The following is a 230,686-nucleotide window of genomic DNA, read 5'->3' as shown; positions in this document are numbered from 1 at the left end:
AACATTCGCTAAATGTTGCGGCAATAGCTGTTGCCAGCCTGATTGGCTTAAGCGGTATTTATTAAGTAGTTTTAATGCCAAAGCCAAAGCGATAATAGCGAATAGCCACCAAGGGCGAATAAAGTGAAAGTCAGCCATGTTATTTACTCGCTCCTTTTAACTTATATACGGGCAGGTTTACCCAGATTAAATAGAAAAATGATAGCAGTAACGCTATTGTTAGTGGCCAATAAAATAATGCAGTCAAAGGTCGCATTTGTTGTTGGTCTTGTTCTATGGGTTCTAGAGCATCAAGTAATTCGTATATTTCACTCATGTCTTTACTGTCGCGAGCTCGAAAGTAATAACCACCCGTTTCGCTGGCTAATTGTTGCAATGATTCCTCGTCTAATTCACTGGAAGGATTAATTTGGCGTTTGCCAAAAATTGAATTTTGGATCATAACATCTGCGCCAATACCAACTGAGTAAATGGTAATATCTTTTGCTACAGCAAGCTCTAATGCTTGTTCGGGTGTTATTTTACCGGCAGTATTTTGGCCGTCAGTTAACAGTAATAATACGCGGTTTGAATCTTTTTTTGTATCGAAGCGCTTTACTGCCAAGGCAATAGCGTCACCAATGGCTGTTTGTTTACCAACTAAGCCTAATACGGCTTCATCAAGCATCTGTTGTACTGTCTTTCTATCAAAGGTCATCGGCGTTTGCATATAGGCGTCGTCACCAAAGAGAATAAGTCCTAGACGATCACCTGTTCGACGTTCGATAAAGTCACCTAATAATACTTTTAACATATCTAAGCGATTAACCGTGCGACCATTTATTTGCATATCTTCTACTTGCATACTGCCCGACAGATCAACGGCGATCATCATCTCACGCCCTTCGGTGGGCACATTAACTGACTCACCTAGCCACTGTGGTTGACTGGCAGAAATAACGACTAATACCCAAATAAGTAAGAACAAAACTCGAGGAGACTTTTTGTTTTTAGCCGTATAAGTTTGACTTGAGGCATTTTGAATTAACAGAGGCATTTTTAATGCCGCTGTTTGGTTTTGATTTTTTACGGGTAATAGATACATGAACAAAGGTATTGGCAGCGCTAATAATACCCAAGGTAGTAGTAGATTAATCATGACTGTCTCTCATGTGCTGTTACCGAATTTTTCTTTAGCAACTTCGGTGGTAGTGCTTGACTGAGCCAAAGATGAGCGGCTTCCTTCAACGTTTCATTTTCTGGGTTGTCAGTGAGCTGATATTTGTTGTTAAATTGCTGGTCAGACAACAGTTGAAACTTTTCTTGTTGTTTAACGGGTAATTTTTTGAGGAAATAGTTTTTTAATGACTCACCATGTAATGAGGCAACTTCATTACGTGGAAAGTATTGAAAAGCAGCCCACTTAAGCAATGCGATGACGTCGTCATTGTTGTCGGTGTTTTTAAGTTTTGTTAGTGCAACCTTTTTGGCAATATTGAGTTTTCGTCGTTTCTGCCATTTAACAATCATGAAAATTAAGGTAACCAATAAACCAGCAAGTAATATCCACCAGCCATATGCGATAGGATAATTATGGATCTGCTCCGGTAAATGAATATCTTTTAGTTGAGCTAATTGTTCAGACGGCTGTTTTAACGCTTCCATGAGGCGACTCCATCGGTTAACTGCTGCTCTAAAGTTTGGCCTGATGAAAAGTGTAAAACTCTCGCGCCGGCCTTAAGTAATAAATCTTGTTTTTGTTGAGCGAGTTGACTGGCTTGTTGGTGATAATCTTTAGCCGATGCAGCGTCACCAATTAATAATTGCTGTTTCGATATTCCATCGGTTACGGCAACATTCATTTTATATTTACTGGTGGGTAAATCGTGTTCTAGAGGATCACTTATTAAACATACTACCAATTCGCAATGACGACTGATATGAGATAAGTGACGGATAGTTTCTTGGCTAATATGGTTACCGTCAGTGATCAAATGAACTAAACTTCCCGGTCGTGCAAGTTGCCTTAATCGTGCGCAATTTTCTTCAAAAGCGGCATTGGCAGAATCATTTAATTGCTCGCTAGACAGAGGGGAACTAGCGTGTGATTCGCTTTGACCTTGTTGTTGAAGTAACAGGGTGTGCTGATGCGTTTCAACTAAACTATGTAAGTAATGGAGCACGCCTTGCTTACGGCTGCGCGGTTTTAATTCGCTATGCTTATGTTCATTAAAAATAATACCGCCCACTCGATCGCCTCGACCTTTAGCATGCCAAGTCACTAATGCTGCTAAATGTGCCGCTTGCACTGACTTAAAAAGGAGTTGGCTACCAAATAGCATCGAACTGCTTAGGTCGGTAACCACCAGTACAGGACGTTCAACTTCTTCGCGAAAAATCTTGGTATGGGTTTTACCTGTTCTTGCGGTTACTCGCCAGTCAATGGCACGAATGTCGTCGCCATTTTGGTAATGACGCACTTCGTCAAACTCCATCCCTCGCCCTTTACTGCGAGAGAGATAATTGCCCGACATTTGACCATGCTGACTTTTACGTGCAGCAAGATCAATGAGTCTAATTTTGTTTTGATATTGAATTAATTCATCAATAGATAATTCAATCCCATTACTGGCAATACCATTGAGCAGACTTACAATGTCTTGCTGATTTTGTTCTTTTTTTTGATTAAGCCACATAAATTTACTTACAAAATTGATCGTTCATTTTATTGATGTTGTTAAGCGACTTAAGCAACAGCGACTAAGCTTAATAAGTGATCAAGAAGTTGATTACTGCTAATACCTTCAGCTTCAGCTTGATAAGTTAATAAAATACGATGACGTAAAACATTATGGAATACGGCTTGAACATCTTCAGGGCTAACAAAATCACGATTATGTAACCAAGCTCTAGCACGTGAACACCGGTCAAGTGCTATTGTTGCTCGTGGGCTAGCGCCATATGCTAGCCATTTTTTTAATTGGTCGTCATATTTTTCTGGCGTACGTGTTGCCATGATTAAATCAACAATATAATTTTCAATCGCTGGTGCCATATGAATTTCCATCACTTGATCACGAGCGGCAAAAATATCACTTTGTGATATCTCTTTTACCGGTTTTTTACTTTCTTTGTTATGTTGAAGTGCTTCACCACGGTTGAGTTTTAAAATAGCTAATTCACTTACAGCATCAGGATAATCGATTTCAATGTGCATTAAAAATCGATCCAATTGCGCTTCAGGTAGTGGATACGTACCTTCTTGCTCAATCGGATTTTGTGTTGCCATCACTAAAAACAAATCGGGGAGTGGGTAGGTATTACGACCAACCGTAATTTGTCCTTCTGCCATCGCTTCTAATAAAGCCGATTGTACTTTTGCTGGTGCACGGTTTATTTCATCGGCGAGAACTAGATTTCTAAAAAGAGGTCCTGGTTGGAAAACAAAGGTACCGTCTTCAGGGCGGTAAATATCTGTGCCCGTTAAATCAGCAGGTAACAAGTCAGGTGTAAATTGTACACGATGAAAGTCTGCTTCAATTCCTTCAGCTAGTGCATTTACTGCACGAGTCTTTGCTAAGCCGGGAGGACCTTCTACAATTAAGTGGCCATTGGCAAGGAGTGCGATTAGTAAGTTTTCAACAAGGGCGTGTTGACCGATAATTTGTTGAGATAAGTATTCTTTTAAAGATGAAAAATGTTCAATTGCCATGCTAACTACCACTTACTTGTTTTTATTGTTAAACCTATGGGTATATATATAAGGTTCAGGTACCATAAAACAAGCGATTTTTACGATTTGACATGATTTTTAACAATTTATATTGGAATGAATACTTCACGTTTTAGCAGGGAGTTGTATTTATTTCATTTGAGGTTAGAATAAAGCAACAAATAAGTGGTCAGACCTCTTGGTCTAAAGACGATAAAACTAGATATTACGATAGAAGGGTAACACATGACAAAAATGAATTTAACGACTCGAAACGGAGAACGCATTGCTGTAGTGGCTGGTTTGCGTACACCATTTGCAAAACAAGCGACTGCTTTTCATGGTGTTCCAGCAGTAGATTTAGGAAAAATTGTCGTTAATGAATTGCTAAAAAAGCATGATATTGACCCTACTATTATCGATCAGTTGGTTTTTGGTCAAGTGGTTCAAATGCCAGAAGCGCCAAACATTGCACGAGAAATTGTTTTAGGCACCGGTATGAATGTTAATACTGATGCTTATAGTGTTTCAAGAGCTTGTGCAACAAGCTTTCAATCAACGGTTAATGTAACTGAAGCTATAATGGCTGGTTATGTTGATGTGGGTATTGCCGGTGGTGCTGACTCTTCATCTGTTGCACCTATTGGTGTTTCTAAAAAGTTTGCGCGTATCTTACTTGATTTAAGTAAAGCGAGAAATTTAGGGCAAAAAATTTCACTTATTCGCCAGTTAGGTTTAAAAGATATTATGCCTGTTCCACCAGCTGTTGCTGAGTACTCAACGGGTATATCAATGGGGCAAACCGCTGAACAAATGGCGAAAACTCATAATATCTCTCGTGAAGCACAAGATGAGTTAGCACACCGTTCACATACTTTAGCGACCCAAAGTTGGCAAGAAGGTAAGTTAACGGGTGAAGTGATGACCGCCTACAGTGAACCTTATAAAAGTTTTATTGAAAAAGATAATTGTATTCGTGAAAACTCAGAACTAGCGGGTTATAAAAAGTTACGCCCTTGCTTTGACAGAAAACACGGCACAGTGACTGCAGCAACCAGTACACCATTAACAGATGGTGCCTCTGCTATTATTTTAATGCGCGAAGGCCGAGCCAAAGAATTAGGTTATAAACCGCTTGGCTATATTAAGAGTTATGCTTTTGCTGCCATTGATGTTTGGCAAGATATGTTAATGGGTCCAAGTTATGCGACGCCATTAGCTCTTAAACGTGCGGGTATGGAATTAAAAGATTTAGATTTAATTGAAATGCATGAAGCTTTTGCAGCGCAAGCACTGGCTAATATGAAAATGTTTGCCAGTACTAAGTTTGCCCGTGAGCAATTAGGTCAAGATAAAGCGATTGGCGAAATAGACATGTCTAAGTTCAATGTTATGGGCGGTTCTCTAGCTTATGGTCACCCGTTTGCGGCAACTGGCACACGTTTAATTGTGCAAACCCTCAATGAATTGAATCGTCGTGGTGGTGGCACCGGTTTAACAACAGCATGTGCAGCTGGTGGCTTAGGCGCGGCAATGATTGTGGAGACAGACTAATGACTGCACAAAACGATAGCAACCAAGCAAACGATAAAGAGATTAACCAAGAGAGTAATAATATGAGTACGTTTACCTTAATTCGCCAAGATAATGGCATTGCTCATTTAGTCATGGATGTGATTGGCGAATCCATGAATACTTTGAAAGCTGAGTTTTCAGAGGAAATTGATACGGTATTAAAAGAAATACGTAATGATAGTACGATTAAAGGTATTGTTTTACTTAGTGGCAAAAAAGATTCTTTTGTGGCGGGTGCTGATATTAATATGCTGGCAAGCTGTCAAAGTGCGAGCGAAGCAACAGCACTTTCTCGCCAAGGACAATTGATTTTTGATCAAATTGAAAGCCTTTCAATTCCTGTTGTTGCGGCTATTAATGGTGCTTGCCTAGGTGGCGGACTTGAACTTGCCATGGCGTGTCATGCACGTATTTGTAGTGATAATGTTAAAACAGCATTAGGTTTACCCGAAGTACAGTTAGGGTTATTACCTGGTAGCGGTGGCACACAACGTTTACCAAAATTGGTGGGTATTCAAAAAGCATTAGACATGATGTTAACGGGAAAACAGCTTCGAGCAAAACAAGCGTTAAAGGCGGGTTTAATTGTCGATGTTGTACCTAATAGTATTTTAGTTTCTGCTGCAGAAAACTTAGTCTTAGCTGCACAAGGCAAAGCCAGTAAAATTAAGAAGAGCCAACGAAAAATCAGCATGCTAGACAAAGCACTTGAAGGTAATGCGGTTGGCCGTAAGATAATATTTAATCAAGCGACTAAATCTGTATTAGCGAAAACAAAAGGAAACTATCCTTCGCCACTTAAAATTATTGATTGTGTGCGTAGCGGTATTGAAAAGTCATCAGTGCGTGGTTACCAAACAGAAGCCGATCATTTTGGTGAATTAGTGATGTCACCAGAGTCAGCACAATTAAGACAGATTTTCTTCGCCACTACCGACATGAAAAAAGAGCAGGGCATAGAAGGTGTCGATGCTAAACCGATTCACCGTGTAGGTGTTTTAGGTGGTGGTTTAATGGGCGGCGGCATTGCTTTTGTTAGTGCCACTAAAGCGAATGTTGATGTACGTATTAAAGATATAGCACCGCAGGGGATCAGCCATGCAATGAAGTATGGTTACGACATACTTAACAAGAAAGTTAAACGCCGCTTTATGTTAAAAAGCGAAATGCAAAAGCAATTAGCCAAGATCACAGGTTGTGTTGATTACAGTGGTTTTAAAAATGTTGACATGGTCATAGAAGCTGTTTTTGAAGATCTATCGTTAAAGCAAAAAATGGTTGATGACATGGAAAGTATTTGCTCTGAGCACACTATTTTTGCGAGTAATACATCAAGCTTACCGATTGGGAAAATTGCAGAAAAAGCGCTACGCCCTGAAAACGTAATTGGTTTACATTACTTTTCCCCAGTAGATAAAATGCCGTTAGCAGAAATCATTGCTCATTCAAAAACATCTGATCAAACGATATCAACGACAGTCGCTTTTGCTAAAAAGCAGGGGAAAACTCCAATTGTTGTGCAAGATAAAGCGGGCTTCTATGTGAACCGTATATTAGCGCCTTATATGAATGAAGCTGCTTTGTTATTGCTAGAAGGTGAGTCGATTGGAAAGTTAGATAAAGCATTAGTTAACTTTGGTTTCCCTGTTGGCCCAATTCAATTACTCGATGAAGTGGGTATCGATATAGGCGCTAAAATTGGGCCTATTTTACAAGCTGAATTAGGTGAACGCTTTGCGGCGCCTGAAGCGTTTAATAAACTTATTTCTGATAAGCGCTTGGGTAAAAAAGTTCAAAAGGGCTTTTATCTTTATAAAGATAAGCAAGGTAAGAAAGTAACCAAGAAACTTGTTGATGAATCTGTTTACTCATTATTAAATATTATTATTAAAGATCAAAAAACGAATGATGAGCTTGTGCAACGTTGTGTTTTTATGATGTTAAACGAAGCTGCAAGATGTTTAGATGAAGGTATTATTCGCAATGCAAGGGACGGTGATATCGGCGCTATTTTTGGTATTGGTTTTCCTCCATTCTTAGGTGGACCATTCCATTACATGGATACCTTAGGCGCAGAAACTATTGTGAATAAGCTAAACCTATGGAGTAATGAACTTGGAGAGCGTTTTAAACCTTGCCAAGCATTAATTAACATGGCTGAAACGGGTAACAAATATTACTCGTAACTGGCAAAGAATCGCCATACTACAGGTAAGTAAATGATAAAAGAGGCAATACATTGCCTCTTTTTTTATGCTTGTTTACCATATGAAAAAGTTGAATAAATACTCTAAATTAGTTATATTTCGCCAGTAAATTTCTTAGTCAGTTTAGTGGTAAGTATTATGTTGTTACTTTTAGGATTTATCAGTATTTTTTGTTCAGGATTTTTCTACTGTCAGGCTTTGCTTAGTGGTTTAGGCTTGAAGCGCTGGGCATGTGCAGGATTAGTGTTTGGGCCTTTTATCTGGCCAATGTTCTGTATGAAAAAACGTATGAAGGTGAATAAGATGTTTGGCTTTAATACACTAATTTTAAAAGCTTAGATGCTTTTAAAGTTAATTTTTCTTTACCACTCTAGGTAAAATAAGACAGCTACATTCCTTGTAGCAAACAGTGTCTTTCTTCAAACCAACTATTGAAACATAGTTGTCAAATATTTATTACTTCCACCACTTGCTTGCAGGCATCTCTTTAATTTCAATGCTAGCAGCAATAGGGTTTGCTTTCGTTGTCACAAATAAAGTTTTAAATAAGTTAATCATTTTGGACTCCTAGATGCGTACACCTTTACGACCTGTATTTTCTATTTTTAATTTATGGTCAATTCTAACCCCTTTACGGCCAGTTTTTTCTATTTTCAATTGATTATTAATTCTAACGCCTTTACGGCCAGTTATTTCGATTTTCAATTGATTATTAATTCTAACGCCCTTACGGCCAGTTTGAATTATATCTAGAGTATTACTCTCTATTACTGGAGCTGGTGACGCTGACATGGCTAGAGATAAAATAAGTGAGCTAAGCATTCATGTTTCCTTAATTTATTATTATTAATTTCATAAATAATAAAGCACGTACTGTGCCAAAAAGTAAAAGCCTTATTAAATAAGGCTTTTACAATGTTTTTTTTAGGGAAATATGCGTGTCAAAATTTTGTAAGCGGCAAGTGATGTTTATGAGCTTTTTTGGGCATATAGTGTCATTAACGTGACGTTTTGCCAAAATTAGTCGATTTGTTAGTTATTTGGTGTGAGAGTAGATATTTCTGAAAGTCATTTTCTGGCAATGGTTTACTGTATAAATAACCCTGTAATTGCTCACAGCGTAAACCAGAGAGGAAGTTGAGCTGTTGATTGGTTTCAACACCCTCTGCGACTACTTGCATGCCTAAGTTGTGCGCAATTGTCACTATAGTAGCAACCATGTTACGCCCTTGTTCTGACTCTTCAATATCATCAACAAAAGCTTTATCAATTTTCAGCGTGTTCAATGGAAACTTTTTTAGATAAGCGAGTGACGAATAACCGGTGCCAAAATCATCAAGTGATAAGTGAATACCCATCGCACGAATTTGCAGCATAATATCAATAGCTTTTTGTGGCGAGTCCATTACCGTACCTTCGGTTATTTCTAATTCAAGGTACTTTGCGGGTAATTGGCTTTCTTTGAGAATGTCAGCGATCATGCCAACCAAATTAGGCTGGGTAAATTGCACCGCTGATAAATTAACAGCAACTCGACCTGTAAATAATCCGGCATCAACCCATTTTTTAGTCGCAAAACATGACTTTCTTAAAACCACTTCGCCAATGTCAATTATTTGGCCTGTTTCTTCAGAGATAGGGATAAAAGTTATCGGACTGATAATGCCTTTTTTAGGTGTTTCAAAACGCACTAACGCTTCCATACCCGCAACTTTACCGGTAGAAATTTCAATTTTAGGTTGATAAAAAACTGAAAAAGAGTCTTCTTTTAAGCCGTGTCGTATTAAACTTTCTACTTGTAAACGTTTTACGGCGGCTTTGTTCATTGAGTCACTGAAAAATTGGTATTTATTACCGCCATTATTTTTAGCGTGGTACATAGCCGTATCGGCATTTTTGAGTAGCTCTTGTGGCGATATGCCATCTTCAGGGTAAAGTACAATACCTAAGCTACTAAAAAGCACAACTTCATGGTTCTTTAGTTTAAGTGGTTGAGCAATGGTACTCAGCACTTCTTTAGCTATACTGGTAATTGTATGAATATCGTTAGTATTCTCAATAATAATACTAAACTCGTCACCACCTAGGCGATAAACAGTATCTTGTTTTCTACCAACGGCTTGCATTCTTTTGGCTACTTGGCATAAAAGTACGTCACCAACTTCGTGCCCCATAGAGTCATTGATTTTTTTAAAATTATCTAAGTCAAAAACCAATAAAGCATGAGGTGCTTTTTTATTGACTAATGAAGTTTGATTGGCTTGAAAATATGAACGATTAGGCAGGCCTGTTAATGTATCGCTATTAGCTAATTTACGCAGTTCAGCTTCAGTTTCTTTGCGTTTAGTTATATCAGAAAACACACCAACAAAATGAGAAATACTTTTATTCTCATCAAGTATCACATCGATATTAAGGTCGGTTAAATACTCTTCGCCATTATCACGTTTACTTTCGATTTCGTCGTGCCAACTGCCTTTGGTTATTAAGTGCTTCTTTACATCTTTGGTGAAACTTTTTGGGTATTGGGCAAAATCTAATGTTATACCGAGCATCTCTTTTCTCGTTTTTTTTGTGATGCGTTGATAAGATTTATTGACATCTACAATGTTAAAAGAACGATCATAAATAACAACAGCATCTGAGATGTTTTCAATACACTTGGCAAATAACTTTAATCTTTCATCTGCTTTTTTTATGCGGCTTATGTCCTTAAGGGTCCCGGTCATGCGGGTTGGTGTACCTTTTTCATCACGTTCTACTATTTTTCCACGGTCAAGTACCCAGATCCATTTATCATCTTTATTCTTTACACGGTATGTTGCTTCAAAATGGTCTGTGTCGTTATCAAAATGGTCGTTAATCGCATTCCGAACACGTTCGATGTCGTGTTCGTTAATATTGGTTTTATCGGAGCCGACATTACGTTTTCCATCTTGAGGGAATTCTAAAATCCCCCATATGTTTGAGCGATATATCTTTCCGGTTACTATATTCCAATCCCACATCTCATCGCCACTTCCCCATAAGGAAAGCTTCAAACGTTCTTCACTTTTTTGAATTTGTAAGTGAAATAAACGCTTATGGCGCATTTGCTGAACAAAATAAGCAATGACTAATAAGACAAGTAGGGCATAAACACTTATAGCGCTTTTTGATAACCACCAAGGAGCGAGTATATGAATGTTTAAGGTACTTTTTTGACTTGGAACAGTACCTAGTAAATCATAGACTTCAACTTCAAAAATATAGTCACCGTGACTCAGGTTGGTATAGGTCGCTCGGTAGTTATCTTTTCCGGCTTCTATCCAGTCTTTATCTAAACTTTTCAATTGATAACGATAAGCTACTTGATCTGGAAACTTTGTGTTTGGAGAAATAAACTCAATACTAAAGGGGGACTGTTCATGCTTCAACGTTAATTTTTGTAACTGACTTAAATTTTTAGGTAACGAAAATTCATTTGTTTTATGAGTTGGAGTGGAAGATAATTTACTGTTAATATTGATACGATTGTTGGCAATGCGTAATTGAGTAAATGTTGGAGGATTAATAGTTTGTGTCATCTTTGTGATTTTTGATGGGGATAGTTTTAAATAACCATTATTTACACCAAAATAGATACTATTATCTGATGTTTTAATTGATGAATTTGAATAGAATTCATTGTCTGATAGGTGAAAATCTTTACCAAATTCCTTTATTTTCTTAGATTTAGGGGTGATTTGGTTAATCACGCCATTAGATGATAACCATGCGTTTTCTTTACTATCTAGAGTTATTGAATATGTTGAGTTATTTGATAAGCCATTATCTTCATTAAAATATGTCGTAGTTTTTTTGTCTTTATCATAAAGTAAAAGTCCTTGTTCGGAACTTAACCATACCCATGAATTTGAAGATATAATATTACTAATATCAAAATCTGGTACAGTTTTAAATTTTGAAAGTTTATGGTAAACAAAACTATCTTTTATACTATTGGTTTGAGATAAATCAATACTGATTAATTGGTTATCTGTTGAAAAGCTCCAAAGAGTTTGGTTGTCATCTATATATATACCTTTAAGTTTCTCACTGTTGTTGGCTTGTACTCTAAAGAATTTTTTGGAAGTAATATTATAATTTACTAACTTCCCATCATTATCAATGAACCAAATTAACTCACCCATAATTTGTAACTGATAACTCCTATTATACATAGATTTTTTATGCCAATCCTTTAGTTCCTCAGCTACATTTGTGGATGTATCATAAATATAGAGTTTATCAGTTAAGGTATATAACCAAATGTTGTTCTTATTATCTGGAATAGCTTGAAAGATATCTTCATCTTCTAGTACAGCTTTACTATTCGAATCAAGTTCACTTTTTATTGGAGCGAGTCCTGATTCCCCTGAGTATACCCATAATTTTTTGTCAGCCGAAATTACAAATAATTCTATTGATACATTTGAATCGGATAAAAAATGCTGGAAGTGCTGACTACCGCTAATGAAGAAATTAAGTCCTTTTCCATACGTACCTATCCAGATATTATCTGAATTATCTTTAAATATTGTTAATAACTCGTTTGTTGAAATACTTTTATTTTGTGAGCTATTTTGTACAGTTTTTATATCGTTAGTCTTCAAATTTACAATATTCAAGCCATTTTCTGTAGCAATCCATACCGTTGATAAATCTGTGAAAACTATACTTCTAACCTTGTTCGAAATTATTTTATTGGTTGGGTGGGTTGTATAGTAACGATCAATTAAATTATAATTTTCATCTAATACGTAAACACCGTTATCAGTGGCTAGCCAATAATTACCATTTATTTCTTTTATATCAAACATTGAGTTAGCAAAAATAGTTATATGCCATTTGTTGTTTTTCTTTTGTAGTGACTCTGCGTAATTTAGGTTTTCATTAACTAAGAAAATACCTTTGTCGTAACTGCCAAACCAAAAGTTTCCTTTTAAATCTTGATAAATAGTTTTTATTTCTCTTAATCGACCTTCAAGTCCGTGAATTTTTATTTGTTTAAAATAATTATTCGCTTCGTTAAATTTATGAATGCCACTTGTGGTAGATACCCAAATATTATTGTTTTTATCTTGATAGATATCCCAAATCATATCGTCTTTTAATGATTCATTATTACCTTCTTGATGATAAAAGTTTTCAAAGTTATCAAGCAGTACGTTATATTTACTTAGCCCTTTTTCAGTTCCTACCCAAAGCACACCAGCATTATCAACAAAAACTTTACGAATAAAGTTATTTGCGATTGAGTTAGGATCAGCTAAATTTTTTCGATATTTTACGAAATTTTTTCCGTCATATCTATTGAGCCCATCTTCGGTTGCTATCCAAATGAATCCATCATGGTCTTGTGTTATGTCAAAAACATTATTTTGGCTTAAACCGTCAGCGGAGAGTAAGTGCTTAAACTTTAAAGCGGCTTGATTTGATAACGAGGTATTTGCAGTGATAAGACTTTCAGTGGTTGTTTCTTCCGCGTAAGTGATATGAATGCTAAATATTAATGTCGAAGTTAATAAACAGAAGATTCGGAAAAACTGTTGAAACTTTACGAGGTAACTCTTGGGAAAAAAATTAAGCACAAATACAACCTTTGATAGAAGCTTTAATTAGGCTTATTTACACGATTAATATTAAAAACAACCAGAAAAAATATCTTTAAATAAAGAGTAGACTGGTTTTTAACTGAGTAAATTAAGCAAGCAATTTTATTATTTTTGTTATTCGTATTGCATACATCACATTAAAAATGATGCCTAGGGCTAAGTCAACTCATTTACTCTAATATGTAAAAGAGACTTTGCTGAGTTAATTTGAGTAGCCTTGATATTTTATCGGCAGGTTTAATATTTTCTTTGACAATTTTTTAATTTTTTTCTAATCTTTTCATTATGCTGGAGTGATATTTGGATTTTCTCTTCCGTACTATCTTGATAACTTGTTAAGGTTATTCTATCAGTATTGTTATTCACTAAAAGTTGTTCAGTAAAAAAATGACTAATATCATTTACAGTTAATGACAAGATGACTTGAATCAATTGCTGCTTTTCATCAAAGTTCGTTTCTTTATTACAAATAGCGGCCCAGAATCTTTGGCTTTTTATTCGTAAACTAGAGTCTTTTTCTTGTAATTGACTCGCCAATCCTTGTTGGATATGCAGCCAACCTTCGTCAGACAAAAGCGTTAACTTCTCTAAAGACTGATTAATAAACCCGTTTATTTCTGTGACTAAAACATCAGCATTTACGTGTGGCGACTGAATATAAAAGGCGATACCAGGATAACGATTAATAGGAATAAATCCAACACCGACTAAATAGCCAAATTGCTTATCAGTTCGCATTTCTTGAAAAAAAAGGGGAGATAACACTTGGCTAGTGATCATGGTTATCGCTATTGTTTTTAAGTCTTTCTTTGAAAACGGATAATAAACGACAGCAGCATGGTCATGTTCAGGCAATTGCAAAGGCAGGTGAATATCTCCTTGACCCTCAATATCAAGAATGGGGACATTAACGGCATACTTATTTGAGTATTGATGATTAAATGCCGACTTTAAGAGATGACTGAACTTCACTGCATGTTTACTTAACCAGTTTCCATGCATTAATGCATCGATGGTTATCTCATCAAATAAATGTTTTCTAAAGGCTGTAAACTCTTTAAATGATGTATTTTCCAGAGCATTGGCTAACTCATTACTCGTGGGGTTTTTAGGTTGCATCGTTGAACTAAGAATCGAAAATAATTGTGAAATAGATTTACTTGTTTGCGCGTTATGCCAATGGTTAATTAATTGTTTTTTAAACAATTCAAACTTTTCTTCTATAAAATTTGCGGTTACTAAGCTTAATAATAACTGTTCAAGGAGCTTGTCTTGTTTAGTGCTAACGCCAGAGAGTTGAAGTGTCATTCCACCTTGATGCGAAAATAAATGATAATGAATACCCGCTAGTTCAGCGTCATAATGTTGTTCAATAACGGCATCACTATACAAGTCGACAAATAGCCGCGTCATCGCAATATGCTTACTGTCTTTTATAGTGAGTGGTGCATCAATACCGATATAAATATAACCTTTGGGTACTTTAAAGTTATTGTCTTGTTTAAACCAAATAGATAAACCATCAATTTTTTCAATTAAATCAGGGGTGCTTTTATGTTGTTTACTAACCGGAGTAGATGCGTATATTTTAGGCGATTTTACGATATAAGGATTACTTAGCGGTAAAGAAAGATCGTGAGTTATTGCTTCATTTTCCCAGTTTGTAATTTGCATAGGACTGATTTTTTCAATACTAAAGGGGACTTGATACCAAAAGCTTTTTTTATCAAACGTATTCTGTGCACTAATATGAATAACACGCATGTTATTTGCTGATAGACAGCCTAACAGCAAGCTAATTGTTTGTTGTTGCATACCATTCATTATGTAGTCACCGTAAATATAATCATCGGGTGAGTAATGCTGCATATTAATAACCAACTGGCAAACAGAGTCTAATGGTTTTAGTTTTTCTTGGTAATTGAATGACAAATTCGCAATCGCTTGTTTTTCTTGATAATAAAAGTCGTCAATAGGAGTACTTTTCATCACGTTTATATAAGAGAAAATACAACTAATAATCTCGTTAATATGTTGTTCGCCTAATTCAGTTAGCGAAATACTTAAATTGAAGTCTTTGAAGTTTGCGCCGTTTACGCCTGAGCCTGCGGTTAAGCTAAGTGCCCAACGCTGCTTTTTAAGGTAAGACAAAATACTGCCACCACCTTCGTGGCCTAATAAATAAGCTAAAATAGATTCAGGTTTGTGACGGTAGTAGCGATCAATGCTTGGCATTGCAAAGCTAACAATGAGTTGTCGATCGTTTTTTACAGGTTTTACATTAATTTTTATTTGTTGATGCTCAGCGAGATAAAGCGGGGTGTTAATCACTGGTGGTATTGAAGTTGCCGCTTTTATATCGGTAAACTTACTCGTTGCTAATTGGGCTAATTCATCAAGTGACTGTGGACCTTCTAAAACAAGTGTCATTATATTCGCGCGATAATATTGATGAAAAAAATTACGTATTTCAGTGGTTAAATCACTGTCTTTTCGATCAGCAAGCGTATCAATTGAGCCTACCGAAAATTTTGAGAAAGGATGTGCTTGATTGATGGTTTCTTTATGCACGTCGTACAAGCGTCGAATATCATCTTTGAGTTTTAGTTTAAATTCAGCATCTACATTCTGACGCTCTTTCTCAACAAACTCTCTTGAAAGTAATGGGCTAATAAAAAACTGACTAAAGCGATCGAGTGCAAAGGTAAAATGTTGGTGATGAATGTCAAAGAAAAAGCAAGTGTGCTCTGTTGCAGTCCAAGCATTATTACTACCACCGTGTTGACTAATATATTTTTGATATTCACTACCGTCAGGGTAAGACTCAGTACCTAAAAACAACATGTGTTCTAGAAAGTGGGCTAAACCTTCTCGGTCTTTGGGATCACTAAAATGTCCAATATTTACCGCTAATGCAGCAGCTGATTTATTCGTTTGCTCATTATGAATTAATAGAACACGCAAGCCGTTTGATAGTGTTAACGTTTTATATTGCTTGCTGTCATTTGGGCTTTGTTTCAATATCTGCTCCGGCAAACACTGCAACAACCTTATTGGTGACGGACACTGGCAAGGTAAGCGTTTGTTTCTAAAATTATTTTAATTATCCAGTTAAATTACCTGATGGATTAACTAGAGTCTAATATATTCTTAATTTTTCTATTAATTATCTATACTATAGACCGAAATAAACGCTAAAATGCGGGCGATTTGAAAAAACGAAGTTATTTGGAAAATTTATGCGAATATTTGTTATGCGACACGGTCAAGCTCAATCAATGGCTCCTTCTGATCAAAGTCGTGAATTAACCTTCCTAGGTAAGTGTGAAGCTGAAAATATGGCAAGTAGGTTAATCGATAAAAAAGTGCACTTTGACGCAATTTTTGTCAGCCCTTATATTCGTGCTCAACAAACCGCAAAAATTGTAAAAAACACTTTAGCGACTGCAACGAGTTTAACCACACTTGAATTTATCACACCAGAAGATTCCGCAGATAAAATGCGTAACTACCTTGAGTTAACTTTTGTTGATAATACACAGGCAAATATACTGATTGTATCGCATATGCCTCTGGTCAGTTACTTGGTGGCGGAGTTTACTTGTGGTCAACATGCGCCACTATTTGAAACCGCTTCTATCGCTGAGATTAGTTATGATATCAGTACAATGCGAGGGCAGTTAATAGCACATACGTCACCTGCTAGCCTTTAGATTTATCGCTAGACAATATCTGCGAAGCGATCATTGAGTTCAACGAGTACTAATAAAGCACCATTACCACCCCATTCAAGTGGTGCTTGATGAAAAGCCATTACATCAGGGTGTTGCACTAGCCAATGGGGAACTTTATTTTTCAGTACCTTTGAACCTAAGCCATGCACAATACAAACACACTTTGCATGTTCTTTTTTACATGCGTACATCAATGCAGCAACTTCTAACTTTGCTGTTTTCTGATCTAAACCATGTAGGTCTAAAATTAAATCGGGTGCATACTGACCACGTCTTAGATTTTTAGCCTCAAAGCTGTCAACATCCTCACGAACATATTTCATCGGACCTTGTTGATTCAAGTTTGGTTCAAATTCATCAGAAAAATAAAACTCAGCATGCTGTTTCTTCTTTGCATTAACTTTTGTTTTAGCCATTTGTAATGATTGACTTTGTACGTGCTTTTTAATCGGGGCAATTTTATCTTGCACGATTGGTTTTACTTTACCGATCGCTTGCTTGAATAAGTCTATCTCATGGGAAGTTAAGGCTTCTTTAAATTTCATGTTTGAAACTACATTCTTAATGATAATAGGGAAAACAATTTAAATTCTAAAAACATCTGTGGGCAATAACAAGCAAAAGGTTATAATATGCCTCATAAATTGCTAGATAATAGAGAATAGATGTGAACGAAGTTGATTTTTCACCAATTAAAGATGAACTACATACCATTGGTGATTATTTACGTTTTGCCACCAGTGAATTTAATCAAGCTGAACTTTTTTTTGGTCACGGTACTAATAATGCGTGGCACGAAGCAATAACCTTAGTGATGTTTGCTTTAAATTTACCGGAAGAATTAAGTGAACAAGTCTTTAATTGTCGATTAACTTCACACGAAAAATCAACCGTGTTGGCTTTAGTTGAACGACGCATTATTGAACAACTGCCAGCCGCCTATTTAACGAATCAGGCTCAGTTTGTTGGTTTACCTTTTTATGTTGATGAGCGCGTTTTAGTGCCTCGTTCGCCCATTGGTGAATTAATTGAACAACACTTTTCACCCACTTTTTCTCAAAAGAACCCTCCAAAACGTATTCTTGATTTATGCACCGGCAGTGGCTGTATTGCTATTGCTTGCGCCGTCGCTTTTCCTGAAGCAGAGGTTGATGCACTCGATTTATCGATTGATGCACTTAACGTTGCACAAATTAATATTGAAAATCATGGATTAACAGAACAAGTTATTCCAATTCAATCTGACGTTTTCTCTGGGGTTGATGGACTAACTTATGATTTAATCGTTACTAATCCACCTTATGTTGATCAAGAAGACGTTGACGCATTACCGCAAGAATACTTGCATGAACCCGAAATGGGTTTAGGGTCGGGTGTTGATGGCTTAGATATCGTTCGTGAAATCCTTGCACAAGCGGCTAACCACCTAAATGAAAAAGGCGTTTTAATTTGCGAAGTGGGGAACTCTCAAATTCATGTTGAGCATGTCTACCCGCAAGTACCTTTTACTTGGTTAACGTTTAAAAACGGTGGTCATGGTGTGTTTATGTTGACTAAGGAACAGTTAATAAATCATGCGAATAGTTTCACACAAGCATTTGAAAAAAAATAATTCAGTTCAATTTCCGTAATTGTATATTCAAATAATAGAGAGAAGATATATTCATGTCAGGCAATACTTTTGGAAAATTATTTACCGTAACATCATTTGGTGAAAGCCATGGATTAGGTTTAGGTGCAATTATTGATGGTTGTCCGCCAGGTTTAGCGTTATCAGAAGCTGATTTACAAGATGACCTTGACCGTCGTCGTCCTGGGACTTCTCGTTATACCACTGCTCGTCGTGAACCTGATCAAGTTAAAATAATGTCTGGTGTTTTTGAAGGAAAAACAACGGGAACACCTATTGGTTTACTCATTGAAAATACCGACCAACGTTCAAAAGATTACGGCAATATCGCGCAAAGTTTCCGTCCGGGTCATGCCGATTATACTTATTGGCAAAAATACGGCATTCGTGATTATCGCGGTGGCGGAAGATCATCAGCACGTGAAACCGCAATGCGAGTTGCGGCAGGTGCTGTAGCTAAAAAATACTTAAAAGAAAAGTTTAATGTCGACATTCAAGGGTGTGTTACTCAGATAGGCGACGTTTGCGCAACTAACATTGACTGGAACATTGTAGAAAATAACCCTTTCTTCTTTCCCGATGTAACTAAGCTTGATGCGTTAGATGAGCTACTGCGCGGCATTATCCGTGAGAAAGACTCCATTGGCGCTAAAATAATGGTGCGAGCCACTAACGTGCCCGTTGGTTTAGGTGAACCTATTTTTGATCGTATGGACGCGGATATTGCTCATGCGCTTATGGGAATAAACGCTGTTAAAGGTGTTGAGATTGGCGATGGTTTTGCGGTGGTAAACCAAAGAGGTTCAGAGCACCGTGACGAATTAACTCCAGAGGGTTTTGCCAGTAATCACAGTGGGGGTATTTTAGGTGGAATTTCATCAGGACAAAGTATTGTTGCTAACATTGCAATGAAACCCACTTCAAGTATTGGAGTCAGTGGAAAAACGATTGATTTAGCTGGAAAAGCAACAGACTTAGTCACCAAAGGTCGTCATGATCCTTGTGTCGGCATTCGTGCGGTTCCTATTGCGGAAGCTATGTTAGCACTAACGCTGATGGACCATTTTTTACGTCATCGTGGACAAAACGCTGATGTTGTTTGTGTTACGCCTGATATTGAATCCTAGTCAGTGATTTTTATTGAAAACCAAAAGTAATGACATCGGATAAATTTGTAAGACTTTCTTCGAGTTACTTTTGGTATTTTGCTATTTTAGGTTTGATTATTCCCTTCTTACCTATTTTTCTTGATGCAAAAAGCTTTAATTCAATTGAAATAGGTGAAATTCTTGCGATTATTACTGCTACTAAAATCATTGGTCCTACCTTCTGGGCTTTCGCAGCTGATAAATCAGGTAAACAATTATCAATTATTCGTAGTGGTTCGCTGTTAGCACTACTGAGTTTTTCACTGCTTTTCTGGTTAAACAGTTATTGGCCAATGGTTTTTTGTTTAGCGGTTTTTAGTTTGTTTTGGACCGCTGTTTTACCCCAACTTGAAGTGCTTACCCTTAACTCAATTCGACGTAGTGCAAAAATTTATGCGCGTATTCGCTTGTGGGGGAGTATTGGTTTTATTTTTTTAGCTGTTCTCGCCGGAGACTTAATAGAGCGATATTCTGCAGATGCATTTACTTATTTAGGTGTATTTGTGCTGGCAGGATTATTTCTTTCAAGCATGAAACTAACCCCTGCGAAAATTACAAGAAATAGTGTTAAGCCGTTAGAAAAAATCATTGATAAAATTTTTTGTCGCTCGTTTATATGCTTTTTTCTTGCGGGCTTGATGTTACAAATGAGTTTTGGTCCTTATTATGGTTTCTTTGCGCTTTATCTTCGAGAGCTGGCTTACCCAGGTTTTGCGGTTGGTATATTCATCACCATATCAGTAATGGCCGAGATCCTTATTTTTATCTATGCGAGCGTATTCTTCCGATATTTTCCTTTGAAAACGCTGTTAGCCATGAGTATATTGTTAACATCTGTTCGTTGGCTTATGACCGGTAATTTTGCGGATGTTATCTGGGTTCTAGCACTCGTTCAGTGCATACATGCACTTAGTTTTGGTTTGTACCACAGTGTTTCTATTCAATTTATTCATCGACATTTCAATGATGACCAACAGAACCGTGGTCAAGCAATCTATATTGGCGGTGTCTATGGGTTAGGTGGTGCAATTGGTGCTTATATAGCAGGTAATGTTTGGCAAGGAGGGCAAGGCAGCGAACTTGCCTATAATCTTGCCGCGTTTGCTGCATTAGTTGGATTTCTGTTTGTTTTACTTATGCCTGATAATCGAATAAATGACAACAAATAACAATAATGACACTGAAAAGTGCATTGTGTTATTGCTAAAGAGTATCTATTATTGAATTAATTACCCCCGCTTCACCTTTATTATTAAGTGTATTGGAGAATCATGAAGTTTATTTTCTGGTTCGGGATCTTAATAAATGGATTTAGTTTTTCCTGTTTAGCCGAAAGAATTAACGTTGCCATGGAACCTTTCCCCCCGTTTGTTAATGCGCAGGGAACAGGGTTAACTATTGATATGCTTCACGCTATTGAAAAAATTTCTGACTTCGAATTTAATATTGAGATCATGACTTATGCTCGCGCTAAACATCAGTTAAAGCATCAACATATTGAAATAGTGGGTCACACGCCTAAAAATTTAGAAACCGCTGAATTTTATCTTTATGCACAAGAGCTAAACTGGAAAATAGAAACCTCTTCTGATATTTTTACTTTTGAACGTAAATTTCTGGATTTATCAATACTTCAAAAAGGACGAATTGGTACAACTATTGGTAATGCTGACTTTTTAGCAAGTCAAATGAAAATCCCGCGAGATATGTTCATTCAAACCGCAACCCTTCGACAACTTGTTGATATGTTGGTTAAGCGACGTATTGATGTTTTAGTATTTGAAAGAGTCTCGGTGATGACATTGTTACAAGAGAAGAAAGTGCAGGGGGTTTATTATCAAACCATTGGCAAAATCCCAGCCAGTATTGCTGTTTATAGAGATTCACAAGGGGTAAAGTTAAAAGAAAAGCTCGATGAGCTTATCAAGCAACTTCCTTTAAAAACTATTTTTTCCGGTTACTTTCAATACAGCAATTTGCCAGAAAGCGGTAAAGTACCTATTGTTAATTAACTCTGATGGCACGAGTAATTATAATGAACTTCAGCCTTACCATTAATAACAAGACTGAAGTTTATTCAACTCAACTAGTTTGCATTTATAAGAATTGGCTCTCCTAAACCTAATGCTTTCAAACGCTCCATCTGCGTTTTAGCATCTCCAACCACGAGATAAATCATTTTTTCATGGTGTAAATGTTCACTCGCTAACGATTTAATATTCTCTAATGTTAAGCTTTCAACTAATGTTGCTCGTTCGAGTATGTAGTTTGCAGGCAAATTGTATTGGCTCATACTTTGTAATATCGCCAGTTTTGCGTTGTATGTTTCAAACTTTCTCGCATTACTTTTTAAATAATAGCTTTTAGTTGTGGCTAAATCTTTGTCATTAAAGTCATTTTGATATTTTTCAACAAGATCTTTAATTAATGCAATTGCTTCGAGTGTTACATTCGTGCGAACACCACTACTAATAAGAAACTCTCCACTTGTTTTGCTTCCGCTATAGCTCGAACGTACACCGTAGGTGTAGCCTTTGCCTTCTCGCAACTCTTGTGTAAGTTTTGAAGCAAAGCTGCCGCCACCTAAAATATAATTCATTACTTGAGCACTATAAAAATCTTTATGCATAGCATTCATGGCAGGAAAGCCAATTCTAAGTTGAGATTGTTTAGCATTGGGTACGTCATAAAAATAGATTTTTGATTCTTTAGGTAGTTCTGGCGCTAAAACCTCAGGTAAGACGGCATTTGTTTTTAACCAATTATTTTCTAATACTTTAAAAGCAGCTAATACTGCTGTTTCGTTTATATCTCCAACAATATGAATGTTAGTTAAATTTGGTGACAGTTTTGTTTTATAAAAGGCTTTTAAATCAGTTAACGTTATTTTTTCAAGTGAAGCTAATGTGCCCAATAGATTGTTCGATAAAATACTCGACTTACCATAGAGCAATCTATTCATTTGATTGTCTGCTAATTGATTAGGATTCGTTTGTTGCTGTTTTATTTGGCTGATTATGTCTTGCTTGGTCAGCGTAAACTCTTTCTCATCCCACCGAGGTGCTAAGATCATTTCTGTTATTAAATCGACTGTTGCCTGATGATTTCTTGCTAAAGTACTTGCTGATATTTTTATTGACTCTGGCGTTGCATAAACACTAATTGTAGCGCCAAGCTTATTAATTGCTTCTTCAAGTTGTTGTGGTGTTTTATTTTTAGTGCCTTTGTTCATCAGTTCAGCGACTAAATTCGCGACACCGACTCGGTCAATATCATCAAATAGCATCCCTCCAGCGATATCTATATTGAACTGCACCAGTGGAACTTCATTGTTCTTGATACCATAAATATGTAACCCGTTGGTTAACGTGTCTTGCCAAACTTTAGGTACCGATAGTGTCGGCGATTTACCATAGGCTGGTTCACTTGAACGGTCGAAACTTGAAGGTGTTTTGATATACGTTGATTGCTGTGAAGCATCAAAACTTTGTTCTGCGTTAGCGACAATTTTTTCTTCAGTTATTTGTGCCTTTACTGAATTTTCTAACGCTAGATTTTGCTGACCCTTTGGTACAAAACTTGTGGCAACAACATATTTATTTTTAATATATTTATTATAAACACGTAAAACATCTTCTTTACTCACCGCCAAAATATTTTTAGCTTCTTGGTTAATAAAACCAGGATCTTTGGTAAAAATATTATATTGTGCTAATTGGAAGCCTTTACCTAAAACGCTCGAAAGCCCACGATAAAAAGCGCTTTCTTGTCCTGCTTTTATGGTGGCGAGGTCTTCATCACTAAAGCCTTTTTTTTCAAATTTGAGAAATGCTTCGCTGATCGCTTTGTTAATATTATTTAAATTAGTATTTTCAAAGCCTCTTACTTTCAACATGAGTTGACCGGCTAACTCTGATTGATAGTGGTACATAGTAACGCGAGACGTTAGCGTTAATTCATCAATTAATTTTTGATTTAATAGCGCTTTTTTACCATCACTGAGTAATTCAACTAATACTTGTAAGGCATAACTGTCTGGATGATATTGAGGGATAGTTGGCCAAGTTAAGCTGAGCTCTGGTAATTTAGCGAAGTTATCTTCATGATATATTTTCTTGGTTTTTGTTAAGTTTGCTGACTGCTTGGCGAGAGGTTCGATTTTTTCACCCGCATCAATTTCATCAAAATATTTATGGACCCAAGCTTTCGCTTCGGCTTCATCAAAATCACCTGCAATCACCAAGGTCACATTATTGGGCACATACCAACTCTTAAAGAAGTCCTTAACATCTTGAAGTGTTGAATTTTGTAAATCGATTAAAGACCCAATAACTTGCCAGTTGTATGGATGATTTTCAGGATAAAGGTTTTTATCGATAACATACTGAGTATGACCATAAGGTCGGTTGTCATTACTTTGTCGTTTTTCATTTTTTACAACTTGTTTTTCTTTTGCAAGTACTTGCTCGGTGACGGTATTTATAAAAAAACCAAGTTTGTCAGCTTCTGCCCAAATCATTTTTTCTAAAGCATCATTAGGTACGGTTTGAAAGTAATTTGTTCTATCACGACTTGTTGACCCATTTGCGCCTGAGCCACCAATTTGAGCACTCATTTTGTCTAAACCACCTTTTCCAAGGTTTTCAGACTCGAGAAATAACAAGTGTTCGAATAAATGAGCAAAGCCAGTTCTTCCTTGAATTTCACGAGCAGACCCAACATGTGCAGTTAACGCAACAGCAACAACAGGGTCTGAACGGTCAATATGAAAAACGACTTCTAAGCCATTATCTAAAACAAACTTATTGTATTCAATATCTATAGCGCTATTTGCTGAAGAAGATTTATTAATGCTTTGTTTGTTTAATGCGTTTTTTGATGGTGCTTCTATCGTATTACAGCCAGCTACTGATAGGGCGGTAATTATCGAAAAGCTTAGTGCAGTCCATTTCATGAGTGTAGCCTTATTATTAGTATTTTTATTATTGCCAATATTGTGCTTATTATTCGATAAAATACTAATAAAAGCACTGTAAAAACGTAAATTTAATGTTAATTAATATTACAAAGATATAAAAAAAGCGCTACAAGCGCTTTTTAAAACTAGAGTAAATAATTTTTAATTATTTATTTAACGCTTCACCTAAATGTGGGCGTATATCTTTTAAAATAGTTTTTAATAAACGAGGGCACGCTGCAACGGTATTACCTGAAACAGTATGATTATGATCGCCTACAAAATCAGTGACTAAACCACCGGCTTCTATAATTAATAACTCACCTGCAGCAGATTCCCAAGGTTTTAACCCTATTTGAAAATATCCGTCTACACGCCCAGCAGCGACATAAGCTAAATCTAGTGCAGGAGAGCCTGAACTGCGTAAATCTGAAGATTTAGTAAATAATGTTTTAAACATTTCTAAATAAGCGTTGCTGTGCTGTTTATGCTTATATGGAAAGCCTGTGGCAACAATGGCACCAGAAAGTTCTTTATGTTGTTTTACACGGATTCGAAAGCCATTAAGTTGTGCGCCTTTACCACGGCTAGCTGTGAATAGCTCACCACGAGAAGGATCAAAAATAATCGCTTGATCTAGTTTGCCTTTTACTTTTAAAGCAATAGATACGGAAAAATGTGGAATGCCTTTAATAAAGTTTGTTGTACCGTTTATTGGATCAATAATCCATTGGAAGTCATCATCTTTGCCTTTAATCACGCCACATTCTTCACCAACAATAGTGTGATCTGGGTATGATTTTTTTAATGTTTCAATAATGGCTTCTTCAGCGCTTAGGTCAGCACTAGTCACAAAATCATTTGTTCCTTTTGCTTGAACTTCAACTTTATCTAATTGTTCAATGGCACGAACAATAACTTTACCTGCGTTACGCGCAGCACGAATACCAATATTAAGCATAGGATGCATATAGAGACTACCTTTTACATATTTGTAAATAGAATTAAACAGTATAACAACTTTTATAAAGAACGAGGCTTGCCGCCGAGCGGATTTTCAAGCGCGAAAATTATAGCAAAGTTATCTGTAATTAGCGACACTGTTTTTTATATAAAATAATCAAGAAAAAATTTCATAGATGTTTAATAACTAACACATAATTTTTCGCACTAACTAATTTCAATAAACTTGATGATTTTTTCTGAGCACAAGGTTAATGTTCTGTGATAATATTATCGTCAATTTTAGCCATCTAGATAGTTAATACCAGTAGGTATAATTTATTTTATATATTAACTATAAATTGAGTAATTGAAGATAATGTCAGAACAATCATCACTTTTAAGCAATGTTCGGATTGTATTAGTAAATACTTCCGATTGTCGTAATATTGGTTCGGCCGCACGTGCTATGAAAACGATGGGGTTAAGTGAGCTTATATTAGTTGACCCTATAGAAATGCCAAATGGCCAAGCACAAGCTTTAGCAGCAGGAGCTACTGATGTATTAAAAAATGCAAAAGTAGTGAGCACTTTAGCTGAAGCGATCAGTGAATGCGGTTTGGTTGTAGGTACAAGTGCACGTTCTCGCACCTTACCTTGGCCTATGTTAGAGCCAAGAGGCTGTGGAGAAAAGCTGGTAGAAGAGGCGCATAATTTTCCAGTGGCCTTAGTTTTTGGTCGTGAAAGTAGTGGTTTGACTAATGATGAGTTACAACTTTGTCATTTTCATGTACAAATTCCTGCGAACCCTGACTACAGTTCATTAAACTTAGCGATGGCCGTTCAGACCTTAAGTTATGAAGTGCGGACCAGTTATTTAATTGATCAGCAAAAAGCATTTAAAGCGAAAGGTGAAAACCTCAGTAAAAATTTGCCGAAAAAAGAGCTTGATGAAGATGAATATCCGATTATTGCTGAAACGGAGCGATTTTATCAACACTTCGAAGATGCCTTAAAAGCAACCGGTTTTATTGTGCCTACACATCCAGGTTTAGTGATGACTAAGCTGCGTCGTTTATTTAACCGAGCGCGACCTGATGTAAAAGAAGTTAAGATGCTACGTGGAATATTAGCTTCCGTACAAAGAGCGGCTAAAGTAAACGAGAAAGAAAAAAATAAAGAATAATAAAAGTAAGTACTCATTATATTGGTGCTTATTTTCACCGATATATAGAAGGATATAATTATGTTCAGCCGTATCAGAGAAGACATTAAAAGTGTCTTCGACCGAGATCCCGCCGCCCGCAATACGTTAGAAGTGTTGACTAACTACCCAGGTATGCATGCTATTTGGATCCATCGTTTGAGTCATAAACTGTGGAAAAATAATTGGTATCTTCTTGCGCGCAGTTTATCAACATTCTCTCGTTGGATGACGGGGGTTGAAATTCATCCTGGGGCAACATTAGGGCGTCGGTTCTTTATCGATCACGGTATGGGAATTGTCATCGGTGAAACGGCTGAAATTGGTAACGATGTTACTTTATATCATGGTGTTACTTTAGGTGGTACAAGTTGGACTGCGGGTAAACGTCACCCAACATTAGAAGATAATGTCGTTATAGGGGCTGGAGCACAAGTGCTTGGGCCTATTACTATCGGTAAAGGTGGCAAGGTAGGCTCTAACTCTGTTGTGGTAAAAGATGTACCTGCAAATGCAACCGCTGTTGGTATTCCTGCACGTATTGTCAATGAAAAAAGTCAATCAGAAAAAGAGCAGCGTGACCAAGTTGCAAGAAAGTTTGGATTCGATGCTTATGCCGTTTCCGCTGATAACCCTGATCCGGTCGCTAAAGCTATTGGCCGTGTGCTAGATCACATGCACTTGATGGACAAGAAGGTTGCTGACTTGTGTAAAGAAGTAAATCACCTCGGTGGTGAAGTTTGCCAAGAAGCATTACCCGAATTGAGTGTGGGTGAATTCGTTGATGATGAAAAGGCCGCCGCTCAACGTCGTGAAAAACGCGTAGCGTCATTTGATCCTGAAATATAATATAAAAAACTTATCCGTTACTGATGCTTCCTTCTTATTAAACTGAGGGAATTCGCTACTAATGGGCTCTTTTTTGAACAAACCCATAATACTTGAGTAAAACACTCAGGTATTTAGTTGACTATTTTGTAGGGTTATGTAGAATTGTTGGTAATTCGATAGGGGTACACAATGAAACTGACTTCAAAAGGGCGTTACGCGGTAACTGCTATGTTAGATGTAGCAATTCACGCAGTAACTGGACCCGTACCTTTGGCTGATATTTCAGAGCGACAGGGCATATCGTTGTCTTATTTAGAACAACTTTTCTCGCGCTTAAGAAAATATGGCTTGGTAAATAGTATTAGAGGCCCAGGTGGTGGTTATCGCCTTGGAATGTGCTCTGCAAAAATTTCTGTTGCTGATGTCATCAATGCTGTTGATGAATCGATTAAGGCGACAAGATGTGACGGTAAAGGTAATTGCCAAAATGGTGACGAATGCCTAACACACATGTTGTGGGAAGGTTTAAGTGACCGTATCGAAGATTTCTTAAAGAACATAACGTTGGCAGAGCTTGTTGAGCAAAGCAACGTAAAATTAGTGTCAAGACGACAAGATAAAGCGCATGCACAAGCCAATAAAACTATGCCGTCATTAGAAACATTAATTGAAACCAAAAACATTATGCACGACATGCACTAAATGCGTGTTGTTTAACTGGAGAACGTTAGCGAATGAAGCTTCCTATTTATTTTGATTACTCAGCTACAACACCTGTAGACAAACGTGTTGCAGAAAAAATGATGCAGTATATGACTACTGACGGTTTTTACGGTAACCCTGCATCTCGTTCACACAAATTTGGCTGGCAAGCTGAAGAAGCGGTAGATATTGCACGTAACCAAGTCGCTGACCTTCTTAATGCTGATCCGCGTGAAATTGTTTTCACCTCAGGAGCAACAGAGTCAAATAACTTAGCCATTAAAGGTGCAGCTAACTTTTATCGTAAAAAAGGTAAGCATGTTATTACCTGTAAAACAGAGCATAAAGCTGTTTTAGATACGTGCCGTGAATTAGAGCGTCAAGGCTTTGAAGTTACGTATTTAGATCCTGAAAGCAATGGCTTGATTGATCTTAATAAATTAGCTGATGCAATGCGTGATGACACAGTATTAGTAAGCATTATGCATGTAAACAATGAAATTGGCGTAATTCAAGATGTTGCTGCAATCGGTGAAATGTGTCGCGCACGTAAAATTGTTTTTCATGTTGATGGCGCACAAAGTGTTGGTAAAATTGAAGTGGACATGGAAAAGTTGAAAATTGATTTAATGTCAATTTCTGCACATAAATTCTACGGTCCAAAAGGAATGGGCGCAATGTATGTTCGTCGTAAGCCTCGTATTCGTCTTGAAGCGCAAATGCATGGTGGTGGACACGAACGTGGCATGCGTAGTGGCACATTGCCTACGCATCAAATCGTCGGTTTAGGTGAAGCTTGTCGTATTGCTAAAGAAGAAATTACCCAAGACATCGCTCATGTAACTAAAATGCGTGACCGCTTATGGGCAGGCTTGAACACTATGGAACAAGTTTTTGTTAACGGAGATTTTGATAATCGCTACCCGGGTAACTTAAATGTAAGTTTTAATTTTGTTGAAGGTGAATCTTTGATTATGGCGCTTAAAGATTTAGCCGTATCTTCTGGTTCAGCATGTACTTCTGCCAGTTTAGAACCTTCGTACGTATTACGTGCATTAGGTTTGAACGACGAAATGGCGCATAGCTCAATTCGTTTTAGCTTCGGTCGTTTTACGACAACTGAAGAAGTAGATTACGCGATTACACTTATTCAAAAATCAATTGGGCATTTACGTGATATGTCACCACTTTGGGAAATGTTCCAAGACGGTATTGATTTAGACTCAATTGAATGGGCTGCTCACTAAGCATCCCCAATAAAAATTTTATTGATGAACATACATTTTTGTATCGTTCATCGCTAATTAGGAGAGAAATAATGGCTTATTCAGAAAAAGTAATTGATCACTATGAAAACCCACGTAATGTTGGCTCAATGGATAAAAATGATCCACAAGTAGCAACAGGCATGGTTGGCGCACCCGCATGTGGTGACGTAATGAAGCTACAATTGAAAATTAACGCTGACGGTATTATTGAAGACGCTAAGTTTAAAACTTATGGTTGTGGTTCTGCAATTGCGTCAAGTTCATTAGTAACGGAATGGGTGAAAGGTAAATCTATTGACGAAGCTGCGACGATTAAAAATACGGCAATTGCTGAAGAACTTGCTTTACCGCCAGTAAAAATTCATTGCTCTATTTTAGCGGAAGATGCTATCAAAGCAGCGATTGAAGATTATCGCAGTAAAACTGCTTAGACGTCGGAGTTATTTATGAGTGTTACAATGACGAAAGACGCAGCAGACCGTGTTCAGTCATTTATTACCAATCGAGGCAAGGGTCTCGGTTTACGTCTTGGTATTAAAACTACGGGATGTTCTGGTCTAGCTTATGTGATGGAATTTGTTGATGAGTTAAATGAAGACGATACATTGTTTTCTATCTCTGATGTGAATATTATTATCGACGGAAAAAGTTTAGTTTACCTTGATGGCATTGAAGTAGATTTTGTTAAGGAAGGTCTAAACGAAGGTTTTAAATTCACAAACCCAAATGCCAAAGGCGAATGTGGTTGTGGTGAAAGCTTTAACGTTTAAGTGATTTGTGAACGGCTTATGATTAAGCCGTTTACTGGAGTTTTTGTGAATTATTTTCAGATATTTGGTTTTACATCGCAGTTTGAACTTGATGTTCATAAATTAGCTGATATTTACCAAACACTACAAAAAAAAGTACATCCAGACAAGTTCGCTCATGCATCAAGCCAAGAGCAATTAGTTGCCGTTAAAAGATCAACCTTAATTAACGATGCTTATCAAACGCTGAAAAATCCCTTAATGCGTGCCCAATATTTATTAGAATTACGAGAAAGCGATCAGCCCAACGAACAAGCTTCGTTTAGTGATAACAGCTTTTTAATGCGCCAAATGGAATTACATGAAATGCTTGATGATGTTAAGCATGCTGATGACCATGAAGCGGCAATTTTAGCGTATGCTGAAGTATTAAATATTGGCTTTGAAGACCTTGCTGTAGAAATGCATGCACACCTTGACGAAAACACAATACAGTCAAATCTATTAGCGGGTAATAATTTACGCAAATTAAAGTTTTATCAAAAATTACGCGTTGATCTCGACAAATTAGAAGATCAGCTTTTTAATGATGAATGATCGCTAATTCAAATGAATTTTTAGTGTAATAAACTAACAGCAAAGACGTGTTTTTTTATTTACAATGGAATATCATACCGCCCGTTAATCGTAATCGAATATAAAAGAGTCTAAAAATGGCGTTATTGCAAATAGCCGAACCCGGCCAAAGTACGGTTCCTCACGAACATCGTCTCGCCGCAGGCATTGATCTCGGTACAACTAATTCTCTTATCGCTAGTGTTAAAAGTGGTTTGTCTGAAACCCTAGTAGACAGCGAAGGACGAGACATATTACCTTCAATAGTGAGTTATCAAGCGAATGAAATATTAGTGGGAAATGCCGCTAAAGCACATTCGGTTAGTGACCCAGAAAATACTGTCGTTTCAGCCAAACGCCTGATTGGTCGCTCATTAGCTGATATTCGTAACAAATATCCTTCATTGCCTTATTCTTTCTCAGGTGACGAAAGCCACCCAAGCATCACTACACGTACCGGTGAAGTAAACCCAGTACAAGTGTCAGCTGAAATATTAAAAAGTTTAAAGAAACGGGCTGAACACGCGTTAGGTGGTGAGCTAAGCGGTGTTGTTATAACTGTTCCTGCCTACTTTGATGATGCTCAGCGACACAGTACAAAAGATGCAGCAAAACTTGCTGACCTAAATGTTTTACGTTTACTCAATGAGCCTACAGCAGCGGCTGTTGCTTACGGTTTAGATAGCGGGAAAGAAGGTATTATTGCTGTTTATGATTTAGGTGGTGGTACTTTTGATATTTCAGTATTACGTTTAAATAAAGGCGTTTTCGAAGTGTTAGCCACCGGTGGTGACTCTGCATTAGGTGGTGATGACTTTGACAATATTCTTGTTGATCACATCATCGAACAGACTGAACTACAACGACCATTATCAACGACATTAGAACGTCAATTGCTACAGCAAGCTTGTCATGTTAAAGAGCAACTCACTGAAAGTTCGGTGATTAGTTTTTCATTAACGTTAGATAATGGAGATGAAAAACATGGCGAAATTAATCGTGATACGTTTGAATCTTTGATCAATGTGTTAGTGACCAAAACATTACGTGCCTGTCGACGCGCATTAAAAGATGCAGAAATTACTATTGATGATGTGATTGAAGTCGTTATGGTCGGTGGTTCAACGCGTGTTCCACTGGTACGCCAGGAAGTTGAAAAATATTTTAATCGTCTGCCATTAACCTCTATCGATCCCGATAAAGTTGTAGCCATTGGCGCCGCGATTCAAGCTGATATTTTGGCGGGTAATAAGCCCGATAGCGATATTTTGTTGCTTGATGTCATTCCATTATCGCTTGGTTTAGAAACAATGGGCGGATTGGTTGAAAAAGTCATCCCTAGAAATACAACAATTCCTGTTGCTAAAGCTCAAGAATTTACTACTTTTAAAGACGGTCAAACTGCAATGGCCGTACATGTGCTCCAAGGTGAACGTGAGCTTGTTGAAGATTGCCGATCGTTAGCACGTTTTGAATTACGCGGTATTCCAGCAATGACTGCTGGCGCTGCTCATATTCGTGTTACTTTCAAAGTTGATGCTGATGGATTATTAGAAGTTTCAGCCATGGAAAAGTCAACAGGGATAGAAACAGGCATAACAGTTAAGCCTTCATTTGGCCTCGAAGAGCAAGAAATTACTCAAATGCTACGGGATTCAATGAGCAATGCTGAACAAGACATTCAAGCGCGCATGTTGAAAGAGCAACAAGTTGAAGCCTCGCGAGTTATTGAGTCAGTGCAATCTGCATTGATTAATGACAGCGCGTTATTAAATCAAGATGAAATTACCACGATAAATAATGCAATAAACGCGTTAGCGAAGATTGCCCAAAGCACGGTTGCGGATGATATTGAAGCAGCTATTGAAATATTAAATGAAAGCACTGCTATTTTTGCTGAACGTCGTATGGATTCATCGATAAAAACAGCATTAGCAGGACATTCAGTAGACGAAGTTTAAAAACTTTTAGGAGCTAAGAAAATGGCGAAAATTATATTCCTTCCTAACGAAGACTTATGCCCAGATGGTGCAGTTGTTGAAGCAGAAAAGGGAGAAAGTGTACTTAACGTTGCGCTACGTAGTGATATTGGTGTAGAACACGCCTGTGAAAAAGTATGTGCTTGTACCACTTGTCATATGATCATTCGTGAAGGTTTTGATTCAATTGCTGAATCAGATGAACTTGAAGATGACATGCTTGACAGAGCTTGGGGATTAGAGCCAGAATCTCGTTTAGGTTGTCAAGCGTTGGTTGGAGATGAAGACTTAGTTGTTGAAATTCCAAAGTACACGGTGAATATGGTGTCTGAAAACCACTAGTTTATTGCTATAGATATTTATTTTAAAGGGCAATAACATGTTAATGTTATTGCCTTTTTTGATCACGGCTAAGATATGATTGGATATTTATATCTTGAGAGTTTATTTAACTTTCAACAAGAATGATTAAGCGTTATTTTGTCTAGGTCAATAGACAGCAGATTAAAAATTTGTTCTACTTGGAACCGATATTTGCGCAATAAAATGCTTAATAATCGTAGATATATATTTTATAAATAACTTTAGGCTTCATAAATTTGTCCGAACTATCTAAATCACAAACGATAAAAAGTTTAACCATTACTAACCAGTTTGCTACGGATATCTTGTTATTAAATACCCCAAGTGAAATTTGGCAATATTTAGCACAAAATATTGTTGAAAAGCTCGGTTTTGACGATGCCGTTATTTATACTTTAGATGCTGGTGGGCAGACCTTAAGTCGAATGTCAGGCTTTGAAAAGAAAACGTCTATCAATAATGATAAAAGTAGTGATATCCAAATAAGAGATACAACATCTAACTCGATAGTCATCCCATTCAATCAAGGTGTTATTGGCAAGGTTGCCGCTACTAAAAAACCAATATTAGTTAAAGATACGCGAGAATTTGAAAGTTATATTGTTGATGATGAAACTACCCTATCAGAGTTAGCCGTACCTATTTTATTTAAACAGCAATTATTAGGTGTCATTGATTCTGAACATAAAAGTATTAATTTTTATACTGAATATCACCTAAGAACGCTGACAGCGTTAGCGACAATAACCGCGATGAAAATATCTCAAATCATTAGGGTTGATGGTTTGGAAGAAGTTATTGAAAATTTAGAATATGCCAATAAAATTCAAGATGCACTCTTTGAAATAGCTGAACTTATTTTTAAAACTAAAAGTATTGATGAATTTTATCAATACTTACATCAATGTATTGGTCGCCTTACCCTAGCAAAAAACTTTTTTGTTGCATTGTTAAAAGACGATGGCAAAAGGATCGACTTTCCTTATGCTATTGATGAGTTTGACAGTGCCTCTAATTTCACAAGCATAAACATCGATCCTAATTTCTTAAGTATTACTGGTTATGCGCTAGCTAAAGACCAACCTTTTCTTTTTTACGAAAAAGACATTCAAAAGATGCTTAATGAAAAAGCAATCTATATACGCGGTAGTATCCCCAAAGCTTGGTTGGGGGTACCATTTGGGAGCGGTATAAATAAAGGGATTGTGGTTGTACAAAGTTATAGTACCGAGTTTTTATTTCAAGAAAAAGACAAACAATTACTCATGTTTGTTGCAAAACATATTAATAATGCTATTGAAAGAATGGAGGCTAAGCAAAAGTTACAGTTTTTAGCCTTACATGATCCATTAACTAACTTACCGAACCGTTCGTTATTCAAAGATAGGATCCAACATGCGTTCTTGCATTGCCAAAATAATCGTCACGACAATATAGCAATACTCTTTATTGACGTGGACAGGTTTAAAAAAATTAACGACACTTATGGTCACCATGTTGGCGATAAGTTACTGGTTGCTATTGTAAAGTCAATAACAACAACGTTAAGAAACACTGATACACTGGCTCGTTTAGGTGGTGATGAATTCGCCATATTACTTGATGGTAATATTGATTATGAGACCATTTGTCGGATAACTGAAAGTATTCTTGCGGTTATGGCCGCGGCTTTTAATATTGATGGCTTGAATATTTCCAGTAGTGTAAGTATTGGTATAGCAACCTATAGCAATACGAGTGAAAGCGCAGAACAGTTATTGATTGATGCGGACCATGCTATGTACCAAGCAAAGTTGAAAGGTCGCAACCAATATGTGTTTTTTGAAGCACTTGAAGAACAAAATAAATTAATTAATGTGAAAGTCGAGTATGATTTTGATAATGCAGTAAAAAATCAAGAGTTTATTGGTAATTATCAACCGTTGATTGATTTTGATACGGGAGATATTATTGGTGCTGAAATTTTAGTACGTTGGCAACACCCTAAATTAGGGCTTTTGTATCCAGATTTTTTTATTCCTATTTTAGAAAAATCTGGTCAAATAGTTCAACTTGATCTCTATATGCTAAAGCTCGCTATGAGTAAACTCAACCTTTGGGCTCCTTGGCTACCTAAAGTATTTAAGCTGAGTGTTAATGTATCAACATCAGGCTTTGCGTCACAAGATTTTATTCATTATTTGCAATCGCAACATCATCTCTCTGCAGTTACCACCGAACGGTTGTGTGTAGAAATTACTGAAGAAAGTTTAATTTTAAATATTGATGCAGTGAAAAGACATTTAGATATTTTAAAAAATCTTCGCATACCAGTCGCCTTGGATGACTTTGGTACAGGTTTTTCATCGCTAAGTTACTTACATCAATTTTCCTTAGATTATTTAAAAATAGACAAAAGCTTTGTTGATGACTTGAATGAAGTGAGCAATAAAGTCTTAATATTGGACGCTGTGGTTAATTTAGCCAAATCATTGAAGATTAAAACGACAGCGGAAGGTATTGAGACCGAAGAACAATACCAAAAGCTTAAAGAAATTGGCTGTGATGTTGCCCAAGGGTATCATATTGCAAAACCGATGCTTGATACGGACTTTAAACTTTTCTTCTTAAATTGGGAGGGGAATGTTAAATGGATGGCAGCAACAGCCCGATAACTTTCACGCAACCCACTAATATAATCTTAACGTCACACCGTACCTGCATCTCAATTTGCGCTTTGTGGTTTACCCACTGGGTAAAGCTGTTTCGCTATACATCGCGTGCCTAGTCTTTGAAGGATGATAGTACCTATTATTGCCAGCTTTGAAAAAAAGTAGATAGACAGACCATGGAGCAGGGAGAATAAGGGCTTTTTTATTTCAGCCTCTAAAGATGAACCTTTGATTTTGGTGGGTACTCCCGCTATAAAACTAAAGATTAGTCTCTGCCTCTTGAAGAACGGTAACCTATAACGTAGTATTAACGCCGATTTAGGTGTCTAAGTTACTGTTAATTTATGTTTTTCGCATATTAATCGTAACTGCTATAGATGAAACGTGAAACGGGTGAAATACCCGTACTGCCCCCGCAACGGTAACTGTGAGCAGCAACAAAACCACTGTATTCAATCATTATTTAGATAATTAGAATAGTGAAAATATGGGAAGGTGTTGCATATGCTATGACCAGGAGTCCGGAGACCGGCCTATTTTATAGTTGTTATAAAACAACTATTGCTCGACAACTGCGGTGGGCGGTAATTCAGAGAAGCGTACACGGCCTGAATTATTGCTTGACGATCGAATGATTTTTATTGGTTTTTCTAAGAATTAATAATTTATTGTCCGATTATCACCGTATACCGACTTTGATTTCCTACACCGTTAAAACTCTATTTGTTTTAAACAACGGAATCGTTATGAAATCAATCAATCTCAAATCTCCTATCAGTTTACTCATTGCTATTTTTGCAACATTAACCTTGCTGATGCTTGCAACTCGCACACATCATTTCGCGAGTTTAAACCATTTACCTAGTGCATCAATTGCTATATTTTTTCTAGCCGGTATGTACTTACGTAATATCAAAATGTTTTGGTTTTTCTATATTCTAACGGTAACCGTCGATCTCGCTTCGTCTTATTATCGTGGTCAATTTGGTGATTGTATTACCACCTCTTACCCTGCATTAGTATTGAGTTACGCTGCTATGTTTACTGCTGGCTTTTATACTCGACCTAATTGGCAACAAAGTGTTTGGCAAGTCAATATTATAAAAGTGGCTTTGGCTATGTTTATTGCGAGTTCAATTGCTTTCTTTATTTCAAATGGTAGTTATTACGCGTTTTCAGGTAAATTCCCTGTTTTGTCATGGGCAGAATATGCAACACGTGTCGACAAGTATTATGTTAAGTCTATTTCAAACCCTATTTTTTATGTTGTTTCTGCTATGGTCATCGATTTTACTTTGAGTTATTTTTTCAAGGAAAAATCAATAAACGCTAATACACACGTAAATGGTCGATTGTAGTTTCGCCTCAAAATGAAAAGCAATAATGACAAATATAATCGACAACCAACACGATAAAAATAATTAAATAGAAGAGACAATTAATGGCGTTATCTAATAAAAAGACACTCCCATTTAAAGATAAGTCCGAGTATAAAAAAGGCAGTGGTGTTATGTGTTCAGCACTCATTATTGCTGCACCGCATTCTGGCTCTGGAAAAACAACAGTCACAGCTGCGCTTGCCCGTTATCACCGTAATCAAGGCCGTAAAGTAACAGTATTTAAAGTCGGGCCAGATTTTATTGACCCGATGATATTACGTAAAGCCAGTGGCGAATTAGTTTATCAATTAGATCTATGGTTAGTCGGTGAGCAGGGTTGCCAAGCGCTACTTTATCGTGCAGCGCAAGACTCAGATCTGATTTTAATCGAAGGCGTGATGGGATTGTTTGATGGCACCCCTAGTAGTGCGGACTTAGCTCAACATTTTAACATCCCTGTTTTGGGTGTTATTGATGCTAAGGCAATGGCTCAAACTTTTGCCGCAGTGGCTTTTGGTTTAGCTAAATTTAGAGAAAACTTACCCTTTTCTGGTGTTATTGGTAATCGAGTAAATTCAGATCGACATGCTGAAATGCTCAGTAGTAACTTGCCAAGTGAATTACGCTTTTATGGCCGTATCCCAAAAGATGAAACGATAACTTTGCCAGAGCGGCATCTAGGTTTAGTGCAGGCGCAAGAACTCGTTGATATTGATGAACAACTCAATCAAGCAGCTAGTCATATAGCGAATACGGGACTGACCGATTTACCTGAAAAAGTTGAATTTTTTACGCGAGAAAAAGACAGTTTAAAAAATGTTATCCATCAAGCATTGTTAGGTACCCGTGTCATAATTGTTCGAGATAGCGCTTTTAGTTTTATTTATGCGGCGAATATTGCTTTTTTAGCACAAGCGGGTGCAGAACTTATTTATTGTTCTGCACTTACCGATACTCACTTACCTGACGGTGATGTGTTGTATATTCCGGGTGGCTATCCAGAATTATATGCTGAGCAGTTAATGAACAATGTCACTTTTATTAATGAGGTGAGAGATTTCGCTTCAAGCAATAAGCCCATAATTGCAGAGTGTGGCGGCATGTTATATTTGCTGGATAAGCTTACCGATATGTCTGGTCAACAATTCTCTATGGTTGGATTAATGCCAGGCAAGGCGACGATGCAGAAACAACTTGCCGCAATTGGTTCACAGTGGGTCGACTTACCATCATTTAATAAAGGTGAAGATACCTCTGATAATGTAAGTACAAGCAGTAATATAATGCGTGGGCACAGTTTCCATTACTCATCCGCAGAAATTGATTTAGAACCAAGTTGCCAAACTATCCATCATCCAAGTGGACGCGTTGGTGAGTTGGTTTATCTGCATAACAATATTATTGCTTCATATATGCACTGGTATCTTCCTAGTAATCCTAGCTTAGCATTACGTATATTTAATAAAACGCACTTTTTCTAGTACAAAATTAGGCCCATTAATGGGGGAGAGATTATCGATTAGCCAAGTGCTGAGAAAAAAATGGAGCATTTATAAGTACGGGTGAATGGTTGGTTAGTATTAAAAACTCACGGTAACTAAAACAAAAAAGTGGCTATTGTTTACTATAATTATCCTCTCGGTCTACAGAATATTGGCGCGGATATCTTAGATTTACAGCAATCATGGCGGCACTAAATCCTAATTAGGGTAATATTTTTAGATGAATCAGTTAGAGTACTAACAGATAAGCTATCTTCAGCGAAAATCCAGCCGTTTAATTCTATAGATAAAGAACTAACCTCAACACCTGAAGCATTGAAAAATAAACTAAAAAACCAAGAAGGTTATCAGTCAATGGGCCAAGTTTATCGCGATCCTGAAACAGGTAAGTTAATATTGAGCAGTAATGAATAGCGCAATTAATAGCGTAATGATTAAATAGAATGAGAATATTATGAGTGATGTGAATAAAGACGCTGAAAAAGCAGCTGCGAAAGAACAAAAACATATTGAACGCCAAAAGAAAATTAAAGCCAATGTTGATGAACGAATTGCTCAAGCGACAGAAGAGCGCGGTGTTTTTGTTGTTATAACCGGTAATGGCAAAGGCAAAAGTACTTCTGGTTTTGGTACCGTATTACGCGCTATTGGTCATGGGCAAAAAGCGGGTGTTGTACAATTCATTAAAGGCAGTAAGTGGGAATGCGGCGAAATGAATATTTTAAAGCAATTCTCGGTTCAGCATCATGTGATGGGCACGGGGTTTACTTGGGAAACGCAAAGTACTGAAACTGATTTAGCCGCAGCAAAAGTTGCATGGCAAAGAAGTAAAGAAATGCTCAGTGACGAAACACTTGATATTGTTTTACTCGATGAAATGACTTACATGGTGAAATATGGCTATATTGAGTTAGACGAAATTATCGAGGCGTTAAATAATCGCCCTAAAATGCAGCACGTATTAATTACCGGCCGTGCCTGTCATCGTCGGTTAATTGAATTGGCAGATACGGTATCAGAAGTACAACCAATCAAACATGCTTTTAAAGCGGGAGTTAAAGCACAAAAAGGACTTGATTGGTGATCGTTAGCAGATTGATTAAGTCAGTAAAGTTATATTATTGGTGCTACAACGTGGCTTGACTCATATTTACCCTGAGAGGGAAAACTAGCTGTCATATCTTTAGAGTTTTCAATCTCATATTGACGCCATTAGTGACTAAATGGAAACATTGAGTCACTATTTACGTACTTAATACATTATTAATATTCATATACTATTATTAACAATAAAATCACCGCACAGTATTGATGAATATCGGAATTAAAATGAGAAATACGATAAACCACTATGGTTGGGGCACTATTATTTTACACTGGCTAGTTGCCATAACCGTTGTCGGACTCTTTACATTAGGCTACTGGATGGTAGATCTGGGGTATTATGATCCTTGGTATAAGCAAGGCCCCGATCTTCATAAAAGTATAGGGATCCTTTTGTTTTTAGTCATGGTTGTCCGTACTATCTTACGTCTTGTTCAAGTAAAGCCACAGGCCATTGAAACTCATACTGACATAGAAAAAAAATTAGGCCGTTTAGTGCATATTTTTTTGTATGGCGCGCTATTTATTCTAATGATCAGTGGCTATTTAATTTCAACAGCTGATGGACGTGCCATAGAGGTGTTTGAATTAATATCGGTAATAAGTTTTGGTGAGCTATTTACTGACCAAGAAGATCTTTCTGGCATGGTACATAAATATCTTGCTTACGTACTAATATCCGTAGTTGTTTTGCATGCATTAGCTGCACTGAAACATCACTTTATCGATAAAGATACAACGCTAAAAAGAATGCTTGGATATCGATCGGATAAACAATAAATAGACTTAACTAAAACATTCAACTCAACTATTTTAAAAGGGATCACATGAAAAAATTATTACTTGCGTCAACACTTTCAGCATTACTTTTTGCACCCGCTTTTACGTCAACTGCCAATGCAGCAGATTATGTCGTAGACTATAAAGGCGCTCATGCCTCAGTAAACTTTAAGATTCAACATTTAGGTTATAGCTGGTTAACGGGGCGTTTTGATAAATTTAGCGGCAGTTTTAGTTATGATGCTGCGGATCTATCTTCAGCTAAAATTGAAATGTTCGTCGATACAAACAGTTTAAACACCAATCATGCTGAACGTGATAAGCATGTACGTAGCGATGATTTTCTTGATGTCGACAAGTTTGGAAGTGCAAAGTTTATTAGCACTAGCATTACTGATAAAGGTCAAAATAAATTAGCCATTAACGGGACTTTAACCTTACACGGTGTTAGTAAAGACATTATTATTGACGCGATAAAAATTGGCGAGGGTAAAGATCCTTGGGGTGGTTACCGTGTTGGCTTTAGCGGTACAACAAAAATTGGTTTAGCTGATTTTGGTATTCCAGACACGTTAGGGCCTGCTTCATCACATGTTGAATTAGAATTACATATAGAAGGCATCAGAAAATAGTGATTGGTTAAACGTCTGACCGATGTTTTTATTTTTAAATTTTATTAGATAATCATATTAATTGACTTCATATGTATAAAGCCAGCATCAATGCTGGCTTTATTTTTATAAAATCACAGTGACTTCATCGGTGATCTTTACAAACAGTGATGGTTTTATTGTGCTTATTCATATTTTATTGAAAAATAATAAAAGAAGATTTTATGGAAAGTCTTATGATTAATAAATTAACTTACCTTTTTAAATTGTTTTTGGTAAAAAAAACCTTGAACAAAATCAACATTCAACTGTTTTGCGAAGCGTAAATCTTCTGCGGTTTCTACGCCTTCTAAGATAACCTTTTTACCGGTATTTCGTGCATAGTTGATCATCGACTCAACGAGTAACATAAAGTTACGGTTAGACCTATTAGTGACGACATATCTGTCAAGTTTGATATATTCAACAAGTTGAATAACAGCCATCGACACCATTGATTGTGGATTACAGAGATCGTCGATAGCGGTATGAATGTTATTTTTTGATAGATTATCAATCATCGCTAAGCTCATAATAGCATCGTTTATTTCTGAATTTTCGATGAGCTCAACAATGATTTTAGATTTTTGAAAACCTTTAAATAATTTCAAAAATGGATTGTCATCTTTTAAAGTCCCCGTTGAAAAATAAGAGTCTTGGTCTAAATTAACAAAAATGTCTACCTTATTGGGAGCATAGGCGAGTTGTAATTTTTTTTGTTGGTATTCTACTTGAAACAAACTGAGTGGACTGTCATGTAAAGAAGAATAAACAAGATCAGGTCGTATCGCTGAGTTATCTTTAGTGAAAAACCGTGATAAACATTCATAGGCATATATTTCTTGGCTTTTGATGCAAACAATAGGCTGATATTCAACACCATAACGCTGACTTTCCATCAGATCTATCAAAGTGGAGGGTGAAAGATGAGTTTTAGTTTTCATAAATGATCAGGTTGCCATAGGACTAACCTGTCCTACAGCTTAAATATAATTGCATTGTAAATGATAATCATTATCATGTGAAGTCATTGGTTATATTGCTAAGATGATTATAAAATTAGTAATAAAGGCGTATATAAATTTAGCAAAAATGGCTTTTAGCTGTTAGAATTCGCGCGAATTTTTAATGGCTGAGCATTCGGCACTCACATTTAATAAAGGTGCATATTATGTCTAAATTTTTCTATCGAGGAACTCCTGATGTTATGGGGACTCACGGAACTGCAGGTTACAAACCTAATCGTGATATTAAGCTTGGTAGCGCAGCAAAGCCGTTAACGCTTGTTGTTACATCAAAAGAAAGACAAGAAGAAATTTTAGTTATTGTTGCAGAGCATAATTTTATTGCCAATATTGAAATTAATGCTGACGAAAAGGAAAACATAGTTGAGCTTGAAGCGGTGCTAAATACGCCTAAAACGCAACGTTTTGATAAAACACCAAGCAGAAACGATCCTTGTTCTTGTGGAAGTACAAAAAAATATAAAAAGTGCTGTGGATAAATAGCTCACCCCCATAAATAAACGAAGGCTAAGGAGATATTCCTTAGCCTTTTTTATTGATACAATTATGGTAAAAATAGTTAAATTGACAGATACTTAACTATCAATCGGAGTAAGCAGGAGAGGATAATTAAGTGAAAAAAATCAGTTTAACGCAAGATGAAAATTTATCATTTAAAGTTAACCAGCAATTATCACAACAAGAATCACAACGTTTTGACCTCTATTTTTCAATCCCCGAAGAAATGGGGATTAATGCCATCACTCTCAGTGAAGAAAATTACTTCCATAGCAGTATCAGAAGTCATAGTGCTTACTTTTCTCGTCAAGTGCATCTTCCCTTAGTCAGAAGCCGATTTATTAGCCAAAAAAAAGGTGAAAAGGGCGATTACCGCAGTAACTTAAATTTATTCTCATACCAATTCAGAATAGCACTCGAAACAGATATTAAGCAGGCATTACAAGAAGACGATATTGAAATATTTTATCAATCTGCGCTCGAACTTGTTGATCAAACACAAAATCTGTTAAAGAAACTACGCCGATATACCCCATTAGATCCAAAATTAAGCTCTTACTTTGAAAATGTTGACAACTATTTAAGTTGGCATACCGAGCAGTCATTTCTTAATTTATTGGCTAATGGACCAAAAAGCTCTGATTATTCTGAGTCACGAGAGTCCTTATTCGAGTTATGTCGCCAAGAAAATAACTATCGAAAGCAGCAGCAATATAATTCAAAAATCACCCTCGCGGACCCTAACCGCATCACTAATAAAATGCGGTTATTACAACGTTTAAGTGAGTTTGGTGTTGTATTTAAGAGAACGACACATGATTTAGATGACAATTTAAAACGTTTAGTTCGTGGCAGTATTACCACCGTTGTCATGGCATTTGTTATGTCTATTGTGCTAAATGCTCGGTCAGCTTTCACAGAAGTAACCTTAGTATTGATCACCTTCTTAGGGGTGATTTATGGTATCCGTGAAATTTTTAAAGATGATCTAACACGTTATATTTGGCGAAAAATTCAACGTGGTCGCCCAAAATGGCAGCACGTGTTTACCGATAGCTTATCAAAAAATAAAATGTCTATGCAAACGTTATGGCTTGATTATATAGATAAAAAAGATTTACCCAATATTGTCGACAAGCACTTTCAAAAGCGCCGTCAACAAAATAAGCAAGCGGCGCAGTTATTACATTTTCGCTGTGACTCAAAAGTTCTGGCAAAAGAGTTTATGCCTGGCTTTAAAGAAATACAGCACCAAGTTTTTTTCAACTTAACACCGTTTGTACGTTTTTTGAAAAAAGGTGAAGGCCGCTTGTATGCACTTGATGGTAGTAAAATATCGAATCAAAGTGTTGAGCGGCGCTATCAAATAAATTTAGCCGTAGTGCAAGAACAAAAAGTAGTGGGCAGCCAAACTCAACAATATGTTCAACGCTTTAAAATAACATTAAACCGCTCTAAAATTATTAACATTGAAGGGATGAAATCAGAACAAAATTATGAAGGGGCTTAATAGTAGTGCTGATAATAAGGGCTCACCTACAAAAGAGATACCTTGTAGATGAGCCATCAGAGTTTAACATTATTGACTGATCATTAACTAGACGACCGATTTATCCGCCTTATATACATCAAAATTAATGTTATCTAACCTAATAGTTTTTAACATGCCACCTATACCCAAAAAAGCGATAACTTGGAAATAGATACTGTTAATAATAATTTCTAAATACCCTAATTGATAAAAATCGACAGCAGAGTTTGCTATTAAAAATAGACTTAAAAACATACTTACTGAAACCATAGATTGTAAAGAGAATTCAGTTTGTTGGCTTCGGTCTTTTACTGCTTGGTATGGGTCTAAACGCTTCCCCGTTAAATGCCAAATGGTTAAACCTATAAATAAGGCGTGTACTAAGCTAAGCGCCAATATTTTAATCATTATGTCATGAGTGAATATGAAGTCATTCACGTATAAGTCAAATAATATATAAGCAAGTACTAAGACTATCGCTGATATCACGGCTATCGGGGATACATAATCAAATAGCTTCCGCGGTGCTAAACCGGCTGAACGACTGGTACTTATATTGGCTTTCCTCATCAATTTGAACTGACGGCAGCCTGAGATTTCTAAGAGCATAAATGGAATGAACTGTACCATACCAAACATTAAAGGCAGGCTTTCGGCAAACTTTTGGTTGCTATCATATTCGGTCGACATAAGCGCATAAACTCCCATCAGCGCTAGACCCGCAAAGAATATTATTTGATTGAGTAACTTATAGCGAGCTTTAGCCGCAATGACTTTTTCGGTAGATTCAGGATAAAGCTTTGGGTAGTCCTCAGGCGGAAATTTTTTTAAAACGCCCTCAATTCGGTTGATAATTTGTTTAGGGTAGTAATATGAAATGAGTATAATCTGGCTTAAAAATAAAGCGTAAAATAAAATGTTAATTGACATTTTCTTCTCCTTAATTGTTTTTACTGTTCATTGCACTGCTAAATGCAATACGTATTTCTGAGTCGGTAACGCCAGCTTTTTTACATGCTGAAATTGCGAAGTTCAACTGGGCTATAACGTCAGCATTTAAATCCATTTTGCTATTTATTAGCGCTTCAGGATGAACAAATGTCCCCCGATAACCTCTGCTTTGAATGACTAAGTCGCGCTCCAATAACTTATAAGCTTTAGCAACCGTCTTACTATTGAGCTCTAAATCATTCGCTAGCTGCCTAATAGAAGGCAGCGAGTCACCTGGTTTAATTTTACTCTCGATGATTGCTGCCTTTATTTGCTCAACGAGTTGAGTAAATAAAGGTATTGGATCTTCTATATCAATGGTAATTTCCATATTTTCTTTGTGCTCCAGTTGTTCCGTGTGTGGTAATGGTACAACTATTCCATTGTTCAGTACAAGAATAATTCGAGTGTTTTTTGATTATTAAAATTGAAAAAGAGACTCTAAATTGATTTTTACAAATATAATCAAGGGATTATAAATAAATTGAGGGTTTAATTATTTAATGATGAGGGGAGATATTAGCGTTAAAGCCTGAATTTACCAATAAATTCAGGCTTTAGTTTATTCTTAAACAGTATTACTTAACTTCTTCACCTGCCGCTTGTTTATCGGCATGATAACTTGAGCGTACAAGAGGTCCACAGGCGGCGTGTTCAAAGCCCATCTTAATCGCTTCAGCTTGATACATATCAAAAACATCTGGATGTACGTAGCGCTCTACAGGTAAATGATGTTTACTGGGTTGCAAGTATTGACCAATAGTTAACATCGTTACACCATGGCTACGTAAGTCACGCATTACTTGTAAAATCTCTTCATCAGTTTCACCTAAACCAACCATTAAGCCTGATTTTGTTGGTACTTTTGGATTAGCCTCTCCAAATTTTTTCAGCAAGTCTAATGACCACTGATAGTTTGCACCCGGACGTGCTTTTGTATATAAGCGTGGCGCAGTTTCTAAGTTATGATTAAATACATGTGGTGGTTTGGCATTCAAAATTTCTAATGCACGGTCCATGCGACCACGAAAGTCAGGGACTAAAATTTCCACTTTAGTATTTGGAGCATGTATGGCTATTTCACTAATACAATCAGCAAACTGTTGAGCGCCACCATCACGTAAATCATCACGGTCAACCGAGGTGATCACTACGTATTTTAGCTTCATGTCTTTAAGTGTTAATGCTAGCTTTTGAGCTTCATCAACTTTAGGTTTTAAAGGTCGACCATGGCCAACATCACAAAATGGACAGCGACGTGTACAGATGTCGCCTAAAATCATAAAGGTTGCGGTTCCGTGATTAAAACATTCCGATAAGTTTGGGCAAGAGGCTTCTTCACATACCGAGTGTAAGTCATGCTTGCGTAGTGCAGCTTTTATACTGTCGATTCGGTCTGTTGTACGAGGCAGCTTAATACGTAACCATTTTGGCTTTCTCAGCATGGTTTCACGCTCTGAAGGCACAATTTGAATGGGGATATGCGCCATTTTTTCAGCATCGCGCATTTTTGTGCCAGGGATAACTCGAGTTGTTTTAGTGGTCATTGATTTCGTCCCAACCAGTTTTATAACTGATGTTATTGGTATTTAATAATTTAGCGAGGTGTCCCACTAAGGATTCACCTGCTTGAGCTGTATCTGTTAATTGACTGATATCGGCTGTTTGCACCATTTCAAGCCCCTGGTAACCGCAAGGGTTTATTCGAAGAAATGGCGATAAGTCCATATTTACATTCAGTGCTAGGCCGTGAAAAGAGCAGCCCTTGCGAACTCTTAAACCCAAGGACGCTATTTTCTTTTCATCGACGTAAACGCCGGGCGCATCAGGTTTGGCTTTTGCGATAATATTAAAATCGGCTAATGCGGCAATTAACCCATCTTCAAGTAAGGTGACAAGATCACGGACACCCATTTTTCTGCGACGTAAATTAATCATAAAATAGATAACTTGTTGACCAGGACCGTGATAAGTCACTTGTCCACCACGATCCACTTTGACAACTTCAATATCGCCGGGCATGAGTAGGTGCTCTTCTTTACCTGCTTGGCCTTGTGTAAAAACAGCAGGGTGCTCTACTAACCAAAGTTCGTCTTGAGTTGTGTCGTTGCGATCATCAGTGAATTTTTGCATCGCTTGCCAAACGGTGGTGTAGTCCATAGTGGCAAGTTGTCGAATGATTAACGAATTTTTCAAGTTTATACTTCACTTAATTCTATTGATATGGATTATATCCAAATAATAATAGGAATACACCGGATAAATACTAAGGTTATTATCGTTACACTAAAAGTTTAAATGTTGCTATAAAACGTAGCGAACTATTTCAATAGCCGTTAGTTTTGTGTAAATAGTTTCGATATGCTCTTTACTTGTTACCGTTACAGCGATGGAAAGAGATTGATAAGTTCCTTTTGAACTGGCTTTAATTTTAGGGGAATAATCACCAGGTGCATGCTTTTGTAGCTCATTAATCACTAAATCAGGCAATTCGTCGCAAGCAACGCCCATCACTTTAAAGTTAAGTACGGTTGGAAATTCTAATAATTCATCAAACTTGGTTTTCATGTTTACTCTCTAAAATAATACTGTGAAACTCATTTCACTAAACTATTGACCAATTGCGCGGCTAAATAATGCTAAGAGCGTATTCTTTTCAATGGCAATAACAAGCTATTAGTCAATTAAGCGCTTCGTGCAAATTTATTTTTTATTACACCTAATAAGCGCATCAATTTAATGAGACCTTTATCTCTGGGTACATAGTCGATATTGGGGCATTTTATCATTATTTAAATAGAATGTGATCATTGTATTGATGGCTTTTATTAACATTATGATATTGATAATAAAAAAACTCGGCAGCAGCCGAGTTTTATAAGAAAGGAGTTTATATTTCTTAATTAGTTAACGAATTGTAGTTTTACATAATCGACTAACTTACTAAACAGACCACCTTCATTGACTTCTTGCAAAGTGACTAAGGGGTATTCTGCGATGTCTTCACCTTCTAATCGTAAAAATAATTTTCCAACAACGGTACCTTTAGCTAAAGGAGCTTCTAATTGCTGATCTAGCTCAAAACTTGCGGCTAGATTTTTTCGCTGTCCGCGAGGAATAGTGATAGGTGTATCAAGTGATATACCTAAATCCACTTCTTTTACATCGCCCATCCATATGCGGTTGGTAGCAAATTTTTCACCGGCTTTATAAGGGGTGTAGGTTTCAAAGAAACGGAAACCATAATTAAGTAGCTTCTTACTTTCAACTTTTCTCGCACGCTCACTATCGGTACCCATTACCACACTCACTAAGCGCATTCCGCCTTTAGTGGCTGAAGAAACTAAGCTGTAACCTGCCTGTGAAGTATGACCTGTTTTTAAACCGTCAACATTCATGCTTTTATCCCATAATAAATTATTACGGTTGTATTGTTTAATATTGTTATAGCTAAAGGTTTTTTGGCTATAAATTTTATATTCTTCTGGAACATCACGAATAAGTGCCATAGCAAGTGTTGCCATATCGCGAGGTGTTGTTTTATGCTCTTGGCTATCTAGCCCGTGGCTATTTTCAAAGTAGCTACTGTTCATGCCTAGTTGTTCAGCATGACCATTCATTAATTGAGCAAAGGCATCTTCACTACCGGCAATGTGTTCTGCCATAGCGACACAAGCATCATTACCTGAAGCAACAATAATACCTTGATTGAGTAATTCTACTGAAACTTCTGTACCTACCTCAATAAACATAAGTGACGACCCAGGGAAATTTTTAGCCCAAGCTTTTTCACTAATTTTTACTAAGTCACTGTTATTGATATTGCCACTGTCTAATTCTTTACCAATGATATAACTTGTCATCATTTTGGTTAAACTGGCAGGTGCTAGCAATGCATCGGCATTACCTTGAGCAAGAACTTTACCTGTGGTGAAGTCGATTAAAATATGACCTTTTGCTTTTACTTCTGGTGGTGATGGGATGATAGTTAATGCTTGAGAAAAAGAAGAAACTGTTAAAGCAAAGGCACCGAAAAGGCAGAGAAGTTTTTTTGAAGTTTTAGCTGTTTTTTTAGCTAATGGGTAAGTCATAATATTCCTACGAAACTGAATGATAAAAGGAGAATTTTTCAGCAGTATACCATCTTTATTACTGATTACTATCTTGGTATTGTGGCAAATTGTTACGAATAACTATTTCAAGCTAAATGCATTGGGATAGGCTGATTTTTTTAAGCTTGTTAGGATGGTATTTAATGCTTCCACATCAGTAAATGGCCCCATTTGTACACGGAAAATATCATTGTTCTTTGGGATAATAGTATTGACTTGATACAAATTTTGCAGGGCTTGTGCTGTTTTATTGGCAAGTTGCTCATTTTTAGTGGCAAAAACTTGAATATATTTACGCTGAACACTATCTGCGGTGGGCGTTTCATCCGCTGGAATTACCTGTTTTTCTTCAGGTAATGAAAAATCGGTAATAGCGGTGATCGTTACATTCGCTACGCCTGTTTTCATCATACCGAGTTTATAAGCCGCGCTGTACGATAAATCAACAATACGGTTTTGATGAAACGGTCCACGGTCATTGACCCTAACAATAACGGAACGACTATTTGCGTTATTTGTTACTTTTAAATACGTGGGTAATGGTAAATTTTTATGTGCCGCACTCATCGCGTACATATTATAAATTTCACCATTTGACGTTAAATGACCATGGAACTTTTCTCCATACCAAGAGGCAATACCCGTTTGGCTGAAATTTTCAGCACTTTTTAATACTGAATAAGTTTTGCCGCGCACTTGATACTGGCTTCTATTGCCACCTCTACTATGGGCTTCTGCTCTTGGTGTTATATCAACAAGTTCACTTATCGTAGGGGTACGTGTTGGCTTACTATCACTTTTTTGTTGATAGCGCCCTGTATTCACACTACAAGCAGAGATCAGTGTTAATAGTATGATGAGTAAAATTATTTTTTTCACTGTCGATTTATCTTATGATGTTATCAATGAATTTAAGCAATAAAACGCTTATGAGTACTAATAGCCATTAGAATGCCAAAACCTGCCAGCAATGTCACCATCGATGTTCCGCCATAACTAATTAAAGGTAAGGGGACACCCACAACGGGCAATAAACCAGAAACCATGCCTATGTTTACAAAGACATAAACGAAAAAAGTTAAGGTAATACTACCGGCTAATAATTTTGTGAATGCGTGATCGGCATGTACAGCAATCCATAGACCCCGCATTACTATCATTAAATAAACACTAAGTAAGATTGATACACCAACAAAGCCAAATTCTTCACTAAATACGGCGAAAATAAAATCAGTGTGTCGTTCAGGTAAAAACTCTAACTGCGATTGTGTGCCCTGTAGCCAGCCTTTACCGTCAAAGCCACCAGAGCCTATCGCTATTTTCGATTGAATAATTTGATACCCTGAGCCTAAGGGATCTTGTTCAGGATTCAAAAAGGTTGTTACTCTCTGTTTTTGATAAGGTTTCATTAGGAAGAACCATAAAACAGGAATAAATGCTGAGACTAAACCTGCGCAAACACTGATCAGTTTCCAACTGGCACCGGCAAGAAATATCACAAAAATACCCGAACTTGCGATCAATAAAGAGGTGCCTAAATCAGGTTGCTTAGCAATTAATAATGTTGGGATTAAAACTAATATAAATGCCATTATTATTTTTGATATTTTGGCAGGTAAGTCGAACTGACTAACATACCAAGCGATCATTATAGGGACAATAAGCTTCATTATTTCTGAAGGTTGAAACTTCATAAAACCCAAATCTAACCAGCGCTGTGCACCTTTGCCAACATGACCAATTAATAATACGGCAACTAAAAGGAGTAAACCTAAAACAAATACAGGCACTGCCCACTTTTGATAAGCAAGAGGGGGAATTTGAGCAACAGTAAACATCACTAACAAGGCAATGCCTAAGCGAGTTATTTGACGATAAACAATCGCCATTTCTTGGCCACCTGCGCTATAAACAACAAATAAACCTAAAATCATTAACGCAACAATGCCCAGTAAAAGTGGTACATCAATGTGAATTCTTTGCCAAAAACTTCGAAGTTTTTGTTGATCATGCCCAATATTACGCACTAGTTACGCCCTGTCTTTTTGTCTATACCGTAAACATTGGTGTGTTGAGGGTGCTTGCTTTTATCTGTACTGATGATGTTTCTGTCACCAAAATATTGGTCCATTACTTGGCGTGCTACTGGCCCTGCGTTAGTGCCACCACCGCCTTCTAAAACATTTTCAACAACAACAGAAACCACTATTTCTGGGTTTTCATAGGGAGCAAAAGCAACGAACATTGCATTGTTTCGTTGTTTTTCTTTCGTCGATTCTGCATCATATTTTTCATCTTGTTTTTTTGAAATTAGCTGAGCCGTACCTGATTTCCCTGCCGCGTCATAATGAGTTCCTTGAAAGGCGGGATAGGCTCTTTGTGCGGTATTATGCATAGCATCAAGCACTAAATTCCAGTGTTTATTGTCTTTTAAAATAATCGGTGGTTTATCGTCATATTCTGTCATCTTAGTGATCATTTTAGTAACGATATTGACATCACCTCCCGTTTTAATAACCTCATCGGTGTTTGAACTTTCTTCTTGGATGTTTTCGCTGACTAGCTCCGCTGTTGAACGTAAAAAATGTGGAATTTTTATTTCACCTTTGTTCGCTAAAATAGAGATAGCTTGTGCTAACTGTAAAGGAGTTACTGTCCAGTACCCCTGTCCTATACCAATAGAAATGGTATCGCCGGTATACCAAGGTTTATTATAACGATTACGTTTAGTTTCCCTGCCAGGTAAAATAGCGCGGCTATCCTCGAATATGTCAACACCGGTATAATCACCAAAACCAAATTTTTCCATCATGTCGGTAATACTATCTATACCTAATTTATAGGCTAAATTATAAAAATAGACGTTACAAGAATGCTCAATGGCTTTATTTAAATCAACCCAACCATGTCCTGGTGCCCACCAATCACGATATTTGTGCTCAAGACCTTTAAGCTGGAACCAGCCAGGGTCGTAAAAACGTGACGTTTGTGTGATAACATTTTCTTCTAAGCCAGTTAAGGCTAATAAAGGCTTAACTGTTGAAGCAGGAGGGTAACCTTGCACACTGCGATTAAGCAAAGGGCGATTGTTTTTGGGGTTAAGTAATTTACGATAATTTCTACTACTGATGCCATGAACAAATAAATTACCGTCGTAACTAGGGTTTGAATACATAGCGAGTATTTCACCACTGCGTGGATCCATCGCTACTACAGCACCTCGCTTACCTGCTAAGGCGCGTTTGGCTATCATTTGTAGTTCAATATCTATACTCAGAGTTAAATTTTGTCCTGAAATTGGCGGCGTGTAGTCAAGTGTTCTTATTACGCGCCCTTGATTATTTATTTCAACTTCTTGATGACCAATAGTGCCATGGAGTAATTTTTCATAATACTTTTCTAAACCTAGCTTACCTATGTTACGCGTTGCAGCGTAATCTTCTGCTAAATTTTGCTCGTCTAAGCGAATTGAGTCTTTACTGTTAATACGTGCAACATAGCCCAATGAATGTGTCGTCAAATCACCAAAAGGGTAGTAGCGCTTAAGGCGAGCATCAATAAAAAAGCCAGGGAATCGGTGTTGATTAACAGAAAAAAGAGCGACTTGTTGTGCGCTTAATCTTGAGTGGAGCTCTACGGGCTTAAAGCGTCGTTTACTTTTAAGGGCTTTAAAGAGCTTTTGTTGTTTTTCTTCGCTGATATCAAGTAATTCACTCACTTCAGCAATATGCTTTTCTAATTCAGTCGTTTGTTCAGCAATTATCTCTAATGAATATACGGGTTTGTTATCGGCAAGTAGAACACCATTTCGGTCGTAGATGAGTCCGCGGTTTGGTGCTACGGGCAGGAGTTTTATTCGGTTTGAATTAGACCTTGTTTGATATTTTTCGTAAGAATTAATCTCTAAATCGTAAATGTTACTGAATAAAATCAATAATAAAACGAGAATTCCGACAAATGCGATGAATGTTCTGCGGGCAAATAAATTAGCTTCAGCGGAATGGTTTCTAATAGCAACACGTTTGTTCGAAGCCATTATTATTCTCGGTGGTATGGGTGGTTATTATTAATACTCCACGCACGATATAAACTTTCGGCAACAACAATACGAACCATAGGGTGGGGTAAAGTCAGTGGAGATAAAGACCATTTTTGCTCTGAAGCTTTAATACACGCTGGCGCTAAACCTTCAGGACCTCCTATCAGTAAAGCAACATCGCGACTGTCTAATTGCCAACGCTTAAGTTGTTGGGCAAGTTGTGGGGTTGTCCACGGTTTACCTTCCACTTCAAGCGTAACAATTCGATTACCTTTGGGAATTGCGCTTAATAACAGTTCGCCTTCTTTTTCTAGAATACGAGCAATATCAGCATTTTTACCGCGTTTACCCGGCGGGATTTCTACTAAATGAAACGACATATCTCGAGGAAATCGACGACAATATTCGTTAAAGCCTTGAGTAACCCATGCTGGCATTTTATTGCCAACAGCATATAAGGTAAGCCGCATAATAGTTTAGTTTACCTTCACTACTCGTTTAGTTCCACAATTCTTCTAGCTGGTAACGGTCACGAATTTCGTCTGTCATAACGTGAACAATTACATTGCCTAAATCAACTAACGCCCATTCTCCAATGTCATTACCTTCAATGCCCAATGGTTCAAGACCTTTAGCACGACATTCGACAGCAACCGAGTGTGCAATAGATTTTACATGGCGATTTGAGTTACCAGAACAGACAACCATGTAATCAGCAAAACCTGATTTTTTGGCGATGTCTAAAATCGTGATATCACGACCTTTCATTTCTTCAATTTTTTCAATAACAAATGCCTTTAACGCTTCAACTTGCAAGGGGATTACTCTTAGTGTAAATAATAATGCGCTATAATATCATCATTTATTCTGCAGGTTAACTATCAAATTATTTTTGATAGAGTTTTTTTTCAATAATATAATCAAGTACACATTCTGCTAGCTGATTATTGTGAATTTTTTTGTCCAAAAGTTGTTGTCTTATTTCGCTCGAAGATATATTAAGCGACTGGTTTTGATGGAAAATAATGCCACCGGCAGCTTGTTGTTTTATTTCGTTCAGATCATTTACTTGATGCTTTTTTAATAATTGCTGAGTAGCGATATTAATTTGATTTAATTGATAACCAGGACGAATATTTACCACAATATGGCACAAAGAAAGAATAGTTTGCCATTGATACCACTGCGTAAAATTAAGGAGTGAATCCATGCCGATTATAAAAAAGACTCTGCTATTAGGTCGCTCTTCTTTAATTTCTTGTAAGCTCGTAACCGTATAAGAGGCGGTATGGCGTTTGAGTTCACGATTATCCAGTTGAAATAATGACTGTTGCTGGCAAATAAGTTCTACCATGGCGGCTCGGTGATGTGCACTGGTTGTGGTGGTGTTTTTATGAGGTGGTATATGAGCAGGGAGGAAAAAAAGCTGTTCGACATTAAGCCATTTTGCTGTTTCTTTTGCTGTTTCTACATGGCCATTGTGAATAGGGTCAAATGTTCCCCCCATAATAGCGATGTTTTTCTTATCTGTTGGCAGATGCTTATCCAAATTCATAATCAAGATTGAAGTTTTTTGTGGTTTGCCCATGATATAAGCTTATACAAACATCAGCCAATAATATAAAAGGGTTAAAATCACTACTGGTTTTACTGATTAAATCTGTTTGAGCTAAACGTGCTTGGGCTTGGTTAATATTGTCGCGGGTGATATGAGTCAGAGCGTACTGGTAAAGGGGCTTCTTTTTATCCCACACACGGTATTTTTTATAGATGCTATCAATGCTTTCACCCTGTTCTACTTGTTCCAACATCGCCGATAACTGGGTGATTTCTTTGTGAAGAAACCAAACAAGCTGGCCAACTGCTACTCCTTCATGTTGAAGCTGATCTAGCATGGCAACGCATTTGGTAAGGTTACCACTGAGTAAAGTGTCAACCACTTGAAAAGGGTTAAACTTTGCTTGTTTAATTAATAGTTTTTCTGCATCTTCAGCGGTGATCAGTTGAGAGCCAAAGAGTAATGAAAACTTTTGTAATTCTTGCTCTAAGGAGGGTAAGTTACCTTCAAATAACTCTATCATCAGCGGTATAACATCCTGATGAATAGTTAACTTGTGCTGTTTTATTTGTTGGTTTAGCCATTGTTGAAGTTGGCGACCTTCGATATCGTAAAGAGGTAAAAAGCAACCTAATTGTTCTAGCGTTTTAAACCACTTCCGCTTTTGACCTGCAGCATCGATTTTAGGACCATGAAAGATAAGTTGTACATCACGATGGAATTTTTCACTCAGCTTCAGTAATATTTTACTACCCGCTTCTGCTATTTTTCCCGTGACTAACTCTATTTCAATGATACGTTGTGTGGCAAACAAGCTCATTGCTTGATATTCTTCAACCAATATATTCCAGTCAAACTTGTCGTCTGCAGTTAGGCGGATCACTTCACTAAAGCCTTGTTGCTGACAATGTAGTTTTATGGTGTTTAAGCTGTCGTTTTTTTGCCAAGGTTCATCACCAAAAACTAACCACACAGGCTTAAAGCCTTGATTGAGTGTGTTAGCTAATTGGTTATGATAAATGCGCATTAGATTTTAATCGTAGAGAGGTCGCGTAAAATTTTATTAGCGGCTTGTTTACGCATTTCACTGACCATTAAGTCGAGTTCACGACTTTTAGCCAGGGCAACATTGGGGTCGTCTTGATAATCACGGTTAAGCTCAAACACGTAAGACCGAATATCGCTTTGTGAAAGCGCCAGTTGATAACGAACCGTATAAATTAATTCGTACTCAGCTACTTGCCCATTCGGAAAAACTGAGAGTGTACGACGATTTAAAGTGTCTTTTAACAGTTTAAGTTGTGGGACATTCTCGGCAGCGCTTGAAACTAACGTTATCTTATTTAAGCTCAGATGTTGTTTAACTTGGCGAGTAAGCTCGCCAAATTTATCTTCTGAAGTTAAATGTAAGGTTTGTAGTTGCGGTGACAATAAATAGTCACCGCGTAAAGTAAAGCCACAACTCGACAAAAACAAGGTTGATAAAGCAAAAGCAGCCATAACTATATGTGCTTTGTACTTTGTAATTGATCTATGCGTGTAGCTCATGTTTTTGACCTTTAGGCTATTAGTTAGCAACAATGTTTAAAAGTTTACCGGGTATGTAAATGACTTTACGTATCGTTTTGTCATCAATAAAACGGGTTACTGTTTCGTCGCCTAGGCCTAAAGCTTCAACTTCTTCTTTGCTTGCTGTTGCTGAAACGGTAATTTTTGCACGTACTTTTCCGTTAACTTGAACAATAATTAATTTTTCATCTTCAACTAAAGCACTTTCATCAACGATTGGCCAAGACGCTTCTTCAATTGAGGCGTTATTGCTTTTATCATCGCCTAATGTTTTCCACACTTCGTGACACATGTGAGGCGTTATTGGCGTTAGCATAACGATCACGGCACGAACCGCTTCTTGCATGACGGCTCTGTCTTCAACACTGTCTAATTTAGCTTTCGATAAATGGTTCATTAATTCCATAATTGAAGCGATAGCGGTATTAAAGGTGTTTCTGCGGCCAATGTCGTCACTTACTTTTGCAATTGTTTTATGTAACTCACGGCGTAATGTTTTTTGCGCGCCATTCAAGGTTAATTCGCTTAACGCAGGAATGATGCCGTGCTCTTTGGCTTGTTCGCTAAAATCAAAGGCAAGTTTCCAAACACGTTTTAAGAAGCGATGTGCGCCTTCAACACCTGAGTCAGACCATTCTAACGTTTGCTCTGGCGGAGACGTAAACATAATGAATAAACGTACGGTATCTGCGCCATATTTACCGATAACCTCTTGTGGGTCGATGCCGTTGTTTTTAGACTTTGACATTTTGCTCATGCCTGCAGAAATAACAGGTTTGCCATCAAGCTTGCTAATCGCTGCAGTTACTGCGCCTTTTTCGTCACGCTCAACGTCTACATCAGTAGGTGAAATCCAATCTTGTCCGCCATTTTCCGCTTCACGATAATAAGTGTCAGCCAATACCATGCCTTGGCATAATAACTTTTTAAACGGTTCGTCACAGTTTACTAAACCTGCGTCACGTAATAATTTATGGAAAAAGCGTGCATACAATAAATGTAAAATAGCATGTTCAATACCACCAATGTATTGGTCAACAGGTAACCAATAATTTGCTTTAGCAGGATCGAGCATCTGCGTGTCGTCATTTGGTGAACAGTAACGCGCATAATACCAAGACGATTCCATAAAGGTATCAAAAGTATCAGTTTCGCGAAATGCCTCTTCGCCATTATAAGTGGTTTTTGCCCACTCAGGATTGTCTTTAATCGGTGACGTTACACCATTCATGATGACATCTTCAGGTAACTCAACCGGGAGTTGGTCAACAGGCACAGCTACAGATTCTCCATTAGCTAAGTGCATCATTGGAATAGGTGTACCCCAATAGCGTTGTCGAGAAACGCCCCAATCACGTAAACGATAATTAACTTTTACACTGCCTTTGTTTTCGCTGATCAGTTTTTCTGAAATCGCTTTAAAAGCCGCTTCATATTCTAAACCGTCAAATTCACCAGAATTAATTAACGTGCCTTTTTCGGTGATCGCCGCTTGACTAAAATCGTCACTTTCTGTGCCGGCAATAACTTGGGTTATGGCTAAGTTGTATTTAGTGGCAAATTCAAAGTCACGTTGGTCGTGTCCAGGTACAGACATCACAGCGCCTGATCCGTAATCCATTAAAACAAAATTTGCGGCCCAAATTGGCACAATTTCACCGGTTAAAGGGTGAATGGCTTTAAGGCCAGTGTCAGCACCTTTTTTCTCCATCGTCGCCATGTCAGCTTCGGTAGATTTATTTGTTTTACATTCAGCAATAAAATCGCTTAATGCGCTGTTATTTTTAGCAGCAGCTAATGCCAACGGGTGTTGCGCGGCAAGTGCGACGTAAGTGACACCCATTAATGTATCTGGGCGTGTCGTGTAGATATCGAAACTTTCGTCTGAACCTTCAACTTGGAAGGTCATCTCAATGCCTTCGCTGCGACCAATCCAGTTACGTTGCATGGTTTTAACTTGTTCAGGCCATTCCGTCAGTTGGTCTAAATCTGTTAATAACTCTTCAGCATAATCAGTGATTTTTATAAACCACTGTGGAATCTCTTTTCGTTCAACCAGGGCACCTGAACGCCAACCACGGCCGTCAATAACTTGTTCATTGGCAAGCACTGTTTGGTCAACAGGGTCCCAATTTACCGTAGCATTCTTTTTGTAAACTAAACCTTTTTCATAAAGCTGCGTAAAGAACCATTGTTCCCACTTATAATAATCTTTTTTACAGGTTGCTAATTCACGACTCCAGTCGTATGCAAAGCCTAATGACTTTAATTGGTTACGCATGTAATCAATATTTTCATAGGTCCATTTTGCTGGCGCTGTTTTGTTTTTAATTGCCGCATTTTCTGCAGGTAAACCAAATGCATCCCAACCCATAGGTTGCATAACGTTTTTACCTTGCAAGCGTTGATAGCGAGAAATAACATCGCCTAAACTATAATTACGCACGTGCCCCATATGTAGACGTCCACTAGGATAAGGGAACATAGCAAGACAGTAGAATTTTTCTTGGCCGGGCTTTTCTTCGGCTTTAAAGGTATTGTTTTCAGTCCAAAATTGCTGAACTTGCGCTTCGATAGCTTGGGGGTTGTAAATGGATTCCATTAAAGATTTCTCAAACACTTTAGAATGTGGTGTTCACTAGCTTGTCAATATAAATTGACCGCGATCATGAACGCATAAAAATAATGGCGATAGAATACCTTATATACCTGTGTCACATCAAGATACTGTTTTCAGGATATTAATGTGTTGCCGCTATATGTCTTAGTTTTAACAAGTTTATGTGATTAATTTTTTCTATAAATTATGTTACAACTATACTTAAGATAAATCGTCAAGGAGTCTGTTATGAATTCAAAAAATAGTGTTTTTCAAGATCTGTACCAAGCATTAGTTACTTGGGCTGAGGACGTTAATCAGCATGAAATTACTGATATTGTTGAGGGCGTTGAACAAAGTAAGTTATACCTTAAAGCGGCAGAGGAATTACCTGAAGAGAAGGTTAAGCAGTTCGTTGATAACTTACGCTTTGATTTAAAAGAATTTATTACGCAAAACGAAGCACAAGCTAAACATTCACTCTATTTAGGCTTGTTAAATGAATCTTTCTGGCAAAATATGCAATCGATCACTGATAAGTCACAAGTTGAATGGTCAGAACTTGATGATGACTTTAAGCATCACGGTGAATATAAAAGTGGTGACTTTATTGGCTTTGGTTTATTAGAATGTCAAAACTGTAAAGAAAAAATAACTTATAATCATGCCTCTGATGTCGCTGATTGTTTTGCATGTGGTGGTGGAACCTTCATTCGGCTACCTTTTTCTCCTTAATATCAAGGATGAAATAGGACTAAAATTTACTAATTATTTAAAATCAGCGTACACTGGTAATATTAAATTTATTAACCAGCATACGCTTGTTTTTTAAGCGTTATCAGTGAGATATTGTATGCCTTCATCCGTTAAGTTAACTTCTTCACTCACCCGTTTACCCGTTGAAAAACTCACTGCTCAGTTATCTGCTGATCAGTTCTCTTATGCTGAAGTTACTCCTGATGTCGAACAAATTATTATTGGTCATGCTCGTGCTAAAGAAGCCCTTGAGTTTGGTTTATCTATGGAGGCTCCTGGTTTTAATGTTTTTGCAATGGGAGAGCATGGTACTGGCCGACAAACCTTAATCAAGCAAATGTTAGCGACAACGGCTGGAAATAAAGAAACCCCGTATGAATGGTGTTATATCAATAATTTTGATGACGTTCATGCTCCTCATAATCTTTATGTAAGCCCCGGCGATGGTAAACAACTGCTGGCTCGTATTAATACTTTTATTGATGAGTTATTAGATTTATTTCCAGAGATTTTTGACAATCCAAGCTATCAGCGACAAAAATCAGCTGTAGATAGAGCGTTTAATAAAAAATACGATCAAGCCATTGCTGAAGTAGAAGAAAGTGCCTTAAAAGATAACGTTTTACTTTATGAAGAAAGTGGCGAAATTGGTTTTTCACCTTTAGTTGACGGTAAACCTTTAAATGACAAAGAATTTGCGGGGTTAGACGAAGGAAAACGAGCTGACTTTTATTTGTTGTTAGAAAAGTTAGAGAACTTTCTGTCTGAGAAACTTATTGAATTACCGCAATGGAAACGGATTTCTTCTGATAAGTTACGCAAGTTAAAAAATGAAACGGCTGAGCAAGCGATCCGTCCGTTTTTAAAAGAATTAGAACTTGAGTTTGCCAGTAATATTGGTGTGATGAAGTACCTATCGAAAGTTAAAAGCCATGTGGTTGATACTGTTTTAGAAATTCTTGTTGATGAAAGTGTTGAAAACAGAAACGACAAAGATGCTCGAAAATTAATGGTTGAACAATTTTTGCCCAATTTATTAGTATCGCGAGAACCCGATGCTGGTGCTCCGGTTATTTATGAGCAAAATCCGACTTTTCAAAATTTATTTGGTCATGTCGACTTTGCAAGTTTTCAAGGAAGTACTTATACCAGCTATCGATTAATAAGAGCAGGGGCGCTGCATAAAGCTAACGGCGGTTATTTAATTTTGGAGGCAGATAAGCTCCTTAACCAACCGCTTGTATGGGCTCGATTAAAATTAGCGCTTAAGTCTCAAGAAATAACCATTGAAAATCCTTACTCTGAATATAGTCAACAGGGTTCGTTTAGCTTACAACCTGAGAAAATACCGTTAAACGTTAAGGTGATCTTACTCGGTGATCCTGAAATTTATTATATGCTGCAAGACTACGATCAAGAGTTTACCGAATTATTTCGTGTTTTAGCCGACTTTGATCAATACCTTGAAAGCAATGAAGATAATCTCAATGACTACGCTCATTTAATACGTCAGCGTGCTTACAAGTATAATTACCCACATGTGAGTAATGAAGCCGTATTAGAGTTAGTGCGTTATGCACTAAGACGGGCAGAGCATCAACACAAAATTTCAGCCAATATTGTCCAAGTAAACGATTTACTTGATGAAGCTTTCTACTTATGGAAGCAAGCGGGAAGTCAAGGCGAGCTAACGGCAAATCATGTCGCCTTAGCACTCGCGGCGAAACAACGCAGAACAGGTAGAATGAGCGAGGCATGGTTAGGTGAAATAAAAGAAAAGCAAGTGCTCATTGATACTGAAGGTCATCATATCGGCAAGGTCAATGGCTTAACGGTGCTAGAAATAGGAGACAGTGTTTTTGGTACGCCAGCACGAATTACGGCAACGGTTTATGCCGGTAGCGAAGGGGTTACCGATATCGAACGAGAAGTTGATTTAGGTAAGTCTATTCACTCTAAAGGAGTGCTATTACTCACCGGATATTTAGGGCATAAATATGGCCAAGGATTCCCTGTGTCAATTTCAGCTAATTTGGCTATTGAACAATCTTATGGACATATTGATGGTGACAGTGCCTCAATGGCTGAGCTTTGTGCACTCATTTCTGCTATCTCTTTACTGCCTATTCAACAAGGGCTTGCTATTACTGGGTCGATTAATCAGCACGGAGGGGTGCAATCTATTGGCGGTGTTAATGAAAAAATTGAAGGTTTCTATCGTTTATGTAAAGACGAAGGTTTAACTGGGAAGCAAGGGGTTATTATTCCTCGCACCAATGTCAATAACCTAATGTTAGCTGATGATGTAATAGAAGCGGTTAAAAATAATCAATTTGCCATTTATGCCGTTGAAGATATTGACCAAGCGCTAGAATTACTTATGAACGAACCCGCCGGAGAAATTAGTAGAACAGGGCGTTATCCTCGAAAATCGATTCATGGTTTAGTGTTAAATAAACTGTCTCTTTTTTCTGATTTGTTAAATGGCACTGATGAGTAATTAAAATATCATCTGCCCTTGAACAACTTTAATACAGGCCACGCATATAAACTGCTGGCCTATTTTTATATAAAGGTATGTTAATACTTACCTTTTTCCGCCAATATTTTAAAGGCTATAGAAGATAATTTATCTGTATTTATTATTTAAGCATTGTGGTTTCATTTTAAAGGCCAACCTCGACACCCCTATTATTTATTTTATTTGGAGTAAATGTACTTTTTTGAGTGTTTTTTGAACAAATTGATATATATTACTTGAACAATGAATAAATATCAGTATAATGCGCGCCTCGATAACGGTGATTCTGACTTGAATTATATCTTTCACACCGGTTATACGAAATGAGTGGGGTTTTCCGCCCAATAGACTTCTTAGCTAATATTCATTATTAGCCCTATGTTCTTTAGTGAACGTGCCTTAAGTCTTCCTGGTGGTTTCCTCGTATATAACGCGGAATGTTTTGGTTACTTTTAACCTATTCCGCCACAAGAGAAGACAAAATTTATGACTACTTCTAACGATGCTCCTGTGAGCTTTGACTCTTTAGGCTTGCCTGAAACTTTATTATCTGCTGTTAAATCTATCGGTTTTGAAAATTCAACTGATATTCAAGCAAAAACTATTCCCCCATTATTAGCCGGTAAAGATGTATTAGGTGAAGCACAAACAGGTACAGGTAAAACTGCTGCTTTTGGTTTACCAGCTCTTGCCAAAATTGATGTGTCTTTGAAAAAACCACAATTAATGGTTTTAGCACCAACACGTGAATTAGCAATGCAAGTTGCTGAAGCGATCGAAAGCTTCGGTAAAAACATGAAAGGTTTATTGGTTGCTACTTTATACGGTGGTCAATCATACCAACCACAATTTCAACAATTAGAGCGTGGCGCTCAAGTCGTTGTTGGAACACCTGGTCGTTTAATGGATCACTTACGTCGTAAGAGTCTAAAACTAGGTAACTTATCTTTTTGTGTACTTGATGAAGCTGATGAAATGCTTAACATGGGTTTCCTTGAAGACATTCAGTGGATACTTGACCATTTACCAGAAACGACGCAAATGGCTTTGTTCTCTGCAACTATGCCACCAGCAATTCGTAAAATTGCTAACCGTTTCTTAAAAGATCCAGAACATATTAAAATTGCTGCTGTTAAACAGTCAAAAGCAAATATTTCTCAATTTGCTTGGAAAGTGAGTGGCATTCGTAAAATTACTGCTCTAGAACGTATAGCTGAAATCGTTGATTACGATGCGATGATAGTCTTCGTACGTACTCGTAGCGACACGGTAGAAGTTGCTGAACAATTAGAGCGTGCTGGTTACCCTGCATTAGCGTTGAATGGCGACATGAACCAAGCACAGCGTGAACGTTGTATTGATCAAATGAAATCAGGTAAGTCATCTATATTAGTAGCAACAGACGTTGTTGCTCGTGGCTTAGATATTCCACGTATCTCTTTAGTGGTTAACTATGATTTACCAGGCGACAACGAAGCTTATGTTCACCGTATCGGCCGTACAGGTCGTGCCGGTCGTGAAGGTATGTCAATTGCATTTGTTCGTCCTCGCGAAATGCACTCTCTACGTCATTATGAGCGTTTAACTTCAGGTGTTATTAACACTTATGAATTACCAAATATTGAAGAAATTGGTAAAAAACGTATTGAACGTACACGTGTTGAAATGGCACAAATTGTTGCAGATAAAGATTTAGCAAACATGCGTGAAATTGTTGAAGCTATGGCGAATGAATCAGAGCTTTCTATGACTGACTTAGCTGCAGCTTTATTGTTCCAAAAACAATTAAATCAGCCATTACAACCAAAAGAAGATCCTAAACCTCGTCGCGAAACTCGTGAACGTAGTGATAGTCGAAGTGACCGTGGTGATCGCGGTGGTCGTAACGAAAGTCGTGGCGGCAGAAATGAACGCGGTGGTGAACGTGGCGCTGAGCGTGGTGGTGAACGTGCCCCTCGTAAAGTTAAAGTTAACCGTACTGATGTTGATTGGCAAACATACCGCCTAGAAGTGGGTAAAGAGCATGGTGCACGTCCTGGTGATATCGTTGGCGCAATCGCGAATGAAATCTCATTAGACAGCAGCTATATTGGTGCTATTAACTTACATGACAAGCATACTTATGTTCAGTTACCAAAAGGCATGCCTGAGAAGTCATTTGAGCAATTAAAGCGTGTTAAAATTCGTCGTCAATCATTAGAAATTACGGTTTCAGATGTTAAGACGGTTGAATCAACACCAACAACTGACCGTCCTCGTAAACGTCAAGAGCGTTCTAATCGCCCTAGCTAGTCGATAAATAAATAATAAAAAGGTACGTATATCGTACCTTTTTTTATGCCTGTAATTTATCAAAGCTAGTGAATGTTTTACGGTGAAATACAGCTGTACACATAAATGAACACCGGTTCTGTAAGTACTATATGGCCTGTCCTCACGTCGAATAAATTCCGAGCATATTACTCGTACATTTTCTGTTACGCACCAGTGCCTTGTTAGATTTGTTAATCGCTTTCTCTTCGACGTAAAGCTAGTGATAATGCGCGCATTGATTCTTTAAGAGAGATAAACATGACAGATGTAAAAAACCCACTTAACCTTCGTGGTATAGAATTCACTGAATATGCAACACCTGACTCAGACTTTATGGAAAACGCATTTTATGGTTTTGGTTTTTCAAAAACGAAAACGTTTAAAGGTCGTGATATTGATTACTTTAATCAAAATGATATTCATTTTTTATTAAATAATGAAAAAGCAGGTTTTTCAAAAGAATTTGCTAAAAGTCATGGTCCTGCTATTTGTTCTATGGGCTGGCGTGTTGATAATGCTGATTTTGCTTTTGAAGAAGCGATTAAGCGTGGCGCTAAATCTGCGGCCAATGAAGAAAATAAATTACCATACCCGGCTATTTTTGGTATTGGCGACAGCTTAATTTATTTTATTGAAAAATTTGCAGCCTCAACGACAAATCCAGGCTCTATCTACGAAGATGACTTCGAACCGATTGACGCACCAGTTATCAACGAAGATAAAGGTTTTTTACGTGTTGACCATTTAACAAATAATGTTCATCAAGGTACTATGGAGCATTGGGCTAATTTCTATAAAGATATTTTTGGCTTTACTGATGTGCGTTACTTTGATATTAAAGGTGAAAAAACGGCCCTAGTTTCTTATGCGTTAGCTTCACCTTGTGGCACTTTTTGTTTACCGATTAATGAAGGTAAAGGAAAGAAAAACAATCAAATCGATGAGTACTTAGATGAGTACAATGGTCCAGGTGTTCAACATCTAGCGTTTATCAGTGACGATCTAGTTGGCTCTTTAGATAAGCTTGATAAGAATATTATTGATACGCTTAATATCGTCCCTGAATATTATGATGATGTTTTCAAACGTATCCCTTGGGTTAAAGAAGACCACAAGCGTATTCAAGATCATCAGATTCTTGTTGATAGCCAGAAAGAAAATTCGTACTTATTACAAATTTTCACAAAAAACATCTTTGGTCCTATTTTTATCGAGATGATCCAGCGCGTTGACGACCAAGGTTTTGGTGAAGGTAACTTTACTGCTTTATTTAAATCTATCGAGTTAAACCAAATGGAAAAGGGCACTGTTTAGTTTATAACAGTTGCTAGCGCTATTATTGAAGGTCTGCTTATGCAGGCCTTTTTTTATATTATTTTTTTGAGTTTTTTATCTTGTTGCGCGCATGGTAAATAAATTAAGCGGCTTAATTGATAGCTAAGTGATGAGGTTACTTGGGCAACGTCAGTTGCGTGTATTTTTACCAGCTCAAGAGAGCAAGTTAGAATATTGGTTAATAATATGTTTAATCTTTATCTGCTCATCACCTTTTGTCGCCAGTAACATGCGCTGATAATGGTCGATGGTTTTTGCTAAATATTGCTGATGAGATCTTATCGACAAGTCCCACATTATATCGCCTGTTGGCGATACTTTATTTAAGGGGCTATGGATATCGGCAGATACACCAAATTCTTTTTTTACGTGAATAACTTCATAGAAACGCTTGTTGTCAGTTACGATACACTCATCAATTAAGGTACAGTGATGGGCGATCAGCGTTTGTCTTACTTGATAGTTGTAATGCACCGGACAAAGCATAAACTCGATGTCACTGATTGAATTCACAGGTGCTATCTGGTTAAAGTGACTTATGATCTCTTTAATAAAGTGAATGAGTAACTCACCACCCACTCCAGCAATGATCACTAATTGTTTGTCTTGGTTTGTTAGTGGTAGTTTTGCGACGTCAAGACAATGTACTTGCCAATGAAGAAGGTAGTCGTCGCTACTAAAGTGCTGTTGTAATACAGATTCAAGTTGTGTCGTTAGTGAGGGAACAATATCAACAAAATGTATAGTGTCTGCCGCTTGACGTTTTAATAACGTTAATCCCAAAAAACCGTGGTCACAGCAACAATCCCAAATACTTTGGTAGTGAATGCTGACCATACTGTCTATTTTTTGCAAACGGTGACTGATTTTTTTCATTGATGAACTTAAACTAAATCAAACCAGTTTTTTTGTTGAGTTTCATCCAAAAAACTCCAAGCTATAAAACGACTGATTTTTTGCCCTTGCGCCATATCAACAACCTTTATTTGCTTAGCATTTGCTTTTTTTAGTGACAGCTTTAGTTGGCTTAGATGGTCTTTTTTTGAGACTAAACAGGTAAACCAGAGCACTTGATTTTTTATATTTTTACTCTCTTTTATCATGTTATTAATAAAGGAAAGCTCTCCGCCTTGGCACCACAATTCAGCATTTTGGCCTCCAAAATTTAACGGTACAGTTTTATTCGCACTTAAGGCTATTTTCTCACCTTTTTTATTAGCCGCTAAATTTTTAACCTTGCGCGTAGACCCTTTGGTTGCTTCAGCCAGAGAGCGATGAAAAGGCGGGTTACACAGTGTTAATTCAAAGCGATCATTTTCTTGAACAACTCCCTTAAAGATTTGTGCTGCATTTGGCTGAGAGCGAAAAACAATTGATTTTTTTAGTTGTGTATCCGCTGAAATATTATGTTGAGCAGCAATAATTGACGTCGGGTCTATATCGCTAGCTGTAAACTGCCATTGATATTCACGCTGTCCTAAAATAGGATAAATGCAACTTGCACCGGTGCCTATATCAAGCACAGAGACTTTCGTTTTATCCATGGTTAAAGTTGTTGGAAGTGTTGCTGATAATAAGTCAGCTAAGTAGTGAATATAGTCAACACGACCTGGGATCGGGGGACATAAATATCCTGTTGGAATATCCCATTGCTTAATATGATAGTGGTGCTTTAATAATGCTTGGTTAAGTGCTTTTACCGCGTTAGCATCAGCAAAGTCTATCGACAAATTTTGATATTTATTGGTATGGACAAACGGCTTTAATGCGGGGGATGCTTGGCAGAGTGCTAAAAAGTCATAACCGTTATTATGACGGTTTTTTGGATGTAAATTTTTTTTTAATGTCACGAATTTTCTCTGCTCATAAATAACAAAGAGAATTTTATCACTTCCTTTATAGTCACACCACATCAAATGTAGGCATTTTGAAAAGGAATCTGCCTCGATAAATAATAAGTTTGCCGCTTATAAATATAATGCGGCAAACGCTATATTATGATCTTTTTCTAAATCACTTAAAGGTCATAACCAAGATGTTGATGCAGGCGAATAACCAATTCTTCTTTAGCCGTTACATAATTCAGTTTTTTAGCGGTTGCACGAAGGGCTTGCTCTACCAAGTTAAGGAATTTACCGTATCCTTGGCTCGTTTTATGATCTTTTGTAGCTATGATCACAAATTGTACTGAATCTACTAAGCAATCGCCATCGAAGTGCAGGGTAAAGTTATTATTGGGCTCAAATGGGTTAAAGCTTAATTTTTGTAACTCACCTGCCGCTTTGTGATCTTCTTCTAAACGACTTCTAACGATAGGTGTTAAACCATTTGCTAAAATAGCACCTTCAAATAAGTGTTGCTTATTAGCGGACTCAATAAAAGCATGGCTGATTAAATCATACAAGGGTTGATAAGGCTTAGCTTTTGATTTATCGACACTAAGCAGTTCTTTGATGCGACGGTTAATGGGTAAGTCAGCTACCACATAGGTCAGTACGTCTCTTTTGTCAGGAAGACTAATGTCATCAGCAGCATAGCGATTTTTTAAAGTACGTAATTTATGGGTTTGTGTGCCAGTAACCCCCTTATCTTTAGAAAATAAATCGTAGGTTAAATGTTGATGATCACTGACTCTTACCATTGATTTATTAATGTGGTTAATTTCAATAAACTCATGTAACGCCGCAAGAACATTTTTGTGAAATTCTGCTGAGGTTTGACGAACATTGTCACCATTAGCTAAGAACACCAAAGTAATGATTCGAACACGCTTTTTGCCATTGATATAAGTGTTTTGGCTATAGTGGTTTCGTGGGCTGTACAAGAATAGAATTTCTTGATCGGTTTGTACGGTTAATTTTTCGGGACTATAACGGATACGAGAAAACTTTTCGTTGGCAATAAATTGGCCACTCTCAATGTCTAATTTATTATTAATACCAAAAAAGCTGTCAGCTAAATGTTGATAGAATTTTTGGTAGGGCTGTTCACTGCTCTTATCAATTAATTGCTTGTTTAGGTTAATCAGTTCGTCAGTGACTGGAAATTTAACTAATAAATATTGGTTAGTACGTGCAGAGGATGGAATATAAACTTTGTGCTGATTATTGCGAGAACGAGAAATAGACATTTGATGTCCTTATTGAATGGGTAATAAATCTGAAGACATTGTAGCAAGTAAGACTTTTATTCATATGATCTAAAACAAAGGTTAGGGTGATGGTTTTTTCTTTATGCTAAAAACTTTAAAATTAATAATATCTATTGTTTTTCATTATGTTACCTATTTTTAGGTAATAAGCGTTTTTTATTAGCTAAATCGTATTAAGTCACATGGCATCAAAAAGATATGCACCCTTAATGAAGAAAAACACGATTTGATGTTTTCACTCTCTTTATAGATAAACGTGTGTAAATTCTTTACTATCTGATTTGTCATAAATAGGAAAATAATAAAATTAAGCGCAGCTGCGTTAAATTAATAATAAAAACTATAGGAGCATTATGAAAAAGCTATTCAAAGGATTACTGATCATTGTCATTATTATTGTTGTTGGTGTTATGGGGTATAACCAATACAGTAATTGGCAAAATGAAAATGATTTAGCAGAGCAAGCTTTTTCACCACAAGGACAGTTACCTGACAATATTATACCGACACATTACGATTTATCATTGCGTGTTAATCCAGAAGAAGGAAATTTTTCAGGTAGTGTCGCAATAAGCGTTACGCTAACTGAAGATCTCAAACAGCTTTGGTTACATGGCAAAGACTTTGACGTTAGCCTTGCAAGCTTTACGTCAGAGCAAGGAGAAACGTTTCCTCTCGTTTATGAGGAAATGGGACACTCTGGTGTTGTTAGCCTAGTGTCGTCGCAATTGCTAGCGGCACAAAACGGTATTATTTCTATCGAATTTTCAGGGCAATTAGCGGATGACTTAGCAGGTTTGTATAAAGTTGAAGAAGCTGGACTTGCTTATGTATTTAGTCAATTTGAAGCAACGGATGCACGTCGTGCTTTTCCAAGTTTTGATGAACCACGGTTTAAAACCCCCTTTGATATTCAACTAGAGGTAAAGTCACATCATCAAGGTGTTACGAATACTCCGCAAATAAATGAAAAATCATTAAGTGATGGTTTTAAAAAACTGACGTTTAGCACCACTAAACCACTGCCTACTTACTTAATTGCTTTTGTCGTTGGCGAAGTCGATATCGTTAACTACACCAATATTCCAGTTTCTAAGATACGTGATCGGGAAATCCCTTTTCGTGGTATTGCCACAAAAGGAAAAGGCAAGGAAATGGAATATGCTTTAGCGAATACCGCAAGTATTTTAGCCGCATTAGAAGCTTATTTTGATATGCCATATCCTTACGAAAAGCTTGATATAGTCGCGGTGCCTGATTTCAGTGCTGGAGCTATGGAAAATGCAGGATTGATCACCTACCGAGAACAATTATTATTATTAGGTGACAATCCTTCGCTAAGCCAACAACAAAGTTATGTTGGTACACATGCACATGAATTAGCTCATCAATGGTTTGGAAATTTAGTCACGATGCGTTGGTGGGATGATCTATGGTTAAACGAATCGTTTGCTACTTGGATGGCAAATATGACAATGCAAAAATGGAATCCTGAGTTTGGTTTTGAGCGCGCTATGGTACGTGGCGGCCACGGCGTTATGAATCAAGATATCTATGCCGATACCAGGCAGATTAGAGAACCGATCAGGCACAATGGTGATATTGACAATGCTTTTGATGGTATTACTTATCAAAAAGGTGGTGCGGTATTACAAATGTTTGAAGCTTACGTTGGGCCAGAAAATTTTCAAAAAGGTGTGCGTGCTTATATGAAAAAATATGCTTTTGGTCATGCGTCTGCTCAAGATTTTATTGGTGAAATCGAAGTTTTTTCAAAGCAAGAAAATATTAAAGAAGCGTTTAACAGTTTTTTAAATCAACAAGGTGTGCCTTTAGTCAATGTTGATTATGAATGTAATAACAATCAAGTGCACTTTAGCTTAACGCAAGAGCGTTACCTACCTGTTGGGGCGCGTTCATCTAAGCAAAAGTCTTGGGCGTTACCCGTGTGTTTGAATGTTATAGGAAAAAGTGAGAACAGTAAAAGTTGTATGTTGATGACGGATACTCAGTCGACATTAACGCTTGAAAATTCGGAATGTCCGGTTGCGGTCATGCCCAATTTATCAGGTAAAGGCTATTATCGTTGGTCATTACCCGACGATAAGTTGTCATCGCTATTAGCAAATATGTCACGAGTTAATGCTTCAGAGAAATACAGTATTGCCAGTATGCTTACTGCTGAATTTGAAGCGGGGCGTATTGATGTGAAAACCTATATCAATGCTATAGCGCCTTTTGCTGGCGCAGATGATTGGGATTTAGTTACCCAGCCGGTTGGCATGATAAGGTTTATAGCAGAGCGAATTGCTAAGGGAGAACAACAACAAATATTACTCGATTATCTCAGTGAACTATACCAGCCGGTATTGGATCGCGTCGGTCTAAAACCTGACACCGAATTAGATAGAACTCACCCTAATGACGCAAAAATGTTGCGTAAGCAAATAGTCAGTTTAATGTCTATGGGCTTAAAGCAACCAGCGTTGCTTAAAGAACTGGCAGCAATGGGTGTAGCTTATAGTGGCTATTCGGGTGAATTGATGGGTAAAGGAGAAGGTGATGGTAAACTTCATCCAACAGGTATTGACCCTGATACTATCGGTATCGCACTTGCTAGCGCCGTAGAAGTGCATGGTATGCCATTTGTTGATTATTTATTGACCTTACTCGATGAGAGTGATGACGGTACATTTAGGCAGCGAATTTTAGTGGCTATCGCTATGTCTGAAGATGACGCTATTAGTGAGAAGGTACTTGATTTAGTCACCTCTTTTTCATTGCGGGTGAATGAGCGTATTACTTTATTAATCACACATTTGCAGCGTAAGAAAAATACTAAAAAAGTATACTTGTGGGTAAAAAGCAATTTTGAACTGGTTGGTATGTTGATACCTAAGCAATATTTGTCACAATCACCTTTAATTGCGAATGGTTTTTGTAGTAAAGCAATGCAGCAAGATGTAAAAGCATTTTTTACACCGAAAACTGATGAAATACCCGGTTTAGAAAGAAACTTATCGAAAACCTTAGAGCGAATTGAAATATGTAGTGCTATCGTATTAAGGCAAGCAGACAATCAATTTTAGCCAAATTTATTTATATTGAAATTAAAATAGCGTGATAATAATCACGCTATTTTTTGATCACAATAAATGTAATTACATGATGTTAATGAACTAAAAACGATAATAATCTTCAAACTTCAGCTTTATCAAAGAGATTGTACCGATTGAAATTTATTAATCAGTTGAAAATAAACCACTCGACCAGTATGCTACGCGACCCGTTTTAGACTCAGTGGTATAAATAAACAATGATTGGTTTTGATTACGGCACTTCAAATTGTGCTGTCGCAGTAATGGAAAATGGCCAGCCAAAGATATTATCTTTAGGCGAACATGGTAAGTATATTCCTTCAACGCTCTATGCTCCGAGTCGAGATATTATTGCTCATTGGTTATGTCAGCAATTAAATGAAGAACAACAGCCTCTTTTTAAAGAGCAACGGGCTTTACCGTTAAGAAAAGGCCAAAATGTATTACGAGAGCTAAAGCTTGATGGTATACCAAGTGATTTGTCGTTTGGGCAAGCGGCTTTAAATTTGTACTTGGAAGATCCTGAAGAAGGTTATTACATCAAATCACCTAAATCTTTTTTAGGCGCAAGTGGCTTAGTTGAAAGCCAAGTGAATTTGTTTGAAGACATTGTTGCGGCAATGATGAGTAATATAAAAACACTTGCAGAAGAAAATCAGCAAAAAGAAATAACGCAAGCTGTTATTGGTCGGCCAATAAATTTTCAAGGCTTAAAAGGTGAAGAGAGTAATCGTCAAGCATTAACTATTTTATCCAATGCTGCTAAGAGAGTCGGCTATAAGAGCGTTGAATTTCAATACGAGCCAGTGGCTGCTGGTTTTGAATACGAAGCGAGTCTACAAGAAGAAACTAAGGTATTGGTTGTTGATATTGGCGGTGGTACCACCGATTGCTCAATGCTGTTGATGGGACCAAAATTCAAAGACAGCGCTTCAAGAGAACAGCATTTGCTCGCACATACGGGGGTTCGTATTGGTGGCAATGATTTTGATATCCAATTAGCGTTAAAAGGCATAATGCCTAGCTTAGGTATGAATGATACGTTGAAAACCGGTAAACCTATGCCTGTTAATAGTTTTAATCAAGCCGTGGCGATTAATAATATTAATGAACAAACTAACTTTTATAGCCAAGCAAATTATCGTTATTTGCAAACGTTGCAACGTGACGCTCAACAGCCTGATGTATTTTCGCGTTTATTAAAGGTACACCAGCAAAAATTAAGTCATCGAATCGTTAATGGGGCAGAGCAAGCAAAAATAGGGTTGACGGAACATGATTCTCAGCAAATATACCTTGATGATTTAGCTGGAAATTTAAAAGTAGAGGTAAATCGTTCCTTAATGTTGACAGCAAGTTCGGCTCAATTGAAGCAAATTGCTCTTTTGATGAATGAATGTGTTGTGCAAGCAAATTGCCAACCTGATGTTATTTTTGTGACAGGAGGTTCAGCAAAATCACCGGTATTAAATCAGTTCTTACGTGATCAAATGCCAAATACTCCACTGATTGTTGGCGATCACTTTGGGAGTGTCACGGTTGGTTTAGCGCGTTGGGCTGAAAAAGTATTTCAATAAAGTTGAGGTTTTAGTGCAATTACCTTGTAATTGTACGCTCAACAATGTTAAAAATAATAATAGGAGTAGTCACTGGTTTTACATTTAAAAAGGAATTGATATGTACGCAAAAACGTTAAATTTTATTTGTTTTTTTTACTGTTTCTTTGCTTTCAGTGGCTTTGCCAATAATTATCAGTCAATCGCTGTTCAAACCAGTGAAATTGTTGCGGGCAAGGCGCTTCATCAATATGCAAATATTTGGTGGCAGTGGACCCGCACCATGGGGGATGAAAGTTCGCCGGTGCGTGATAAAACAGGGCAGTATTGTGATGTGAATCAAAGTGGTGATGTTTGGTTTTTAGCGGGGGGCTATGGCACCTCAAAAATAAAACGTCATTGCATTATTCCTTATGGCAAATATATATTTTTTCCTATTATTAATATGGGGTATTGGCCAGAAAGGGATGTCAGTAAAACCTGTGAAGAAGTAAAGCAAGAGTCAGCATTAAACAACAGTGAATTATATTTTGTTTATGCTGAACTTAACGGTCACTCAATTCCTAATATGCGTAATAATCGGATAAAATCAAAAGATTGTTTTGATTTACATGAACTCCTTGCAGAAATAGAACCAACAAAAAAAGTTTATCCTGCCGCTACAGATGGTTATTGGCTCATGCTAAGCCCCTTATCTAAGGGGATACATTCGCTAAAGTTTAATGCGCAATACCATCATCAAACCGCTGTTCATGGCAACATGATGCAAGATATTGAGTATACAATTGAAGTGAAATAGACATTGAACATGTTTAAGCATCATTTTACAATGGCTTATCATTATTACCATATCAGTCAATTATGTCTTCAGATACCTTAGGCGCAAGCCTTAATTATAAGTCAAAAGAAAAAGGCTACCGTGACCGCGCCTTAAAATTATTTCCTTGGGTGTGTGGTCGCTGTGCTCGTGAGTTTGTTTATTCAAACCTGATGGAGTTAACCGTACATCATGTTGACCATGATCATACAAATAACCCAAACGATGGCAGTAATTGGGAGCTACTATGCATTTATTGTCATGATAATGAGCACGCAAAATACACTGACCATGCGCAATATAAAACTGAAGTTATTGCGGGGGATACTAATCAAGATACCGCAACTTATAATCCGTTTGCTGACTTAAAATCAATGCTTAAAAAATAACTTATTATATTTCAATACGGTTACAATTTTTTTCATTTTTTTAGTAAATTACTATTGTTTTTTCTTGGTTTTACCCCGAGTATATTAAGTGAAGACAATTTCTCTCTTAGTAAAAGGTAACATTATGAAAATAAATATTTCCGGTCACCATGTTGAAATTACTGAAGGTATCAAGCAGTCAATTGAGGCCAAATTCCAAAAAATTGCCAAGCATTATCCAAGCCTTATGAGCATTAGTTCAATTATTACCGTTGAGCCCCATCAACAAAGATTAGAAGTTTCTACTCACTACGAAGGTAGTGAGATCTCCGTAAAAGCATCAGGAAAAGAGTTGTATGCTGCTATTGCAAGTGCCGCAAAAAAGTTACAAGCAGCCCTTGCGCATCGTAAAGGTGTATTAGCTGCAAAGTTACATAAAAAGTATCAAGTTGAACAGTCAGATGCATTTTTACTTGTGGAATAAATGTAATTACATTTGCTTACTGTGTTAATGATAAAGGTTGCTATAAGCAGCCTTTTTTATGTTCAGGAAGAACGGTATGTCATGGTGCCATGGATGGCAAGGAATAATGATGTTTATAATTAACAGCGTGATCAGGGAGAAAACTATTGGCGGGATCAAGTTTATTAACCTTACTCGACGATATTGCAACAGTACTTGACGATGTTGCCATATTATCAAAAGTAGCAGCAAAGAAAACTGCCGGTGTACTCGGAGACGATTTAGCACTTAATGCTGAACAGGTTTCAGGTGTAAAAGCTGACCGAGAGTTGCCGGTTGTGTGGGCGGTAGCTAAAGGCTCGCTGTTAAATAAACTTATTATTGTCCTAACTGCTTTAGCTATTAGTGCTTTTGCGCCACCCTTGATTACTTTTTTGTTAGTTATTGGCGGACTCTTTTTATGTTTTGAAGGTTTTGAAAAGGTTTTTCATAAATATTTTCATCAAAATGAACGTTCACAAGAAGGTCAAAAAGAGGCGCATAAGGAAAAGTTATTGGCGCTAGCCGATGAAAGTGTCGATTTAGTCGCTTTTGAGCAGGAAAAAATTAAAGGTGCGATTCGCACAGATTTTATTTTATCAGCCGAAATTGTTGTTATTGCCTTAGGTACGGTGCAAGAAGCAACTTTTGGCATTCAAGTGGCGGTAGTTTCTGGGCTCGCACTTGCCATTACGTTTGGCGTTTATGGTCTTGTTGCCGGTATTGTAAAGCTTGATGATTTAGGACTTTATTTATTGAGAAAAGCAGTGTCGGGTCGATTTAATACCATGCAACGTGCTTTAGGGCGTAGTTTACTTATTTTTGCTCCAGCGTTAATGAAGACGTTAACCGTGGTTGGTACCATTGCCATGTTCCTTGTTGGTGGCGGAATTTTAGTCCATAGCTTTGCATGGTTACACAACAATGTGCATCATTTAGTTGAATTCATTGCAAATTTTTTAGGGACTATGGCTGAGGTTGCAGTACCTACTTTAATCGAAGGGATCGTAGGTGTTATGGCTGGAGGGATCGTTTTATTCGCGGTAACATTGGTGAAGTCACTTAAAAAAACATCTTAATTTTTTATCATCTTCACTATAATATTTAACGCAATGTAGCTGGCGTATATTCATATGGCCAGCTACATGATTGCTTTACTTAATTACCTATTAAGCCTTTAATATGTTCAACAACACTTCTCCCTAAAGCACTTAAGGCATAGCCTCCCTCAAGCATTGATATGATTCGACCTTCGCTGTGCTTATCAGCAATAACCTTGAGTTCATCGGTGACCCATCGATAATCGCTTTCAGTTAGACTGATTTGCGACATCTCATCTTCAATGTGAGCATCAAAACCTGCTGAAATGAAAATAATTTGCGGTTTAAATTTTTCTAAAGCAGGCAACCAATGCTTACTAATCGCTTCTCTAAACTCAGGCCCTTTGCATGTTGCTGGTAATGGCGTATTAATAATAGGTGGCGTATCACTTTCTTGCATTTCAAAGGGATAAAAAGGGTACTGATAGCTTGAACAGAATAAGTAACCGGCCTCTTTGTTATTCGCTGTTGCTCGTTTAATGATATCTTCTGTGCCATTACCGTGATGCACGTCAAAATCAACGATAGCAACGCGCTCTAATTGATATTTATCTTTTGCGTAGGCGGCGGCAATAGCAATATTATTAAAAAAACAAAAACCCATACCTTTATCATATTCTGCATGATGTCCAGGTGGGCGGGTAGCACAAAAAGCAGCATTTAAGGTTTTATCCATCACTAAATCAACGGCATTAATTGCCGCGCCTGCCGATAAAAGTGCCGCAGGTAACGTGTCAGCATTCATACTTGTGTCGTCATCGATACGAAAAATGGCTGCTTTGTCGTCTATGGCTGGAGCATTATCAAAAATATGTTGAATATATTTTTTATCATGGGCAAGTGAAATTAAATCTCGGTCAATAGGTGTGGCGTCGTATTGTCGAATAACACACTCAAGCCCACTACGGATAAGTTGATCTTGAATTGCCCCCATTCTTTTTGGACTTTCTGGGTGATAATCTCCCATGTTGTGACCATTACATTTATGATGACCAATTACACCAACTGTCATTGTGCTTCCTCTGTATCTGCTGTTTTCGTATGTTCTAGTTGTAACTCTAAATTAAGTTCGTCCATTTCTTCAGAATACTTTCGAATAAAACCTACCTTTTCAAATACCTTTAACATAGGTGCATTATCTCGGCGAACACACGCAATAAGCTTATCTAATTGTCGTATAGTGGCAATTTTTATTATTTCGTCTAATAACGTTTTTGCCATTCCTTTGCCTCGTTTATCTTCGCTGATAACAAAAGCAACTTCACCACAATTATGACTCTCGATATAGTAATAGCGCCCAACCGCATGAATCACATCAGCTAAATTAGTGCGCTGGGTAAAACACAAAGCTAAGTCTTTATGTTGGTCAACACTCACGAGCTTGCAAGCGTTCTCACGAGTCATTTGCGTAGCATGGTGGTTATAACGCATGATTAATGTTTGTTTGGTATGCGAATAGAAAAATTCTTGCAAGCGGCGTTCATCAGCCGGAGCTAACGGTCGCAAATAATAATTAATCTCGCCAAAGGTGAACTTCTTTAGTTCTATTTCGCCTAATTCAGGTACGGAAGTGGGTGAACTCTCTTGATATTCAGGCACCCAATAGTTTTTACGGACATCTTTTAAGAGTTGTTCGCGAAACTTAGGGTGAGCAATACGAATGAGTTCTAAAGCCCGTTCACGGATACTTTTACCTAATAGCGAGGCAATACCATATTCGGTAACAACATAAGCAACATGGCCTCGCGACGTCACCACACCGCCACCTTCAGTAATATGAGCGACAATGCGAGAAATTTTTCCGTCTTTAGTTGTAGAAGGTAGCGCAATAATAGGTCTACCACCCTTACTTAATGATGCACCACGCACGAAATCAACTTGACCACCAATGCCACTGTAAAAGTGATAGCCAATTGAGTCGGAAACAACCTGTCCGGTTAAATCTACTTCAATGGCGCTATTGATAGAAATCATATTGTCATTTTTTGCTATGTTTACGGGAGAATTTACATGTTCTGATGGATAAAACTCAACATGAGGGTTGCCGTCAACAAAGTCATATAAGCGTTGTGTACCCATACAAAAGGTCAGTACTGCTTTACCTTTATGGAAGGTTTTTTTACGGTTGTTAATAACACCTGAGAGCATTAAGTCAATCACGCCATCGGAAATCATCTCACTATGAATACCTAAATCTTTGTGGTTCGCCAAATACCTTAAAACGGCTTCAGGAATTTTTCCTATGCCTATTTGTAAAGTTGAGCCGTCATCAATGAGCATTGAAACATATTGTCCTACTTGTTCTGCGACACGGTCAATGGTGGGTTGTGGGAAAACAGGCAGTGTTTGCTCGGCTTCTAGCCATGCATGTATCTGATTAACATGAACAAAGCTATGGCCATTAGTGCGTGGCATCTTTGAGTTGATTTGTGCAATAACATAGGTTGCTGATTTCACTGCCGATGAGACGATATCGACACTAACACCCAATGAGCAATAACCATATTCATCTGGAGGACTCACCATGATTAAAGCGGCATCAAGTGGTAAAACATTTTCACGAAATAAGCGGGGAATATCAGAAATAAAGCTGGGAGTGTAATCAGCTCGGCCTTCAGCAATGGCTTCACGAATATTTTTTCCACCAATAAACAACGCATTTACCTTGAATAGATCTTTGTGTTCAGGCGTCGCCCATTTGTTATCAGAGAGCGTTAAAATATGTACCGTTTCAATGTCGTGTAATTTGGCGCTGTTAGCAATTAAGTCGTCGATTAAGGCGTTAGGGACCGCGGCATTAGAGCCAATAAAAATTCGATTACCGGACTTTAGAAACTGATCCCATTTTACTTTTTTCTTGTCTTGGTCGAATAATGACATAGTAAGTCGCTCTTATTAATAATGATAAATAAAGTATGCCGTAACAGCGAAAGACTTTATTGATTATAATCAAGGCAACTGAGTATAACGTAACGTGTTTGTAAATGGACTTATACCTTAGTCTTAAACCTGATTATCTAACTAGGGGGTGTTAATTTAGTGCGATATTTAAGTAAAGGCGAAACAACATTGAGTCATATTTAAAAGTGACTTAATAACATCATTACTTTTTATCCGCTTTTATGTCAGGTTAATATAAAGGATAAAACCGACCCAACTTAATGTTAAAAGAGACCAAGGTAAGCTGAGTGACTTTCTTGTTTGTGGTCTTGCATCGATATTATTTGTAGCGAGTTTTTCTTGGTTGGTCTTTTCTCTTAATAGCGATTTTTTAGCTTTATCTCGTTCTCGTGATTTCTTCCCTTGTTGCTTTTTATATTCGGCAATACCTTTTTCAATGCCTTGAGCAATAAGCTTGGTTTGTTCTTTGGTTTGTTTGGGTTTTTGTATACTTTTGGCAACTTTTTGTGCTTCTGCTTGACGTTCTTGCGATTGTTTATGCATCATTTATTTTATTATCGTCTAATATATATATTATAAGGATGAATTTATAAGAACCTCACCGGTTGATCAAGGCTTATCTTAACTTTTTAAAGTGATAAATCATGCGTATGTCAACCTAGGTAGTTGTTAAACTTTGACTGAAGATTGTCTCGTTTTATGGCATTATTATTTAAAAATAATTTACTTATTTTACTTATTTTACTTGTTTTTATTAGTATGGATAGTTATGCATATAATGAAAATGAAGCGAAAACTTCAGAAAAAGAACAACCTGTCATTCAGGTGGTATCTGAAATTTATCCGCCTTACCAAGTGATTAATGAAATCGGTGAGCTTGGGGGACTGTCTGTTGATAAAGTAAAATTACTCTTTCATCGCTCGTCTATAAATTATCAGGTAAAGATATATCCGTGGGCACGAGGTTATCAATTAGCGTTAACGCAACCTAATATCTTTATATTTTCGTTGTTAAGGACACAAGAAAGAGAGTCTTTATTTCGGTGGGTAGCACCATTATGTTCGATAGAATTTTCATTTTATCGGTCAAAAAGCAGACCTGATATTCAACTGAATTCAGTAGCCGAAGCAAAAAAATACCTTATTGGTGCACAAAAAGGGCAAGCATCAGCGGAGTATTTATTAAGGCTAGGTTTTGAACCAGAAAAGAATCTGTCTATTTCTTATAATAACGATAATTTTATTCAAATGTTAGCCTTTGACCGTGTTGAACTGATTGTTCTCTCTTCAACATACTTTGCATCACTCATAGCAACAAACTCACCTTATGCTGACAAAATAGAACCTGTTTTTCCTATCAATTATTTAACGCGTAATTTGTATTTAGCGAGTAGCCTTAATACCTCAACAGATTTGATTAGTCGACTTGAGAAAGCCTATGATGAATTAGCGCCACAATTTGATCATAATTGTAAAGAATAAGCCTTTTTTTCTTAATGGGTTGGTTAAATTACATGGATAATGGTTAAAAGTACTAAATCATAATGTCTTTTATGTTTTTTTATTACCCTATATATGTAAGTTATTGTAATTTATTATTATTATTGATGGTCTGTTTATTGCTTCATTTTCAATCGTATTTTAACTGTTTAAAGGAATAATAAGATGGCCGTTAACATTGCAGACCGACCTATCGATAAAGTAAGAGAAGAGGTTGTTGACCAATTAGTGATGAATTATAGTCACGGTGAGCTTTCACATGAAGCTTTTGAAAGACGATTAGACCAAGCAATGGCTTTTGAATCAAATGAAGAGCTTGTTTCACTTGTTGCAGATTTAGACTTAACCGTCGATCAAGAATATATAGAAAAGAAAAAGGAAGACTTTCGCTTTAATTATGCTTCTACTCCAACTGATGAAAGTGATTTACTTGTTAATATTTTTAGTGGAAGTGGCCGCAGTGGCGAATGGCGTGTCGCTAAAGAAATTAAGTCGATAAATATTTTTGGTGGTTGTGATATCGATTTTAGTGAAGCCATATTTACGCAAAGAGAAGTTACTGTAAAAGTCTTTTGTTTGTTTGGTGGCATTGATATATATGTGCCTGAAAATGTGAAAGTCGTTTCAAAAGCTTTTTGTGTTTTTGGTGGTGTCGACAATAAAGCGCCATCTACTGATTATATTGATGCCCCCACAATTTACGTTGAAGGAGTCGTGTTATTCGGAGCTTTAGATATCACCCTTAAACGTACACTGAAAGAACGTTTTATCGCTTTTGCTGATGGTTTAAAAGATATATTTAATTAGCTTTTATTATCTATACACTTTGTTGACTTCGGTTAAGCTTTTATAAATCTCCTTATGTTATTTTTAGTCTTAACAAAGTAGAGGGGATAAAGTGACTGATAAGCAAACGATTAAATTACTAAAAGTGATAATGTTTTTTGGCCTTTTTCTTTTCTTACTTGGCCATTATCTTTTATCTTATGCGGATCTGCCTGAAAAAATGGGTGTAAAAGGTATTATTATCTGTGCTGCCTGTATGGCTTTTGGGTTAATTTTTTCATTACCGACAAAAATGTATCTAACCTTTTTATGGGTTAAACGAGAGAATGATCAAACTTGTAAATATAAAGCACAAAAAATAGATAAAAAAAACGCGAGCACGTAATATGCTCGCGTTTTTTGTTAAATGAAACTGATAAAGCCTAATCAGTAAAGGTAATCCTTGGCTTCGCACCGATAGATGAATCTATTTTAGGGTAGCAAAGTAAAAGTCTTGCAGAGGCAATGCCTTGTTCTTTAACCATGTAATCTTTAAAAGCATTAAGACGTTGCTCAGACAATTTAGCGAGTTGCTTTATTTCATCTTTGTCGGTAATTGCAGCACCTAAAGGTTTATTAATATCCTCTGGTGTTGCAATTGCACATAATGTTAACTGTGTATCAAGTTTGTCTTTCATTAACGAAGAAAACTGAGTTAGAAACTCACTATGGTGATCCGTTAATTGAGTTTCTTTTACAGGGAATTCAAGGTCATTAAAGCGTACTTTGAGTAAGTAACCACCTGCAGACATAGCAATATTGACAACATTGGCATAGGGAACAAATGTTGCCATCAAATATTCTTTAGCCGCTGACATTGTTGCTTGCTTGACCATTAAGCTGATAAAACCACTCATGCCAAACGATGGATCATCAGTGCTGCCTGTTAATGGAATATCTAGCTCTACATTCCCATCGCCGTCTTTTAACATGCCTAATGCTATATTAAACGGCACTGATGTCTGACTTTTTATGGTGCCCGTTTCATGATCGTTGGCTGCGCCAAGTTCAACGCCTCTTAAAAGTAATACGGTATTGCCGCCAATATTGGCATTATTAACGGTAATATCAAGTTCTACATCAAGCTGGCCGCTCTTAAGTTCATGTTTAAGTGCGCCTGAGATATAGGTTGATAATGACGGTAGGCTCACTTCTTTGAAGAAACCTTTTAATTGATAAAAGTCTTCATGACTAAAAGGCTTAGCAATTGCTGACAAATCAAAATTAGCATACTTATCACTGCTTCCCTTTAACGAAAATTGGCTCTCTTGCTTTGGTTTTTGATTATCAAAAGGGCCAGCGTTAAAGGTTGAGATACTAAATTCTCTTTCATAATGAGGGCTGGTACTACGGTCAATAAAATGAATTTGTGCGCTGTCACCCAATGAAAAACTATTAAGTGACAATAAGAAGGGCGATTCAGTACTCTCTGTCGCTACGTCAGCAGTATTTGGCTGATTGACATCTTTTTCTATCGCCGCTTCAATAGGTTGCTCACCTTTTGGCGAAACGGGCAATCCGGTAATATTTTTTTCTTTATCAAGGTTGGTATCAATTGCTAAGCCTAAAAGGCTAATAGTGTCGATAGATAAACCCTGCTGCGATACAGTAATATTATTAATATTTAAATTTTTGAACTGGGCTAAAGGTGGTAGCTCATCGGTGGTGTTTTCAGCAAATAGGCTTTGCTCAATAATAAGGTTGGCGATATTAGCTGTTATTAGCGACTCCAATGTTGTTATGGCAATGTCATCAAGCTTTATCGCTGATATGTTGGCCAAAACTTGTGACTCTATCTCATCGTACGCCATTAAATTATTGACGTTTAATTTAGCGGTTCCTGATATCTTCGGGGCTTGGTCACTGACGAGTTCGATAGATAAGTTTTGCAAAGATAAAGGGTCGATATTAAGTGCAACTGTTTTATTTCTTTGTGCTGCCTTAAAGCCTGCTGATATCAGCTCAAATTTTTCAAGGTTAATATGCGTAGCAGTATCGGTGATTGAAACTAACTGTTTACTTTTAATACTGACAGAGCCCTGCATCATTAAAGGGGCTTGCTCTGTGCTATTAGCTATAAAAGGTTGAAATGGCGCCAGCGCCAATTCAGATAAAGTTAATTCTGAATTTATTTCACCCTGATTTTCAGCTAGTTGTGCTTGTAATGTTAAAAGTAAGGGAGCTTTATTGATGAACGCGTTAAGGGATAGTTCAGCTCGTTGTGCTTGAGCTGAAGCGAGAACATTCTTTATGAGTAATGAATTAATTGCAAATTCTTGCTGACTTTGTTTCACACTTATATTAAAAACAGCATTAGAGAGGCTAAAATTAGGTAACGACAATTGATAATTATTCGGTTTGTTTTTTGGCTGAATTTCATCCGGTTGTGTAACAGAAGACGAAGGGGATTCTGTATTGTCAGCTATAACAAAACCACCAATTATCGGTGTTTTATTATTTAAATTAACATCTATATATAATCCATCAATAGCAAATTCTGAAAAATGTAAAGTATCGGTTAATAGCCTATATAAACTCGCCGTAACCGCTAATGATCTAACCTCTACAACAGGCTTTTTAATAGTGTTTTTTGTCGTTATGGCAAGTTCACTTATCGTTAAGCGTGACAAAAAAGGGTTGTAACGAATGGTGGTTGTATCAGCCAATATCAACTGCTGTTCACTAAGGTACTTACCGAGATAATGTTGACTAATAAAAGGTGATGATATCCAAATAACTAGAAAAAGAGCAATAAAGAATAAACCGACAAATTTAACTGTTTTAGTGGCGGTTTTTACAAAAGAAGAAGACATAAATTTCCTAATTTAAGGGGGGTGTTATTATAATTGATTATCCGGTTGAGCAAGGCAATTTACCTTTCAACATAATGGCGTTGTTACTCAAACGATACTTAACTGCAATATTCTTGTTAAGCGTGCGTAGGTTATTGACTTTTTTATCTACTGTCTAGTGTTATGGTCGTAATGCTGTAAGTAATATCAGGTCGATTCAGTCATTTTTATTGCTCAACAGGATTTAACATCGTATGCTCATCTTAAGTGGTCTGACCTTTAACTATTGCCAATTTAATTAACGTTTAATAAACCTATGATAAATCAAGAATCTTTATTTTTACCTCAAGGTGAACATCAACTTCATTTAAGGCACATTTGGAAAAAAAAAGGGGGAATACCCGTTTTTATGTTACATGGCGTGATTGAAAACGGTTTGATTTTTTATACTAAGAAAGGTAAAGGTTTAGCTTGCTACCTAGCGGAGCAGGGGTTTGATGTTTATGTAGCTGATTTACGTGGCCGAGGTGAAAGTACTCCTCGTATTGATGCAAGTGCTGAACATGGTCAATTTGAAGCGATCACCCAAGATATACCACTTTTTATCGATTACATTTCTCAAACAACAAATCAGAAAATTCATCTTGTTGCCCATTCATGGGGAGGTGTTTTATTAGCGAGTACGCTTGCTAGGTTTCCAACGGTTATGGAAAATATTCGCAGTAAAACTTGTTTTGGAACAAAACGAATGGTGACCGTGAAAAGTTTAGAGAAACTTTTTAAAGTCAATATAGGTTGGAATAATTTAGCCCCTAAACTTGCAAAGCAAAAAGGCTTCTTAGATGCTAAAAAACATGGTATTGGCTCTGATAACGAAACAAGACAATCATTAGCAGATAGTGTTGCTTGGGTCAAAAAAAGCGAATGGCATGATACTACGGATGGCTTTGATTACTTTCAAGCAGCAAAACGGGTAGATTGGCCACCGACATGGCATTTTACTGGGAGTAAAGATAAAGTCTTAGGCCATGCTAGAGATGTAAATATTTTCATTAATGAATCGAACCCTCAGGCGAAGTTTACTTTACTGTCGAAATCTTTAGGCAATATGCAAAATTACGATCATATTAATATCCTTACTCATCCCAATGCTAGAATTGATCATTATCCGCAGTTGGTTAAATGGTTGAAGTCTCACTAATTTATACCCTCGATTACTTTTTATAAGCCTTTACGCTACTAAATATTCAATAATACTGTTATAAAATCATATCATCATTTTTTTAAATGGATTTAGAACATGAATAAAACTATCGTTTTTATGACAAGTGCCTGCTTTCTTGTCGGGTGTCAGTCAATTTATACCGCCCAAACTACTATTCCCATAAAAGAAAAAAAACCTGTAGAGCAATCAATACCTAAATATCAAGAATTTATTCATAGTGGTGACATCTTACCTATTCAATATATTGTTGATATTAAGGGTAATACTATTGATTTAACGAATAATAAAAAACGCAAATTGGTGATTTTATTTGCAACCTGGTGCCCAGATTCTAACCGAGCGCTTAAAGCACTTAATGAATCGCCATTATTGAATGACCCAGCGGTTGATATTATTGCAATTGCCCGCGAAGAAACAAACGAAGATGTCATTAAGTGGCGCGACAAAAATAATATTCGTGTGCCATTAGCCACAGATGTTAATCGTAGTATTTACCAACAGTTTGCCGTTGGTGGTATTCCTCGTTTAATTACGGTAGGTAAAGATAATAGAGTAATAAAGATGAACTTAGCTGAAGGACAAGAGCAACTAAAGCTTATTCAATGGTAGGACTGGCTAGCAGTATTATTAGTGCAGGAATTGTTACAATTCTCTATTTGGTTTTTACGATCCATTTTATTAGAATTGAACTTTGTTAATTATTTGTAATCAACAGTAGTGCTACTTCCTTGTGGTTAATTTCATGCTCAAGGAAAAATGAATAAAACTTTAAAGGATTATCATGTCAACAATAACAACAATAACGACAGCTTTATTATTAACGACGTTAGCTTCCCCCTTATCACTCGCCAAAGCGAATAAATTAAACTTCCATAAATCTCAACAAAATTCTGAACATAAAATAACGGGAAAACTGTTGTATTTGAATGACAGAAATGGCGATGTCGATTTACTCATTCATGACGATAAACGTTTTAGCTATTACCCACGCATTGCTAAAGACGGGTTAACAAAAAAAGCTCAACTTATTGAAACACCTGATAATGCGCAGTTTTATAATCAAGCAAAATTAGCCAATAAAAAAAATGAAGTTATCGTATATTTAACCGGCGATGCGGTGATGTCTTACAATATAGAGGATAAAACACTCAGTAAATTGTTAGATGTTGATACTTTATATAAATATCAAAGCATTTTTGAAATGAACTTTGGTGAATTTGTCCAAGACTTTAACGAAGATGGGCTAAGCGACTTTATTACTTATAGTTTAGATACAACTCATCTGTATCTGCAAAAACCTGATGGGTCATTCACTCATCAATCGTTAGCTATTTCTCCACGGATTGAAAAGTCGGGTAGTGGTATATCCTTTAAACCACAAGATTTTTATCACGCTGATTTTACACATGATGATAAAAAAGATATTGCCTTCCAAGTTGATGACCAATTGTTAGTCTTTGCTCAATCAGAAGATAAATCATTTAATAATAAAATAATGACTGTTTCCTTAAATGCTCATTTAGAAAATAAAAACTCTGCGATAAAAAAACAGCAAGGTGAAAAAAGTGCAGATGTGAATCTTGAAACTATTGAAGATATTAATGGTGATGGCCTCGTTGATATAGTCACTAAAGAATCGGTACGAGAAGGCATGATGTCTAGAACTAATGTACTTATGGTGCGTTATGGCTTTATCGACAATGGTGTCATGAGTTATAAGAAAGAAGCTGATGGTCAAGCTACTTTTGATGGTCAAGGTATGATTAAGTTTAAAGATGTTGACGGCGATGGCTTGAAAGACTACTACACACTGAGTGTTGAAATGGGTATTGGCACAATGATGTCTGCAATGTCTGGTGCTATTGATATGGATTTACGATTCTACAAATTAGGCCAAAATGGTAAATATGTTAAAAAACCTTCTTATGAAAATGAAGTTGAAGTGTCAATTGGTTCAAGCAGTGACGGTGAAGCGCTTACTGAGGTAAGCGATTTTAATGGTGACGGTATTAACGATTTGATCCTCAAGACTGATGATGAAGAATTCACTATTTATTCAGGCGCTAAAGGTAAGCGCTTATTTGCTAAACGTGGTGCTGATTACGAAATTGCATTACCTAAGAGTGTTCGCACAGAAGTTAAAGATTTTAACAACGATGGTAAAGCAGACATCCTCTTTTTATATGGTAAACACTATGATGAAGACGAAGAAAAAGAAGTCGGTGAGAATAAACTCACCTTATGGTTATCTGCGAGTTAATTAACACTAAAACTTCGCTATACTATAAACGTTGAAGGGTATCGTGTCATGGTTCACAAGGAGTTTCGATATCCTCGATGAATTATTATGATTTATGCTATATAAATCATCGATACCACAATATTTTTTTAGCAATGTCATTGCGCTATAGATAGCAATAAATGACGATTTTTAAGGTTATATTATGCGTTTTTTGTCCCGTAGATTGGTTCTTCCTAATGATTTAAACTATGCAAACTCGCTCTTCGGTGGTAGAGCATTAGCGTGGATTGATGAAGAAGCAGCGATTTTCGCCATTTGTCAATTAGAGACTAACTGCTTAGTGACTAAACATATTGGCGCTATTAATTTTGAATCTCCAGCCGTGCAGGGAGATGTTGTTGAGTTTGGTCTATCGACTAAAAGCGTCGGCAGAACCTCAATTACCATTACTTGTTTAATGCGTAATAAGATTACTAAAAAAACCATTTGCTTAGCTGACGATATTGTCTTTGTGCAAGTTGACCCTGAAACCAAAGAACCTATTCCTCACGGAAAAACATTAGCGGCTTTACAAGCGCAAGAAACGTTATAAATTTACCAACACTGTGATCCCTTTTTTGGCGTTTTATTTTAAAATAAGCATTGTAAATTAAAGTTACCTATTGATTTATAATGCTATTTTTCATGACCTGTCTTTATTCGCCCATTTTAGTGAACGCTATAGTGAATACTTCCGCATGAACGATAAAAGCTAAGCACTCACTTTTTTTGCAAATAAACCTTCAATTTGTAATCGCAGTCTATTTTTAACCTGTTTATTCAAGCCCATTGTGAAAAGTATGCTTGAAATTGTAGCGACAACTATTATTGTTTTATATAACTTTATGCCAGTAAACATAACTAAAAGCATTAACAAGAGTGCATAAGTTAATCCCATTACAGCGAGACATAAACACAGTCCTTGCACCTCTTTATTTTGAAATATTTTCATGCTCCATTCCTTTTTGTATTCAATACAAATGAGCTTAGCAAAGATATCTTATTCGCTCTATAGCGAAATTAATCATAAATGTTACATGAGATTTCGAAGGTTAATTTAAATAGATGTCACAAAGTAAAGTGTCATGGGGTCTTGTTAATGAAATAAGAAGTTTTCTCTTTTTATACGTTATTTTAAGGACCAGTATGAATATAGTACATATAATATTAGCAGTGCTTGTGTTTTCGATGAGTCTTAATACTAAAGCCGAAAGTTGTATTCGTGTTGAAGTACAAGGAGCAGGGCAACCCTTAATTTTAATTCCAGGGTTAATGAGTGATGGTAGTGTTTGGCAGCAAAGTGAAAAATATTTAGCAAAAAATTATCAAGTACATACGGTCAGTATTGCAGGGTTTGCAAAGACTAAAGCTTGTGCTGACGCAGATAATATTTTGTCCCAAGTGAAATCTGAATTATTAAGTTACATAGAGCACCATAAATTACAAAAGCCAGTATTAATGGGTCATAGCTTAGGGGCATTTTTATCTTATAGTCTAGTAATAGAAAATGAAACGCTATTTTCTGCGGTTATTGCCGTCGATGGCTTACCCTATATTGCGCCAATATTTACCAAGACATCAGCGACTACGCCAACAGACATGCGGCAACAAGCTGACTACATAAAAAATATCTATCAACAGGCAACAGCTCAGCAAATGGCTGATATGACTAAACAAACCATTGCTATTCAAGCAACGTCAATAGAAAATCAACAAGCGGTTATTGCTATGGCAAAAGTATCTGATCAAAATACAGTGGCTTCAGCTTTACATTTTTTATTACTTAATGATTTAAGGGAGCCACTAAAAAAGGTTAAAACACCCTTGTTACTTATTGCTGCCCAAGGTGCATTTACCAATGAAGCGTCTCGTCGATTCGCTACCGCTTTATACCAACAACAAATAGAAAATGTACCCAATGCTCATTTAATTACCAATACTGATGCTAGACATTTTATTATGTGGGACGATAATGAATGGTTAATGGCAGCAACTGATTTATTTTTACAGGGCGTCTTATAAACATGCTACTTACTGATGAACAACAATTGCTGCCTGATATTGCTTTAGCAAAGTTGGGTGATTCACTTGCCTTTACCCGCTTAATTGAACAGTTAGCTAATACAGTTGGTTCTATTGCTTTAGCTATTACCCAAGATCTTGATAGCAGTGAAGATGTTAGCCAAAAAGTTTTTATTAAAGTCTGGCAGGAAATAAATCAACTAAAAGAAAATATAAGCTTTTTACCTTGGGTTCGACAAATAACGCGCTATACCGCGTTAAACCATATAAGAGATGAAAAAGTTAACCGAAACATAAAAGGAGATGAAACTGAACTTTTGCTTGCTACACTTATTGACCCTAGTCATTCAGCTGACGTAGGATTACTGAGGGAAGAGCAGAATACTTTAATCCAAACTCTTTTAGCTCAATTACCTGATGAGAGTCGGGAAATTGTGCTGCTATATTATAGAGAACAGCAGAATACCGAATCAGTAGCCACATTATTAGGCTTAAATGCAGCGACAGTCAGAAAACGTTTAAGTCGCGTGCGGGCCTTAATAAAAGACCGAGTATTAGCACGTTATGGTCATGTTATATTATCAACAAGTCCGTTAGGTTTAGCGACGTTAGTTTTATCGGGGCTTTCAGTGAGCTCGCCTGTTGCGGCTGCAGTGGTCACAAAAAGTATGGTCAGCAGTCAAGGTCATTGGTTAGTAAAAATACTGCTAGCTTTAGGAGGAGCAATGCTCGGCGCTTTACTTGGTATGGTGGCAAGTTATATTGGCATGTCTAAAGTCATTGAAAAATTGGTAGATGAAAAACAAAAAGCTCAGCTTAAGGTTTTACGTAATAAAACCGCTTTTCAATTGTTCCTTAGTGGTATTTTATTTACCTTAAGTTATGAATTTACAGAAGGTTGGGGTATGCCTTTTTTATGTTTTATAACATTATTTTATTTTATCTATCGCTCAACTCAACAAGTGAATGCACTTGTTGGACTTCCGAAGGATATAACAAAATTAACTGACACTGATTTGATTCAGCAATCAAGAAAAGACCAGTTTTGGTGCCAATTTGGTCTCGTAGCAGGTTTTGTAGGAGGTGGCACTGGTCTGATGGTTGGCTTATATAATAGTGGTCGATTTACGACCTTTTTTTAGCAAAGAAAAGAATTAAAATAGGAATTGTATGCAATTAAATGATTTACTCGAAAAGTTAAGTGTCACACCCGCGCAGGTTGAATTTAACGAAGTGATGGCTGTTATTTTGGCTACCTACCATTATAAGCCTTGTACGTTTAGTAATGGAGAACTCCTTAATGAGGCTGGTACCAATGAAGGGTCATGTAAAATTTTTTATTTTGCAAAGTTACATCATTTGTCCGACCAAGAAACATTAGCGTGTTTTGGTCAATATTACCGTCAAGATGTTTTGCTTCATCCAGAGGGGGGAGATCACGGAAATATTAGAAACTTTATCAAGCAGGGGTGGCAAGGTATTCACTTTGAAGGCATTGCGCTCTCTTAATTAAGAATCATCTTCTAATAGATATTGCTGGTAACCCTTTACGCCAAAATAGCGAGTAGATTTTTTAAGCTTGATCATTTTGGCGATAAGCAAGTCGCCAAAGTATATTTTGACCACTTCTTTATCACCGTTGGAATCTGATTGGTATTGGTGCATTGAATTCTTTCTTAAATTATCAAATTCTGTTTTCATGATCAGTTTCAAATGCTAATTCTCTTCTGTTAAAGGACGAGTGTATTTATTTATTATTGCGCGTATTTTTCCTTGCTGTTTTAATTTATTAATCGCTTGATTAATAACAGGCACGATATGGGCTTTTGATTTTTGTATACGTAGTGGACGAATTGAATGCTCATGCACTTGGCCTGTTTCTATGTTTAATTGATGAATATTACTCAGGTAGTTAACAATGGTTTGGTCAGCAATACCAACATTTAACCTATTACCTTCAATAAGTTTTAAAAGCTTTAGTTCACTTTCTACATCATAGCGGTTAAATACGGTATCAAAAGCATAACCGTAGCCCTTAATCGTAGCAATTGTTTCGTTTGCTAACGCATCAATTTTTCTTAATTGGCCTTGTGGAAAAACAAAAACATCTTCAGTTTCAAATAACGGTTGGCTGTATAATGAAATTGTACTTTCGCTTGAACGCCACTCGGCGATAGGGCAACATTCAATGTCAATCTTACCTTCTATAAAGCTAGAACGTATTCGCGCAGATGAAAGATAAACAAATTCTAATTGGTAAGGGGTGAGTTTAAAAATTTCTTGAAATACTTCAACATAAATACCGCGATGTTCTATTTCTCCAAATGAATAAGGAGGGTGCCCTTCAAAAGAGAGTGCCACCTTAATGGTTTCAGCTTGGGCACTTAAACATATGCACAAAAAAATTGAAATCCACTTCATGTTTTTAAAACTCGCGGTTACTGTTGTCGTTATATCACTTAACTATAACAACAACAGTGAAATCTGCTTAATAAATATTTATCTAAGCATTATTTTACTCACCACTTTTTTAAATTTACTGACGATATACCCTAATAACGTGTAAATATATCTTGAGTTGAGTAAAATAACCAAACGAAATTCACAAGGAAAATTTAGCTTGAAACCGTTAAATAGCGTTCAGGTAAATCATTATTGCTGGTGAATTAATCGTTCAAGTTCTTGCTTTGATAAATAGTTTTCCATTGTCGAACGTAGTAATTTATATAATAAAATTGAACCGTCAATTTCCTCTTTACGGTTAGTTAAGCTTTCTATATTTAAACCTAATGGTAAATCATACGGTAATACAGCGTCGAGTATTTGCTGTAGAGTGTTTAAGCAGATACGAATAGATTCATAAAGGGGTTTTTGTGCGTTAAGAATACGTAAGCTGGTTGCTTCAGGTACGCTGACGCCTAACCATTCAATAAACTCTAATGTTTTTTTACTGCCACACGGTGAAAACGTTAAAATGATACGTTGTGGCTTTAATCCTTGTTGCTGACATTCGATCGCATAGCGCGTTAACATATCTATGGTGGCTTGTGGGTTATAAATAGCTTGAGAGATAAAGAAGTTACATCCTTGCTGATGCTTTTCTATTAACCGAGTATGTTCATTACCTTTATTTGCATGCCGCTCTGCGATGGTAATACCGCCGATAAAGAAATCATTTTTGTTATCAACTAAGGTTTTATATGCACTGGCAAGCGGTAGTGAAATATTATTCTTTTGCGAAGGGCTTCCTACAAGAACAACATCACGAATGCCATATTTCTGCCAAGCTTCATTAGCCCATAGATTAAAGTCATCACTATTTGATTGAACAACACTCTTATAAGTGATCACCGGACGTTGAGATTTATTCTGTAGTAACGATGAATAGTAACGGGGATCTAATGTTGATTTAAACGGGAAGGGGCGAGGTATATTCGTACGCGAATTTTCATCTTGAATATCGTAAACAATCAAACCATCGAAATCAATATCACTAACGCGTTCAAGCAGCTTTTCAGCAATCAATTCAACTTGCTCTACAGCAGTATCACTTTTGGGAGGGGTTGTGCCAATAAAATAGACGCCACGGGTGTTATCGTTATAACGAGCTCTTAATTCAGATCCTTTGTTCACTTTATTTCAATACCGTAATTTTGATAAAACTGATGAGTTCATAATACCTGCTTGGTCGTTATAAATCTCTGCCATATTTATATTTTATTGTTGATAAAAAAATAAAAAGGGAATGAGGCCTTTTATGTCAATATTATTGTTTGCGCACTAGATTATTTGTCCATAAAAAAGCCCAGTCATTGACTGGGCAAAAAATATAAGGGAGAAACATAATCAATAAAAGTTTAGCTTTCGTTTGCTCCTATCGAATGGTTAGTACTTGAAGCAGCGCGTGGTTGCAATAAACTTTTACCATTTATTGCTATTTTTCTTGGTTTCAATGCTTCTGGTATTTCTCTTTCTAAATCAATATGAAGTAAACCATGCTCCATAAAAGCACCAATAACTTTAACATGTTCACCGAGCTGAAATTTTCGCTCAAAATTTCGCTCTGCAATACCTTGATGTAAAAAGTTTCTGGGTGAAATATTATCGCTTACTGGTTTTGTACCCGTAACGATTAAGGTGTTTTCTTTTGATTCAATCTCAAGATCCTCATCGGCAAAGCCAGCAATAGCCATCGTAATACGGTATTGGTCTTCAGCAAGTAATTCGACATTGTAGGGCGGGTAAGATGATTGTTTGTCTGAACGAGATGCTTTTTCAATTAAACCCGCTAAGTGGTCAAAACCAATAAATGAGCGGTAAAGTGGGCTGAAATCTGTTTGTGTACGCATAATTCATATCCTATTAGTTATACCCATAATGTATCGTTGAGGGTATTAGCAATATGTGATTTCCTTTGGAATATTTCTGTGCTTGCTATGGCCAACATTTAGTCGCGAAATAGACAGGCTGAAATTATTATTCAAAAGAATTTAAAGTGCCTTTCAATATTGAACAGGCGGTTAATGTAGCCCCTTTAAACTGATGGCGACTACACTAATAAAGATGGGAACGATGTTGTGTTTTTCAAGTTTATCTATAAATAAAAATAAATGTTTTTTTAAGTTGTTGATATTTAGTTTATTTATTTTCGATATTTGCAGAGGGACTTTCTTGGGGTAAGCTCTCTATTGGGCTGAGGGCTGTGATTGTTGAAAGCGCTAACTCATAGTTTGGATGTTTTGAAATATCGGCAACAATTTCTTTATAAGCGATTATTCCAGATGAATCGATAATAAATATCGCTCGAGTTAGTAATCCCATATCTTTAATAAGCAAGCCGTAATTTTTACCAAAATCTCGCCATACAGAGTCAGATAATACTCTTATTTTATCGATATTTTCTGTTTCACAAAAACGTTTTTGTGCAAAGGGTAAGTCATTGCTAATCGTTAGCATAACAATGTCTTTTGGTAAACTTGCTACTTCTTCGTTAAATCGCTTTGTTTGTAAAGAGCAGACACCGGTATCTAAACTTGGTACTACTGAGATAAGTAAGTTTTTCCCCGAGAATTCAGCTAGTGTTACCGGAACAAAGCTTTCATTAACTACTTTAAAATTAGGTGCCTTTTGACCCACATCTACTTGTGTGCCTAATAAGGTTATAAATTTGCTGTTTGCCTTAACTAAATTTGTTGTTTGTTGTAAGTTATCTTCGTGAAGTGAATTAGCTGACGCCGTGAAAAGCGTAAAATTATTTAAAGTTAATAGCAGTGGAAGACTAACGAATATCGTTGAAAATTTCATAGTGTTTAAGCGCATTATAAAGTTATTGATGAATAGATGTTAACTTTGACAATAAAAAATAGCCATTATTTAGTGCATTATTTCAAATATTATCTATTGTTATTTATAGATAAACAGTAAAATGTTGAAAAATCATCACCTCAACTATTATCTCAAAAATAGGAATAATGAAAATATGTCAATACCCTTGTTAATTTGTGATGACTCAAATATGGCGCGCAAGCAGGTAGCACGCTCTTTACCTGATGACTGGGATGTCGATATAAGCTTTGCCACCAACGGAAAAGAAGGCATTGAAGCAATAAAAGCAGGTAAAGGCGATGTACTTTTACTTGATTTGAATATGCCGGTAATGGATGGTTATCAAGTACTTGAAACTATTATCAAAGAAGATCTAAATACAATGGTGATTGTTATTTCTGGTGATATACAACCAGAAGCACATCAGCGTGTTACAAGTTTAGGGGCATTAGATTTTATTCAAAAGCCCGTCAATAAAACTAAATTAACAGAAATACTTTCTGCCTACGGTATTTTTACTCAACAGAGCAATCAAGAAGAGCTATTGCCCGTTACCGCCGAAAAACCTCCGGTGATAGAAAAATCACCTGCGCATATTGAACTGACACCGCTTACACAGGCTGCGGAAGCTGTTAGCGTTGAAAAAGAAGTAGCAGAGGAAGCCTTTTTCTTAGACCCTGAATTACGAGATTGTTACCAAGAGATAGCTAATGTCGCTATGGGACAAGCAGGGGATCTATTAGCACGCTTACTTGATGTCTTTGTGGTGCTTCCTATACCTAACGTCAATTTAATTGAGGTTAGTGAATTGAGTATGGCGTTATCTGATGTTGAAGAACAAGAAAGTACCTCGGGTATTTGCCAAGGTTTTATTGGTGCTGGTATTTCTGGTGAAGCGCTACTTATTTTAAATGATTCAAGTTTTAAAGATGTTGCTTCGTTAATGAACTACAAGTATGAAGTTGACGAAAGTACAGAGCTTGAATTACTTATGGATTTAGCTAATGTGCTTATTGGCGCTTGTTTAAACGGCGTTTCAGCGCAACTAGATATGCCTTTCAGCCAAGGACACCCTGTTGTTTTAGGGCAGCACAAAAAAATATCAGAGCTAATAGCTACAAATTCTAAAAAATGGAAACGTACACTAGCCATTGAAATTAGCTATAGCATTGAAGATTATTCAATAAAGTGTGATTTACTCTTACTTTTTACTGAAGAGTCTATGCGAACACTTAATAATAAAATCTCTTACTTACTGGATTAACTATGTCATTAGAAACATCACAGATAAATGAATTACATTGGTTAATGGAAATGCTGCATACCATCGATGTAGGGTTGGTTGTACTAGATAGAGATTATAAAGTGCAAATATGGAATGGCTTCATGGAAAACCACAGCGGTTTATTGCCACGTGAAGTAAAAGATAAAGTGCTCTTCCCTTTATTTGATGAAATTCCCGAAGCATGGTTTAAGCGTAAAGCGGAATCAGTATTTTTATTAAAAAATAAAGCTTTTACCATTTGGGAACAGCGTCCCTATTTATTTAAGTTTCAAAATTATCGTCCCATCACAGGTGCGGCTGATTATATGTATCAAAACACCACCTTTATTCCATTAATGTCAGCAACAGGGGTTGTTACACATTTATGCTTAATTATTTATGATGTTACTGACAATGCTTCTCATAAAAAAGATTTGGTGCAAGCGAATAAAGAATTAGCGATTTTAAGCCAAACTGACGGTTTAACGAAATTATTTAATCGCACGCACTGGGAGCACTGCTTACAAGCGGAATATAAGCGCTGGATACGTAGTCAGAACCCAAGTTGTCTCGTGATGATTGATATTGATAATTTTAAAGTCGTTAATGACACCTATGGACACGTTGTGGGTGACGAAGTTATTCGTCATATTTCAGGGCTCATCCGTCATCATGTCCGAGAAACCGATGTTTCGGGGCGTTATGGCGGTGAGGAATTTGTTATATTATTAGCGGATACAACATTAGATAACGGCAAAGTATTTGCTGAACGACTCAGGGAAGAGATTGAAAAATCAATAGTGAAATACAATGATATCGACGTGAAATATACGGTAAGTATGGGAATTGCTGAAATTGATAATAGCATTGAAAGTTATGAGGCTTGGATAGAATTTTCTGATTTAGCCATGTACCGTGCCAAAGACGCTGGGCGAAACCAAATAGCTTTGCATACTAACCCAGTAGCTTAATCCATTAAAACATACGCATAAAAAAAGCCCATAAGGGCTTTTTTTATGCGTTTAAGTTAACATCTTTATTGTTGGTATACTTGCTTACCATTAACCCAAGTCGCGAGTACTTTATTATTCCAAATGTTTTGCTTATTTTCGGTAAAATAATTATTTTCTAATAAGATAAAATCTGCTTTTTTACCTGTTGCTAGGCTACCGATCACTTTCTCTTGGTGTGCAGAATAAGCCGCATCAATAGTGAAACTTCTAAAGGCTTCTAAGCGTGTCATACTTTCCTCATTGTACCAGCCATTTTCAGGTAGATTTTGATGATCTTGGCGAGTTACTGAAGAGTGTAGACCAAAGAATGGGTTAGGAGACTCCACAGGAAAGTCTGAGCCAGCGGCAATAACTGCGTTAGCATTCATTAGTTTTCGCCAAGCATACGCACCTAAAATACGCTGTTTACCAATCCGGTCAACTGCCATGTTTTTATCGCTAGTGGCATGAGTCGCTTGCATTGAAGCGATGATATTAAGTTCAGCAAAACGAGGAATATCACTCAAACGCAATATTTGTGCATGTTCAACCCTATGACGTAATGCCTGAGTCTGGGTCGCTTTTATTTGCGCTTGATATAAGTCTAAAACTACTTTATTCGCATTATCACCAATAGCATGAGTATTTACTTGAAAACCTGCATTCATCGCGGTATTCATATAAAGGGTTAATGCTTCTTTGTTATGAAGCATAAGCCCCTTATGACCCGCATGATCTGAATAATCTGCAATTAACGAAGCACCACGACTACCTAAAGCGCCATCAGCTTGAATTTTTACACTATTAAAATTCAGCATGTCATCACGGCTAGTGAACGGACCTTGTTTGAGTGTTGCTTGCCAATTTTTTGAAGGTAAATACAACATAGCATTGATGCGAATCGGGAGAGACCCTTCACTACTAAGTTCTTTAAATAACTCAAGGTTGTCTGTAAAAACACCAGCATCATGAACACTGGTTAAGCCAAAAGAGACCAATTTATTTAGGGCCTTTTTTAACACTAATTTTTGTTCTTGCCTCGTTAAGGGAGCGATGCTTTTGGTCATTAGATCCATAGCATTATCTATAAAAATACCGGTTGGCTTACCTGATTCATCACGAATTATATCGCCGCCCGTTGGGCTTTTTGTTGCAGATGTTATGCCAGCAAGTTCCATCGCTTTAGTGTTCGCCCAACCCGCATGTCCATCAACACGACTTAACCAAACAGGCGTGTTAGGAAAGTGTTTATCTAAAGATTTTGCGGTTGGAAACTTTGTGTTTTCCCACTGAGTTTGATTCCAGCCACGACCTTGTATCCAAGCAATGCCTGGATTGGCTTTAGCATAATTAACGGCGGATTCTACGGCAGAGTCTTCTGAAAGTGTGCCAACTAAATTAGCTTGCATCAAACTTAATCCGTAACTCAATATATGACCATGGGCGTCAATCAAACCTGGAAGTAAGGTTTTGCCCTGACCATCTATTATCGTCACGTTCTCAGACTGAGGTACGGTTTCACCTTTTGTAAAGAGTTTATCAATTTTATCATGGGTGAATTGAATCGCCGTAAATTCTTTTAACTGTTTATCTGAGAGTGTGTAACCTTGAACATTGGTAATAATAGTTGTTTGTGCAATGGCATAGCTGCTTGATAGCAGGAGAAAAGAGATTGTTGTGAGCAAGTGCTTAGTCAGTATTTTCATAAATAAATCCTAGGTTTTATAATTTTTATTTTTTTGATGTATTATTTTTATTCAATAGAGGATAAAGGGAGAAAAATAAAATTAACAGTATTAATGGCAGTAACCCCTGAATAAATTGCCAATATTGACTATAAAATGTTTTTCCATGTACTAATTTTATTTCTGCTTTGAGTACGGTTTCAGTGAATTGTGGTAGTTTGGCTTGAATATTACCTCGATGGTCAATAATGGCGGTAACACCATTGTTCGTTGCGCGAAGTAAAGGTCGACCAAACTCCAGCGCGCGCATTCGTGCAATTTCTAAATGCTGATGAGGGCCATGTGAATCTCCAAACCATGAATCATTGCTTACGGTGAGTAAAATATTGGTTTCATCAGTAAAGTTAGCGGCGAGTTGCTCAGGGAAAGCTATTTCGAAACAAATAAGTGGCAAGAGGTGATACCCCTTAGCAATTAGGTTTGGTTGAACATAATCTCCACGCGTAAATGATGAATATTGTAAATTAAATATTGGTGCAACTTTCCTGAGTAATTCTCCAAAAGGTACAAATTCACCAATAGGCAGTAGATGGCTTTTATTATAACGATTAGGGTTGCCGTAGCGATAATGCCCAGTCTCGTCATCACTTTCTTTTTTACCTAGTACGATCAGTGAATTAAAGTACGCTTTTGATTCATATTTATAGTTCAAAATACCGGTAATAATAGCACTATCATTCAATGCCGCCGACTTATCAGCCATAGTAAGAAAGTCTTGTGCTGTTGGCTCTAGTGCTGTTATAGCTGACTCTGGCCAAACAATAATATCAGCATCATAGTTTTCTCGGGCATGGTCAAGGTATTTTAATAACGTTGGCCACTCTTTTTCTGGCTGCCATTTCATTGATTGTTCAATATTACCTTGAACGAGTGCTGTTGTTACTTTCTTACCTGTGAGGGTTAACCATTGTACATTTGACAATAAAAAGGCACTGGTAAAAATACACACTAACAGTAATAAGTGTGATTTTCGGTAATGGTTATTAATGATATTTATTAAGGTGATGCTACTTGCCAGTAAAATAGCGCTAATACCTACTTCACCCACTAAGGGAGCGAAGCTTGATAAAGGACCATCTATTTGGCTGTAGCCAATGGATAACCAGGGGAACCCCGTTAAAATATTAGCGCGTAAGTATTCAGCAACGAGCCAAAAAGGTGGCAGTAGCCACAATGATAATTGCCGCTTTGGTGCAAATCTACTTGATAAATAACAAGCAAGTGCTGGATAAAGCGCTAGATAGCAGCAAAGTAATAACATCAAAAAAAGTGAAAAAAACAGTGGTAAACCACCGAATTGATCAATACTGACATGCACCCAACTAATACCGCTAGCAAACCAGCCTAACCCAAAAATAAAGCCTTGTTTTGCTGCTGTCTTTACCTCTGCACCATTAATTGAATTAAAAAATAATGGCAGAACAACAAACATGACCCACCATTGAGAAAATGGCGCGTATGCAAGCACTAAACTTAGCCCAGCAATAAAGCTGAACCAGTTACGCTTATTCAATAAGTTAGCGCGTATCGGTTGTATCAGGCGAGTGCCGAGCGTATTGATTTTTATCAAGGTTAGTCGACAATCTTGCCAGTTATTTTATGATCTTTTGGAGCGGTAATATGCAAACTTTGGATACGGCGATTATCACCCGCAGTAATTTTGAATTCAAAATCACCTATTGTTATTAATTCACCTTTCTTTGGCATATGGCCAAACTGATGTAAAACTACGCCTCCGATAGTATCAGCATCGTTGCCATTAAACTGAGTATTAAAGTATTCATTAAAGTCATCAAGCTCTGTGAGCGCTTTCACTTGATAAACATTACCGGCAAGGTACTTTATGTCTTGTTCAATTTCATCATCAGTTTCATCTTCAATTTCGCCAACAATCAATTCAAGAATATCTTCAATGGTAACAACACCCGAAACACCACCATATTCGTCTACCACAATCGCCATATGATAGCGCTGTGAGCGAAATTCTTGTAATAATGGTTCAACTCGTTTGCTTTCTGGAACGATAATAGACGGACGAATAATCTTTGCTATCGTACATTCTTCTTGTTGACCAAAACCGTAAGCGAGCAAGTCTTTAGCCAATAAAATGCCTTCAATGTGATCTATATCGTCGTTAATAACAGGGAATCTAGAATGTCCCGACTCTAGAATGATAGGTAAGGAAAGTTCAATAGGGTCGTTAATATCAAGCGTGACCATTTGTGATCTTGGGATCATAATATCGCGCACCCGCATATCAGAAACTTCTAATACACCTTGGATCATTAATTTGGTTTCAGGTTTAATTAAATCGCGATCTTCTGCGTCATTCAACACATCAACCAGTTCATCTTTATTTCTGGGCTCTCCAGTGAAAACTTGTACTAATTTATCAAGTATCGATTTATTTGCAGAGCCGTTGCTAGAGTGGGGGTGGTCATCGCTCATAGAGCTTATTTATTTCCTGTAAGTTAACTTGTTGCTTAGTTTCTAATCAATTGAAAATAAATTCAAGTAGTAAATTGATATTATTGTAACGGATTATAAATGAATGAATTTATTCACTTATAATATAGGGATCTGATATTTCAAGTGTTTTCAGTAACTTCGTTTCAAGTGCTTCCATTTCAGTGGCCTCAACATCATCAATATGATCGTAACCTAATAAATGTAAGCAACCATGAATAACTATATGAGCCCAATGATTACCAAGAATTTTATGTTGTTCACTCGCTTCTTGGGCAACAACCTGAGCGCAAATCACCAAATCCCCAAGCAAGTCTAGTTCAATTCCTTCAGGCACTTCAAAAGGAAAAGACAGTACATTGGTTGGTTTATCTTTTTTTCTATACTGTAAATTTAGTGACTGACTTTCTTGAATTTCAACAAGTCTTATTGTTAATTCAAAATCTTTTTCGTAACGGTTTAAAGCGGTATCTACCCAACGTTGAAACTGCTCATGTGTTGGTAAATCTGGTGCATCACAGGCGTGTTGAAGATCGAGTGTTATGGTCACTATCGATTTTCCAAAGTATCATGAGACGCTTTATGTTTTTTAGCTTCTTTTAAACGCTTTTCTTTTTCTTCAAAGGCATCATAAGCATCAACAATTCTTGCAACAACAGGGTGACGTACAATATCTTTTGATTGAAAGTAGTTAAAACTAATGCCAGGGATATCATCAAGTACTTCAATAGCATGGCGTAAGCCTGATTTTGCACCACGGGGTAAATCGACTTGAGTGATATCACCAGTGATAACCGCACGCGCATTAAAACCAATACGAGTTAAGAACATTTTCATTTGTTCAACCGTGGTATTTTGACTTTCATCAAGAATAATAAAAGCATCGTTTAATGTTCTACCACGCATGTAAGCAAGTGGGGCTATTTCAATGACATTTCGCTCAATCAATTTTTCAACTTTTTCAAAGCCAAGCATTTCAAAGAGTGCGTCATATAATGGGCGTAGGTAAGGGTCTACTTTCTGTGATAAATCACCAGGAAGGAAACCAAGTTTCTCACCCGCCTCAACAGCAGGGCGAGTTAACAAAATTCGGCGTACTTCTTGTTTTTCTAACGCTTCAATAGCACAAGCAACCGCTAAATATGTTTTGCCCGTTCCAGCAACACCCACACCAAAGCTAATATCATTACTCATAATGTTATGCAAATAGCTTTGTTGATTAGGATTACGAGGCTTTACTACGCCACGCTTGGTCTTTATCGTCACTAATTTATCAAAATCAACATCAACCTTAGGGGGTTCTTTCTCAAGTACTTTTGCGTCTAAAATGGCTAAATGTACCATTTTTTCATTGATTTCTTTTCGTTCATTTTTGACAGTTGCTGTTTCAATATATAAATTTTTAAGCAATATAATCACGGCATCACAGTTTGCAGGTTCGCCCATCACTTTAAATTGATTGCTGCTGTAACTTATTTTAACGCCTAATCGGCGTTCAATCATTTTTAAGTTATCGTCCATTGCACCACATAAATTCGCTAGGCGATTATTATCAAGCGGTGCTAAGTCAAATTGTTTGCTAATACTTATAGTCAAATTTATATCCGTTTTTATAGGCTATGGTTAATCGTTAAGGTGTAAAAGTACCAACACCTAAATCGTCAATGTTACTGCCACTACTTGTGTGGTGACTGTTAGCTAGAATGTCTTGTGGAGAATGTGCAATACGTAACCCCATTTCACTTTCTTGACGAACCAATTCACCACGTAATGAGTTTGCGTAGACATCAGTGATATTTACATCGACAAATTGTCCTATTACGGTATGCGGAGCAAGAAAGTTCACTGTACGGTTATTTTCTGTTTTACCCCGTAATTCCATCGGGTTTTTCTTTGAAGGGCCTTCAACTAAAATACGTTGTTCTGTATTGAGCATTTGGCGAGCAATACGTAGCGCTTGATGGGTAATTTGGTCTTGAAGAATTTGTAAACGCTCTTTTTTAGTGATATCCGAAATATCATCAATCATATCTGCTGCTGGAGTACCTGGGCGCGCGCTATAAATAAAGCTAAAGCTTAAATCGAAATCAACCGCTTTAATGAGATCCATTGTTGCTTGGAAATCTGCATCAGTTTCGCCAGGGAAGCCAATAATGAAATCTGAGCTCATACAAATATCAGGGCGCGCTTTTTTAAGCTTTCGAATTTGAGATTTATACTCCAAGGCGGTATGACCACGCTTCATTTGCGTTAAAATTCGATCAGAACCACTTTGTACCGGCAAATGTAAGTGGCTGACTAACTCAGGCACGTCTTTGTAGACTTCAATAATGTCATCAGTAAATTCAATAGGGTGTGAAGTTGTGTAACGGACTCTGTCAATGCCGTCAATAGTAGCAACCAAACGCAATAACTCAGAAAAACGACAAATTTCATCATCATGAGTAATACCACGATAGCCGTTGACATTTTGTCCTAATAAATTAACTTCACGGACACCTTGTGCAGCAAGCTGGGCTATTTCATATAATACATCGTCAAGTGGACGACTCACTTCTTCACCACGTGTGTAAGGTACAACACAGAATGTACAGTATTTGCTACAGCCTTCCATTATTGATACAAAAGCGCTTGCGCCATCAGCTTTAGGCTCAGGTAGACGATCAAACTTTTCAATTTCAGGAAAGCTTACATCAACAACGGGATTATGATCACCAGTAACTTGTTGGATCATTTCTGGCAAACGATGCAATGTTTGTGGCCCAAAAACCATATCTACATAAGGTGCTCGTTGACGAATTGCATCACCTTCTTGTGAAGCTACACAGCCACCAACGCCAATCAATAGACCCGGTTTGTTGTCTTTTAGGTGTTTCCATCGACCTAGCTGATGAAATACTTTTTCTTGCGCTTTTTCGCGTATAGAACAAGTGTTTAACAAGATGACATCAGCATCTTCAGCTTCGTCGGCTAATACAAAACCATGTGTTGAGTCTAATAATTCAGCCATTTTCTGCGAGTCATACTCGTTCATTTGGCAACCCCAAGTTTTGATGTATAGCTTTTTACTCATTAACTTTCCACTCATTAAATATTTAAAGTCTAAAGAAGCTAACATGAAACGTATAGCTTCACAGTTAGTTCAATTTAAGGATGCGTATTTTACTCCTTCTTGACGCTTGACGCCAGTACCCGATTAAACTTTAAGTAAAGCAATGTAAGCCTTATCAATTATTTGTCGCAGCCAATAATAATATTCGTATAAGTGTTATAGGTTGGTTAGAATAACGACGAAAATCATTAAATAATTAAGTGTAAATTTTATGAATAATTTTGATTGTGTAGTTGTTGGCGGTGGGATGGTTGGCGCGGCTAGCGCGTTGTCATTAGCAAATTTAGGACTGACTGTTGCCCTTATCGAGCAGCATCAACCTCATTGTTTTGACAAAAGTCAGGCTTTAGATTTACGTGTTTCAGCTATCTCACTTGCCTCTGAACATTTGTTAACACAGTTAGGGGCATGGCCGCAATTACAACAATGGAGATTGTGTCCTTATAAGCGATTAGGGGTTTGGGAGCACCAAGCCAGTTATACCGAATTTAATGCCGATGATATTGAACAATCCCACTTAGGTCATATTATTGAAAATCGCTTAGTTCAACTTGCGCTGTGGCAACAGGTTAAAAATCATTCTAAGGTTACTTTATTTTCGCCAGCGAATTTGGAGAGCTTTACTCAGTCTGCAAATGAGATAGCGATAACTTTAGTCGATAACTCAGCTGTAACTGAGCAAGGAAAAACTCAAAAAATCACAGCAAAACTATTGATTGCTGCTGATGGCGCTAATTCGCAAGTCAGAAAATTAGCTAATATTGGTATAACAGGCTGGGACTATCAGCAATCAGCGATGTTAATCAATATTGAGACACAAACCCCGCAGCAAGATATTACTTGGCAGCAGTTTTTTGAGACAGGTCCTTTAGCCTTACTCCCTTTACCCGGGAAAAGTGAGTTAGGCGGATATGCTTCTTTAGTTTGGTATCAAGGTAAAGATGAGATCAAACGTTTATCTTCATTATCGTGTGAACAACTGCAAGTCGAAATTTTAGAAGCTTTTCCTCAACGGCTAGGAAAAATAAAGGTCATTGATAAAGGAGCATTTCCTTTAACGCGTAGACATGCAAATACTTATCAAAAAAACAGAGTTTTATTATTAGGTGATGCAGCACACACGATTAATCCAATGGCAGGACAAGGCGTGAATCTAGGCTTTAAAGACGTAAAGGCATTACAAACGGTGATTGCTAGCGCTATTGGTAATAATGAGTGTTGGCACGAACCCAATATTTTGTCACGCTATGAGACCAAACGACGTAAAGACAATTTATTGATGATGACTACCATGGATTCATTATATGTCACCTTTGGTCACCCATCGCCTGCTGTGAAGCTCTTTCGTAATATAGGGCTCGCCATGGCTAATAAGATACCCTTTTTAAAAAAGAAGGCACTAGCTTATGCTTGTGGTGTATAAGTTGAGGTGACAATCAATATTAAAAGGAACTTTTCAATGCAGTAAGACATTAAGTCTTAAGATAATATCTATTGGGTGTTGTAAGGTAATATTTAAAAAGAATGGCAGGGGTAAGAGGATTTGAACCTCTGAATGACTGGATCAAAACCAGCTGCCTTACCGCTTGGCTATACCCCTGTAATTTTACTTATTTTCTAACAACTATCATGATGATATGTGTTAGTTAGAATGGTACGGGTCAAGAGACTTGAACTCTCACATCTTTCGATACTGGAACCTAAATCCAGCGCGTCTACCAATTCCGCCAAACCCGCATTGCTTCTAATACTACTAAGCGTTAATAGCCTTGTAGATACTTCAAATAATTATTATGTCACTCAGTAATGTTTACTATTTTTTTAATAAAGACTAATTACGTTTTAAAAAAGAAATGTTAAACAAGAAAGTGGCAGGGGTAAGAGGATTTGAACCTCTGAATGACTGGATCAAAACCAGCTGCCTTACCGCTTGGCTATACCCCTGTAGGTATTCTAAATAAAAAGTAAGTATGACACTTATTATGTTTAATATTAGTTTTAATAAAGACTGATTGAGTTTTAAAAAAGGAATGTTAAACAAGAAAGTGGCAGGGGTAAGAGGATTTGAACCTCTGAATGACTGGATCAAAACCAGCTGCCTTACCGCTTGGCTATACCCCTGCAATGTTACTTACTTTCTAACAAATATCATGATGATAAATGTTAGTTAGAATGGTACGGGTCAAGAGACTTGAACTCTCACATCTTTCGATACTGGAACCTAAATCCAGCGCGTCTACCAATTCCGCCAAACCCGCATTTCTTCTAATACTACGTCACTACTGAGAGTTAAATGGTGGCTACACCGGGATTTGAACCTGGGACCCCATCATTATGAGTGATGTGCTCTAACCAGCTGAGCTATGTAGCCTTTCCGTATTGCCTCTCAGCAAGTGGCGCGTATTATGCAAATCTGCTTAGGCTACGTCAACCGTTTTTTTATAAAAAAGGGTAATTCTTTTCTGTTTGCTTGTTTAGTCTACAAATTGGGTGTTTAATATTCTAGGAAAACACAGTCTCTTTAATATAAAAGCAAGAACGGTATGTTCTTGCTTTATGTTAAAGAACCGTAGATATCAAATTATGATTAATTTACGCGTTCTTTCGCTTCTTCTTCTAAATGTTTTGAGTATTTTCCAATTTCGGCGATATGTTCAGCAACATTTTTCGCAGGAACTTTACCTATTAAGAACTCTCCGGTTTCCAAAGCGTTGTTCGATGCTGCAAAAACTAATAAATTTTGTCCATTACACTCAATATTTTTAAAAAGAGTGCGAATTTTCAATTTATTTTGTTTCATGAATGAGCGTAAGCGGTTTTTATCATTTGCTGCAACGTATTCGCAAATACGAAGAGACATACTATCTGCTTTAGTAACAGGTGCAAAAGTTACTGAAGCTGCAATTAAGCTAGCGAGTAAAAGTGTTTTTTTCATGGTTTGCCTTTATATTTTTTTTTATTGTCGAGGTTTATGATCTGATAAGTGTATGCTTTTTTTATATCAGACAGTTTCAATTGTAATTGTGGTATATTTTAGAGATAAAACAAGATTTATTTTTGCGTTTTTTGAATGGACTAGTGTTTTGTTTTTATTATGTTTTATTTATGTTTTTTATTTGTTAATGCGTTTTTTCTAGATTTAATGCTTACTATTACTTACTTTAAAAAAACAAAAAAGGAGCCGAAGCTCCTTTATAGTTATATTAATTTATACGATTAAACATTGAATCTGAAGTGAACAACGTCACCATCTTTAACTCGGTACTCTTTTCCTTCTAGACGCCATTTACCGGCCTCTTTAGCACCTGATTCACCATTAAACTCGATAAAGTGATCGTAGGCAATCACTTCTGCGCGAATAAAGCCTTTTTCAAAGTCGGTATGAATAACACCAGCAGCTTGTGGAGCCGTAGCATTTTGCTTTACTGTCCATGCACGTACTTCTTTTACACCTGCCGTAAAATAGGTTTGTAAGTGAAGCAAAGAATAACCAGCATTGATAACACGATTAAGACCAGGTTCTTCTAGCCCAAGGTCAGCCATAAATTCAACACGGTCTTCATCATCCATTTCAGACAATTCGCTTTCAATTTCAGCACAAACAGCAACAACGATTGCACCTTCGGCATCGGCTATTGCTTGCACTTGATCCAGGTAAGGGTTATTTTCAAAACCATCATCATTAACATTAGCAATGTACATGGTCGGCTTGAGAGTTAAAAAATTTAAGTAGTCGACAGCTGCTTTTTCTTCTTTAGATAATGTCAAAGAACGTATCATATGACCTTCTTCAACATGCTTTAATATCTTCTCTAATACTGGCATTTCAAATTTAGCGTCTGCATCACCACCTTTAGCTTTTTTCGCTAAACGAAAGATTGCACGTTCTGCTGTGTCCATATCAGACAAAGCTAGCTCGGTATTGATCACTTCTATATCATCAATAGGGCTGACCTTATTGGCAACATGAATGATATTGTCATTATCAAAACAACGCACTACGTGACCAATTGCATCGGTTTCACGAATATTAGCAAGGAACTTATTACCTAAACCTTCACCTTTAGAAGCGCCAGCGACTAAACCCGCAATATCAACAAATTCCATGGTGGTTGCTAGAACGCGCTCTGGGTTTACAATTTTGGCTAAAGCATCTAAACGAGGATCTGGTACTGGAACGACACCCGTATTAGGTTCAATAGTACAAAATGGAAAGTTAGCCGCTTCAATACCTGCTTTTGTTAATGCATTGAAAAGTGTTGATTTACCTACGTTGGGCAAGCCAACAATACCGCATTTGAATCCCATGATAATACCTTAATTGTTTTGCAAAATTGTTTTGAAGTTTAAGTTATAGCGGTTTAAATGAATGCAAACGGTTTTGAGCTTTCTTCAAATCGTCTGTTTGCCAAATATCGATACATCGGCTTGCTTCATCAATCGCTTGATCTATTTTGTCTTGGTCAATAGCTGGTGCTTTGCCAAGTACATGCCCGGTAACGCGATCTCTATGACCTGGGTGGCCAATACCAATGCGTAACCGATAAAATTCTTTGTTATTTGCCATGCTCGATATAATATCGCGCAAGCCGTTATGTCCACCGTGCCCACCACCTTTTTTAATTTTACAGACTCCTGGTTCCATGTCTAACTCATCATGAGCAACAAGGATATTTTCTACGGGAATACGGAAAAAATTAGCGAGGGGAGCTACAGACTGACCACTTCTATTCATAAACGTTGTTGGAATAAGTAAATGAACAACTTCGTTACCTATTAGGCCTTTGCCATAAAGTCCGAAATATTTTTTTTCTGGTCTGAGGGAAATGTTGTAGCGAGAAGCGAGTTCTTCGACGAACCAAACTCCGGCATTGTGACGGGTTTTTGTATATTCGGGGCCTGGATTACCCAGGCCCACAACTAGTTGAATAGTCATTTAAGCTTATACTTAATGATTATTCAGTAGCTTCAATTTCTTCAGCTTCATCAGTTTCTTCACTTACGCCTTTCGGTGCATTTAATGAAACAACAGCTTGGTCATGATCTTCGCCTTTTGCTAATTCGTCAGATGTTACGCCTTTAGGCAAAGTAACGTCTGATAAATGCAATGTTTGCCCAAGTTCTAAACCAGCAACATCAATTTCGATGAACTCTGGAATGTCAGCAGGTAAACAGCTAATTGCAATTTCATTAATCTGGTGAGCAATTTTGCCACCTTTTTTCTCTGCTTCTTCTTCGTTAAGGAAGTGAATAGGAGCGTTAACGTGAACTGCATGAGTTGCATCAATGCGTAGGAAATCTAAATGCATTACAAGTTGCTTGAACGGGTGACGTTGCATATCTTTTAAAAGACACTCAACTGGCTTGCCGTCAATGTTTACAGTTAAAACGTGAGAGTAAAATGCTTCTTCTTGTTGTGCACGGTAAACATTTTTGTGCTCTAACGTTAAAGAAACAGGCTCTTGGCCTTCACCGTATAAAATTGCAGGAACTTTGTTTGCGTGACGTAGGCGGCGGCTCGCACCTTTCCCTAGGTCAGTACGAACTTCAGCTTCTAAAGTAAATAAATCAGTCATTTTTTAATACCTAATATTAAATAGTTAATTGAGTTGTTTTTTGCGACCAAAAACAACCGTGAACCTTTATAAAATAGCCATGGAATTTAATCCAATCGCTATAAAAGGCGCGGCATAATAACACCTCAACTTAAACATATCCAACGTTAATCTTATTATAAGCGATTAATTATTCCTGTCTGTTATCGATATCATTGCGCTAAATGGCGGTTATAAATATTTTTTTATTGAAAGTTGGGTGTTATACCCGTTAACATTAAAAGTCCACTCTGAAAACTGAATCTTGATTAATAACGGCTATATATGTGCCTAATACTCAGTAATGTATAATGCTTATAAGAGAATTAACTATGACAATTACATCTTTTTATCCGACTCCTCGTACTTTAATGGGTCCTGGACCTAGTGATGTTTCACCGCGCGTTTTATCTGCCTTAGGTCGCCCAACGATTGGTCATTTGGATCCTGAGTTTGTTCAGATGATGGACGAAATTAAAGTTTTACTTCAGTATGCTTTCCAAACAAAAAATGAATTAACGATGGCTGTTTCAGCGCCAGGCTCTGCTGGTATGGAAACTTGTTTTGTAAACTTAGTTGAGCCAGGCGAGAAAGTCATTGTGTGTGTGAATGGCGTTTTTGGTTCTCGCATGGTTGAAAATGTTGAACGCTTAGGCGCTATAGCCATTGTTATTAATGATGAATGGGGAACACCTGTTTGTGTTGAAAAAGTTAAACAAGCTTTTAAAGATAATACAGAGGTTAAATTTCTAGCGTTTGTTCATGCTGAAACATCTACCGGTGTGTTATCTGACGCAAAAACATTATGTGAAATAGCGCGGGAAAACTCAGCATTATCGATAGTGGATGCGGTGACTTCGTTAGGTGGTGTTGAGCTTAGAGTTGATGACTGGGGCATTGATGCTATTTATTCAGGTAGCCAGAAGTGTTTATCGTGTGTGCCTGGTATATCGCCTATTAGCTTTAGTGAAAAAGCGGTCGAAAAATTAACAAGTAGAAAATCTAAAGTACCTAGTTGGTTTTTAGATTTATCTTTGGTTATGGGGTATTGGGGCGGATCGGGTAAGCGTAGTTATCATCATACTGCCCCCGTTAATTCTTTATATGCTTTGCATGAATCTTTGGTGATGTTGCAAGACGAAGGATTAGAGAATGCTTGGGAACGCCATGATAAACAGCATCAGAAATTAAAGCAGGGATTAACGAAATTAGGTATTAAGTTTGTGGTTGAAGAACCGTATCGCTTGCCACAATTAAATACGGTATTGATCCCCAAAGGTGTTGATGATGCCCTTGTTCGTCAAACGTTGTTAAACGACTATAATTTAGAAATTGGCGCTGGTCTTGGCGGCTTTGCGGGTAAAGCATGGCGAATTGGTTTGATGGGGTATGCGGCTCGAACTGAAAACGTAACGCTTTGCTTAGCGGCGTTAGCTGATATTTTAGATAAATAATAATACCGACTTCTACATCTTGCAAAATAGTCTATAAAATCAATAATAGTCTTATATGAAAAAGCCCCGAGTAATAGTTACTCGGGGCTTTATTATTTATTAGGTTGTATTGTCAGTAAATGCTTAGCTGTCAAACATTGCTGAAATTGACTCTTCGTTGCATACACGGCGAATCGCTTCAGACAACATACCACTTAAGGTTAATTGGCGAACTATGCCTAATGCTTTAATTTCATCAGTAAGCGGAATAGAATCGGTTACAACTAACTCGTCAATTACAGAGTCTCTTAAGTTTTGTGCGGCATTACCAGAAAGTACTGGATGAGTCGCGTAAGCAATAACGCGTTTTGCGCCATGTGCTTTCAATGCTTCAGCCGCTTTGGCTAACGTGCCACCGGTATCTATCATATCGTCAACAATGATACAGTCACGGTCAGCAACATCACCAATAATGTGCATAACTTGTGCTACATTAGCTTTTGGACGACGCTTATCGATAATGGCAAGGTCAGCTTCATTAAGTAGCTTAGCTACAGCGCGAGCACGAACTACACCACCAATATCAGGAGAAACCACAATTGGGTTATCTAAATCACGAGAAATCATATCTTCAAGTAAAATAGGTGTGCCAAATACGTTATCTACAGGTACATCGAAGAAACCTTGAATTTGCTCTGCGTGTAAGTCAACCGTTAATACGCGGTCAACACCGACACTTGATAAAAAGTCAGCAACAACTTTTGCCGTAATTGGCACACGTGCACTGCGCACACGTCTATCTTGTCGAGCATAACCAAAATATGGAATAACGGCAGTAATACGACCAGCAGATGCTCGGCGTAATGCGTCAATCATTACGATTAATTCCATTAGGTTATTGTTTGTTGGCGCACAAGTTGATTGAAGAATGAAAACATCCGCACCGCGCACGTTTTCGTTAATTTCAACACTAATTTCACCATCACTAAAACTACCAACTTTGGCATCGCCTAAAGTCATGTATAGACGATCAGCTACTTTCTTGGCCAGTTCAGGGGTGGCATTACCCGCAAATATTTTCATGTCAGGCACGGTCAGTTCCTCGGAAACTTTTGACATATTAAGTTACGCTATTAGTTAAACGTGAGTTTACTATTAGCAAATTATTAAATTTTTTCCAGTGGTTCTTAGCATTTTATGAAAATAAATTCTCATGGGTACTATTATGCTCAATTACTTTTTTGTAATGTTACTAAACGATCAATAACGTTACGTAAAGGAGAAATATTCATACCTTTTGCCACAAAAGAAATTATTCCCTTAGGAAGTAATGACTGAATGCGACAGGCCTCTTGCTCAGTATCAAAGCGGGAAAAAATACACGCTCCGGTACCAGTCATACGAGAAGGCGCGTATTCTACCAACCAAGCCAGTAACTTGGCAACCTCAGGATAGTCTTTTATTACTAAGGTTTGGCAGTCATTGTGGCATAAGTCTATGTCTAACTTACTAATATCATCATTTAAATTAACTTTCGCAGTGTTACGGATTAAATGAGGAGAGGTAAAAACACTAGCAGTAGAAATGCTTACATTGGGTTTGCTGACTAAAAACCAATTTTCTTTAGGTGTAACAGGGGTCAGTTCTTCACCAATACCTTCAGCAAAAGCGGCAAAGCCATGTATAAAAATAGGCACGTCAGCGCCAAGTGATAAACCAAGTTGTGCTAATTCTGCTATTGTTAAGTTAGCATTCCACAGGGTGTTTAAGGCTAATAAAATTGTTGCAGCGTTTGAAGAACCTCCGCCTAAGCCACCTCCCATGGGGAGAATTTTTGTGATTTTTATTTGTGCGCCTAATTTTTGCTTATCACCACTTAACGAGTTCTCTAGTACTTTATTGTCTATTAAATGTTTTTGTAATAACTGAGCGGCTTTAACAATTAAGTTATCTTCATTTAAGACGCCGTCAATAGGTGTAAGTAATTCAATTCGATTACCCTTGGTAACTTTTATATCTATAGTATCGCTGTGATCTAAGAACTGAAAAATGGTTTGTAACTGATGATAACCATCGCTACGTTGACCAATAATATGGAGAAATAAATTAAGCTTGGCAGGGGCCGGAAAATGGTGGAATTGTTCGTGAGTATTAATCATTGCTTGTGACGTCCCATTGATGAACATTAATTTTAATGGTGATGTTATCTTGTTTTATGGAGAACTTCGTTGCCAATTGATATTGCTCTACCTGCTGATAACCTCCATACTTTAGCTGCCATATTTTTTTGTCATGATAGCTGGTCAATGTTGTCGGTAATTGTGTTTTGTCGTTATATATAATTTTATCACGAGCTAAATAAGGTAAGCCTTTTAACCAAAAGGTCATTGCCTGTGTTGGCAGAGTAAAACTTGTCAGAGATGAAAGCAGGGCATTTAAATCTGAACTTTGGTAACGTTCACCATCAACGTTAATAACATGCACACCATTCAACGATTCTAGCTTAAACACTTGAATACCCAGTACCGTACTTAAATTCAATGTCTGACGGTTATTATTCTCTTGGTAGAGCCAATTAAGTGTTAGACTATGACGCTCTTCGGGGCTAATAATGGCTATTTTTCCCTGAATTTTCCAAGTGGACAATGTTTTAAGTTTTTTAGTGCGCTCGGTGATGTTCTGATGCTCTGTAATTTGCTGATGGTTATTTGTTAAGGAACGACAACCAGACAAAAATATCAGAAATAAGCTGAGAAAAATGAAAAATGATAATCTTAATTTGTTCATATAAACCATTAATATTAAGTTAAACGTTAAAATATCGCGTTGTCGCGTATTTGGTGCTTTTAATTTTCTGTGATTTTTCGTAAAATTAACATCATTATTTATCATAGATCATAGGTTTTTTATAAAACCTGATTAATAATGTGGTTAATGAAAAGATTAATCGAAAATAAACTGGTCAAAGATAATTTTTATTTCTTGTATTAATCGTATATTAAGGCTGAATAGTTCCCGTTATGTCGATAGTTGCTGTTGGAATCAATCACAAAACTGCCCCCGTTGCTGTTAGAGAGAAAATCTCTTTTAACCCCGACAACTTAAGTGTGGCATTAACTGAATTACTTGGGAACGTAAAATGTCGCGAAGCAGCGATTTTATCAACCTGTAATCGAACAGAACTCTATTTAGTTCAAGAGGGTGATGTAAGTATTACCCAAGAGAAAGTTGTTAGGTGGTTAGAGCAACATCATAATGTGCCGGCTTCAATTATCACGCCTAGTTTATATTGGCATACTGATCAACAAGCGGTTAACCACATGATGCGTGTAGCTTGTGGTCTTGACTCTTTAGTTTTAGGCGAACCGCAAATTTTAGGTCAAATGAAGCAAGCCTACAGCCAAGCAAAAGCTGCGGGCTCTATGTCATTAATCATGGACCGTTTATTTCAACGCACTTTTGGTGTCGCTAAACAAGTTCGTACAGAAACAGAAATCGGTGCTAGCGCTGTTTCCGTGGCTTTCGCTTCGGTAAATTTAGCAAAGCATATTTTTGCAAGTCTTGAAAATGTAAAAGTGCTTTTAGTTGGAGCCGGAGACACCATTGAGCTGGTTGCTAAACATTTATACGAAAATAAAGTGGGTAAAATAACCGTCGCTAATCGTACTATTGCCCGAGCCGAAGCAATGGCAGGTGCCATTGGCGCAGATGTTATTACCTTAGCGCAAATTCCTGACAAGATGGCTGATGCAGATATCGTTATTAGTTCAACCGGTAGTACTTTACCCATTATCGGTAAAGGAATGGTTGAACACGCATTAGGTAAACGTAAACATCGACCTATTTTTATGGTTGATTTAGCGGTTCCTCGCGATATTGAAGAGCAAGTTGGCGATCTAGAAGATGTTTTTTTATACACCGTTGATGACTTACAAGGCATTATTGCCAAAAATTTAGCGAACCGTCGTAAAGAAGCTGTTCAAGCTGAAGCGATTGTTTCTACGCAGTCAGATGTTTTTATGTCATGGCTTCGTGGCTTAAATACGCAAGACACTGTCATAGACTATCGCAAACAGTGTTTAGAACACCGCGATTTATTACTTGAAAAAGCCCTTATACAGCTACAAGGTAATAAGTCACCAGAGGCTATCTTGGCTGAATTAGCCACTAAATTGACCAATAAATTTATGCACGCACCAACCAGCGCTATTCAATCAGCTGCACAAGGTGGAGAATTAGACAAACTGGTTTACTTGCGTGACATTTATAATATTAAATAGCCGTGCTTGACTTCCCTATATCCCAAACATATGAAGATGGTAATTTCGGCTAACTTGGCTATTTACAGCTTTTTTACACCTTTGATTGAAAGTGTACAACTAACCCTTTAAACTGCAGACCACCAATTTTCGTCCGCTGTTCCCTAATTATAAGATTTCTTAATGAATAAATCTGTTTATCAAAAACTTGAAATATTAGTCGAGCGCTTTGAAGAAGTTCAAGCCTTGCTTTCTGATCCTGGAACACTTTCGGATCAAGAAAAATTTATTGCCTTATCAAAAGAGTTTTCTCAATTAGAAGCAGTCACTAGTGTGTTTAATGACTACCAAAGTGCAGAAGAAGACTTTTCTTTAGCGGAAGAAATGCTAAAAGATGAAGACCCTGATATGCGTGAAATGGCGCAAGAAGAATTTAAATCCGCTAAGAAAACGATTGAAGAATTAACTGATCAATTACAAATTTTATTATTACCTAAAGATCCAAACGACAACAATAACTGTTTTGTTGAATTACGTGCGGGGGCGGGTGGTGATGAAGCTGCTATTTTTGCAGGCGATTTATATCGTATGTATAGCCGTTACTGTGAAAAGAAAGGCTGGCGTATAGAAGTCATGAACACGAATGAAAGTGAACAAGGCGGCTATAAAGAAGTTATTTTCAAAGTCATTGGTGAAGGCGTTTACGGACAAATGAAGTTTGAGTCTGGCGGACATCGCGTACAACGTGTACCTGAAACTGAATCTCAAGGTCGTGTACATACTTCTGCCTGTACAGTGGTTGTTATGCCTGAAATTCCAGAAGCTGATGCGATAGAAATTAACAAAGCTGACTTAAAAGTTGATACGTTCCGTGCATCAGGTGCGGGTGGACAACACGTTAACAAAACTGATTCTGCGATTCGTATTACGCATATTCCAACGGGTGTGGTTGTCGAGTGTCAAGAGCAACGCTCACAGCATAAAAACCGTGCGCAAGCGATGTCAGTATTGCAAGCTCGTTTACAACAAGCTGAAGACGAAAAACGCCGCAGTGAAGAAGAGTCTTCACGTCGAAATCTCGTGGCAAGTGGCGATCGTTCAGAACGTATCCGTACTTATAACTATCCACAAGGGCGTATGACTGATCACCGTATTAATCTTACTTTATATCGTTTAAACGAGGTGCTTGAAGGGAATTTGCACTTGGTCTTAGAGCCTATAATGTTAGAAAATCAAGCCGATTTACTTGCGGCTCTCGCTGAACAAAACTAGTTACTGGTTTGAGCGAATCTTTAAAATCGTCAATAACATATTGCCAGCAGAGCTTTGCTGAAATAATTAATCAAGGGCAGCAGTTACTCGCTGCCTTTTCAGATAGTGCAAAACTTGATTGTAAAATTTTACTCGCTTTTGTTTTGAACAAAGAAACAAGTTACTTGTTAACTTGGCCTGAAAAAAAACTTACAGAGCAAGATTTTCAAGCTTTTATGGCCTTGTTTGAACGCCGTTTACAAGGTGAACCTATTGCTTATATCATCCAAGAACGTGAGTTTTGGTCATTACCTTTTTATGTGTCACCCGCAACGCTAATTCCTCGTCCTGATACAGAATTACTCGTTGAACACATTTTAGCGCGCCATGTAGAAAATGATTTGTCCTGTTTAGATTTGGGCACAGGTACTGGGGCTATTGCATTAGCGCTAGCATCAGAAAAAAATCAATGGCAAATTCATGGGGTCGATTTTAGTGATGATGCGGTAACTTTAGCTAAAAAGAACGCTCAACGCTTACAGCTATCACATGTTGAAATTTATCAAAGTGATTGGTTCTCCAATATAACAGCAAATAAAAAGTTTACTATTATTGTGAGTAACCCTCCCTATATCGACGGCGCCGATAAACACTTAGCAATTGGTGATGTCAGATTTGAACCGCTATCGGCACTTGTTGCTAGTGATAACGGTTATGCAGATATCAAACGCATTGCGAAAGATGCTCAAGCTTACTTAAAAGATAATGGTGCGCTTTACTTAGAACATGGTTTTGAACAAGCAGAAGGTGTTAGAGATATATTACATCGATTAGGCTATCAATCGATTGAAACACTTAAAGATTATGCCGGAAACGATCGAGTCACTTGTTGTATTATGTTGAGTGACAACAAAAATAATAATGAGGAATGTCGATGAAACATTTACATATGACGCTAGTAGCAATAACCATTATATTGTTCACTTACCGCTTTGCATTAACGCTGATGGCTTCATCACAATTAAATAAAAAATGGTTGAAAATAAGCCCTCATATCGTTGATACCTTTTTATTGTTATTAGGTGTTGGCCTATCGGTTAAATTAGCGATTAACCCATTAGAACAATTATGGTTAGCTGAAAAAATTATAGCGATCATTTTTTATATATTTACCGGTTATTACACCTTAAAATTAGCGCGTAATCGAACTATGCAGGTAATAGGTTATTTAGGTGCTATGAGTTGGATCATGTTAGCGGTAAAAATAGCAACAACAAAACAAACGGTATTTTTATAATTAATATCCTCCCTCCGAAATAAGCCATAACTTTACAATAGGGTAAGCAATTAAAAACTACAGTATGAATGAATTATTATTTTCCGAGCTCAATGATGACGACAAATCCCTCATTGACGCTTTTGTCCTTATTGAAGAAGTTGTTTTTGGTCATTGTGACTTTGATCCCGCGGATCTTAATCATATTGTTGAACAATGTTCAGAATTGATTGCTGATACAGAAGAGTATCTCGAAAAGGCTGAACAGTTGATCAATGAACTCTTCATTGAACAACTGTTTATTGATAACCAACGTGATTTTTGGCCGGTTACTGCTCATATATTAAAGAGTGGTCTTGATTTTAAGTTAATGTCGCCCGCATTAAAAAGTATTGTACTGTGTCATATATTTCGTCTTTGTGGTTTTGAAACTGATGTGGTCTTTGTACCAAAGAAAAATATGATCCGCGTAGTATGTGATGAACTTTATGCGATTGTTTTTGATCCCATTACGGGAGAATCATTAAACTGGCATGAGCTTGATTTATGTATGGACGACCTTGATGGTGATCCACAAAGTGATCAAATAGAAGACATTTCGAGATTAAGCTTAATTGTTAAGCATGTTAGTTCATTGAAAAATGCGTTGATCCGTGAAGGGCAGTTTCCTCAAGCACTAAAATGTGTTGATATTTTAATTGCTTTGCGGCCAGATGATCCCTTTGAGCGTCGAGATAGAGGCTTTTTATTACATCAACTCGACTGTTTTAAAGTCGCTTACGACGATTACCAATATTTTGTCGAAAAATGTCCAAAGGACCCTGCAGCGCAATTATTAAAAATGCAATTGGACAAAATTACGATAGCTGATACGGTATTACATTAAATAAATCCTGAAAGTAAGGTAAGCCTTACGCATAAACACAATAAAAATAACAAGGTTAATCAATGGAAGATCAAATAATCAATAATAGCCCTTTTATCACGAATGACGCTACCGTTATGGGATTGCTCGCGATAATACTTGGGTTCGTTTTCTATACATCTAATAGTGAACATCCAGCCTTTAAGAAGTTCTATAAATACGTACCCGCATTACTGATGTGCTATTTACTGCCGTCGTTGTTAAACACTTTTGGCATTGTTAGTGCAGAATTAAGTCAAGTAGACGAAGTCGCTAAGTATTACTTATTACCGGCTTGTTTAGTTTTACTGACTTTGAGCATCGACATAAAAGCTATTGTTGGTCTGGGTAATAAAGCCGTTATTATGTTTTTAACGGGGACGATTGGTGTCGTTATTGGCGGCCCAATTGCCTTATTGGCTATTTCAGCTATTTGGCCTGAACTGCTTGGTGTTACAGGGCCGGAAGCTGTTTGGCGTGGTATGGCAGCGCTGGCAGGTAGTTGGATAGGCGGCGGCGCTAATATGCTAGCAATGAAAGAGATTTATGGCGCTGACGGAAAAATATTCACTATTATGGTTACCGTTGATATTGTTGTTGCCAACTTGTGGATGGCGGTATTACTGTATTTAGCCGCTAATCATAAACGCATTGATGCGAAGAGTGGCGCTGATACTTCTGCAATCGATAGATTAATTGACCGGGTTGAAGCTTCACAACGGGAAAATACCAAATTACCTGTATTAAAAGACTTTATGCTGATTATCGCCGTAGGGTTTGGCGCCGCAGGTTTGGCACATTTTGCCGCAGACTATTTAGTGCCGTACTTTCAAATGAATTTCCCTGACTTGAAAAAATTCAGCTTACATTCAAAGCTATTCTGGATCATCGTATTAGTGACAACCATTGGTTTAGCATTGTCGTTTACTAAAGTGAGAAAGCTTGAAGCCGTAGGAGCATCGAAAGTAGGTAGCAGTTTATTATATGTATTAGTGGCGACAATAGGTTTGCACATGGACGTAACTCAAATTGTAGAGTCACCGAAATATATCGCCATTGGCGTTATTTGGATGTTAGTGCATGTTATTTTACTACTCATTGTAGGCAAAATAATTAAAGCGCCTATTTTCTACTTAGCTGTTGGTAGCAAAGCGAATATTGGTGGTGCTGCTTCTGCGCCTGTTATCGCTTCAGCATTTCATCCTTCTTTAGCGCCTGTTGGCGTTTTACTTGCGGTGTTAGGCTATGCTTTAGGCACCTATATGGCTTGGCTATGTGGCCAGTTGTTAAGAATTATTGGTAGCTAATCGTTTGTTAGCACCAGACTTACTTTGGAAAAATTATGACAATAACTTCAATAAAACTCAATAAATACAATATTGAAATAGCGAACGATAAACCATTCGTGTTGTTTGGCGGCATGAATGTATTAGAATCTCGCGATTTAGCGATGAGCATTGCAGAGCACTATGTAGAAGTAACGCAAAAGTTGAATATTCCTTATGTGTTTAAAGCATCTTTTGATAAAGCTAATCGTTCTTCGGTTCATTCATACCGAGGGCCAGGCTTAGAAGAAGGTTTGAGAATATTTGAAGAAATAAAGTCGACGTTCAATGTACCAATTATTACTGACGTCCATGAAGTATATCAAGCACAGCCAGTTGCAGAGGTAGTTGATATTATTCAGCTACCGGCATTTTTGGCACGTCAAACAGATCTTGTGGTAGCAATGGCAAAAACCAATGCAATTATTAATGTTAAAAAACCACAGTTCCTTGCCGCACATGAAATGCGTCATATCATTAATAAATTCGCAGAAGCAGGTAATGAGCACGTTATACTTTGTGAGCGCGGCAGCTGTTATGGTTATAATAATCTTGTTGTTGACATGCTAGCGATGGACGAAATGAAAGATTATGCGCCAGTAATATTTGATGCAACTCATGCTCTACAGCAACCGGGTGGCCGAGAAGATTCTGCCGGCGGACGTCGTGCTAAAGCCGCTCAATTGGCACGTAGTGGTATGGCATTAGGTTTAGCGGGTTTATTTATAGAATCGCACCCTGACCCCGATAACGCTAAGTGTGATGGCCCTTGCGCTTTACCTCTTGATAAACTTGAGCCTTACTTACAGCAAATGAAATCAATTGATGATTTAGTTAAATCATTTACGCCATTAATTACTGGCTAGCTTGTTGTACAAATTTAACTTAATAAAAAAGGTGCTTTAAAGCACCTTTTTTATTAAGCGATTATTAGGTTAAATGAGTTAACTGTCACTTTGATTTTTATCTAAATGCTGAAAATCAATATTCTCAATTTTACTACCGGCATTGTCATCATAAAAAACCTCTTCATCAAACTGGTTTTCAGATTTAGCGACTACAATCGATACCATGCTATCACCGGTAACATTCACTGCCGTTCTGGTCATATCAAGTAAGCGGTCCACACCGATAATTAAGCCAATACCTTCAACAGGTAAGCCTACTTGGTCTAATACCATGGCAAGCATTATTAAACCAACTCCTGGAACCCCCGCGGTACCTATCGATGCAAGTGTAGCGGTAAGTATTACCATTAAATATTGGCTAAACGTTAAGTCGACATTAAATACTTGCGCAATAAATACGGTGGCAACACCTTGCATTATAGCGGTACCATCCATATTAATGGTTGCACCTAATGGAACCGTAAACGAAGCGATTGAATTTTTAACACCCATTTTTTTTGTTACGGTTTCTAGTGTCACGGGTATAGTTGCATTACTGCTGGCGGTAGAAAATGCGAAGATAACGGTATCACGCATTTTTCTCAAAAAGGTAATAGGGCTCAAGCCTGTCATTACTTTTAATATAGTCGAATAAGTAACTGTCGCATGCAATATTAACGCAAAGAAAACCACTAAAAAATAGATCATTAGGTTCTTGAAAATATCAATCGACATATCAGTGAACAAACTCGCTAATAAACAGAAGACACCGTATGGGGCAAGATTCATTAAGATAGTAACCAAGCGCATGATAACTGTACTCATGTCTTCAAATAAGCTAGCTACACGTTCGCCAGCTTTACCTGATAGCGCAATGGCAATGCCAAACAGTAAGGCAAATACAATGACTTGTAGCATATTGCCTTTTGCAAAAGCTTCAAACGGGTTACTCGGGAACATTTGAATAAAAACTTGCGCTAACGATGGCGCTTCTTTACTAGCGAAAGTTGTGTCTGAGGCCATGTTGACCCCTTCACCTGGGCTTATTAATAACGCTAAAAACATCGCAAAGCTAATGGCTATTGCTGTAGTGATTAAATAAAGGGCAATAGCTTTACCGCCAATGCGGCCAAGTTTTGTCGTGTCTTTTAATGAACAAGTGCCACAGATAAGGGATACAAAAACAAGTGGTACCACCAACATTTTTAAACTTGAAATGAAAATTTGCCCAATGACTTCAAAAATCCCGTCAACCAAAAATGATCGTAATGAAATTTCAAAGAAATAGAGAGGGATAACAAAGTCTGATTTGTTTGGCATCAGAAATTGTAAGAACACGCCTACTGCGATGCCAGCAAGCATGCCAGTAACGATTCTAGCGGTTAAACTAGCTTTTTTTTTATCAGTCATAAAGAAATGCAACGTTATTTTTTATTATAAATTATGAAGAGTAGATTAACAGGTAATTCATTGATTAAAAAGCTATTGATTAAAAAGCAACTATAGCGCTATTTTTAATGAAATTTTTATAATATAAGTTACTATTAATGAAGATGTAATTAAAAATTAAGGGATACTTGCATGGCACAACTTAAACGTTTGGGTTTTTGGATTTTATTTATCACGCTAAGTGGCTGTGGTGGGAGTGGAGATGGAGGCTTGTCTAGAGTTGAAACACCTGATGAAGGTGGATCGGTCGTGAGTACACTTTCATTGAATATTTCTGATACGACCGTTACGGGTGCTGCACCAGTTATCGTTACCGCGACTGTTATGCAAGGGACTTTGCCAGTGACCAATAGAGCAGTTACTTTTACGACAAATTTAGGCGCTTTTTCGCCATCATCTGGCTCGGCATTAACAGATGATAACGGTGAAGCGACTATCACGTTAACAGCGGGGAGTGTTCGTGGCGCTGGTGAAATATCCGCTTCTCTTTCCTCTGGTGAAACCTCTAGCGTTCCATTAGGCTTTAAAACACAAGGTGATGATATTGGTGTTGTTGGTGATATCAATATCAATGTCACTTTAATAGACGGAGAGGGAGTCCCTACCGATACGGTAACGTCATCAAAACCTGCGAGAGTAATCGCGACTATTGATGGCATTAGCGCACCTTTAATCGTTACTTTTAGTTCAACAGTTGGCGATATACCGATCCCATCGGCGATAACTAATGCTGACAATCAAGCCATTGTTGATATTTATGCGGGTGAAAATTTAGGTGCTGGTACTATAACTGCTTCAATTAGCAGTGGTGAATCAGGTCAAACACTTTTTGTTGTTGGTTCTTCTACGGTCATTATGGGAACGGGCAGCCCATTTGTAGAAGGTGTTGCTGATGTCAGTTTAGCCAATATTTCAGCTGGCGGAACCAGTGTTATTTCAGTATCAATTGTTGATGATCAAGGTAACTTATTTACTGAACCGGTAGATGTTAATTTTTCATCTGGGTGCACGGCACAATCAACCGCTACGCTTAGCACACCCATTACTACCTCTAACGGTGCTGCGACAAGTACTTACTTAGCACAAGGCTGTGTTGGCGATGACATCATCAATGTTACCGCGAATGCAGGAGGTATTAACTTATCAGCAACTGCATCTGTTAGTGTTCTAGCTGCTGATATCGGTAGTATTGAATATGTGTCGGCATCGCCAGAGCATATTGGCATATTAGGTGCTGGTATAGTTGGAGGCTCTGAAAGCTCAACCGTGGTATTTAAAGTAAAAGACACTGATGGTAATGCTTATAATAATCGCCGCGTTAATTTTTCATTAAATACGAATGTGGGCGGTATAGCGTTAAGCCAAGATTTTGCAACCAGTAATGACCAAGGCATAGTACAAACAGTGGTTAATTCAGGTTCGGTTGCAACTACCGTACGTGTTACTGCATCAACAGAGACTTTAGATGGTACATTTGTGTTTACTCAATCTAGTCAACTTGTTGTTTCAACAGGTTTACCGGATCAAGATAGCTTTAGCTTGTCACGAGGAGTAGCCAATCCAGAAGCTTGGGGCGTTGATGGTGTAGAAGTACCTGTTGTTGTTCGCATGGCTGATGCCTTTAATAATCCAGTACCTGATGGAACCGCCGTTAATTTTACGACTGAAGGTGGCTCTGTTGGCTCTTCATGTACAACAATTAATGGTGTATGTTCTGTAATGTGGACCAGTCAAAACCCACGCCCTGCGGGACAATTATTAACGAGCAATTTTTGCAGCGTGGCTGATAATGATGACCCAACGATCTTTTGTGCTCGATTAGCCAACGGCAAAAATTATCTTGGACAGGAGTATGGCGGAAGAGTGACAATATTAGCAACCGCTATTGGTGAGGAATCGTTTCCAGATAAAAACAGTAATGGCCGCTTTGATGAAAGCGAATATGCGTTATTTCAAGGATTAGATGTAGGTGACAGACTTTACGACTTAAAAGAGGCGTTTGTTGATCATAACGAAGATAACTTATATAACCCAGTAGAAACTAGCACTGAAGCAGGTGGTGAGCTAGAAGAGTTCGTTGATTTTAATAGTAATGCAATTTTTGATATAGAGAACAGTGTATACAATGGTATTTTATGTGGGCTAAATGACCTAACCAATCCAGGTACTGAAATTGCCAATCAATACTGTGCTAACCCGGATGACGAACCTGATCCGACCAAAAAAGCGCAAAAAGTTTCAACCAATGTGCGTGGTTCTACTGTTATTATTATGTCTGGGACATCACCTTATATCACTGTTACCGCAACAAATGATGCCGTTGTAGATACGTCACCGAACTTTAACCGAGATGATAAGCTTTTGTATATCGCGGGTGAAAGCACAGGAACTGTGAGTATTGTTATCGCTGATTTACACAACCAACCCATGCCAGCGGGTACTATTGTTTCATTTGTGGCTAGTGTTGGATCCGTCGTTGGTACCAGTAGTTATGTATGGCCAGGAGATGCGAGTAATGGCGGTAGTCAATTTAGCGTTGCTATTAAAGGTGAAGCAGAGCCAACCAGTGGACCATTAGAAATAAAAGTTGAAACCCCTGGTGGTGTAACAACCGTATTTAGTGGTGTGAGTCTTATTATCCAATAAGAATGAACTGTTTACCTATAAAAAAACCGCTTGATAGCGGTTTTTTATTTTTGTTTATTGATAACAAATAGCTAATAAAACTTAAATAAGATTGTTAACTAAAAATCTACTTTGCCATCTCGGCTAATAAGAATGCTGATATTTCAGCGCCAGCCGCTAATGTTTTGTCTCGACTTTCTTTTCCTAAACCTGTGCTGTCGGTAAAAGGAGCAATTTCCATCATGTCGGCACCGGTAATACGGTATTTCGCCGCTAAAGCACGAAGAATAGCCATCGTTTCATTTTGAAATAAACCGTCGGGCTCTGGTGTGCCTGTCGCAGCAGCGACAGTTTCATCGAGCGCATCAATATCAAAGCTAACATAAAGCTCATCGATATTTTCATCTTGTAATTGCGCTAAAATATTTTCAATGATTTTTTCAACACCAAGCTCTTTCACTTCATGTGCCCAATGCTGTCTAACACCAAAAGTGTCTTCCCAATGAGATTTAGGACGACCGCTCGAGCGGATACCAACTTGAATCAAATGATGTTTTTCATGTAAATCATCTAAAATATGGGTACACCAAGAGCCGAAGCATAAATCGATACCTAAGCGTTCAACCAATAAATCAGTATGGGCGTCAAAATGAATAATAGCTGCACGGATACCACGTTTTTTCTTCGCTTGTAAATAAGCTTTTGTTAACGGATAGCTTACTGAGTGATCGCCGCCAATACCGAAAATACCTTTTTCAGGGAATTCAGCATAAAAATCGTGTAATACATCTTCAGTAATGGTTAATGGGCTAACCGCATAAGGGCTGTTTTCATCTTTATAAAGTGCTTTTCTACAGTTAGAAAGTGTGGCTTCATTTAAATATTTGTCATGAAGTAAATGAGGAATAACACGCACATCTCCCATGTCAAATGCTTCAAGGTCAGGATATTGTTCAAGTAAGGTTGAACGTACAAATAATGGTCCCCAGTTTGCACCACGTAAAATTCCGCCTCCACAATCAGAAGCTACACCTAAGATAACGGCATTTGATGCATCAGGAAGCTTGTTTAACGAGTCTTTCCATAAATTATCAATATCGGTCGATTGGCCAAATAATGCTTGATGTAATTGCTCTTTACGCTCTTTAGCGGTATTAACGGTAAAAACCCCGTTACCTGCAGGGCATAGACAGTTGGCAAGTTTTTCCTGTAAATTGGTCCATGAAGTTGTCATATATTAGTACTCTTGTTATTTATCCCTTTCATGCTATTTATTAATAGTAAAGGAATAGTGTTTTATATAGGTGTCTTTAGGTTTTATTTTGTGAATAATTGAATTTGATAAAGAATTCAATTATTGTCAGCGCCTAAACTTTTATTAGATTTTTATTGTGATAAGACTGAAATATTGACAGCATTATAACGAAAATAGCTTAATTAGGCGATGTTATTAAAAATAATAACTTGTCAGCTTGGTTATTTACCGATATATCTAATAGGAATTCTAATTTCAATGATTTATGGTTTAATTGCTCTAAAAATGAGTTGCTCGGCTAATTTTTAGACAGTTATAACCGAAATGTAATTATACTGGCAAAAAAAATAGCCAGTGACGTAGGAAAGTATATATATATGGCAAAATCTCTAGTTATTGTCGAATCACCAGCCAAAGCGAAGACAATTAACAAATATCTTGGTAAAGACTTTATTGTGAAATCTAGTGTTGGTCATGTTCGTGATCTTCCTCATAGCAGCACAGGTAAAAAAGTTGCTGCGAAATCCCCAGCTGAAGTCAGAAAAATGGCACCAGCAGCAAAGGCCAAATATAAAGCTAAACGTGATAAGCAAGCACTTGTTAACCGTATGGGTATTGACCCTGAAAACGATTGGGAAGCAAATTATCAAATACTTGAAGGTAAAGAAAAAGTTGTTGCTGAATTAATCAAGCTTGCCGGTTCAGCCGACACTATCTATCTCGCAACCGATTTGGATCGCGAGGGTGAAGCGATTGCCTGGCACTTAAAAGAAATTATTGGTGGCGATGAAAGTAAGTTTAAACGTGTTGTTTTTAATGAAATAACCGAAAATGCTATTCAGCAAGCTTTTTCTACCCCAGGTGAATTAAGCATGCCTGGCGTGAATGCACAACAAGCACGACGTTTTCTTGACCGCGTTGTTGGCTTTATGGTTAGCCCATTATTGTGGAAGAAAGTTGCTCGCGGTTTATCTGCCGGTCGTGTGCAGTCGGTAGCCGTAAAGTTAGTTGTTGAAAAAGAACGTGAAATTAAAGCGTTTGACCCAAAAGAATTTTGGGAAATTACCGCAGACACAAAAACAGCTTCAGGGTTAGACTTTCCATTAGATGTTACCCATGAAAATGGTAAAGCGTTTAAACCTACCAATGAAGCCGATACAAATAAAGCGTTAGCAACCTTAAAAAGTTCAGCATATACCGTTGATAAACGAGACGATAAACCGTCAAAAAGTACGCCATCTGCTCCTTTTATTACGTCGACGCTGCAACAAGCGGCGAGTACTAAATTAGGTTTTGGCGTCAAACGTACTATGGGCTTGGCACAGCGTTTATATGAAGCCGGTCATATTACTTATATGCGAACCGATTCAACCAATTTAAGTAAAGACGCTGTTGAAATGTGTCGTGGCTATATTGCGAAGAATTTTGGTGAGAATTATTTACCTGAAAAAGCAAAGGTTTATAGCAGTAAATCTGGAGCGCAAGAGGCTCATGAAGCGATTCGTCCGTCAAATGTTAAAATAGAATCTGCTTTTATGGAAGGTATCGAAGCGGATGCTAAAAAACTGTACGACCTTATTTGGCGTCAGTTTGTCGCTTGTCAAATGACGGCCGCACGCTATACCGTCAGTACAATTACTGTTGGTGCTTCAGGCTTTGATTTAAAAGCCAAAGGTCGCGTAATGCAATTTGACGGCTGGACAATAGTTCACCCGCAATTATCAAAAGGTGACGATAAGCACTTACCTGATTTGTCGGTGGGTGAAGTATTAGCCCTTGAACAATTAAACCCTGCTCAGCATTTTACTAAACCGCCCGCACGTTTTGGCGAAGCTTCATTAGTTAAAGAATTAGAAAAACGTTCAATTGGTCGTCCTTCAACGTATGCGTCAATAATCTCGACTATTCAAGACCGTGGTTATGCGCGCTTGGATAAAAAGCGCTTTTACGCTGAAAAAATGGGTGAAATTGTTACTGATAGTTTATCTGAAAGCTTCAAAGACTTAATGAACTATGATTTTACCGCCAACATGGAACAAGAGCTTGATGAAGTGGCTGAGGGTAAAACCAATTGGAAAGATGTACTTAACGGTTTTTATAAAAACTTTACCAAACAGTTAAGCCAAGCGGACATGCCAACTGAAGAAGGTGGTATGCGCAACAATGAACCGGTATTAACCGATATTGATTGCCCAACGTGTGGCCGTAAAATGGGTATCCGTACTGCTTCTACAGGAGTGTTTTTAGGTTGTTCTGGTTATGCTTTACCGCCAAAAGAGCGCTGTACGCAAACTATGAACCTTACTTCAGGTGAAGAAGCCGTTAGTGTATTAATTGAAGACCAAGAGACAGATGCCTTACGTGCAATGCACCGTTGTGATAAATGTAGTACAGCGATGGACAGTTATTTGATTGATGAAACACGCAAATTACATGTGTGTGGTAACAATCCTGTTTGTGATGGTATTGAAGTTGAAAAGGGCGAGTTTAAAATTAAGGGTTATGACGGTCCTATTTTAGAATGTGATCGTTGTGAAGCTGAAATGGAACTCAAATCAGGTCGTTTTGGTAAGTATTTTGATTGTACCAATGCTGAGTGTAAAAACACCCGTAAGTTATTAGCGAGTGGTGAAGCGGCTCCTCCAAAAGAAGACCCTGTTCAGTTACCTGAATTACCTTGTGAAAAATCGGAAGCGCATTTTGTTTTACGTGATGGCGCGGCAGGTATTTTCTTAGCAGCGAATACTTTCCCGCGCTCAAGAGAAACACGCGCACCTAAAGTCGAAGAGTTGCAACGCTTTAGAGATAGAATTTCGAGTAAATTTTATTATTTAGCCGATGCACCTGTTAAAGACCCGGATGGCAACTTAGCCGTTGTTCGTTACAGTCGTAAAACCAAAGAACAGTATGTAATGACTGAACTTGCACCCGAATCTGAAGGAGCTAAACCTAAAGCAACAGGTTGGAATGCAAAGTATGTTGATGGTAAATGGGTTGAAGAAGCAAAGAAAAAAGTAAAACCCAAAGCAAAGGCCGCCGCTAAACCGAAAGCGAAACCTAAGGCAAAAGCCAAAGCTGAATAATGTATTTAGCTGACAATAAAAAAAGCGCTATAGTAGCGCTTTTTTTATGTGTTGAGAGTAATACACATAAAAATTTATTACTGAAAAACATCTTTAATTAAGAGAAACATATTAAATGCTATATTTAGCGATTATTTTTTTAAGTGCTTTTTTATTATTTCAAGTACAGCCACTCATTGCTAAATTAATTCTGCCTTATTTTGGTGGTGGAGCAGCTGTTTGGACCGCATGCTTGCTGTTTTTTCAAGCCTTTTTATTACTGGGGTATTTCTACGCACACTGCTTGACGCACCTTAAGTCGGTAAAAAAACAGTTAAGTATTCATTTAATATTGATTGTCTGTAGTGTGTTATTTCTTCCTATTGGTATTCAAAGTTTCGGCACTTTTTCACCGTCCACTTCGCCTCTCCACAATATATTGTTGTTATTAACCATTTCAATAGGTTTACCTTATTTTATTTTGTCGTCAACGGGTCCGTTAATACAGCGATGGTTAACGTATATCGAAGTAGGGAAACTTCCTTATCAATTATATTCATTATCTAATTTAGGGTCATTGCTGGCGCTAATAAGCTTTCCTTTTCTATTTGAGCCACTTTTTTCCACAACTCAGCAATCGAATTATTGGACTTTGGGTTATGTGATCTATGCATTGATGATGGTAACTCTACTGTGGAAAATGTCGAAACTATCATTGAGTTCTCAACAGGTGCATAAGCGTGACAAAGAGGTTGAAAATCACGATAGCGCTCCATTGCTTGATAAAATTTTATGGATAGCCCTTGCTATGGTTGGGGTGATTTTATTAGTGGCAACCACGAATGCAATGACGCAAAATGTTCCACCGGTACCCTTTTTATGGATACTCCCCCTTTGTTTATACCTTCTTACTTTTATTATTAGTTTTCATAGCCCTAAATGGTATGTGCGTGAATATTGGTTTGCGCTATTTGTACTTACTGCTTGTTTGGCATTGTTGATGTATTTTATTGGATCTGGATTCGATATTATTTCACAAGTTGTTATTTATGCGAGCATTCTATTTATTGCATGTATGATTTGCCATGGTGAGTTAGCACGTTTAAAACCGCAAGTTGAACAGTTAACTTTATTTTATTTATTTATGTCACTGGGCGGATTTTTGGGGAGTGCTTTTGTCGCTTTTATTGCGCAAAATATCTTTGATCAATTCTTAGAATTCCCTTTGGCTATTATTAGTGTATTTGTCCTTTTAGCATTGAGTATTTATTCACAACAGCGAACTCGTCTTAAAAAGCAAACGTGGTTAGTAACAAGTAATATCATTTTAGCCATAAGTTTTATGGGTGGATTATTCTATTTGAATACCCTTTTTATTAAAACAAATGTAGCGAGTGAGCGTAACTTTTACGGCATTTTAAGTGTTAAAGATGTTGAAATTAACAATAAAATTCAACGTCGTTTGATTGATGGAACAACATCGCACGGCACACAATCTTTAGAAAGTGGAGAAGAGACTATTCCGCTAAGCTATTATAGAAAAAATACCGGTGTTGCTCTTGTGCTCGAACAACTCACAAAACAGAGGTTAGACGAGGGCACTGATCGAAAGATCAATGCCGGTTTTGTTGGCTTGGGTGCTGGAACTTTAGCTGCCTATGGTAATGAAGGTGACCACTATGTTTTTTATGAATTAAATCCTGCGGTTATCTTTGTAGCACAAAACTACTTTAGCTACCTAAAAGATTCTGCTGCTAACATTGAGCTGGTGCTAGGGGACGGTAGAGTGAGCTTACAGAAACAGTTAGATGATTTAGGCAGTCAGCAGTTTGATGTATTAGTGATTGACGCTTTTTCTGGTGACTCTATTCCACAGCATCTATTAACACAAGAAGCCTTATTACTGTATTTTAAGCACTTAAAGCATGATGGTGTACTGGCGATACATATTTCAAATTCACACTTAAATTTAACGCCTTTAGTGCGTGGGTTAGCGAGCGTTATAAATAAAGAAATTATTTATGTTGAAACGAATGCAAATAAAGAGAACGAACATAATGTTCAGTGGGTTTTGTTGACGAATAATCGATTGTTTTTAAATAATGCTCGAATAAAAGTCTATCGACGGGATTGGCCATCAGAAAGCGTAGATCAAAATAAAAAGGTAATTTGGACCGACGAACACAGTGATTTATTGTCTGTGCTTAAATGACAATTCCCCCCTCTTGTTAAATAATCGCGTCATCGACAAGAGGGAGACAGACAAACCTACCAGCTACCTATATTTTCCATACTTAACCAAGGCTCTTGTGGGGCTAGTGAATCGTCTTTTTGTAATAACTCAATGGATATGCCATCTGGTGATTTTACGAAAGCCATATGGCCGTCTCGTGGTGGACGATTAATAATAACCCCAGCTGCCATAAGCTTCTCGCAGGTTTTATAGATATCAGCAACCTCGAAAGCTAAATGACCAAAGTTTCTACCCGCGGTATAGTCTTCTTGAGAATCCCAGTTATGCGTCAGTTCAATCTCAGGAGCGCCAATTTCTGTGGCAAGAAATATTAATGAAAATTTTCCTTTAGGTATATCAACACGCTTTGTTTCAATGAGACCTAGCTGATTGATATAGAAATTGAGAGACTTTTCTAAGTCATGAACGCGTACCATAGTATGTAAAAATTTCATCTTGATCCTGTTTGCTTAGTTAGTGAAGCTAAATTCTTTATAGCATCAAAATATTCGTTTGATACGATATAAGAAATTATGGTTAATAATAGTAAGTGAATGCTATAAATAGAGGGTATTTTATTTATTATCATAATTAAAGTCTACTCCTCTTAATTATTTATAAACTAAAAATAAAGTGACTTTATTAGATGATTACTTTATGTTTTGTTCTATCTTGTTAACAAACTTACTACACACTGGTTACATGATAAAAATAGAACTCATAAAATATAGCGTGATATTGATCAGTTTTTTGTTCCCGCTCTTTAGTGGTGCAGCAGAAGTATCAATGGCTTTTAGTAAAGAAATTCCACCTTATATTTTTGAGAAAAATAATACAGGAATTGAAATTGACATTATTTCTGCAGCTTTGGCTTTGAAAGGTCATACACTAAAACCCCACTATTTTCCTTTAGGGCGAATTCCTTATGCTTTTACCAGTAATTTGGTCGATGCTGCTATGGGAGATATGGGTGTCGACTTAACATTACACGGAGGGTTTTATGCCAAGCCTGCTGTTATTTACAATAATGTTTTTATTACTCTGAAAAACAGAGCTATTTCAATAAAGAAACCGAGTGACTTTGATTCATTGAGAGTGGTGTCTTTTCAGGGAGCAGAAAAACGGTATCCAAAATGGCTAAAAAAAGTAAAAGATGAAAATAGATTTTATGGGGTTAGCGACCAATTAACGCAAGTTAGACTGCTCTATTATGGCCGGTACGACGTTGTGTTAAGTGACCGTTATATCTTCAAGTACTTTGCAAAAAAATTAAAACTAATGCACCTTTTAGACATGCAGGAAGTTGAAGAACACAAACTTACTGTTGATAAGCCAGCTGATTATCGACCGGTGTTTAGAGATAATAAAATACGTGACGATTTTAACGTTGGTTTACAAAAGCTAAAGGAAAGTGGTGAGTATCAAAAAATTTATGATAAGTATATAAATTGATAGTTTTTTTGAGCCTGACTTTATTAGCTCTACTCACTAGTTTTTTCTTTAAAACCACATAAATCTTCAATAATACAAGAGCCACAACGAGGGGTTCTTGCTATGCAAGTATAACGACCATGGAGGATAAACCAGTGGTGTAAATTATAAAAAAATTCAGTTTTTCTTGGCGTATTTTTAATAATATTTTTTTCTGTTTCTTCGACAGTTTTACCTTTTGCATAACCTGTACGATTTGCGAGTCGTTGAATATGGGTATCTACCGCAATAAAGTATTTTCCTTCATTATCTTTTAACTGACCAAAAGCCGTATTTAAAACAACATTAGCAGTTTTTCTGCCAACGCCGGGTAATGCTTCTAGAGCTGCTCTATCTTCAGGTACTTCACCGCCATGCAAGTCGACCAGCATTTGGCAAGTTTTTAAAGTATTGGCAGCTTTAGTATTAAACAAACCAATGGTCTTTATATAAAACTTCAAACCCTCAAGTCCTAAATCAAGAATAGCTTGAGGCGTATTAGCAACAGGGTAAAGCTTCGCTGTCGCTTTATTAACACCGACATCAGTTGACTGTGCTGAGAGTAGTACAGCAATTAACAGTTCAAAAGGTGAAGAAAAGTTAAGTTCAGTGGTTGGATGAGGGTTATTATCTCGTAAACGAGTTAATATTTCTAAACGCTGCACTTTATTCATAATTGTTTTCTTTATGATTGTTATTTTTCATCAAAATTGACACGAACACGGGAAATTTCGTGATTTTCTGTTTTAGGCTTAGCAGCCGCTACTCGATCGTCGATCGCATTTTTTAAAGCAATAAATAACCCCATCACAATGAAAGCACCAGGGGGCAGTATTGCCAGTAAGAATTGGCTATCGAGCGTATAGACTTCGATACGCAATATACTTGCCCATTCGCCGAGTAATAAAGTCGCACCATCAAACAATGTTCCTTGACCAAGTACTTCTCTTACGGCCCCTAACAACATCAGTATTAATAAAAAACCTAGGCCCATCATTAATCCGTCAAAACTTGCTTGTTTGATCGGGTTTTTAGAGGCGTATGCCTCAGCTCGACCAATAATCGCACAATTGGTGACGATCAAGGGGAGAAATATACCTAATGATTGATACAAACCAAAGGTATAGGCATTCATGAGGAGTTGTACACAGGTAACAAAAGACGCAATGATTAAAACAAAAATAGGGATCCTAATTTCTTTAGGTACCCATTTACGAATGGCCGATACGGTCGTATTTGAACAAATAAGTACAAATAAAGTTGCCAGCCCTAAACCAATGGCGTTTGTTAACGTTGAAGTGACTGCCAGTAATGGACACAATCCTAAAAGTTGTACGATACCAGGGTTGTTTTTCCATAAACCTTGCCAAGCTAATTCTTTATATTCGTCGTTAATTTTCATGACTATTTGGTTCCTTTAGCCGTTTTCTGGCTTGGGCAATTACTGGTAGCTTCAAATAGTTCACTTTGGTGTGCGTTAAAATAGCTAACGGTGTTGCGAACGGCTTTAACGACAGCACGTGGTGTGATTGTGGCACCGGTGAATTGGTCAAACATGCCACCATCTTTTTTCACTAACCAACGGCTATCATTATCATGGGCTAATTTCATGTCGGTAAAGCTGTTTATCCAATCGCTTTTCTTTTCTTCTATTTTATCGCCAAGCCCGGGAGTTTCTTGGTGCTTTAACGTTCTGACACCACTAATACTGCCATCTATATTAATGGCAATAATAAGCTCTATATTTCCGCTGTATCCGTCTGGGGCAACCGTTGTAATAGCTGCAGCGACTGCACTTTCATTTTTTCTTGCACGGTAAACTTTTTGTGGTGAAACCGTACCTAATGCAGCACTTGGCAAAATATAACAGTCTTTATAGATCACATTATTGTAGCTGTCTTTGGCGATAATACTGTTTAAGTTACGTAATAATTCTTGTTGTTGTTGCAAGATAATCTGATCTTTAGTGAGTAAGTGGACGACTGCAACAATAGCGGTACAAGCAATAGCAAATAAAGCGAGAATTTTGGCGTTTTTACTGACGGCACTAGTAAGTGAGAGGGCCATTATTCATTTCCTGATTTACTTGGTGAAATATTATGCCCGTAGGTACGAGGGCGTGTGTATTGATCGATTAATGGTGCTGCCATATTACAAATTAACACAGCAAATGCTACTCCATCAGGGTAACCGCCGTACTTTCTAATAATGAATACGAGAAAGCCTGCTAATGCGCCAAAAACGATACGCCCTTTAAAACTCGTCGCACCGGAAACGGGGTCTGTTAAGATAAAGAACGCTCCAAACATGCATGCGCCGTTAAACCAATGAAACAAGGTTGAGGCATTACTGTCTTGGCTATATAAAAAAGCGATTAATGAACATACAAATATGCTTGCTAAAAAACTGAATGGTGTTACCCAATGAATTGTCTTTTTACTTATTAAGAAGAGACCACCGAGTAGAAATCCGGCACTAACCCATTCCCAACCTACACCAAAATTTTCGCCAATAACGGGGCTTTCCATGCTTTCAGCAATCGTCATTCCCAGAGTTAGGTTTGTTTTTACTGTATCGAGCGGTGTTGCCATAGTATAACCGTCAATATGTGTTCTTAGTTGTTCAACCGAATATCCGTCAATTGTAAAGCCACTAACAATTACAGATAAGGTATCAGCAAAGTTTAAGGGCAATGCCATGAGTTCTAGCGGTGGTAGCCATGAAGTCATTTGCAAAGGAAATGAGATTAATAACATCACATAAGCGGCCATCGCAGGATTGAAAGGGTTATGTCCGAGGCCACCATAAAGTTGTTTAACAACAACAATAGCAAAGGATGCGCCAATCACAGTGATCCACCATGGCGCTATTGCGGGTAAGCTAATGCCAATTAATACCGCGGTTAGAATTGAGCTTCCATCAAATAGTTGCGCCTTTATATTCTTTTCTCGTAAAGACAACACAGTAAACTCTGCCACTAGGGCGGTAATAATGGCGAGTGAAATATGTATTAAATTCCCCCAGCCAAAAAAGTACCATTGGGCAAATACCCCTGGGATCGTTGCATAAATAACTAGACGCATTATTGCTGAAGTTTCACTTTGAACGTGATTATGTGGTGAGCTTGCTATCCAAAAGGCCATAATATTATGTCGACTCTGATTTTGGTTGTTTGTTTGTTAGATCATCGCTGGGAGTAGCGGCTAATTTTGTTTGTTGTTCAGCAAGTTTTCTTGCTTTAGCTTTGGCAACTGCGGCAGCAATTTTCGCTTTTTTATCGTCAACAGGCTTTTCGACCTGCTTTGATATGACGGTGTCGTCGTGCGTATTGTTATCCGAGACTAGTGGGGTATCATTGTTTTTCTCAGCAAGTTTTCTTGCTTTAGCTTTGGCAACTGCGGCAGCAATTTTCGATTTTTTATCGTCAACAGGCTTTTCGACCTGCTCTGATATAACGGTGTCGCCTTGCGTATTGTTATCCGAGACTAGTGGGGTATCACTGTTTTTTTCAGCAAGTTTTCTTGCTTTAGCTTTGGCAACTGCGGCAGCAATTTTCGCTTTTTTATCGTCAACAGGCTTTTCGACCTGCTTTGATATAACGGTGTCGCCTTGCGTATTGTTATCCGAGACTAGTGGGATATCATTGTTTTTCTCAGCAAGTTTTCTTGCTTTAGCTTTGGCAACTGCGGCAGCAATTTTCGATTTTTTATCATTGACAGGTTCGACTGCGCTATCATCTGCTGTATTAACCGATAGGGTTTTTTCTGTTGGTATGTTTTGCTGAGCAGCAAGTTTTTTTGCTTTTGCTCTAGCAATAGCGGCGCTTACCTGACTTTTTTGTTCTACGTCTATTGGTGGAACTGAATGGTCAGCAGTTCCGCTATCGCCAACTTGAGTTTGTTGAGCTTTCTTGGCTTTGACGCGTGCTAAAGCCTCTGCAACCGCTGACTTCTCAGTTTTTGCTTGGGGTGTACCTGAGTTCATTCGTGCTTTACGTGCTTCGGCTGCTGCCTTGTTCTTTTCTTCTCGGGCTACTTTATCTCTTGCCAGGCGCTCTTTACGCGCTTCAAATCTTACTTTTGCATGTTCTGCTTTTATATCTAATTGCTTTTGTGTACGAATTTCAGATTTTGCTACGCGATAATAGTGTACTAATGGAATTTGACTTGGACAAACATACGCACAAGCACCACATTCGATACAATCGAATAGGTTGAGTTTTTCAAGTTGTGGCTGATCTTTTGCTTTAGCGCTCCACTGTAATTCTTGTGGTAAAAGTTGGCTAGGGCAAACATCACTACATTGCCCACATCGAATACATTCAACTTCCCCTGTGCCAGTGGAATAAGGTGACGATATTTCTTGCTCACTTGGGGCGAGTACACAATTGGTTGTCTTTACCACAGGGACTTGATCTGTAGGCAGGCTGTAGCCCATCATTGGACCACCCATAATGATATGCTTTTTATTTTTATTAGCATAACCACACTGTTCAAGTAAAAAGCCTACAGGAGTACCAAGTAATGACCAGACATTTTGGGGCTTTTGTAAGGCTTGGCCACTGACCGTAACCACTCTTTTTATTAGAGGTATATCGTTTATTACGGCATCAGCAATAGCAAAACAAGTCGCAATATTATGCATTACAATACCTAACGAACTTGGCAAAACCCCAGATGGCACTTCTTGACCTGTTAATATTTGAATGAGTTGTTTTTCACCACCTGTAGGGTATTTAGTGGGTACTACACAGATTTGAATATGTTCATTATTGGCGGTTGCTTGCTGTAACACTTTTATTGCTTCGGGTTTGTTTTCTTCAATACCGATAAGAATATAATCAGGCGAAAGAATACGGTCGAGTATATTAATACCATCTAAAATTGACGGACTATGTTCACGCATTAATAAATCGTCAGCGCTAATATAAGGTTCACACTCAGCGGCATTAATAATAAGGAATTTTATCTTTTCTCGAGTACTGACCTTTACTTGAGTAGGAAAGCCGGCGCCGCCCATACCTGAAATACCAGCAGATGCAATTTTATCAATTAATTCATTATTTGTTAGTTGATTGAAATCGGTACAAATATGGCGTTCTCGCCATTTGTCTTCACCATCAGGCGTAATAAATAAGCATAATTCACTTAAACCTGAAGGATGAGCAATAACAGCATTTTTGATAGCACTAATAGTGCCACTTGTTGGTGCATGAATAGGCACAGCCATTGGGTGCGTACTGTGCGTAAGCGCTTGACCTTTTAATACCTTATCACCAATCTTTACTTGTAACTCACCAGCAATACCGATGTGCTGTTGTAATGGTAATATTAGTTGTTCAGGTATACTAACCGCTCTGATTGGCTTGTCAGTGGTTAAGAACTTTTGTTCAGGAGGGTGAATACCGCCATGAAAAGTCCAAAAGTTGCCTCGTTTTATACGTTCAATAACTGATCCCACGAATCCTCACCTAATCAAGCTGTACTACGGGTATATTATTAAGATCCCACTGCCAGTTTTGTGGCGTTTTAGCAATAGGTATCATTACTATGCAATCAACTGGGCAAGGTTCGACACATAAATCACAGCCGGTACATTCATCGGCTATTATGGTGTGCATTTGTTTGGTTGTACCTAAAATTGCGTCAACAGGGCAGGCTTGGATACATTTTGTGCAGCCGATACAATCTTCTTCAATAATAAAAGCAACTTTAGGAGAGTTATCTGTATCATGGCTCTCATCTAATGGTGGTGGTTCAACCCCCATCAAATCGGCAATTTTTTTGATGGTGTCTTCACCACCTGGAGCACATTTGTTTATTGCTTCACCATTTGCTACTGCTTCTGCATAAGGTTTACAACCAGGATAACCACATTGACCACATTGTGTTTGCGGTAATATAGCGTCAACTTGTTCGGCAAGAGGATCCCCTTCAACATGAAATTTTACCGAGGCAAAACCGAGGATAGCACCAAAGACTAATGCCATACAGCCAAGGACTAATATGGCCAAAAGAGTTGTCATTAGTACGCTCATTATAACTTCACCAATCCAGTAAAGCCCATAAAAGCAAGCGACATTAAGCCCGCTGTTATCATTGCAATAGCAGAACCTTTAAAAGGTTTAGGGATATCTGCATTAGCCAGTTTTTCGCGCATGGCTGAAAACATAATAAGGACAAGAGAAAAACCTACAGCTGCGCCAAAACCATAAACGATTGATTCAAGAAAGTTGTGTTGTTCGTATATATTTAATAAGGCGACACCTAATACCGCGCAATTAGTCGTAATGAGTGGCAAGAATATCCCCAGTAAACGGTATAAGTTGGCACTGGTTTTATGTACGACCATTTCGGTAAATTGAACAACCACGGCAATGACTAATATAAACATCATTGTCGTTAAGTATTCTAGACCCAAAGGGGCTAAAATGTAGGTGTTAACGATGTAACTGAGCAACGAAGCAATAGTCATTACAAAGGTGGTGGCAAATGACATACCGATAGCAGTTTCAGTACGAGAAGACACACCCATAAATGGGCATAAACCTAGGAACTTTACGAGTACAAAGTTATTGACTAATACTGTGCTAACTAACAGCAGTAGATAATCTGTCATTTGAGAATTAATTTTATGAGATAATTCGCACTATTATCCGACTTTATTCGTCAGATCACAACCGCTCAATAGCTTAATTTTTGTTGCATATGCAACATCTTGTTGTGGTATAAGGACAAATTTACTAAGGATTATTAATATTTTAGCTTTATTAAATTAAAGAACATCAGGTTTTCCTAAGTAAAACCCTTGGCAACCATCAATGAATAACTTTTCTAAAGTAAACTTTTCTTCTTGGCTTTCAACACTTTCAGCTAAAACCGTTATGCTAAGTCGGTGTGCAAGGTCGACCATCAATCGGATGAAATATTGATTGTTTTTATCATCATCGATATCACGTGTGTAGGAGCTATCCATTTTAATAAAATCAGGTTTAAGATCACGAAAAAACTTAAATGAGGTTAATCCAACACCAAAACGTTCAACAGTAATGCGCGAGCCGACACGATGGATCATATCGATAAAGCGTTTACTGGTTTTGATGTTTTGTTGCAGGCCATATTCGGTGATTTCAAAGATTAATTTCGAAGCAATTGTTGCTTCTTTTAATAAACGACGTTCCAGCCAGATTAAAAAATGTTCATCATGAATACTTCGAGCACTGATATTGATACCAAAAAACTGCTCGTGTAAGTTTTTTACTTTAATTTCATTGATGACTTTTTCGATAATCATTTTGTCGACAGCAACCATTTTATCGAGCTTTTCAGCCATGGCGATAAAAGAGGCGGTAGGGAGCATTTCATCACTTGAATTTAAAAATCGAGCAAGAATTTCGCCATAAACTTTATTGTTACGACTATTGGGTTTTATCTGCTGAACGAGTAATTTTACCCGTTGATTTTCTAATACACTCTCTATTTCTTGACGCCAGTTCTGGTTACCGTAATTAGCACTCGCGCTCTGTAAAATATCCGTGTTACTTTGCGAAAACCAGGAGTTTATTTGCTGAGTTTGCGCAATGCTTATACCCGTGTCTGCTAATGCGAGTAATTCACCCAATGGTTTGTCTTTATCAAAATAAACTAATCCGGTATAGCCAACTGAATCTAAGTCTGATGATTGTTGATAAGCGTTAAACTTACGTGATATTTCATTTGCTGCGTTTTCTGCTTCTTTTAAGGTAACATTTGGCAGAAGGGTTGCAAAATCTGAGCTATTGAGTCGATAAACATTGGCACCGCGATAGGTTGCCGTAACGCTTTTGATGATTTCTGCAACTTTACAAATATAATTATCACCTTCATTGTAACCGTGTATTTGATTAATTGTTTGCAGTTCAGAGCAACGGGTTATAGCTAAGACACCAAACTCAACTTGGTTCTCGTCATTAGCAAAAAATTGAATAAAACGATTACGGTTCTCTAATTTTGTCAGTGGTTCGATATAGGCTTGTTTTTCAAGTGCAGTAGTGTCATTGATATGCGACGAGATAAGCGCTTCAACCTTTTTTAATCCGGATGTTAATTCAGGAATATCAATGACTTCATCGTCAGGTTCTAGCTTATTCATCGAGATGACTTGTGCGATCCCGTGTTTAATTTTTTTATTGACGACAAAAACCAGCTGTTTAGTGTGTTTAACACTCAAGGAACAAGCAATCAAAATAATAATGAGGCTAACAAAAATTGATACAGCTGTTATTTTCAACACTAATGTTGCAGAAGTATTGCCATTGACTTGGTAACTGATAGTCGTTTTTAGTTCGCTTGTAAAAACTATTTTTTCAGGGGAAATTAAAGTGACAAGAATGTTTGAATGGGGTATTTCATGAACAAATATATCTTTGTTTTGTTTTGTTAGCGAGAATAACTGAAAATCAGCTAAATTAATCAATTTATTAACACTTTTAAATTGATCGCTTTTGTCTGAGATATCAACAACAGCGGCAATGGATTTTTGTATGTTTAGCTGTCTACTCGACAGAGAAGAAGATAAAATATAGCTCACGATTACGGCGATAAGAATATTAAAAAAAATTCCTAAAATGGCATTGCGAATTAATAATTGAGAATAGCTATACATAATATGTCGATTTACTACAAAGATTAGGCTTACTTAATTTATAGCATGCTTGATAAAAAATTACTAACTAGCTGTTATTTAGAGTGATATATTATACTAAGAGCAATGACCTACATAAGTTGAGCTTTTATTGCTTATAGTATGAATTAGGCTTGCGATTCGTCGGTAGGCGCTATATAATTAGCCTAGCTTAAATATAACAATATTTCACTGAAATTCATTTTTTAGTTTCTTATGCTTAACGCAAAGTTAAAATGCTTAAAGCAAAATTTTAAAATAATTTTATATTGTTGTATCGATTTAACGGCTTATCTTATAAGTCACTAGGTTAAATCAACATCGTGGGTCAGTGTAACAAGCCCCGCGTAATGGGGCTTTTTCGTATCTGGAACATTTTCAGCACGATAAGTTTTAAGAATTGCTGGGCTATAAGCCCTTTTTTTGTATCTGAATGTCGATACAGAAAGATAAAGTAAGATTTTATTTGGAGAAAATGATTGGCTAAGTTTGAACATAAATTGACAGACATGTTACGTCCTGCTGTTGAAGAAGTTGGCAAGGAATTATTAGGTATTGAATATATCAGTGCAGGTAATAATTCAGTATTACGTTTATTTATCGACCATGAGAATGGTATTGATGTTGATGACTGCGCAGAAGTTAGCCGTCAGGTAGGGGCTATTCTTGACGTTGAAGATCCTATCAGCAGTGAGTTTAATTTAGAAGTATCATCGCCAGGTTTAGACCGACCTTTATTCGATAAGCCACACTATGAAGCAGTGATTGGTGAAATTATCGAAGTAAAATTGTCTATACCGTTAAATGGTCGTCGTAAATTTAAAGGGTGTTTAGTTGCCGTTGAAAATGACACGTTAATCGTAACGGTTGATGGCGAAGACTATGATTTAGTGCTCGGTAATATTGTTAAGGCTAATTTGGTTTTTAATCATAATAAAAAGACTTAATCAAAAAATCATAATAATAAAATAAAAAATACGCAGTTGTTCAATTTTGTACCATAAACACAAATTGGACTGTTCAGAAACGATTAAAAAGGCTAAGTAGCATGAGTAAGGAAATATTACTGGTTGTAGATGCCGTATCTAACGAAAAAGCATTACCACGTGAAAGTATTTTTGAAGCAATGGAAACTGCTTTAGAAACAGCAACAAAGAAAAAATATGAAGGCGACATTATTGTTCGTGTTGCTATTGACCGCACTAATGGTGAATTTGATACGTTCCGACGTTGGTTAGTTGTTGCTGATGATGCAGTAGCAGAAAACCCGTTTGCAGAAATGAGCTTATCAGCAGCACAGTACGATAATGAAGAGTTACAGCTTGGCGATTACATTGAAGATCAAATTGAATCAGTTAAATTTGACCGTGTAACTACGCAAACCGCAAAGCAAGTTATTGTACAAAAAATTCGTGAAGCAGAACGTGCACTTATTGTCGAAGCTTATCAAGAACAAATCGGTGAGTTAGTTACCGGTGTTGTTAAGAAAGCTAGTCGCGATAGCATTATCATTGATTTAGGTAATAACGCAGAAGCGGTTATTTATCGTGATGATATGTTGCCTCGTGAAACATTCCGTCCAGGTGACCGTATACGTGGTTTGTTATACGAGATAAAGACAGAAACACGTGGCGCACAATTATTAGTGACTCGTTCTAAGCCAGAAATGTTGATTGAGCTTTTCCGTGTAGAAGTACCGGAAATTGGCGAAGAAATGCTAGAAATAAAAGGTGCTGCTCGCGATCCTGGCTCACGTGCCAAAATTTCAGTTAAGTCAAACGACAAACGTATTGATCCAGTCGGCGCTTGTGTCGGTATGCGTGGTTCACGTGTTCAAGCTGTCTCGACTGAACTTGGTGGTGAACGTGTAGATATCGTTTTATATGACGATAACCCAGCACAGTACGTAATCAACGCAATGGCTCCAGCTGAAGTTGCATCAATTATTGTTGATGAAGACAAAGGCACCATGGATATTGCTGTTGAAGAAGGCAACTTAGCGATGGCTATCGGCCGTAGTGGACAAAATATTCGTTTGGCTAGCCAATTGACTGGCTGGGAATTGAACGTAATGACCGTTGCTGATATGAACGAAAAACATCAAGCTGAAAACGATAAAGTTATTTCTTTATTCACAGATAACTTAGATATCGATGACGACTTTGCTAATTTATTAGCAGAAGAAGGTTTTGCTACGTTAGAAGAAATTGCTTATGTACCAGCCGCTGAAATGTTAGAAATTGACGGCATGGACGAAGAAATTGTAGACGCGCTTCGCGAACGAGCAAAAGCGGCATTAACGACACGAGCATTAGCAAGCGAAGAATCTCTTGAAAATGCTGAACCAGCCGCTGATTTATTAGCATTAGATGGTTTAGAACGTCATTTAGCCTTTGTATTAGCGAGTCGTGGTGTTATTACCCTTGAAGATTTAGCTGAACAAGGCGTTGACGAAATTGCCGATATTGAAGAATTAGATGAAACCAAAGCGGGCGAGTTAATTATGGCTGCGCGTAATATTTGTTGGTTTAACGAAGAATAATTCCCGGGAGAATATAGTAGATGTCAAACACAACTGTAGCAGAACTTGCTCAAGAAATTGGTACACCGGTGGACCGCTTAGTTAGCCAATTGGCTGATTCTGGCGTGAACAAATCCGCAACTGATTCTGTATCACAAGATGAAAAAGAAGCATTGTTAGATCACTTGAAAAAGCAACATGGTGACGACTCAACAGCCGGACCACTAAAGATGACGCTTAATCGTAAATCTAAATCAACGTTAACAATGGGACATGGCAGTAAAGCCAAGTCGGTTAATGTTGAAGTACGTAAAAAGCGCACTTATGTTAAACGTAGCGAAGTTGAAGAGCAACAACAGGCAGAAGCAGAAGCTCAAGCCAATGCAGAAGCTGAAATAGCCGCTCAAGCAGCAGCAGAAGCAAAAGCAATTGCTGATGCTAAAGAAGCTGAAAATGGCAAAGCAGTCGCAGCCGCAAAAGCAGAAGCCGAAGCTGAACGTAAAGCTCAGGCAAAAGCCGAAGCGGATGCTAAAGCTAAACAAGCTGCCGCAGCAAAAGCAAAAAATGCTGAAGAAGCGCCAGTAAAAGTTGCAGAAAGCGATGAAGCTAAAAAGATTCGTCTTGCTCAAGAAGCTGAAACAAAAGCTAAGCTTGAAGAAGAAGCTAAAGAAGCTACTGCCGCAGCTAAGAAGCTAGCAGAAGAAAATGAAGCACGCTGGAAAGAGCAAGAAGCTGAACGTAAAGCTAAAGAGAAGGAAGTTGTACATTTAACTTCTTCTAAGTACGCGCAAGAAGCTGAAGACAAAAGTGACTCAGCTGATGAAAGTGGTCGTCGCCGTAAGAAGAAAAAAGCACCTGCTGCTCGTGGCCGTAATAACGGACGTGGCAAAGGTAAAACGTTATCTTCACCTGAAAGTTTAAAGCATGGTTTTACAAAACCTGTTGAAACTAAAGTACAAGATATTCGTATTGGCGAAACGATTTCAGTAGCAGAGCTTGCCAACAAAATGGCAAAGAAAGGCGCTGAAGTTGTTAAAGCTATGTTTAAATTGGGTGCAATGGCAACCATTAACCAAGTAATTGACCAAGAAACTGCAGCACTTGTTGCAGAAGATATGGGCTTTGACGTTGTACTTGTTAAAGAAAATGCTTTGGAAGAAGCCGTACTTGCTGATCGTAGCCATACCGGTGAAGAAATTACTCGTGCACCTGTTGTTACTATTATGGGTCATGTTGATCACGGTAAAACATCACTACTTGACTATATTCGTAAAGCGAAGGTAGCAGACGGTGAAGCTGGTGGTATTACTCAGCATATTGGTGCTTATCACGTAGAAACGGGTCATGGTATGATCACGTTCTTAGATACTCCAGGTCATGCTGCCTTTACTGCAATGCGTTCTCGTGGTGCTAAAGCAACTGATATTGTTATCATTGTTGTTGCTGCAGATGATGGTGTTATGCCACAGACTGTTGAAGCTATTCAACATGCTAAAGCTTCTGAAGTGCCTATTATCATTGCTGTAAACAAGATGGATAAAGAAGGTGTTGATATCGAACGTGTTAAGAGTGAGTTATCTCAACACGGTGTTTTATCTGAAGAGTGGGGCGGTGAAGTTCAATTCTGTCATGTTTCAGCTAAAACAGGTTTAGGCATCGACGAATTACTTGATTCAATATTACTACAATCTGAAGTATTAGAATTAACAGCTGTTGTCGACAAAATGGCAAGCGGTGTTGTTATTGAGTCTAAATTAGATAAAGGCCGTGGTCCAGTAGCAACGGTGTTGGTACAAGAAGGTACGTTAAAGCAAGGTGATATCGTACTTTGTGGTTTAGAATATGGCCGTGTTCGTGCAATGCGCGATGAAAATGGTAAAGATATTCAATCTGCGGGTCCATCTATTCCTGTTGAAATTATCGGCTTAAGTGGTGTTCCACAATCTGGTGACGAGGCGACTGTTGTTAAAGATGAAAAGAAAGCACGTGAAGTTGCTTTATTCCGTCAAGGTAAATTCCGTGATGTGAAACTTGCTCGTCAACAAAAAGCCAAACTTGAAAATATGTTTGCAAGTATGGCTGAAGGCGAAATTTCAGAAGTTAACGTTGTGATTAAGTCAGATGTTCAAGGTTCACTTGAAGCGATTAGTGACTCATTACTTAAGTTATCTACTGATGAAGTTAAAGTAAGAATTATTGGTTCAGGTGTTGGTGCTATTACTGAAACTGATGCAACGTTAGCGGCGGCTTCTAATGCCATTGTTGTTGGTTTCAATGTTCGTGCCGATGCATCTGCACGTAAAGTGATTGAATCTGAGAACATCGATTTACGTTACTACAGTGTTATTTACGCATTAATCGATGAAGTTAAACAAGCCATGAGCGGCATGTTAGCGCCAGAATTCAGACAAGAAATCATTGGTCTTGCACAAGTACGTGACGTGTTTAAGTCACCTAAAATTGGTGCGATCGCTGGTTGTATGGTTACTGAAGGTCTTATTAAACGTAGCGCACCAATTCGTGTATTACGTGACTTGGTTGTTATATACGAAGGTGAACTTGAATCACTTCGTCGATTCAAAGATGATGTACCAGAAGTTCGTAACGGTACTGAATGTGGTATCGGTGTTAAGAACTACAACGATGTCCGTGTTGGTGACCAAATTGAAGTATTCGAAACAATAGAAATTAAGCGTACGCTGTAACACTAAATTTTTGCTAATGGGTTGATTCCATATTTATCCATTAGCGTTAATTCAATGTGACACGTAACTTACTGTTGGTAAAATACTAAATGGGGGCTTTGCCTCCATTTTTGTTCATATATTAAAGGTTATCAGGTAAAGAACCTTGATAACCTCATTAGGAGAATTTCTTATGGCAAGAGAATTTGCCCGTACCGACCGTGTCGGACAAGAAATACAAAAAGAAATCGCAACGATATTAATGCGCGAAGTTAAAGATCCTCGTTTGGCGATGACAACAGTTTCAGCTGTTGAATTAACGCGTGACTTAGCTTACGCAAAAATATTCGTTACTTTTTTTACTAACGAAGCGTCAGAAATAAAAAGCTCTATTGAAGTGTTAAATGATGCAGCTGGCTTTATTCGCTCGTTATTAGCAAAAAAACTACGCGCACGTATTATGCCGCATTTACGTTTTGTCTATGACAGTTCTATGGCTGAAGGTGTACGTATGAGCTCACTCGTTGACGAAGCTGTAGCGAGCGACAAGCACATAGCCGAGAGTTCAGAACGAGACGCTACTGCTACTGATGAAATTACTGATGTAAACAACGAAGAAAATTCATAGGGTATAAGCTAGATGGCTAAACGCAGAAAAGGTCGCCCAATTAATGGGGTGATCCTACTTGATAAACCTTATGAAATGTCATCGAACAGTGCTTTGCAAAAAGTTAAACGACTTTTTTTCGCACAAAAAGCTGGGCATACTGGTGCATTAGATCCTCTTGCAACGGGAATGCTGCCTATTTGTTTAGGTGAAGCAACTAAGTTTTCACAATTTTTGCTGGATACTGATAAAACTTATCAAGTGACTGCGAAATTGGGTGTCCGCACCACAACAAGTGATGCTGATGGCGAAGTTGTTGCAGAAAAACCAGTCAATGTTTCAAGTGAGCAGTTAGCACTCGCGCTTGAATCTTTTCGCGGTACAACACAGCAAATTCCTTCCATGTATTCAGCATTAAAATATAAAGGTCAGCCTTTATATAAATATGCCAGAGAAGGTGTTGAAGTACCCCGTGAGTCACGCGACATTACGGTTTTTCGTTTAGATTTATTACGCTTTGAAGCTGACGAAGTTGATTTAGATATTCATGTATCTAAAGGGACTTATATTCGTACTATTATCGATGATTTAGGTGAGTTACTTGGTTGTGGAGCACATGTTGCGAACTTACGTCGTAGCGCTGTAGGTAATTATCCAACAGAAAAAATGGTAACACTTGAGCAGTTACAATCATTAGTAGAGCAGGCTGAAGAACAAGAGTTATCGGCCAGTGAATTGCTAGACCCATTATTATTACCGATGACGACGGCTTGTGATGGCATTCCTGAAGTTTTCATTGATGATATGTCAGCGAATTTTTTACGCCACGGTAATCCAGTACAAGCATCAAATGTACCCAGTGAAGGCTTAGTGCAAGTTTTTGTCGGTGATAATATTATTGATGGCGAGTTTATTGGTGTTGGTCATATAGATGACGACGGTTTAGTTGCCCCTAAACGCATTGTTGTTTTAGATGAGTTTTTGAAAACACTGTAATTAAGCGACTTTAGGCACTTATTAGTCTGGTTGCAATAGCACTTACCTTAAGCATAAATATTTCTACTGGAAATTATTTATACTTAACGACGAGTTAATGATATTAAAAAATATCGGTTGCAATTACACCTAGCGCTGATACAATGCGCGCTCTTTTGTCACCTTAGCTGAATTAGTGTTTGGCTGGGTGCGAATTTTCAAGTACTTTCGGGTACATAACACTAAGGATTACTTATGTCTTTAAATGCTACAGAAAAAGCTGCAATTGTTGCAGAATATGCTCAAAAAGAAGGTGACACTGGTTCACCAGAAGTTCAAGTTGCTTTGCTAACTACTCAAATCAACCACTTACAAGGTCACTTCAAAGAGCACATCCATGATCACCATTCACGTCGTGGTTTATTGCGCATGGTTGCACAACGTCGTAAATTGCTTGATTACTTAAAAGGCAAAAACGTTGAGCGTTACACAACTGTAATCGCTAAACTAGGTTTACGTCGTTAAGATGTAACTTATTTATTATCTTTTCTAAAGATAGTATCGAAAAAAGGAGCTAATAAGCTCCTTTTTTTATACCTTTTTTTTATGAACTGTTACCTAAACGGTCACAAACCTTCCTTTTTTGTCTTTTCTTAATAACATTTACCTTTTGTCGCTAGTAAATACGTGGTGAGGTAGTATAATGTGCGTGCAAATTTTTAGAAGTATTAAGCTTTTGCAAAACTAATCAATCCAAACTGTATAATTTTTTGTTCAACTTAAGCAGTACAAAGTTTGCTCTAAGTGAATAAATAATTGTACAGATTGGTTAATAACTTAAAAATATTAATTTAATAAAAGGAACATTTATGTTCAATACTGTTACAAAAACATTTGAATTCGGTCAACATACCGTAACTTTAGAAACGGGCGCTATCGCTCGTCAAGCAACTTGTGCTGTTATGGCTAGCATGGACGATACGTGTGTATTAGTGTCTGTTGTTGGTAAAAAAGAAGCAAAGCCAGGACAAGATTTTTTCCCATTAACGGTTAACTACCAAGAACGTACATACGCTGCAGGTAAAATCCCAGGTGGTTTCTTTAAACGTGAAGGCCGTCCTTCTGAAGAAGAAACATTAATTTGTCGTCTAATTGACCGTCCAATTCGCCCACTATTCCCTGAAGGGTTTACTAACGAAGTTCAAGTGGTAATCACTGTAGTTTCTGCTAACCCAGAAATTGCCCCAGACATTATCTCTTTATTAGGTACTTCTGCGGCATTAGCTATTTCAGGAATGCCTTTTAGTGGTCCAGTTGGCGCAGCACGTGTTGGTTATACTGACGGCAAATACATTCTTAACCCATTACAATCGGAATTAGAAACGTCTAAGTTAAACTTAGTGGTTTCTGGTACTGATTCAGCAGTATTAATGGTTGAGTCTGAAGCTGATGTTTTATCTGAAGAAGTTATGCTTGGCGCTGTTATGTATGGTCATGAGCAAATGCAAACAGCAATCACAGCGATTAAAGAAATGGCTGCAGAAGTTAACAATCCTAAGTGGGATTGGGTTGCACCAGTTAAAAACGCTGATCTTATTGCTAAAATTGCAGAATTGAGTGAAGCACAAGTTAACGAAGCTTACCAAATTACTGAAAAAGCAGTTCGTTACGAAAAAATTAAAGAAATTCGCGATGGTGTTGTTGAAACATTATTGGCCAGTGACGCAGATCTTAACGTTCAAGAAGCGAAAGATTTATTCCACGACCTAGAAAAAACTGTTGTGCGTGGTCGTATCACCAAAGGCATGCCTCGCATCGATGGTCGTGACCCTGAAATGATCCGTGCCCTAGACGTAATGACAGGTGTATTACCGAGAACTCACGGTTCTGCGGTATTTACTCGTGGCGAAACTCAAGCATTAGTTACGGCTACTTTAGGTACACAACGTGATGCACAGCGTCTTGATACAATTATGGGTGAGAAGACTGACGCATTTATGCTTCATTATAACTTTCCTCCATACTGTGTAGGTGAAACTGGTTTTGTTGGCAGCCCTAAGCGTCGTGAAATCGGCCATGGCCGTTTAGCAAAACGCGGTATGTTAGCTGTTATGCCTTCACTTGAAGAATTCCCATACGCTGTGCGTATTGTTTCTGAAATTACAGAATCAAACGGTTCATCTTCAATGGCTTCAGTTTGTGGTGCTTCATTAGCATTAATGGATGCTGGTGTACCAATTAAAGCTTCTGTTGCTGGTATTGCAATGGGCCTAGTTAAAGAAGGCGACGACTTTGTTGTTCTTTCTGACATTTTAGGTGATGAAGATCACTTAGGTGATATGGACTTTAAAGTAGCGGGTACTACCGGTGGTATTACTGCACTTCAAATGGACATTAAAATTGAAGGTATTACTCAAGAAATCATGCAACTTGCTTTAAACCAAGCTAAAGCTGCACGTACTCATATCTTATCTGTAATGGACGAAGCTATATCTGGTCACCGTGATGATATTTCACAGTTTGCACCACGCATTCACACCATTAAAGTTAGCCAAGATAAAATTCGTGACATCATTGGTAAAGGCGGTGCTACTATCCGCATGCTTACCGAAGAAACGGGTACAACTATCGAAATTGACGACGATGGTACTGTGAAAATTGCTGCAACAAATGGCGATCAAGCTCAAGATGCCATTAACCGCATTAAAGCATTAACGGCTGAGATTGAAGTAGGTACAATTTACCAAGGTAAAGTAGTACGTATCGTTGATTTTGGTGCCTTTGTTAACGTACTTCCAGGTAAAGATGGTTTAGTTCACATCTCTCAAATATCTGAAGAACGTGTAAATGCTGTAAGTGATGTATTAACTGAAGGTCAAGAAGTTACTGTTAAAGTACTTGAAGTTGACCGTCAGGGCCGTGTACGTTTAAGTATTAAAGAAGCTTCTGAAAAGAAAGAAGCGCCAGTAGCTGACGCCGCTGAATAGCATACTTAAAAAGTTACATAAAAAGGGAGCCTGATGGCTCCCTTTTTTATATACTGAAACTAAATAAATAAAAATATTTTATTAGGTACCTTATTTCTGTGAATAAACTCTTTAAAGTAGCATTTGTTATCGCTATCTCTGCCATCCAAGGTTGTGCAAGTAATCAACCAAACACTTCTTCTATTGCTATGAATCAGCTCATCATTGCCGAGCCCTTGGCAATAAACTATAAAAGTGAAATAGCTATAGCTCGATTGACTGACGTTATTCAAAGAGCAGAAATAACCGATGCACAACGAGCTGAGCTTTATTATGACCGGGGTGTTATTTTTGACAGTGTGGGTTTACGATCACTAGCTCGCCTTGATTTTAATCGGGCACTAAGGTTAAAACCTGACTTTGTTGATGCTTATAATTTTTTGGGGATCCACTACACACAATTACAAGAATTCGAGCAAGCTTATCAAGCCTTCGATTCCGCGATTGATTTAGATCCAGAACATGAATATGCATTTTTAAATCGAGGCATTGCCTTATATTATGGTGGCCGCCCAGGTCTTTCAATTGATGACTTTAGCACTTTCCATCAACGTAAAAAAAACGACCCTTATCGTATTTTATGGTTGTATTTAGCTGAATCAGCAACAAATGATTTAACTGCTCAGATAGCATTAAAACGAGCTTCTGATTTAGTCGATGATAGCGTTTGGGCTAAAAATATCATTCAGTTGTATCTTGGCGATATTACTGAACAACAATTTGTTAACCAATTATCAAGCGGCACAAACTCAAGTAAAGCGTTAAGCGAACGTTTGTGCGAAGCTTATTTTTACCTAGGAAAGTATTATCAACTTAAGGGAAATAATGATATTGCGGCTAACTTTTTTAAATTAGCACTCAGTACCAATGTTTACGAATTTGTTGAACACAGATACGCTAAACTTGAGTTAGACTTAATGCGACAAGAAACACTACAAGCTGATAAGTCGTCTTAGTTGCTTATATAAATATTTTATCGATACCTTAAATGAAAGTTAAAGTTAGCCTAACAATCATGAGCTTATTGATCCTCCTATCAATAAGCTCTTTTTTATGGATAAATTCACTGATCCAACGGGTAGAAGATGGCTATGCTAGCCACTCACAATTAGCGCTTATTAATCAGCTTGGTCTACATTCAATATTATATAAACGCTTGAACTTATATGGCCAGCAAGATAAGAATAAGCAATGGCAAAATATTGCGAAAGCACTTGCTAAAGACGATGGAGAAATAGCATTCAAGTTAGCCAACTATTATCTTACTAAGCCTAAAGAAAGCTATCGTAAAAATCGAAATGGTGAACTCTGGCTTAAGCAAGCTATTCGCTTAAATCATAAGAAATCGAGAATTGCATTAGCTAAAATTTATCTTGATGAGCATAGCTTATTAGCCGCTACAAAATTACTCCTGCCGATACAATCCGATCCATCAGCGTTAAAACTTTTAATTGAAATTTCAATTTTAACGGGCGAATATAAAAAAATTGATCATTACATTCAACAATTCACCGCGATGAGTTCAGAAGATAAAACAGATGAACAACAGTCTTTTTATCAAAAATTAAAGCGTTATAAAATAATAAATAAGCCTGTAATAGCCCCTGAAGTTAGTTGCTTAGCGACAATATCTCCCTTTGCAACCAGCTTAGAAAACTTAGGGTATTTTGAAGAACTTATATCTTCTGCAAGACTAGCACCACTAAAACCCTATCTCTGTTTTTCACCCGTAAAATATATCAGCAAAATACAGCTAGATTGTCAGCATGATGAAAATGAAGCGATTCGATGCAACGAGTCTATCTGGCAAAAGCATAACTTAGTAGGCAATAACCGCTTTATTGCGGTACTTGTTGAAAAAGGAGGTGCTAATGTTAATGCGGGTATCTTATATATCGATAGTCATGATAATGAAGATGTTCTTTTTCATGAGTTGGCGCATCTTATTGGTTTTATTGATGAATATCAATTGGCAGAAAATCATTATCGATGCTTATCCGTTCAAAATTCAATGTTTTCACATAATATTGCTATTTTACCCCGCTTTTATCAGGGATCGCGACAGGTTGTACGGGAGAAAATTTTAAGCGAACTACCATGGGCTAAATACATTGAAAGCCATACCCCCTTAGTGAGTAAAGCTGAACAAGGGTGGAAATTAGGGACAGCTAAAGATGAGTCAGGTAGTGTTGGTGCTTATCTTGCTGAAAGCTGTGATGAGCAAAACTTTGTTGCAATACAACCCTTAAATCAAAGAACAGCTATGCGATATTATGAAGAAGTTTTTCCAAATTTATATTTACAGATGTTGGCTGATAATCCAAAGAAATTCTTAATGCCTCATTATTTACAAAATGTGAATAGGGCATTGAAAGCAAAAAAATAACGCTTTCGCGTTATTTTTTGGAAGGAATAATTTTAACCACTATTATTGACCTAAGGGAACACTTACAAAACTGGGTTGTTCTACGCTAGTCTTAGCTTTATTTTTCTTGATATTATGATGTGAATTAATTGCCTTACTTGGCTTTTTAATAATCATTGTTGTGGTTTTTACCTTGGCTATTGGCCACATCGTATTGTTATTAAAAGTATGTACCTCATCATAGACAGTATCTTCTAAAGGTACTGTTTTTAACAATGCTGATTGTTCCTGTTTAGCCTTTGAGTTCTTATTTGCTTTAATGAACCATGAAAATAACTTCATACATATCACCCTTAATTTTCTTCACTCGTTAACCTTAGTTGAGAATTGGCAAATTCACCTACTTATTTGGACTATTGTCTAAATAAGAGAGGTAGGGACTTAATTGTTTAAATGATCTGAACTTTAGGTAATGTAAGGTATAATTGTGTCAGTAATATTATCTTTAAATGTAACTTTTTATGAATAAATTTGATGTCAGCACATTTCGTCAGCATTTTCCCTTGCTCAGCAAAAAAATTAATAATTTACCTTTAGTTTATTTTGATAATGGCGCTACCACCCAAAAACCTAATGTAGTTATTGACACTGAAGCTGAGGTATATCAACAATATAATGCTAATGTTCATCGAGCTTCGCATGCGTTAAGTGCTAAAGCTACATTGGCTTTTGAGCAAGCTCGAACCGAAGTTCAACGCTTTATTCAGGCCAAACATGTAGAAGAAGTTATTTGGACTTCAGGTACGACCAGCGGCATTAACTTAATTGCACAAAGTTGGGGGCAAAATAACTTATGCCACGGTGATGAAATATTATTAAGTCATGTTGAACACCATGCCAATATCGTACCTTGGCAAATGATTGCCGAAAAAACAGGTGCTGTTATTAAAGTCTTACCATTAGACGTTAACGGTCTGATTGATGAAAATGCGCTAGCAGGTTATTTTAATGAAAGAACTAAGGTGGTTAGTTTTGCACATATTTCTAATGTGATTGGTAAAGTTAACCCAGTTAAAAAATTAATTACTTTAGCTAAAAAATACAAAGCAATAACCGTTATTGACGGTGCTCAAGCTTGTGCTCATTTAACACTTAATATGCAAGACCTCGATTGTGACTTCTACGTGTTTTCGGCACACAAAATGTTTGGCCCAACAGGGGTTGGTGTTTTGTATGGGCGCCGTGAATTACTCAATAGCATGCCTCCGTATCAAGGTGGCGGTGAAATGATTAAACGGGTGAGCTTTAAGGGAACATCATTTAATGAATTACCTTTTAAGTTTGAAGCAGGAACACCTCATTACGCAGGCGTTATTGCTTTTTCAGCGAGTATTCAATTCATCAATGTATTTTCTTTAACTCAGCTGGCTGAGTATGAGCACAAGTTAACAACATACTGCTATGAAAAGCTGCAAAGTATCGAAGCGATAAAATTTGTTGCCAAGCAGCAACCCGATATAGGAGTGATTTCTTTTACTGTTATTGGCACTCATAATCATGATATTGCTACTGGATTAGACGCATACGGTATTGCTATTAGAAGTGGTCATCATTGTGCAATGCCATTAATGGATTATCTACAGCTGAGCGGCTGTATTCGGGTGTCGCTAGCTGCCTACAATACTTATGCCGAAGTCGACTTTTTCATTGAAAAGCTAAATTTACTGATTAAAAATGGCAAAGAAAATGATGAAGGCGTGATCAGTGACCCCGTTATTGACCAAGACGCCTCTAGTTCAAATAACGAAATAGCGATGATTGAACGATTTAGCCCGCTAAAAGGATGGGATACTCGCCATCGAGAAATAATGTTATTGGGTAAAAGCTTAGATAGAATGGATAAAGTTTTACGTAATCATACTACTTTGATACAAGGTTGTGAGAGCGATGCCTGGATATATGCCACGATAAACGCTCGGGGGGAATTTTATTTTAGTTGTGATAGCGATGCTAAAGTTATTAGAGGGTTAATGATGATTATTTTAGCCGCCTTTCAACAACGCTCTGCGCAGCAAATATTAGCGTTTGATGATCACGCTTACTTTCTCAAGCTGGGTTTGTCGCAGCACTTGAGTCCTTCTCGAAGTAACGGCGTAAAAGCGATTGTCGAAAAAATTAAAACTATCGCAAACGACTATTAAACGCTATTTTTCGCTAAGTACTTTTTAATCGCGCGGCTTGTTGCAAAAAAAGCAAAAGTCGCAGTAACGTGAGTCACGGCTCCGAAACCAGAACTACAATCTAATCGCACCGAACCTTCACTAACTTGTTTAGCATGACAAACATTTCCTTCATTATCAGGGTAAACCAGTTGTTCCGTAGAAAACACAGCATCAATTGAGAACTTACGTTTATTACTGGTCTTTGCATCCGCTTTTGGAAAGTTGAATTCACGGCGCAGTTGATTTTTTACCTTAGCAAGCAATGGATCTTGATAAGTTTGGCTCAAGTCACAAAGTTGAATCTTGCTTGGATCTGTTTGTCCTCCTGCGCCACCAATAGTAATTACTGGTATTTTATTACGTTTACAATGAGCAATAATAGCCGTTTTTATTTTCACTGAGTCAATAGCATCGATGACATAATCAAAATCGTTACTTAATAGTTCACGCAAATTATCAAAAGTGACAAAATCTTCAATGACATTCACCTGACAGCTTGGATTAATTTGCTTAATACGTTCAGCCATCACATCGACTTTACTTTCACCAATGGTTTGGCTGAGCGCATGAATTTGACGGTTAATATTTGTCGTGCAAATATCATCGAGGTCGATTAATGTTATTGCACCAATGCCTGTTCTCGCTAAAGATTCTGCCGCCCAAGAGCCAACACCACCGATGCCAATGACACAGAAGTGCGCTTTTTCTAATAAGGCTGCACCCGCAACACCATAAAGGCGGGCAATGCCGCCAAATCTCATTTGATATTCAGACATACTGTTATATTCAGCTCTTAAATTTTTTAACATTATAAGGGTGAATGAGTGGTGAAGACAGTAAATCAGAGAGCGAATTAGCTATTTTATTTTTCTATTACCCTTTTCAAAGAATTACTTCCTTTTATATTTATCTAGGTATGATTAAAGATGATTGAAATCATAAATATTAAGATAATTGTATAGGATAAAGGGTGAAAATATTAACTGATAGACCGATAAATAGAAAAATTAAAGGGATAAAACACGTAAAATAAAGTGTAGTAACCATTAAATATATGATGTTACCTCGTGTTATTTTAAATGATTTATCGTTTGAACCGAGGATGTGTGAGTTAAATCCCTCTAAAATATTGAATTGAAAATTACTGTTTTTTTATGTCCTAGATGATTTTTTTGCCTTGAAATTAATATTTTAGCATTTTTAAATCCTTATTTAAAAACTTACAAATAACGTTTCAACAGAATTTTGGCTGTATTTTATTTATATCAGTGGCTTATTGTTTTTTTTAGTTTGTTGTTATTAATTGTTATTTTTTATATGAATGCTAGTTATTTTCTTGAGATATAAAGGGTGTTTTATGAACGATACTGCTGATTTATGTGCTAAACCAATAATTTCAGCTAGGAACGGCGTAATTATTAAAAGGTATTAATGAGGGGGAATTCACTTGATGATGAAGGTTTGAAGGATAATAAAACTGTTATCTATCGTGATTAAATTAAAGAAATAAAAAAGGTAGCGAGAGCTACCTTTTAAAAAGTGATTTATAAAATAAATATTTATCTTTTATTTAATGGGATAAATTCACGGTCAATTTCACCAATATAGTTTTGACGAGGACGACCAATTTTTTGACCCGCTTGACCTAACATTTCATCCCAGTGAGAAATCCAACCCACGGTACGAGACATAGCAAATACTACTGTGAACATGTTGGTAGGAATACCAATAGCTTTCAATATGATACCTGAGTAAAAATCGACATTCGGGTAAAGTTTTTTCTCAATAAAGTATGGGTCTTCAAGGGCTACTTTTTCAAGAGCCATTGCCACATCTAAAAGAGGATCTTTTATGCCTAACTCTTTCAATACTTCATGGCATGTTTCACGCATTACTGTTGCGCGTGGATCAAAGTTTTTGTAAACACGATGTCCGAAACCCATCAAGCGAAATGAATCACTCTTATCTTTAGCACGAGCAACAAATTCGTCAACACGGTCTAATGTACCAATTTGCTCAAGCATTTTTAAGCAGGCTTCGTTAGCGCCGCCATGTGCTGGGCCCCACAAAGATGCTACGCCTGCAGCGATACATGCATAAGGGTTAGCACCAGAAGAGCCGGCTAAACGGACTGTTGATGTTGAAGCGTTTTGTTCGTGATCTGCATGCAATGTAAATATTCTATCCATGGCACGGGCAACAGTAGGGCTAACAACATACTCTTCTGCAGGTACAGAGAACATCATATGTAAGAAGTTTTCTGCATAGCTTAATTCATTACGTGGATAAACGAATGGTTGACCAATGCTGTATTTGTAAGCCATCGCTGAAATAGTTGGCATTTTAGCTATTAAGCGATGCGCACTACGCATACGTTGCACAGGATCTTCAATGTCTAAATCGCTATGATAAAATGAAGACATAGCACCAACAACACCACAAAGCATTGCCATTGGGTGTGCATCAGGCAAGAAACCTTGGAAAAAATGAGCCAGTTTCTCGTGAACCATAGTATGGTTGGTAATAATATCAACAAATTCATCATATTGAGTCATTGTTGGTGCGTCACCATTTAACAAAATATAACAAACTTCTAGATAATTAGCTTGCTTAGCTAAACTGTCAATTGGATAACCACGATGTTGTAAAATACCTTTACCACCATCGATATAAGTAATAGCTGATTCACATGAAGCGGTTGCTAAGAAACCCGGGTCATAAGTAAAATAACCATAATTCCCTAAAGTTCTGATGTCTATTACGTCGTTACCGGCGCTACCTGAAAGTATTGGTAAATCGGCAACTACGATACCATCAATACTGAGAGTGGCTTTAGATTCAGCCATATGTTTAATCCCCTATAAATTATTAATTCGCTTTTCTGATTTCAGCTTTTGAAAACTTAATCAGTTTTTATGAATATAAAACTGCCCGTATTCTACTTCATTATACCCCCTTAAAGTCAAACGTAATGTTTTAACATTAGACTAAAGTTAAATAAGCAGCCTAACTGGTTAAAAAGTAAATAGAGATTTATAAGATAAAGATGAATTGTCGCTTAAGAAAATTGTAATTAAAAAAGTTCAGCTATATAATCACATTGATTTAATTTTTATTTGTTTGTTATTTTATTAATATACAAATATAAACTGAGATCACTAGGGGATTGTTCAATTAAGGGTAAATATGTTTAGTTATCTCATTGGGCAATAGTAAAAAAGTTGAAGACTCAAAAAACTCTTTAGGCGAAATTGTGAAAAAACAACGTCCTGTAAACCTAGATCTGACTACAATCAAAATGCATCCTTCGGCAAACGCCTCGATATTGCACCGTGTTTCTGGTGTCATTATGGTATTTGCTATTGGTATTTTATTGTGGACACTTTCATTATCTCTATCTTCCGCTGAAGGATTTGCTCAAATTCAAGCATTTCTTGATGGCTTCCTATTCAAATTCATTTTGTTTGGTATAATCTCTGCGTTAACCTTCCATATATTAATGGGTGTTCGTCACTTATTCATGGACTCAGGCTATTTTGAAGAATTAGCTTCAGGTAATGCCAGTGCTAAATTTGCTATGGCTCTTTGGTTTGTATTAACTGTAGTAGTAGGAGTATGGTTATGGTAAGTAACATTGCTACTGTAGGCCGAAATGGCGTACATGATTATATGCTCGTAAGAGCCAGTGCTATAATCTTAACAATATATACATTAATAATTGCTGGCTTTTTTGTGGTTACCCCAGAAGTTACTTTTGAAACATGGCATGGCTTTTTTAGCCTAATGTCAGTGAAAATTGCAACATTGCTTGCTCTTTTATCACTTGTTGTACATGCGTGGATTGGTATTTGGCAAGTATTGTCGGATTACATCAAACCAGCATACTTACGTGGGTCATTACAATTTCTCTTTTCTGTTACTTTATTAGTCTACCTTGTGGCAGGCTTTTTAATTGTGTGGGGTGTATAAGTGAGCGTTCCAATTCGTGAATTTGACGCTATAGTCATTGGCGCCGGTGGTGCAGGTATGCGCGCTGCATTAGCTATTTCTGAATCAGGCAAATCTTGTGCCTTGATTTCAAAAGTTTTTCCTACTCGTTCTCATACAGTATCGGCACAAGGTGGTATCACCGTTGCGCTAGGTAATGCGCATGAAGATCACTGGGAACAACACATGTACGATACCGTTAAAGGTTCTGATTATATCGGCGACCAAGACGCTATTGAGTACATGTGTAAAACAGGTCCTGAATCTATTATCGAACTAGAGAATATGGGTTTACCTTTCTCTCGTACCGAAGAAGGTAAGATTTATCAACGTCCTTTTGGCGGCCAATCTAAAAACTTTGGTGGTGAACAAGCTGCACGTACTGCAGCCGCAGCCGATCGTACCGGCCATGCTTTATTACATTGTTTGTACCAACAAAACGTTAAAAATAAAACTAACGTCTATTCAGAATGGTATGCGCTAGATTTAGTTAAAAACAGTGACGGTGCTATTGTTGGTACAACCGCTATTTGTATAGAAACAGGCGAGATTGTTTACTTTAAAGCCCGTGCAACAGTACTTGCTACTGGTGGTGCTGGTCGTATCTATGCATCAACAACTAATGCTCACATCAATACTGGTGACGGTGTTGGCATGGCAGTTCGTGCTGGCATACAGATGCAAGACATGGAAATGTGGCAGTTCCATCCAACGGGAATAGCCGGTGCAGGTACGCTTGTTACTGAAGGTTGTCGTGGTGAAGGTGGTTACCTACTAAACAAAGACGGCGAACGTTTCATGGAACGTTACGCGCCCAATGCTAAAGATTTAGCAGGTCGTGACGTAGTTGCTCGTTCTATGATGACAGAGATCCGCGAAGGTCGTGGTTTTGACGGTCCTATGGGCCCGCATCTTAAGCTTAAACTTGATCATTTAGGCCGTGAAACGCTTGAAAAACGTTTACCAGGTGTTTGTGATTTATCGAAAACATTTGCTCACGTAGATCCAGCAGTAGAACCTATTCCAGTTATACCAACCTGTCATTATCAGATGGGTGGTGTACCTTGTAACGTTAATGGTCAAGCGATTAACTTTAACCCAGAAACGGGTAAAGAAACTATCGTTGAAGGATTATTTGCCGTTGGTGAAATTGCTTGTGTCTCTGTTCATGGTGCAAACCGCTTAGGTGGTAATTCTCTCCTTGATTTAGTGGTCTTTGGCCGTGCAGCGGGTAATTTCTTAGGCACTTACTTAAATGATACGCAAAGTGGAAAAGATGCCTCTGAGTCTGACTTAGAAGCTTCATTAGCACGTACTAATCGTTGGGAGTCATCTGTAAAAGGTGGTGAAAGTCCAACTAAAATACGTAAAGACTTGCAAAAATGTATGCAATTTAACTTCTCGGTATTCCGTGAAGGTGAGGCTATGGCCGAAGGCATGAAAGAGTTGACGGATATCCGTGAACGTCTTCAGCATGCTAGCCTCGATGATAAGTCTTCAGAATTTAACACACAACGTATCGAGTGTTTAGAATTAGACAACTTGATGGAAACGGCTTTTTGTACAGCTAAAGCAGCTAACTTCCGTACGGAATCTCGTGGTGCACATGCCCGTCAAGATTTCACTGAACGTGATGATGAGAACTGGTTATGCCACTCTATCTACACGCCAGAAACAGAAGACATGACAAAACGTTCTGTAAATATGAAACCTATTCATCGTGAAGCTTTCCCACCGAAAGCTCGTGTATATTAAGGAGCATTGCAATGAAACAAATTTTTTCGATTTATCGTTACAACCCTGATGTTGATAATGCACCTTACATGAAAGATTATGAGCTGGATATTCCAGAAGGCTCAGATATGATGGTACTTGATGCACTTATTTTGCTAAAAGAGGAAGATACTACTATCTCTTTCCGTCGTTCATGTCGTGAAGGTGTATGTGGCTCTGATGGTATGAACATCAATGGTAAAAACGGTTTAGCTTGTATTACACCATTATCTGCTGTACCAGCAAAGAAAATTGTATTGCGTCCCTTACCTGGTTTACCAGTAGTTCGTGATTTAGTTATTGATATGACTCAGTTTTATAATCAATATGAAAAAATCAAACCATTTTTAATTAATGATGGTAAAAACCCACCAGCACGAGAGCATCTTCAGTCTATTGAAGAGCGCGAAAAGCTTGATGGTTTATACGAGTGTATTTTATGTGCTTGTTGTTCAACTTCTTGTCCGTCTTTCTGGTGGAACCCAGATAAATTTGTTGGACCAGCTGGTTTGTTACATGCTTATCGTTTCTTAATCGATAGCCGTGATACTGCAACAGAAGAGCGTTTAGATGGATTACAAGATGCTTACAGTGTATTTCGCTGCCATGGCATTATGAACTGTGTGGATGTTTGTCCTAAAGGATTAAACCCAACGAAAGCTATCGGCCATATTAAGTCGATGTTGATTTCTCGCGCAGTATAAACTTAAATGACAGAGTGTTGGTTTTAATTTATCTAGCACTCTGAAATTTTAAAAACAGGAATAATCGTCATTAGCAGATGATAATTAGCTAAAAGTCTAATTGACTTGCTAGTGATAATTATTTATTTTTTTATTGCTTTTATCCCATAAAGGAACAGGCAATGCCCGAAGGTACAATGAAGGCTTGGTTAGAGTCTTCTCATTTAAGTGGCGCTAATGCTACTTACATTGAAGAATTATACGAATCTTATTTGGATAACTCCCAATCTGTTTCTACAGAATGGCGGGTCTTATTCCAACAACTTCCAAAAATTGAAGGTGCTGACTTAGAGTTCAGGCACTCTGAAATCCGCAACGAATTTAAAGAATTAGCTAAGCAATCCCACAAAACTGTTGTTGTTTCTGGTAGTAGTGATGCCAAACAAGTTAAAGTTTTACAGCTAATTAATGCTTTTCGTTTTCGCGGACATCAAAATGCCAACCTTGACCCATTAGGTTTGTGGAAACGAGATAAGGTACGCGACTTACAACTGTCGCATCATGAACTTTCAGAAAATGACTTTGATACAGAGTTCAATGTCGGTTCCTTTGCTACTTCTCAAGATGCGATGAAGTTAGGTGATCTGTATAAAGCCCTTAAAACCACTTATTGTGGTTCTATCGGTGCTGAGTATATGCACATTACGGATACCGATGAAAAACGTTGGATACAACAACGTTTAGAGTCTGTTCAGTCGCAAGCAAAATTCTCTGTTGAACAAAAAGAAGAGATTCTGAAAGGTCTCATTGCTGCCGACGGTATTTGTAAATACCTTGGGGCTAAGTTTCCAGGCGCTAAACGTTTCTCCCTTGAAGGTGGTGATGCGTTAATACCTATGCTGAAAGAGCTTATTTCTCGTGCTGGTACGCAAGGCACCAAAGAAGTTGTTATTGGTATGGCTCATCGAGGCCGTTTAAATGTCTTAGTTAACGTGATGGGTAAAAATCCGTCGAAGTTATTTGACGAATTTGGCGGTAAACACGATGAAATTTTATCATCAGGCGATGTTAAATATCACCAAGGTTATTCATCAGACTTTGTAACACCCGGCGGCAACGTTCATTTGGCTTTGGCATTTAATCCATCGCATCTAGAAATTGTTAACCCTGTCGTTATGGGCTCAGTTCGTGCCCGTCAAGACAGACGTGGTGATAAAGTGGGTGATACGGTTCTTCCCGTTACCATTCATGGTGATGCAGCGATTGCTGGCCAAGGTGTGGTTCAAGAAACCTTTAACATGTCACAAGCACGTGCATTTAAAGTGGGCGGAACGATACGTATCGTTATCAATAATCAGGTAGGTTTTACAACGTCTAATCCTGAAGATACGCGCAGTGGTGAATATTGTACTGAAATAGCAAAAATGGTTTCAGCGCCAATACTTCATGTTAATGGTGATGACCCAGAAGCCGTTATCTTGGCAACACAAATTGCCCTCGATTATCGCAACGAATTTAAACGTGACGTGGTAATTGATCTTGTTTGTTATCGACGTCATGGCCACAACGAAGCTGATGAGCCAAGTGCTACGCAGCCTTTGATGTACAAAAAAATTAAAAAACATCCAACTCCTCGTCAGTTATACGCTCAGCGACTTGACAAGGAAGGTTCAATTAACCTCGAACAGTCGAATGAATTATCGATGTATTATCGTAAGTTACTTGACGAAGGCCAATGTACCGTTGAGCAATGGCGACCAATGACTGAACATTCAGTCGATTGGTCACCATACATCGGTCATAACTGGGATGATGATTACGAGAAAGAAATTTCTGTTGAGAAGTTAAAAGAACTTGCTGGGACAATATCAACATATCCAGAATCTCATCCAGTGCAGGGTCGTGTGAAGAAAATATACGACGACCGTGTTAAAATGGCATCGGGAGAGAAATTACTCGATTGGGGCATGGCTGAGAATTTAGCTTATGCATCTGTTGTTGACCTTGGTAAGCGTGTTCGTATTACCGGACAAGACTCTGGCCGTGGTACTTTTTTCCACCGCCACGCTGTCTTACATAACCAAGAAGATTCAAGCAAATATTTACCTTTAAAAAATATTCGTGAAGGTCAAGGTCCATTTGATATCCATGACTCAGTATTGTCTGAAGTATCAGTGGTCGCTTTTGAATACGGTTATACCACAGCAGAACCTGCCGGTTTAACTATTTGGGAAGCACAATTTGGCGACTTTGCTAACTGTGCACAAGTAGTATTTGACCAATTTATTAGTTCTGGTGAGCAAAAGTGGGGTCGCTTGTGTGGTCTAACTATGTTGTTACCACATGGCTATGAAGGTCAAGGTCCAGAACATTCATCAGCACGTTTAGAGCGTTTTTTACAACTCTGTGCTGATCACAATATGCAAGTTTGTGTGCCATCAACACCTGCGCAAGTATTTAACATGCTTCGTCGTCAAGTGGTACGTCCGATGCGTCGTCCTTTAATTGTTATGTCACCTAAATCATTATTACGACATCCTTTAGCTGTTTCTTCATTAGAAGAGCTATCGACAGGTGTTTTCCATAATGTTATTGGTGAAGTTGACGATATCGACCCTAAAAAAGTTGAACGTGTTGTATTTTGTAGTGGTAAGGTTTACTACGAATTACTTGACCAGCGTCGCAAGAGTGAGCAAGACAATGTTGTCATCATTCGAATCGAACAACTGTATCCATTTCCAGAAGAAGAGCTACAAGCAGAGTTGGCGAAATACCAGCATGTGAAGCAATTCGTTTGGTGCCAGGAAGAGCCGCAAAACCAAGGTGCATGGTATTGTTCACAGCATCATTTTCGAGCGGCAATACCTGAAGGTACTTATTTGACATATGCAGGTCGCAAGGCTTCTGCAGCACCAGCTGTAGGTTATATGTCTGTCCATGTAAAAGAACAACAAGCGCTAGTCAATGACGCGCTATCTGTTGAAGACTAGTGAGTAAGGAATAAAATAAATGACCACCGAAATTAAGGTTCCCGTTTTACCTGAATCTGTTGCTGACGCAACCGTAGCTACTTGGCATGTACAAGTAGGTGATAAAGTTTCACGTGACCAAGTATTAGTAGATATTGAAACTGACAAAGTCGTGCTTGAAGTACAAGCCGTCGTTGATGGTGTGATCACTGAGATTTCTCAAGCTGAAGGCGCAACAGTATTAGGCGAGCAAGTTATTGCTATCCTTACTGAAGGCGATGCATCAGCTGAGAAATCAGCTCCTGCAGCTGCAAAGCCAGCCGCAGATGAAAAGCCTGCAGCAGCTGAAAAATCAGCTCCTGCTCCAGCGGCAACAGCAGTAAAAGTTATCGACATTATTGTACCTGTTTTACCTGAGTCTGTTGCTGATGCAACGGTTGCTACTTGGCATGTTGCGGAAGGCGATACGGTTTCTGTTGACCAAAACTTGGTTGATATTGAAACGGATAAAGTGGTACTTGAAGTTGTTGCTCAAGACAATGGCGTGATTGGTAAAATCATCCATGTTGAAGGCGATACGGTATTAGGTTCACAAGTTATTGGTCAACTAAATGCGGGGGCAACAACTAGCGCTCCTGCTGCAACTGCAGAAGAAGCAATAAGCTCTGACGAATTAGCGAGTCCTTCAGTACGTCGTTTAATGACGGAAAAAGGCTTAACTGCTGCTGATGTTTCAGGTACAGGTAAAGGCGGACGCATCTCTAAAGAAGATGTTGAAGCGGCTATGAATAAACCTGCTGCTGCACCTGTAGCAAAAGCTGCGGCTCCGGCTCCTGTTGTTCAAGATCTAGGTGAACGTACTCAAAAGCGTGTGCCAATGACACGTTTACGTAAAACGATTGCGAAGCGTCTATTAGAAGCTAAAAACTCAACAGCAATGCTAACGACGTTTAACGAAGTTAACATGAAGCCAATCATGGATCTTCGTAAACAATACAAAGATTTGTTCGAGAAAACACATGATACACGTTTAGGTTTTATGTCGTTTTATGTTAAAGCTGTTACTGAAGCATTGAAACGCTTCCCAGCGGTAAATGCTTCAATCGATGGCGATGATATTGTTTATCATAACTTTTTTGATATATCTATTGCTGTTTCTACACCACGTGGCTTAGTTACACCTGTTTTACGTGATGCTGACCAATTAGGTATGGCCGCTATTGAAAATGGTATCCGTGGCTTAGCAATCAAAGGTCGTGACGGTAAACTTTCAATTGAAGATATGACAGGTGGTAATTTTACGATTACTAACGGTGGTGTTTTTGGTTCATTACTTTCAACACCAATCTTAAATTTACCGCAAGCGGCTATTTTAGGAATGCATAAAATCCAAGACAGACCAATGGCTGTTAACGGAAAAGTTGAAATACTCCCTATGATGTACTTAGCACTTTCTTATGACCATCGTTTAATTGATGGTAAAGAATCTGTTGGTTTCTTAGTGGCAATTAAAGACTTGTTAGAAGATCCAACTCGTCTACTTCTTGATATTTAATTGAGAATAATTAACCTTTCGATTTAGACTATAGTATTAGCTCTAGGGACTTTGTTCCTTAGAGCTTTTATATTATAATCCATCGACTTTTTTCGATGATAGCAACTTTTTATTTATATATATGATTAAGACTTTTACTTATATTTATAATTAAGAACAGCTGTCATTATCATTCACAGATAAATGGAAATACACCATGAATTTGCATGAGTATCAAGCGAAACAATTATTCGCTGAATATGGTTTACCAGTTTCTGAAGGTTTCGCTTGCGATACACCTCAGGAAGCGGCAGAAGCGGCTGATAAAATCGGCGGCACTATGTGGGTTGTTAAAACTCAAGTACACGCGGGCGGCCGTGGTAAAGCGGGCGGCGTTAAGTTAGTTAAAACTAAGCAAGAAATTAAAGACTTCGCTCAAAACTGGTTAGGTAAGAACTTAGTGACTTACCAAACTGACGCAAACGGTCAGCCAGTAGCAAAAATTTTAGTAGAAAGCTGTACAGATATTGCTAACGAATTATACCTTGGTGCTGTTGTTGACCGCGCAAGTCGTAAAGTAGTATTCATGGCCTCTACTGAAGGCGGTGTTGATATCGAGAAGATTGCTGAAGAGACTCCTGAGTTAATTCATCAAGCTGAAATCGATCCACTTGTTGGCGCTCAACCTTACCAAGCACGTGAATTAGGCTTCAAGTTAGGTTTAAACCCAACGCAAATGAAGCAATTTGTTAAGATCTTTTTAGGTCTTGCAAAAATGTTTGAAGATTTCGATTTCGCTTTATTAGAAATTAACCCGTTAGTTATTACTGACGAAGGTAATCTTCACTGTTTAGATGGCAAAATTGGTATCGATGGTAATGCTTTATACCGTCAACCTAAAATGCGCGCGTTCCACGATCCATCTCAAGAAGATGAACGTGAAGCTCATGCAGCACGCTTTGAATTAAACTACGTAGCCTTAGACGGTAACGTTGGTTGTATGGTTAACGGTGCAGGCCTAGCAATGGGTACTATGGATATCGTAAATCTACACGGCGGCAAGCCAGCTAACTTCTTAGATGTTGGCGGCGGAGCGACGAAAGAACGTGTTTCTGAAGCATTCAAAATCATTCTTTCTGACGACAATGTTAAAGCTGTTTTAGTTAACATCTTTGGCGGTATCGTACGTTGTGACATGATTGCTGAAGGTATTATTGGCGCGGTTAAAGAAGTAGGCGTTAAAGTACCAGTTGTAGTACGTTTAGAAGGTACTAATGCTGAATTAGGTCGTGAAGTTCTTAAAAACTCTGGCTTAGATATCATTGCTGCTGAGTCATTAACTGATGCAGCGACAAAAGTTGTAGCAGCTGCGGAGGGCAAATAATGTCTATCTTAATTAACAAAGATACTAAAGTAATCTGTCAAGGTTTCACTGGTGGTCAAGGTACATTCCATTCAGAACAAGCACTTGAGTACGGTACACAAATGGTTGGTGGCGTAAGCCCAGGTAAAGGCGGTCAAACGCATTTAGGCCTACCAGTATTTAATACAGTACGTGAAGCAGTAGCAGCAACTGGCGCAACAGCAACAGTTATTTACGTTCCAGCTCCGTTTTGTAAAGATGCAATTTTAGAAGCTATTGATGCGGGCATTACACTTATCGTTACGATTACTGAAGGTATTCCAACTTTAGATATGGTTGACGTTAAAGCTAAGCTTGATCAATCTGGCGTTCGTATGATCGGTCCTAACTGTCCTGGCGTTATTACTCCAGGCGAAACTAAGATTGGTATCATGCCTGGTCATATCCATTTACCAGGTAAAGTAGGTATTGTTTCACGTTCTGGTACGCTTACGTACGAAGCCGTTAAGCAAACAACTGATGCTGGTTTTGGCCAATCTACTTGTGTAGGTATTGGTGGCGACCCTATCCCAGGCACTAACTTCATCGACGTATTGGAAATGTTCCAAAACGATCCACAAACTGAAGCAATCGTAATGATTGGTGAAATTGGCGGAACTGCTGAAGAAGAAGCTGCGGAATACATCAAAGCACACGTTACTAAACCTGTTGTATCTTACATTGCTGGTGTTACTGCACCAGAAGGTAAGCGTATGGGTCACGCTGGCGCGATTATCGCCGGTGGTAAAGGTACTGCTGATGAAAAATTTGCAGCATTAGAAGCGGCTGGTGTTAAAACTGTTCGTTCTTTAGCTGATATCGGCGTAGCACTTAAAGAGAAAACAGGTTGGTAATCAGCTTTTGATTGCAAACTGTTATTCTTAATGAAAACCCGCTTTTAGCGGGTTTTTTATTGATGGCAAAAAGCTCTTAGAATCCCTGAACCACAATAGCAATATTCATCCATTTTAGTTATTTTTATGGATTCACTGTAAACTGTAGGTAAATAGAAAGAGGCTTTAGAATTAATTCTATCAAGCTCAATTTGAAAATTTTCTGGTAATAATTCAAACTTCACTTTTTCAGCTTTATCTAATAACAAGGCATATTCCTTGATATTTTTATTCTTAATTAAAGATAGATGTTTCCCTGGAAGGTATTTACCCTCAATCATATTTTTTATTGAATTATCAGGTAAAAAATTTATTTCTTTTAGATCTTCATTTGGTGAGATACAGATCAAATCATTATTTTCTTTCTTTACAACTGCATGAGCGATCAAGCGAAGTATTACATTGCCTAACAGGCTAAACTTCCAACCGAATTGAACTTCTCCTTGATGGTTGGCTATATAACTACGAACATTTTCTAAACATTCATCTTTAATTGAATTTGGATGGGTTATGACTTTAATTTTTCTAATCTTAACGTAGCCTAATTTTTTTCTTATATCTGAGCTAATTGAATTAGGTATGTAAAATTTCATTTTCTTCCTAATTGAAGTGAATTATTAGTTCGTTTTTATATATATCAATTGGGGATGATTTTGTGTAATTCAATACATTTGGGTAGCATACATTTTAATCTATATTTTGATAGTCATTGCTGTAGACAAATTAGGTGGACACTTTCCCAAAATTGATAGGCTCGAAATTAGAAGGACGCCCACTCTAACTTAACTGCTTGGAGTTTTATTTTTCTGTCTGGCGTCGGGGTGCCGACGACACCCAGAGCGAGGCTGACGCCGGCCTCCCTCTGGACTCCCTCGGCTCTGCTGCATTAAACGTGTTTCCTCCATGACGTCCAATATTCTAGACGTACCAGTGCTGATGGCACATCCATGTGCCAACAGCACTTTGTTCATCATCCCTGATGAACATACGTGAATATTACCTTTCATTTCGGAACTTGATTCAAGCAGACTTGGTGCGCGTTGGTAGGGTGGGGGGAGCTACCGTCATTCCGTAAGTCTCTTGTACGGAATCTAGTCCAGTAAAACGGTGAACCTTGAATAAATAGTGTCAGGGTAAAATTAATTAGCGTACGTTATTCATGCATTATCGCTGTGGTGACGACACCCAAGAAGAAAAGCATACTGCCTCCACTCTAACCTTCTGCTCTGGACTCCCTCGGCGCTACTACATTAAACTTGTTTCCTCCATGACGTCTAATATTCTTCGACGTACCAGTGCTGATGGCACATCCGTGTGCCAACAGCACTTTCACTGGCATCCATGCCAGTGATACGTGAATATTAGCCATCATTCCGGCGTTTAATGAAGCAGATTTGGTGTTTGGTTCTTCTGTAGTTAATATATACTCATTTGTGTTTTTTTCGTTAGTCATCACGACTAGTCCAACAAACTCCAGTTCCCTCACAGCAACGGAGACTTAATTTAGATAAGTGCAATATTTATCGAAGCAATGGATGGCTATAACTAACGCCGCGCAGGGACGAGCATTCGTTAGGTATAGATAACGGCAAAAATTAAAATTAATATTTCAGTTTTAGCTTAGCAGGGCGCTTCTGGGATTGGAAAGGGGAGCGTTCGTTCCCCTTTCTGTACCATCGCCACCGCGATGCCAAACAGTTAATCAAACTCCAAGCATTGCTGTTTTTTAGCCGTATACCTTCTTACAATTTCTCACGTTCCCGCTACATTTAATCAACAAAACCCATAAGGAAACGAACGTAACAACACTTTACTATTCCCTTATAAACTACAAACACAAAAATTGGGAATTAACATTATGAACAAATCACTTATTAGCATCGCGTTACTTTTAGCATCATCAACTGTTTTTGCAGAAACAGAATACCCTGAAAATCGCGTATTACGACCATTAACATTAACAGATGGCACAATTTCTGTTGGTGGGGCATTAGCATGGGGCGAAGAAAAAGATCAGAGGCATGTAGCATTAAATCTAAATGCTGCTTATGGTTTAACCGATAACCTAACCGTTGGCTTAGGTGGCCTTAATTACCGTTTTTTAGCTCGTCAGGATAATGATAAAGGTTTAGAGTTAGCCGTAGGCTTAGGTATTAGAGGTTATCAAGAGTCAACAATTAACGGTGATTCTGTTGCTTATGGCGCTGATTTAAATGGTAAATATGTCTTTGATAAAAACCTCGCCTTAATTTTCTCTGTGGGCTACGTAAAGTGGGATGAAGAAAAACTCAAAAATAAAGATGAATATCGTTATTCGGTAGGTTTACAAACTAATATAGCAAAAGATTGGACCGCGACGGCGAATTACACTTACCGTGATTTAAAAGATTTCAATCAAAGCGGCGCAAATGAAATCAGTGTGGGTGTTAATTATGCCCTTTCTAAGAATACAGATATTGGTTTCTTTACAGGCTATTCCGACTTCGATGCGCAAGAAAATGGTTATAAACTTGATAATAGTTATGATCGTTTTGTTGGTATTTATACTACCTATCGCTTCTAAAATACTGTATTTTTTAGCCCATGAAATCAAGCGCAATATAGCTGCATAAAAGTTAAGTCAGTTTCAAATCATTAATATCTAAACATTGAGTTTGTTATATAACACGCTACCTATAAATCACGATATTGTTTACTTTTTTATATCATTGTGCAAAAAAGTAACTTTACTATTAACAGCAATTTAATCATGTGTTAACCTTCTCGCCTTATCGAAGGGAGTTCAATAAGGCGAGAAGGTTAATGTGTCTTTCCCTTCTAAATTTTAAAAGGAAAATTAAATTGAAGTATGTAAACCTCGTATTGATAACCACTTCTTTATGTTTGTTAACAGCATGTTTAGAAGTTGAAGACGATAGTAATTCAGATGTAGCACAAGCCATTCAGGCGCAAAATGAAATTCTTAGTGGCACTAATCCTACAACGGCTGAAAATTCAACCGTTGCATTAACGGGCTTAATTGTTAATGCTGTTGACAATACCGAAGTCTCTGCAGCCAATATTACCGTGATTGCAGCGGATGTTGTTATTCAGGAAAACCTTGTTTTTACGGGGGGCGAATTTAAGATTGAAAACCTTCCATCTAGCTCTGACATTACGCTTATAATATCAAGCAGTGATAACCGTTTTTTATCCCGCACATTCTTTATGAATACCGGCTATTCAAACAGTGTTAATACGCCAAATGACTATGGCACATTAATCGTTTCAGAAGCTACAGATGTGCAAGTTACTGTTATGAACAATACGACAGGTCTACCGCTGCCAACCTTAGAATTTATCGCATATTCTCATTCTGGTAACAGTTCAAGAGCTAACAAGTATAAGCATGTTTCAGTTTATGATGCGGTGAACGGTGTTTATAACATCACGTTACCAAAATTCATCAATACCGGGATAAGAGCTAACTTAGATCTCAACGGAGATGGCGAAGTAGACTTTATTCCTGAATCTAACAATTTGCAGGATAACGATTTATATTACCCATCTGCCAATAAGCAAGAGTCATTAACTATATATGTTGAAGACAAAATGCCATTAGCTGAAGTTGAGTATCGCATAACACTTATTGATGAAAGTGCTAACACTATTTTAGGGGCAGATCTTACAGTAACAGGTTCAGATGGAGAGAAATCTACCTCTACTTATGATGAATTAACTGAGCAATATGTTTTATCTGCAAAATTTGCTAATTCTTCAACGATAGAAATACCTTCTTTCACTGCTAATGATGTCGTTTATCGAAGTAGTTCTGTACAATTAAATCTTGATGATATTGAAACTTTAACAGTATATGTTTCTGGTACTTCAGGAAATAATTATTATAATATCCCGTATTCAAATGTTGTTGAGTTGGCTGTAATGCCAAGAGTGCTCGATAACGGCTCTTCTGCTTTAGAAGTGATCGCAGTTGCTAATAAAGTAGACTTTGTTGATCATAGCTTTAGCGTGTTTTATTCACAGCCAATTACGGTATCTGCAAGCAGTCTTTCATTAACAAATACTTCTGGTTTTACAGTAATAAAAGGCAATGATGACTCAAATGATATCGTTTTAGCAGGGACTACTATTGTAAGTGGTAATGTAGATATCCCTGTAACATTCGAAACAAGTTTAAACGATACAAAATTAACGGTTACACCAGTTAGTACGTTAACTTCAGGGCAAGATTATAATTATGAGGTTAATTCTTTAGCTGTGAAAGCGACTGACAAATTAGTTGATGTTAATGGTGATTCCCTTTCATTTTCTATTGAAGATAACAGTGATACTTTTGATATTAATGACATTCGTCTAGATAATAATAACTATAAGACTAATGGAGTAATTATAACTCCAACTAATTCAGCGGGCGACTCGTCTAGTCCATACAATTACAATCGTGATGCTTATTTGTACTTACCTACAAGTATTAACGCTTTACAAACGCTTTCACTGCGTAGTGTTTCTATAACTCAAGACGGCGTAAACTCTAATTCAATAAGAGACTTTAACCTTGTCAAAAATGGTAACCCTTATAATGCGTATGCTATAGGATTAGTGCAATTAGCGGAAAACGAAACTTTAATTCGTGATAATCTAAACATAAGTATCGAAATTGGTAGCGCTCAACTTGATAGTCAAAAAGTTTATCGCACTAGTACAAACGAATATATGTCTGACAATTTGGTTGGTTCTGAAAACAGCATAACGTTTGAATATGCCTATGAAACTAAAGCTGGTGTTGTCGCTACAGGCACCCTAACTATCCCTGTGCAATAAATCACGTTTGAAAGTGTCTAATATCAAGTGTTTAAGTGAGGATATATATCCTCACTTAAAACGTTACACTATTCAGTAAAATGAATGATGGCGTTCACTTATTATCAAAACCCGCTGATCTGCGGGTTTTTTATTGTTTTTAATCCCCCATAATAGTTACGATTGTAGTCTTTGACACCTAGGATACAGAGATATTATTTAATTTTACTATCACATTGGTATTCAGGCTTCTTTAACAAGGTGAATGTAAAGATAGCACCATAAATTGCAGTAAAAAATATGCTTGGCATAATCGTCAGTAGTAAGTTGGGTGTTTGATTAAGGACATTAATCAAATAAACCATGCTTGATTGCATTAACAAAGGAGGAAGAATAGCCATGTATGGGTGGTCGTGGCATTTCATTTTATTTATTACCAAAATTAACAGCGTGCTAAAAGTTAATGTCATAAACGCGCTGTACGTGCTCTGAATGAGCGCTGTTCGTAATAACAAGGCTACATCATCTGTTACTCTACTATTGGCGTACCACGTCCATGCAAAGTAAAAAATAAAACTGATCAATACAGGTAATATTGTGTGTTTATTTGCGATCATTGAATAGCCTAAATAATAAAAAAGTCGCTTACTGATGTTTAAACAGTAGCATAATCGTCGACTCATATAATTGAATTTCACCGCGAGCAGGGTAATCTTGCTTTAAAATACTCTGTTTATTCTACTTATGTTTAGTGTAACCACAGCCTAAAGTTGTTGATAAATAACAGACCATAAGTTGTTATGAATTAAAAAATAATTTTTACTATCATCTAGACTGGCTTAATCCAAACATCATGATTTAATTCTGTTTACTCTCTTTAACTAGCTCAAATTTTGCCTTCTATTTTGAAAATACAACCCTGGCTGAAGCCTTTTTCGCTAAAACTGTAACCCATTTTATAACCACGTGTGTAGAGCATGCAAGGGCGTCGCGTAAACGTTTTACTTGCCATTTTATTCACCAATTTATACAATAGTCCTATTTACTAGACCACACTTAGTCCATTAACATTTCAAATGTTGTTATTAAGTCAAGTCAAAAGAACATACATGGAGGTCAAGCGAGCAGCGTTATATTTTATAAATACTCAGTTAAAGGTGTAGGTTAAGTGAAGATACTCTTCAGTCAATATTTTTTACTTAAACTTAATTTTATAGGTTTTTTGTTTATAGTTCCGCTTACTGTTTTTGCCACTTCAACAATCATAGCACCAACCTTTATTGTAAATGTAATATCAGACGTTAATGTAAAAAACGAAACCGACGTTATTCCTCAGGTTATCCACTATAATTTTGCTTCAATTGAACTATTAATTGAACAAGAGGTTGGTCGTCTTGTACTGCCCCAAATCTATAAAAATATAGGTATAGATATCACGATCACTCCATTGCCGGCCCCAAGAGCACAGCTACTCGCGAATACGGGTAAGAGTGATGGCGAAATAATGCGCATTTGGACATACGGCGAAGAGAATAATCAAATGATCAGAGTGCCTACTCCTTATTATTATCTTGAAACTATGCCCTTTAGCCTTGCAACTCGTCAGCTTGATATTCACGACAAAGATGATTTAAAACAGTATAAGTTGGCTAAGATTAGAGGTGTAAAACACACCAATAATATTACTAAAGGGTTGGCACACGTTTACAAAGTGAACAATACCGAAAATATGTTCAAGATACTGCAGAAGGGGATTGTTGATGTTGCTTTAACGAATACCCTTGACGGTAAGTTAACGTTGAAAAGGTTGGGATACCAGAATATTATTCCTGCAGTAAAGCCCTTGGCTGTTTTACCCCTTTATCATTATGTTCATCTAAAGCATAAAAAATTAGTTCCACTCATTAATCAAGAAATATTACGTCTTCAAAAAAACGGTGAATTAAAAGCGTTAATCCGGTCAGCTGAGGAAAAAGTAAACAGCTTTATTTTCAAGTAGTTGATGTGGTCTGTATTTATTATTCTCATAATAAAAAATAACTTTGGATATTGTTAAATTTCACAAGAATCCTATTATTTTATTATAGTAACGAAGTAATATTTTAGGCTAATCAAATAAAATTCCAACCTACAATAAATAATGTCATTAGAAATGAATAAGGCCAGCATTGCTGGCCTTTGAGTTAATGTTAGTTTATAAACTTACTGGCAGTTGACACCAACAGCTGAAAAAGCTGATGATACGTCACTTGCATTTAAACCAAGATCACTAGCTGCAGATTCAACACCACATGCACCAGCATTGAACGTAGAGCTCGCTGTCCAGTACAAATCGTTGGCTCGTAGCATTACACCAAATGCCGTTTCTACAGACCAGCCATTAGTTGTGGATAATAAGTAAAATGCTTTGTTATAAACACCTGAGCTTAAATGTACATCTAAACCATTAGTCATATCTGAAGCATGAGCAATTGAGCGACCATCTTTTGTTGGATCATCCATGTAACGTAAAGCACCATTACCTTTGAATATTTGTTCACCAACCATCCAGTCGTTCGTGCCGTGCATAAAGTTTTCTGCTGCTTCACCCGCCATATCTGAAAATGCTTCGTTCATACCACCTGACTCACCACTGTAAACTAAACCAGAACGTTGCTCTGTAACACCGTGACTAACTTCATGAGCAGACACATCAAGGCTAACTAATGGGTGGAATGTTGTGGCACCATCACCAAAAGACATTGCTGTACCATCCCAAAATGCATTTTCATAGTTACGTCCGTAATGAACACGCATTTCTAATTTTTGTGATAAAGGAGTTACGCCGTACCATTCGCCGTACATATCAAATATAACATTACCAAAAGCTTGAGCATCGTTCATTGGGGCAAAAGCACCATTTGTTAAATCTTCACCTGTATCGCCACAAGTTACTTGTGCAGTACTTCCGCGACGTGTGCTGTTACCCATATCAGTTGTTATAACATTTGGGCTATCTAATGAACAAGTCGAGCCATTTGAAGTTGCTATAAGATTCGCGAAGTCAGTGCCATAATAGTAAATGCCTGTTTTAGAGTTACCACCGGGGCCTGTTAATGTTGTAGGTGTTGTTGACCCGCCACCACTACCGCCACCAGGTTTACCTTTTACTGATTTTTGCGCGTGATTAATTCCTTCCCAAGACATTAATATTTCGCCATCGTTTGCATCAATAAATGCCATTGGACGACTTGGTACATCACTATCACTTGTTAGGTATTCAACTCGATAAGCTAACTGTGCTTTATTGTCACTGTTTACATAAATAACTAAATCAGTTTTTGAATTTTTAATATTATTGTGACCCAGTAGCTGTTTTAACTTACCAAGCGCTTTGCCGTTCAGCATACCTGGTGTTACTGAATTTAAATCATCAGAAATGTTAACCATTAAAGAACCCTGCAAACCAACATTACGACCAGCACTATCTTGTTCTACTACTAGTGACTGTCCGAATACGGGAACACCTTTATAAAACATTTGCGCTTTTTGTTTGGTATTTCCTTTTACTGTTGAAAAGGACTTACCATTGTTAAAACTGTAATCAGCACTTAATTGTGCAACATTATTAATTGATTTACCGTTCATGTTGCTGTGATTTGCACTGACACTATTAGCAGCCATTACTGATGTTGATGCTGAAAGAGCTATTAAAGTTGCTACAGATAATTTTGTTAAGTTCATTATATTAAACCTCTGATTATTATTTTATAGTTTTTATATGTACTAACGTAAAAGTATTATCAAATGATGTTGATAATCATTAAGTTTGTAACTTGATATTAAAGATTCACTTAGTGTGACGCTTTAATAAAGCATGCAATTAGTATTGTAGTTTTATGGGATATATTAATAGCAAAAAAACGGCGATTTTTAGGATTAAAACGACAAAATATAAATGAATTTGATTGTGCCATTTGAATATGTTTTGGGTTTTCAATAGTTAACTGCCTGTTATTTTGCGTAATTTTATATATTTAAACAATTAGATTATAATTTATGTGGTCAATGAAAAAGAGTAGTCCTAAGTAACTCATAATTTTTTCTTGTTACCTGACTTATCCGTTATTTCATCGTTTTAAGTTTTTACTTTTTAGCTTAAATATTGTTTTTTTGTTGTGAATAAATGGATAAATGGATAAAAGTTTACTTATTAAGGAATAAAATGAAAAAAACACTTCATATATCGATAATTACTTCGGTGTTAATTTTTAGCTGTTTTGCTTTTTCATTTGATGAAAAAAAATTTATCAGTGTTGAACAAGTTAATACTCAGTGTTTATCAAACAAATGGCAAAAACAAAATTTACAGCAATTAAAAGAAAATAAATTTACGCTTGAAAATAAAGTAAGAAAAGAAGCTTTAGCATTACAATTACTTCATTGTTTAGCACATCCTGACACAAAAATAAGAGATGGAATTGCGTTTAATGCATTAAGTTTTTGGCTAAGGACAGGGCAACTTAGTGAAAAAGTACAACTAGATATGTATCATTACTTAACCAACGTCCTTGCATCTGAAGTAGATGATTCCGCAGGGGTTTATCAAACATTTTCAATATTAATGCTGTCTGAAGTTTCGAGAGTAGATCGTAAAAAACCTTTTTTAACTGATGTTCAAAGAGATTACTTAGTTAATATTGGTACTGACTTTTTGATTAATTTAAGGGATTATCGTGGTTTTTCAACTAAAGTGGGTTGGAGACATGGGGTTGCACATTCATCAGATCTTATGCTGCAATTAGCTTTGAATCCCGCAATTACAAAAACTCAATTAGATAAAATGCTTAAATCTTTAGCAAGTCAAATTACCGCGCATGAACAACACTATTATATTAATGGTGAGCCAAAGCGTATTGCTATGGCAGTCATCTATATTTTCTTGCGAGGAGAGCACTCTGGAGATGATTGGAATAACTGGTTGAAAAGCGTAACAGACTCATCTCCTTTTAATCATTGGCAAGCAGCATATCAAGACGAAAAAGGTTTAATAAAATTGCATAACACGCAGAGTTTTATTTATGCTTTATACGCCACCATTAAGCCAAGTAAGAACGAAACACTAACGCAAATGGTTCCTAATCTAGAAATGGCAATCAAAGAAGTTAACTAATGAATAACCGCTATCACATACTTAATGGAGATACGCTGAAAAGCCAATTCCCAAAATCTATTTTAGGTGAATTAATTGTTGCTCGTGAATGCTTAGTTGATGGGAATATTCAAGGGGACAACTTGAGTGACTTATTTTGCAACCGAGCTGAATATTTAGAGCGTTACCCGCAAGTACCAGAAGGGACTTATTTCAAAAGTACCGTACCAGAAATAACAAAAATAACGAATATTCCACAAGAATCAATTGTATACTGTTGGTTTGAAGATGATCTATTTTGTCAGGTCAATTTTTGGTTCGTCTTACATTTACTTGCTAAAAATCAGCAGATCTACAAAATATACTTAGTTAGACCTAATCAAGGCAATGAATATAGTTTTGGTGATATGAGCCAAGAAGAGTTAATCACAGCTTTTAATTCAGCTAGCATTATCGAGACATTTGAATGTAAGCGCTTAGGAAATTTGTGGGCTCATTATCAACAAAATAATTTTGATGAAATGTTAAAAATTGCCGAAAGTCACTTAGATAAGTTTCCTTTTTTACTTCCTGCTATCAATGCAGAAATAGACAGATTACCTGATGATAGTGGTTATGGCAGGCCTGAAAGACAGTTGTTATTGACGATGAAAAATCTAGAGACTCAAGATTTCGCAACGGTATACCGGGTATTTCACCAAAATGAAGCTATCTACAGTTTTGGTGATCTACAAGTTAAACGAATGTTTGATGAACTTATTAAATCTAGTTCACTGGGTTAAAGCCAAATATTTTAATTTTTTAATAAAACTCAACTTTTGGATGACACGTTTTCAATTCGGACCTTTTGAATAGTTATGGCGAAGTATGACTTACGAAAAACGTCAACCGCTTAAAATAACTTAATAGTTTATAAATTACTGTTAATATTATTGAAGGTAAGCACGGGTCGGCTGTTTTTCGTTTAGTATTACTCTCAGATAAATTTAAGTCACTGAACAGTATAAAATGAAAAAGGATTTCTAAAAATGACAAGCATACTAAATAACAATCTATTTTTAATCAAAGAGCATGTCGGCATATTCAAAGCGGCTAATAATTATGATGTTTATGATCCTGAAACGGGCAATATCATTATGGAATGTCGAGAGCCAAATTTAGGTTTTTTTACGAAAATGCTGCGTTTTAGCGACTATAAAACCATGACACCGTTTGATGTTCAGATACGCACACCAAACGATCAACGTATTATTAGAATTCAGCGAGGTATATCGCTTTTTGTTTCAAAAGTGACTGTCACTGATAGTGAAGGTAATGATATCGGTTATTTTCAACAAAAACTTTTTTCAATTGGCGGTAAGTTCGATCTTTTTGACAATCAAGACAACCTTGTCTGTCAACTTAAAGGAAACTGGGTTGGCTGGAATTTTCGTTTTATGGACGGTGATCAGGAGTTAGCTCATATTTCAAAAGAGTGGGGCGGAATAGGTAAAGAATTTTTTACCAGTGCAGACAATTATGTACTGGAAATATCTCAAGATGTTCCTGATGATCATCCTGTTAGAAAGCTAATACTGGCTGCCGTTATGTGTATCGATATGGTGTTAAAAGAATAATTGAAAAGAGAATCGTCGTGAATTCCCCTATAATTACTTTTGTTAGTCAACTTTCTCAACGCGAGCAAGCCGATTGGTTAGCGCTATTATCGGCTAAACTGCCTAATGAATGTATAAAGCTCGACCAAGACTTATCTGATAAGGAAAGGCTTCAATGTGAAATTGCTATTGTTGCTAACCCAGAACCCACTATTTTTGCTCAATACCCTAAGTTAATATGGGTACAGAGTTTATGGGCAGGTGTGGATGCACTCGTTTCGCAATTATCAAAGAATAAATCAGAACCACCTTTTAAGTTAGTGCGTTTAATTGATCCGACATTAGCGCGAACAATGAGTGAAGCAGTATTAACTTGGGTACTGTACTTGCATCGAGATATGCCCATATATTTACAACAACAACAATCAGCACTTTGGCTACAGCATCGCTATGTTCTTCCTCAAGAGCGAACGGTAGGCATTTTAGGTTTAGGTAAACTCGGAAAATGTAGTGCTTTACGGCTGCATGAGAATGGCTTTAATGTGCTTGGTTGGAGTCAAAGTGAAAAGTTAATTAACGGGGTTAATTGCTACTCAGGCGATGACGGATTACTCGCGATGGTGAAACAATGCAATATATTAATTTGTTTACTCCCGCTCACACCAAATACCTATCAACTTATTAATAATAGTCTACTGAGGAATTTACCTTTAGGTGCCAGTGTCATTAATTTTGCCCGAGGTGGTATTGTTGCTAATGACGATCTAATTAAATGCTTAGATAGCGGTCATATTAAACATGCCATTTTAGATGTTTTTGAGCAAGAACCTTTAGATGAAGGTGATGCATTTTGGTCACATAAAAAAGTGACGGTACTCCCTCATATTTCTGCACCCACCCACTTTGCCAGTGCTGGCGAAATCGTTGCTAGTAATATCGGTGAATATCGAAGTAACGGTCAGTTACCTGTTTGTATTGATTGGCAACAAGGTTATTAGCACTTTTTATTTTTAAATATTATCTAAAATTATTAGCCGAAAAAAACCTCACAAAGGTTGAGGTTTATTTTCAGTTAATGTTAAAGACCTTTTGAGATGAATTTAGCTAGGTTCATTTAGTCAGGCTAGTCTAGTCAGACTCAGTCGCTAATATTTCACGAATATTGATATTTTTTTCGTATTTTATAAAGCCTATCTCTTGTGATGTTCTAGCGAGTACCGCCATGCGATCGGCGAGTTCATTACCCTCAATATTAGCGTGGCCTTTAACATGAGTAATAGATATTTGCTTTTTAATTTCTTGATAAAGTGTGTAGCAAGCTTTGACTAATTCTGGATTTTTAATCGCTTCACCGTTAGCTTTTTTCCAACCTTTATTTTTCCATCCTGTTGCCCATTTAGTTATACTGTCGATAGAATATTTCGAGTCAGACAACACTTGAATGGTTTTATCGGGGTTAGTGTCGATATAAGCTTTTGCCAATTTAAAGGCCTGTAACATGCCAATTAACTCAGCGGTATTGTTGGTACCATTTGCGTTATAAGCGCCATACCAGAGGCTACTAATTTCGCCTTGGTGATAAACAGCTACACCTGTTCCTGATTTTCCTGGGTTTGGCGAACATGCACCATCACAATAAATATCAATATTTGATTGAGTTACCTCACGATCGCTACGAACCGTGCTCCCCGCTGGTTTTGTTGAACTTGTCGCTCTACTCGACGACGAACTCGCTGTTTTAGCGGCAGCTGGATATTCAGTTCCTGTTCTTGGTGGCGTTTTTAAAGAGCGCTGGGTTAATGCTTTTGTGTATGTTGATTTAAAAGCAGCTTCGGCTTCGGCCTGTGAAGGGAATCCCATAAATTGTGCATCTGCACGGCCTGACGTTACTGACTGAACCGTCGTCCAATTATCAAACACACCGGTTTTTGACCCTTTCCAAACGACGTAATATTTTTTACTCATGTTCTTTTACTCATGTTCTTTTATTGAATGTTTATTTATGTTTATTTTTAGCTGATAACGACCAAATTAATAAGACAATACCCGCAATGAAAAAGGGAATACTCAGCATTTGTCCGGTATTTAATGCCCATATTGATTCATACGCGGCTTGTTTCACTTTTACCGACTCTATTAAAAATCGAGCCGTGAAGGTTAAAATCAAAAATAAGCCCAATAATGAACCCTTGGGTGTTTTATCTTTTGATTTTTTATAGATAAAGAAGAGAATAATAAAAATCAGTAAATACGCTATGGCTTCATAAAGTTGCGCGGGGTGGCGAGGTATATTATCTATACGCGCAAAAATAATAGCCCAAGGAGCATCACTGGCAACGCCTAATATTTCAGAATTAACAAAGTTAGCTGAACGAACAAATACACCAAAGAGAGCGGTACAAATAGCTAATCGGTCGAGTAGCCATAAATAGTTTTCTTGATACTTTCTTGCGTATATACCTAATGCAATTATGAGTCCTAAACCGCCGCCATGGCTGGCAAGTCCACCTTCCCAAATGGCAAGTATCTTCAATGGGTTAGCAAAGTAATATTGCGGGTCGTAAAAAAAACAATGGCCTAAGCGAGCACCAATAATGATACCAAATACGGCATACATGAGTAAATTGTCGAGCGCCTCAATATCTTTGTGCTCTGTTTGATAAACCCATTTCATCACCTGTAGGCCTGAAATGATTGCCGCTGCAAAAAGAGCGCCATACCAATGAATCGTTAACGGACCAATAGAAAGTAAAACTGGATCAATATCCCAAATAAAATGTTGCAATGAAAAAACCTTATTTATACGTATGCAATGAGTTTGTTATTGATGAACAACAACCATAAAGTCGCTATTATGTCAGTCAATTAGCGATAAAACGAGCGTAAAGTTGTAATGAAAAATTATAGTTTAGGAAAGAGCAATCTTCAGTCATCACGATTAATCTATGGTTGTATGCGAATTGCAGGTGATCAGTCAGTAAATGATATTGCTAAAGGTAAACTTGCTGTTCATAGTGCAATCGATGCTGGATACAATCACTTTGATCACGCAGATATTTATGGTGGTGGGGCGAGTGAGCAATTATTTGGTGAATTGTTAAAGCGATCACCACACTTGCGAGAGAAAATGATCATCACCTCCAAAGCAAGTATTCGCCCAAAAAACAATGAGAACCCTTATGCGCCAACACGTTATGATTTTAGTAAACAATATATTTTATCGAGTGTAGAAGGCTCTTTAAAGCGTTTGCACACAGAACAACTTGATCTTTTTTTATTACATCGTCCAGACTACTTATTTGATATTCATGAAGTTACTGAAACATTCAAGCAACTTAAAGCCAGTGGTAAAGTTGCCCACTTTGGGGTGAGTAACTTTAAACCCTCGCAAGTGGCTATGTTGCAAAGTGCTTTAGATTTACCATTATTGGTTAATCAGGTGGAAATTAATATTCATAATATTGATGCACTTAATGACGGTACATTGGATCAATGTCAACAAGATAAACTATCGCCAATTGCCTGGTGCCCCCTCGGAGGTGTTGCTTACGCAGCATGGGGCAATACTTTCTCGGCAAAAGATGAACAACGCATTGCTGGTGAATTAACATTGCAAGCGCAAAAATATAACTGTGAAGCTTGGCAAGTTATTCTCGCTTGGTTATTAAAGCACCCTGCAGACATATTTCCTATTATTGGTTCAACCACACCTGAACGTATTGTAGCGGCAAAAGTCGCACTTGAACTTAACTACAGCCGCGAAGATTGGTATCGATTATTGGAAGCCAGAAATGGTCAATCAGTTCCATGATTAATAATTATCAATAACAAGTTATCGTTTATCGATAAATAAAGGTTGAAATTCATATTCTATCTGCTACATTAAGCTTATTGAATCAATTTAGATTATGAGTTTTATGTTACCGCATTATCGGATAAGCAAAGTAAGTAAAATCGTTAGGGCATTAGTGGCACTCTTCGTTATGATGCAAATTTTCAGTTTTGCACTTTTGTTATTACTAGGAATTAATAATAATGGCACCTATGAGCTTTCTGAACATTTTTCATTTATTTCTTCAGCGGCCAATATCGACTTTTCAGGTAGCTGGGAAAATTTAGCGTTAGCCTTAACCGATGAAGGTTTTAACGCTTTGCTTATACTAGGCAGTGCAGATTTGTTGCCAAGCCTTTTAATTTATTGGTCTTTGTTTAAGTTATTTGGTTTATATCAGCAGGGTTTAGTATTCACTGTCGCCAATATTCAATGCATTAAAAATATTGGTACTGTGCTGTTAGCTTGGATTGCCTTAAAGCTTCTTTATCCGATAGTGGTGACCTTAGTATTACGATTTTCAGGCGCTTCTGATACGTTATCGTTATACATAAGCTTAGGCTCTGATGAGTTAAGATTTTTATTAATTGGTTTAGTGATATACGTGATAGCTTGGATAATGAGCGAAGCGACTAGCTTGCATCAAGAGCAGGAGTTAGTTATCTAGTGGCTATGATTATAGAACTGGACGTTATGCTAGCAAAACGTAAAATGAAATTAAACGATCTTGCTTTGTCAGTAGGCATAACGCCACAAAACTTATCTGTGCTTAAAAGTGGTCGAGCAAAAGCGATACGGTTTTCAACGCTTGAAGCCATTTGCCAAACACTAGATTGTCAGCCAGGCGATATTTTACTTTACGAAAAAGATCAACAAACAAGGAATGATGATGAATAAATCTTTAGTAATAATGCTTTTAGGTAGTTGCTTCGCCACGAGTATTTCAGTGGTAGCAAACGATGACGAACCTTATAAATTTGTGGCTTTGAGCTTAACGAAATACGATAGCCTAAAAAACGTAGATTTAAGTCACACTACAATTGATTTAGCGCCGGAGATTTCTTTTGGGGTAGGCAAGAATTATCAATTAAACGAAGATTGGCAAGTCGCCACAGAGATTTCGCTGCATTATGCTAAAGCACATTTTAGTGGTTTAGTTGAAAAGACCAGTGTTAATAACTTCTCTGCAGGGCAACAAACTTTTTCGGGTAATTATGACGCGCTTGGTTTATGGGCTACATCACGTTTTAAGTATGTTAGTCTGAGTGAAAATGTATCTCCTTTTATCGAGTTAGCTGTTGGCGCCGTACAAACTAACCACGGTACACTTTTTGGTGAAGAAAAAAACCAAGGTCTTGCTTATAAAGCGATAACAGGTGTAGAGTTTGAAGTCGCTAACGATATGACTTTCTCTATTGGTTTTGGTCTTTCAGATAACGACAACAATCTTTGATTTTGTAATTTACTGATTATTTATCAAAGATTGAGCGGCTATTTCGGCGGCTTTTTTTCTGTCTTTAATATAATAAAACCAAGTAACCGCAAAGAGTATCGCGATAAATGGCATACTGGTAAGCACCACCATATGCCAACCGGCTTTAAATAACACCCAACCTGCCAGTAACGATGCAGTTGCTTGTAAGCCAAAGATAATAAAGTCGTTAATCGCTTGTACTTTATGTCGTTCACCCGGCTTATAACTTTGCGGTAGTAATGTTGTACCGGTTAAAAATAAAAAATTCCAACCGATGCCTAACAAAATCAGTGCCCACCAGTAGTGCATGACTTGTTCGCCTGAAAGCGCGACTACAGTTACTATCGCGTAAATTGCGGTCCCTATTAACATTAAACTTTTTAAGCCTATTTTTTTTACTAACCAAGCGGTAAATAGAGAAGGAATAAACATCGCCGCAATATGACTTTGAATAACCCACTTTGTATCATTTAAGCTATGTCCGTGCATTTGATGCATGCTTAAAGGCGTAGCGGTCATTAAGTAACTCATTAAGGCAAAACCAATTGCCGCCGATAGTATCGCGATAATAAATATGGGTTGTTTAATGATTTTACTTAATGGACGAATATCTTCTGCTTGCTGATGACTTTCAATTTGCGTATTTTTAAAGTTCAACATGATTATCATCGCGCAAATGATTAAGCACGCTAATACTAAAAATGAGCCAGCATAGCCATGAGGTGAAACTAACCAATCTTTAGCAACTACGGCAATTTCAGGCCCTAAGAAGGCAGAAAAAATGCCACTTAGCATAAGAATTGACAACACAGTAGGGATATCTTTATCATTTTTTATGCTTTCTATCGCAGCAAAACGTAACTGTTGAATAAATGCCGTACTAATACCAAAGAGTAAACCTGAGAAAACAAAAAGTTCAAAATTGGCAATAAGCGCAGATACCATAGCGGTTAATGTCGCCAATAAACCACAACTATAACCGGTAAAAATAGCAAAACGACGGCCTTTGTTTTTGGCAAGCATCGCTGCAGGAATCGCGCCACAGGCAACACCTAAAATCATAACCGTAATGGGAAGGGTAGCTAGAGATGGGTCACTTGCCATGCTGGTTGACAATATTCCCCCAATGAAAACAATGACTGGTGATGCGGCCATCACTAAAGGTTGGGCAATAAACAACAGCCAAATATTTTTTGGTAAGGTGAAATGTCGAGACAATAAAAAAGCACTGGCAATTAATAAGGCTAAGGTAATAAAAATATTGGATAACATAGTTGTTCATTTATGATAATTATTCTGTTGCTATCATAACGTATTATTTTTAATTGAAAGAACATAATTTATGTTGGTTTTTATTATTCAAATGATAAACTGCGTTCGTTGAAATTCGACAAATACTGTTACTAAGGTTGTTATGAAATTTAGTCCCCTTGTACAAGAATTAATAAATGCACTTAAATGTTTACCGGGTGTTGGTGCTAAATCTGCTCAGCGTATGGCATTCCAGTTACTTGAACGTAATCGTATCGGTGGTGCTAAACTTGCTGGAACATTAAAGTTAGCAATGGAAAATATTGGTCATTGCTCACAATGTCGAAACTTTACTGAAGATGATACCTGTGAAATTTGTCAAAGTGCTAAACGACTTATTAATCAACAGCTTTGTATTGTTGAAAGTCCAGGAGATGTGATCGCGATAGAGCAAACCGGTGAATTTCAAGGACGCTATTTTATTTTAATGGGACATTTATCTCCACTAGATGGTATCGGGCCAGACGATCTTGGTTTAGATATATTAGAAAAACAGCTGGCGACCCAACAGTTTAAAGAAATAATTTTAGCCACAAATCCAACAGTGGAAGGTGAAGCCACCGCACACTTTATTGCTGAACTTGCTAAAAAACATCAGGTTATCATTTCTCGTATTGCCCATGGTGTGCCTGTTGGTGGCGAGCTTGAATATGTAGATGGTAATACGTTATCTCATGCTTTGTCAGGACGTAAAAACTATAGCTTTTAGTTTCACTGTAAACTTAGCAGAATATTAAATGCAGGTGAAAACGTGTCCTTTTAACTAAAAGCTAAGTTGAGCAATAACAATTTGAGTCTTGTCATCTTTTAAATAATTATACCCTTAGGCATTTTATAAATTATTGGCAAGATGATTTCCTGTCATAAAATTAGTTTTAGCGTATTTCAGTAATACTATGCCACACAAAACAATAAAAGCGGTTAGATAAAGTGCAGCATTATAATTTTTAAAGTGTTCAATTAATGCGACACAATAAAGTGGCGCCACAACTTGTCCTACGCCATAGGCTGCGGTAATTGTTCCCATAATAAATACTGGGTTTTTACCGGCTAGTTGCCCACCAAAATTCATGAAAAGTGCGACCAGACCAATAAAGGTTCCACCATATAACACGCCACTTATTAAATTAAGTACAATGTTTGAAGAGAAGGTAGGAATTAAAATGGCAACAATTTGTAGCGCCATCGCTACCATCATAATGTCGATACTATTATAGCGATGTGCCAAACGCATCCAAATAATACACGAGGGTATGCCGGCTAAACCAACAGCTAACCAAGCATAACCACCATACCCAGACAATCCTTCTAATGAGTTAACAATATCAGGGAGGAATGTTGCTTGCACGACCATACCAACGCCTTCTGTGAAGTACGCTAGGGCTAAAATGATCACTAAGGGATTAAATAACGATTTATCAAATTTGTGTTTAATAACTTTATCTGATGTTTGCTTATCAAAACTTAAAATATAGGCTGAATAACTCGCGAATATCGTGCCTGCAATTGCTAGGGCAAACCAAGCATGTTGCCAATTATCACTATAAATAAATACGCTACGCATAATTAAATCAGCAATAAGTATTGAGAATCCTAAGCCACTAAAATGTATGCCCATTGCTTTAGTTTTATTCGTATTTTGTAATTTTGACATCACGATGGCTGAGCCAACGACTAATGCCATCGCAGCACCAAATCCAGCAAAAAGCCGAGATAGCAACCAAATTGTATTGTTTTGGGTAAAGGCGAGTAATAACGAAGTTATGATACACAAAGCTAAGCCAATGCGGAAAAACTTTACTTTTGCATGAATATCTTTAATAAAAATTGAGAAAATTGACCCCGATAAATAGCCAACATAGTTAATGGAGGCGAGTATGCCAGCGAAAGCAATACTTAGATGATTTTCTAGCATCGCGGGTAATAAAGAAGTAAACGCAAAGCGAGCGACGCCTACGCCGACAACCAAAGCAAGGATACCCGCTAATAAAATAGCCGTATTGTTATTTCGGTCAAGCAACATTTTAAATCCTGTGTTGTCTATTTTATAAATACAGCGACTAAGGCTGCTTTCTAGAATGAAGGTATCATGCTAAGCGCAAGCTTCAATGTAAGGATAGTGATAGCTGAAAGCAAATCATTATTTGTGATTAACGGTATTTAAAAATGATATAAATAAAATTATCTCTTTAAGAAAAGCAAAATAGGGCTGCATAATTTATGTAAGAATTTTTAATTTTTTGCTTGAAATTGTTTTCCCTACCCCCACATGTTAACTATCAATGCAACATCAGCTTCGATGTGCGCTTTTAAACACCGTTAAATTTAGGAAGTATCGAAAATGTCAGAAACAGGCCAAAAAGAAAATCATCAGTTTGCAACTGATAACGCTAAGTTACTCAAATTAATGATCCACTCACTTTACTCAAACAAAGAAATTTTCTTACGTGAGTTAGTATCAAACGCTGCTGATGCCGCTGACAAGTTACGCTTTAAAGCACTTTCACATGCTGATTTATACGAAGGTGATAGCGATTTACGCGTACGTGTTAGTTGTGACAAAGTAAACAATACACTTACCATTTCTGATAACGGCATTGGTATGACTCATGATCAAATTGTTGATCATTTAGGTACCATTGCTAAATCTGGCACAGCTGAATTTTTCTCGCAACTTTCTGGCGATCAAGCTTCAGACTCACAACTTATTGGTCAATTTGGTGTTGGTTTTTACTCAGCATTCATCGTTGCTGACTCAGTAACTGTGCGTTCTCGTGCTGCTGGTGTCGACGCTTCTGAAGGTGTTGAATGGACAAGTGCTGGCGAAGGCGAGTTCACTACGGCTAAAATTTCAAAGACAAACCGTGGTACCGATATAATTCTTCATTTAAAAGAAGAAGAAAAAGAATATGCAGACGACTGGCGCTTAAAGTCAATTGTCACTAAGTACTCAGACCATATCTCAGTTTCTGTTGAAATGTTAACGCCAGCAATTCCGGCTGTAGAAGCGGTTGCTGAAGTTAAAGATGATGAAGGCAATGTTACTGTTCCAGCTGGAGAAGCGGTTGCTGAAGTTCCTGCAATATGGGAGCCTGTGAATAAAGCTACGGCATTATGGACACGTGAGAAGTCAGAGATTTCTGATGATGAATATAAAGAATTCTACAAGCATGTATCACATGACTTTGGTGACCCACTTGTATGGGAGCACAACAAAGTAGAAGGTAAAACAGAATATACTTCATTACTTTATATTCCAAGTAAAGCGCCATTTGATATGCATAACCGTGAAAAGCAACATGGTTTAAAATTATTTGTACAACGTGTATTTATAATGGACGACGCAGAACAGTTTATGCCAACTTACTTGCGTTTTGTAAAAGGTTTATTAGATTCAAATGATTTACCGCTAAACGTTTCTCGTGAAATTTTACAAGATAACAAAATTACGCAAGCAATTCGTAAAGGCTGTACTAAACGCGTCCTTAAAATGCTTGAAAAATTAGGTAAAAAAGATAAAGAACAATATCAATCATTTTGGAATGAGTTTGGTCAAGTTTTAAAAGAAGGCCCAGCAGAAGATCAAGGTAATAAAGAGCAAGTTGCAAACTTATTACGCTTTGCTTCAACAGAAAGTGACACGGCTGTGCAAAGTGTTTCAATTCCGGAATACGTAGAACGTATGAAAGAAGGCCAAGAAAAAATTTACTACGTAGTTGCAGACAGCTTTGAAGCGGCTAAAAATAGCCCTCATTTAGAAGTTTTCCGTAAAAAAGGCATTGAAGTATTATTAATGTCTGACCGTATCGATGAATGGTTAGTGAGTCACTTAACAGAAGTTGATGGTAAGCAGTTACAATCGGTAACTCGTGGCGGTTTAGATCTTGGTGATATGGATGATGAAGAAACAAAGCAAGCTCAAGAAAAACTTGAAAAAGAGTTTGATTCAGTTGTTACTCGTATTAAAAAATCACTAGAAGGTAAAGTGAAAGATGTTAAATTGTCGCAACGTTTAACGGATTCACCGGCTTGTATTGTTGCCGATGAACACGACATGAGCAGCCAAATGATGAAGCTTATGCAATCAGTTGGACAAGAAGTGCCTGATTCCTTGCCTATTTTTGAAATTAATGCAGAACATGAGTTAGTAAAACATGTTGCTGATGAAACTGATGATGAGAAATTCAACCAGTGGACTGAAGTATTGTTTGAACAAGCAATGTTAGCTGAACGTGGTAGTTTAAAAGACCCTGCTAGTTTTGTTGCACGTTTAAACAAGTTAATGTTGAGCCTTACTAAGTAAGTTAACATGTAAACTTGATGGTACAAAAAGGGGCTTTAGCCCCTTTTTTTGATCCCGTAAAAGTTTTTATCTATAAGGTCATCAAAACAAAGCTTGAGAGCATGAAGTTGATAGTTTCTTTCACGGGGATAAAGTCTTCATGTAATACTTTAGCTAATGCAAGGGCAGTAAAAACATATTTCCTAGTAAATGACTTAGACACGAAAAGGGATGTTTTTCTGATGATTATGAAGGATATTAAGCAAAGTAAATCATCCTGAAGAAAAGGTAACAACCAATCCCTAAGCCTACTCTTGGGTATAGCGTAATAATATTTTAGACCAGACTTCATTATTATTCATTTTTTGAATAATCGGTTCAATATCTTCAAAAACGGCTTGGTTTTTATGTAATACCATGACTTTTCTTGCATACTTATCGTGAGGATTAAGTGATACATGAAAGAGGTCGCGGTTTTTACTTTGTCTGGTAATATAATTAAACGTAGACTGACTGATTATTGTACTATCAATCCTTTTACTTATCAGCATGTTAATTAATGCCTGCTCGCTGATTGTATCAATGCGATTTATTTCATTTTTAGCGACCAACTCATTTATACCATAATAATAAAACCCTCTAACTCCGCCAAATACAAGGTTTTTTAATGAGGATGGATTGCTATATTCAATAGGGTTATCTGTTAGAGAGATAACTTCATCTTGGTCAATGAAAACATCTGAAGTCCACAGGTATTTATTTTCTTCCTTATCCTTAAACCAAATAGGATTTACGCCCAGTAATATGCCATTTAATGTGTTTTGCACAATCATGTGGTCGATGCGCTTGCGAGGAATAAACACGGTTTTAAAACGATACTTATCACTCTTACTATTTAAATAAGTAGAAAAATCATAATAAAGCCCTTGTTCCTTTTTTAAGTGAGTAATAAATGGAGGTTTTAGGTGATACACATAGACATTAATGGCCTCTTTTTCGATAGCATGAGTGATGAAAACACTAAAAATGTAAAAAAACACAACAACGACAAGGCTTTTCGTTACATTCATATAAAGGGAGCCTTCTCTGGTTCATATTAAGTTAAGGTTTTGTTAATCATAGCACTTAAGTTTACGTTAACAGATCAATTTTAAAATTCTACAAATGGAGGGCTGTATTTGCCTCATAGTTATTTACCTAAACAGGTATAAACTATGTGGGAGAATGTGTGTATTGCGAATATCTTTTGCTATCATTGTAGGTAATATTATGATCTTAAGGTTATAAAGTTTCGTAATTTTAGCTATCTATATAACAATAAGACTAAGGAATATAAATGAAGCATAATATTATCACCTCAAGTATAACCGCTTTTCTTCTCATTACTGGCACGGCTACAACGTCGAATGCTGTAGCAAATGAAAAGAAAATTGAAGCAAATGATTTAGTTGAAATGTTCGAAAAGCTAGGAGGAAAACATCCCGGCTTTAGAAAGGCACATGCTAAAGGTTTATGTGCCTCGGGCACTTTTATGCCTGCACCTAATAAGCACTTCTCAGGAGCTGCGCTACTATCAAATGGTGAACTGCCGGTGTCAATGCGCTTTTCATTAGGGGGGGCTAACCCAAACAGTGATGAAAAATCCCCAGGCACTCGGGGCATGGGCATGCAAATAAAATTACCTAATGGCGCTTTACATACTTTTACAGGTAACAATTTCCCTGTGTTTGCTGGCAAAGACCCTGAAACTTTTTATGGATTTTTATCGACACTTCTTCCTGATGAAAACGGAAAGCCAGATCCGGCTAAAACAGTGGCATTTATTCAGCAGAATCCGAGTGTTCAAGCTAACGTAATGTGGAATAAAACGGCTAAAACAACTGCGTCATTTGCCAATACTCCATTTTTTGGTTTGCACACTTTCTACTTTGATCAACCCAATGGACAGAAAACTAAATTTCGTTGGGATATTCAGCCAAGCTTAGGTGTCAAAACACTCGAAAAAGCAGAAGCAGCTAAGATGCCAAATGAGTTTTTAGCTGATACTTTTGCGCAACAACTTAAAGATGAAACGGTTCGTTTTACTATTATGGCAAGCTTAGGCGAAGCCGAAGACAGTGATATTGATCCCTCACAACAGTGGCCGAGTGAACGTCCTCAAGTAGCACTTGGTACTGTAACCGTTAATGCGAGTGGTGGTGATGCGTGTAAAAATATTAACTTTGATCCTAATATGATGTCTGCAGGCTTTACACCAAGCGCAGATCCCGTATTAAGAATGCGATCACCCGCTTATGCTATTTCTTTTGGTAAAAGGTTGAGTGGTCAATAAATAGCCACTAACAAATATGTGTTTATTATCGGATTGTTGTCCTGATAACGAGGATTAATGAGCGTTACTCGATTGATTTTTTGAACGCTTAATAGGTCAATGCACAATAGCTCTCATTATTTAGAATTCTTGGGGAGAGGGGGATGTAATATGACATCAGTATAACATTTGGTTATTATATTTATGTGATTTATGTTGGTGTAGCTAATTAACAGAGCCGAAAAGGCATAGACTTTAGTATAAAAAATGTCTTTTAACGGTCTTTTTTGATGATAGAGCGGTAATGCTACTTGTTTGACTACAACTGAACTTGTATAGTGTTGCACATTCAAAAAAATACTCATTTGGCTGTTATATTAGCGGTATGTTGTACACAAGTACAACAGCCCAATTAGTATATTAAACATATAAGGCAATATTTTATGCGCATTATTTTATTAGGTGCTCCGGGCGCTGGCAAAGGCACTCAAGCACAATTTCTGATGGCTAAATTTGGTATTCCACAAATTTCTACGGGCGATATGCTACGTGCTGCAATTAAAGCAGGTACAGGACTTGGTAAAAAAGCTAAAGCGGTTATGGATGCTGGGCAATTAGTTTCTGATGACTTAATCATTGGTTTAGTAAAAGAACGCATTGCACAAGATGACTGTAAAGCAGGTTTCTTACTTGATGGTTTTCCTAGAACCATTCCACAAGCTGATGCCATGAAAGATAATAGTGTATCAGTTGATAGTGTTATTGAATTTGATGTGCCAGATGAAGTTATTGTCGACCGCATGAGTGGTCGTCGTGTTCATGCTGGTTCTGGTCGTGTTTATCACTTAGTCTATAATCCACCTAAAGTTGAAGGTAAGGATGACGATACGGGTGAAAGCTTGTCTATTCGACCTGATGATGAAGAAGCTACTGTTCGTAAACGTTTAGGTATTTATCACGAACAAACTAAACCATTAGTGGCGTATTATCAAAGTGAAGCGAAAGCCGGTGCATGCTCATACTTGACTATTGACGGTACTAAACCTGTTGAAGAAGTAAGTGCCTTAATTGCTGATGAACTAAGTTAAGCGAAATAAGTTTATTGATAATCTTTACTCGTCATAAAATAATTAATATAAAGTTCGCTTCGGCGAACTTTTTTATTTTATATGTCGCAAAATGTATGTTTTTAGTTTTTTACTCTATCAAAATACATTTTAGAACGTAAACTATAATATCTCATTTATAAATATAAGAAGAAATACAATGGTAGTCAGTTTATCTATAACCGGTCTTTATACGAGTTTGTTGGCACTTTTATTTGTTGGTTTAGCCATGAATATTATCCGGTTACGTTTACAGTTTAAAACAGGGATTGGTGATGGTGGTCATCAAGCATTAGCACAAGCTATTCGTGTGCATGGTAATTTCGCTGAATTTATTCCTTTAGCGTTATTAATGTTAGGAATATACGAAGTCAATGGAGCAAATCCTATAGCGTTACATCTTCTAGGTGCTACTTTATTTATTGGCCGAATATTACATGCTATAGGACTATCAAAAACAACAGGACTTTCAAAACAGCGGCAAATAGGCATGGTCTCACTATTTATCGTTATACTTATTTTAGCGGTTGAAAATATACGTTTATTTATCAGTTAACCGTCTTTAATAACATGGCAATGTGCGGAATATTATCTTCTAAATACATTTTTGATATACGTTCAAAGCCATGTTTATTATAAAAATTTTCCAGGTGTTCTTGTGCTGATATTTTTATTTTCTGATCAGGAAAGTACTGTTGACAAACGGTTAAAGCTTTAGTCATTAGTTGATGACCCAAACCTGTGCCTCTCGCTTGTGCTGCCACAATAACTCTACCAATTGCAATATAATTATCGTAACTTTGACCTTTGGCTAAAATACGTAAATAGCCTGCAATATTACCTTCTAGATAACAAAATAGGTGGACAGTATCTTTATGTCGGTCAATATTATCTATATCAGGATAAAAACAAGTTTGCTCAACAACAAAGACATCAATACGCAGTTTTAATATTTCGTATAGTTCATCAATATTGAGATCTTTAAAATGTTTTACTTGCCAAGCTATAGTCATTAACCTTACCTATTACCATGAGAAAAAAGGCTATTTTTTCATGATTTGTGATACAGGTAAAGTTAATAACCTATATGCTTAGTGATGAAGCACTTGTAAATAACCATGATAACTTTTGCTTGTTAAGTAATTGGAAATGTCTTTACGATATTCACTAATATTTACTTGAGGAAACTCAATGTACATCGTCTCTTTTAATGAAATATCATTAAGAAAGAGTATGTAGCCTAAAGGTAAGTATTTTGGAGAAAAGTTGTTTTGAAATACTGTCGTACGCACTTCAGAAGCGGTGTAGTATTCTTTGCAGCCAAAATTTCTTTTAAGGGTTGGAAGAAGTTTTGTGCCGTAACTTTTTATTGACCAGTATTTAAACATTGCTATTCCTTAGCTGTTTTTTATCATCCATTTTCTGGTGCAAAAATATACGCTGTTCTATATAAATGTCAATAGTTTTAACGATTAACTGATGTTTATACTATATAAAATAAGGGATGCAGAGAAGTTGGCGGTTTAGTTAACTGTACTATTGTGCATTTAAAACCTTGATTTTATCAGGGTTTATAAAAAATGAGCTGCCTATGAGTCTTTATAAGCAGCCCCGCTATTCGTTTATCTATTTGTTATGGCGCTTTTGCAACACAGCCATGACCTCTGACATATCAATATTCTTATCTTGAAGTAAAACGAGCGTGTGATAAAACAAATCTGCACATTCTCCGAGTAAATCATTTTTTGTCTCTGCAACAGCCGCGAGTGCAACCTCAACACCTTCTTCACCCACTTTCTGAGCTATCTTGGTTGTGCCACGAGAAAATAAATGAGCGGTATAACTTGTTGCCGGGTCTTGCCCTTTTCTACTGGCAATGACTTGTTCTAATTCGCTCAGAAAGTTTTGTTGGCTTAATTTTTGTTCAGGGAAACAAGACTCTGTACCCAGATGGCAACTAGGACCGATAGGCCGACAAGCAATTAACAAACTGTCGTTATCACAATCTGTCAAAACCTGGCTAACATTCAGAAAGTTTCCTGACGTTTCACCTTTTACCCAAAGCGCTTGCTTTGAACGACTAAAAAAAGTGGCTTTGCCTGTGGTTAATGTTTTTTCAAGGGATTCAATATTCATATATCCTTGCATTAGCACGGCCCCCGTATCTTGATGCTGAATAATTGCCGGTATTAAATCAGCCATTTTAGCCCAAGCTAATTCGTTGATATTCTCTAGGTTAACTAACATAATCTGATCTCTATATTTTGACTTTTCAACGTTTGTTTTAATTCGTTCATTTCAATGATACCTTTATGGAAAACACTCGCCGCTAATGCACCATCTACATCGGCTTGTTTAAAAACGTCAGAAAAATGTGATATTTCGCCCGCTCCCCCCGAAGCTATTAAGGGAACATTGCACACAGCGCGTGCTTTTTGCAATTGCTCAATATCATACCCTTGACGAACACCATCTTGGTTCATGCAATTTAGAACAATTTCACCGGCCCCACGTTGTTGCACTTCTTTGATCCAATCAAACGTTGTCCATTTCGTTTGTTGAGTACGGTTTTCATCACCAGTAAACTGATAAACTTGATACAAACCGGTTTCTTTATCATAAAAACTGTCAATACCAACAACAATGCATTGTTGACCAAATACATCAGCTAAGCGGGTGATCAAGTCAGGGTCTCGTAAAGCAGGGGAGTTTATCGATATTTTATCTGCGCCCATCATTAATATTTCTTTTGCATCTTGCTCTGTTTTTATACCACCAGCAACACAAAAAGGGATATCGATAACTTCTGCTATTCTGCTAACCCAACTCTTATCAACGACTCTATCATCAGCGCTTGCAGTGATATCATAAAAAACTAATTCATCAGCACCTGCTTGTGCATATTTTTGCGCAAGAGGAACAATATCACCTATTATTTCATGATTTCGAAATTGAATACCTTTAACGACCTTGCCATCGCGAACATCAAGACAAGGTATAATTCTTTTTGCTAACATTAGACTTTACCCTTAGCATTTGGCCAACATGCAATAGCCTCTTCAAGTGTGAATTTACCTTCGAGTAATGAGCGGCCTAGAATAACACCACTAACACCGGTTGGAATCAGTGCTTTTATGTCTTCAAGACTGCCAATACCACCTGAAGCTTGCCACTGAATATCTGGATATTTTGCGCAAACCTCTCGATATAAATCAACATTGGTTCCTGTTAATGTCCCGTCTTTACTGATATCAGTGCAGAGCACGTGTTTAATGCCTGCATTTTGGTATTGGGCAAGCAAGTCTTCTAAATTAACGCCACTGTCTTCAATCCAGCCATGGGTGGGCAGTGTTTTATTACCGTTGGCATCAATTTTAATATCAAGGGCTAAGACAATTTTTTCACTGCCATAGGTCGTTACCCATTGAGTAACGAGTTCAGGTTGCTTAATCGCTAAGCTACCAATAACCACACGGTCGGCACCAAGTGCTAATAGTTGTTTTACGTCTTCTTCGCAGCGTATACCTCCGCCCACTTGTATGGTCATGGTTGGGTGTTTTACAACGGTTTTTAAGGTTTCAAGTTGACGTTTAGTGGAATCTTTTGCGCCATCTAAATCAACAAAGTGCATCACGGTTGCGCCTGATTTAGCATACGCTTGCTGACGCTCTTGCACCGTGTATTGGTAGTTGGTCTTTTGGTTGTAGTCGCCCTGAAATAACCGGACTACTTCGCCGTTTATTAAATCTATTGCGGGTATCATCATGATGTCAGTATCTCTGTTGAGTCGAGCTCTAAAAAATTCTTAATAATTTTACTGCCTAATTCACTTGAACGCTCAGGATGAAATTGACAACCAATAAAGTTATTTTTTGTGATGGCTGCTGAAAATTCACTGCCATATTTACAAGCTGCAGCGGTATATTCACTTATTGGTGCAGCAAAACTATGGACAAAATAAAAATAGTCGCCGATATTAATCCCATTAAATACTGGGTGATCAGTCACAGAGGTTAGCGTGTTCCAGCCCATATGGGGCAGTCTATTGTTTTTAGCATTCAAGGGGACAATATCGGTGTTTATAATACCTAAACATTCAACTTTTTCACCCTCACTGCTTTCCAATGATGAATTACACATTAACTGCATGCCTAAACAAAAACCTAAAACAGGTTGAGTTAAGTTTTGTAATGTTTCTACTAACCCCTTAGCTCTAATGTTTGCCATCGCATGTTTTGCGGTGCCAACACCTGGCAGTATCACTTTTTTAGCTTTTTTAATCGTCTCAATATCATCAGTAATGATGACTTGAAAACCTAACCGTTCAACCGCGAATTTTACTGATGATAAGTTGGCGCAGCCAGTATCAACAATAACGTTCATGGTTGCTTTTTCAGCAGACATCACAGAGTACCTTTAGTGCTAGGGAGTACATCGCCACTTACCGTAATTGCCTGGCGTAATGCTCGGCCAAACACCTTAAATAAACTTTCTACTTGGTGATGACAGTTACCTTCGGTTGTTGAAAGGTGCAGGGTAATTGCCATCGAGTCTGCAAGTGAACGGAAAAAGTGTGAAACCATTTGCGTTGACATATTGCCTACTCTGTTATCTGTAAAGTCAGCATCAAATTCAAGCCACGGACGACCTGATAAATCGATAGAGCATTCAGCGCGACATTCATCCATCGGTAGTACAAAACCAAAACGACCAATGCCGCGTTTGTCACCTAATGCTTTTCTCAGTGCTTGACCAAGTGCTAGAGCGGTATCTTCAACACTATGATGTTCATCAATGTGATAATCACCATCGACGCTAACGTCTAATGAAAAACCACCATGAGCAGCGATTTGCTCAAGCATGTGATCGAAAAAGCCTAAGCCGGTATTAATTTTTACGATGCCGACTTTATCTAAATTAACGCTAACATTAATATTGGTTTCTTTGGTGGTACGAACAACTTTAGCTTCACGTTGTTGTTGGTTCAATAATTGTGCTGAGATTGCCAACCAATTTAAGTTTTCTCTGTTATATTTTATTCCCTCAATACCCATGTTAGCAGCAAGTTGTATATCGGTTTCACGATCGCCAATGACAAAAGAATTTTCGAAGTTTACTTTACCTTGCTGTAAGTAATCACTTACTAAGCCAAGTTTCGGTTTACGACAACTGCAATTTTCATTGTCAAAATGTGGGCAAAGCAATACATCATCAAATATAACGCCTTGTGATGAAAATATATCCATCATCTTGTTGTGGGGTAAATCAAAGTCGGCTTGTGGATAACTAATCGTTCCTAAACCATCTTGGTTTGACACCATGACTAAACGAAAGCCCTTTTTTTGCAGTGCTAATAAGACAGGGATGACGTTAGGTTCAAAAACTAATTTCTCAAGGGTATCTACTTGCTTATCAGAAACTGGCTCTTCAATTAAAGTACCATCTCTGTCGATAAATAATATGTTTTGTTTTTTTGTATTGAGCATTTTTAGGTCTCTGATTTAACTTGTGAAAAGGCATTGGCGATCGTATTTTTTAGTAGCGATAGCTCACGTTCACTACCAATACTAATACGTAAGCAATCGGCTAATTGCTGTTGCGCTGATTGGTCGCGAATTAAAATACCTTGTTGTTTAAGGCAATCGAAAATAAAGTTTTTGGTATCTGTATCTACGGCGCGAAATAAAATGAAGTTAGCATCACTATTAAAAACGTTAACACACCAGTCTTGGCCTTTCAGCCAATCGGATAATTGGGTACGTAAAATTACGGTTTCTTGAACACGGATACTCACTTGTTCAAGCCCTTTTTTTGCCAATGCGGAGCTTGCAATATCAGCTACGGGCGCTGATATTGGGTAAGGAGCAATAACCTTGCTGAGCATTGTTATAATATCTGCGTTAGCTAAGGTAAAGCCACATCGTAGGCCTGCGAGTGCAAAGGCTTTCGATAACGTTCTTAGTATAACCAACTGTGGGTAATCTTTTAACCAATTCGCCGTGCTCTTTTCAGGGCTAAATTCAATATAAGCTTCGTCAACAACAACAATCGCGGTGTCACCAAACATCTCAAGTGCTGCACGAATCGAGTCGGTTGTTAATACATTACCTGTTGGGTTGCCGGGTGAGCACAAAAAAACCACTTTTACTTTACCCACTTGAGCTTTCATTGCTTCAATATCAAGTTGGTTATCAACTAATGGTACGCGCGTAATACCTGCACCGTGATTCTCAGCGCTAATCGCATACATACCGTAGGTCGGCGGACAGATTAAAATGCTGTCTTGATAAGCTTTACTAAAGGTACGTATGATAAGTTCAATACCTTCATCAGCACCGCGAGTAGCAAGAATACTGGTTGGCATTACCCCTGAATATTCACTATAAGCTTTGATTAAATTATCAGGTTGAAAATCTGGATAACGGTTAATACAGCTACTATTTAAAGTATATATTCCGGGTCCAGAGGCTTCATTGGCATTAAGCCAAATCTTATGACTTGTTGTCGAAGATGAGTCACTGCCACTTGCATACAGTCGTCTTGCTGATTGATAGGGCACCATATCAACAAGTTCTTCGCGGGCAAGTTTATCGGCTATTGTTGACATAATTATTCCTCTAACCTGATCGTTACGGCTCGTTTGTGACCATCTAAACCTTCAGCATCCGTTAGCTCAGTTATGCATTCGGCAATATTCATCAAGCCTTGTTTAGTGATTTCTTGTACTGTAAATCGTCGGGAAAAATCAGCTAGTGATAAACTAGAAATGACCTTTGAATAACCGTAAGTGGGTAAGACATGATTGGTACCACTGGCGTAATCACCTGCAGACTCTGGGGTATATTCACCAACAAATATTGAACCAGCATTGCGTAAAGTTTTTAATAATTCTTGGGCATTATCAGTTTGAATGATTAAGTGCTCAGGCGCATAACGGTTAGAGACCTCAACCGCTGTTGATAAATTATCAACTAAAATTAATCGACTTTGAGTGAGCGCTTGTTCTGCTATTTTTTGGCGAGACAGTACGGCTACCTGAGTTAATAACTCACGTTGAACGTTAGCAATTAATTCAGCGCTGTCAGATAATAAAATAACTTGGCTATCAGGACCGTGCTCCGCTTGAGAGAGCAAGTCAGCAGCGATAAAGCTTGCTTTTGCGTTTGCATCAGCAATAACTAAAACTTCAGAAGGGCCTGCAGGCATATCAATAGCAAAACCATTTATTTGCTGAGCCAGCTGCTTTTTCGCTTCGGTAACATATTTATTGCCAGGACCAAATATTTTGTTAACTGGTTTTATTGTCTCAGTGCCAAAAGCCATTGCTGCACAACCATGTGCGCCACCGACCGTATAAATTTCATCAATTTCACATAATTTTGCGGCAACAAGAATTTCGTCAGCAAGTTTACCGTTAATGTCAGGAGGACAAACTAAAACCGTACGTGGACATTTTGCTAGCTGCGATGGAACACCAAGCATTAATACCGTTGAAGGCAATGGAGCAGAACCGGCAGGAATATATAAACCAACGCTTTCTATTGCTTCCGTTTTCAACGTACAACGTACACCAGGTGCAGTTTCTACGGTAATATCTTCAGATAATTGTGCTTGATGAAAACGCTTGATTTGCCCATAGGCGGTTTCAATGGCTTTTAATCTTTTAGCCGACAATGCTGCTCGTGCTGTTGTTATTTGTTCATCAGTAACGGTTAATGTTGTCAGCTTTACACCATCAAATTTCTCCGTTAATTCATAAAGCGCTTTGTCGCCATTTCGTTTCACGTTATTTAATATGTTTTCAACTTGCTGCGAAAGTAAGCCGCTTTCATTTATCTCTGGTCGAGCTAGCGCTGATTGCTGCTCACGTTTTGATAATGCTTGCCAATCGATCATTTTATTTTCCATTACCTTAATCCTAACCTTTATACTTTACTTGTCGTGAAGATGATGAGCATTAACCCATCATTTTTTCAATTGGCATAACCAATATAGAGTTACAGCCTAGTGCATTAAGCTTTTCCATGGTTTCCCAAAAGAAAGTTTCTGTCGCAACGACATGTACCGCAACTAAATCATCTCGACCGGCCAAAGGCAAAATTGTTGGTGTTTCTTTACCTGGCATAAGGGCACTTACTTCAGCTATTTTGTCTTTTGGTGCATGTAACATAATGTACTTGCTTTCTTTTGCTTTTATGACCCCTTGAATACGTGGTAGTAGTGTATCGAGAATACTTTGCTTTTCACTACACAAAGGATTAGCTGTTTGAATAAGAGATGCTTTAGATTTAAAAATCTGTTCAACTTCAACCAAACCATTAGCTTCTAATGTTGCGCCGGTTGAGACTAAGTCACATATACCGTCAGACAAACCAACACGAGGTGCAACTTCGACGGAGCCTTTTAATAAACAAAATTCAACATTGATACCTTTGTCTTTTGCATAACGATTAAGTAGCTGCGGGTAAGTGGTTGCAAAACGCAAACCGTCCAAACTTTTGATGCCTTGGTAATCAAAACCTTCAGGCATCGCAATCGATAAACGACAGCCACCAAAGTTAAGGGGTGAAGTACGAATATATTGAGACTTTTGACCCATGAGTTCGCGTTCTAACGCGGCTTCTTCTAAGGTGTTGTCACCGACAATACCTAAATCACAAACCCCGTCCATAACTAAACCTGGAATGTCAGAGCTACGAACGCGCATTATATCGATAGGCATATTAGCAACATGTGCTAACAAGCGTCGGTCAGTAACATTGAGCGTTAAACCACAACGTTTGAGTAAAGCTTGAGTGTCGTCACTTAAACGACCTGATTTTTGCATAGCGATGCGTAAGCGAGTTTCTGTTGTCATGTTTGTATTTCCTTTAATAAAATCTTTGACCAAAATTGTGGTACGTGTATATACAATTTCAAGGCCTATAAAATGCGAAAAACCCCCGAGAGAGATAGACTCTTTCGGGGGTTAGATCTGAGTTATATAACTCGCCGAAAGGTCAATACCCCTCAGCGAATGAACCTGAGCGGCTAATCGATATGGTGATGATGGCGATGTAATGTGCTTAGGTTAATGTTCATATTGTACTCGTTGTCTGTTTTTATTTACTAACAAGTTACTTAACTTGTACTGTTAATATGGTAAATAATTTAACGAAAGATTCATTTCGTTAAGCTTATTTTTTAATAGATATTTACAGTACTGATTATTTTTATAATGAGCAAGTAATAAATAGCTTGTTCTTATAAAATAATCGCATAAGGTTATAAAGAATTGTAAAAAATGGTCGATACTTAAACTAACAGGTTAATAAAAGGTTAAACGATTAATGGATATTTTTACCACTGTATTAACACGTGTTGTACAGGTGCAAATTAAACCAGAACGCTTACGTGTAAAAGCTTTAGCTAAAGAACCTTCAATTAATAAGTTGACGGATGACCCCGATCATATTGAAAGTCATGAAAACTATGCTGACTTTTCTAAAGAAAATTCAGAAAAAAAACAAGACCACAAAAATAAAAACCAGCACCCAGAAAGTATCTTAGAAGTTGAAGACGATATTGCCGACAATCGTGGAGATGACGTTGCAGGAGTGATCACGCACAAAGAAGAACTCATTCACCCTGTCAAAAAACATGATGAACTTGATGAGGACATCCATCATTTAGATCTTTTTGTTTAAAGTTTCTAACAAACACAGACCACATTAATGTAATGTGTATTTCTCTCTGGCTTTTTATTCTTTATACTGGCGACAATATTTATTAGTAGTATTTTTCATGACACTCGTTGAACAAGCATTTTCATCCTCAGGTATTCTCGCTAAAGTGCTTACCGGCTATTCTCCGAGGCAGGCTCAAATTGATATGGCGATAGATGTTGAACGTGCCATTGAACATAAAAGTTGCTTAATTGTTGAAGCAGGTACGGGGACCGGCAAAACCTTTGCTTATTTGATACCTTCATTGCTTTCAGAAAAAAAAGTGATTGTTTCTACGGGGACGAAAAACTTACAAGAGCAATTGTTTCATAAAGATATTCCGCTTATTCGTAATGCCATGGCGACTAATGTGCAAATTGCCTTGTTAAAAGGGCGAGCAAATTACCTGTGTATTTATCGCCTTGAACTCTATGTAAAAGAGCGAGGGCAATTGGATGCAGCAATGCTGACAGATTTTGTTAAAATTCGTTCATGGGCAACATCGACCCGTAGCGGAGATATTGGTGAAATAGTTGATGTAGCCGAAGACTCCGGCATATTTCCTTTTGTTACCAGTACCACCGATAATTGTTTGGCAAAAGATTGCCCTAATTTTGACGACTGTTATTTAGTTCAAGCACGTAAAAAAGCCATTGACGCTGATGTGTTGGTGGTTAATCACCATTTGTTTTTTGCTGATATGGCGCTAAAAGATACCGGTTTTGGTGAACTTATTCCCAAGGCTGATGTGGTCATTTTTGATGAAGCTCATCAAATTCCTGATATTGCTAGTGAATACTTTGGTGAAGCTTTTTCTACTAAGCAAGTGCTTGATTTATGCTCTGATGTTATTCAAATATATAAAACAACATTGACTGATGTGAAGCAACTCGGAAAAGCGGCGGAGAAATGTCAAAAGGCTGCACAAGAGTTTAGGTTGTTATTTTACCATGATCCCGAACGAGGCAATTGGCGAGAAAAATATCGTCAACCAAGATTTGAACAGGCATTTGCTGCATTAAAAACTGATCTCGATTTTCTGTATCAAGTGATTAAATTATGTATTTCACGTAATGAAGCCATTGATAATTGTTATGAGCGTGCGGTAGATATACTTGCTAAATACGACATTATGGCGAATGTTGATATAGATGGTATGAGTTTTTGGTATGAAACGACTCGTCGGCATGTGGTCTTACACTTAACGCCTTTAAGTGTTGCTGACAAATTTAGTGACTATATTGCTAAATCAGAGGCGGGTTGGGTGTTTACTTCAGCCACTTTAGCAGTAAATGGTGGCTTTGATCATTTTTCTCAGCAATTAGGGTTGAATTTAGCCAAAACTAAAGCGGCAACGTTACTTGTTGATAGTCCGTTTGATTATCAAGCGCAGTCACAACTCGTGGTGCCACGTTACTTACCTGATGCTCAGCACCATGGTCGAGCATTAGCATTAGCTGAATTAGCAATACCTTTAATTTTGGCAAGTCAGGGCGCTTGTTTCTTATTGTTCACGAGCTATAGAATGTTAAATCAAGTGGCTGATATTTTAGCCGAAAAGATTGAATCCCCCTTATTAGTGCAGGGGCGAATGAGTAAAGGACTTTTATTAGCTGCTTTTATCGATAATCCGCAAGCGATTTTATTGGCAACGGCAAGTTTCTGGGAAGGCGTTGATGTGCGAGGCGACAAATTAACTTGTGTGATCATTGATAAATTACCGTTCGCTTCGCCTGATGACCCCATGTTGCAGGCGCGTTGTGAGGATGTTCGACGTCGTGGTGGCGATCCTTTTGCTGAAATTCAATTACCGCAAGCTGTTATAGCATTAAAACAGGGCGTTGGTCGTTTAATTCGAGATGTTACCGACCAAGGCGTCATGGTAATATGCGACGATAGGCTAGTGAATCGACCTTATGGTGAAGTCTTTTTAAAAAGCTTACCAACGATGAAACGCAGTCGAGATATTGAGCAAGCAAGCCGATTTTTGACCACGTTATCGAAATAACAGATAATTTAAAAAGCAATAACGACACATTTTAGAGAGAATAATTTGAATTTTTTGGCAATAGACGCTTCAACTGAAGCATGTTCAGTCGCATTAACCTTTAATAACCAAACGATCAGTGAGTTTGAGTTAGCCCCACAATCACACAGCTTACTCTTACTGCCGATGATTGACCGCTTACTTAAAAAAGCAGATATAAAATTAGCGCAATTAGATGGGCTTATTTTTGGACAAGGACCCGGAAGTTTTACAGGGGTACGAATTGGCGTTGGCGTTGCACAAGGTTTAGCTTTTGCGGCAGACTTAAAAGTTGTTGGCGTGTCAACGTTACAAGCGATGGCGCAAAAGGCTTATAGATTGCATCAACAAGTTGAGGTCATTGCGACTATTGATGCCCGTATGTCAGAAGTTTATGCAGGTTATTATCAGTTAAATGCACAAGGTATTATGGAAGCTGCCCTTAATGATACGGTGTTACCCCCTGCCAAATTAGCGGAGTATTTGAGTGGCTGTTTAACTGAAAATCAACAAGTTTATGGTGTTGGTACAGGGTGGGACGCTTATAAAACACAACTTGAAGCCTTAAAAATTAATGCTGGAACGCCAGAAATAATTTTTCCTCATGCGGAAGAATTGTTAGATATTGGTCAGTACTACTTTTCAAAAGGAATGGCGGTAAGTGCTGAAAATGCGCAGCCTGTTTATGTACGTGATACCGTTTCATGGAAAAAACTGCCAGGTAGATAATTGATTTTATTTTAAGAAAAACACAAAAAGTTTTGTGATTTCACAAAACTTTGGTAAATTTAAAGAATGCAAATAAATAGTGCAAGTTCGTACACGCCCCAATCAAGCGGATCTTTGTCGGTTGATAACCAAAATCAGGTTGCTGAGCAACGTGACCGTTTTCGTGTACAAGAAACGCAGCAAAGCACTGAGCAAGTAGAAAAAAGTAATAAGCAAAGTGCGCAACAAACGCAAGAGCAAAGCAAACAAGCAGCCCAAGTTGAGCGTTTTGATATTGATGAGCAAGCACTTGCTCTAGTTGAACAAGCCCAATTCGAAAACCAACAAGCACAGCTCAACCAAAGTTCACCTCGAACATCTTTACAAAGTAATAATGCTTTTTCAAGTCAAAGTAACCCGCAAAATGCTGATAAGAATGTTAGCCAAGCGAGCTATGACTCCCCATCAAAACAAAACCAAACGGCAATTGCGGCATACTCTTCAATAGACAATATTGCTCAACGTGAGAGTATTAAGCAGGTGTTTGGTGTTGATTTACTCGCGTAACAACCGCGCTGAATCACTTTTTGTCATTTTATAATTTATCTTCAAATATAATGAAAAATACAATATGAATACTCAATCGTTACCTTTCTCGACAAAATATCGCTTTTGGCTGATATTGTGTGCTGCCTTGATTTTAAGTCAAATTCCGATTATTTCGATTCCTTTTAAGTGGCTTGAAAGCTATTTTCATGAAATCAGTCATGGCTTGGCGGCTTTATTTACCGGCGGCTCTATTGTACGAATTCAATTGTTTTCGAACGGAGCAGGGCTGTGTACGACTCGTGGTGGTATGAGTTTTTTGATTAGCTTTATGGGGTATGCTGGCGCGGCATTATGGGGTATGGGCATTTATTATATTGCCACTATGCACCAACGAATAGCCCAAATATTGAGTGGTATTATTGCTTTATTGTTGCTAACAACTCTTGTTTTTTGGGCGAGAGACTTATTAACGTTGCTCATTATCACCGTTTTATTAGCGTTAGTTGTGTTGAAGTTTAAATACAGTAAATTAAGTTACTTGCAGGTAAGTTTACAATTAACAGGGGCACTTATTTTACTCAATAGTGTAAAAAGCCCTTGGTACTTGATTGATGGACGAAATATTGGTGATGGTGCCGCATTGTCACAACTCACTGGCATACCTGAATTTTTATGGGTGGTTGTATGGTTTAGCATTGGTGTTGGTGGTATTGTTTGGTTAGCAAGAACGTCTAAAAAAAGGTAAATATGATGAAAAAACGTAATCTACTATTAATGTTCCCCTTGTGGGTAAGTGCCTTATTTATGAGTGGTTGTACATCAGTTCCAGAAGCTTTACAGGTATCTGAAGAGACAGTGCTGACAAATTTTTCTGTTGTTCGTGATAATACAAATAGTGAACAGGGCAAGCTCGCTCGCTGGGGCGGTGTCATTGCTAAAGTGACTAATAATGCTAACAACAGTATGCTGGAAGTTGTTTACTTTCCACTAAAATCATCAGGTAGACCTAAGCAAAGTGATCAAACACAGGGACGTTTTCGTGTTTACTTTAAAGGGTTACTTGATCCTATGATTTATAAAGAGGGTCGAAGTATAACGGCTTTAGGCAGTGTTGCAGTCTCAGAGGAAGGAAAAATTGGCGAACACGAATATAAGTATCCTGTGCTGAAATCGTCGTATATACATTTATGGAAAGACATTCAGAAAGTTGATGTAAGTATGACGCATAACCCTTTTTGGTACACCCCTTCGTTCTGGCATTATCAGCGTCCATCGTACTATCCTAGAAGCGTAATTGTGCGTAAAGTTTCAGCTCCAGTTAAAAAATAAACAGTTACCTTTTTTATGATAAATAAAGTTGAAGAAATTAGTTTTAATTTAGGTGAACTTACCCTGGCTGGTTTGGCTTTTGGCGATAAAAATGATGAGTTGTTGCTTTGCCTGCATGGCTGGTTAGATAACGCCGCTAGCTTTTTACCATTAATGCCTTACTTAAAAGGTAAACGTGTTATCGCATTAGATTGGCCAGGACATGGATTGTCGTCTCATAGAAGTGCAGATGCTCATTATCACTTTATAGATTATGTTTATGATTTGTTACTGCTGTGGGAGACAAATCAATGGAAAAAAATTGATATTGTTGCTCATTCAATGGGCGGTATGATCTCTTCTGCATTTTCAGCGGCTTTTCCTGAAAAAGTTAAATCATTAACCTTACTTGATTCTATTGGCTTTATGAGTAGTGATGCACAAGAAAGCACTGAGCATTTGCGTAAAGGGATGCTCAGTCGTTTAAAGAATAATACAGACATAACATCCATATCTAAAAAGAAGAAAGTTCATCCAAGTCTTAAATCTGCTGTTAATGCTAGGGTTCAAGTGTCTGATTTAAGTTTTGAACAGGCAAAGTTGCTTGTTGAACGAGGTATCATTGAAGAAAAGAACGGTTTTATTTGGCGCTCTGATAGTCGTTTAAGAAACAGTTCTGCGTATCGTCTAACTTTAGGACAAGCGAAACAATTTATTCAAGATATTTCCATTCCTGTACAATTAATTTATGGTGATAAAGGTTTGTCTTTTGTACAAAGTGGTTTGAAAGAATTTGCGCCTTTGTTTAGTCAATTTACCAGTCATAAACTAATGGGGGGACATCATTTTCATATGGAAAACCCTGAGGCGACCAGTAGACAAATTTTAGAGTTTATTAGCTGATTTTTTCTAATATTAGCTATTTATTAAAGAGAAAGCTGTAAACCCTTACAAAAATTATAGACATCAGACCAGTAATCACGTAAAAAGAAAATTCAAACATCCGTTTTAATAATTCAAATAATTAATATAGAATAAAATGACGAATTCGATTAAAAAATAAAACTAAAAATATTAATCGAATAAAACCAATAATCGTCTAAAGTTAAGCTATTAATAGAGGAGTCGTAAAGTGCAACAAACGCAAAAAATTTGGCTTGAAAAAAGTTACCCACCTGGTGTCCCATTTGAGATTGACGCAGATAAATACTCCTCGTTATCTGATATGTTCAATAAATACGTTGACCTTTATGCTGAACGTACTGCCTTTATTAATATGGGTGCAGAGATAAATTACCGAGATTTAGAAATTCAATCAAAAGCTTTTGCTGCTTATCTGCAACATGACTTAGGGCTAGTTAAAGGCGATAAGTTCGCTATTATGGTGCCAAACTGTTTGCAGTATCCAATCGCATTATTTGGTGCTTTGCTTGCTGGCTTAACGGTTGTCAATGTTAACCCGCTATACACTGCTCGTGAACTTGAACATCAATTGAAAGATTCTGGTACTAAAGCGATGTTGATCATTGAAAACTTCGCAAGTACCTTAGAAAAGGTGATTGATAATACCTCTGTTGAACATGTCATTCTTACGTCATTAGGCGATCGACTAGGTATGGTAAAAGGCGCAGTTGTTAATTGTGTTGTTAAATACGTTAAAAAAATGGTCCCCGCTTTTAAGCTTGCTAATCCTATTCGATTTAACAAAGTTATTTCACAAGGCCTGCTAAAAACGTATAAGCCTGTTGATCTTTGCGGTGAAGATCTCGCCTTTTTGCAATATACCGGTGGTACAACCGGCGTTTCAAAAGGGGCTATGCTGACCCATCGAAATATGATTGCCAATTTATTACAAGCGAAAGCCGCAATAAAACCATTAATGGAAGATGGTAAAGAACTCGTTGTAACCGCTTTACCGCTTTATCATATCTTTGCATTAACGGCCAACTGTCTAACTTTTTTGACGTTAGGTGGTACCAACTTGCTGATCACTAATCCTCGAGACATGCCAGGTTTTGTAAAAGAACTCGCTAAATATCGCTTTACAGCAATAACAGGTGTTAATACTTTATTTAATGGTTTGTTGAATACACCAGGATTTAATGAACTTGATTTTAGTGCTTTAAAAATGTCACTAGGTGGTGGCATGGCCGTGCAACGCTCTGTAGGTGAAGAGTGGGAGCGTGTTACGGGTACGCGTTTATTAGAAGGGTATGGTTTAACAGAATGTGCACCTTTAGTGACATTATGTCCTTATAACCAAAAAAGTTATAGTGGTAACATTGGTCTGCCTGCTTCATCAACAGATATACGTATCATCAAAGATGACGGTAGTGACGCAGAAATAGGTGAACCAGGTGAAATGTGGGTTAAAGGCCCGCAAGTTATGAAAGGCTATTATCAACGTGAACAAGAAACAGCTGAGATCCTTAAAGAAGGCTGGTTAGCGACAGGTGATGTAGCGTTTATGGACGATAAAGGTTTCTTTAAAATCGTTGACCGTAAAAAGGATATGATTATTGTTTCAGGCTTTAACGTTTATCCAAATGAAATTGAAGAAGTGGTGATGATGCATGAAGGTGTATTAGAAGTTGCTGCTATCGGTATTGAACATGAAGCAACAGGTGAAGCAGTAAAAATATTTGTTGTTCTTAAAGACAAAACGCTTACAGATAAAGATCTTATTAAACATTGCAGAGAAAACTTAACCAGTTATAAAGTACCTAAGCATGTTGAGTTTCGAGATGAATTGCCAAAAACAAATGTCGGTAAAATTTTAAGACGAGAGCTAAGATAACGCGTTAATACACTTATAAAAATGTATGCATAAAAAAGGCTGCAAGTGTTCAACACTTGCAGCCTTTTTTAGTTTTACTTTTGTGCGTTAACACGTTGTCCGTTAACCGACAAACTATCAGTCGTCATTAAATAAACATAAGCGGGCATAATATCTTTTGGTTTTGCTGAATCATGCTCACTTTCTCCTGGGTAAGCAATACCACGCATTGGTGTGCGCGTTGCACCAGGATTAATAACATTAACCCGTAATGTGCTTGTTTCGTATTCATCTGCAATGACTTGCATGAGACCTTCAGTGGCAAACTTAGACACACTATAAGCGCCCCAATAAGCTTTACCTTTGTTACCGACACCTGAAGTGGTAAACACTAATGAGGCATTGTCACTGAGTAATAATGCAGGGATTAACGCTTGCGCCATTAAATGTTGAGCCGTTACATTGACTTGCATAACGTCTTGCCAAATTTGTTCGTGCACCTGAGTGTAAGGGGTAAGTTCACCAAGTATTGAAGCATTAAGTAATGCCCCATCAAGTTGTCCAAACTGATCCACAATTGTTGAGGTCATATCAATATAGTTTTGTTTCGACGCACCTTTTAAATCGAGTGGAATAATGGCCGGTTCAGCTGAACCTTGAGCAATTATCTCGTCGTAAACTGATTCTAACTTAGCTGTGGTTTTCCCTAATAAAATAACAGTAGCGCCTAATTCTGCATACGTTAATGCGGCTTGACGGCCAATACCATCTCCTGCGCCGGTGACTAATATTATTTTATTGGCTAAAGAGTTCGCTGTTATTTGATAATTAAACATAGTTTGAATACAAATTATTTGAAGGAAAATATGGGCGGTAATTCTACTACTTCGACCTATTGACTGACGAGTAATATTTGAATTTTTTATCTAAAATAATATTTAAAGCTATAATAAAACAAAAAACCGCTAGCACTTAGGCAATTCTTGCGTTAAGTTTAACTGGTCGAACAAGTTAATTTTGTGATCGAAATATCATAAATTTACTCATAAATAAAAAATAAAGCATAAAAAGCTAAATAATATAAAGCTCGTCTGTGGGGAGATAAAATGAAAAAGCTCGTACTTAGTGTTGCTATTGCCAGTATTCTAGGATTAACAGCATGTGATGATGAATCAATTAAAGATGTTCAAAAAGAAGTGGTTGATAACGGCAGTGCCGTAACAGCAACCGCTCGTGTTAAATTTGACCCAAGTGCTGGCGCTGCCGGACTTTCTATTCCAAATGACTTGATTTTTTCTGGTACCAAAGACGGTACGTTAGAAATTCCTGTTGCAGATCCAACTGATGGTTCAGACCCTTTTGTAGCCATTAGTGCACTGGACGGTTGGTCTATTTCTCAGCCTTTTCCTTTAGCGATTGAATTCCCTACGGGTACCTCTTTAGATGCAGCTAGTGCTTCAGAACCTGCATCGGTAAGAGTTTTTGAAACAATTATGGGTGGTGATGCGAATGACAGTGACTGTACTGCTGTAACGCGTGGCCTTGCCTGTAAAGTTGTTGGTGAGCTTGTGTTCATGCAAGATTTTGTTACGCAAAAATCTGGCGATAATGTTTTATTTGTTCCGATCCAGCCGCTTAAAGCAGAAACGACCTATGTTATGGTAATGACGAACAATCTTCGTGATAACAATGGTAAAGCTATTGCGGGTTCAACTACCTATGAATTAGCACGTCAAGATATTAATACTTTACCACTAGGCAATGCATCGCAATTAGGTTTACAAGCTGCAATTAATAGTTATGAGGCTGCTGTAGTCGCAGCTGGGGTTAGTAGTGATACTATTGTTTATACCGCAGCAATGACAACACAATCAACGACGCGAGTATTAAGCACGGTTAAGTCTTTGATGGCCGCTGGTGTACCTCAACTGCTTGCTAATGCTCAACAAGGAATTCCTGCTATTGGTGTAGCCGATACAGGAATGTCAGTAGCTAACGTTTTAAATGGCTTAATTCCTGAAAGTTTAATCCCATTATATTCAGCTGCAAATTATATTCGTGGTTCAATTACACTTCCTTATTACTCTGGCGTACCTTCAGCTGAAAACCCATTAGCACCTGTTAATGACTGGTGGCGTGCTCGTTGTGATTCTGGTGCTACACTTGCAGGCTTAGCAGCAGCAAACCCAGCGGCGATCCCTGCTGATGCGTTAGATGCAAATGATGGTTTTTGTATGAATTTCGGTTTGCGAGATTTAAGCTCAAGCGCAAATCCAGCATTAGCCACTCTTGATACCGAACGTAATTTAACTAAGTTTAACCCTATTCCTGCAACAAGCGCGATGTTGCCCATTGATGTTCAAATGACCACGCCAGATTTAGCTTGGGCTAATCCAGTGCGTGCAAGCATGGGCTTACCGGCATTAGAAGTGCCTGAAAATGGTTGGCCAGTAGCGATTTTAGTTCATGGCATTACTTCAACCAAAGAACAAATGTTACCGATCACCGGTATATTATCGGCATTTGGTATCGCAACTATTGCGATTGATCAGCCATTACATGGTAGCCGTGGTTTTGATTTAAATGGTGACGGTATTGACGAGATCAATACTTCTACAGTGTCGACATTACACTATGTTAACTTAGGTAGTATGTTAACTATGCGTGATAATACTCGTCAAAGTACGGCTGATTTATTAGGTTTACGTTTAGGCATGAACTTCTTAGGCGGTGCTGACAGCGATGGTAATCCAATTAAAATCGATAGTTCTAAAGTACACCTTTTAGGTCATTCATTAGGTGGTATATATGGAATGAATACGGTGGGTTTAGCAAACACTGAGTTAAATCCACAAATCGATGGCTTATTTAAAATTGCCAGTACCTCTTTAGCGATGCCTGGTTTAATGTTAGCTAACTTTGGTTTAGATTCGCCAGCATTTGAAGGCTTAGCTAAGTCTAATTTAACCTTACAGTTGTCGCCTGGTTTTGCTGCAGCAGTTGCAGCAAGATTACCTGCTGATTATACTCAAACCGAACTAAGTGCTTTCTATTTTGCTTTCTATGATGCTTTAGAACCTGAAGATAAAGCAACCTTAGACGCAGGCTTTGCACAGTTTACGTTTGCAGCGCAAACCGTAACAGACTCAGGTGACCCTATTGCATATGTTCAAGCATTAGCGGCAACACAAACACCTACTCACTTTATTGAAGTTGTTGGTGATGGTGCTGATAACCTTTCAGACCAAACCGTGACGAATAGAGCACCGTTTACCCCTATGGGCGGCACTGAACCTGCAATCGCTTTATTGGGCTTACAAAGTGTTAGTGAAACAACTGAAGGTTCTGGTGTGGTGAGATTTGTTCATGGACATCACAGTTCAATACTTGATCCCCGTGCCAACGCAGCTTCACCTAGTGTAGAGCTAAGTGCTCGCGCTACACAAGAGATGCAATCGCAAGTAGCCGTATTCTTTGCGACGATGGGACAATTAATTCAAGTAACTGATACAGCCGTTGTTAAATAACTTTAGCAATAATTAAAAAAACCCTCTTAGGAGGGTTTTTTATTGCCTTTTTTATAGCTTTTTAGTTTCTTAACTTTATTTATGCAGAACATGCCCCATATACCTTATAGATAAATTAATAAGTTAACTTGAAATCTCATAAGTTATTGAATGGAACTGAAGTTAATATTAGGAGAAAATATTGGAATTTTTATACGAATATGGCTTGTTTTTAGCTAAGGTAGTGACCTTTGTTATTGCTGTTGTAGTAATTGTTGCACTCATTGCATCGTCAGCGATGAAGCAGGGTGGGAAAAAAGGTGAATTAGAGCTTACCGACTTATCCGAAGAATTTAGTGATGTAGAAGAAGATATTATTCACTATTTATTATCAAAAGATGAGCTTAAAGAAAAAGAGAAGAAAGATAAGAAAGCAGCAAAAGAAAAAGCTAAGGCTGATAAAAAGTTAGCTAAAACTCAAGGTGATAATGAAGATCTTAGCCCTAAAGCTGAACCTCGAATTTTTGTGCTTGATTTTGACGGCAGCATTGACGCACGAGAAGTCAGTGGGTTACGCGAAGAAATATCAGCAATACTAACCGTAGCAACACCTGAAGATGAAGTGTTTCTTCGTTTAGAAAGTGGCGGCGGCATGGTGCATGGCTACGGCTTAGCGGCTTCACAACTCGATAGACTTCGCCAGCACCAGATTCCATTAACGGCTTCGGTTGATAAAGTCGCGGCAAGTGGTGGCTATATGATGGCCTGTGTTGCTAACAAAATAATTTCTGCACCATTTGCTATCCTTGGTTCAATAGGTGTTATTGCGCAGGTGCCTAATTTTCATAAGTTACTCAAGAAAAACGATATTGATTACGAGCAGTTTACTGCAGGTGAATTTAAACGCACTGTTACCATGTTTGGTGAGAACACCGATAAAGGTCGTGAAAAATTCTCTGAAGAGTTAGAAGAGACTCATGTGTTATTCAAAGATTTTGTTCGTGAACACCGCCCAAGCTTAGATATTGATAAGGTAGCAACAGGTGAGCATTGGTTTGGTAGCACGGCGAAAGAGCTTGGTTTGGTTGATGAGATACAAACCAGTGATGACTTTTTACAGTCACGCAGTAAATCACATCAAATAATTGCTTTGAAATATGTAATTAAAAAGACCTTAGCTGAAAAGTTTTCAAAAGCAGCTTCAATGTCTGTTGATACTATTTTTAGTAAACTTTGGCAAAATAATCGTATATTCCCAAGTTAATTCGTATGTAGTGATTAAGATCTAAAAAAGGATGCTTGTGGCATCCTTTTTTGTTTTTCGTTTTACACTATTATAAATTGATGCATTTAAAATACATTACTTTACGAGAAGTTCTAGAGAAACTACTGTTAAAGCTTAAGTGATAGAGTAAAATTTTAAGCGATACTAAACGCTTATTCAGCAACCGACAGTGACTTTGTAAAGCTTTGCTTATCTGCTTGCTCTAAGTCGTTAATCTGTTCTATCTGAGCGTTAATAACAGTTTTAGCTAAGGTTATTTTGCTACTTTCAAATTTCATTGAATCAGCTAAGCTTTTTTGAGCGGCTTCGATGATTGAAAAGTGTGTTACGGTTTCTACTTCTACTAATTCGATAGCCTGAACTTGTGCTACCATCATGGTTGTTACTAATGTTAATGCTGCGATTTTATTTAAAACTTTCATAGGGTCACCTTTAATTTAAACGTTATATCCATATAGATGTTCTGGGACCTTTTCTTACTTAATTCTTGAATATGGGTTGGGAATCACATCCAATAGTTAGCCCAATGTTTTTGGGATAAAGATGAAGTCCTTCATCTATGAAGCGAATTCTACGTTAACACTGGCAACTTTTAAAATGACAATTTATAATGTTTCTCATTAGAAAAACTAATGAAAGATAGTTATTTATTATTGTTGGTTATTTATGCATTCTTTTTGAGTGTAATTATAAAATAAATTATAAAAAAAGGTGAAACTTGTCTAATAGACTCCCTCCACTAAACGCTCTTAGGGCATTTGAAGCCTCAGCAAGACAATTGAGTTTTACGCGTGCGGCTGAAGAATTATTCGTCACTCAAGCCGCTATTAGCCATCAAATAAAATCGCTAGAAGAGTTTTTAGGCATAAAGTTATTTATGCGTAAAAATCGTGCTTTGCTGTTATCTGAAGAAGGTCAGGCGTATTATCTCGATATTAAAGATGTTTTTAATGCAATAAATGATGCGACCGAACGTTTGTTAGCACGTGGTGAAAAAGGGGCAATAACGGTTAGTACCCAACCTAGCTTTGCTATTCAATGGCTTGTACCAAGGTTAAACGCTTTTTATGCTTTACATCCAGACATTGATGTTCGGATTAAAGCGGTTGATCAACCAGAAAACTCGCTTACTGAAGATGTTGATGTCGCTATTTATTATGGACGCGGCCATTGGGTAGACATACACGCAGAGCAATTACAAAAAGAATATCTTGTTCCTGTGTGTTCACCTCTACTTTTACAAGGTAAAAAACCACTCAGTAAAGTTGAAGATCTCGTTAACCATACTTTATTGCATGATACTTCTCGTCGAGACTGGAAGCGATGGTTCAAACAAGTAGGTGTTAAAGCCACGAATGTTAATCATGGGCCTATTTTTAGCCATTCCGCTATGGTTGTACAAGCGGCATTACATGGACAAGGTGTTGCGTTAGCCCATAGTTTCCTTGCCAAACCAGATATTGCTGCTGGAAGGCTTATCTGTCCCTTTGATGAGGTACTAGAAAGTAAAAATGCTTATTATGTTGTCTGTCGTGGGCGGCAAGTAGATATCGGCAAAATCGCCGCTTTTCGCGAATGGGTTCTTGATACCGTCGCTCAAGACTTAGAAGAATTAAATGACCAATATGACTAGTACAGTAGAACATCCCATTTCAACGATTAATAATACGGTATCAACCGCCAAAGCTTTTATTATTTTTGCTCATGGCGCGGGCGCTGATAAAAGTCATGAATTTATGGAGCAAGTCAGTCGTGCTTTAAACAAGAAAAATATAAATGTATTACGATTTAATTTTTCTTATATGGATGTTCGTTTAGCGGAAGGTAACCGTAGACCTCCCGATAGAATGCCAAAGTTATTACACTGTTTTGAAAAGGTTATTAACGAATTAGATACCCATTTGCCTATTTTTCTTGCGGGTAAATCAATGGGAGGCAGGGTTGCCGCTACATTGGCAAGCGATAAAACATTAAAGGCTTTGGGAGTGATGTGTTTAGGTTATCCATTTCATCCTCAGAAACAGCCTGAAAAATTAAGGTTAGCGCCTTTGCAAGAAACACAAAAACCTATTTTAATTTTGCAGGGATCACGTGATGCTTTAGGTAATAAAGAAGAAATATTGGGATATGAATATTCATCGCATTGCCGTTGTGTATTTTTTGAAGATGGCGATCATAATTTAAAGCCACGGATAAAATCAGGCTTTACTCATATTCAGCATATAGAAAAAGCGGTTAACGAAATGGTGAACTTTATTGATGAGTCTCTAGAAGCCAATCAGGTATCGCTCGCATGAAAAATAGCAATAATAACTTTTATGCGAATTACTTAAAGGTCATCATGATATTTATTGGTATCAGTGGCTGTTTTTCTGTATTATTCGGCGCTTGGTTTGCCCATGCTGGGGTGAACATGCCAAATGAAGTACAATCACGCCTTGCTCACGCATTGCAATATCAATTTTTTCATACTTTAGCACTGTTTTCTGTGGCAATTTTTTTGCAACTGCTAACACGTAAGCATTATGCTGCTAAAGTTATTAATCTTTTATATTTATCAGCGAGTTTTTTTATTGTTGGGATTTTACTTTTTAGTGGTGTTTTGTATATAAAAACATTTTTTGATTTTACCACGATCGGAAAAGTTGTTCCTTTTGGTGGTATATCATTTGCGCTGGGTTGGTTGTGTATCAGCTGGGCGGGAATTAATAGAACTGTGCACAATTCAAGCACAGATTAAGATCGTTTGTAGGTAACATAGTTATGACCTCTATTATATTATATTGTCGCCCAGGCTTTGAAAAAGAGTGTGGTGCAGAAATTCAAGAAAAAGCCTCATGGAATGAAATATTTGGCTATTTACAGCTGACTAAAAATGAAGGTTTAGTATATTTTCATTTAAATAACCCCGAAGACGGTGAGGTTTTAATGAAAAACATCCCATTGCGACGCTTGATCTTTGCTCGCGATTGGTTTGTTACGGTAACTGATAAAATTGATCTACCTGATTATAATCGTGTTGAAGCTATTACTGAAGTATTAGGTAATGAATGGCAATATGCCGATTTACGTATGGAAATGCTTGATACAAACGAAGGTAAAGAACTTTCAAAGTTCTGTCGTAAGTTGTCTGTGCCATTACGCCAATCATTACGTAAGCATAAAATTCTTACGGAAAAAGGGAATAACGACGGCGCGATTTTACATGGCTTGTTTTTAAGTGGTAAAGAAGCCATATTTGGCTTTTCACTTGCAGATAATAGCTCTGTTTATACGATGGGTATTCCAAGATTGAAGTTTCCCAGCGCTTCGCCAAGTCGTTCAACACTAAAATTAGATGAAGCTTTTTTACACTTTGTTCCTCGTGACGAATGGGATGAACGTTTGACATCAGGGCTTAATGCGGTTGATTTAGGCGCTGCTCCTGGCGGCTGGACCTATCAATTAGTACGCCGAGGCATGATGGTTACCGCTATTGATAATGGCGCTATGGCTGAGTCATTAATGGATACAGGGCAAGTTAAACACCGCATGATGGATGGCTTTAAATACATACCGATGAAAAGAAATGTTCATTGGTTAGTTTGTGACATGATTGAAAAACCACAACGTGTCGCTAAGCTAATGGCTGAGTGGCTATTAAATGGTTATTGTAAAGAAGCTATATTTAATTTGAAGCTGCCGATGAAAGGCCGTTATCAGGAAGTCACTAATGACTTACAAATAATTAAAGATGCTTTTAGTGAACATCAAGTAAAGTATGAACTTTATGCTAAGCACCTTTATTATGACCGTGAAGAAATAACAGTACATGCAAGGTTATTATCTCCTCCTCCATTGAAAGCAGAGTAAGATTAATGACAGAAACTAAGTGATTTTATCTGTGTTTTAAACAGATCACTTAACGAATGTAGTGAGGGGCATTTTTGCTTAACAATAAAAAAACCGACATCATGTCGGTTTTTTATTATTTTTAGAAAACGACTCAGCGCCAACTCTAAATAGGTAGTGAAGCCTTATAGGCGTTCTAGTACCGCTTCAGTAAAGTCAGTTGTACCATGTGTACCGCCTAAATCACGAGTAGTTCTATCACCACTGGCAATAACATCCGTAATAGCATCACGAATATTACGTGCTTTATCACCCATATCTAAATATTCTAACATTTGAATAGCTGCTAGGATCACTGATGTAGGGTTCGCTAAATTTTTGCCAGCAATATCTGGAGCACTGCCGTGAACGGCTTCGAAAATTGCACAGTCAACGCCAATATTAGCGCCAGGTGCCATACCTAAACCACCAACTAAACCTGCACATAAGTCAGATAGAATATCGCCAAATAAATTGGTAGTAACGATTACGTCGAACTGTTCAGGATTCATCACTAATTGCATACAACAATTGTCAACGATCATTTCTGTTGATTCGATTTGAGGGTAGCGTGTGGCAACTTCTCGCGCTACTTTTAAAAACAAGCCTGAAGTTGATTTTAAAATATTTGCTTTATGAACAGCGGTTACTTTTTTACGGCCTTCTTTTATTGCTGTTTCGTAGGCAAATGTAAGAATACGTTCTGCACCTTCTCGCGTGATTAAGCTTTTAGCTTCTGCAACTTCACCATCTTCAGAGAGAATTTGCCCTAAGCCTGAATACATACCTTCAGTATTTTCACGTACGGTAATTATATTGATATCTTCGTAGCGGGCTTTGGTACCTTTAAACGAAATAACCGGGCGAACATTGGCGTAAAGTTGAAAGTGTTTACGTAAAGTTACATTAATAGAGGTAAAGCCTTCACCAACGGGTGTTGTAAGGGGACCTTTAAGTGCAATTCTATTTTTTTGGATGAGCGCTAGTGTACTTTCAGGAATTAAGTCACCATGGTTTTGGAGAGCGGTAAGACCAGCATCTGCATATTCATACTCAAAACCACATCCGGCTTTGTCTAGAATTTTAATCGTAGCATCGATAATATCGGGACCAATGCCATCGCCAGGAATTACTGTTATGGTTTGTGTAGCCATTTTTTTGCCTTTCAAAAGAGTTTATCAAGTTAGGAAACGGGTGCTGTTATAGCACGCTGTGCGAGTGTAATCTATGATAAAACCTTTCATGCCATATACATTATAAGGTTTTATCTTAGTGGATTTTATAGCAGCTAGTATAGATGATCGTTTAATAAAACGTTATTAGACTTTTGTTTTATTAAGCCGGCTTTAAATTAGCCAATTATAGCTGCTGAAATTGTTCATAAGCAGTGTTGCCAATGGCAATAAGTGAGCCATTTTTAAATAACAGTGCTGTGCATTCATCTTGAGTGGTAAACCCGTCAGATTTTACGTGTTGAGTACGATAGAAGGTTACTTGAAAACTATCTTCATCAATTTTTTTCGCTTCGGTAATATCTGGGCTGCCTAATTCTTCTATTGCTTGTTCAAAATTAAACTTTTCTAATGTTAATTTACCAATATACTGCTTGTTATATGATTCACGATCACCCCATTCCATATCAGAAGGACTGTCATCATAAAAGTTTACCACTAGTGCAACAAAAACACCGTAAATGGCTAATGCTATTAATATACGAGAGACAACTTTCTTATTCATTTATTACAAATTCCATTAAATTATTTCTCAACAGCCATCGATAAAGCTTAAAGTAGCTCATTATTGTAGTCAATTTATATAAAGTTTAACACTGATTTTATGCTGATATAACCCTAAGATGAAAGTCGAATATCTTTTAAGTTAAAACCCAGAGGTATGTCTTTTTTTAGGGTGAAGAGGTCTCGGCTCAATGCTATTTGTTCTTTGTGTTCAACGAGCTTATTAGCCAATGTTGCTTTGAGATCTGTTGCTTCAAGTATGCACTTCAATGAGCCATACTTGTTCAAAAGCTGTGCTGCTGTTACTTGTCCTATACCGGTAACCCCCGGTATTTTATTAGTATTGTCACCGGTTAATGTCCATAAATCCATTAATTGCTGTGGTTTAACGTTGAATTTACTTAGCACAAAGTTAGTATCAAGGTGACGACGATTAAAGTGGTCGTAAACACCAATATGCGGGCTAAGTAACGAGAGGAACCCTTTATCGGTCGAAACAATCGTCACGTTTTGATCTTTTAATGCCATCTTTACCGCTAAAGTCGCAATAATATCGTCAGCTTCATCTTCTTCAGGAATTAATGAGTCGACTTGTTGTTTCATTAATTCATCTTGAATATTAGACAGGCTTGTTGCTAAATGCTCAGCCATCTTTTTTCTGCCTTTTTTATAATCAGGGAATAACTCATAACGCCAACAAGGTTTTTCACTGTCAAATACGGCTAAGGCATGACTCGGTTGGAGGTGGTCAAGTATTTTACTTAAAGCTTGTCCGCAAGCTTTTTGAGTATTAAACAGGACTTGTTTTTTAGTATTTTCAGCAAGCTCGTTATTAAAAAGAAAAGGACGCTCCTGAACAGCGTATATTCTTCTGATTAAATTCAACGCATCAATTAATACAAGATGTGCGGACATTCATTTACCCTTAAATTACTTTATAACACGGTACATATTTACTACCTGGTAACTTCATTCGTTGTTGTTCAACAAATGAGGTAAGTAAATTATCCATCAGTTTCATTATTTTTTTATCACCCGATATTTCAAAAGGACCATTATCTCTGATCGCCTTAATACCGTGTGATTTTACATTACCCGCTACTATAGCAGAAAAAATACGCCGTAAGTTTGCCGCTAACGTAGCTTTGTCTAAATCGTAGTTAATAGGGAGGTTAGCAATGTTTTTATGTGTGGGTTCAAAGGGCTGTTGAAAATCAGGTTCGATGACAAGTGACCAGTTAAAATGGTAAGCATCACCGGTTTTTTTGCGGTACGTTATTACTTCATTTAATTTATGGCGCATAGCCTTCGCAACAGCAATAGAATCGTCAACAATAATTTCATAAAGGCTTTGCGCCTTTTCACCTAAAGTTGCCGCAATAAAGCGATCTATTTGTATAAAATATTCAGCACTCTCTTTGGGGCCCGTTAAAATAATAGGTAGTTTTTGAGCCTGATTTTTGCTATTTAACATAATACCTAAAATATAAAGCAATTCTTCAGCTGTTCCTGCACCACCTGGGAAAATAACAATACCATGTGACATTCTAACAAAAGCCTCTAAACGTTTTTCAATATCAGGCATTATGACGAGTTCATTCACAATAGGGTTTGGAGGCTCTGCAGCGATAATACTGGGTTCTGTTAAGCCAATATAACGACCATTTTTGTTTCGTTGTTTCGCATGGGCAATGGTCGCTCCTTTCATCGGTCCTTTCATTGCGCCGGGGCCACAACCGGTACAAATATTGAAACCGCGCAACCCTAATTGATAACCAACCTCTTTCGTATATTTATATTCATTATCATTAATTGAATGCCCCCCCCAACAAGTAACAAGATTAGGATCACTTTCAGGAATAATGACATTAGCATTACGAAGAATATCAAACGTTAGATCGGTAATTTGTTGGGTATGATGAGCATCGGCTTGATATCTCTTATGTGTAAAAAGAATATCACGTAAAACGGCAGACAAAAGCTCTTGAATACCCTTTATAATTTTGCCATCAACAAAAGCATCATTGGGTGGATTGGTTAAAGCGAGTTTAACACCACGTTCACGACGTAATACTTGAATTTGGAAATCTTGAAACTTTTGATATATCTCTTCTGCATCGTCAGTATGGCTTCCGGCATTTAATACTGCGAGTGAACAGTTTCGATAGACCTGATATGTTTTACTGTTTGCCGATTGTTGAAGTTGCTCTATTTCTGACTGAGACAACAGGTTCATGTTGCCAACAGGATTTATTTGCGTATGCATAATTGAGTTCCTTTACAAAAATTTAAAGCTTATAGCTTGAAATGAGCTAAGATCATTAGCTGTTCAGGATAAGAGTGTAGAAAAAGTAAAACTTTAGACGTTGGCTATATATAAACTACGGTGTTTTTTCCTTTCTCTTTTGCTTGATAAAGTGCACCATCGGCACGCTCAAAAGCCATGTGCACATTGTCATCTTGTCGAATATGGCTAGCGCCCATAGACATAGTGATTGAGACTTTAGTATTTTTAAATTTAAAGGGTAATTTCGCTACCTGTAAGCGCAATATGTTGAGCCTATCTATTAATTTTTCTTGATTGAACCCCGAAAAGATTAACACAAATTCTTCTCCGCCGTAGCGGGCAATAAAGGCTTCATTACCAATATGCTTCTTAAGCGTACTTGAAATGACTTGTAGTGTTTTATCACCGGCTGTGTGGCCATAGGTGTCATTAATGCGCTTAAAGTTATCCAGATCCATAACAACAATAGCTAATTCGAATTTTTTATTATGATAACGTACAATTTCTTTGGCGAAGTATTCATCAAAGGCAGCGCGGTTATTTAGCTGGGTTAACGCGTCTTGTAAACTTCTTGCTTGCTGTTCTTGAATACGTTTTTCAAAACGTTGGCTTTGCTTTTCTAATAACTCAACTTTTTCAGTCATTGATGATAATTGGCTGTGTAAAGATTCTTGTTGTTCACGTTCGAAGGTTGTTTTCTTCTCTAATGTGCCAGCAATGACGCGTAACTTTGCATTAATATCAACTTTGATGTCGGCTAGCGACGTTGCTTTGTCTAGACCATTCGCCATGTCTACTATTTGCTTTTGCAGCTGCTCATTTAATGAACTATGTTGTGATTGAGTTGCTTTACAACTGGTTACTGCCGTCTTTACTGCCGACTGAACCGTTGTTAACGTCTCACTTAATGTTGAAAGAAATATTTTTGCAGTATTTCTTTCATCGTTTAAATCTTCAATGATCACATCAAATACGGTTAATAAATTATGTAATAATTTATTGTTAGATATGTCTTTATTGAGCTGAGATTTAATAATAGCGATGTCTTTTGCATGATTGTCTGAAACGGCTAATCCGGTAATTATTTTTTCAAAGCGCTTTATGTATTTAAGATCTGCAGTATCGCTAAGAGCAACTGTTTTGAGCGTTGAATTTGACTGGTTTAATATTCCTTCAGTAGTGACTGTTGCCTTGTTTTTTGCTGATAAAGCCATATCGTAAAACTCTAACAGTTGACTTAGTAGTGGCACATATTGGACTACTGCATCTTTTGGATCCTTTGACTCTGTAATTAAGCTGCGCAACTTACGCCTTAAGTCGGCAGGTAATCCATTAATTTTCTGTAAAGCTAAACCAGCAATATGGAATCTTTCGTGTAATAGATTGAGATTAGTCGCATTCACTTGAGATTGTTGTTGTAGAAGAAGCGATGTCGATGCTATATGTGATTGAATTTCAGGAAGAGCGGCCGATTTTTTAAGTAAAAGTCGTAACTTTGACAACTTATTATCTAACGTAATATCCATGCCTTCGCAAACTAGAGAAAGCTTTTCTATAAACTTTATTAACAGTGAGGATTGTGACTTAAGGTCTGTCTCAATTTCGGCACGTGACGTAATAGCGAGTTCGAGTTTTTTCTTCAGTAAAATCATTTCTTTGCTGGCTGCTGAGTTATTGCTCATAAAAAACTGTCTTCCGTAAAGTGCTTTATTGGTTTAGTGAATTTAATAGATTAAATTTTAGTATAGCGACTAAATCGCATTAATTATAAAAAGAACACTAAATTATAAATAATATAAATTAATATTAAACCTTAGATAACAAAAAGTCAGTATCAATAATGACTTATAATTGATTTAACTCAAATAATTGCTATTGCCTGAGTGTTCTTCCGGTGGGTGCGTGTAATTTAGCCGTAGAACGAAATGGATTTATATCTAACCCCCCTCGTCTAGTATAACGAGCAAAGACAGTAAGCTCGGTAAGTTGGCAATACTTGGTTAAATCGCAATATATTCTTTCGACACATTGTTCATGAAATTCATTGTGTTGCCTAAATGATATTAAGTAAGCAAGAAGTGCTTTTTGTGAAATTTTTCGACCACTATATTGAATGTAGATACTTGCCCAGTCAGGTTGATTAGTAATTAAACAGTTAGATTTTAATAAGTGACTGACTAAACTTTCACTTTCTACTGTTTGTTCTTCAATATTAACATCAACCAATAAAGTAGGATCAAGTTGATAATTTTCAACATCTAGGTCTACATCATCTATACAGAGTGTCTTTTCAGAAAATATCTGATGATTAATATTAAGTGCAGGACAATTATCGACAGGAAACAGCTTTACGAAGGCAAGACTACCCGATGTATTTGACAGGTCTTTGACTAAGCGACTTTCAACGTCTTGCCAAGATGGAAATCGACTCTGATTAAAACTGTTCAAATAGAGTTTAAATGATTTAGATTCAACTATATTTGGGCTGGTGCAAGGAAAACGAAATTCAGCAACCGCTACAACTGGTTTGCCTGAGCTATTTAGCCATGAGATTTCATAACCATACCAAACATCTTCACCCATAAAGGGTAAGTTATCTGCTGAAATAGCTAAACTGTCTCTATTCAAACTTCGTGGTACCGCTTGTAAGAGTTCTGGGTTATATTCACTACAATAACTCGTAGTTTTTCCAAGTGTTAATTGGCTTAATACTTTTGCGTTTTTATAATTTGTCATAAAAGGGCTAGTTCAGTCTATGGCTATTTTTCGTTACATTTTAAAGGATCTTTTTAGCAGATGAAATCATCACCTTGCGAGTTAATGCAATCTTTATCATTATTTTCACAAAAATATTTATCACAATACCAAGAGCGTTACCAGCATTTACCACTTATTGAAAAAGATGAACAATGGCCTTCTCCTTGTTTATCAGATGATTATGATGAAAATCATCAGTACTGGCAGCCATTTGATATAATTGAACCGATAAATTTTGATAATGTTGAACAAGCATTAGAAGTTACTATCCATACCGATTTTAAAACTTATTTCACCACGTTATATAGCGATACTTTAGATGCTAGTTGTGATGATGGTGCATTGTCTTTACTTTTTGCTTGGAGTAAAGAGGATTTTCAACGCTTACAAGAGAATGTGATAGGGCATATTTTAATGAAGCAAAAACTAAAACAACCGCTAACGTTGTTTTTTGCACTGACTGATGATGAAAATATGATCCTAAGTGTTAACAATGACAACGGAGAGATTTGGGTTGAGAAAGTAGGGTGCGAGGCGCATAAAAAAGTTGCCGACTCCCTTACGTGTTTTATTCGTATGTTAACCCCACGAATTCCTTAACCATTATTATTGCTGCTTTGTTAAGTTAATTACTAAGGCTTTTAATTGTGCTAATTCTGCTTCAATAGGCTGTAATGCTTTTGCTATAGCCTGTTCTATTTCTGGAGAAAGAGAAGTAGAGGTGGATTTTTTTCTTAAAGCCTCTTTAGATTCAATCTCTAATTCAACAAGCTGAGGATCATGTGTCCAATTTCTTAATGTTGTAATGATCGTAGGCAATGAAATTGGTTTTCTTAATTTCGTTTTAACTAATGCTACGGTTGGTTTTTTACCTTGGTTAGCCAGTTGATTTGCGATGATTGTTATTTCGTCAGTTGTCGTCATAAAATTACTTTTAATTGTTAAAGAGGCTATATTTTAGTGAATATCACAGGTGATTGTTAATTTACTTTTAGTGATTTTATATTAATCGTAACTATATCAATTACTTGAAAATATGGTTTGACCCTTGCTATTAGCTGAATAGCTTTATTAATAAATATTCAAAAAATACATAAGGGAAAACTCATGAGAAAATCTATTATAGCATTACTTATTGCTGCGCCTTTAACTTTATCCCTATCAGGATGCGTGATTGCTGTTGGTGGTGGTGATGAAGGGCATTCAATGTCAACATCCTTTGGCGATCGCGAATATGAAAATCGTAAACAAATCGCTAAAATTCAATTAAACTCTCGCTATGACGATGTTAAAAATCAACTCGGACTTGCCGACTTTAATGAAAAATATCAAATGGATGGGAAAGAAATAAAGGTTCTTTTTTATCGTACACATCGTGTTCACAAAGATGATTTAACCACTAAAGATGAGTGTACATATTTACATTTTATTGATGGTGTTTTATTAGAAACTGGCAACGGTGCAGATTATAGACGGAATATTTCAGGCTAATATTTGGGAATATTTCAAGTTAATATTTCAGGTTAATATTTGGGGATATTAGCCTGGCAATATCATTAATGGTGAACGAAAAAATTAATGTATACGAACAGTTAATCGTTATTAACAAATGGCATGTTTAATTTGGCTTTGCAATCAAGTTATTGTCATTACTTAGTGTATTGTCGACAATGATTTTCTGTCGCTAACCTTACTGTTTATCTGATTTTTTCAACAATAATCTGTTTACTTTTAGATGTTTGTCTCTATAAGGCTGGTTATAAAGTGTTCGAGTATTGTTTGACCTTATTCGTTTTTTACTGCTATGGTTATCAAATAAAAA

Annotated in this window: 203 protein-coding genes, 6 tRNA genes and 1 riboswitch (1 of these 210 cut by a window edge); of the genes, 109 read left to right on the top strand and 100 right to left on the bottom strand. The window is 37.4% G+C overall.

Going from position 1 to position 230,686, the window contains the following annotated elements:
• From H4J39_RS14920 to H4J39_RS14900, 5 genes are all read right to left on the bottom strand, one after another.
• Positions 1–138, bottom strand: part of the annotated coding region (locus tag H4J39_RS14920; protein ID WP_182229177.1) for a VWA domain-containing protein (this coding region is incomplete at its 3' end). Its footprint begins 1,381 nt before the window's first position; 138 of its 1,519 annotated nt are in view.
• Position 139: 1 nt separating this feature from the next.
• Positions 140–1,138, bottom strand: coding sequence for a VWA domain-containing protein (locus tag H4J39_RS14915; RefSeq protein WP_182223351.1), 999 nt, complete (start codon positions 1,136–1,138; stop codon positions 140–142).
• Complete coding sequence (locus H4J39_RS14910; protein WP_182229176.1) at positions 1,135–1,644, bottom strand: DUF4381 domain-containing protein; 510 nt, start codon at positions 1,642–1,644, stop codon at positions 1,135–1,137. The genes H4J39_RS14915 and H4J39_RS14910 overlap by 4 nt, the downstream gene beginning before the upstream one ends.
• The gene (locus H4J39_RS14905) at positions 1,632–2,675 is read right to left on the bottom strand and encodes a DUF58 domain-containing protein (RefSeq protein ID WP_182229175.1); all 1,044 of its coding nucleotides are present in this window, start codon (positions 2,673–2,675) and stop codon (positions 1,632–1,634) included. Before H4J39_RS14905 ends, H4J39_RS14910 begins: the two co-directional genes overlap by 13 nt.
• A gap of 50 nt (positions 2,676–2,725) precedes the next feature.
• Positions 2,726–3,691, bottom strand: a complete 966-nt coding sequence (locus H4J39_RS14900; RefSeq protein WP_182225314.1) for a MoxR family ATPase — start codon at positions 3,689–3,691, stop codon at positions 2,726–2,728.
• Between the two features lie 246 nt (positions 3,692–3,937).
• Here H4J39_RS14900 and fadI point away from each other — a divergent pair, with 246 nt between their 5' ends.
• Together fadI and fadJ are read left to right on the top strand one after the other, a co-directional pair.
• Complete coding sequence (fadI, locus tag H4J39_RS14895; protein ID WP_182181972.1) at positions 3,938–5,245, top strand: acetyl-CoA C-acyltransferase FadI; 1,308 nt, start codon at positions 3,938–3,940, stop codon at positions 5,243–5,245.
• A complete protein-coding gene (gene fadJ, locus H4J39_RS14890; RefSeq protein WP_182229174.1) occupies positions 5,245–7,452 on the top strand; it encodes a fatty acid oxidation complex subunit alpha FadJ in 2,208 nt (735 codons plus the stop codon). Before fadI ends, fadJ begins: the two co-directional genes overlap by 1 nt.
• A gap of 588 nt (positions 7,453–8,040) precedes the next feature.
• On the opposite strand, the gene H4J39_RS14885 is transcribed toward fadJ, so the two are convergent.
• The 3 genes from H4J39_RS14885 to H4J39_RS14875 all read right to left on the bottom strand — a co-directional run bounded on the left by H4J39_RS14885 (position 8,041) and on the right by H4J39_RS14875 (position 16,130).
• A complete protein-coding gene (locus H4J39_RS14885; protein ID WP_182229173.1) occupies positions 8,041–8,295 on the bottom strand; it encodes a hypothetical protein in 255 nt (84 codons plus the stop codon).
• Positions 8,296–8,471: 176 nt separating this feature from the next.
• The gene (locus H4J39_RS14880; RefSeq protein ID WP_182229172.1) at positions 8,472–13,085 is read right to left on the bottom strand and encodes an EAL domain-containing protein; all 4,614 of its coding nucleotides are present in this window, start codon (positions 13,083–13,085) and stop codon (positions 8,472–8,474) included.
• A gap of 261 nt (positions 13,086–13,346) precedes the next feature.
• Positions 13,347–16,130, bottom strand: a complete 2,784-nt coding sequence (locus tag H4J39_RS14875; RefSeq protein ID WP_182229171.1) for an insulinase family protein — start codon at positions 16,128–16,130, stop codon at positions 13,347–13,349.
• Positions 16,131–16,348: 218 nt separating this feature from the next.
• Here H4J39_RS14875 and sixA point away from each other — a divergent pair, with 218 nt between their 5' ends.
• Complete coding sequence (gene sixA, locus H4J39_RS14870; protein WP_182229170.1) at positions 16,349–16,822, top strand: phosphohistidine phosphatase SixA; 474 nt, start codon at positions 16,349–16,351, stop codon at positions 16,820–16,822.
• 8 nt (positions 16,823–16,830) lie between these two features.
• Here the strand turns inward: sixA and smrB are convergent, their stop codons facing one another.
• Positions 16,831–17,388, bottom strand: a complete 558-nt coding sequence (gene smrB / locus H4J39_RS14865) for an endonuclease SmrB (protein WP_182229169.1) — start codon at positions 17,386–17,388, stop codon at positions 16,831–16,833.
• A gap of 122 nt (positions 17,389–17,510) precedes the next feature.
• On the opposite strand from smrB, the gene prmB reads away from it, so the two are divergent.
• The 4 genes from prmB (at position 17,511) to H4J39_RS14845 (ending at position 21,633) form a co-directional block, all read left to right on the top strand.
• Complete coding sequence (gene prmB / locus H4J39_RS14860) at positions 17,511–18,455, top strand: 50S ribosomal protein L3 N(5)-glutamine methyltransferase (RefSeq protein ID WP_182229168.1); 945 nt, start codon at positions 17,511–17,513, stop codon at positions 18,453–18,455.
• A gap of 53 nt (positions 18,456–18,508) precedes the next feature.
• Positions 18,509–19,600 (top strand): chorismate synthase, encoded by a 1,092-nt coding sequence (gene aroC, locus H4J39_RS14855; RefSeq protein ID WP_182229167.1) that lies wholly within the window; start codon positions 18,509–18,511, stop codon positions 19,598–19,600.
• A 29-nt stretch (positions 19,601–19,629) separates the two neighbouring features.
• Positions 19,630–20,790: an MFS transporter gene (locus H4J39_RS14850; RefSeq protein ID WP_182229166.1), complete on the top strand. Its 1,161-nt coding sequence runs from the start codon at positions 19,630–19,632 to the stop codon at positions 20,788–20,790.
• Positions 20,791–20,892: 102 nt separating this feature from the next.
• Entirely contained in the window at positions 20,893–21,633 is a 741-nt protein-coding gene (locus H4J39_RS14845) for an ABC transporter substrate-binding protein (protein ID WP_182229165.1), read from the top strand.
• A gap of 74 nt (positions 21,634–21,707) precedes the next feature.
• Here the strand turns inward: H4J39_RS14845 and H4J39_RS14840 are convergent, their stop codons facing one another.
• Together H4J39_RS14840 and suhB are read right to left on the bottom strand one after the other, a co-directional pair.
• Entirely contained in the window at positions 21,708–24,575 is a 2,868-nt protein-coding gene (locus tag H4J39_RS14840; protein WP_182229164.1) for a pitrilysin family protein, read from the bottom strand.
• 169 nt (positions 24,576–24,744) lie between these two features.
• Positions 24,745–25,548, bottom strand: coding sequence for an inositol-1-monophosphatase (suhB, locus tag H4J39_RS14835; RefSeq protein ID WP_182229163.1), 804 nt, complete (start codon positions 25,546–25,548; stop codon positions 24,745–24,747).
• Positions 25,549–25,899: 351 nt separating this feature from the next.
• On the opposite strand from suhB, the gene trmJ reads away from it, so the two are divergent.
• The 15 genes from trmJ to H4J39_RS14760 all read left to right on the top strand — a co-directional run bounded on the left by trmJ (position 25,900) and on the right by H4J39_RS14760 (position 41,279).
• Positions 25,900–26,706, top strand: coding sequence for a tRNA (cytosine(32)/uridine(32)-2'-O)-methyltransferase TrmJ (gene trmJ, locus H4J39_RS14830; protein WP_182229162.1), 807 nt, complete (start codon positions 25,900–25,902; stop codon positions 26,704–26,706).
• A 60-nt stretch (positions 26,707–26,766) separates the two neighbouring features.
• Positions 26,767–27,573 carry a serine O-acetyltransferase gene (cysE, locus tag H4J39_RS14825; protein ID WP_182229161.1) on the top strand — a complete coding sequence of 269 codons (807 nt, stop codon included), beginning with the start codon at positions 26,767–26,769 and terminating at the stop codon, positions 27,571–27,573.
• Positions 27,574–27,744: 171 nt separating this feature from the next.
• Positions 27,745–28,257 carry a Fe-S cluster assembly transcriptional regulator IscR gene (iscR, locus tag H4J39_RS14820; protein ID WP_182181988.1) on the top strand — a complete coding sequence of 171 codons (513 nt, stop codon included), beginning with the start codon at positions 27,745–27,747 and terminating at the stop codon, positions 28,255–28,257.
• Positions 28,258–28,289: 32 nt separating this feature from the next.
• Entirely contained in the window at positions 28,290–29,504 is a 1,215-nt protein-coding gene (locus H4J39_RS14815; RefSeq protein ID WP_182181989.1) for an IscS subfamily cysteine desulfurase, read from the top strand.
• A gap of 71 nt (positions 29,505–29,575) precedes the next feature.
• Positions 29,576–29,956 carry a Fe-S cluster assembly scaffold IscU gene (gene iscU, locus H4J39_RS14810; RefSeq protein WP_182229160.1) on the top strand — a complete coding sequence of 127 codons (381 nt, stop codon included), beginning with the start codon at positions 29,576–29,578 and terminating at the stop codon, positions 29,954–29,956.
• A 15-nt stretch (positions 29,957–29,971) separates the two neighbouring features.
• Positions 29,972–30,295: an iron-sulfur cluster assembly protein IscA gene (gene iscA, locus H4J39_RS14805; protein ID WP_070376089.1), complete on the top strand. Its 324-nt coding sequence runs from the start codon at positions 29,972–29,974 to the stop codon at positions 30,293–30,295.
• Between the two features lie 45 nt (positions 30,296–30,340).
• Positions 30,341–30,871 carry a Fe-S protein assembly co-chaperone HscB gene (gene hscB / locus H4J39_RS14800; protein WP_182229159.1) on the top strand — a complete coding sequence of 177 codons (531 nt, stop codon included), beginning with the start codon at positions 30,341–30,343 and terminating at the stop codon, positions 30,869–30,871.
• Positions 30,872–30,987: 116 nt separating this feature from the next.
• Complete coding sequence (hscA, locus tag H4J39_RS14795) at positions 30,988–32,850, top strand: Fe-S protein assembly chaperone HscA (protein WP_182229158.1); 1,863 nt, start codon at positions 30,988–30,990, stop codon at positions 32,848–32,850.
• Positions 32,851–32,871: 21 nt separating this feature from the next.
• Positions 32,872–33,210, top strand: coding sequence for an ISC system 2Fe-2S type ferredoxin (fdx, locus tag H4J39_RS14790; protein ID WP_182229157.1), 339 nt, complete (start codon positions 32,872–32,874; stop codon positions 33,208–33,210).
• A 257-nt stretch (positions 33,211–33,467) separates the two neighbouring features.
• On the top strand, positions 33,468–35,885 hold the full coding sequence (locus H4J39_RS14785; RefSeq protein WP_182229156.1) for an EAL domain-containing protein: 2,418 nt from the start codon (positions 33,468–33,470) through the stop codon (positions 35,883–35,885).
• A 324-nt stretch (positions 35,886–36,209) separates the two neighbouring features.
• A riboswitch (cobalamin riboswitch) is annotated at positions 36,210–36,434 on the top strand.
• A 194-nt stretch (positions 36,435–36,628) separates the two neighbouring features.
• Entirely contained in the window at positions 36,629–37,240 is a 612-nt protein-coding gene (locus H4J39_RS14780; protein ID WP_182229155.1) for a hypothetical protein, read from the top strand.
• An 83-nt stretch (positions 37,241–37,323) separates the two neighbouring features.
• The gene (locus H4J39_RS14775) at positions 37,324–38,742 is read left to right on the top strand and encodes a cobyrinate a,c-diamide synthase (protein WP_259368852.1); all 1,419 of its coding nucleotides are present in this window, start codon (positions 37,324–37,326) and stop codon (positions 38,740–38,742) included.
• A gap of 475 nt (positions 38,743–39,217) precedes the next feature.
• A complete protein-coding gene (gene cobO, locus H4J39_RS14770) occupies positions 39,218–39,847 on the top strand; it encodes a cob(I)yrinic acid a,c-diamide adenosyltransferase (protein WP_182229154.1) in 630 nt (209 codons plus the stop codon).
• Positions 39,848–40,092: 245 nt separating this feature from the next.
• Entirely contained in the window at positions 40,093–40,647 is a 555-nt protein-coding gene (locus H4J39_RS14765) for a cytochrome b (RefSeq protein WP_220462213.1), read from the top strand.
• Between the two features lie 47 nt (positions 40,648–40,694).
• Entirely contained in the window at positions 40,695–41,279 is a 585-nt protein-coding gene (locus H4J39_RS14760) for a YceI family protein (RefSeq protein WP_182229153.1), read from the top strand.
• Positions 41,280–41,506: 227 nt separating this feature from the next.
• Here the strand turns inward: H4J39_RS14760 and H4J39_RS14755 are convergent, their stop codons facing one another.
• Complete coding sequence (locus tag H4J39_RS14755; RefSeq protein WP_182229152.1) at positions 41,507–42,241, bottom strand: EAL domain-containing protein; 735 nt, start codon at positions 42,239–42,241, stop codon at positions 41,507–41,509.
• Positions 42,242–42,468: 227 nt separating this feature from the next.
• Between H4J39_RS14755 and H4J39_RS14750 the strand changes: the two genes are divergently transcribed.
• Together H4J39_RS14750 and H4J39_RS14745 are read left to right on the top strand one after the other, a co-directional pair.
• A complete protein-coding gene (locus tag H4J39_RS14750; protein ID WP_182181998.1) occupies positions 42,469–42,801 on the top strand; it encodes a PBPRA1643 family SWIM/SEC-C metal-binding motif protein in 333 nt (110 codons plus the stop codon).
• A gap of 134 nt (positions 42,802–42,935) precedes the next feature.
• Positions 42,936–44,330 carry a hypothetical protein gene (locus H4J39_RS14745; protein ID WP_182181999.1) on the top strand — a complete coding sequence of 465 codons (1,395 nt, stop codon included), beginning with the start codon at positions 42,936–42,938 and terminating at the stop codon, positions 44,328–44,330.
• A gap of 87 nt (positions 44,331–44,417) precedes the next feature.
• Here H4J39_RS14745 and H4J39_RS14740 read toward each other — a convergent pair whose 3' ends face one another.
• The 15 genes from H4J39_RS14740 to leuS form a co-directional block, all read right to left on the bottom strand.
• Positions 44,418–45,281 (bottom strand): hypothetical protein, encoded by an 864-nt coding sequence (locus tag H4J39_RS14740; protein ID WP_182229151.1) that lies wholly within the window; start codon positions 45,279–45,281, stop codon positions 44,418–44,420.
• 10 nt (positions 45,282–45,291) lie between these two features.
• Positions 45,292–45,672 carry a GntR family transcriptional regulator gene (locus H4J39_RS14735; protein ID WP_182229150.1) on the bottom strand — a complete coding sequence of 127 codons (381 nt, stop codon included), beginning with the start codon at positions 45,670–45,672 and terminating at the stop codon, positions 45,292–45,294.
• 247 nt (positions 45,673–45,919) lie between these two features.
• Positions 45,920–46,888 carry a lipoyl synthase gene (gene lipA / locus H4J39_RS14730; protein WP_182182002.1) on the bottom strand — a complete coding sequence of 323 codons (969 nt, stop codon included), beginning with the start codon at positions 46,886–46,888 and terminating at the stop codon, positions 45,920–45,922.
• Positions 46,878–47,501 (bottom strand): lipoyl(octanoyl) transferase LipB, encoded by a 624-nt coding sequence (lipB, locus tag H4J39_RS14725; RefSeq protein ID WP_220462223.1) that lies wholly within the window; start codon positions 47,499–47,501, stop codon positions 46,878–46,880. Before lipB ends, lipA begins: the two co-directional genes overlap by 11 nt.
• Before the next feature lie 144 nt (positions 47,502–47,645).
• Positions 47,646–47,909: a DUF493 family protein YbeD gene (gene ybeD, locus H4J39_RS14720; RefSeq protein WP_182182003.1), complete on the bottom strand. Its 264-nt coding sequence runs from the start codon at positions 47,907–47,909 to the stop codon at positions 47,646–47,648.
• Positions 47,910–48,244: 335 nt separating this feature from the next.
• Positions 48,245–49,432: a serine hydrolase gene (locus H4J39_RS14715; protein WP_182229149.1), complete on the bottom strand. Its 1,188-nt coding sequence runs from the start codon at positions 49,430–49,432 to the stop codon at positions 48,245–48,247.
• Positions 49,433–49,534: 102 nt separating this feature from the next.
• On the bottom strand, positions 49,535–50,332 hold the full coding sequence (locus H4J39_RS14710; RefSeq protein WP_310649762.1) for a septal ring lytic transglycosylase RlpA family protein: 798 nt from the start codon (positions 50,330–50,332) through the stop codon (positions 49,535–49,537).
• Positions 50,333–50,364: 32 nt separating this feature from the next.
• Positions 50,365–51,480 carry a rod shape-determining protein RodA gene (gene rodA, locus H4J39_RS14705; protein WP_182229148.1) on the bottom strand — a complete coding sequence of 372 codons (1,116 nt, stop codon included), beginning with the start codon at positions 51,478–51,480 and terminating at the stop codon, positions 50,365–50,367.
• Positions 51,480–53,489 carry a penicillin-binding protein 2 gene (gene mrdA / locus H4J39_RS14700; RefSeq protein ID WP_182229147.1) on the bottom strand — a complete coding sequence of 670 codons (2,010 nt, stop codon included), beginning with the start codon at positions 53,487–53,489 and terminating at the stop codon, positions 51,480–51,482. The genes rodA and mrdA overlap by 1 nt, the downstream gene beginning before the upstream one ends.
• A gap of 2 nt (positions 53,490–53,491) precedes the next feature.
• Positions 53,492–53,962: a 23S rRNA (pseudouridine(1915)-N(3))-methyltransferase RlmH gene (rlmH, locus tag H4J39_RS14695; protein WP_182229146.1), complete on the bottom strand. Its 471-nt coding sequence runs from the start codon at positions 53,960–53,962 to the stop codon at positions 53,492–53,494.
• Between the two features lie 28 nt (positions 53,963–53,990).
• On the bottom strand, positions 53,991–54,308 hold the full coding sequence (gene rsfS / locus H4J39_RS14690; RefSeq protein WP_182229145.1) for a ribosome silencing factor: 318 nt from the start codon (positions 54,306–54,308) through the stop codon (positions 53,991–53,993).
• Positions 54,309–54,378: 70 nt separating this feature from the next.
• Positions 54,379–55,047 carry a nicotinate-nucleotide adenylyltransferase gene (nadD, locus tag H4J39_RS14685; RefSeq protein WP_182229144.1) on the bottom strand — a complete coding sequence of 223 codons (669 nt, stop codon included), beginning with the start codon at positions 55,045–55,047 and terminating at the stop codon, positions 54,379–54,381.
• Complete coding sequence (holA, locus tag H4J39_RS14680; protein WP_182229143.1) at positions 55,034–56,077, bottom strand: DNA polymerase III subunit delta; 1,044 nt, start codon at positions 56,075–56,077, stop codon at positions 55,034–55,036. The genes nadD and holA overlap by 14 nt, the downstream gene beginning before the upstream one ends.
• Positions 56,077–56,598 (bottom strand): LPS assembly lipoprotein LptE, encoded by a 522-nt coding sequence (gene lptE, locus H4J39_RS14675; RefSeq protein WP_259368850.1) that lies wholly within the window; start codon positions 56,596–56,598, stop codon positions 56,077–56,079. Before lptE ends, holA begins: the two co-directional genes overlap by 1 nt.
• A 19-nt stretch (positions 56,599–56,617) precedes the next feature.
• The gene (leuS, locus tag H4J39_RS14670) at positions 56,618–59,221 is read right to left on the bottom strand and encodes a leucine--tRNA ligase (RefSeq protein WP_182229142.1); all 2,604 of its coding nucleotides are present in this window, start codon (positions 59,219–59,221) and stop codon (positions 56,618–56,620) included.
• Positions 59,222–59,467: 246 nt separating this feature from the next.
• Here leuS and H4J39_RS14665 point away from each other — a divergent pair, with 246 nt between their 5' ends.
• The 4 genes from H4J39_RS14665 to hppD all read left to right on the top strand — a co-directional run bounded on the left by H4J39_RS14665 (position 59,468) and on the right by hppD (position 66,122).
• A complete protein-coding gene (locus H4J39_RS14665) occupies positions 59,468–59,953 on the top strand; it encodes a zinc ribbon-containing protein (RefSeq protein ID WP_182229141.1) in 486 nt (161 codons plus the stop codon).
• Positions 59,954–60,071: 118 nt separating this feature from the next.
• The gene (locus H4J39_RS14660) at positions 60,072–62,474 is read left to right on the top strand and encodes an ATP-binding protein (protein ID WP_182229140.1); all 2,403 of its coding nucleotides are present in this window, start codon (positions 60,072–60,074) and stop codon (positions 62,472–62,474) included.
• 507 nt (positions 62,475–62,981) lie between these two features.
• Entirely contained in the window at positions 62,982–64,787 is a 1,806-nt protein-coding gene (locus H4J39_RS14655) for a DEAD/DEAH box helicase (RefSeq protein ID WP_182229139.1), read from the top strand.
• 279 nt (positions 64,788–65,066) lie between these two features.
• Positions 65,067–66,122, top strand: coding sequence for a 4-hydroxyphenylpyruvate dioxygenase (hppD, locus tag H4J39_RS14650; RefSeq protein WP_182229138.1), 1,056 nt, complete (start codon positions 65,067–65,069; stop codon positions 66,120–66,122).
• Between the two features lie 174 nt (positions 66,123–66,296).
• Here the strand turns inward: hppD and H4J39_RS14645 are convergent, their stop codons facing one another.
• The 3 genes from H4J39_RS14645 to H4J39_RS14635 form a co-directional block, all read right to left on the bottom strand.
• Entirely contained in the window at positions 66,297–67,019 is a 723-nt protein-coding gene (locus H4J39_RS14645; protein WP_182229137.1) for a tRNA (adenine(22)-N(1))-methyltransferase TrmK, read from the bottom strand.
• 8 nt (positions 67,020–67,027) lie between these two features.
• Entirely contained in the window at positions 67,028–67,993 is a 966-nt protein-coding gene (rlmF, locus tag H4J39_RS14640; RefSeq protein ID WP_310649761.1) for a 23S rRNA (adenine(1618)-N(6))-methyltransferase RlmF, read from the bottom strand.
• A gap of 167 nt (positions 67,994–68,160) precedes the next feature.
• Complete coding sequence (locus H4J39_RS14635; RefSeq protein WP_182229136.1) at positions 68,161–69,273, bottom strand: DUF3083 family protein; 1,113 nt, start codon at positions 69,271–69,273, stop codon at positions 68,161–68,163.
• A gap of 374 nt (positions 69,274–69,647) precedes the next feature.
• Between H4J39_RS14635 and H4J39_RS14630 the strand changes: the two genes are divergently transcribed.
• The 6 genes from H4J39_RS14630 (at position 69,648) to H4J39_RS14605 (ending at position 76,714) form a co-directional block, all read left to right on the top strand.
• Positions 69,648–72,383, top strand: a complete 2,736-nt coding sequence (locus tag H4J39_RS14630) for a M1 family metallopeptidase (RefSeq protein ID WP_182229135.1) — start codon at positions 69,648–69,650, stop codon at positions 72,381–72,383.
• 227 nt (positions 72,384–72,610) lie between these two features.
• Complete coding sequence (gene yegD / locus H4J39_RS14625; RefSeq protein ID WP_182229134.1) at positions 72,611–73,969, top strand: molecular chaperone; 1,359 nt, start codon at positions 72,611–72,613, stop codon at positions 73,967–73,969.
• Between the two features lie 100 nt (positions 73,970–74,069).
• Positions 74,070–74,747 (top strand): hypothetical protein, encoded by a 678-nt coding sequence (locus H4J39_RS14620; RefSeq protein WP_182229133.1) that lies wholly within the window; start codon positions 74,070–74,072, stop codon positions 74,745–74,747.
• 62 nt (positions 74,748–74,809) lie between these two features.
• Positions 74,810–75,154 carry a YajD family HNH nuclease gene (locus H4J39_RS14615; protein ID WP_182182021.1) on the top strand — a complete coding sequence of 115 codons (345 nt, stop codon included), beginning with the start codon at positions 74,810–74,812 and terminating at the stop codon, positions 75,152–75,154.
• 124 nt (positions 75,155–75,278) lie between these two features.
• The gene (gene hpf / locus H4J39_RS14610; RefSeq protein ID WP_182229132.1) at positions 75,279–75,617 is read left to right on the top strand and encodes a ribosome hibernation-promoting factor, HPF/YfiA family; all 339 of its coding nucleotides are present in this window, start codon (positions 75,279–75,281) and stop codon (positions 75,615–75,617) included.
• Between the two features lie 146 nt (positions 75,618–75,763).
• Positions 75,764–76,714, top strand: coding sequence for a DUF808 domain-containing protein (locus H4J39_RS14605; protein ID WP_182229131.1), 951 nt, complete (start codon positions 75,764–75,766; stop codon positions 76,712–76,714).
• Between the two features lie 79 nt (positions 76,715–76,793).
• Here the strand turns inward: H4J39_RS14605 and H4J39_RS14600 are convergent, their stop codons facing one another.
• The 3 genes from H4J39_RS14600 to H4J39_RS14590 all read right to left on the bottom strand — a co-directional run bounded on the left by H4J39_RS14600 (position 76,794) and on the right by H4J39_RS14590 (position 80,182).
• Positions 76,794–77,747: a histone deacetylase family protein gene (locus H4J39_RS14600; RefSeq protein WP_182229130.1), complete on the bottom strand. Its 954-nt coding sequence runs from the start codon at positions 77,745–77,747 to the stop codon at positions 76,794–76,796.
• Positions 77,744–79,615 (bottom strand): bifunctional acetyl-CoA hydrolase/transferase family protein/GNAT family N-acetyltransferase, encoded by a 1,872-nt coding sequence (locus tag H4J39_RS14595; RefSeq protein WP_182229129.1) that lies wholly within the window; start codon positions 79,613–79,615, stop codon positions 77,744–77,746. Before H4J39_RS14595 ends, H4J39_RS14600 begins: the two co-directional genes overlap by 4 nt.
• A 240-nt stretch (positions 79,616–79,855) precedes the next feature.
• Entirely contained in the window at positions 79,856–80,182 is a 327-nt protein-coding gene (locus H4J39_RS14590) for a DUF2956 domain-containing protein (RefSeq protein WP_182229128.1), read from the bottom strand.
• A gap of 153 nt (positions 80,183–80,335) precedes the next feature.
• On the opposite strand from H4J39_RS14590, the gene H4J39_RS14585 reads away from it, so the two are divergent.
• The 3 genes from H4J39_RS14585 to H4J39_RS14575 all read left to right on the top strand — a co-directional run bounded on the left by H4J39_RS14585 (position 80,336) and on the right by H4J39_RS14575 (position 82,307).
• Positions 80,336–81,118 carry an ABC transporter substrate-binding protein gene (locus tag H4J39_RS14585; protein ID WP_182229127.1) on the top strand — a complete coding sequence of 261 codons (783 nt, stop codon included), beginning with the start codon at positions 80,336–80,338 and terminating at the stop codon, positions 81,116–81,118.
• Between the two features lie 183 nt (positions 81,119–81,301).
• The gene (locus H4J39_RS14580) at positions 81,302–81,943 is read left to right on the top strand and encodes a LiaF domain-containing protein (RefSeq protein WP_182182028.1); all 642 of its coding nucleotides are present in this window, start codon (positions 81,302–81,304) and stop codon (positions 81,941–81,943) included.
• Positions 81,944–82,034: 91 nt separating this feature from the next.
• Positions 82,035–82,307: a hypothetical protein gene (locus H4J39_RS14575; protein WP_182229126.1), complete on the top strand. Its 273-nt coding sequence runs from the start codon at positions 82,035–82,037 to the stop codon at positions 82,305–82,307.
• 37 nt (positions 82,308–82,344) lie between these two features.
• Here H4J39_RS14575 and H4J39_RS14570 read toward each other — a convergent pair whose 3' ends face one another.
• Positions 82,345–84,774 carry a DUF748 domain-containing protein gene (locus H4J39_RS14570; RefSeq protein ID WP_182229125.1) on the bottom strand — a complete coding sequence of 810 codons (2,430 nt, stop codon included), beginning with the start codon at positions 84,772–84,774 and terminating at the stop codon, positions 82,345–82,347.
• A gap of 295 nt (positions 84,775–85,069) precedes the next feature.
• On the opposite strand from H4J39_RS14570, the gene H4J39_RS14565 reads away from it, so the two are divergent.
• From H4J39_RS14565 to H4J39_RS14550, 4 genes are all read left to right on the top strand, one after another.
• A complete protein-coding gene (locus H4J39_RS14565) occupies positions 85,070–85,954 on the top strand; it encodes an alpha/beta fold hydrolase (protein WP_182229124.1) in 885 nt (294 codons plus the stop codon).
• A 99-nt stretch (positions 85,955–86,053) separates the two neighbouring features.
• On the top strand, positions 86,054–86,587 hold the full coding sequence (locus tag H4J39_RS14560; protein ID WP_259368849.1) for a TlpA disulfide reductase family protein: 534 nt from the start codon (positions 86,054–86,056) through the stop codon (positions 86,585–86,587).
• Between the two features lie 172 nt (positions 86,588–86,759).
• Positions 86,760–88,238, top strand: coding sequence for a VCBS repeat-containing protein (locus tag H4J39_RS14555; RefSeq protein WP_182229123.1), 1,479 nt, complete (start codon positions 86,760–86,762; stop codon positions 88,236–88,238).
• Between the two features lie 184 nt (positions 88,239–88,422).
• A complete protein-coding gene (locus tag H4J39_RS14550; RefSeq protein ID WP_182182034.1) occupies positions 88,423–88,812 on the top strand; it encodes an acyl-CoA thioesterase in 390 nt (129 codons plus the stop codon).
• Positions 88,813–88,971: 159 nt separating this feature from the next.
• Here the strand turns inward: H4J39_RS14550 and H4J39_RS14545 are convergent, their stop codons facing one another.
• Positions 88,972–89,211, bottom strand: a complete 240-nt coding sequence (locus tag H4J39_RS14545; protein WP_182229122.1) for a hypothetical protein — start codon at positions 89,209–89,211, stop codon at positions 88,972–88,974.
• A 194-nt stretch (positions 89,212–89,405) separates the two neighbouring features.
• Between H4J39_RS14545 and H4J39_RS14540 the strand changes: the two genes are divergently transcribed.
• The 3 genes from H4J39_RS14540 to H4J39_RS14530 are packed head-to-tail and all read left to right on the top strand — an operon-like array spanning position 89,406 to position 91,790.
• On the top strand, positions 89,406–90,281 hold the full coding sequence (locus H4J39_RS14540; RefSeq protein ID WP_182229121.1) for an alpha/beta fold hydrolase: 876 nt from the start codon (positions 89,406–89,408) through the stop codon (positions 90,279–90,281).
• A gap of 2 nt (positions 90,282–90,283) precedes the next feature.
• The gene (locus H4J39_RS14535; protein ID WP_220462212.1) at positions 90,284–91,423 is read left to right on the top strand and encodes an RNA polymerase sigma factor; all 1,140 of its coding nucleotides are present in this window, start codon (positions 90,284–90,286) and stop codon (positions 91,421–91,423) included.
• A 28-nt stretch (positions 91,424–91,451) separates the two neighbouring features.
• On the top strand, positions 91,452–91,790 hold the full coding sequence (locus H4J39_RS14530; protein ID WP_182229120.1) for a HopJ type III effector protein: 339 nt from the start codon (positions 91,452–91,454) through the stop codon (positions 91,788–91,790).
• On the opposite strand, the gene H4J39_RS14525 is transcribed toward H4J39_RS14530, so the two are convergent.
• From H4J39_RS14525 to tpx, 5 genes are all read right to left on the bottom strand, one after another.
• Positions 91,791–91,994: a hypothetical protein gene (locus tag H4J39_RS14525; RefSeq protein WP_182229119.1), complete on the bottom strand. Its 204-nt coding sequence runs from the start codon at positions 91,992–91,994 to the stop codon at positions 91,791–91,793.
• A gap of 3 nt (positions 91,995–91,997) precedes the next feature.
• Complete coding sequence (locus H4J39_RS14520; protein ID WP_182229118.1) at positions 91,998–92,702, bottom strand: ABC transporter substrate-binding protein; 705 nt, start codon at positions 92,700–92,702, stop codon at positions 91,998–92,000.
• A gap of 231 nt (positions 92,703–92,933) precedes the next feature.
• Positions 92,934–93,914 (bottom strand): methylenetetrahydrofolate reductase, encoded by a 981-nt coding sequence (locus H4J39_RS14515; RefSeq protein ID WP_182229117.1) that lies wholly within the window; start codon positions 93,912–93,914, stop codon positions 92,934–92,936.
• A 224-nt stretch (positions 93,915–94,138) separates the two neighbouring features.
• Positions 94,139–94,630, bottom strand: a complete 492-nt coding sequence (locus tag H4J39_RS14510) for an Hsp20 family protein (RefSeq protein WP_182229116.1) — start codon at positions 94,628–94,630, stop codon at positions 94,139–94,141.
• 289 nt (positions 94,631–94,919) lie between these two features.
• Positions 94,920–95,585 carry a thiol peroxidase gene (gene tpx / locus H4J39_RS14505; protein WP_182229115.1) on the bottom strand — a complete coding sequence of 222 codons (666 nt, stop codon included), beginning with the start codon at positions 95,583–95,585 and terminating at the stop codon, positions 94,920–94,922.
• Positions 95,586–95,760: 175 nt separating this feature from the next.
• Between tpx and H4J39_RS14500 the strand changes: the two genes are divergently transcribed.
• Both H4J39_RS14500 and H4J39_RS14495 read left to right on the top strand, forming a co-directional pair.
• Positions 95,761–96,870 carry a response regulator gene (locus H4J39_RS14500; protein WP_182229114.1) on the top strand — a complete coding sequence of 370 codons (1,110 nt, stop codon included), beginning with the start codon at positions 95,761–95,763 and terminating at the stop codon, positions 96,868–96,870.
• A gap of 2 nt (positions 96,871–96,872) precedes the next feature.
• Entirely contained in the window at positions 96,873–97,841 is a 969-nt protein-coding gene (locus H4J39_RS14495) for a diguanylate cyclase (protein WP_182229113.1), read from the top strand.
• Between the two features lie 65 nt (positions 97,842–97,906).
• Here the strand turns inward: H4J39_RS14495 and H4J39_RS14490 are convergent, their stop codons facing one another.
• The 6 genes from H4J39_RS14490 to miaB form a co-directional block, all read right to left on the bottom strand.
• Positions 97,907–99,568, bottom strand: coding sequence for an amidohydrolase (locus tag H4J39_RS14490; protein WP_182229112.1), 1,662 nt, complete (start codon positions 99,566–99,568; stop codon positions 97,907–97,909).
• A 25-nt stretch (positions 99,569–99,593) separates the two neighbouring features.
• Positions 99,594–101,177: an apolipoprotein N-acyltransferase gene (gene lnt / locus H4J39_RS14485; protein WP_259368848.1), complete on the bottom strand. Its 1,584-nt coding sequence runs from the start codon at positions 101,175–101,177 to the stop codon at positions 99,594–99,596.
• Positions 101,178–101,179: 2 nt separating this feature from the next.
• Positions 101,180–102,055 (bottom strand): HlyC/CorC family transporter, encoded by an 876-nt coding sequence (locus tag H4J39_RS14480; RefSeq protein WP_182229111.1) that lies wholly within the window; start codon positions 102,053–102,055, stop codon positions 101,180–101,182.
• 109 nt (positions 102,056–102,164) lie between these two features.
• The gene (gene ybeY / locus H4J39_RS14475) at positions 102,165–102,623 is read right to left on the bottom strand and encodes an rRNA maturation RNase YbeY (protein ID WP_182229110.1); all 459 of its coding nucleotides are present in this window, start codon (positions 102,621–102,623) and stop codon (positions 102,165–102,167) included.
• Positions 102,623–103,669 (bottom strand): PhoH family protein, encoded by a 1,047-nt coding sequence (locus H4J39_RS14470; protein ID WP_259368847.1) that lies wholly within the window; start codon positions 103,667–103,669, stop codon positions 102,623–102,625. Before H4J39_RS14470 ends, ybeY begins: the two co-directional genes overlap by 1 nt.
• 34 nt (positions 103,670–103,703) lie before the next feature.
• Positions 103,704–105,146 (bottom strand): tRNA (N6-isopentenyl adenosine(37)-C2)-methylthiotransferase MiaB, encoded by a 1,443-nt coding sequence (gene miaB / locus H4J39_RS14465; protein ID WP_182229109.1) that lies wholly within the window; start codon positions 105,144–105,146, stop codon positions 103,704–103,706.
• 250 nt (positions 105,147–105,396) lie between these two features.
• On the opposite strand from miaB, the gene H4J39_RS14460 reads away from it, so the two are divergent.
• Complete coding sequence (locus H4J39_RS14460) at positions 105,397–106,608, top strand: FAD-dependent oxidoreductase (protein ID WP_182229108.1); 1,212 nt, start codon at positions 105,397–105,399, stop codon at positions 106,606–106,608.
• 102 nt (positions 106,609–106,710) lie between these two features.
• Here the strand turns inward: H4J39_RS14460 and H4J39_RS14455 are convergent.
• From H4J39_RS14455 to H4J39_RS14410, 10 genes are all read right to left on the bottom strand, one after another.
• Positions 106,711–106,785: transfer RNA gene (locus H4J39_RS14455), tRNA-Gln, on the bottom strand.
• A gap of 52 nt (positions 106,786–106,837) precedes the next feature.
• Positions 106,838–106,922 (bottom strand) — tRNA-Leu (locus tag H4J39_RS14450).
• A 132-nt stretch (positions 106,923–107,054) separates the two neighbouring features.
• Positions 107,055–107,129 (bottom strand) — tRNA-Gln (locus H4J39_RS14445).
• Positions 107,130–107,231: 102 nt separating this feature from the next.
• Positions 107,232–107,306, bottom strand: a tRNA-Gln gene (locus tag H4J39_RS14440).
• Positions 107,307–107,358: 52 nt separating this feature from the next.
• Positions 107,359–107,443: transfer RNA gene (locus H4J39_RS14435), tRNA-Leu, on the bottom strand.
• Positions 107,444–107,479: 36 nt separating this feature from the next.
• A tRNA-Met gene (locus H4J39_RS14430) sits at positions 107,480–107,556 on the bottom strand.
• A gap of 216 nt (positions 107,557–107,772) precedes the next feature.
• Positions 107,773–108,120 carry a DUF3718 domain-containing protein gene (locus tag H4J39_RS14425; protein ID WP_182229107.1) on the bottom strand — a complete coding sequence of 116 codons (348 nt, stop codon included), beginning with the start codon at positions 108,118–108,120 and terminating at the stop codon, positions 107,773–107,775.
• Between the two features lie 281 nt (positions 108,121–108,401).
• The gene (gene ychF / locus H4J39_RS14420; protein WP_182229106.1) at positions 108,402–109,493 is read right to left on the bottom strand and encodes a redox-regulated ATPase YchF; all 1,092 of its coding nucleotides are present in this window, start codon (positions 109,491–109,493) and stop codon (positions 108,402–108,404) included.
• A gap of 43 nt (positions 109,494–109,536) precedes the next feature.
• Positions 109,537–110,121: an aminoacyl-tRNA hydrolase gene (gene pth / locus H4J39_RS14415; protein WP_182229105.1), complete on the bottom strand. Its 585-nt coding sequence runs from the start codon at positions 110,119–110,121 to the stop codon at positions 109,537–109,539.
• Between the two features lie 19 nt (positions 110,122–110,140).
• Positions 110,141–110,761, bottom strand: a complete 621-nt coding sequence (locus tag H4J39_RS14410; RefSeq protein ID WP_182229104.1) for a 50S ribosomal protein L25/general stress protein Ctc — start codon at positions 110,759–110,761, stop codon at positions 110,141–110,143.
• A gap of 350 nt (positions 110,762–111,111) precedes the next feature.
• On the opposite strand from H4J39_RS14410, the gene H4J39_RS14405 reads away from it, so the two are divergent.
• Entirely contained in the window at positions 111,112–112,233 is a 1,122-nt protein-coding gene (locus tag H4J39_RS14405; RefSeq protein WP_182229103.1) for an alanine--glyoxylate aminotransferase family protein, read from the top strand.
• A gap of 123 nt (positions 112,234–112,356) precedes the next feature.
• Here H4J39_RS14405 and H4J39_RS14400 read toward each other — a convergent pair whose 3' ends face one another.
• The 3 genes from H4J39_RS14400 to lolB form a co-directional block, all read right to left on the bottom strand.
• Positions 112,357–113,304, bottom strand: a complete 948-nt coding sequence (locus H4J39_RS14400; protein WP_182182135.1) for a ribose-phosphate pyrophosphokinase — start codon at positions 113,302–113,304, stop codon at positions 112,357–112,359.
• 137 nt (positions 113,305–113,441) lie between these two features.
• Entirely contained in the window at positions 113,442–114,371 is a 930-nt protein-coding gene (ispE, locus tag H4J39_RS14395) for a 4-(cytidine 5'-diphospho)-2-C-methyl-D-erythritol kinase (RefSeq protein WP_182229102.1), read from the bottom strand.
• Positions 114,364–114,999 carry a lipoprotein insertase outer membrane protein LolB gene (lolB, locus tag H4J39_RS14390; RefSeq protein WP_182229101.1) on the bottom strand — a complete coding sequence of 212 codons (636 nt, stop codon included), beginning with the start codon at positions 114,997–114,999 and terminating at the stop codon, positions 114,364–114,366. Before lolB ends, ispE begins: the two co-directional genes overlap by 8 nt.
• Positions 115,000–115,232: 233 nt before the next feature.
• On the opposite strand from lolB, the gene hemA reads away from it, so the two are divergent.
• The 7 genes from hemA (at position 115,233) to kdsA (ending at position 122,093) form a co-directional block, all read left to right on the top strand.
• Complete coding sequence (gene hemA, locus H4J39_RS14385) at positions 115,233–116,492, top strand: glutamyl-tRNA reductase (protein ID WP_182229100.1); 1,260 nt, start codon at positions 115,233–115,235, stop codon at positions 116,490–116,492.
• Positions 116,493–116,654: 162 nt separating this feature from the next.
• Positions 116,655–117,743, top strand: coding sequence for a peptide chain release factor 1 (prfA, locus tag H4J39_RS14380; protein WP_182229099.1), 1,089 nt, complete (start codon positions 116,655–116,657; stop codon positions 117,741–117,743).
• Between the two features lie 8 nt (positions 117,744–117,751).
• Positions 117,752–118,660 carry a peptide chain release factor N(5)-glutamine methyltransferase gene (gene prmC, locus H4J39_RS14375; RefSeq protein WP_220462211.1) on the top strand — a complete coding sequence of 303 codons (909 nt, stop codon included), beginning with the start codon at positions 117,752–117,754 and terminating at the stop codon, positions 118,658–118,660.
• Positions 118,657–119,019, top strand: a complete 363-nt coding sequence (locus H4J39_RS14370) for a SirB2 family protein (RefSeq protein WP_182229098.1) — start codon at positions 118,657–118,659, stop codon at positions 119,017–119,019. Before prmC ends, H4J39_RS14370 begins: the two co-directional genes overlap by 4 nt.
• 64 nt (positions 119,020–119,083) lie before the next feature.
• Positions 119,084–119,884, top strand: a complete 801-nt coding sequence (locus tag H4J39_RS14365) for a SirB1 family protein (RefSeq protein WP_182229097.1) — start codon at positions 119,084–119,086, stop codon at positions 119,882–119,884.
• A 62-nt stretch (positions 119,885–119,946) separates the two neighbouring features.
• Entirely contained in the window at positions 119,947–121,209 is a 1,263-nt protein-coding gene (locus H4J39_RS14360) for a DUF819 domain-containing protein (protein ID WP_182229096.1), read from the top strand.
• A gap of 35 nt (positions 121,210–121,244) precedes the next feature.
• Positions 121,245–122,093, top strand: coding sequence for a 3-deoxy-8-phosphooctulonate synthase (kdsA, locus tag H4J39_RS14355; protein ID WP_182229095.1), 849 nt, complete (start codon positions 121,245–121,247; stop codon positions 122,091–122,093).
• A 78-nt stretch (positions 122,094–122,171) separates the two neighbouring features.
• On the opposite strand, the gene H4J39_RS14350 is transcribed toward kdsA, so the two are convergent.
• Positions 122,172–123,524, bottom strand: a complete 1,353-nt coding sequence (locus tag H4J39_RS14350) for a dicarboxylate/amino acid:cation symporter (protein WP_182229094.1) — start codon at positions 123,522–123,524, stop codon at positions 122,172–122,174.
• A gap of 171 nt (positions 123,525–123,695) precedes the next feature.
• Between H4J39_RS14350 and H4J39_RS14345 the strand changes: the two genes are divergently transcribed.
• The gene (locus H4J39_RS14345) at positions 123,696–126,209 is read left to right on the top strand and encodes a hypothetical protein (protein WP_182229093.1); all 2,514 of its coding nucleotides are present in this window, start codon (positions 123,696–123,698) and stop codon (positions 126,207–126,209) included.
• Positions 126,210–126,315: 106 nt separating this feature from the next.
• Here H4J39_RS14345 and H4J39_RS14340 read toward each other — a convergent pair whose 3' ends face one another.
• On the bottom strand, positions 126,316–127,422 hold the full coding sequence (locus tag H4J39_RS14340; protein ID WP_182229092.1) for an arginase family protein: 1,107 nt from the start codon (positions 127,420–127,422) through the stop codon (positions 126,316–126,318).
• A 398-nt stretch (positions 127,423–127,820) separates the two neighbouring features.
• Here H4J39_RS14340 and topA point away from each other — a divergent pair, with 398 nt between their 5' ends.
• Positions 127,821–130,526: a type I DNA topoisomerase gene (gene topA / locus H4J39_RS14335; RefSeq protein WP_182229091.1), complete on the top strand. Its 2,706-nt coding sequence runs from the start codon at positions 127,821–127,823 to the stop codon at positions 130,524–130,526.
• A 115-nt stretch (positions 130,527–130,641) separates the two neighbouring features.
• Positions 130,642–132,717 carry a fused MFS/spermidine synthase gene (locus H4J39_RS14330; RefSeq protein ID WP_182229090.1) on the top strand — a complete coding sequence of 692 codons (2,076 nt, stop codon included), beginning with the start codon at positions 130,642–130,644 and terminating at the stop codon, positions 132,715–132,717.
• Positions 132,718–132,773: 56 nt separating this feature from the next.
• Here H4J39_RS14330 and H4J39_RS14325 read toward each other — a convergent pair whose 3' ends face one another.
• Positions 132,774–133,193, bottom strand: a complete 420-nt coding sequence (locus tag H4J39_RS14325; protein WP_182229089.1) for a VOC family protein — start codon at positions 133,191–133,193, stop codon at positions 132,774–132,776.
• Between the two features lie 277 nt (positions 133,194–133,470).
• On the opposite strand from H4J39_RS14325, the gene H4J39_RS14320 reads away from it, so the two are divergent.
• Complete coding sequence (locus H4J39_RS14320) at positions 133,471–134,190, top strand: ABC transporter substrate-binding protein (protein ID WP_310649763.1); 720 nt, start codon at positions 133,471–133,473, stop codon at positions 134,188–134,190.
• Between the two features lie 29 nt (positions 134,191–134,219).
• Here H4J39_RS14320 and nth read toward each other — a convergent pair whose 3' ends face one another.
• The 8 genes from nth to H4J39_RS14280 form a co-directional block, all read right to left on the bottom strand.
• A complete protein-coding gene (gene nth, locus H4J39_RS14315; RefSeq protein WP_182229088.1) occupies positions 134,220–134,882 on the bottom strand; it encodes an endonuclease III in 663 nt (220 codons plus the stop codon).
• A 20-nt stretch (positions 134,883–134,902) separates the two neighbouring features.
• Positions 134,903–135,610, bottom strand: coding sequence for an electron transport complex subunit E (locus H4J39_RS14310; RefSeq protein WP_182182072.1), 708 nt, complete (start codon positions 135,608–135,610; stop codon positions 134,903–134,905).
• A 2-nt stretch (positions 135,611–135,612) separates the two neighbouring features.
• Positions 135,613–136,275 (bottom strand): electron transport complex subunit RsxG, encoded by a 663-nt coding sequence (gene rsxG / locus H4J39_RS14305; RefSeq protein WP_182229087.1) that lies wholly within the window; start codon positions 136,273–136,275, stop codon positions 135,613–135,615.
• A complete protein-coding gene (rsxD, locus tag H4J39_RS14300) occupies positions 136,275–137,351 on the bottom strand; it encodes an electron transport complex subunit RsxD (RefSeq protein ID WP_182229086.1) in 1,077 nt (358 codons plus the stop codon). Before rsxD ends, rsxG begins: the two co-directional genes overlap by 1 nt.
• Before the next feature lie 4 nt (positions 137,352–137,355).
• The gene (gene rsxC, locus H4J39_RS14295; RefSeq protein ID WP_182229085.1) at positions 137,356–139,668 is read right to left on the bottom strand and encodes an electron transport complex subunit RsxC; all 2,313 of its coding nucleotides are present in this window, start codon (positions 139,666–139,668) and stop codon (positions 137,356–137,358) included.
• A gap of 10 nt (positions 139,669–139,678) precedes the next feature.
• A complete protein-coding gene (gene rsxB / locus H4J39_RS14290; protein WP_182229084.1) occupies positions 139,679–140,233 on the bottom strand; it encodes an electron transport complex subunit RsxB in 555 nt (184 codons plus the stop codon).
• Positions 140,234–140,244: 11 nt separating this feature from the next.
• The gene (rsxA, locus tag H4J39_RS14285; RefSeq protein ID WP_182182076.1) at positions 140,245–140,826 is read right to left on the bottom strand and encodes an electron transport complex subunit RsxA; all 582 of its coding nucleotides are present in this window, start codon (positions 140,824–140,826) and stop codon (positions 140,245–140,247) included.
• A 156-nt stretch (positions 140,827–140,982) separates the two neighbouring features.
• Positions 140,983–142,851 (bottom strand): EAL domain-containing protein, encoded by a 1,869-nt coding sequence (locus tag H4J39_RS14280; protein WP_182229083.1) that lies wholly within the window; start codon positions 142,849–142,851, stop codon positions 140,983–140,985.
• A 497-nt stretch (positions 142,852–143,348) separates the two neighbouring features.
• Between H4J39_RS14280 and rimP the strand changes: the two genes are divergently transcribed.
• The 9 genes from rimP to H4J39_RS14235 all read left to right on the top strand — a co-directional run bounded on the left by rimP (position 143,349) and on the right by H4J39_RS14235 (position 155,068).
• Positions 143,349–143,816: a ribosome maturation factor RimP gene (rimP, locus tag H4J39_RS14275; RefSeq protein WP_182229082.1), complete on the top strand. Its 468-nt coding sequence runs from the start codon at positions 143,349–143,351 to the stop codon at positions 143,814–143,816.
• Positions 143,817–143,917: 101 nt separating this feature from the next.
• The gene (gene nusA, locus H4J39_RS14270) at positions 143,918–145,411 is read left to right on the top strand and encodes a transcription termination factor NusA (protein ID WP_182229081.1); all 1,494 of its coding nucleotides are present in this window, start codon (positions 143,918–143,920) and stop codon (positions 145,409–145,411) included.
• Between the two features lie 20 nt (positions 145,412–145,431).
• Positions 145,432–148,095: a translation initiation factor IF-2 gene (gene infB, locus H4J39_RS14265; protein WP_182229080.1), complete on the top strand. Its 2,664-nt coding sequence runs from the start codon at positions 145,432–145,434 to the stop codon at positions 148,093–148,095.
• A gap of 172 nt (positions 148,096–148,267) precedes the next feature.
• Positions 148,268–148,702, top strand: coding sequence for a 30S ribosome-binding factor RbfA (gene rbfA, locus H4J39_RS14260; protein WP_182229079.1), 435 nt, complete (start codon positions 148,268–148,270; stop codon positions 148,700–148,702).
• Between the two features lie 12 nt (positions 148,703–148,714).
• Positions 148,715–149,677, top strand: coding sequence for a tRNA pseudouridine(55) synthase TruB (gene truB / locus H4J39_RS14255; RefSeq protein WP_182229078.1), 963 nt, complete (start codon positions 148,715–148,717; stop codon positions 149,675–149,677).
• Positions 149,678–149,911: 234 nt separating this feature from the next.
• Positions 149,912–150,181, top strand: coding sequence for a 30S ribosomal protein S15 (rpsO, locus tag H4J39_RS14250; RefSeq protein WP_070376186.1), 270 nt, complete (start codon positions 149,912–149,914; stop codon positions 150,179–150,181).
• A gap of 344 nt (positions 150,182–150,525) precedes the next feature.
• Positions 150,526–152,643, top strand: coding sequence for a polyribonucleotide nucleotidyltransferase (gene pnp, locus H4J39_RS14245; RefSeq protein WP_182229077.1), 2,118 nt, complete (start codon positions 150,526–150,528; stop codon positions 152,641–152,643).
• 98 nt (positions 152,644–152,741) lie between these two features.
• The gene (gene nlpI, locus H4J39_RS14240; RefSeq protein ID WP_182229076.1) at positions 152,742–153,638 is read left to right on the top strand and encodes a lipoprotein NlpI; all 897 of its coding nucleotides are present in this window, start codon (positions 152,742–152,744) and stop codon (positions 153,636–153,638) included.
• Between the two features lie 32 nt (positions 153,639–153,670).
• Positions 153,671–155,068 carry a hypothetical protein gene (locus H4J39_RS14235; protein WP_182229075.1) on the top strand — a complete coding sequence of 466 codons (1,398 nt, stop codon included), beginning with the start codon at positions 153,671–153,673 and terminating at the stop codon, positions 155,066–155,068.
• Positions 155,069–155,110: 42 nt separating this feature from the next.
• On the opposite strand, the gene H4J39_RS14230 is transcribed toward H4J39_RS14235, so the two are convergent.
• Positions 155,111–155,389: a hypothetical protein gene (locus H4J39_RS14230; protein WP_182229074.1), complete on the bottom strand. Its 279-nt coding sequence runs from the start codon at positions 155,387–155,389 to the stop codon at positions 155,111–155,113.
• A 179-nt stretch (positions 155,390–155,568) separates the two neighbouring features.
• Here H4J39_RS14230 and H4J39_RS14225 point away from each other — a divergent pair, with 179 nt between their 5' ends.
• Positions 155,569–157,248: a SufS family cysteine desulfurase gene (locus tag H4J39_RS14225; RefSeq protein ID WP_182229073.1), complete on the top strand. Its 1,680-nt coding sequence runs from the start codon at positions 155,569–155,571 to the stop codon at positions 157,246–157,248.
• On the opposite strand, the gene tcdA is transcribed toward H4J39_RS14225, so the two are convergent.
• Together tcdA and H4J39_RS14215 are read right to left on the bottom strand one after the other, a co-directional pair.
• Positions 157,245–158,045: a tRNA cyclic N6-threonylcarbamoyladenosine(37) synthase TcdA gene (tcdA, locus tag H4J39_RS14220; RefSeq protein ID WP_182229072.1), complete on the bottom strand. Its 801-nt coding sequence runs from the start codon at positions 158,043–158,045 to the stop codon at positions 157,245–157,247. The two genes, H4J39_RS14225 and tcdA, sit on opposite strands and share 4 nt — an antisense overlap.
• A gap of 783 nt (positions 158,046–158,828) precedes the next feature.
• Entirely contained in the window at positions 158,829–160,115 is a 1,287-nt protein-coding gene (locus H4J39_RS14215; RefSeq protein ID WP_182229071.1) for a citrate synthase, read from the bottom strand.
• Positions 160,116–160,522: 407 nt separating this feature from the next.
• Here H4J39_RS14215 and sdhC point away from each other — a divergent pair, with 407 nt between their 5' ends.
• From sdhC to sucD, 8 genes are all read left to right on the top strand, one after another.
• Positions 160,523–160,897 (top strand): succinate dehydrogenase, cytochrome b556 subunit, encoded by a 375-nt coding sequence (gene sdhC, locus H4J39_RS14210; RefSeq protein ID WP_182229070.1) that lies wholly within the window; start codon positions 160,523–160,525, stop codon positions 160,895–160,897.
• Positions 160,891–161,238, top strand: a complete 348-nt coding sequence (gene sdhD / locus H4J39_RS14205) for a succinate dehydrogenase, hydrophobic membrane anchor protein (protein ID WP_182229069.1) — start codon at positions 160,891–160,893, stop codon at positions 161,236–161,238. Before sdhC ends, sdhD begins: the two co-directional genes overlap by 7 nt.
• Positions 161,239–163,011: a succinate dehydrogenase flavoprotein subunit gene (gene sdhA / locus H4J39_RS14200; RefSeq protein WP_182229068.1), complete on the top strand. Its 1,773-nt coding sequence runs from the start codon at positions 161,239–161,241 to the stop codon at positions 163,009–163,011.
• 11 nt (positions 163,012–163,022) lie between these two features.
• Positions 163,023–163,733, top strand: coding sequence for a succinate dehydrogenase iron-sulfur subunit (locus H4J39_RS14195; RefSeq protein WP_182229067.1), 711 nt, complete (start codon positions 163,023–163,025; stop codon positions 163,731–163,733).
• A gap of 161 nt (positions 163,734–163,894) precedes the next feature.
• Positions 163,895–166,702 carry a 2-oxoglutarate dehydrogenase E1 component gene (locus tag H4J39_RS14190; protein ID WP_182229066.1) on the top strand — a complete coding sequence of 936 codons (2,808 nt, stop codon included), beginning with the start codon at positions 163,895–163,897 and terminating at the stop codon, positions 166,700–166,702.
• A gap of 19 nt (positions 166,703–166,721) precedes the next feature.
• The gene (odhB, locus tag H4J39_RS14185) at positions 166,722–168,236 is read left to right on the top strand and encodes a 2-oxoglutarate dehydrogenase complex dihydrolipoyllysine-residue succinyltransferase (RefSeq protein ID WP_182229065.1); all 1,515 of its coding nucleotides are present in this window, start codon (positions 166,722–166,724) and stop codon (positions 168,234–168,236) included.
• Positions 168,237–168,432: 196 nt separating this feature from the next.
• The gene (gene sucC, locus H4J39_RS14180) at positions 168,433–169,599 is read left to right on the top strand and encodes an ADP-forming succinate--CoA ligase subunit beta (RefSeq protein ID WP_182229064.1); all 1,167 of its coding nucleotides are present in this window, start codon (positions 168,433–168,435) and stop codon (positions 169,597–169,599) included.
• Positions 169,599–170,471 carry a succinate--CoA ligase subunit alpha gene (gene sucD, locus H4J39_RS14175; RefSeq protein WP_182182097.1) on the top strand — a complete coding sequence of 291 codons (873 nt, stop codon included), beginning with the start codon at positions 169,599–169,601 and terminating at the stop codon, positions 170,469–170,471. Before sucC ends, sucD begins: the two co-directional genes overlap by 1 nt.
• A gap of 56 nt (positions 170,472–170,527) precedes the next feature.
• On the opposite strand, the gene H4J39_RS14170 is transcribed toward sucD, so the two are convergent.
• On the bottom strand, positions 170,528–171,103 hold the full coding sequence (locus H4J39_RS14170; RefSeq protein WP_182229063.1) for a hypothetical protein: 576 nt from the start codon (positions 171,101–171,103) through the stop codon (positions 170,528–170,530).
• A 1,265-nt stretch (positions 171,104–172,368) separates the two neighbouring features.
• Between H4J39_RS14170 and H4J39_RS14165 the strand changes: the two genes are divergently transcribed.
• Positions 172,369–173,073 (top strand): porin, encoded by a 705-nt coding sequence (locus tag H4J39_RS14165; RefSeq protein WP_182229062.1) that lies wholly within the window; start codon positions 172,369–172,371, stop codon positions 173,071–173,073.
• Between the two features lie 278 nt (positions 173,074–173,351).
• Positions 173,352–175,331, top strand: coding sequence for a hypothetical protein (locus H4J39_RS14160; protein WP_182229061.1), 1,980 nt, complete (start codon positions 173,352–173,354; stop codon positions 175,329–175,331).
• 194 nt (positions 175,332–175,525) lie between these two features.
• On the opposite strand, the gene H4J39_RS19200 is transcribed toward H4J39_RS14160, so the two are convergent.
• Positions 175,526–175,780, bottom strand: a complete 255-nt coding sequence (locus H4J39_RS19200; protein ID WP_259368844.1) for a hypothetical protein — start codon at positions 175,778–175,780, stop codon at positions 175,526–175,528.
• Positions 175,781–176,478: 698 nt separating this feature from the next.
• Between H4J39_RS19200 and H4J39_RS14150 the strand changes: the two genes are divergently transcribed.
• Positions 176,479–177,309 carry a transporter substrate-binding domain-containing protein gene (locus H4J39_RS14150; protein WP_310649760.1) on the top strand — a complete coding sequence of 277 codons (831 nt, stop codon included), beginning with the start codon at positions 176,479–176,481 and terminating at the stop codon, positions 177,307–177,309.
• Between the two features lie 203 nt (positions 177,310–177,512).
• On the opposite strand, the gene H4J39_RS14145 is transcribed toward H4J39_RS14150, so the two are convergent.
• Positions 177,513–179,033: a M4 family metallopeptidase gene (locus H4J39_RS14145; protein ID WP_182229059.1), complete on the bottom strand. Its 1,521-nt coding sequence runs from the start codon at positions 179,031–179,033 to the stop codon at positions 177,513–177,515.
• A gap of 481 nt (positions 179,034–179,514) precedes the next feature.
• On the opposite strand from H4J39_RS14145, the gene H4J39_RS14140 reads away from it, so the two are divergent.
• From H4J39_RS14140 to H4J39_RS14125, 4 genes are all read left to right on the top strand, one after another.
• Entirely contained in the window at positions 179,515–180,462 is a 948-nt protein-coding gene (locus H4J39_RS14140) for a DUF2785 domain-containing protein (RefSeq protein ID WP_182229058.1), read from the top strand.
• A complete protein-coding gene (locus tag H4J39_RS14135; RefSeq protein ID WP_182229057.1) occupies positions 180,462–181,223 on the top strand; it encodes a DUF1835 domain-containing protein in 762 nt (253 codons plus the stop codon). The genes H4J39_RS14140 and H4J39_RS14135 overlap by 1 nt, the downstream gene beginning before the upstream one ends.
• A gap of 246 nt (positions 181,224–181,469) precedes the next feature.
• Positions 181,470–182,057, top strand: coding sequence for a phospholipid scramblase-related protein (locus H4J39_RS14130; protein ID WP_182178399.1), 588 nt, complete (start codon positions 181,470–181,472; stop codon positions 182,055–182,057).
• A 17-nt stretch (positions 182,058–182,074) separates the two neighbouring features.
• Entirely contained in the window at positions 182,075–183,034 is a 960-nt protein-coding gene (locus H4J39_RS14125) for a glyoxylate/hydroxypyruvate reductase A (protein WP_220462210.1), read from the top strand.
• A gap of 130 nt (positions 183,035–183,164) precedes the next feature.
• Here H4J39_RS14125 and H4J39_RS14120 read toward each other — a convergent pair whose 3' ends face one another.
• Both H4J39_RS14120 and lgt read right to left on the bottom strand, forming a co-directional pair.
• Positions 183,165–184,001 carry a ribonuclease H family protein gene (locus H4J39_RS14120; protein WP_182178404.1) on the bottom strand — a complete coding sequence of 279 codons (837 nt, stop codon included), beginning with the start codon at positions 183,999–184,001 and terminating at the stop codon, positions 183,165–183,167.
• A 31-nt stretch (positions 184,002–184,032) separates the two neighbouring features.
• Entirely contained in the window at positions 184,033–184,821 is a 789-nt protein-coding gene (gene lgt, locus H4J39_RS14115) for a prolipoprotein diacylglyceryl transferase (protein ID WP_182229056.1), read from the bottom strand.
• A 108-nt stretch (positions 184,822–184,929) separates the two neighbouring features.
• Between lgt and H4J39_RS14110 the strand changes: the two genes are divergently transcribed.
• The 4 genes from H4J39_RS14110 to H4J39_RS14095 all read left to right on the top strand — a co-directional run bounded on the left by H4J39_RS14110 (position 184,930) and on the right by H4J39_RS14095 (position 187,321).
• Positions 184,930–185,847 (top strand): aldo/keto reductase family oxidoreductase, encoded by a 918-nt coding sequence (locus H4J39_RS14110; RefSeq protein WP_182229055.1) that lies wholly within the window; start codon positions 184,930–184,932, stop codon positions 185,845–185,847.
• A 172-nt stretch (positions 185,848–186,019) separates the two neighbouring features.
• Positions 186,020–186,535, top strand: a complete 516-nt coding sequence (locus tag H4J39_RS14105) for a DUF2975 domain-containing protein (RefSeq protein ID WP_182229054.1) — start codon at positions 186,020–186,022, stop codon at positions 186,533–186,535.
• Positions 186,535–186,765, top strand: coding sequence for a helix-turn-helix transcriptional regulator (locus H4J39_RS14100; RefSeq protein WP_182229053.1), 231 nt, complete (start codon positions 186,535–186,537; stop codon positions 186,763–186,765). Before H4J39_RS14105 ends, H4J39_RS14100 begins: the two co-directional genes overlap by 1 nt.
• The gene (locus H4J39_RS14095) at positions 186,758–187,321 is read left to right on the top strand and encodes a hypothetical protein (RefSeq protein ID WP_182229052.1); all 564 of its coding nucleotides are present in this window, start codon (positions 186,758–186,760) and stop codon (positions 187,319–187,321) included. Before H4J39_RS14100 ends, H4J39_RS14095 begins: the two co-directional genes overlap by 8 nt.
• A 9-nt stretch (positions 187,322–187,330) precedes the next feature.
• On the opposite strand, the gene H4J39_RS14090 is transcribed toward H4J39_RS14095, so the two are convergent.
• Positions 187,331–188,614: an MFS transporter gene (locus H4J39_RS14090; protein ID WP_182229051.1), complete on the bottom strand. Its 1,284-nt coding sequence runs from the start codon at positions 188,612–188,614 to the stop codon at positions 187,331–187,333.
• 142 nt (positions 188,615–188,756) lie between these two features.
• Between H4J39_RS14090 and recR the strand changes: the two genes are divergently transcribed.
• On the top strand, positions 188,757–189,362 hold the full coding sequence (gene recR, locus H4J39_RS14085; protein ID WP_182229050.1) for a recombination mediator RecR: 606 nt from the start codon (positions 188,757–188,759) through the stop codon (positions 189,360–189,362).
• Between the two features lie 123 nt (positions 189,363–189,485).
• Here recR and H4J39_RS14080 read toward each other — a convergent pair whose 3' ends face one another.
• Positions 189,486–190,676: a YbfB/YjiJ family MFS transporter gene (locus H4J39_RS14080; protein WP_182229049.1), complete on the bottom strand. Its 1,191-nt coding sequence runs from the start codon at positions 190,674–190,676 to the stop codon at positions 189,486–189,488.
• Between the two features lie 318 nt (positions 190,677–190,994).
• On the opposite strand from H4J39_RS14080, the gene htpG reads away from it, so the two are divergent.
• Positions 190,995–192,956 carry a molecular chaperone HtpG gene (htpG, locus tag H4J39_RS14075; protein WP_182229048.1) on the top strand — a complete coding sequence of 654 codons (1,962 nt, stop codon included), beginning with the start codon at positions 190,995–190,997 and terminating at the stop codon, positions 192,954–192,956.
• Between the two features lie 287 nt (positions 192,957–193,243).
• Here the strand turns inward: htpG and H4J39_RS14070 are convergent, their stop codons facing one another.
• Positions 193,244–194,005, bottom strand: a complete 762-nt coding sequence (locus tag H4J39_RS14070) for a transporter substrate-binding domain-containing protein (RefSeq protein WP_182229047.1) — start codon at positions 194,003–194,005, stop codon at positions 193,244–193,246.
• A gap of 266 nt (positions 194,006–194,271) precedes the next feature.
• Here H4J39_RS14070 and H4J39_RS14065 point away from each other — a divergent pair, with 266 nt between their 5' ends.
• From H4J39_RS14065 to H4J39_RS14055, 3 genes are all read left to right on the top strand, one after another.
• Positions 194,272–195,267, top strand: coding sequence for a catalase family peroxidase (locus H4J39_RS14065; RefSeq protein WP_182229046.1), 996 nt, complete (start codon positions 194,272–194,274; stop codon positions 195,265–195,267).
• 422 nt (positions 195,268–195,689) lie between these two features.
• Positions 195,690–196,334 (top strand): adenylate kinase, encoded by a 645-nt coding sequence (gene adk, locus H4J39_RS14060; RefSeq protein WP_182178428.1) that lies wholly within the window; start codon positions 195,690–195,692, stop codon positions 196,332–196,334.
• Positions 196,335–196,512: 178 nt separating this feature from the next.
• Entirely contained in the window at positions 196,513–196,908 is a 396-nt protein-coding gene (locus H4J39_RS14055) for an MAPEG family protein (protein ID WP_182229045.1), read from the top strand.
• Here the strand turns inward: H4J39_RS14055 and H4J39_RS14050 are convergent.
• From H4J39_RS14050 to hisG, 10 genes are all read right to left on the bottom strand, one after another.
• Positions 196,901–197,365 carry a GNAT family N-acetyltransferase gene (locus H4J39_RS14050; protein WP_182229044.1) on the bottom strand — a complete coding sequence of 155 codons (465 nt, stop codon included), beginning with the start codon at positions 197,363–197,365 and terminating at the stop codon, positions 196,901–196,903. The two genes, H4J39_RS14055 and H4J39_RS14050, sit on opposite strands and share 8 nt — an antisense overlap.
• 78 nt (positions 197,366–197,443) lie before the next feature.
• Positions 197,444–197,740, bottom strand: a complete 297-nt coding sequence (locus H4J39_RS14045) for a DUF6559 family protein (RefSeq protein WP_182229043.1) — start codon at positions 197,738–197,740, stop codon at positions 197,444–197,446.
• A gap of 238 nt (positions 197,741–197,978) precedes the next feature.
• Positions 197,979–198,599, bottom strand: coding sequence for a bifunctional phosphoribosyl-AMP cyclohydrolase/phosphoribosyl-ATP diphosphatase HisIE (gene hisIE, locus H4J39_RS14040; RefSeq protein WP_182229042.1), 621 nt, complete (start codon positions 198,597–198,599; stop codon positions 197,979–197,981).
• Complete coding sequence (gene hisF, locus H4J39_RS14035) at positions 198,593–199,369, bottom strand: imidazole glycerol phosphate synthase subunit HisF (RefSeq protein ID WP_182229041.1); 777 nt, start codon at positions 199,367–199,369, stop codon at positions 198,593–198,595. Before hisF ends, hisIE begins: the two co-directional genes overlap by 7 nt.
• Positions 199,369–200,118, bottom strand: coding sequence for a 1-(5-phosphoribosyl)-5-[(5-phosphoribosylamino)methylideneamino]imidazole-4-carboxamide isomerase (gene hisA / locus H4J39_RS14030; protein WP_182229040.1), 750 nt, complete (start codon positions 200,116–200,118; stop codon positions 199,369–199,371). Before hisA ends, hisF begins: the two co-directional genes overlap by 1 nt.
• A complete protein-coding gene (hisH, locus tag H4J39_RS14025) occupies positions 200,115–200,756 on the bottom strand; it encodes an imidazole glycerol phosphate synthase subunit HisH (RefSeq protein WP_182229039.1) in 642 nt (213 codons plus the stop codon). The genes hisA and hisH overlap by 4 nt, the downstream gene beginning before the upstream one ends.
• On the bottom strand, positions 200,756–201,838 hold the full coding sequence (hisB, locus tag H4J39_RS14020; protein ID WP_182229038.1) for a bifunctional histidinol-phosphatase/imidazoleglycerol-phosphate dehydratase HisB: 1,083 nt from the start codon (positions 201,836–201,838) through the stop codon (positions 200,756–200,758). Before hisB ends, hisH begins: the two co-directional genes overlap by 1 nt.
• A 2-nt stretch (positions 201,839–201,840) precedes the next feature.
• A complete protein-coding gene (gene hisC, locus H4J39_RS14015) occupies positions 201,841–202,959 on the bottom strand; it encodes a histidinol-phosphate transaminase (protein ID WP_182229037.1) in 1,119 nt (372 codons plus the stop codon).
• 2 nt (positions 202,960–202,961) lie between these two features.
• Entirely contained in the window at positions 202,962–204,260 is a 1,299-nt protein-coding gene (gene hisD / locus H4J39_RS14010) for a histidinol dehydrogenase (RefSeq protein WP_182178454.1), read from the bottom strand.
• A 49-nt stretch (positions 204,261–204,309) separates the two neighbouring features.
• The gene (hisG, locus tag H4J39_RS14005; RefSeq protein WP_182229036.1) at positions 204,310–205,209 is read right to left on the bottom strand and encodes an ATP phosphoribosyltransferase; all 900 of its coding nucleotides are present in this window, start codon (positions 205,207–205,209) and stop codon (positions 204,310–204,312) included.
• Between the two features lie 472 nt (positions 205,210–205,681).
• On the opposite strand from hisG, the gene H4J39_RS14000 reads away from it, so the two are divergent.
• The 8 genes from H4J39_RS14000 (at position 205,682) to fadD (ending at position 213,444) form a co-directional block, all read left to right on the top strand.
• Complete coding sequence (locus H4J39_RS14000; protein WP_182229035.1) at positions 205,682–206,038, top strand: hypothetical protein; 357 nt, start codon at positions 205,682–205,684, stop codon at positions 206,036–206,038.
• A 97-nt stretch (positions 206,039–206,135) separates the two neighbouring features.
• Positions 206,136–208,064, top strand: coding sequence for an ATP-dependent DNA helicase (locus H4J39_RS13995; RefSeq protein ID WP_182229034.1), 1,929 nt, complete (start codon positions 206,136–206,138; stop codon positions 208,062–208,064).
• A 45-nt stretch (positions 208,065–208,109) separates the two neighbouring features.
• Positions 208,110–208,811, top strand: coding sequence for a tRNA (adenosine(37)-N6)-threonylcarbamoyltransferase complex dimerization subunit type 1 TsaB (tsaB, locus tag H4J39_RS13990; protein ID WP_182229033.1), 702 nt, complete (start codon positions 208,110–208,112; stop codon positions 208,809–208,811).
• A 66-nt stretch (positions 208,812–208,877) separates the two neighbouring features.
• Positions 208,878–209,357, top strand: a complete 480-nt coding sequence (locus tag H4J39_RS13985) for a hypothetical protein (protein WP_182229032.1) — start codon at positions 208,878–208,880, stop codon at positions 209,355–209,357.
• Between the two features lie 64 nt (positions 209,358–209,421).
• Positions 209,422–210,084, top strand: coding sequence for a M50 family metallopeptidase (locus H4J39_RS13980; protein ID WP_182229031.1), 663 nt, complete (start codon positions 209,422–209,424; stop codon positions 210,082–210,084).
• A 5-nt stretch (positions 210,085–210,089) separates the two neighbouring features.
• The gene (locus H4J39_RS13975; protein WP_182229030.1) at positions 210,090–210,668 is read left to right on the top strand and encodes a Slp family lipoprotein; all 579 of its coding nucleotides are present in this window, start codon (positions 210,090–210,092) and stop codon (positions 210,666–210,668) included.
• Positions 210,669–210,683: 15 nt separating this feature from the next.
• Positions 210,684–211,550 carry an alpha/beta fold hydrolase gene (locus H4J39_RS13970; protein ID WP_182229029.1) on the top strand — a complete coding sequence of 289 codons (867 nt, stop codon included), beginning with the start codon at positions 210,684–210,686 and terminating at the stop codon, positions 211,548–211,550.
• 229 nt (positions 211,551–211,779) lie between these two features.
• Positions 211,780–213,444: a long-chain-fatty-acid--CoA ligase FadD gene (gene fadD, locus H4J39_RS13965; protein ID WP_182229028.1), complete on the top strand. Its 1,665-nt coding sequence runs from the start codon at positions 211,780–211,782 to the stop codon at positions 213,442–213,444.
• Positions 213,445–213,518: 74 nt separating this feature from the next.
• On the opposite strand, the gene H4J39_RS13960 is transcribed toward fadD, so the two are convergent.
• Entirely contained in the window at positions 213,519–214,259 is a 741-nt protein-coding gene (locus H4J39_RS13960) for a YciK family oxidoreductase (protein WP_182229027.1), read from the bottom strand.
• Between the two features lie 270 nt (positions 214,260–214,529).
• On the opposite strand from H4J39_RS13960, the gene H4J39_RS13955 reads away from it, so the two are divergent.
• Together H4J39_RS13955 and sohB are read left to right on the top strand one after the other, a co-directional pair.
• Positions 214,530–216,950 (top strand): VolA/Pla-1 family phospholipase, encoded by a 2,421-nt coding sequence (locus H4J39_RS13955; RefSeq protein ID WP_182229026.1) that lies wholly within the window; start codon positions 214,530–214,532, stop codon positions 216,948–216,950.
• A 181-nt stretch (positions 216,951–217,131) separates the two neighbouring features.
• A complete protein-coding gene (gene sohB, locus H4J39_RS13950; protein ID WP_182229025.1) occupies positions 217,132–218,193 on the top strand; it encodes a protease SohB in 1,062 nt (353 codons plus the stop codon).
• A gap of 173 nt (positions 218,194–218,366) precedes the next feature.
• On the opposite strand, the gene H4J39_RS13945 is transcribed toward sohB, so the two are convergent.
• A complete protein-coding gene (locus tag H4J39_RS13945) occupies positions 218,367–218,636 on the bottom strand; it encodes a hypothetical protein (RefSeq protein WP_182229024.1) in 270 nt (89 codons plus the stop codon).
• 296 nt (positions 218,637–218,932) lie between these two features.
• Between H4J39_RS13945 and H4J39_RS13940 the strand changes: the two genes are divergently transcribed.
• From H4J39_RS13940 to rlmM, 4 genes are read left to right on the top strand one after another with little or no spacing between them, the layout of a single operon-like run.
• Positions 218,933–219,847, top strand: a complete 915-nt coding sequence (locus tag H4J39_RS13940) for a transcriptional regulator GcvA (RefSeq protein ID WP_182229023.1) — start codon at positions 218,933–218,935, stop codon at positions 219,845–219,847.
• Positions 219,831–220,511, top strand: coding sequence for an alpha/beta family hydrolase (locus tag H4J39_RS13935; RefSeq protein ID WP_220462209.1), 681 nt, complete (start codon positions 219,831–219,833; stop codon positions 220,509–220,511). Before H4J39_RS13940 ends, H4J39_RS13935 begins: the two co-directional genes overlap by 17 nt.
• On the top strand, positions 220,508–220,954 hold the full coding sequence (locus H4J39_RS13930; protein WP_182229022.1) for a DUF423 domain-containing protein: 447 nt from the start codon (positions 220,508–220,510) through the stop codon (positions 220,952–220,954). Before H4J39_RS13935 ends, H4J39_RS13930 begins: the two co-directional genes overlap by 4 nt.
• 23 nt (positions 220,955–220,977) lie before the next feature.
• A complete protein-coding gene (gene rlmM, locus H4J39_RS13925; RefSeq protein ID WP_182229021.1) occupies positions 220,978–222,066 on the top strand; it encodes a 23S rRNA (cytidine(2498)-2'-O)-methyltransferase RlmM in 1,089 nt (362 codons plus the stop codon).
• 164 nt (positions 222,067–222,230) lie between these two features.
• On the opposite strand, the gene H4J39_RS13920 is transcribed toward rlmM, so the two are convergent.
• The 6 genes from H4J39_RS13920 to queF all read right to left on the bottom strand — a co-directional run bounded on the left by H4J39_RS13920 (position 222,231) and on the right by queF (position 228,843).
• Positions 222,231–223,238 (bottom strand): isocitrate dehydrogenase, encoded by a 1,008-nt coding sequence (locus H4J39_RS13920; RefSeq protein ID WP_182229020.1) that lies wholly within the window; start codon positions 223,236–223,238, stop codon positions 222,231–222,233.
• A gap of 205 nt (positions 223,239–223,443) precedes the next feature.
• Positions 223,444–223,821: a DUF3192 domain-containing protein gene (locus H4J39_RS13915; RefSeq protein WP_182229019.1), complete on the bottom strand. Its 378-nt coding sequence runs from the start codon at positions 223,819–223,821 to the stop codon at positions 223,444–223,446.
• Positions 223,822–223,934: 113 nt separating this feature from the next.
• The gene (xni, locus tag H4J39_RS13910) at positions 223,935–224,735 is read right to left on the bottom strand and encodes a flap endonuclease Xni (RefSeq protein WP_182229018.1); all 801 of its coding nucleotides are present in this window, start codon (positions 224,733–224,735) and stop codon (positions 223,935–223,937) included.
• 10 nt (positions 224,736–224,745) lie between these two features.
• Positions 224,746–226,086, bottom strand: a complete 1,341-nt coding sequence (gene ppnN / locus H4J39_RS13905) for a nucleotide 5'-monophosphate nucleosidase PpnN (RefSeq protein ID WP_182229017.1) — start codon at positions 226,084–226,086, stop codon at positions 224,746–224,748.
• Positions 226,087–226,190: 104 nt separating this feature from the next.
• Positions 226,191–227,789 (bottom strand): GGDEF domain-containing protein, encoded by a 1,599-nt coding sequence (locus H4J39_RS13900; RefSeq protein ID WP_182229016.1) that lies wholly within the window; start codon positions 227,787–227,789, stop codon positions 226,191–226,193.
• Between the two features lie 190 nt (positions 227,790–227,979).
• The gene (gene queF / locus H4J39_RS13895; protein ID WP_182229015.1) at positions 227,980–228,843 is read right to left on the bottom strand and encodes an NADPH-dependent 7-cyano-7-deazaguanine reductase QueF; all 864 of its coding nucleotides are present in this window, start codon (positions 228,841–228,843) and stop codon (positions 227,980–227,982) included.
• A gap of 60 nt (positions 228,844–228,903) precedes the next feature.
• Between queF and syd the strand changes: the two genes are divergently transcribed.
• On the top strand, positions 228,904–229,464 hold the full coding sequence (gene syd / locus H4J39_RS13890; protein ID WP_182229014.1) for a SecY-interacting protein: 561 nt from the start codon (positions 228,904–228,906) through the stop codon (positions 229,462–229,464).
• Between the two features lie 6 nt (positions 229,465–229,470).
• On the opposite strand, the gene H4J39_RS13885 is transcribed toward syd, so the two are convergent.
• Positions 229,471–229,788: a hypothetical protein gene (locus H4J39_RS13885; protein WP_182229013.1), complete on the bottom strand. Its 318-nt coding sequence runs from the start codon at positions 229,786–229,788 to the stop codon at positions 229,471–229,473.
• A 183-nt stretch (positions 229,789–229,971) separates the two neighbouring features.
• Between H4J39_RS13885 and H4J39_RS13880 the strand changes: the two genes are divergently transcribed.
• Positions 229,972–230,355, top strand: a complete 384-nt coding sequence (locus tag H4J39_RS13880; RefSeq protein ID WP_182229012.1) for a DUF3192 domain-containing protein — start codon at positions 229,972–229,974, stop codon at positions 230,353–230,355.
• Positions 230,356–230,686 lie beyond the last annotated feature (331 nt).

The organism is Colwellia sp. Bg11-12 (genome assembly GCF_014076955.1).
Taxonomy (GTDB): Bacteria; Pseudomonadota; Gammaproteobacteria; order Enterobacterales; family Alteromonadaceae; genus Colwellia_A.
This window is presented reverse-complemented; position numbering and strand designations above follow the sequence as displayed.

What these genes read in the sequence shown, in the direction of transcription:
- H4J39_RS14915 (WP_182223351.1), bottom strand. Translation starts at nt 1,138, where the DNA reads ATGATTAATCTACTACTACCTTGGGTATTATTAGCGCTGCCAATACCT.
- H4J39_RS14910 (WP_182229176.1), bottom strand. Translation starts at nt 1,644, where the DNA reads ATGGAAGCGTTAAAACAGCCGTCTGAACAATTAGCTCAACTAAAAGAT.
- H4J39_RS14905 (WP_182229175.1), bottom strand. Translation starts at nt 2,675, where the DNA reads ATGTGGCTTAATCAAAAAAAAGAACAAAATCAGCAAGACATTGTAAGT.
- H4J39_RS14900 (WP_182225314.1), bottom strand. Translation starts at nt 3,691, where the DNA reads ATGGCAATTGAACATTTTTCATCTTTAAAAGAATACTTATCTCAACAA.
- fadI (WP_182181972.1), top strand. Translation starts at nt 3,938, where the DNA reads ATGACAAAAATGAATTTAACGACTCGAAACGGAGAACGCATTGCTGTA.
- fadJ (WP_182229174.1), top strand. Translation starts at nt 5,245, where the DNA reads ATGACTGCACAAAACGATAGCAACCAAGCAAACGATAAAGAGATTAAC.
- H4J39_RS14885 (WP_182229173.1), bottom strand. Translation starts at nt 8,295, where the DNA reads ATGCTTAGCTCACTTATTTTATCTCTAGCCATGTCAGCGTCACCAGCT.
- sixA (WP_182229170.1), top strand. Translation starts at nt 16,349, where the DNA reads ATGCGAATATTTGTTATGCGACACGGTCAAGCTCAATCAATGGCTCCT.
- smrB (WP_182229169.1), bottom strand. Translation starts at nt 17,388, where the DNA reads ATGAAATTTAAAGAAGCCTTAACTTCCCATGAGATAGACTTATTCAAG.
- aroC (WP_182229167.1), top strand. Translation starts at nt 18,509, where the DNA reads ATGTCAGGCAATACTTTTGGAAAATTATTTACCGTAACATCATTTGGT.
- H4J39_RS14850 (WP_182229166.1), top strand. Translation starts at nt 19,630, where the DNA reads ATGACATCGGATAAATTTGTAAGACTTTCTTCGAGTTACTTTTGGTAT.
- H4J39_RS14845 (WP_182229165.1), top strand. Translation starts at nt 20,893, where the DNA reads ATGAAGTTTATTTTCTGGTTCGGGATCTTAATAAATGGATTTAGTTTT.
- H4J39_RS14840 (WP_182229164.1), bottom strand. Translation starts at nt 24,575, where the DNA reads ATGAAATGGACTGCACTAAGCTTTTCGATAATTACCGCCCTATCAGTA.
- suhB (WP_182229163.1), bottom strand. Translation starts at nt 25,548, where the DNA reads ATGCATCCTATGCTTAATATTGGTATTCGTGCTGCGCGTAACGCAGGT.
- trmJ (WP_182229162.1), top strand. Translation starts at nt 25,900, where the DNA reads ATGTCAGAACAATCATCACTTTTAAGCAATGTTCGGATTGTATTAGTA.
- cysE (WP_182229161.1), top strand. Translation starts at nt 26,767, where the DNA reads ATGTTCAGCCGTATCAGAGAAGACATTAAAAGTGTCTTCGACCGAGAT.
- iscR (WP_182181988.1), top strand. Translation starts at nt 27,745, where the DNA reads ATGAAACTGACTTCAAAAGGGCGTTACGCGGTAACTGCTATGTTAGAT.
- H4J39_RS14815 (WP_182181989.1), top strand. Translation starts at nt 28,290, where the DNA reads ATGAAGCTTCCTATTTATTTTGATTACTCAGCTACAACACCTGTAGAC.
- iscU (WP_182229160.1), top strand. Translation starts at nt 29,576, where the DNA reads ATGGCTTATTCAGAAAAAGTAATTGATCACTATGAAAACCCACGTAAT.
- iscA (WP_070376089.1), top strand. Translation starts at nt 29,972, where the DNA reads ATGAGTGTTACAATGACGAAAGACGCAGCAGACCGTGTTCAGTCATTT.
- hscA (WP_182229158.1), top strand. Translation starts at nt 30,988, where the DNA reads ATGGCGTTATTGCAAATAGCCGAACCCGGCCAAAGTACGGTTCCTCAC.
- fdx (WP_182229157.1), top strand. Translation starts at nt 32,872, where the DNA reads ATGGCGAAAATTATATTCCTTCCTAACGAAGACTTATGCCCAGATGGT.
- H4J39_RS14780 (WP_182229155.1), top strand. Translation starts at nt 36,629, where the DNA reads ATGAAATCAATCAATCTCAAATCTCCTATCAGTTTACTCATTGCTATT.
- H4J39_RS14775 (WP_259368852.1), top strand. Translation starts at nt 37,324, where the DNA reads ATGGCGTTATCTAATAAAAAGACACTCCCATTTAAAGATAAGTCCGAG.
- cobO (WP_182229154.1), top strand. Translation starts at nt 39,218, where the DNA reads ATGAGTGATGTGAATAAAGACGCTGAAAAAGCAGCTGCGAAAGAACAA.
- H4J39_RS14765 (WP_220462213.1), top strand. Translation starts at nt 40,093, where the DNA reads ATGAGAAATACGATAAACCACTATGGTTGGGGCACTATTATTTTACAC.
- H4J39_RS14760 (WP_182229153.1), top strand. Translation starts at nt 40,695, where the DNA reads ATGAAAAAATTATTACTTGCGTCAACACTTTCAGCATTACTTTTTGCA.
- H4J39_RS14755 (WP_182229152.1), bottom strand. Translation starts at nt 42,241, where the DNA reads ATGAAAACTAAAACTCATCTTTCACCCTCCACTTTGATAGATCTGATG.
- H4J39_RS14750 (WP_182181998.1), top strand. Translation starts at nt 42,469, where the DNA reads ATGTCTAAATTTTTCTATCGAGGAACTCCTGATGTTATGGGGACTCAC.
- H4J39_RS14740 (WP_182229151.1), bottom strand. Translation starts at nt 45,281, where the DNA reads ATGTCAATTAACATTTTATTTTACGCTTTATTTTTAAGCCAGATTATA.
- H4J39_RS14735 (WP_182229150.1), bottom strand. Translation starts at nt 45,672, where the DNA reads ATGGAAATTACCATTGATATAGAAGATCCAATACCTTTATTTACTCAA.
- lipA (WP_182182002.1), bottom strand. Translation starts at nt 46,888, where the DNA reads ATGACCACTAAAACAACTCGAGTTATCCCTGGCACAAAAATGCGCGAT.
- lipB (WP_220462223.1), bottom strand. Translation starts at nt 47,501, where the DNA reads ATGGACTACACCACCGTTTGGCAAGCGATGCAAAAATTCACTGATGAT.
- ybeD (WP_182182003.1), bottom strand. Translation starts at nt 47,909, where the DNA reads ATGAAAACCAAGTTTGATGAATTATTAGAATTTCCAACCGTACTTAAC.
- H4J39_RS14715 (WP_182229149.1), bottom strand. Translation starts at nt 49,432, where the DNA reads ATGACTTACCCATTAGCTAAAAAAACAGCTAAAACTTCAAAAAAACTT.
- mrdA (WP_182229147.1), bottom strand. Translation starts at nt 53,489, where the DNA reads ATGGCTTCGAACAAACGTGTTGCTATTAGAAACCATTCCGCTGAAGCT.
- rlmH (WP_182229146.1), bottom strand. Translation starts at nt 53,962, where the DNA reads ATGCGGCTTACCTTATATGCTGTTGGCAATAAAATGCCAGCATGGGTT.
- nadD (WP_182229144.1), bottom strand. Translation starts at nt 55,047, where the DNA reads ATGAATTTGGATAAGCATCTGCCAACAGATAAGAAAAACATCGCTATT.
- holA (WP_182229143.1), bottom strand. Translation starts at nt 56,077, where the DNA reads ATGCGCATTTATCATAACCAATTAGCTAACACACTCAATCAAGGCTTT.
- lptE (WP_259368850.1), bottom strand. Translation starts at nt 56,598, where the DNA reads ATGAGCTACACGCATAGATCAATTACAAAGTACAAAGCACATATAGTT.
- leuS (WP_182229142.1), bottom strand. Translation starts at nt 59,221, where the DNA reads ATGGAATCCATTTACAACCCCCAAGCTATCGAAGCGCAAGTTCAGCAA.
- H4J39_RS14665 (WP_182229141.1), top strand. Translation starts at nt 59,468, where the DNA reads ATGAATTCAAAAAATAGTGTTTTTCAAGATCTGTACCAAGCATTAGTT.
- H4J39_RS14660 (WP_182229140.1), top strand. Translation starts at nt 60,072, where the DNA reads ATGCCTTCATCCGTTAAGTTAACTTCTTCACTCACCCGTTTACCCGTT.
- H4J39_RS14655 (WP_182229139.1), top strand. Translation starts at nt 62,982, where the DNA reads ATGACTACTTCTAACGATGCTCCTGTGAGCTTTGACTCTTTAGGCTTG.
- hppD (WP_182229138.1), top strand. Translation starts at nt 65,067, where the DNA reads ATGACAGATGTAAAAAACCCACTTAACCTTCGTGGTATAGAATTCACT.
- H4J39_RS14645 (WP_182229137.1), bottom strand. Translation starts at nt 67,019, where the DNA reads ATGAAAAAAATCAGTCACCGTTTGCAAAAAATAGACAGTATGGTCAGC.
- H4J39_RS14635 (WP_182229136.1), bottom strand. Translation starts at nt 69,273, where the DNA reads ATGTCTATTTCTCGTTCTCGCAATAATCAGCACAAAGTTTATATTCCA.
- H4J39_RS14630 (WP_182229135.1), top strand. Translation starts at nt 69,648, where the DNA reads ATGAAAAAGCTATTCAAAGGATTACTGATCATTGTCATTATTATTGTT.
- yegD (WP_182229134.1), top strand. Translation starts at nt 72,611, where the DNA reads ATGATTGGTTTTGATTACGGCACTTCAAATTGTGCTGTCGCAGTAATG.
- H4J39_RS14620 (WP_182229133.1), top strand. Translation starts at nt 74,070, where the DNA reads ATGTACGCAAAAACGTTAAATTTTATTTGTTTTTTTTACTGTTTCTTT.
- H4J39_RS14615 (WP_182182021.1), top strand. Translation starts at nt 74,810, where the DNA reads ATGTCTTCAGATACCTTAGGCGCAAGCCTTAATTATAAGTCAAAAGAA.
- hpf (WP_182229132.1), top strand. Translation starts at nt 75,279, where the DNA reads ATGAAAATAAATATTTCCGGTCACCATGTTGAAATTACTGAAGGTATC.
- H4J39_RS14600 (WP_182229130.1), bottom strand. Translation starts at nt 77,747, where the DNA reads ATGACAGTTGGTGTAATTGGTCATCATAAATGTAATGGTCACAACATG.
- H4J39_RS14595 (WP_182229129.1), bottom strand. Translation starts at nt 79,615, where the DNA reads ATGTCATTATTCGACCAAGACAAGAAAAAAGTAAAATGGGATCAGTTT.
- H4J39_RS14590 (WP_182229128.1), bottom strand. Translation starts at nt 80,182, where the DNA reads ATGATGCATAAACAATCGCAAGAACGTCAAGCAGAAGCACAAAAAGTT.
- H4J39_RS14585 (WP_182229127.1), top strand. Translation starts at nt 80,336, where the DNA reads ATGGCATTATTATTTAAAAATAATTTACTTATTTTACTTATTTTACTT.
- H4J39_RS14580 (WP_182182028.1), top strand. Translation starts at nt 81,302, where the DNA reads ATGGCCGTTAACATTGCAGACCGACCTATCGATAAAGTAAGAGAAGAG.
- H4J39_RS14570 (WP_182229125.1), bottom strand. Translation starts at nt 84,774, where the DNA reads ATGTCTTCTTCTTTTGTAAAAACCGCCACTAAAACAGTTAAATTTGTC.
- H4J39_RS14565 (WP_182229124.1), top strand. Translation starts at nt 85,070, where the DNA reads ATGATAAATCAAGAATCTTTATTTTTACCTCAAGGTGAACATCAACTT.
- H4J39_RS14560 (WP_259368849.1), top strand. Translation starts at nt 86,054, where the DNA reads ATGAATAAAACTATCGTTTTTATGACAAGTGCCTGCTTTCTTGTCGGG.
- H4J39_RS14555 (WP_182229123.1), top strand. Translation starts at nt 86,760, where the DNA reads ATGTCAACAATAACAACAATAACGACAGCTTTATTATTAACGACGTTA.
- H4J39_RS14550 (WP_182182034.1), top strand. Translation starts at nt 88,423, where the DNA reads ATGCGTTTTTTGTCCCGTAGATTGGTTCTTCCTAATGATTTAAACTAT.
- H4J39_RS14545 (WP_182229122.1), bottom strand. Translation starts at nt 89,211, where the DNA reads ATGAAAATATTTCAAAATAAAGAGGTGCAAGGACTGTGTTTATGTCTC.
- H4J39_RS14540 (WP_182229121.1), top strand. Translation starts at nt 89,406, where the DNA reads ATGAATATAGTACATATAATATTAGCAGTGCTTGTGTTTTCGATGAGT.
- H4J39_RS14535 (WP_220462212.1), top strand. Translation starts at nt 90,284, where the DNA reads ATGCTACTTACTGATGAACAACAATTGCTGCCTGATATTGCTTTAGCA.
- H4J39_RS14530 (WP_182229120.1), top strand. Translation starts at nt 91,452, where the DNA reads ATGCAATTAAATGATTTACTCGAAAAGTTAAGTGTCACACCCGCGCAG.
- H4J39_RS14520 (WP_182229118.1), bottom strand. Translation starts at nt 92,702, where the DNA reads ATGAAGTGGATTTCAATTTTTTTGTGCATATGTTTAAGTGCCCAAGCT.
- H4J39_RS14510 (WP_182229116.1), bottom strand. Translation starts at nt 94,630, where the DNA reads ATGCGTACACAAACAGATTTCAGCCCACTTTACCGCTCATTTATTGGT.
- tpx (WP_182229115.1), bottom strand. Translation starts at nt 95,585, where the DNA reads ATGAAATTTTCAACGATATTCGTTAGTCTTCCACTGCTATTAACTTTA.
- H4J39_RS14500 (WP_182229114.1), top strand. Translation starts at nt 95,761, where the DNA reads ATGTCAATACCCTTGTTAATTTGTGATGACTCAAATATGGCGCGCAAG.
- H4J39_RS14495 (WP_182229113.1), top strand. Translation starts at nt 96,873, where the DNA reads ATGTCATTAGAAACATCACAGATAAATGAATTACATTGGTTAATGGAA.
- H4J39_RS14490 (WP_182229112.1), bottom strand. Translation starts at nt 99,568, where the DNA reads ATGAAAATACTGACTAAGCACTTGCTCACAACAATCTCTTTTCTCCTG.
- H4J39_RS14480 (WP_182229111.1), bottom strand. Translation starts at nt 102,055, where the DNA reads ATGAGCGATGACCACCCCCACTCTAGCAACGGCTCTGCAAATAAATCG.
- miaB (WP_182229109.1), bottom strand. Translation starts at nt 105,146, where the DNA reads ATGAGTAAAAAGCTATACATCAAAACTTGGGGTTGCCAAATGAACGAG.
- H4J39_RS14460 (WP_182229108.1), top strand. Translation starts at nt 105,397, where the DNA reads ATGAATAATTTTGATTGTGTAGTTGTTGGCGGTGGGATGGTTGGCGCG.
- H4J39_RS14425 (WP_182229107.1), bottom strand. Translation starts at nt 108,120, where the DNA reads ATGAAAAAAACACTTTTACTCGCTAGCTTAATTGCAGCTTCAGTAACT.
- ychF (WP_182229106.1), bottom strand. Translation starts at nt 109,493, where the DNA reads ATGGGATTCAAATGCGGTATTGTTGGCTTGCCCAACGTAGGTAAATCA.
- pth (WP_182229105.1), bottom strand. Translation starts at nt 110,121, where the DNA reads ATGACTATTCAACTAGTTGTGGGCCTGGGTAATCCAGGCCCCGAATAT.
- H4J39_RS14410 (WP_182229104.1), bottom strand. Translation starts at nt 110,761, where the DNA reads ATGACTGATTTATTTACTTTAGAAGCTGAAGTTCGTACTGACCTAGGG.
- H4J39_RS14405 (WP_182229103.1), top strand. Translation starts at nt 111,112, where the DNA reads ATGACAATTACATCTTTTTATCCGACTCCTCGTACTTTAATGGGTCCT.
- ispE (WP_182229102.1), bottom strand. Translation starts at nt 114,371, where the DNA reads ATGATTAATACTCACGAACAATTCCACCATTTTCCGGCCCCTGCCAAG.
- lolB (WP_182229101.1), bottom strand. Translation starts at nt 114,999, where the DNA reads ATGAACAAATTAAGATTATCATTTTTCATTTTTCTCAGCTTATTTCTG.
- hemA (WP_182229100.1), top strand. Translation starts at nt 115,233, where the DNA reads ATGTCGATAGTTGCTGTTGGAATCAATCACAAAACTGCCCCCGTTGCT.
- prfA (WP_182229099.1), top strand. Translation starts at nt 116,655, where the DNA reads ATGAATAAATCTGTTTATCAAAAACTTGAAATATTAGTCGAGCGCTTT.
- H4J39_RS14370 (WP_182229098.1), top strand. Translation starts at nt 118,657, where the DNA reads ATGAAACATTTACATATGACGCTAGTAGCAATAACCATTATATTGTTC.
- H4J39_RS14365 (WP_182229097.1), top strand. Translation starts at nt 119,084, where the DNA reads ATGAATGAATTATTATTTTCCGAGCTCAATGATGACGACAAATCCCTC.
- H4J39_RS14360 (WP_182229096.1), top strand. Translation starts at nt 119,947, where the DNA reads ATGGAAGATCAAATAATCAATAATAGCCCTTTTATCACGAATGACGCT.
- kdsA (WP_182229095.1), top strand. Translation starts at nt 121,245, where the DNA reads ATGACAATAACTTCAATAAAACTCAATAAATACAATATTGAAATAGCG.
- H4J39_RS14350 (WP_182229094.1), bottom strand. Translation starts at nt 123,524, where the DNA reads ATGACTGATAAAAAAAAAGCTAGTTTAACCGCTAGAATCGTTACTGGC.
- H4J39_RS14345 (WP_182229093.1), top strand. Translation starts at nt 123,696, where the DNA reads ATGGCACAACTTAAACGTTTGGGTTTTTGGATTTTATTTATCACGCTA.
- H4J39_RS14340 (WP_182229092.1), bottom strand. Translation starts at nt 127,422, where the DNA reads ATGACAACTTCATGGACCAATTTACAGGAAAAACTTGCCAACTGTCTA.
- topA (WP_182229091.1), top strand. Translation starts at nt 127,821, where the DNA reads ATGGCAAAATCTCTAGTTATTGTCGAATCACCAGCCAAAGCGAAGACA.
- H4J39_RS14330 (WP_182229090.1), top strand. Translation starts at nt 130,642, where the DNA reads ATGCTATATTTAGCGATTATTTTTTTAAGTGCTTTTTTATTATTTCAA.
- H4J39_RS14325 (WP_182229089.1), bottom strand. Translation starts at nt 133,193, where the DNA reads ATGAAATTTTTACATACTATGGTACGCGTTCATGACTTAGAAAAGTCT.
- nth (WP_182229088.1), bottom strand. Translation starts at nt 134,882, where the DNA reads ATGAATAAAGTGCAGCGTTTAGAAATATTAACTCGTTTACGAGATAAT.
- H4J39_RS14310 (WP_182182072.1), bottom strand. Translation starts at nt 135,610, where the DNA reads ATGAAAATTAACGACGAATATAAAGAATTAGCTTGGCAAGGTTTATGG.
- rsxG (WP_182229087.1), bottom strand. Translation starts at nt 136,275, where the DNA reads ATGGCCCTCTCACTTACTAGTGCCGTCAGTAAAAACGCCAAAATTCTC.
- rsxD (WP_182229086.1), bottom strand. Translation starts at nt 137,351, where the DNA reads ATGGCCTTTTGGATAGCAAGCTCACCACATAATCACGTTCAAAGTGAA.
- rsxB (WP_182229084.1), bottom strand. Translation starts at nt 140,233, where the DNA reads ATGACAACTCTTTTGGCCATATTAGTCCTTGGCTGTATGGCATTAGTC.
- rsxA (WP_182182076.1), bottom strand. Translation starts at nt 140,826, where the DNA reads ATGACAGATTATCTACTGCTGTTAGTTAGCACAGTATTAGTCAATAAC.
- H4J39_RS14280 (WP_182229083.1), bottom strand. Translation starts at nt 142,851, where the DNA reads ATGTATAGCTATTCTCAATTATTAATTCGCAATGCCATTTTAGGAATT.
- nusA (WP_182229081.1), top strand. Translation starts at nt 143,918, where the DNA reads ATGAGTAAGGAAATATTACTGGTTGTAGATGCCGTATCTAACGAAAAA.
- infB (WP_182229080.1), top strand. Translation starts at nt 145,432, where the DNA reads ATGTCAAACACAACTGTAGCAGAACTTGCTCAAGAAATTGGTACACCG.
- rbfA (WP_182229079.1), top strand. Translation starts at nt 148,268, where the DNA reads ATGGCAAGAGAATTTGCCCGTACCGACCGTGTCGGACAAGAAATACAA.
- truB (WP_182229078.1), top strand. Translation starts at nt 148,715, where the DNA reads ATGGCTAAACGCAGAAAAGGTCGCCCAATTAATGGGGTGATCCTACTT.
- rpsO (WP_070376186.1), top strand. Translation starts at nt 149,912, where the DNA reads ATGTCTTTAAATGCTACAGAAAAAGCTGCAATTGTTGCAGAATATGCT.
- pnp (WP_182229077.1), top strand. Translation starts at nt 150,526, where the DNA reads ATGTTCAATACTGTTACAAAAACATTTGAATTCGGTCAACATACCGTA.
- H4J39_RS14235 (WP_182229075.1), top strand. Translation starts at nt 153,671, where the DNA reads ATGAAAGTTAAAGTTAGCCTAACAATCATGAGCTTATTGATCCTCCTA.
- H4J39_RS14230 (WP_182229074.1), bottom strand. Translation starts at nt 155,389, where the DNA reads ATGAAGTTATTTTCATGGTTCATTAAAGCAAATAAGAACTCAAAGGCT.
- H4J39_RS14225 (WP_182229073.1), top strand. Translation starts at nt 155,569, where the DNA reads ATGAATAAATTTGATGTCAGCACATTTCGTCAGCATTTTCCCTTGCTC.
- tcdA (WP_182229072.1), bottom strand. Translation starts at nt 158,045, where the DNA reads ATGTCTGAATATCAAATGAGATTTGGCGGCATTGCCCGCCTTTATGGT.
- H4J39_RS14215 (WP_182229071.1), bottom strand. Translation starts at nt 160,115, where the DNA reads ATGGCTGAATCTAAAGCCACTCTCAGTATTGATGGTATCGTAGTTGCC.
- sdhD (WP_182229069.1), top strand. Translation starts at nt 160,891, where the DNA reads ATGGTAAGTAACATTGCTACTGTAGGCCGAAATGGCGTACATGATTAT.
- H4J39_RS14195 (WP_182229067.1), top strand. Translation starts at nt 163,023, where the DNA reads ATGAAACAAATTTTTTCGATTTATCGTTACAACCCTGATGTTGATAAT.
- H4J39_RS14190 (WP_182229066.1), top strand. Translation starts at nt 163,895, where the DNA reads ATGCCCGAAGGTACAATGAAGGCTTGGTTAGAGTCTTCTCATTTAAGT.
- odhB (WP_182229065.1), top strand. Translation starts at nt 166,722, where the DNA reads ATGACCACCGAAATTAAGGTTCCCGTTTTACCTGAATCTGTTGCTGAC.
- sucC (WP_182229064.1), top strand. Translation starts at nt 168,433, where the DNA reads ATGAATTTGCATGAGTATCAAGCGAAACAATTATTCGCTGAATATGGT.
- sucD (WP_182182097.1), top strand. Translation starts at nt 169,599, where the DNA reads ATGTCTATCTTAATTAACAAAGATACTAAAGTAATCTGTCAAGGTTTC.
- H4J39_RS14170 (WP_182229063.1), bottom strand. Translation starts at nt 171,103, where the DNA reads ATGAAATTTTACATACCTAATTCAATTAGCTCAGATATAAGAAAAAAA.
- H4J39_RS14165 (WP_182229062.1), top strand. Translation starts at nt 172,369, where the DNA reads ATGAACAAATCACTTATTAGCATCGCGTTACTTTTAGCATCATCAACT.
- H4J39_RS19200 (WP_259368844.1), bottom strand. Translation starts at nt 175,780, where the DNA reads ATGACATTAACTTTTAGCACGCTGTTAATTTTGGTAATAAATAAAATG.
- H4J39_RS14145 (WP_182229059.1), bottom strand. Translation starts at nt 179,033, where the DNA reads ATGAACTTAACAAAATTATCTGTAGCAACTTTAATAGCTCTTTCAGCA.
- H4J39_RS14140 (WP_182229058.1), top strand. Translation starts at nt 179,515, where the DNA reads ATGAAAAAAACACTTCATATATCGATAATTACTTCGGTGTTAATTTTT.
- H4J39_RS14135 (WP_182229057.1), top strand. Translation starts at nt 180,462, where the DNA reads ATGAATAACCGCTATCACATACTTAATGGAGATACGCTGAAAAGCCAA.
- H4J39_RS14130 (WP_182178399.1), top strand. Translation starts at nt 181,470, where the DNA reads ATGACAAGCATACTAAATAACAATCTATTTTTAATCAAAGAGCATGTC.
- H4J39_RS14120 (WP_182178404.1), bottom strand. Translation starts at nt 184,001, where the DNA reads ATGAGTAAAAAATATTACGTCGTTTGGAAAGGGTCAAAAACCGGTGTG.
- H4J39_RS14110 (WP_182229055.1), top strand. Translation starts at nt 184,930, where the DNA reads ATGAAAAATTATAGTTTAGGAAAGAGCAATCTTCAGTCATCACGATTA.
- H4J39_RS14105 (WP_182229054.1), top strand. Translation starts at nt 186,020, where the DNA reads ATGATGCAAATTTTCAGTTTTGCACTTTTGTTATTACTAGGAATTAAT.
- H4J39_RS14095 (WP_182229052.1), top strand. Translation starts at nt 186,758, where the DNA reads ATGAATAAATCTTTAGTAATAATGCTTTTAGGTAGTTGCTTCGCCACG.
- H4J39_RS14090 (WP_182229051.1), bottom strand. Translation starts at nt 188,614, where the DNA reads ATGTTATCCAATATTTTTATTACCTTAGCCTTATTAATTGCCAGTGCT.
- recR (WP_182229050.1), top strand. Translation starts at nt 188,757, where the DNA reads ATGAAATTTAGTCCCCTTGTACAAGAATTAATAAATGCACTTAAATGT.
- H4J39_RS14080 (WP_182229049.1), bottom strand. Translation starts at nt 190,676, where the DNA reads ATGTTGCTTGACCGAAATAACAATACGGCTATTTTATTAGCGGGTATC.
- htpG (WP_182229048.1), top strand. Translation starts at nt 190,995, where the DNA reads ATGTCAGAAACAGGCCAAAAAGAAAATCATCAGTTTGCAACTGATAAC.
- H4J39_RS14070 (WP_182229047.1), bottom strand. Translation starts at nt 194,005, where the DNA reads ATGAATGTAACGAAAAGCCTTGTCGTTGTTGTGTTTTTTTACATTTTT.
- H4J39_RS14065 (WP_182229046.1), top strand. Translation starts at nt 194,272, where the DNA reads ATGAAGCATAATATTATCACCTCAAGTATAACCGCTTTTCTTCTCATT.
- adk (WP_182178428.1), top strand. Translation starts at nt 195,690, where the DNA reads ATGCGCATTATTTTATTAGGTGCTCCGGGCGCTGGCAAAGGCACTCAA.
- H4J39_RS14055 (WP_182229045.1), top strand. Translation starts at nt 196,513, where the DNA reads ATGGTAGTCAGTTTATCTATAACCGGTCTTTATACGAGTTTGTTGGCA.
- H4J39_RS14050 (WP_182229044.1), bottom strand. Translation starts at nt 197,365, where the DNA reads ATGACTATAGCTTGGCAAGTAAAACATTTTAAAGATCTCAATATTGAT.
- H4J39_RS14045 (WP_182229043.1), bottom strand. Translation starts at nt 197,740, where the DNA reads ATGTTTAAATACTGGTCAATAAAAAGTTACGGCACAAAACTTCTTCCA.
- hisIE (WP_182229042.1), bottom strand. Translation starts at nt 198,599, where the DNA reads ATGTTAGTTAACCTAGAGAATATCAACGAATTAGCTTGGGCTAAAATG.
- hisF (WP_182229041.1), bottom strand. Translation starts at nt 199,369, where the DNA reads ATGTTAGCAAAAAGAATTATACCTTGTCTTGATGTTCGCGATGGCAAG.
- hisA (WP_182229040.1), bottom strand. Translation starts at nt 200,118, where the DNA reads ATGATGATACCCGCAATAGATTTAATAAACGGCGAAGTAGTCCGGTTA.
- hisH (WP_182229039.1), bottom strand. Translation starts at nt 200,756, where the DNA reads ATGTCTGCTGAAAAAGCAACCATGAACGTTATTGTTGATACTGGCTGC.
- hisB (WP_182229038.1), bottom strand. Translation starts at nt 201,838, where the DNA reads ATGCTCAATACAAAAAAACAAAACATATTATTTATCGACAGAGATGGT.
- hisC (WP_182229037.1), bottom strand. Translation starts at nt 202,959, where the DNA reads ATGTCAACAATAGCCGATAAACTTGCCCGCGAAGAACTTGTTGATATG.
- hisD (WP_182178454.1), bottom strand. Translation starts at nt 204,260, where the DNA reads ATGGAAAATAAAATGATCGATTGGCAAGCATTATCAAAACGTGAGCAG.
- hisG (WP_182229036.1), bottom strand. Translation starts at nt 205,209, where the DNA reads ATGACAACAGAAACTCGCTTACGCATCGCTATGCAAAAATCAGGTCGT.
- H4J39_RS14000 (WP_182229035.1), top strand. Translation starts at nt 205,682, where the DNA reads ATGGATATTTTTACCACTGTATTAACACGTGTTGTACAGGTGCAAATT.
- H4J39_RS13995 (WP_182229034.1), top strand. Translation starts at nt 206,136, where the DNA reads ATGACACTCGTTGAACAAGCATTTTCATCCTCAGGTATTCTCGCTAAA.
- H4J39_RS13985 (WP_182229032.1), top strand. Translation starts at nt 208,878, where the DNA reads ATGCAAATAAATAGTGCAAGTTCGTACACGCCCCAATCAAGCGGATCT.
- H4J39_RS13980 (WP_182229031.1), top strand. Translation starts at nt 209,422, where the DNA reads ATGAATACTCAATCGTTACCTTTCTCGACAAAATATCGCTTTTGGCTG.
- H4J39_RS13975 (WP_182229030.1), top strand. Translation starts at nt 210,090, where the DNA reads ATGAAAAAACGTAATCTACTATTAATGTTCCCCTTGTGGGTAAGTGCC.
- H4J39_RS13970 (WP_182229029.1), top strand. Translation starts at nt 210,684, where the DNA reads ATGATAAATAAAGTTGAAGAAATTAGTTTTAATTTAGGTGAACTTACC.
- H4J39_RS13960 (WP_182229027.1), bottom strand. Translation starts at nt 214,259, where the DNA reads ATGTTTAATTATCAAATAACAGCGAACTCTTTAGCCAATAAAATAATA.
- H4J39_RS13955 (WP_182229026.1), top strand. Translation starts at nt 214,530, where the DNA reads ATGAAAAAGCTCGTACTTAGTGTTGCTATTGCCAGTATTCTAGGATTA.
- H4J39_RS13945 (WP_182229024.1), bottom strand. Translation starts at nt 218,636, where the DNA reads ATGAAAGTTTTAAATAAAATCGCAGCATTAACATTAGTAACAACCATG.
- H4J39_RS13935 (WP_220462209.1), top strand. Translation starts at nt 219,831, where the DNA reads ATGACCAATATGACTAGTACAGTAGAACATCCCATTTCAACGATTAAT.
- H4J39_RS13930 (WP_182229022.1), top strand. Translation starts at nt 220,508, where the DNA reads ATGAAAAATAGCAATAATAACTTTTATGCGAATTACTTAAAGGTCATC.
- rlmM (WP_182229021.1), top strand. Translation starts at nt 220,978, where the DNA reads ATGACCTCTATTATATTATATTGTCGCCCAGGCTTTGAAAAAGAGTGT.
- H4J39_RS13920 (WP_182229020.1), bottom strand. Translation starts at nt 223,238, where the DNA reads ATGGCTACACAAACCATAACAGTAATTCCTGGCGATGGCATTGGTCCC.
- H4J39_RS13915 (WP_182229019.1), bottom strand. Translation starts at nt 223,821, where the DNA reads ATGAATAAGAAAGTTGTCTCTCGTATATTAATAGCATTAGCCATTTAC.
- xni (WP_182229018.1), bottom strand. Translation starts at nt 224,735, where the DNA reads ATGTCCGCACATCTTGTATTAATTGATGCGTTGAATTTAATCAGAAGA.
- ppnN (WP_182229017.1), bottom strand. Translation starts at nt 226,086, where the DNA reads ATGCATACGCAAATAAATCCTGTTGGCAACATGAACCTGTTGTCTCAG.
- H4J39_RS13900 (WP_182229016.1), bottom strand. Translation starts at nt 227,789, where the DNA reads ATGAGCAATAACTCAGCAGCCAGCAAAGAAATGATTTTACTGAAGAAA.
- queF (WP_182229015.1), bottom strand. Translation starts at nt 228,843, where the DNA reads ATGACAAATTATAAAAACGCAAAAGTATTAAGCCAATTAACACTTGGA.
- syd (WP_182229014.1), top strand. Translation starts at nt 228,904, where the DNA reads ATGAAATCATCACCTTGCGAGTTAATGCAATCTTTATCATTATTTTCA.
- H4J39_RS13885 (WP_182229013.1), bottom strand. Translation starts at nt 229,788, where the DNA reads ATGACGACAACTGACGAAATAACAATCATCGCAAATCAACTGGCTAAC.
- H4J39_RS13880 (WP_182229012.1), top strand. Translation starts at nt 229,972, where the DNA reads ATGAGAAAATCTATTATAGCATTACTTATTGCTGCGCCTTTAACTTTA.